The 226,798-nt window shown below is 65.7% G+C and carries 206 protein-coding genes, 4 tRNA genes and 5 pseudogenes (2 of these 215 only partly in view); 76 read left to right on the forward strand and 139 right to left on the reverse strand.

The genetic code is table 11. From position 1 onward, the window contains the following. On the forward strand, nt 1-86 hold the 3' end of the coding sequence (locus tag ACHMXB_RS10390) for an FmdB family zinc ribbon protein (protein WP_102973764.1). Its footprint begins 202 nt before the window's first position; the window shows 86 of its 288 coding nt (coding positions 203-288); its start codon lies off the left edge, out of view; it ends in the stop codon at nt 84-86. Nucleotides 87-294: 208 nt separating this feature from the next. Beyond that, nucleotides 295-1,041, forward strand: coding sequence for a Flp pilus assembly protein CpaB (cpaB, locus tag ACHMXB_RS10395; protein ID WP_395405009.1), 747 nt, complete (start codon nt 295-297; stop codon nt 1,039-1,041). Between the two features lie 18 nt (nt 1,042-1,059). On the opposite strand, the gene ACHMXB_RS10400 is transcribed toward cpaB (ACHMXB_RS10395), so the two are convergent. The 8 genes from ACHMXB_RS10400 to ACHMXB_RS10435 all read right to left on the reverse strand — a co-directional run bounded on the left by ACHMXB_RS10400 (nt 1,060) and on the right by ACHMXB_RS10435 (nt 12,336). Continuing rightward, nucleotides 1,060-1,290: a hypothetical protein gene (locus ACHMXB_RS10400; protein ID WP_395405011.1), complete on the reverse strand. Its 231-nt coding sequence runs from the start codon at nt 1,288-1,290 to the stop codon at nt 1,060-1,062. Then, a complete protein-coding gene (locus tag ACHMXB_RS10405) occupies nt 1,287-5,432 on the reverse strand; it encodes an AAA family ATPase (protein ID WP_395405013.1) in 4,146 nt (1,381 codons plus the stop codon). The genes ACHMXB_RS10400 and ACHMXB_RS10405 overlap by 4 nt, the downstream gene beginning before the upstream one ends. A gap of 158 nt (nt 5,433-5,590) precedes the next feature. Beyond that, on the reverse strand, nt 5,591-7,180 hold the full coding sequence (guaA, locus tag ACHMXB_RS10410) for a glutamine-hydrolyzing GMP synthase (RefSeq protein ID WP_395405015.1): 1,590 nt from the start codon (nt 7,178-7,180) through the stop codon (nt 5,591-5,593). Nucleotides 7,181-7,268: 88 nt separating this feature from the next. Then, the gene (locus ACHMXB_RS10415) at nt 7,269-7,769 is read right to left on the reverse strand and encodes a DUF3817 domain-containing protein (protein ID WP_395405017.1); all 501 of its coding nucleotides are present in this window, start codon (nt 7,767-7,769) and stop codon (nt 7,269-7,271) included. Next, complete coding sequence (locus tag ACHMXB_RS10420) at nt 7,766-8,626, reverse strand: SURF1 family protein (RefSeq protein ID WP_395405019.1); 861 nt, start codon at nt 8,624-8,626, stop codon at nt 7,766-7,768. The genes ACHMXB_RS10415 and ACHMXB_RS10420 overlap by 4 nt, the downstream gene beginning before the upstream one ends. 185 nt (nt 8,627-8,811) lie before the next feature. Continuing rightward, on the reverse strand, nt 8,812-9,300 hold the full coding sequence (locus tag ACHMXB_RS10425) for a PTS sugar transporter subunit IIA (RefSeq protein ID WP_111905253.1): 489 nt from the start codon (nt 9,298-9,300) through the stop codon (nt 8,812-8,814). Nucleotides 9,301-9,350: 50 nt separating this feature from the next. Beyond that, nucleotides 9,351-11,102 carry a glycerol-3-phosphate dehydrogenase/oxidase gene (locus ACHMXB_RS10430; RefSeq protein WP_395405021.1) on the reverse strand — a complete coding sequence of 584 codons (1,752 nt, stop codon included), beginning with the start codon at nt 11,100-11,102 and terminating at the stop codon, nt 9,351-9,353. A gap of 97 nt (nt 11,103-11,199) precedes the next feature. Then, entirely contained in the window at nt 11,200-12,336 is a 1,137-nt protein-coding gene (locus ACHMXB_RS10435; RefSeq protein WP_395405023.1) for a GuaB3 family IMP dehydrogenase-related protein, read from the reverse strand. A 31-nt stretch (nt 12,337-12,367) separates the two neighbouring features. Here ACHMXB_RS10435 and ACHMXB_RS10440 point away from each other — a divergent pair, with 31 nt between their 5' ends. Continuing rightward, nucleotides 12,368-13,006 carry a hypothetical protein gene (locus ACHMXB_RS10440; RefSeq protein ID WP_395405025.1) on the forward strand — a complete coding sequence of 213 codons (639 nt, stop codon included), beginning with the start codon at nt 12,368-12,370 and terminating at the stop codon, nt 13,004-13,006. Here ACHMXB_RS10440 and ACHMXB_RS10445 read toward each other — a convergent pair. The 3 genes from ACHMXB_RS10445 to ACHMXB_RS10455 form a co-directional block, all read right to left on the reverse strand. After that, nucleotides 12,972-14,885: an ABC transporter ATP-binding protein gene (locus tag ACHMXB_RS10445; protein ID WP_395405027.1), complete on the reverse strand. Its 1,914-nt coding sequence runs from the start codon at nt 14,883-14,885 to the stop codon at nt 12,972-12,974. The two genes, ACHMXB_RS10440 and ACHMXB_RS10445, sit on opposite strands and share 35 nt — an antisense overlap. Nucleotides 14,886-14,980: 95 nt before the next feature. Beyond that, the gene (guaB, locus tag ACHMXB_RS10450) at nt 14,981-16,492 is read right to left on the reverse strand and encodes an IMP dehydrogenase (protein ID WP_395405029.1); all 1,512 of its coding nucleotides are present in this window, start codon (nt 16,490-16,492) and stop codon (nt 14,981-14,983) included. A 168-nt stretch (nt 16,493-16,660) separates the two neighbouring features. After that, a complete protein-coding gene (locus tag ACHMXB_RS10455; protein WP_395398300.1) occupies nt 16,661-18,721 on the reverse strand; it encodes an acyltransferase family protein in 2,061 nt (686 codons plus the stop codon). 170 nt (nt 18,722-18,891) lie between these two features. Here ACHMXB_RS10455 and ACHMXB_RS10460 point away from each other — a divergent pair, with 170 nt between their 5' ends. After that, nucleotides 18,892-19,860 (forward strand): DUF389 domain-containing protein, encoded by a 969-nt coding sequence (locus ACHMXB_RS10460; protein ID WP_395398301.1) that lies wholly within the window; start codon nt 18,892-18,894, stop codon nt 19,858-19,860. Nucleotides 19,861-19,966: 106 nt separating this feature from the next. Here the strand turns inward: ACHMXB_RS10460 and groL are convergent, their stop codons facing one another. The 3 genes from groL to ACHMXB_RS10475 form a co-directional block, all read right to left on the reverse strand. After that, nucleotides 19,967-21,577: a chaperonin GroEL gene (groL, locus tag ACHMXB_RS10465; protein WP_395398302.1), complete on the reverse strand. Its 1,611-nt coding sequence runs from the start codon at nt 21,575-21,577 to the stop codon at nt 19,967-19,969. Between the two features lie 86 nt (nt 21,578-21,663). Further along, on the reverse strand, nt 21,664-21,957 hold the full coding sequence (gene groES, locus ACHMXB_RS10470; protein ID WP_003805290.1) for a co-chaperone GroES: 294 nt from the start codon (nt 21,955-21,957) through the stop codon (nt 21,664-21,666). 218 nt (nt 21,958-22,175) lie between these two features. After that, on the reverse strand, nt 22,176-22,592 hold the full coding sequence (locus ACHMXB_RS10475; RefSeq protein WP_395398303.1) for a hypothetical protein: 417 nt from the start codon (nt 22,590-22,592) through the stop codon (nt 22,176-22,178). Between the two features lie 72 nt (nt 22,593-22,664). On the opposite strand from ACHMXB_RS10475, the gene ACHMXB_RS10480 reads away from it, so the two are divergent. Beyond that, nucleotides 22,665-23,906, forward strand: a complete 1,242-nt coding sequence (locus ACHMXB_RS10480; RefSeq protein ID WP_395398304.1) for an SAM-dependent methyltransferase — start codon at nt 22,665-22,667, stop codon at nt 23,904-23,906. Between the two features lie 19 nt (nt 23,907-23,925). Here the strand turns inward: ACHMXB_RS10480 and ACHMXB_RS10485 are convergent, their stop codons facing one another. Both ACHMXB_RS10485 and ACHMXB_RS10490 read right to left on the reverse strand, forming a co-directional pair. Next, nucleotides 23,926-24,753, reverse strand: coding sequence for a shikimate 5-dehydrogenase (locus ACHMXB_RS10485; protein ID WP_395398305.1), 828 nt, complete (start codon nt 24,751-24,753; stop codon nt 23,926-23,928). A 42-nt stretch (nt 24,754-24,795) separates the two neighbouring features. Further along, nucleotides 24,796-26,232: a glycoside hydrolase family 3 N-terminal domain-containing protein gene (locus tag ACHMXB_RS10490; protein ID WP_395405229.1), complete on the reverse strand. Its 1,437-nt coding sequence runs from the start codon at nt 26,230-26,232 to the stop codon at nt 24,796-24,798. A gap of 490 nt (nt 26,233-26,722) precedes the next feature. Here ACHMXB_RS10490 and ACHMXB_RS10495 point away from each other — a divergent pair, with 490 nt between their 5' ends. Further along, the gene (locus ACHMXB_RS10495; RefSeq protein ID WP_395398306.1) at nt 26,723-27,874 is read left to right on the forward strand and encodes a glutamate--cysteine ligase; all 1,152 of its coding nucleotides are present in this window, start codon (nt 26,723-26,725) and stop codon (nt 27,872-27,874) included. 5 nt (nt 27,875-27,879) lie between these two features. Here ACHMXB_RS10495 and tsaD read toward each other — a convergent pair whose 3' ends face one another. From tsaD to ACHMXB_RS10525, 6 genes and pseudogenes are all read right to left on the reverse strand, one after another. Next, nucleotides 27,880-29,040 carry a tRNA (adenosine(37)-N6)-threonylcarbamoyltransferase complex transferase subunit TsaD gene (gene tsaD, locus ACHMXB_RS10500; RefSeq protein ID WP_395398307.1) on the reverse strand — a complete coding sequence of 387 codons (1,161 nt, stop codon included), beginning with the start codon at nt 29,038-29,040 and terminating at the stop codon, nt 27,880-27,882. 158 nt (nt 29,041-29,198) lie between these two features. Further along, a pseudogene (rimI, locus tag ACHMXB_RS10505) lies at nt 29,199-29,618 on the reverse strand (ribosomal protein S18-alanine N-acetyltransferase); the annotation flags it as partial. Nucleotides 29,619-29,707: 89 nt separating this feature from the next. Beyond that, a complete protein-coding gene (gene tsaB / locus ACHMXB_RS10510) occupies nt 29,708-30,379 on the reverse strand; it encodes a tRNA (adenosine(37)-N6)-threonylcarbamoyltransferase complex dimerization subunit type 1 TsaB (RefSeq protein ID WP_395398308.1) in 672 nt (223 codons plus the stop codon). Further along, on the reverse strand, nt 30,379-30,975 hold the full coding sequence (gene tsaE, locus ACHMXB_RS10515) for a tRNA (adenosine(37)-N6)-threonylcarbamoyltransferase complex ATPase subunit type 1 TsaE (protein ID WP_395405231.1): 597 nt from the start codon (nt 30,973-30,975) through the stop codon (nt 30,379-30,381). Before tsaE ends, tsaB begins: the two co-directional genes overlap by 1 nt. 20 nt (nt 30,976-30,995) lie before the next feature. Further along, nucleotides 30,996-32,294, reverse strand: a complete 1,299-nt coding sequence (gene alr, locus ACHMXB_RS10520; RefSeq protein WP_395398309.1) for an alanine racemase — start codon at nt 32,292-32,294, stop codon at nt 30,996-30,998. A 64-nt stretch (nt 32,295-32,358) separates the two neighbouring features. Next, on the reverse strand, nt 32,359-33,450 hold the full coding sequence (locus ACHMXB_RS10525; protein ID WP_395398310.1) for a carbohydrate kinase family protein: 1,092 nt from the start codon (nt 33,448-33,450) through the stop codon (nt 32,359-32,361). A 125-nt stretch (nt 33,451-33,575) separates the two neighbouring features. Here ACHMXB_RS10525 and ACHMXB_RS10530 point away from each other — a divergent pair, with 125 nt between their 5' ends. The 3 genes from ACHMXB_RS10530 (at nt 33,576) to ACHMXB_RS10540 (ending at nt 38,287) form a co-directional block, all read left to right on the forward strand. After that, the gene (locus ACHMXB_RS10530; protein ID WP_395398311.1) at nt 33,576-35,075 is read left to right on the forward strand and encodes a 6-phospho-beta-glucosidase; all 1,500 of its coding nucleotides are present in this window, start codon (nt 33,576-33,578) and stop codon (nt 35,073-35,075) included. 200 nt (nt 35,076-35,275) lie between these two features. After that, nucleotides 35,276-36,553, forward strand: a complete 1,278-nt coding sequence (mshA, locus tag ACHMXB_RS10535; RefSeq protein ID WP_395398312.1) for a D-inositol-3-phosphate glycosyltransferase — start codon at nt 35,276-35,278, stop codon at nt 36,551-36,553. 21 nt (nt 36,554-36,574) lie between these two features. Beyond that, nucleotides 36,575-38,287: a formate--tetrahydrofolate ligase gene (locus tag ACHMXB_RS10540; protein WP_395398313.1), complete on the forward strand. Its 1,713-nt coding sequence runs from the start codon at nt 36,575-36,577 to the stop codon at nt 38,285-38,287. 70 nt (nt 38,288-38,357) lie between these two features. Here ACHMXB_RS10540 and ACHMXB_RS10545 read toward each other — a convergent pair whose 3' ends face one another. Both ACHMXB_RS10545 and ACHMXB_RS10550 read right to left on the reverse strand, forming a co-directional pair. Beyond that, nucleotides 38,358-39,317: an endonuclease domain-containing protein gene (locus ACHMXB_RS10545; protein ID WP_395398314.1), complete on the reverse strand. Its 960-nt coding sequence runs from the start codon at nt 39,315-39,317 to the stop codon at nt 38,358-38,360. A gap of 162 nt (nt 39,318-39,479) precedes the next feature. After that, nucleotides 39,480-40,016 (reverse strand): DUF2306 domain-containing protein, encoded by a 537-nt coding sequence (locus ACHMXB_RS10550; protein WP_395398315.1) that lies wholly within the window; start codon nt 40,014-40,016, stop codon nt 39,480-39,482. 98 nt (nt 40,017-40,114) lie between these two features. Between ACHMXB_RS10550 and ACHMXB_RS10555 the strand changes: the two genes are divergently transcribed. Next, a complete protein-coding gene (locus ACHMXB_RS10555) occupies nt 40,115-40,738 on the forward strand; it encodes a MerR family transcriptional regulator (protein WP_395398316.1) in 624 nt (207 codons plus the stop codon). Between the two features lie 142 nt (nt 40,739-40,880). Here the strand turns inward: ACHMXB_RS10555 and ACHMXB_RS10560 are convergent, their stop codons facing one another. The 9 genes from ACHMXB_RS10560 to ACHMXB_RS10600 form a co-directional block, all read right to left on the reverse strand. Then, nucleotides 40,881-41,966 carry an inositol-3-phosphate synthase gene (locus ACHMXB_RS10560; protein ID WP_395398317.1) on the reverse strand — a complete coding sequence of 362 codons (1,086 nt, stop codon included), beginning with the start codon at nt 41,964-41,966 and terminating at the stop codon, nt 40,881-40,883. A 181-nt stretch (nt 41,967-42,147) separates the two neighbouring features. After that, the gene (gene mgrA, locus ACHMXB_RS10565; protein WP_395398318.1) at nt 42,148-43,188 is read right to left on the reverse strand and encodes an L-glyceraldehyde 3-phosphate reductase; all 1,041 of its coding nucleotides are present in this window, start codon (nt 43,186-43,188) and stop codon (nt 42,148-42,150) included. An 87-nt stretch (nt 43,189-43,275) separates the two neighbouring features. Next, the gene (gene treZ / locus ACHMXB_RS10570; RefSeq protein WP_395398319.1) at nt 43,276-45,084 is read right to left on the reverse strand and encodes a malto-oligosyltrehalose trehalohydrolase; all 1,809 of its coding nucleotides are present in this window, start codon (nt 45,082-45,084) and stop codon (nt 43,276-43,278) included. Continuing rightward, nucleotides 45,081-47,423: a malto-oligosyltrehalose synthase gene (gene treY, locus ACHMXB_RS10575; protein WP_395398320.1), complete on the reverse strand. Its 2,343-nt coding sequence runs from the start codon at nt 47,421-47,423 to the stop codon at nt 45,081-45,083. The genes treZ and treY overlap by 4 nt, the downstream gene beginning before the upstream one ends. Beyond that, a complete protein-coding gene (gene glgX / locus ACHMXB_RS10580; RefSeq protein WP_395398321.1) occupies nt 47,420-49,936 on the reverse strand; it encodes a glycogen debranching protein GlgX in 2,517 nt (838 codons plus the stop codon). Before glgX ends, treY begins: the two co-directional genes overlap by 4 nt. A 109-nt stretch (nt 49,937-50,045) precedes the next feature. Beyond that, nucleotides 50,046-51,575, reverse strand: a complete 1,530-nt coding sequence (locus tag ACHMXB_RS10585; protein WP_395398322.1) for an NAD(P)H-hydrate epimerase — start codon at nt 51,573-51,575, stop codon at nt 50,046-50,048. 19 nt (nt 51,576-51,594) lie between these two features. Further along, the gene (locus tag ACHMXB_RS10590; RefSeq protein WP_317780414.1) at nt 51,595-51,942 is read right to left on the reverse strand and encodes a holo-ACP synthase; all 348 of its coding nucleotides are present in this window, start codon (nt 51,940-51,942) and stop codon (nt 51,595-51,597) included. A 4-nt stretch (nt 51,943-51,946) separates the two neighbouring features. Then, nucleotides 51,947-53,839, reverse strand: a complete 1,893-nt coding sequence (gene glmS / locus ACHMXB_RS10595; RefSeq protein ID WP_395398323.1) for a glutamine--fructose-6-phosphate transaminase (isomerizing) — start codon at nt 53,837-53,839, stop codon at nt 51,947-51,949. Nucleotides 53,840-53,886: 47 nt separating this feature from the next. After that, entirely contained in the window at nt 53,887-54,510 is a 624-nt protein-coding gene (locus tag ACHMXB_RS10600; protein WP_395398324.1) for a signal peptidase I, read from the reverse strand. A 146-nt stretch (nt 54,511-54,656) separates the two neighbouring features. Here ACHMXB_RS10600 and coaA point away from each other — a divergent pair, with 146 nt between their 5' ends. From coaA to mscL, 3 genes are all read left to right on the forward strand, one after another. Next, complete coding sequence (gene coaA / locus ACHMXB_RS10605) at nt 54,657-55,622, forward strand: type I pantothenate kinase (RefSeq protein WP_395398325.1); 966 nt, start codon at nt 54,657-54,659, stop codon at nt 55,620-55,622. 5 nt (nt 55,623-55,627) lie between these two features. Beyond that, a complete protein-coding gene (locus ACHMXB_RS10610) occupies nt 55,628-56,608 on the forward strand; it encodes a D-alanyl-D-alanine carboxypeptidase family protein (protein ID WP_395398326.1) in 981 nt (326 codons plus the stop codon). A 72-nt stretch (nt 56,609-56,680) separates the two neighbouring features. Further along, entirely contained in the window at nt 56,681-57,082 is a 402-nt protein-coding gene (mscL, locus tag ACHMXB_RS10615) for a large conductance mechanosensitive channel protein MscL (protein WP_395398327.1), read from the forward strand. Nucleotides 57,083-57,200: 118 nt separating this feature from the next. Here the strand turns inward: mscL and glmM are convergent, their stop codons facing one another. The 3 genes from glmM to rplM all read right to left on the reverse strand — a co-directional run bounded on the left by glmM (nt 57,201) and on the right by rplM (nt 59,742). After that, nucleotides 57,201-58,562, reverse strand: coding sequence for a phosphoglucosamine mutase (gene glmM / locus ACHMXB_RS10620; protein ID WP_395398328.1), 1,362 nt, complete (start codon nt 58,560-58,562; stop codon nt 57,201-57,203). A 194-nt stretch (nt 58,563-58,756) separates the two neighbouring features. Then, complete coding sequence (gene rpsI, locus ACHMXB_RS10625) at nt 58,757-59,260, reverse strand: 30S ribosomal protein S9 (RefSeq protein ID WP_190608273.1); 504 nt, start codon at nt 59,258-59,260, stop codon at nt 58,757-58,759. Nucleotides 59,261-59,298: 38 nt separating this feature from the next. Continuing rightward, nucleotides 59,299-59,742 (reverse strand): 50S ribosomal protein L13, encoded by a 444-nt coding sequence (gene rplM, locus ACHMXB_RS10630; protein WP_011692756.1) that lies wholly within the window; start codon nt 59,740-59,742, stop codon nt 59,299-59,301. Between the two features lie 306 nt (nt 59,743-60,048). Here rplM and ACHMXB_RS10635 point away from each other — a divergent pair, with 306 nt between their 5' ends. The 18 genes from ACHMXB_RS10635 to ACHMXB_RS10720 all read left to right on the forward strand — a co-directional run bounded on the left by ACHMXB_RS10635 (nt 60,049) and on the right by ACHMXB_RS10720 (nt 76,257). Next, nucleotides 60,049-60,708 (forward strand): prepilin peptidase, encoded by a 660-nt coding sequence (locus ACHMXB_RS10635; protein WP_395398329.1) that lies wholly within the window; start codon nt 60,049-60,051, stop codon nt 60,706-60,708. A 272-nt stretch (nt 60,709-60,980) separates the two neighbouring features. Then, entirely contained in the window at nt 60,981-61,193 is a 213-nt protein-coding gene (locus ACHMXB_RS10640) for a Flp family type IVb pilin (RefSeq protein WP_395398330.1), read from the forward strand. A 107-nt stretch (nt 61,194-61,300) separates the two neighbouring features. Then, the gene (locus ACHMXB_RS10645; RefSeq protein WP_395398331.1) at nt 61,301-61,705 is read left to right on the forward strand and encodes a TadE/TadG family type IV pilus assembly protein; all 405 of its coding nucleotides are present in this window, start codon (nt 61,301-61,303) and stop codon (nt 61,703-61,705) included. Continuing rightward, entirely contained in the window at nt 61,693-62,709 is a 1,017-nt protein-coding gene (locus ACHMXB_RS10650; RefSeq protein WP_395398332.1) for a pilus assembly protein TadG-related protein, read from the forward strand. The genes ACHMXB_RS10645 and ACHMXB_RS10650 overlap by 13 nt, the downstream gene beginning before the upstream one ends. Nucleotides 62,710-62,769: 60 nt before the next feature. Continuing rightward, nucleotides 62,770-63,498 carry a Flp pilus assembly protein CpaB gene (locus ACHMXB_RS10655; protein WP_395398333.1) on the forward strand — a complete coding sequence of 243 codons (729 nt, stop codon included), beginning with the start codon at nt 62,770-62,772 and terminating at the stop codon, nt 63,496-63,498. Further along, nucleotides 63,495-64,700, forward strand: a complete 1,206-nt coding sequence (locus ACHMXB_RS10660; RefSeq protein ID WP_395398334.1) for a CpaE family protein — start codon at nt 63,495-63,497, stop codon at nt 64,698-64,700. The genes ACHMXB_RS10655 and ACHMXB_RS10660 overlap by 4 nt, the downstream gene beginning before the upstream one ends. Continuing rightward, on the forward strand, nt 64,697-66,187 hold the full coding sequence (locus ACHMXB_RS10665) for a CpaF family protein (protein ID WP_395398335.1): 1,491 nt from the start codon (nt 64,697-64,699) through the stop codon (nt 66,185-66,187). Before ACHMXB_RS10660 ends, ACHMXB_RS10665 begins: the two co-directional genes overlap by 4 nt. Next, a complete protein-coding gene (locus ACHMXB_RS10670; RefSeq protein WP_395398336.1) occupies nt 66,184-67,134 on the forward strand; it encodes a type II secretion system F family protein in 951 nt (316 codons plus the stop codon). The genes ACHMXB_RS10665 and ACHMXB_RS10670 overlap by 4 nt, the downstream gene beginning before the upstream one ends. Nucleotides 67,135-67,150: 16 nt before the next feature. Then, a complete protein-coding gene (locus ACHMXB_RS10675; RefSeq protein WP_395398337.1) occupies nt 67,151-68,029 on the forward strand; it encodes a type II secretion system F family protein in 879 nt (292 codons plus the stop codon). 242 nt (nt 68,030-68,271) lie between these two features. Further along, a complete protein-coding gene (locus ACHMXB_RS10680; protein ID WP_395398338.1) occupies nt 68,272-68,535 on the forward strand; it encodes a Flp family type IVb pilin in 264 nt (87 codons plus the stop codon). A gap of 141 nt (nt 68,536-68,676) precedes the next feature. After that, nucleotides 68,677-69,060 (forward strand): TadE/TadG family type IV pilus assembly protein, encoded by a 384-nt coding sequence (locus ACHMXB_RS10685; RefSeq protein WP_395398339.1) that lies wholly within the window; start codon nt 68,677-68,679, stop codon nt 69,058-69,060. After that, nucleotides 69,048-70,082 carry a pilus assembly protein TadG-related protein gene (locus ACHMXB_RS10690; RefSeq protein WP_395398340.1) on the forward strand — a complete coding sequence of 345 codons (1,035 nt, stop codon included), beginning with the start codon at nt 69,048-69,050 and terminating at the stop codon, nt 70,080-70,082. Before ACHMXB_RS10685 ends, ACHMXB_RS10690 begins: the two co-directional genes overlap by 13 nt. A gap of 49 nt (nt 70,083-70,131) precedes the next feature. Beyond that, nucleotides 70,132-70,908 carry a Flp pilus assembly protein CpaB gene (gene cpaB / locus ACHMXB_RS10695; protein ID WP_395398341.1) on the forward strand — a complete coding sequence of 259 codons (777 nt, stop codon included), beginning with the start codon at nt 70,132-70,134 and terminating at the stop codon, nt 70,906-70,908. Continuing rightward, a complete protein-coding gene (locus tag ACHMXB_RS10700) occupies nt 70,905-72,098 on the forward strand; it encodes a CpaE family protein (protein WP_395398342.1) in 1,194 nt (397 codons plus the stop codon). The genes cpaB (ACHMXB_RS10695) and ACHMXB_RS10700 overlap by 4 nt, the downstream gene beginning before the upstream one ends. Beyond that, nucleotides 72,099-73,859, forward strand: a complete 1,761-nt coding sequence (locus ACHMXB_RS10705; RefSeq protein ID WP_395398343.1) for a CpaF family protein — start codon at nt 72,099-72,101, stop codon at nt 73,857-73,859. A gap of 5 nt (nt 73,860-73,864) precedes the next feature. After that, nucleotides 73,865-74,797 (forward strand): type II secretion system F family protein, encoded by a 933-nt coding sequence (locus ACHMXB_RS10710; RefSeq protein WP_395398344.1) that lies wholly within the window; start codon nt 73,865-73,867, stop codon nt 74,795-74,797. Between the two features lie 7 nt (nt 74,798-74,804). After that, complete coding sequence (locus ACHMXB_RS10715) at nt 74,805-75,689, forward strand: type II secretion system F family protein (protein ID WP_395398345.1); 885 nt, start codon at nt 74,805-74,807, stop codon at nt 75,687-75,689. Nucleotides 75,690-75,795: 106 nt separating this feature from the next. Further along, nucleotides 75,796-76,257 (forward strand): Hpt domain-containing protein, encoded by a 462-nt coding sequence (locus ACHMXB_RS10720; protein WP_395398346.1) that lies wholly within the window; start codon nt 75,796-75,798, stop codon nt 76,255-76,257. Nucleotides 76,258-76,278: 21 nt separating this feature from the next. On the opposite strand, the gene ACHMXB_RS10725 is transcribed toward ACHMXB_RS10720, so the two are convergent. After that, entirely contained in the window at nt 76,279-77,061 is a 783-nt protein-coding gene (locus tag ACHMXB_RS10725; protein ID WP_395398347.1) for a response regulator transcription factor, read from the reverse strand. A 251-nt stretch (nt 77,062-77,312) separates the two neighbouring features. Between ACHMXB_RS10725 and ACHMXB_RS10730 the strand changes: the two genes are divergently transcribed. Both ACHMXB_RS10730 and ACHMXB_RS10735 read left to right on the forward strand, forming a co-directional pair. Beyond that, nucleotides 77,313-78,980 (forward strand): ATP-binding protein, encoded by a 1,668-nt coding sequence (locus ACHMXB_RS10730; RefSeq protein ID WP_395398348.1) that lies wholly within the window; start codon nt 77,313-77,315, stop codon nt 78,978-78,980. Between the two features lie 82 nt (nt 78,981-79,062). Then, nucleotides 79,063-80,967 carry a DUF222 domain-containing protein gene (locus ACHMXB_RS10735; protein ID WP_395398349.1) on the forward strand — a complete coding sequence of 635 codons (1,905 nt, stop codon included), beginning with the start codon at nt 79,063-79,065 and terminating at the stop codon, nt 80,965-80,967. Nucleotides 80,968-81,009: 42 nt separating this feature from the next. On the opposite strand, the gene ACHMXB_RS10740 is transcribed toward ACHMXB_RS10735, so the two are convergent. The 33 genes from ACHMXB_RS10740 to rpsJ all read right to left on the reverse strand — a co-directional run bounded on the left by ACHMXB_RS10740 (nt 81,010) and on the right by rpsJ (nt 101,050). After that, nucleotides 81,010-81,495 (reverse strand): sensor histidine kinase, encoded by a 486-nt coding sequence (locus ACHMXB_RS10740; RefSeq protein ID WP_395398350.1) that lies wholly within the window; start codon nt 81,493-81,495, stop codon nt 81,010-81,012. Between the two features lie 143 nt (nt 81,496-81,638). Beyond that, a complete protein-coding gene (locus tag ACHMXB_RS10745) occupies nt 81,639-82,550 on the reverse strand; it encodes a response regulator transcription factor (protein ID WP_395398351.1) in 912 nt (303 codons plus the stop codon). Nucleotides 82,551-82,630: 80 nt separating this feature from the next. Beyond that, a complete protein-coding gene (gene truA / locus ACHMXB_RS10750) occupies nt 82,631-83,521 on the reverse strand; it encodes a tRNA pseudouridine(38-40) synthase TruA (protein WP_395398352.1) in 891 nt (296 codons plus the stop codon). A 31-nt stretch (nt 83,522-83,552) separates the two neighbouring features. Next, nucleotides 83,553-84,137, reverse strand: a complete 585-nt coding sequence (rplQ, locus tag ACHMXB_RS10755) for a 50S ribosomal protein L17 (protein ID WP_395398353.1) — start codon at nt 84,135-84,137, stop codon at nt 83,553-83,555. A 77-nt stretch (nt 84,138-84,214) separates the two neighbouring features. After that, entirely contained in the window at nt 84,215-85,225 is a 1,011-nt protein-coding gene (locus ACHMXB_RS10760) for a DNA-directed RNA polymerase subunit alpha (RefSeq protein WP_190608220.1), read from the reverse strand. A 131-nt stretch (nt 85,226-85,356) separates the two neighbouring features. After that, nucleotides 85,357-85,758: a 30S ribosomal protein S11 gene (gene rpsK / locus ACHMXB_RS10765; protein ID WP_102973678.1), complete on the reverse strand. Its 402-nt coding sequence runs from the start codon at nt 85,756-85,758 to the stop codon at nt 85,357-85,359. Between the two features lie 71 nt (nt 85,759-85,829). Further along, nucleotides 85,830-86,204, reverse strand: a complete 375-nt coding sequence (rpsM, locus tag ACHMXB_RS10770; RefSeq protein ID WP_003803743.1) for a 30S ribosomal protein S13 — start codon at nt 86,202-86,204, stop codon at nt 85,830-85,832. Between the two features lie 171 nt (nt 86,205-86,375). Next, nucleotides 86,376-86,489, reverse strand: a complete 114-nt coding sequence (gene rpmJ / locus ACHMXB_RS10775) for a 50S ribosomal protein L36 (RefSeq protein WP_009358722.1) — start codon at nt 86,487-86,489, stop codon at nt 86,376-86,378. Between the two features lie 70 nt (nt 86,490-86,559). Beyond that, nucleotides 86,560-86,781 carry a translation initiation factor IF-1 gene (gene infA / locus ACHMXB_RS10780; RefSeq protein WP_011775571.1) on the reverse strand — a complete coding sequence of 74 codons (222 nt, stop codon included), beginning with the start codon at nt 86,779-86,781 and terminating at the stop codon, nt 86,560-86,562. A gap of 169 nt (nt 86,782-86,950) precedes the next feature. After that, complete coding sequence (locus ACHMXB_RS10785) at nt 86,951-87,961, reverse strand: P1 family peptidase (RefSeq protein WP_395398354.1); 1,011 nt, start codon at nt 87,959-87,961, stop codon at nt 86,951-86,953. 129 nt (nt 87,962-88,090) lie between these two features. Then, complete coding sequence (map, locus tag ACHMXB_RS10790) at nt 88,091-88,918, reverse strand: type I methionyl aminopeptidase (protein ID WP_395398355.1); 828 nt, start codon at nt 88,916-88,918, stop codon at nt 88,091-88,093. A 125-nt stretch (nt 88,919-89,043) separates the two neighbouring features. Beyond that, on the reverse strand, nt 89,044-89,613 hold the full coding sequence (locus ACHMXB_RS10795; RefSeq protein WP_190608442.1) for an adenylate kinase: 570 nt from the start codon (nt 89,611-89,613) through the stop codon (nt 89,044-89,046). A gap of 5 nt (nt 89,614-89,618) precedes the next feature. Continuing rightward, nucleotides 89,619-90,929, reverse strand: a complete 1,311-nt coding sequence (secY, locus tag ACHMXB_RS10800; protein WP_395398356.1) for a preprotein translocase subunit SecY — start codon at nt 90,927-90,929, stop codon at nt 89,619-89,621. 196 nt (nt 90,930-91,125) lie between these two features. Further along, nucleotides 91,126-91,611: a 50S ribosomal protein L15 gene (gene rplO, locus ACHMXB_RS10805; RefSeq protein ID WP_395398357.1), complete on the reverse strand. Its 486-nt coding sequence runs from the start codon at nt 91,609-91,611 to the stop codon at nt 91,126-91,128. Then, nucleotides 91,611-91,817, reverse strand: a complete 207-nt coding sequence (gene rpmD / locus ACHMXB_RS10810) for a 50S ribosomal protein L30 (RefSeq protein WP_003803757.1) — start codon at nt 91,815-91,817, stop codon at nt 91,611-91,613. Before rpmD ends, rplO begins: the two co-directional genes overlap by 1 nt. A 3-nt stretch (nt 91,818-91,820) precedes the next feature. Next, nucleotides 91,821-92,537, reverse strand: coding sequence for a 30S ribosomal protein S5 (gene rpsE, locus ACHMXB_RS10815; RefSeq protein ID WP_102973685.1), 717 nt, complete (start codon nt 92,535-92,537; stop codon nt 91,821-91,823). Continuing rightward, nucleotides 92,534-92,917 (reverse strand): 50S ribosomal protein L18, encoded by a 384-nt coding sequence (gene rplR / locus ACHMXB_RS10820; RefSeq protein WP_003803763.1) that lies wholly within the window; start codon nt 92,915-92,917, stop codon nt 92,534-92,536. The genes rpsE and rplR overlap by 4 nt, the downstream gene beginning before the upstream one ends. Before the next feature lie 2 nt (nt 92,918-92,919). Continuing rightward, nucleotides 92,920-93,456, reverse strand: a complete 537-nt coding sequence (rplF, locus tag ACHMXB_RS10825; RefSeq protein ID WP_102973686.1) for a 50S ribosomal protein L6 — start codon at nt 93,454-93,456, stop codon at nt 92,920-92,922. An 18-nt stretch (nt 93,457-93,474) separates the two neighbouring features. Then, a complete protein-coding gene (rpsH, locus tag ACHMXB_RS10830) occupies nt 93,475-93,873 on the reverse strand; it encodes a 30S ribosomal protein S8 (RefSeq protein ID WP_015937843.1) in 399 nt (132 codons plus the stop codon). Nucleotides 93,874-93,955: 82 nt separating this feature from the next. Then, nucleotides 93,956-94,537: a 50S ribosomal protein L5 gene (gene rplE / locus ACHMXB_RS10835; RefSeq protein ID WP_003803769.1), complete on the reverse strand. Its 582-nt coding sequence runs from the start codon at nt 94,535-94,537 to the stop codon at nt 93,956-93,958. Then, nucleotides 94,537-94,896, reverse strand: coding sequence for a 50S ribosomal protein L24 (rplX, locus tag ACHMXB_RS10840; RefSeq protein ID WP_102973687.1), 360 nt, complete (start codon nt 94,894-94,896; stop codon nt 94,537-94,539). The genes rplE and rplX overlap by 1 nt, the downstream gene beginning before the upstream one ends. A gap of 3 nt (nt 94,897-94,899) precedes the next feature. Further along, nucleotides 94,900-95,268 carry a 50S ribosomal protein L14 gene (gene rplN / locus ACHMXB_RS10845; RefSeq protein ID WP_003803789.1) on the reverse strand — a complete coding sequence of 123 codons (369 nt, stop codon included), beginning with the start codon at nt 95,266-95,268 and terminating at the stop codon, nt 94,900-94,902. A gap of 423 nt (nt 95,269-95,691) precedes the next feature. After that, nucleotides 95,692-95,997 (reverse strand): 30S ribosomal protein S17, encoded by a 306-nt coding sequence (gene rpsQ, locus ACHMXB_RS10850; protein ID WP_076801234.1) that lies wholly within the window; start codon nt 95,995-95,997, stop codon nt 95,692-95,694. Further along, entirely contained in the window at nt 95,994-96,323 is a 330-nt protein-coding gene (rpmC, locus tag ACHMXB_RS10855) for a 50S ribosomal protein L29 (RefSeq protein WP_003803792.1), read from the reverse strand. The genes rpsQ and rpmC overlap by 4 nt, the downstream gene beginning before the upstream one ends. Before the next feature lie 2 nt (nt 96,324-96,325). Next, entirely contained in the window at nt 96,326-96,742 is a 417-nt protein-coding gene (gene rplP / locus ACHMXB_RS10860) for a 50S ribosomal protein L16 (protein ID WP_102973688.1), read from the reverse strand. Then, entirely contained in the window at nt 96,743-97,579 is an 837-nt protein-coding gene (gene rpsC, locus ACHMXB_RS10865; protein ID WP_111905195.1) for a 30S ribosomal protein S3, read from the reverse strand. Next, nucleotides 97,580-97,945, reverse strand: coding sequence for a 50S ribosomal protein L22 (rplV, locus tag ACHMXB_RS10870; RefSeq protein ID WP_003803798.1), 366 nt, complete (start codon nt 97,943-97,945; stop codon nt 97,580-97,582). It abuts the gene before it with no gap. A gap of 38 nt (nt 97,946-97,983) precedes the next feature. Next, on the reverse strand, nt 97,984-98,265 hold the full coding sequence (rpsS, locus tag ACHMXB_RS10875) for a 30S ribosomal protein S19 (protein WP_011692805.1): 282 nt from the start codon (nt 98,263-98,265) through the stop codon (nt 97,984-97,986). Between the two features lie 12 nt (nt 98,266-98,277). Further along, nucleotides 98,278-99,117 carry a 50S ribosomal protein L2 gene (gene rplB, locus ACHMXB_RS10880; RefSeq protein WP_003803804.1) on the reverse strand — a complete coding sequence of 280 codons (840 nt, stop codon included), beginning with the start codon at nt 99,115-99,117 and terminating at the stop codon, nt 98,278-98,280. Nucleotides 99,118-99,146: 29 nt separating this feature from the next. Continuing rightward, complete coding sequence (rplW, locus tag ACHMXB_RS10885; RefSeq protein ID WP_011692807.1) at nt 99,147-99,452, reverse strand: 50S ribosomal protein L23; 306 nt, start codon at nt 99,450-99,452, stop codon at nt 99,147-99,149. Then, nucleotides 99,449-100,069, reverse strand: coding sequence for a 50S ribosomal protein L4 (gene rplD / locus ACHMXB_RS10890; RefSeq protein WP_111905193.1), 621 nt, complete (start codon nt 100,067-100,069; stop codon nt 99,449-99,451). Before rplD ends, rplW begins: the two co-directional genes overlap by 4 nt. A gap of 4 nt (nt 100,070-100,073) precedes the next feature. Further along, nucleotides 100,074-100,724, reverse strand: coding sequence for a 50S ribosomal protein L3 (rplC, locus tag ACHMXB_RS10895; RefSeq protein WP_102973689.1), 651 nt, complete (start codon nt 100,722-100,724; stop codon nt 100,074-100,076). Nucleotides 100,725-100,741: 17 nt separating this feature from the next. After that, complete coding sequence (rpsJ, locus tag ACHMXB_RS10900) at nt 100,742-101,050, reverse strand: 30S ribosomal protein S10 (RefSeq protein ID WP_003803825.1); 309 nt, start codon at nt 101,048-101,050, stop codon at nt 100,742-100,744. Between the two features lie 394 nt (nt 101,051-101,444). On the opposite strand from rpsJ, the gene ACHMXB_RS10905 reads away from it, so the two are divergent. Further along, the gene (locus ACHMXB_RS10905; protein WP_395398358.1) at nt 101,445-102,905 is read left to right on the forward strand and encodes a GH1 family beta-glucosidase; all 1,461 of its coding nucleotides are present in this window, start codon (nt 101,445-101,447) and stop codon (nt 102,903-102,905) included. A 19-nt stretch (nt 102,906-102,924) separates the two neighbouring features. Here ACHMXB_RS10905 and ACHMXB_RS10910 read toward each other — a convergent pair whose 3' ends face one another. The 7 genes and pseudogenes from ACHMXB_RS10910 to rpoB form a co-directional block, all read right to left on the reverse strand. Then, entirely contained in the window at nt 102,925-103,050 is a 126-nt protein-coding gene (locus ACHMXB_RS10910; protein ID WP_395398359.1) for a hypothetical protein, read from the reverse strand. 163 nt (nt 103,051-103,213) lie between these two features. Continuing rightward, complete coding sequence (gene tuf / locus ACHMXB_RS10915) at nt 103,214-104,404, reverse strand: elongation factor Tu (RefSeq protein WP_102973690.1); 1,191 nt, start codon at nt 104,402-104,404, stop codon at nt 103,214-103,216. 255 nt (nt 104,405-104,659) lie between these two features. Beyond that, nucleotides 104,660-106,774, reverse strand: coding sequence for an elongation factor G (fusA, locus tag ACHMXB_RS10920; RefSeq protein ID WP_395398360.1), 2,115 nt, complete (start codon nt 106,772-106,774; stop codon nt 104,660-104,662). A gap of 69 nt (nt 106,775-106,843) precedes the next feature. Next, a complete protein-coding gene (gene rpsG, locus ACHMXB_RS10925; protein ID WP_003803829.1) occupies nt 106,844-107,314 on the reverse strand; it encodes a 30S ribosomal protein S7 in 471 nt (156 codons plus the stop codon). 1 nt (nt 107,315) lies between these two features. Next, complete coding sequence (gene rpsL, locus ACHMXB_RS10930) at nt 107,316-107,690, reverse strand: 30S ribosomal protein S12 (protein WP_018773658.1); 375 nt, start codon at nt 107,688-107,690, stop codon at nt 107,316-107,318. 373 nt (nt 107,691-108,063) lie between these two features. Further along, nucleotides 108,064-111,964: pseudogene (locus tag ACHMXB_RS10935) on the reverse strand (DNA-directed RNA polymerase subunit beta'). Between the two features lie 100 nt (nt 111,965-112,064). Then, a complete protein-coding gene (gene rpoB, locus ACHMXB_RS10940; RefSeq protein ID WP_395398361.1) occupies nt 112,065-115,571 on the reverse strand; it encodes a DNA-directed RNA polymerase subunit beta in 3,507 nt (1,168 codons plus the stop codon). 393 nt (nt 115,572-115,964) lie between these two features. Between rpoB and ACHMXB_RS10945 the strand changes: the two genes are divergently transcribed. Both ACHMXB_RS10945 and ACHMXB_RS10950 read left to right on the forward strand, forming a co-directional pair. Next, a complete protein-coding gene (locus tag ACHMXB_RS10945; RefSeq protein ID WP_395398362.1) occupies nt 115,965-117,164 on the forward strand; it encodes an acetyl-CoA C-acetyltransferase in 1,200 nt (399 codons plus the stop codon). Continuing rightward, a complete protein-coding gene (locus ACHMXB_RS10950; protein WP_395398363.1) occupies nt 117,164-117,643 on the forward strand; it encodes an aminoacyl-tRNA deacylase in 480 nt (159 codons plus the stop codon). Before ACHMXB_RS10945 ends, ACHMXB_RS10950 begins: the two co-directional genes overlap by 1 nt. A 166-nt stretch (nt 117,644-117,809) precedes the next feature. On the opposite strand, the gene rplL is transcribed toward ACHMXB_RS10950, so the two are convergent. The 9 genes from rplL to ACHMXB_RS10995 all read right to left on the reverse strand — a co-directional run bounded on the left by rplL (nt 117,810) and on the right by ACHMXB_RS10995 (nt 124,547). Next, nucleotides 117,810-118,187, reverse strand: coding sequence for a 50S ribosomal protein L7/L12 (gene rplL, locus ACHMXB_RS10955; RefSeq protein ID WP_102973696.1), 378 nt, complete (start codon nt 118,185-118,187; stop codon nt 117,810-117,812). Nucleotides 118,188-118,265: 78 nt separating this feature from the next. After that, nucleotides 118,266-118,862 (reverse strand): 50S ribosomal protein L10, encoded by a 597-nt coding sequence (rplJ, locus tag ACHMXB_RS10960; RefSeq protein WP_111905186.1) that lies wholly within the window; start codon nt 118,860-118,862, stop codon nt 118,266-118,268. 313 nt (nt 118,863-119,175) lie between these two features. Beyond that, complete coding sequence (locus ACHMXB_RS10965) at nt 119,176-120,285, reverse strand: GNAT family N-acetyltransferase (protein WP_395398364.1); 1,110 nt, start codon at nt 120,283-120,285, stop codon at nt 119,176-119,178. Nucleotides 120,286-120,365: 80 nt separating this feature from the next. After that, nucleotides 120,366-121,457, reverse strand: a complete 1,092-nt coding sequence (locus ACHMXB_RS10970) for a GNAT family N-acetyltransferase (RefSeq protein ID WP_395398365.1) — start codon at nt 121,455-121,457, stop codon at nt 120,366-120,368. A gap of 186 nt (nt 121,458-121,643) precedes the next feature. Beyond that, nucleotides 121,644-122,351 carry a 50S ribosomal protein L1 gene (rplA, locus tag ACHMXB_RS10975; protein ID WP_395398366.1) on the reverse strand — a complete coding sequence of 236 codons (708 nt, stop codon included), beginning with the start codon at nt 122,349-122,351 and terminating at the stop codon, nt 121,644-121,646. A gap of 173 nt (nt 122,352-122,524) precedes the next feature. Further along, complete coding sequence (rplK, locus tag ACHMXB_RS10980; protein WP_018773647.1) at nt 122,525-122,956, reverse strand: 50S ribosomal protein L11; 432 nt, start codon at nt 122,954-122,956, stop codon at nt 122,525-122,527. A gap of 132 nt (nt 122,957-123,088) precedes the next feature. Then, nucleotides 123,089-123,994, reverse strand: a complete 906-nt coding sequence (gene nusG / locus ACHMXB_RS10985; RefSeq protein ID WP_395398367.1) for a transcription termination/antitermination protein NusG — start codon at nt 123,992-123,994, stop codon at nt 123,089-123,091. Between the two features lie 114 nt (nt 123,995-124,108). Then, entirely contained in the window at nt 124,109-124,393 is a 285-nt protein-coding gene (gene secE / locus ACHMXB_RS10990; protein ID WP_111905182.1) for a preprotein translocase subunit SecE, read from the reverse strand. 81 nt (nt 124,394-124,474) lie between these two features. Next, a tRNA-Trp gene (locus ACHMXB_RS10995) sits at nt 124,475-124,547 on the reverse strand. Nucleotides 124,548-124,816: 269 nt separating this feature from the next. Here ACHMXB_RS10995 and ACHMXB_RS11000 point away from each other — a divergent pair. Beyond that, nucleotides 124,817-126,034: a pyridoxal phosphate-dependent aminotransferase gene (locus ACHMXB_RS11000; protein ID WP_395398368.1), complete on the forward strand. Its 1,218-nt coding sequence runs from the start codon at nt 124,817-124,819 to the stop codon at nt 126,032-126,034. A 207-nt stretch (nt 126,035-126,241) separates the two neighbouring features. Here ACHMXB_RS11000 and ACHMXB_RS11005 read toward each other — a convergent pair whose 3' ends face one another. Both ACHMXB_RS11005 and ACHMXB_RS11010 read right to left on the reverse strand, forming a co-directional pair. After that, entirely contained in the window at nt 126,242-126,919 is a 678-nt protein-coding gene (locus ACHMXB_RS11005) for a LuxR C-terminal-related transcriptional regulator (protein WP_395398369.1), read from the reverse strand. Further along, on the reverse strand, nt 126,916-128,304 hold the full coding sequence (locus ACHMXB_RS11010; protein WP_395398370.1) for a PspC domain-containing protein: 1,389 nt from the start codon (nt 128,302-128,304) through the stop codon (nt 126,916-126,918). The genes ACHMXB_RS11005 and ACHMXB_RS11010 overlap by 4 nt, the downstream gene beginning before the upstream one ends. Before the next feature lie 125 nt (nt 128,305-128,429). On the opposite strand from ACHMXB_RS11010, the gene ACHMXB_RS11015 reads away from it, so the two are divergent. The 5 genes and pseudogenes from ACHMXB_RS11015 (at nt 128,430) to ACHMXB_RS11035 (ending at nt 132,697) form a co-directional block, all read left to right on the forward strand. Next, a complete protein-coding gene (locus ACHMXB_RS11015; RefSeq protein ID WP_395398371.1) occupies nt 128,430-130,106 on the forward strand; it encodes a PspC domain-containing protein in 1,677 nt (558 codons plus the stop codon). Nucleotide 130,107: 1 nt separating this feature from the next. Continuing rightward, nucleotides 130,108-130,392 (forward strand): hypothetical protein, encoded by a 285-nt coding sequence (locus tag ACHMXB_RS11020; protein WP_395398372.1) that lies wholly within the window; start codon nt 130,108-130,110, stop codon nt 130,390-130,392. A gap of 3 nt (nt 130,393-130,395) precedes the next feature. After that, complete coding sequence (locus ACHMXB_RS11025; RefSeq protein WP_395398373.1) at nt 130,396-130,650, forward strand: PspC domain-containing protein; 255 nt, start codon at nt 130,396-130,398, stop codon at nt 130,648-130,650. A 188-nt stretch (nt 130,651-130,838) separates the two neighbouring features. Continuing rightward, a pseudogene (locus ACHMXB_RS11030) lies at nt 130,839-131,865 on the forward strand (6-phosphofructokinase). A 115-nt stretch (nt 131,866-131,980) separates the two neighbouring features. Next, on the forward strand, nt 131,981-132,697 hold the full coding sequence (locus ACHMXB_RS11035) for a GNAT family N-acetyltransferase (protein ID WP_395398374.1): 717 nt from the start codon (nt 131,981-131,983) through the stop codon (nt 132,695-132,697). A 36-nt stretch (nt 132,698-132,733) separates the two neighbouring features. On the opposite strand, the gene ACHMXB_RS11040 is transcribed toward ACHMXB_RS11035, so the two are convergent. The 6 genes from ACHMXB_RS11040 to ACHMXB_RS11065 form a co-directional block, all read right to left on the reverse strand. After that, nucleotides 132,734-134,251, reverse strand: coding sequence for an MFS transporter (locus tag ACHMXB_RS11040; protein ID WP_395398375.1), 1,518 nt, complete (start codon nt 134,249-134,251; stop codon nt 132,734-132,736). Nucleotides 134,252-134,255: 4 nt separating this feature from the next. Further along, a complete protein-coding gene (locus tag ACHMXB_RS11045; RefSeq protein ID WP_395398376.1) occupies nt 134,256-134,669 on the reverse strand; it encodes an ankyrin repeat domain-containing protein in 414 nt (137 codons plus the stop codon). Continuing rightward, nucleotides 134,666-135,751, reverse strand: coding sequence for a YgfZ/GcvT domain-containing protein (locus tag ACHMXB_RS11050; RefSeq protein ID WP_395398377.1), 1,086 nt, complete (start codon nt 135,749-135,751; stop codon nt 134,666-134,668). Before ACHMXB_RS11050 ends, ACHMXB_RS11045 begins: the two co-directional genes overlap by 4 nt. A 41-nt stretch (nt 135,752-135,792) precedes the next feature. Then, the gene (locus ACHMXB_RS11055) at nt 135,793-136,515 is read right to left on the reverse strand and encodes a flavodoxin family protein (RefSeq protein ID WP_395398378.1); all 723 of its coding nucleotides are present in this window, start codon (nt 136,513-136,515) and stop codon (nt 135,793-135,795) included. A gap of 120 nt (nt 136,516-136,635) precedes the next feature. Then, entirely contained in the window at nt 136,636-137,268 is a 633-nt protein-coding gene (locus ACHMXB_RS11060; protein WP_395398379.1) for an FABP family protein, read from the reverse strand. 163 nt (nt 137,269-137,431) lie between these two features. Next, complete coding sequence (locus tag ACHMXB_RS11065) at nt 137,432-138,223, reverse strand: permease (RefSeq protein WP_395398380.1); 792 nt, start codon at nt 138,221-138,223, stop codon at nt 137,432-137,434. Nucleotides 138,224-138,445: 222 nt separating this feature from the next. On the opposite strand from ACHMXB_RS11065, the gene ACHMXB_RS11070 reads away from it, so the two are divergent. The 13 genes and pseudogenes from ACHMXB_RS11070 (at nt 138,446) to asd (ending at nt 151,014) form a co-directional block, all read left to right on the forward strand. Beyond that, nucleotides 138,446-139,144, forward strand: a complete 699-nt coding sequence (locus ACHMXB_RS11070) for a winged-helix domain-containing protein (RefSeq protein WP_395398381.1) — start codon at nt 138,446-138,448, stop codon at nt 139,142-139,144. Nucleotides 139,145-139,403: 259 nt separating this feature from the next. Then, nucleotides 139,404-140,375 carry a mycothiol synthase gene (gene mshD, locus ACHMXB_RS11075; protein ID WP_395398382.1) on the forward strand — a complete coding sequence of 324 codons (972 nt, stop codon included), beginning with the start codon at nt 139,404-139,406 and terminating at the stop codon, nt 140,373-140,375. 104 nt (nt 140,376-140,479) lie between these two features. Beyond that, nucleotides 140,480-142,729 (forward strand): RNA degradosome polyphosphate kinase, encoded by a 2,250-nt coding sequence (locus tag ACHMXB_RS11080; protein ID WP_395398383.1) that lies wholly within the window; start codon nt 140,480-140,482, stop codon nt 142,727-142,729. A gap of 11 nt (nt 142,730-142,740) precedes the next feature. Next, the gene (locus ACHMXB_RS11085; RefSeq protein ID WP_395398384.1) at nt 142,741-143,712 is read left to right on the forward strand and encodes an NUDIX domain-containing protein; all 972 of its coding nucleotides are present in this window, start codon (nt 142,741-142,743) and stop codon (nt 143,710-143,712) included. 110 nt (nt 143,713-143,822) lie between these two features. Next, entirely contained in the window at nt 143,823-145,481 is a 1,659-nt protein-coding gene (locus ACHMXB_RS11090) for a hypothetical protein (RefSeq protein ID WP_395398385.1), read from the forward strand. Continuing rightward, entirely contained in the window at nt 145,478-145,978 is a 501-nt protein-coding gene (locus ACHMXB_RS11095; RefSeq protein ID WP_395398386.1) for a GntR family transcriptional regulator, read from the forward strand. Before ACHMXB_RS11090 ends, ACHMXB_RS11095 begins: the two co-directional genes overlap by 4 nt. Beyond that, a complete protein-coding gene (locus ACHMXB_RS11100; RefSeq protein WP_395398387.1) occupies nt 145,956-146,759 on the forward strand; it encodes a thymidylate synthase in 804 nt (267 codons plus the stop codon). Before ACHMXB_RS11095 ends, ACHMXB_RS11100 begins: the two co-directional genes overlap by 23 nt. Beyond that, nucleotides 146,756-147,341 (forward strand): annotated as a pseudogene (locus tag ACHMXB_RS11105) (dihydrofolate reductase). Before ACHMXB_RS11100 ends, ACHMXB_RS11105 begins: the two are co-directional and overlap by 4 nt. 3 nt (nt 147,342-147,344) lie before the next feature. Continuing rightward, nucleotides 147,345-147,563 (forward strand): NF038396 family protein, encoded by a 219-nt coding sequence (locus ACHMXB_RS11110; RefSeq protein WP_395398388.1) that lies wholly within the window; start codon nt 147,345-147,347, stop codon nt 147,561-147,563. 113 nt (nt 147,564-147,676) lie between these two features. Further along, nucleotides 147,677-148,756: a WXG100 family type VII secretion target gene (locus ACHMXB_RS11115; RefSeq protein ID WP_395398389.1), complete on the forward strand. Its 1,080-nt coding sequence runs from the start codon at nt 147,677-147,679 to the stop codon at nt 148,754-148,756. Between the two features lie 9 nt (nt 148,757-148,765). Further along, nucleotides 148,766-149,413 carry a hypothetical protein gene (locus ACHMXB_RS11120; RefSeq protein ID WP_395398390.1) on the forward strand — a complete coding sequence of 216 codons (648 nt, stop codon included), beginning with the start codon at nt 148,766-148,768 and terminating at the stop codon, nt 149,411-149,413. Next, entirely contained in the window at nt 149,406-149,807 is a 402-nt protein-coding gene (locus tag ACHMXB_RS11125) for a hypothetical protein (RefSeq protein WP_395398391.1), read from the forward strand. The genes ACHMXB_RS11120 and ACHMXB_RS11125 overlap by 8 nt, the downstream gene beginning before the upstream one ends. Before the next feature lie 76 nt (nt 149,808-149,883). Next, nucleotides 149,884-151,014, forward strand: a complete 1,131-nt coding sequence (gene asd, locus ACHMXB_RS11130; RefSeq protein ID WP_395398392.1) for an aspartate-semialdehyde dehydrogenase — start codon at nt 149,884-149,886, stop codon at nt 151,012-151,014. A 73-nt stretch (nt 151,015-151,087) separates the two neighbouring features. Here asd and ACHMXB_RS11135 read toward each other — a convergent pair whose 3' ends face one another. The 8 genes from ACHMXB_RS11135 to ACHMXB_RS11170 all read right to left on the reverse strand — a co-directional run bounded on the left by ACHMXB_RS11135 (nt 151,088) and on the right by ACHMXB_RS11170 (nt 157,608). Continuing rightward, on the reverse strand, nt 151,088-152,008 hold the full coding sequence (locus tag ACHMXB_RS11135; protein ID WP_395398393.1) for a hypothetical protein: 921 nt from the start codon (nt 152,006-152,008) through the stop codon (nt 151,088-151,090). A gap of 287 nt (nt 152,009-152,295) precedes the next feature. Next, nucleotides 152,296-153,402 (reverse strand): winged helix DNA-binding domain-containing protein, encoded by a 1,107-nt coding sequence (locus tag ACHMXB_RS11140; RefSeq protein WP_395398394.1) that lies wholly within the window; start codon nt 153,400-153,402, stop codon nt 152,296-152,298. Between the two features lie 62 nt (nt 153,403-153,464). Next, nucleotides 153,465-154,532 carry a UDP-N-acetylmuramate dehydrogenase gene (locus ACHMXB_RS11145; RefSeq protein ID WP_395405234.1) on the reverse strand — a complete coding sequence of 356 codons (1,068 nt, stop codon included), beginning with the start codon at nt 154,530-154,532 and terminating at the stop codon, nt 153,465-153,467. 7 nt (nt 154,533-154,539) lie between these two features. Then, nucleotides 154,540-154,977, reverse strand: coding sequence for a MaoC family dehydratase (locus ACHMXB_RS11150; RefSeq protein ID WP_395398395.1), 438 nt, complete (start codon nt 154,975-154,977; stop codon nt 154,540-154,542). 2 nt (nt 154,978-154,979) lie between these two features. Next, entirely contained in the window at nt 154,980-155,441 is a 462-nt protein-coding gene (locus tag ACHMXB_RS11155) for a MaoC family dehydratase N-terminal domain-containing protein (RefSeq protein ID WP_111905153.1), read from the reverse strand. A gap of 45 nt (nt 155,442-155,486) precedes the next feature. Next, nucleotides 155,487-155,711, reverse strand: coding sequence for a DUF3188 domain-containing protein (locus ACHMXB_RS11160; protein WP_395398396.1), 225 nt, complete (start codon nt 155,709-155,711; stop codon nt 155,487-155,489). A gap of 46 nt (nt 155,712-155,757) precedes the next feature. Further along, complete coding sequence (locus tag ACHMXB_RS11165; protein ID WP_395398397.1) at nt 155,758-156,717, reverse strand: DUF2797 domain-containing protein; 960 nt, start codon at nt 156,715-156,717, stop codon at nt 155,758-155,760. A gap of 27 nt (nt 156,718-156,744) precedes the next feature. After that, complete coding sequence (locus tag ACHMXB_RS11170) at nt 156,745-157,608, reverse strand: CoA ester lyase (protein WP_111905150.1); 864 nt, start codon at nt 157,606-157,608, stop codon at nt 156,745-156,747. Between the two features lie 339 nt (nt 157,609-157,947). Here ACHMXB_RS11170 and ACHMXB_RS11175 point away from each other — a divergent pair, with 339 nt between their 5' ends. Together ACHMXB_RS11175 and ACHMXB_RS11180 are read left to right on the forward strand one after the other, a co-directional pair. After that, nucleotides 157,948-158,985, forward strand: coding sequence for an ABC transporter substrate-binding protein (locus tag ACHMXB_RS11175; RefSeq protein ID WP_395398398.1), 1,038 nt, complete (start codon nt 157,948-157,950; stop codon nt 158,983-158,985). Between the two features lie 62 nt (nt 158,986-159,047). Then, nucleotides 159,048-159,968, forward strand: a complete 921-nt coding sequence (locus ACHMXB_RS11180; RefSeq protein WP_395398399.1) for a TauD/TfdA dioxygenase family protein — start codon at nt 159,048-159,050, stop codon at nt 159,966-159,968. A gap of 93 nt (nt 159,969-160,061) precedes the next feature. Here the strand turns inward: ACHMXB_RS11180 and ACHMXB_RS11185 are convergent, their stop codons facing one another. The 5 genes from ACHMXB_RS11185 to ACHMXB_RS11205 all read right to left on the reverse strand — a co-directional run bounded on the left by ACHMXB_RS11185 (nt 160,062) and on the right by ACHMXB_RS11205 (nt 166,134). Beyond that, a complete protein-coding gene (locus tag ACHMXB_RS11185) occupies nt 160,062-161,027 on the reverse strand; it encodes an aldo/keto reductase family oxidoreductase (protein ID WP_395398400.1) in 966 nt (321 codons plus the stop codon). A gap of 125 nt (nt 161,028-161,152) precedes the next feature. Continuing rightward, entirely contained in the window at nt 161,153-162,862 is a 1,710-nt protein-coding gene (locus ACHMXB_RS11190) for a glycoside hydrolase family 13 protein (protein WP_395398401.1), read from the reverse strand. Nucleotides 162,863-162,914: 52 nt separating this feature from the next. Continuing rightward, nucleotides 162,915-163,841 (reverse strand): carbohydrate ABC transporter permease, encoded by a 927-nt coding sequence (locus ACHMXB_RS11195; protein WP_395398402.1) that lies wholly within the window; start codon nt 163,839-163,841, stop codon nt 162,915-162,917. Next, nucleotides 163,841-164,788 (reverse strand): carbohydrate ABC transporter permease, encoded by a 948-nt coding sequence (locus ACHMXB_RS11200; protein ID WP_395398403.1) that lies wholly within the window; start codon nt 164,786-164,788, stop codon nt 163,841-163,843. The genes ACHMXB_RS11195 and ACHMXB_RS11200 overlap by 1 nt, the downstream gene beginning before the upstream one ends. Before the next feature lie 23 nt (nt 164,789-164,811). Further along, nucleotides 164,812-166,134 (reverse strand): ABC transporter substrate-binding protein, encoded by a 1,323-nt coding sequence (locus ACHMXB_RS11205; RefSeq protein WP_395398404.1) that lies wholly within the window; start codon nt 166,132-166,134, stop codon nt 164,812-164,814. 229 nt (nt 166,135-166,363) lie between these two features. Between ACHMXB_RS11205 and ACHMXB_RS11210 the strand changes: the two genes are divergently transcribed. Further along, entirely contained in the window at nt 166,364-167,566 is a 1,203-nt protein-coding gene (locus ACHMXB_RS11210; protein ID WP_395398405.1) for an ROK family protein, read from the forward strand. Nucleotides 167,567-167,644: 78 nt separating this feature from the next. Here the strand turns inward: ACHMXB_RS11210 and ACHMXB_RS11215 are convergent, their stop codons facing one another. The 3 genes from ACHMXB_RS11215 to ACHMXB_RS11225 all read right to left on the reverse strand — a co-directional run bounded on the left by ACHMXB_RS11215 (nt 167,645) and on the right by ACHMXB_RS11225 (nt 170,723). Continuing rightward, nucleotides 167,645-169,216, reverse strand: a complete 1,572-nt coding sequence (locus ACHMXB_RS11215) for a Na+/H+ antiporter (RefSeq protein WP_395398406.1) — start codon at nt 169,214-169,216, stop codon at nt 167,645-167,647. Between the two features lie 199 nt (nt 169,217-169,415). After that, a complete protein-coding gene (locus ACHMXB_RS11220) occupies nt 169,416-170,075 on the reverse strand; it encodes an NAD(P)H-binding protein (RefSeq protein WP_395398407.1) in 660 nt (219 codons plus the stop codon). Nucleotides 170,076-170,150: 75 nt separating this feature from the next. Beyond that, nucleotides 170,151-170,723: a dihydrofolate reductase family protein gene (locus ACHMXB_RS11225; protein WP_395398408.1), complete on the reverse strand. Its 573-nt coding sequence runs from the start codon at nt 170,721-170,723 to the stop codon at nt 170,151-170,153. A 218-nt stretch (nt 170,724-170,941) separates the two neighbouring features. On the opposite strand from ACHMXB_RS11225, the gene ACHMXB_RS11230 reads away from it, so the two are divergent. After that, the gene (locus ACHMXB_RS11230) at nt 170,942-171,697 is read left to right on the forward strand and encodes an HNH endonuclease family protein (RefSeq protein ID WP_395398409.1); all 756 of its coding nucleotides are present in this window, start codon (nt 170,942-170,944) and stop codon (nt 171,695-171,697) included. Nucleotides 171,698-171,840: 143 nt separating this feature from the next. Here the strand turns inward: ACHMXB_RS11230 and ACHMXB_RS11235 are convergent. The 4 genes from ACHMXB_RS11235 to ACHMXB_RS11250 all read right to left on the reverse strand — a co-directional run bounded on the left by ACHMXB_RS11235 (nt 171,841) and on the right by ACHMXB_RS11250 (nt 175,585). Then, nucleotides 171,841-171,914, reverse strand: a tRNA-Met gene (locus ACHMXB_RS11235). A 61-nt stretch (nt 171,915-171,975) separates the two neighbouring features. After that, nucleotides 171,976-172,047 (reverse strand) — tRNA-Thr (locus ACHMXB_RS11240). Between the two features lie 283 nt (nt 172,048-172,330). After that, entirely contained in the window at nt 172,331-174,427 is a 2,097-nt protein-coding gene (locus tag ACHMXB_RS11245) for a DEAD/DEAH box helicase (RefSeq protein WP_395398410.1), read from the reverse strand. A gap of 504 nt (nt 174,428-174,931) precedes the next feature. Further along, a complete protein-coding gene (locus tag ACHMXB_RS11250; protein WP_395398411.1) occupies nt 174,932-175,585 on the reverse strand; it encodes an MOSC domain-containing protein in 654 nt (217 codons plus the stop codon). Between the two features lie 244 nt (nt 175,586-175,829). Between ACHMXB_RS11250 and ACHMXB_RS11255 the strand changes: the two genes are divergently transcribed. The 5 genes from ACHMXB_RS11255 to ACHMXB_RS11275 are packed head-to-tail and all read left to right on the forward strand — an operon-like array spanning nt 175,830 to nt 182,311. After that, nucleotides 175,830-176,555 carry a Tat pathway signal protein gene (locus ACHMXB_RS11255; protein WP_395405236.1) on the forward strand — a complete coding sequence of 242 codons (726 nt, stop codon included), beginning with the start codon at nt 175,830-175,832 and terminating at the stop codon, nt 176,553-176,555. A gap of 2 nt (nt 176,556-176,557) precedes the next feature. Next, nucleotides 176,558-177,778: a glutathionylspermidine synthase family protein gene (locus ACHMXB_RS11260; RefSeq protein ID WP_395398412.1), complete on the forward strand. Its 1,221-nt coding sequence runs from the start codon at nt 176,558-176,560 to the stop codon at nt 177,776-177,778. Further along, nucleotides 177,775-179,298, forward strand: a complete 1,524-nt coding sequence (locus ACHMXB_RS11265) for an APC family permease (protein WP_395398413.1) — start codon at nt 177,775-177,777, stop codon at nt 179,296-179,298. Before ACHMXB_RS11260 ends, ACHMXB_RS11265 begins: the two co-directional genes overlap by 4 nt. Nucleotides 179,299-179,320: 22 nt before the next feature. Then, a complete protein-coding gene (locus tag ACHMXB_RS11270; RefSeq protein WP_395398414.1) occupies nt 179,321-180,553 on the forward strand; it encodes an acyl-CoA dehydrogenase family protein in 1,233 nt (410 codons plus the stop codon). 51 nt (nt 180,554-180,604) lie between these two features. After that, nucleotides 180,605-182,311, forward strand: a complete 1,707-nt coding sequence (locus ACHMXB_RS11275) for a phospholipase D family protein (RefSeq protein ID WP_395398415.1) — start codon at nt 180,605-180,607, stop codon at nt 182,309-182,311. Nucleotides 182,312-182,370: 59 nt separating this feature from the next. Here ACHMXB_RS11275 and ACHMXB_RS11280 read toward each other — a convergent pair whose 3' ends face one another. The 7 genes from ACHMXB_RS11280 to ACHMXB_RS11310 all read right to left on the reverse strand — a co-directional run bounded on the left by ACHMXB_RS11280 (nt 182,371) and on the right by ACHMXB_RS11310 (nt 190,532). Next, nucleotides 182,371-183,114, reverse strand: a complete 744-nt coding sequence (locus ACHMXB_RS11280; protein ID WP_395398416.1) for an SDR family oxidoreductase — start codon at nt 183,112-183,114, stop codon at nt 182,371-182,373. After that, on the reverse strand, nt 183,111-184,484 hold the full coding sequence (locus tag ACHMXB_RS11285; RefSeq protein WP_395398417.1) for a glycosyltransferase 87 family protein: 1,374 nt from the start codon (nt 184,482-184,484) through the stop codon (nt 183,111-183,113). The genes ACHMXB_RS11280 and ACHMXB_RS11285 overlap by 4 nt, the downstream gene beginning before the upstream one ends. Before the next feature lie 92 nt (nt 184,485-184,576). Further along, entirely contained in the window at nt 184,577-186,022 is a 1,446-nt protein-coding gene (locus ACHMXB_RS11290) for an MFS transporter (protein ID WP_395398418.1), read from the reverse strand. Then, nucleotides 186,019-186,579: a winged helix-turn-helix transcriptional regulator gene (locus tag ACHMXB_RS11295; RefSeq protein ID WP_395398419.1), complete on the reverse strand. Its 561-nt coding sequence runs from the start codon at nt 186,577-186,579 to the stop codon at nt 186,019-186,021. The genes ACHMXB_RS11290 and ACHMXB_RS11295 overlap by 4 nt, the downstream gene beginning before the upstream one ends. Before the next feature lie 47 nt (nt 186,580-186,626). Then, entirely contained in the window at nt 186,627-187,973 is a 1,347-nt protein-coding gene (locus ACHMXB_RS11300; RefSeq protein ID WP_395398420.1) for a glycosyltransferase 87 family protein, read from the reverse strand. Beyond that, nucleotides 187,970-189,133 carry a cystathionine gamma-synthase gene (locus ACHMXB_RS11305; RefSeq protein ID WP_395398421.1) on the reverse strand — a complete coding sequence of 388 codons (1,164 nt, stop codon included), beginning with the start codon at nt 189,131-189,133 and terminating at the stop codon, nt 187,970-187,972. The genes ACHMXB_RS11300 and ACHMXB_RS11305 overlap by 4 nt, the downstream gene beginning before the upstream one ends. Nucleotides 189,134-189,146: 13 nt before the next feature. Continuing rightward, on the reverse strand, nt 189,147-190,532 hold the full coding sequence (locus ACHMXB_RS11310; RefSeq protein ID WP_395398422.1) for a cystathionine beta-synthase: 1,386 nt from the start codon (nt 190,530-190,532) through the stop codon (nt 189,147-189,149). A 120-nt stretch (nt 190,533-190,652) separates the two neighbouring features. On the opposite strand from ACHMXB_RS11310, the gene ACHMXB_RS11315 reads away from it, so the two are divergent. Both ACHMXB_RS11315 and ACHMXB_RS11320 read left to right on the forward strand, forming a co-directional pair. Then, a complete protein-coding gene (locus ACHMXB_RS11315; protein WP_395405238.1) occupies nt 190,653-191,786 on the forward strand; it encodes an SLC13 family permease in 1,134 nt (377 codons plus the stop codon). 148 nt (nt 191,787-191,934) lie between these two features. Beyond that, nucleotides 191,935-192,378: a VOC family protein gene (locus ACHMXB_RS11320; RefSeq protein WP_395398423.1), complete on the forward strand. Its 444-nt coding sequence runs from the start codon at nt 191,935-191,937 to the stop codon at nt 192,376-192,378. Here the strand turns inward: ACHMXB_RS11320 and ACHMXB_RS11325 are convergent. Further along, complete coding sequence (locus ACHMXB_RS11325) at nt 192,368-192,772, reverse strand: VOC family protein (RefSeq protein ID WP_395398424.1); 405 nt, start codon at nt 192,770-192,772, stop codon at nt 192,368-192,370. The genes ACHMXB_RS11320 and ACHMXB_RS11325 overlap by 11 nt on opposite strands. A 152-nt stretch (nt 192,773-192,924) precedes the next feature. Between ACHMXB_RS11325 and ACHMXB_RS11330 the strand changes: the two genes are divergently transcribed. Continuing rightward, complete coding sequence (locus ACHMXB_RS11330; protein ID WP_395398425.1) at nt 192,925-193,905, forward strand: DNA-3-methyladenine glycosylase family protein; 981 nt, start codon at nt 192,925-192,927, stop codon at nt 193,903-193,905. Between the two features lie 158 nt (nt 193,906-194,063). Here ACHMXB_RS11330 and ACHMXB_RS11335 read toward each other — a convergent pair whose 3' ends face one another. Then, nucleotides 194,064-195,737 (reverse strand): AMP-binding protein, encoded by a 1,674-nt coding sequence (locus ACHMXB_RS11335; RefSeq protein ID WP_395398426.1) that lies wholly within the window; start codon nt 195,735-195,737, stop codon nt 194,064-194,066. 33 nt (nt 195,738-195,770) lie between these two features. Between ACHMXB_RS11335 and ACHMXB_RS11340 the strand changes: the two genes are divergently transcribed. Continuing rightward, nucleotides 195,771-196,049 (forward strand): putative quinol monooxygenase, encoded by a 279-nt coding sequence (locus ACHMXB_RS11340; RefSeq protein ID WP_395398427.1) that lies wholly within the window; start codon nt 195,771-195,773, stop codon nt 196,047-196,049. Nucleotides 196,050-196,218: 169 nt separating this feature from the next. Here the strand turns inward: ACHMXB_RS11340 and ACHMXB_RS11345 are convergent, their stop codons facing one another. Further along, nucleotides 196,219-196,656, reverse strand: a complete 438-nt coding sequence (locus ACHMXB_RS11345) for a co-chaperone YbbN (protein WP_102973877.1) — start codon at nt 196,654-196,656, stop codon at nt 196,219-196,221. A 399-nt stretch (nt 196,657-197,055) separates the two neighbouring features. On the opposite strand from ACHMXB_RS11345, the gene ACHMXB_RS11350 reads away from it, so the two are divergent. Continuing rightward, nucleotides 197,056-198,156: a LysM peptidoglycan-binding domain-containing protein gene (locus ACHMXB_RS11350; RefSeq protein WP_395398428.1), complete on the forward strand. Its 1,101-nt coding sequence runs from the start codon at nt 197,056-197,058 to the stop codon at nt 198,154-198,156. Nucleotides 198,157-198,279: 123 nt separating this feature from the next. Here ACHMXB_RS11350 and ACHMXB_RS11355 read toward each other — a convergent pair. Together ACHMXB_RS11355 and ACHMXB_RS11360 are read right to left on the reverse strand one after the other, a co-directional pair. Beyond that, nucleotides 198,280-198,361 (reverse strand) — tRNA-Tyr (locus ACHMXB_RS11355). A gap of 118 nt (nt 198,362-198,479) precedes the next feature. After that, nucleotides 198,480-198,734, reverse strand: coding sequence for a hypothetical protein (locus tag ACHMXB_RS11360; RefSeq protein ID WP_395398429.1), 255 nt, complete (start codon nt 198,732-198,734; stop codon nt 198,480-198,482). Nucleotides 198,735-198,933: 199 nt separating this feature from the next. On the opposite strand from ACHMXB_RS11360, the gene ACHMXB_RS11365 reads away from it, so the two are divergent. Together ACHMXB_RS11365 and ACHMXB_RS11370 are read left to right on the forward strand one after the other, a co-directional pair. After that, on the forward strand, nt 198,934-199,425 hold the full coding sequence (locus tag ACHMXB_RS11365; RefSeq protein ID WP_395398430.1) for a YajQ family cyclic di-GMP-binding protein: 492 nt from the start codon (nt 198,934-198,936) through the stop codon (nt 199,423-199,425). A gap of 108 nt (nt 199,426-199,533) precedes the next feature. Then, nucleotides 199,534-199,992 (forward strand): GNAT family N-acetyltransferase, encoded by a 459-nt coding sequence (locus tag ACHMXB_RS11370; protein WP_395398431.1) that lies wholly within the window; start codon nt 199,534-199,536, stop codon nt 199,990-199,992. A 124-nt stretch (nt 199,993-200,116) separates the two neighbouring features. On the opposite strand, the gene htpX is transcribed toward ACHMXB_RS11370, so the two are convergent. Continuing rightward, complete coding sequence (gene htpX, locus ACHMXB_RS11375; protein ID WP_395398432.1) at nt 200,117-200,986, reverse strand: zinc metalloprotease HtpX; 870 nt, start codon at nt 200,984-200,986, stop codon at nt 200,117-200,119. 39 nt (nt 200,987-201,025) lie between these two features. Next, a complete protein-coding gene (locus tag ACHMXB_RS11380) occupies nt 201,026-202,297 on the reverse strand; it encodes an MFS transporter (RefSeq protein ID WP_395398433.1) in 1,272 nt (423 codons plus the stop codon). Nucleotides 202,298-202,373: 76 nt separating this feature from the next. Here ACHMXB_RS11380 and ACHMXB_RS11385 point away from each other — a divergent pair, with 76 nt between their 5' ends. The 4 genes from ACHMXB_RS11385 (at nt 202,374) to ACHMXB_RS11400 (ending at nt 207,439) form a co-directional block, all read left to right on the forward strand. Further along, complete coding sequence (locus ACHMXB_RS11385; protein WP_395398434.1) at nt 202,374-202,868, forward strand: Fur family transcriptional regulator; 495 nt, start codon at nt 202,374-202,376, stop codon at nt 202,866-202,868. Nucleotides 202,869-202,898: 30 nt separating this feature from the next. Continuing rightward, nucleotides 202,899-204,398, forward strand: a complete 1,500-nt coding sequence (locus tag ACHMXB_RS11390; RefSeq protein WP_395398435.1) for a catalase — start codon at nt 202,899-202,901, stop codon at nt 204,396-204,398. A 198-nt stretch (nt 204,399-204,596) separates the two neighbouring features. Next, the gene (locus ACHMXB_RS11395) at nt 204,597-206,717 is read left to right on the forward strand and encodes an acyltransferase family protein (RefSeq protein ID WP_395398436.1); all 2,121 of its coding nucleotides are present in this window, start codon (nt 204,597-204,599) and stop codon (nt 206,715-206,717) included. Nucleotides 206,718-206,803: 86 nt separating this feature from the next. Continuing rightward, nucleotides 206,804-207,439 (forward strand): DUF2461 domain-containing protein, encoded by a 636-nt coding sequence (locus ACHMXB_RS11400; RefSeq protein WP_395398437.1) that lies wholly within the window; start codon nt 206,804-206,806, stop codon nt 207,437-207,439. 57 nt (nt 207,440-207,496) lie between these two features. Here the strand turns inward: ACHMXB_RS11400 and ACHMXB_RS11405 are convergent. The 8 genes and pseudogenes from ACHMXB_RS11405 to ACHMXB_RS11440 form a co-directional block, all read right to left on the reverse strand. Next, a pseudogene (locus ACHMXB_RS11405) lies at nt 207,497-209,045 on the reverse strand (amino acid permease). A 255-nt stretch (nt 209,046-209,300) separates the two neighbouring features. After that, a complete protein-coding gene (locus tag ACHMXB_RS11410; protein ID WP_395398438.1) occupies nt 209,301-214,994 on the reverse strand; it encodes a peroxidase family protein in 5,694 nt (1,897 codons plus the stop codon). Nucleotides 214,995-215,262: 268 nt separating this feature from the next. Next, nucleotides 215,263-215,697 carry a DUF779 domain-containing protein gene (locus ACHMXB_RS11415; protein WP_395398439.1) on the reverse strand — a complete coding sequence of 145 codons (435 nt, stop codon included), beginning with the start codon at nt 215,695-215,697 and terminating at the stop codon, nt 215,263-215,265. Next, nucleotides 215,697-216,719 carry an alcohol dehydrogenase AdhP gene (gene adhP / locus ACHMXB_RS11420; RefSeq protein ID WP_395398440.1) on the reverse strand — a complete coding sequence of 341 codons (1,023 nt, stop codon included), beginning with the start codon at nt 216,717-216,719 and terminating at the stop codon, nt 215,697-215,699. Before adhP ends, ACHMXB_RS11415 begins: the two co-directional genes overlap by 1 nt. Before the next feature lie 188 nt (nt 216,720-216,907). Further along, nucleotides 216,908-218,431, reverse strand: a complete 1,524-nt coding sequence (locus tag ACHMXB_RS11425) for an aldehyde dehydrogenase family protein (protein WP_395398441.1) — start codon at nt 218,429-218,431, stop codon at nt 216,908-216,910. 315 nt (nt 218,432-218,746) lie between these two features. Further along, nucleotides 218,747-220,123: a GAF domain-containing protein gene (locus tag ACHMXB_RS11430; protein ID WP_395398442.1), complete on the reverse strand. Its 1,377-nt coding sequence runs from the start codon at nt 220,121-220,123 to the stop codon at nt 218,747-218,749. A 158-nt stretch (nt 220,124-220,281) separates the two neighbouring features. Beyond that, nucleotides 220,282-221,727 (reverse strand): FAD-dependent oxidoreductase, encoded by a 1,446-nt coding sequence (locus ACHMXB_RS11435; protein ID WP_395398443.1) that lies wholly within the window; start codon nt 221,725-221,727, stop codon nt 220,282-220,284. 210 nt (nt 221,728-221,937) lie between these two features. Next, entirely contained in the window at nt 221,938-222,936 is a 999-nt protein-coding gene (locus tag ACHMXB_RS11440) for a DNA topoisomerase IB (RefSeq protein WP_395398444.1), read from the reverse strand. Between the two features lie 114 nt (nt 222,937-223,050). Between ACHMXB_RS11440 and rarD the strand changes: the two genes are divergently transcribed. Then, complete coding sequence (gene rarD, locus ACHMXB_RS11445) at nt 223,051-224,169, forward strand: EamA family transporter RarD (RefSeq protein WP_395398445.1); 1,119 nt, start codon at nt 223,051-223,053, stop codon at nt 224,167-224,169. A 133-nt stretch (nt 224,170-224,302) separates the two neighbouring features. Here the strand turns inward: rarD and ACHMXB_RS11450 are convergent, their stop codons facing one another. The 3 genes from ACHMXB_RS11450 to ACHMXB_RS11460 all read right to left on the reverse strand — a co-directional run. Next, complete coding sequence (locus ACHMXB_RS11450; RefSeq protein ID WP_395398446.1) at nt 224,303-225,103, reverse strand: spherulation-specific family 4 protein; 801 nt, start codon at nt 225,101-225,103, stop codon at nt 224,303-224,305. Then, nucleotides 225,100-225,675, reverse strand: coding sequence for a hypothetical protein (locus ACHMXB_RS11455; protein WP_395398447.1), 576 nt, complete (start codon nt 225,673-225,675; stop codon nt 225,100-225,102). Before ACHMXB_RS11455 ends, ACHMXB_RS11450 begins: the two co-directional genes overlap by 4 nt. Before the next feature lie 254 nt (nt 225,676-225,929). Further along, a protein-coding gene (locus tag ACHMXB_RS11460) for a hypothetical protein (RefSeq protein ID WP_395398448.1) crosses the window boundary here: on the reverse strand, nt 225,930-226,798 show its 3' portion. The gene runs 136 nt beyond the window's last position; 869 of the gene's 1,005 nt are visible here — the last part of the coding sequence; its start codon lies beyond the right edge, outside the window — the gene reads right to left on this strand; its stop codon occupies nt 225,930-225,932.

The following is a 226,798-nucleotide window of genomic DNA, read 5'->3' on the forward strand; positions in this document are numbered from 1 at the left end:
CCCCCGCTGCGTCAGCACCGGCTGCCCCCGCCGCCACCTCCTCGTCTGCATCATCAGCTGCCCCGGCAGCTGCAGCCGCGAGCTAGGCGAGTTCTCGCGGCAGGTGCCGCCTTTAAGCTACGAGAGTCCGGCCGGGTCTACCCGGCCGGACTCTTTGCGTTGCGCGGGTACTCCAGGGCTTCAAGCGTCCGTTCGCGCTTGCCGGGCAGTCCTTAATTACTTTCGGGGTTTGCTTTTCCACATACGGCTGCCGGTGCCTGTCGGCAGCCAGCGGCGTGCCCGTAGCGTGGCGGCATGCCAGCTACCGGAATTTTCCCCGCAAGGGCATCCCGCCCGGCCGTCCGCCCCGGGCGCCGCAACGCACTGCCCGGTTCCGCTGCCCGTCCGCGCCCGCGCGGACGGCGCTTTGCAGGATGGCTAAACCGCAACCGGCGCCTTGCCGTGGCACTGCTCCTCTGCGCGGCCGCGGGGGTCGCAGTTCACCAGCTGACTCCCGCCCCTGCCCGGACCGTGAACGTCCTGGCCGCTGCCCGAGACCTTCCGGCCGGGGCGGACCTGAACGTCAGTGATGTCAAAACCGTCAGCGTACCGCCGGCCATGGTACCGGAGGGGACTTTCGCTGACAGCTCCAGTGTGGACGGCAAACAGCTGGCAGCGCCGTTCCGCGAGGGCCAGCTCCTCACCGATGCGCAGCTGGTGGGTCCTGGCCTGCTGACGGGAGCGCCGCCCGGGTCCGCCGCGGTGCCGCTGCGGATGGCAGACCCGTCATCCATCCAGCTGGTATCCCCCGGACAACTCGTGAACGTGGTGCTGACAAGCGGCAACGGCTATGAGGAGGCATCAGCCTCGAAGGTACTCGCCAAGTCAGTGCCCGTCCTGTGGACCTCCGCTCAGGAAGGCCAAAGCGGCCAGTGGCTTGCTGCCGGGGATTCGGACGGGCTGCTGGTCGTGGCCGCCACCCCTGCCCAGGCCGGCGCCTTGGCAGGGGCGTCGACCCAGGGAAAGCTGTTTTTCGTGCTGGTAGGATCCGGCGCCCGGTGAGCCCGCCCGTGCACATCCTCAGCCCCAGTGCGGGGGCTTCTGCTCCTTCAGCCAAGCGTCGTGGTCGTTGCCGGATTCAGCGTCGCCCCAGGTGCGCGGATCGTCCTCGGCAGCCCTCTTGGGCACGACACCTGTCCGCTGCTGTGCACCGGTTTTGGCGCGGCGCTCCTTTGCGGGTTTTTCTCCGGGCGCGGCCTCATTTTTGCGCCCGGTTCCGTCTTCGCGTTCGGCCCCGCCGTCGGATGTCACAGCGGGCCCTCCTTCCGTTCCGTGGCCCGCCCGTCCGGGCCAGCCTCAGAACCGAAGCCTACTCCGGCGCCTTCGGCGTCGATATCGGAAATGTCGTGATCGGTCTGGTCTACGTTCGCTTGGTCTACATCCGCCCGACCGGTGCCGGTCTGATCAACGTCCCTTTGATCAGCATCTGTCAGATCCGCCTCCGGCTGGTCGGCGTCCGGCTGATCAGCGTCCCATTGGTCCGCATCGTCACGACCCAGCTCTTGGCCGAAACGGTCATCCAGGTTCTCGTACGCCGTCTCCTGTCCCGGCTCAGGCTCGAGGTCGTCCACCGCGAGGGTACTGACGTCGTCGTCCAGGAAGAATCCCGGTGCGCCAACCGAGCGCACCGACGGCGACGGCTTCTCAAGCCCGAGGTATCCGCCGATCCTGTCGGCGCACGCCGAGGGATCGGTGAAGACCTCGATGGTCCACAGCGGCATGTACCGCCAGCCGAGCCGCTCCAGCAACTGGGGGCGCAGCCGGCTGCGTTCCCGGACTGTCATCTGCCGGTACTGCTCGGTGCCGTCCGATTCGATGGCTACCGGCCGCGGAATGTCGGCGTCGTCCTGGCCCATGGTGCTGAGCGGATCCGCCGCGGCCACCACATCGATGGCGCCGTCGTACTGGTGCCATACCCGGGCACCGCGGGCGCGGAGCCGGTCGCCGAGATCAGCAACCAGCGGATCGGCCCCCAGCGCCTGTTCACTTGCCGCTGCCCGGGAGGCGGGAGTCCCCAGATCGGTGTTGCCGGAGATCTCACGGTCCAGAAGTTCGAAGAGGTCGACGGCGCCGTGGGCCAGCCGCGTCCGGTCAAGGTCCTCCGGCTTGAAGCACGTCAGGACGTGCAGCGACTGCCGTGCGCGGGTCATGGCCAGGGCGAACTTGGCCCGGCCGCCCTCGGCGGACAGCGGACCGAAGCTGTGCAGTGCCCGCCCGTGCGGCGTCCGCCCGTAGCCCGGCGAGAAGATCACACGGTCGCGGACCAGCCCCTGGGCGCGTTCCAGGTCCACGACCCTGAAGGATTCGTCACCCGCCGTGAAGAATCCGGACAGCGAGGGATGGTTCGGCAACTGTTGCCGGATGGACTCGCCGATGCGTGCCGCGTGCCGGAGGCTTGCGGTCACCACAGCCAGCGAGGTCCGGGGCCGGAGCCGGGCGTGTTCGAACACGAGTTCAACCACCCGGTTGACTTCGGCCACCACCGATTCGACGCCCTCATGGTCCGCGCTGGGCAGGCCGGTGCCGTCGGGCAGGTACTCCACTGTCAGGGCACGGTCCAGCCCGGTGGCCGACTGGCCCTCGGGCAGCCGGCGGAGGCCGCCGTCGTAGAAGTTCTTGCTCAGCTGCAGCACCAGGTCTTCGTCCACCGCGCGGTAGACGGAGCGCAGCGGGGCCGTCGGCAGCACCGCCGAAAGGGCGGTGAACGCGCTTTCGACACTCTGATGCGACTGTTCGCCGGCGGCGAGGCGCTCCACCGCGACCGTAAAGGTGCGGGGGCTGGCGATCCTGTCGTCGCCGAAGGCGATCACCTGCCGGGCGCGGGCGACGGCCGGAAGCACGGCCTGCAGCGACGTCGCCTCGGCATCCAGGATCACCACGGCGTCAAACTTTTGCTCAGCCGGGAGGAGTCCGGTCATGAGATAAGGGCTGACCGACCAGACGGGCACCAGCATGGGAACCAGCCCGGGCGCCTGCGCCGTCAGCGCAGCCAGCGTGACACGGCCGTCCTTGAGCAGGCTCCGGAGCAGGTCCGCCTGGCGGGCATGCTCCTCGATGCCCTCGCGCCAGCGCCCGGCCAGCTTCCATCGCAGCCGCCCGGCGCCGCTGGCGATGTGCGCGTTGTCCGCGAGCCGGTACTCCGCCTCAAGCTGGCGGAGCGCGTCGCCGTCGGACATGGCAAGGTAGTCGTCACCGCTGATCATGGCTTCGAGGGCCGACTGCCACCAGGCAAGGTCAAGTTCGGCAGCGACGGAACCGGCCCCGACCTCGCGCTCGGAGAGGTCCGCCAGCAGCTCCCCCAGCCCGTGCTCGCGCATGTTCTCGATGAGCAGCGTGCGCTCGGGCAGGGTCTGCAGCGTCTGAGTGTCCGCGACCAGCCGTTCCAGTCGCTCCATGAGCTCCGGATACGGAATGTTTTCAAGCGAACCGCCGGCGGCCGTATGCCGCAGGGCGTCGCCCAGCATCTTCATCTCGCGGGTCAGTCCGCGGTGCATGATGCTGATTTCCGCCAAGCCGGACGGCACGGCCGGATGCCGCTGCGTGGTGGCGTAGCCGGCCCACTGGGCACGCTGTTCCTGGACCAGCACCAGAGAACTGTGCAAATCGGCGATATGCACTCCCGGCCGGACGTACTCCTTGGCCACCCGTCGCAGGCGGGACCGCTGCATCGAGGCCATGTCGATGCCTCGCTCCCTGCGCCAGGACGAGGACGCCGTGGCGGAAATCAGGTCGGTCACGGGCCGGTCAAAAATATCGGGGGTGAACTTGTCCAGGCTTTCGCGGACGGCCACCAGGAGCTTGAGCTGGGAGCCCCATTCGGCGAAGGTGGTGCCCAGGCGGATTTCTGCGTGGCTGGCCACGTCCTGCATCCGTTCCTGGAGCAGCGGCAGCTTTTTCGCCACCGCACGCGCCAGCTCCTGCGCTTCCTCGGTTTCCTTGCGCGTCACCAGCCGCGCACCGTGCCAGGGACTGGTGGTCGACGCCCTGCTGAACGCACCGAGTTCGGCGGCGCGCTTCAGACGTCCGGCGAGCTCCTCGCGATCCCGGATGCTGTCCAGGACGCTGCGCTTCAGGCGGACGGTGGTGGCCGGGGCTGGCTGGATGGAGGTGAGTTCCGCGAGCGACTGCATCGCCTGATAGGGCGAGCAGCCCCACCGCTGCCGGACGTTGTGCAGCGACGCAACGTGGTCCAGAAGCGCATGGCGGTGCTCGGTGAGGGTCTTGTGCAGGCCGCCCAGCTGCGGTTCCTGGGCCTTCTCGTTGCGCACGATGGCGCGCACCAACTGGCCCTTGAGCTGTTGCGGTGTTGCGTTTCCGGACAACTGAAAAAGGATGGAGTCCAGGCCCAGGCCCTCGAGGCGCCCGGCCACCTCGTTGAGGCTGGCACGCCGGTCCCCCACCACCAGGACGGTCTTGCCTTCGTCCACGAGGGCACCGATCGTGTTGATGGCCGTCTGGGTCTGGCCGGTGCCGGGCGGGCTGCTTACCACCAACGAGTCCCCGGCACGAACGGCGTCAATCACATACTGCTGGTCGGCGTCGGCGTCGAGGAGCAGCAGCTCTTCCGCCGGGTCCCGCTCGTCCACGCTGGGGAAGCGGCCGGGCTGGAGCGCTGGCACGTCAACGACCTCACCCGACGCCGTCTTGGCCAGCGAGGACACCAGTTCGTTCTGGCCGTTGATCCACGGATCGTCGAGGTTCCCGGAAAGGTCCGCGAAGGTCGAGACAAGCAGGTTGTGCTCCACGTCGGCGCCGTGGATCGGCTTGACCAGGGTGCTGATCCGGTCCAGCACGGGCAGGGGGTCGAACCGCGCCGTGCTGTACGCCATCCGTGTGACCGCGTTGACGTCGAACACGATCCCGTGGATGGTTTTCAGGTGACGGATCAGGGCGGGGTTGATGCGCGCCTGTTCTGTGAGCTGCAGTTCGTAGTCGTCTTCCCCGGGGCGGATGGTGAGGGACATGGCGGTCAGCATCACCGGTGCCGAGACGCGCTGGGGTTTGCCGCCGACGGCGGAGGTCCACACCACGGTGCCGGCCGAGAAGTATCCGGCTTCGATGCCGCGGTCATTGGCCAGTTCGAAGATCTTGGAGCGCAGGTTCCGGCAGGCCCGCGCAGCCACGACGTACTGCTGCTGGTCGCGGATCAGGGTGGAAAGCCTCGTGCGGCGTCCGGCCATGAGCTGCGCCAGGCCCGAAGGGTGCGCGTGCGTGAGGTCGATGGAACCCTCGGGCGTCTTGGTGAAGCGCAGCATGGTGTCTGCCCCCGTAACGGGCTTGAGCCCGGACAGCCACTTTCTGAGCTCCTCCGAACCCTCGGAGTCGACCTGACCAACTGACACTGCTGCCTTCTTTTCTGTGCTTGCGCGTGACGCCTTGGACCATACGGGCATAGTTTCGAGCGTAGCCGGAAACCGCCGCGGTTGAGAGACCGCAACACTGGGACGGCCCAAGTTGCGGCGCATTTCGCACCGTTGCGGGCATGCCGGACGCGGTACCCGGGTAAGCAAAAGGGCCGGCCTCCCTGCGGAGGCCGGCCATTTTTACAACGCTATTCCCACTCGATGGTTCCCGGCGGCTTGCTGGTGACGTCAAGCACCACCCGGTTGACGCCGTCCACCTCGTTGGTGATCCGGTTGGAGATCCGGGCCAGCAAGTCGTACGGAAGCCGCGACCAGTCAGCCGTCATGGCGTCCTCGGAGGAGACGGGGCGCAGCACGATCGGGTGGCCGTACGTGCGGCCGTCGCCCTGGACGCCGACGCTGCGGACGTCCGCCAGCAGCACCACAGGCATCTGCCAGACGTCGTTGTCGAGTCCGGCAGCGGTCAGTTCGGCCCGGGCGATGGCGTCGGCCTTGCGCAGCAGGTCCAGGCGTTCCTTGGTGACTTCGCCGACGATGCGGATTCCCAGGCCGGGGCCGGGGAAGGGCTGGCGGCCCACGATTTCCTGCGGCAGGCCGAGCTGGGCGCCCACGGCACGCACCTCGTCCTTGAACAGGGCACGCAGCGGCTCGACGAGCTCGAACTGCAGGTCCTCCGGCAGTCCGCCCACGTTGTGGTGGCTCTTGATGTTCGCTGCGCCCTCACCGCCGCCGGATTCGACGACGTCCGGGTACAGGGTGCCCTGCACGAGGAACTTGATCTTTTCGCCGTGCGCTGCGGCGTCGGCGATGATGGCACGCTCGGCCTCTTCGAAGGCCCGGATGAACTCGCGGCCGATGATCTTACGCTTGGTTTCAGGGTCGCTGACGCCGGCCAGCGCGGACTGGAAACGCTCCTGCTCGTTGGCCACGTAGAGGTTGACGCCGGTGGCGGCAACGAAGTCGCGCTCCACCTGCTCGGCCTCGCCTTCTCGCAGCAGACCGTGGTCGACGAAGACACAGGTCAGCTGGTCGCCGACGGCACGCTGGACGAGGGCCGCGGCAACGGCCGAGTCCACGCCGCCGGAGAGGCCGCAGATGACCCGGGCATCGCCGATCTGCTTGCGGATGCGCTCCACCTGCTCCTCAAGGATGTTGCCCGTGGTCCAGTTCGGTTCCAGTTTGGCGCCCTTGAAGAGGAAGTTTTCCAGCACCTGCTGGCCGTAGGCGGAGTGCTTCACCTCGGGGTGCCACTGCACGCCGTACAGGCACTTCTCCTCGTTGGCGAAGGCGGCAACTTCCGCGCCCGCCGTGGTGGCCAGCACCTCGAAGCCCTCGGGAGCCTCGTGGACGGAGTCACCGTGGCTCATCCAGGTGTTCTGGTGCTGGGGCATTCCCTCGAGGACGGAACGGCCTTCGCCGAGGATGGTGGTCTGGGTGGAGCCGTACTCCCGAAGGCCGGTCTTGTCCACCTTGCCGCCGAGGGCGTTGGCCATGGCCTGGAAGCCGTAGCAGATGCCGAAGACGGGAACGCCGGCCTCGAAAAGATCGGCACCGACGCTCGGGGCGCCGTCCGCGTACACGCTGGCGGGGCCGCCGGAGAGGATGATGGCGGCAGGGTTTTTGGCCAGGAGCTGCTCAGTGCTGTGGGTATGCGGAACCACTTCCGAATACACATTCGCTTCCCGGACGCGGCGGGCAATCAGCTGCGCGTACTGGGCACCGTAGTCAACAACCAGCACCGGCTTCTGGGAAGTCTGGGATGCAGTGGGAGTAGTCACCGTACTAGCCTACTTTGCGCGCTTGCCCCGACGCATCTTGAGCGGGCCCCCTGTGACGCACGGAACGCCCTGAAGTACGGAACGCGGATCAGTAGCGGCTGGCGGCCTGCGGGTTGGCCGCGAGTTCGGCCTCAACCTCGGCGTGGAATTTCTTCTCCACGATGAAGGACAGCAGCGGGACCACGCCGCCGAGTGCCAGCAGGATCATCTTGCCGAACGGCCAGCGCATCAGAGTCCACAGGCGGAAGTTGGACATCAGGTACACGACGTACATCCAGCCGTGGACGATGAGCACGGTCACGGACACGTTGAATCCGCCGAGGACGCCCTTCGGTTCCGCCTGGGTGAAGCCGAAGCCGAACGGCTGGCCGGTCAGGGCGTCCGTTCCGCCGGCGAAGAGGTACTGGCCGAAGCCGTACCGGGCCACCAGCTCCGCGCACAGCAGCAGCAGCATGGCACCCGTGAGGTAGGCCATGACCTTGTAGAACTTCAGGGCGGAGCGGATCTGCGCCTCCGTGCCGCCAAAGCGTCGCTTCTTCGCCGCCCCGGCAGGGTTCGAGGGCTGGATGGCCGGCTTGGGTTCGATCATGGCTGTACCTTTTGTTGGATCTCGTTGGGTTGGGTAGGTTCTGGTCCGCTGCCACCGGCGGCGTGGTCGCTGCTGGCGTCATCCTCGGCGTCCTCGAGGCTTCTGCGGTAGTCGTCCTTGACCAGCCGCCACCAGATGAACAGGGCGAAGCCGGCGAAAACGATCCACTCCACGGAGTAGAACAGGTTCAGCCAGTTGACCTTCGCGGCCGGGGGCTGCGCCGCGATGCTGAGCGGCTCCAGGCCGCTGCCGGCGGCAGCACCGACGTCGGCCGTTCCCGACTTTTCCGCCGTGGCGGAAACGAAGGCCGGGTAGCTGCTGACGTTCCAGGCATTGATGAGCTCGGCCACGGACACGGCCGTAGCCCGGCCGGGTTCAGGGGCCGTGTTGGGCACCGGGGCCTCGGACGGCAGCAGCCGTCCGGTCAGCCGGATAACGCCCGACGGCGGGGCGCTGGCGTCGGCGGGATCGGCGATCCAGCCGCGGGCCACGGGTATGTAGGTTTTCGGCGAGGCAGCGGCGCCCTTGAGGACCGGGGCGTCGGCCACCGCGAAGGCCGTGACCACCCAGTACCCGGTCTTGCCGTCCTTGAGCCGGCCCGGAACCAGGACCTGCTTTGCCGGATCGTAGGTGCCGGATGCCGTGACCATCTGGTCCGCCACCGAGCCGCGGAAGAAGTCACCGGGCTGCAGGGTTTTCGTCAGGGCCTGGACCTGCTCCGTGGTGGGGCTGACCGGCACTTCGGGCTGCGTGGAACGGCCGAACTGCCATTGGCTCAGGAGCACAAAGACACCCGAAACGGCGATCGCAAAGACCAGGCCTGCGATCCACCGGGGCTGGAGGGCTGTTTTCCACACCCCTTAACGTTACTTCGTCCGTGTGTAGAACAACGAAACGCCTGCCCAGGGTCCTGCCCCAAGAGCAGGCCAGGCCTGGTCCCTACGTGGCGACGGAGTCGACACGAAAGGGCCCTGCCCCTAGAGTGGGGCAGCCGGGTCCCTACGTGGCGACGGAGTCGACACGAAAGGGCCCTGCCCCAATCTCAGTGGTCGAAGAAGACCAGGCTTGAGTTGATGAGCTCTGCGATGATGTCGGCATCGTAGGCCCGGCGCAGCGACTCGCGGAAGGATTCCTTGGACAGGGACCGCGCCAGGGTGGCGAGGACCTCGAGGTGATCGGAGAACGAGCTCGCCGGCGTGGCGATGAGCAGGACCACCGTGGCGGGCCCATCCGCGGCGCCAAAGTCCAGGGCCTTGCCGTACTTGGTGATTCCGACGGCGATTGAGGTCTCGGAAACAAACTCGCTGCGGGCGTGCGGCAGGCCCACTCCCCCGGGCAGGCCGGTGGCCAGCTGGTGCTCACGGGCGTTGACGTGTGCCAGGAAGCCCTCGAGGTCTGAGACGCGGCCGGCGTCGAACAGTTTCCGGGCCAGCTGGCCGGCTGCGTCCACCTTGTCCTCGGCGTCCATTTCGAGGATCACCATGTCCGGTGTGGTGAGCTCGGCATCGTAACGGTCCAGTGGTTCCGCCAAGTGGTGTCCCTTCAGTGAGGCCGGGGCCCGTCCGGCGGCGGTCTGCGATCTCAGCGCAGCGGGACGATGTCCTCCGCGCCCAGCCGGGCAGCATCTGCCGATTCATCATCGGGCTGCTGCTGACTGAGCCGTTCGGCCTCCACCCGCGCAAGGTAGTGCTTGATTTCGCTTTCCCGCTGCGCATCGCTCCAGCCAAGAATTTCTCCCATAAGCTTAGCGACTACCGGGACGGCAGACACACCGCGGTCCCACGCCTCGATGGAAATCCGGGTGCGCCGGGTCAGCACGTCATGCACATGCCGGGCGCCCTCATGGGTTGCCGCGTAGACTGCCTCGGCCTGCAGGTAGTCGTCGGCGCCGGGCAGCGGTTCAGCCAGTTCCGGCCGGTCCTGGATGATGGCCAGCACCTCAGACGTCATGGATCCGTAGCGGTTCAGCAGGTGCTCCACGCGTGCGACGTGCACCCCTGATTCCTCGGCGGTCCGGTTCCGGCGGTTCCAGGCGGCCCTGAACCCGCTGGCTCCGAGCAGCGGAATGGTCTCAGTGCAGCTCGGCGGCACGCGCTCATCCATGCTGCGGACGGCTTCGTCCACGGCGTCCTTGGCCATGACGCGGTACGTGGTCCATTTGCCGCCGGCCACCACCACCAGGCCGGGCACGGGGTGGGCCACGATGTGCTCGCGGGAGAGCTTGGCCGTGGAGTCGCTTTCGCCGGCCAGCAGCGGCCGCAGCCCCGCGTAGACACCTTCCACGTCCTCCCGGGTGAGGGGCCGTTTGAGGACCTTGTTGACGTGCTCAAGGATGTAGTCGATGTCTTTGCTGGACGCCGCGGGGTGGGCCTTGTCCAGGTGCCAGTCGGTGTCCGTGGTGCCGATGATCCAGTGCCGTCCCCACGGGATGACGAACAGCACGGACTTCTCGGTCCGCAGGATCAGCCCGACCGTTGACTGGAAGCGGTCCCGCGGCACCACCAGATGGATGCCCTTTGATGCGCGCACCTTCAGCTGGCCGCGGTCGGTGACCATGGCCTGGGTTTCGTCGGTCCAGACCCCGGTGGCGTTGATGACCTGCTTGGCGCGGATGTTGAAGTTGGAGCCGTCCTCGCGGTTCACCACCTTGGCGCCCACCACACGTTCGCCTTCACGAAGGAAGTCGACGACGGCGGTCTGGTTGACCGCGTGTGCGCCGTAGTAGGCGGCGGTCCGCACCAGGTTGGCCACGTACTTGGCGTCGTCCACCTGGCCGTCGTAATAACGGATGGAACCGACGAAGGCGTCGTCCTTCAGGCTCGGGGCGGCCCGCAGGGTGCCGCGGCGCGACAGGTGCTTGTGGAACGGCACTCCCCGCTTGTGCCCGCCAGAAATGGACATGGCGTCGTACAGCGCAATGCCCGCGCCGATGTAGGGCCGCTCGACGAAGTGTTTGGTCAGCGGGTACAGGAAAGGCACAGGCCGGGCCAGGTGCGGCGCCAGTTCGGAAAGCAGCAGCCCCCGTTCCTGCAGCGCCTCCTTCACCAGGGCGAAGTCGAGCATTTCGAGGTAACGGAGGCCGCCGTGGATGAGCTTGGAGGACCGGGACGAGGTCCCGGCGGCCCAGTCGCTGGCTTCCACGATGCCGACGCTCAGGCCGCGGGTAACGGCGTCCAGGGCCACCCCGGTGCCGACGATGCCGCCGCCGACGATGAGGATATCCAGTTCCTTGCCCGGCTCCGTTGAAGCCTTGAGCGCAGCCAGCGCGGACTCCCGCGCCTCGGGGCCCAAGGCGCCGCTGGCCTCCGGCCGACGTTCACCGAAACCGGTCATGACAGGCCTCCATCCTCATCGAACGTTGTAGTTCACCAGAGTACTTCGTACGCCTGCCGATGGGCAGGGCGCGGACTGTGTTGCCGGCGGCCGCAGGTCAGTTTCCGGCGTAGGGCGAAACCACGACGTCGACCCGCTGGAACTCCTTGAGGTCCGAATAGCCGGTGGTGGCCATGGAGCGGCGGAGCGCGCCGATCAGGTTGGAGGTTCCATCGGTGTGGTGGCCCGGCCCGAAGAGCACCTCTTCCAGCGGACCGACAGTTCCGATGTTGACCCTGTCGCCGCGGGGCAGTTCCAGGTGGTGCGCTTCCTGGCCCCAGTGCCAGCCCTTGCCGGGGGCCTCTTCCGCCCGGGCGAGGGCGGTGCCCAGCATGACGGCGTCGGCGCCCATGGCGATGGCCTTGACGATGTCGCCCGAGGTGCCCATGCCGCCGTCGGCAATCACGTGGACGTAGCGTCCGCCGGACTCATCCATGTAATCGCGGCGGGCGGCGGTCACGTCCGAGATGGCGGAGGCCATGGGCGAGTGGATGCCGAGGGCGCGGCGGGTGGTGGTGGTGGCACCGCCGCCGAATCCGACCAGGACGCCGGCCGCGCCGGTACGCATGAGGTGCAGTGCGGGCGTGTAGCCCGCGGCGCCGCCCACGATGACGGGGACGTCGAGTTCGTAGATGAACTGCTTGAGGTTCAGCGGTTCGTGGTCCTTGGAGACGTGCTCGGCGGACACAGTGGTTCCGCGGATCACGAAGATGTCGACGCCGGCGGCCACCACGGTCTTGTAGTGTTCCTGCGTGCGCTGCGGCGTCAGGGACCCGGCCACCGTGATGCCTGCAGCGCGGATTTCGGCCAGGCGCGAGGTGATCAGCTCAGGCTGGATGGGTGCCTTGTACAGCTCCTGCATCCTGCGGGTGACGGCAGGGCTGTTGGTTTCGTCCGCCAGAGAGCCGATCTCGTCCAGCACGGCCTGCGGGTCCTCGTACCGGGTCCAGAGGCCCTCGAGGTCCAGGACGCCCAGTCCGCCGAGCTTGCCGAGCGCGATGGCCGTCGCCGGGGACATGGCGGAATCCATCGGGGCCGCGATAACCGGCATGTCGAACTTGTAGGCATCGATCTGCCACGAGACGGAGACGTCCTTGGGGTCACGGGTGCGACGGTTGGGGACGATCGCAATGTCGTCCAGGGAGTAGGCACGACGCCCACGCTTGCCACGGCCAATCTCAATCTCGTAAGTCACTGCTCTAGGTTATCCCAGCTACAGTGGCCGAATGGGCGGACGCTGGGTCTTCGACGGCCACATCGCAGGCATCGGGACCGGCTCCGGCCTGCGCGCAGTGGTGGGGATCTGGCAGGAATCGCCCTTCGGTCCGTTCGCGGACGTCATGGTCCAGCTGCCGTCGGGGCGGCGGATACTGCTGGCCCCTGCTGAGAAGGTAGCCGAGTTCATCGCCGCCACCTACAGCTTCGAGGAGGTCCGCGTCGGGGAAGTCTCTGCCGTGCTGGCAGGGCAGACGTTGACGGTCGACGCCGGCCCACTGGCTCTCCAGGCAAGCATCGGCGGCAGGGCCCTCCTTGGTTGGCTGCTGCGGACAGTGCCCCGGCCGCTTGCCGTCCACACCCGCTGGCTGACCGCAGTCAGCCCGCTCGTGGCTGCAGCCAGCCCCGGAACCCGGACCTTCGGCACGGCGGGGAACGGCAGGCTGGAGCATTACGGGGTGAGCGACCTGCACCACGTCAGCTCCGCCGTGGTCAGCTGGGAAGGCGAGGACACCGGACCGCTGTCCCCCATCACCCCGCCGGTGACATTCGGGTTCAGCAGCGTACCGCCGCGGCCCAGCCTCGCCCGGGTCCGCACCACGGTAGTGGAAAGCCTCAGATCCCGCCGGCCTCTGGGCCCACGCCAGTAGGGTTCCCTGGCCGAACTTGTGAGGCTAGGGGGCTGGTGGGGACGCTGAGCTGGGACTCAAACATCCGGAAGTAGCGGCCGCGGAGCGCCACCAGTTCGCGGTGCGTGCCCTGCTCCACGATCCGGCCGTCCTCCAGCATGTACACGATGTCCGCCTTCTCGATCGTGGCGAGCCGGTGGCTGATGGCGATGATGGTGCTGCTGCGCTCGGCGAACAGCCGGGTGAAGATGCGGTGCTCCGCCAGCGCGTCGATGGCTGACGTGGGCTCGTCCATGACCATGAAGGATGCGTTCCGGTAGAAGTTCCGTGCCATGGCCAGCCGCTGCCACTGCCCGCCGCTCAGTCCGCTCCCCTTCCGGCCGCGCGGATCCTCCATCCAGTTGCTGACGTGGTTGTCCAGGCCGCTGGGCAGTTTGTTGATGAAGTCCAGCGCCTCTGCATCAGCGGCCGCTCGGCTGATCCGCTCGTCATCCCGCGGCGAGTCGACGTCGCCGAAGAGGATGTTTTCGGCTGCGGTTGCGAACTCGTACTTGAGGAATTCCTGGCTCAGCACCGCCAGGTGGCGGTGCCAAGAGGTGACGTCGACGGCGGCGAGGTCCACGCCGTCGAGCATCACCTGGCCGGAATCCGGGCGGTAAAGCCCGGCCAGGATGCGGATCAGCGTCGACTTTCCGGCGCCGTTCTCCCCCACGATGGCGATGTGCTGGCCCTCGCGGATGGTCATGCTGATCCCGCGGATCACTTCGATGTCGCTGCCGGTGTACGTGAAGCGGATGTCCCGCAGCTCCACCGTCTTTGGCGCCTCCAGCAGCGGGGGTGCGTGGCTGGAGTGCACGGGCAGTGCCATGAACAGCTCATAGTCCTTGAGGTTGGCGAGGTCCTCATCGATCGAGCTGAGCGAGGACACCAGGCTGTTCGCCGTGGACAGAGCCCGGCTGACGATCTGCTGGACGTAGAGGAACTGCCCCACTGGCTGGGCGCGGGCGATGATCTGGCCCACCACCCAGATGAGCGAGACAACCTCCGCGGCATATTGCAGGGCATCGGCCGCCAGCTGCTTGGGGATGTACCGCTTCTGGAAGTCCAGCCGGCGCTTCTCGTCCGCGTCCCGGAGCCGGGAGCGCAGCCCCATGAGGTACCCGACGATCCCGTACAGGCGCATCTCGGCAATGTGCTGGGGCCGGAGCAGGTTGGTCTCGATCATCCGCCGCTGACGGCGCGAATCCACCTGGGTGTTCCAGTGCGCGATCTGCTCGCGGGACAGCTTGAACTGCAGGTAGACGCTGGGAACGATGGCGACCAGCACGATCACGGCGATCCACCAGCTCACCAGCAGCAGCGCACCGATGGCCAGGATCACGGACACCAGCTGGGTGAAGATGGCCGCGATCCGGTCCAGGACCCTGGCATAGGAATCGGAGAACCGCTTAGCGCGGTCGTAGAGGTCCACCGTTTCCTTGTCGTCGTAACGCCAAAAGTCCAGGGCAAGGAACCGCTCGTACATCAGGTCCCCCACGATGGCACCCACCCGGAAGCTCATCAGCTGCTGGATGTAGCGGTCCACGCTGCCGAAGGCACCCCAGAACAGGCCGAGGGCGGCAGTGATGATCACGTACACGATGGCCTGCTGCCCGGCTGCGGCGTCCCCGGTGTAGGCTGCGGCCAGCGCGGTGGTGGTCAGGCCGGCGAAGTACGTGGTGACCAGTGGCAGCACCGCCGAGATCAGCGATCCGGCCACCTTCATGAGCACGGCACCCGGCGACGCGCGGAAGCTGACGCGGAGCACCTGTGCCACGGCACGGGCGTAGGGCCTCAGTGCCAGCCGCCGCTGGGGTTCCCTTTTCGGGTTCAGTTCGGCGGGATGGCGTGGTTGGGACATGGCTCCAGCCTAGTCCCGGCACTGACACGCATGAGTCGGTGCAAACGACGACTGGCCGCCGGGAAGTATCCCGGCGGCCAGTCAGCGGGTGGTGGTTAGCGCGAACCGTAGTTCGGCGCCTCGACGGTCATCTGAATGTCGTGCGGGTGCGATTCCTTCAAGCCGGCCGGGGTGATCCGGACGAATTTGCCGCGGGCCTTCAGCTCGGGCACGGTGGGAGCGCCGGTGTAGAACATGGTCTGGCGGAGGCCGCCCACCAGCTGGTACGCCACGGAAGCCAGCGGTCCACGGTAGGCCACGCGGCCCTCAATGCCCTCGGGGATGAGCTTGTCATCGCCGGAGACGTCGGCCTGGAAGTAGCGGTCCTTCGAGTAGGACGTGTTCTTGCCGCGCGACTGCATGGCGCCGAGGGAGCCCATGCCGCGGTAGCTCTTGAACTGCTTGCCGTTGACGAAGATGAGCTCACCCGGGGACTCGTCACAGCCGGCCAGCAGGGAGCCGAGCATCACGGTGTCGGCACCGGCCACCAGCGCCTTGCCGATGTCGCCCGAGTACTGGAGCCCGCCGTCGGCGATCAGCGGAACGCCGGCCGGAATGGCGGCCTTGGCCGATTCGTAGATGGCGGTGATCTGCGGAACGCCCACACCGGCCACCACGCGGGTGGTGCAGATGGAGCCCGGGCCGACGCCCACCTTGATGCCGTCGGCACCGGCGTCGATCAGCGCCTGTGCGCCTTCGCGGGTGGCGGCCTGGCCGCCGATGATGTCCACGTGCGCGGCGACCGGATCGGACTTCAGGCGGCGGATCATGTCCAGCACACCCTGCGAGTGGCCGTTCGCGGTGTCCACGAAGAGCGCGTCAACGCCGGCGTCCACCAGCTTCATGGCACGCTCCCAGCCGTCACCGAAGAAGCCGATGGCGGCACCGACGCGCAGCCGGCCTTCGTCGTCCTTCGTGGCGAGCGGGTACTGCTCGGCCTTGGTGAAGTCCTTGGTGGTGATGAGGCCCTTCAGGCGGCCCTGCTCGTCCACGAGCGGCAACTTCTCGATCTTGTTGGTGGCCAGCTTGTGCGAGGCCTCGTCGCGGCTAATTCCGACGTGGCCGGTGACAAGCGGCATCTTGGTCATGACGTCGCTGACCAGGCGGATCGGGAAGTCGGATTCCGGCACGAAGCGGGTGTCGCGGTTGGTGACAATGCCGAGGAGGCGGTTGCCGTCGTCGACCACGGGCAGGCCGGAGACGCGGTAACGGGCACACAGCTCGTCGAGTTCCAGCAGCGTGGCCTCGGGACCGATGGTGAGCGGGTTGGTGATCATGCCCGACTCGCTGCGCTTGACGCGGTCCACCTGGTCGGCCTGGTCATCGATCGAGAGGTTGCGGTGGACCACGCCGAGGCCGCCCTGGCGGGCCATGGCGATGGCCATCCGGGATTCGGTGACGGTGTCCATGGCCGCGGACAGCAGCGGCGTCTGGACGGTGATGCGCTTGGAGATCCGGGAGGACGTGTCCGCCTCGGAGGGGATCACGTCGGTGTGGCCGGGAAGCAGCAGGACGTCGTCGTACGTCAGGCCGATGAAGCCGAAGGGGTCGTGCTCGGGCTGGGTCATGAGTGCGCCTCTTACCTTGGTTTACAGGTTCACGGGTAGGGGTTGCAGCCGATGACCAGCCCGTCATTACGGGACTGGCCTGTGCAGAAGTATTGAATAAATTCTAGAACCTCTGCGGCGATCCCCATATTCCGGAACGGCATTGTGAGCAAAGGCACGGCCGAGGCACTATTTCCAGCCGGTTGCCCTCAGCAGCCGCTTCTCGAACATCGGAATCATGGACTGGACGTAGGTCTTGGTGAGGTGGTTGTCGTCCTTGTAGACGTAGATGTTGCCCACAACGGCCGGGCAGATGCCGCCCGCGCAGATGAAGTCGCTCATGTCCATCAAGTGCAGCCCGTCCACCTTGCCCCGGTACGCGTCCAGCGGCGATTTGGCGGCAAGTGACTCGCCGAGCGGCGGGTTGCATTCGGGGGCGTCGGTGCCGTACTTCTGGACGCATTCGGGCATGTTGACGGCGAAGCGCGGGTTGTCCCGGACGCCCACCACGTCAATTCCGGCGTCGGTGAACTGCTTGATGCCGTCCAGGTAGCCGGGCACCTCGGTTTCGAACGGGGCTTCCTTGTGCGTGAGGGATGCCACGGTGAACACCGCGTCCGGCTTGTGTTCCATGACGTACGCGGCACTGGCCTTGTTGAAGGCGTTGCAGTCGGCGTCGCGTTCCGGGGATTCGGCGCCGAACCGGCAGTTCCCCTTCAGGAGGGTGACCACCTCCCAGCCATGGTCCCTGGCGATGGGGCCGAGCGCGGCCATGTACTGCTGCGCATGGGAATCGCCAAGCACCACAATCCGCTTGGTGACCTTGCCCGGCTTGCTGTTCTGCAGGCAGCCGTTGAGCAGCGGGTCGCTCGGAACATTTTCGTCGGTGCACAGCCCGTCGATGTCCGCCCACTCGTTTTTCATGGCGGCAGGCGCCGGGATCACGGTGGCTTCCGGCGTCGCCTTGCCGGCGTTCTCCGGTGCCAGCGCGGCCGCACCCGGGGTCAGCTCGCGCGGCTGCGCGGCTGCTGCCGCTTCCTCTGCGGTCAGCTTGGTCTGCCACACCGCGACAGGCCCGGCCAGCAGGGCGCCGCAGGCAACAATCACGACGGCGGTGCGCCAGGCCCGCAGTTGCGGCCAGTGCCATTCGCGCAGGGGCTTTTCCACGAAGCGGGTGGTGAGCACGGCCAGCACCACGGAACCGGCCACTATGGCGAGGCCCTGGACCAGGTTGGGCTTTTCGATGCCGGTGGCCGCAAGTGACAGGACCAGGACCGGCCAGTGCCAGAGGTAAAGGGCATAGGAGTTGTCGCCCAGCCCGACCAGCGGCTTTGCCGTCAGGAGCCTGTCCACCCCGAACCGGCTGCCGCTTCGGCCGGCGACAATGATGGCGGCCGCGGCCAGGGTGGGCCACAGCGCAATGAAGCCCGGGAAGGAGCGGTCAACGGTGAGCAGCAGCCCGCAGGAGATCATGGCGGCGAGCCCGGCCCACCCCAGCACAACGCGCAGCGCCTTCCCCGGTTTCAGGTAGGGCAGCGCCAGTGCCAGCAGTGATCCCAGTGCGAACTCCCACAGCCGGGTCCGCGTATCGAAGTAGGCGTAGGCCTGGTTGCTGGCCGTCTGGTCGATGGAGTACGCCAGAGAAGCGATGAAGATGCCGCCGAAGGCAACCATCAGGACGGTCCGGTAGCTGACGCCCCGGCGGGCCCGCAGCAGCCGCCACACCAGGGCGGAGCCGGCGAAGATGAGGGGCCAGAGAATGAAGACCTGGCCCTGGATGGACAGTGACCAGAAGTGCTGGAGGGGGCTGGCTCCGGAGTGGTCCTGCGCGTAGTAATCCACTGCTGTGTTGGCCAGCAGCCAGTTCTGCCCGTAGAGGAGGGACGCCCAGGCCTCGTTGAGGACGTCGGGCCAGCGGCTCTGCGGCAAAACCAGCCAGGTTCCGGCCAGCACGCCCAGGATCACCACGACGGCGGCCGGGATCAGCCGCTTGAAGAGGTGCAGCCAGTGGCTTACAAGGCGCAGCGGCGTGCCCTTTTCCACCTTGCGGACGAAGGACATGGTCAGCAGGAACGCCGAGATGAGGAGGAAGATATCCACGCCGCCGGACACCCGGCCAAGCCACACGTGGTACGTGACCACCATGAGCACTGCGAGGGCACGAAGGCCCTGGACCTCGGGACGGTAGCCTGGTTTGGCCTTCAGCCGGGCAGCCCGCGGCCCTTGGGTGTGTTCCTTGGTTTCTGGCACAGATAACCCCTCAAACGGCAGCACAAAGTAACCACGTTACCGTTTCGTGATTTTTCAGACCAAATCAAACGCCCCGGATGTGACCCGCGTCTCAGCACGGCGGATTCGGGTTTCCTGGGCACTATAGAGTCGGTGCCTGAGGGAATTTGGTGCGTTGATTGGAGTGTCAGGTGATCGTCCAGATGCGGATTTGCATACCAGCCGATCTGACCACCCTCGTGGCAGACCTGTGCCAGCAGCAGGCTGGTACGGCCGAGGTCGCACTGCACACAGGTGCCTCGATCCTTCCCAAAGGCGACGTGGTCCTGGTGCACGTTGCCCGGGAATCGGTGGAGGAGCTGATGGAGAAGCTGCGCGCCCTAAACGTTGAGAGCCTCGGTTCAATTGCCCTCACAGCTCCTGACCTGGTTCTTTCCGACAGGGCCGACAAGGCCGAGGAGAGCGCTCCCGGAGAAGGCGCCGACACGGTCATCTGGGACGAGGTGTCGCGGCAGACCGGTGAGGAGTCCCGGCTCAGCTGGACCCTCCTGTCGTTCCTTGTGCTGGCCACCCTGCTCGCTGCAATCGGCATCGTCACGGACTCCACCATCGCCATCGTCGGTGCCATGGCCGTGGGGCCCGAGTTCGGACCGCTCGCTGCACTGGCGGTTGCCGTGGTGCGCCGGAGCTGGAGGCTCGGCGGCCGCGCGGCGGTTGCCCTGAGTGTGGGCTTCCCCGCAGCAATGCTGATCACAGCGCTGATCACCTGGCTGGCACTGCCCCTGGGCCTCTTTCCGCGGGACGCGCTGGACCGGGCCTCGGCGGCCGAATTCATCTACCACCCGGGACCGTTTTCCCTGATCGTGGCCGTCCTCGCCGGTGCCGCCGGGATGCTTTCGGTCATCAGCGGGCGCTCGGCCGCCCTGATCGGCGTCTTCATTTCAGTGACCACCGTGCCCGCGGCCGGCTTCGTAGCCGTGGCGCTGGTCCTCGGCGAATTCAGCAAGGCGGCCGGGTCGGCCCTGCAGCTGATGCTGAACCTCGGCGGCATCGTGGCTGCTGCCGTCGCGGTCCTGTACTTTTACCGGCTGGTCACCAAACGGCTTCCCGACGGCGACGCACTCCGACTGCGGCGGCGGGCCATTCGCGCCCGGCGCTAGCACGGGGCCATAACGCCAGGTACCAGGCGCGAGGAGAACGCAAAGAAGGCCCGTCCAGCAGCTGCTGGACGGGCCTTCCTGTGAAGCGGCGAGAGCAGGCTGCAGCCTAGTGGCTGTGGCCTGCGTGCTCGTCTTCCTCGGCCGGCTTCTCAGCCACGAGGGTTTCGGTGGTGAGCACCAGCGCAGCGATGGAGGCTGCGTTGCGAAGAGCGGCACGGGTGACCTTGACGGGGTCAATGACGCCCGCCGCGATCAGGTCCTCGTACTCGCCGGACTTGGCGTTGAAGCCGTGGTTGTTGTCCTGCTCCGCAACCCGGGCGGTCACAACGTAGCCGTCGTGGCCGGCATTCTGGGCGATCCAGCGCAGCGGCTGGACCAGTGCACGGCGGACGATGCCGACGGCGGCAGCCGCGTCACCTTCGAGTGCCGTGACGGCCGGGTCCTCGTCGAGTGCCTTCAGCGCGTGGATGAGGGCGGAACCGCCACCGGCCACGATGCCTTCTTCGAGGGCGGCGCGGGTGGAGGACACTGCATCTTCGATGCGGTGCTTCTTTTCCTTCAGCTCAACCTCGGTGGCTGCGCCGACCTTGATAACGCCGATGCCGCCGGCCAGCTTGGCCAGGCGCTCCTGCAGCTTTTCCCGGTCCCAGTCGGAATCGGTGCGGGTCAGCTCGGCGCGCAGCTGAGCAACGCGTGCTGCAACGTCCTCGGCCGAACCTGCGCCGTCGACGATGGTGGTGTTGTCCTTGGTCACCGTGATGCGGCGGGCAGTACCCAGCACCTCGAGGCCAACGGAGTCCAGGCTCAGGCCCAGTTCCGGGGACACAACCTGGGCGCCGGTCAGCGTGGCGATGTCCTGCAGCATGGCCTTGCGGCGGTCGCCGAAGCCCGGAGCCTTGACGGCAACCACGTTCAGGGTGCCGCGGATGCGGTTGACGATCAGCGTGGACAGGGCCTCGCCGTCCACGTCCTCGGCGATGATGAACAGCGGCTTGGAGCTCTGCAGCGCCTTCTCAAGCAGCGGCAGGAATTCCTGCACCGAGGAGATCTTGCCCTGGTTGATCAGGATAAGGGCGTCCTCGAGGACGGCTTCCTGGCGCTCCGTGTCGGTGATGAAGTACGGGGACAGGTAGCCCTTGTCGAACTGCATGCCTTCGGTCAGAACCAGCTCGGTCTGCGTGGTGGAGGATTCCTCGATGGTGATCACACCATCCTTGCCAACCTTGCCGAATGCCTCGGCGAGCAGCTCGCCCACCTCGTCGCTCTGGGCGGAGATGGCGGCAACGTTGGCCACCTGGGTGCCCTCGACGGGACGGGCGTTCTCCAGCAGGCGTGCTGCGATGGCCTCGACCGAGACCTCGATGCCGCGCTTGATCTGGCCAGGAGCGGCACCGGCGGCAACGTTGCGCAGGCCTTCCTTGACCAGTGCCTGGGCGAGCACGGTTGCGGTGGTGGTGCCGTCACCGGCGACGTCGTTCGTCTTGGTGGCGACTTCCTTGGCCAGCTGGGCGCCAAGGTTCTCGTACGGGTCGTCCAGTTCGACTTCCCGGGCGATGGTCACGCCGTCGTTAGTGATGGTGGGGGCGCCCCACTTCTTGTCCAGCACGACGTTGCGGCCGCGGGGACCAAGCGTCACCTTAACCGTGTTGGCGAGCTTGTCGATGCCGGCTTCGAGCGACCGGCGGGCAGCGTCGTTAAACGCAAGCTGCTTTGCCATGGGTTTGTCCTTTCAAGACAGAACCCCGCGCAGCCGCCCGGTCAGAATGAAATCAGACGCGGGCAGCGGCACGGGGATCCAAAGAGTTACTTTACGACGATCGCCAGAACGTCGCGGGCGGAGAGCACGAGGTACTCAGTGCCGCCGGTCTTGACTTCGGTTCCGCCGTACTTGGAGTAGATGACGACGTCGCCAACGGCTACGTCGACCGGTACGCGGTTGCCGTCTTCGAAGCGGCCGGGGCCCACTGCGACAACTTCGCCTTCCTGCGGCTTCTCCTGGGCGGAGTCCGGGATGACCAGGCCGGAAGCCGTGGTCTGCTCGGCTTCGAGCGGGCGGACAACAATACGATCCTCAAGAGGCTTAATAGAGACCGACACTCGGACCTCTCCTTTTCGTCAAAATTCATGGACAGTAAAAACTGTTGCGCCGTGGCGGCAGACCGTCGTCGCGGTGCCGGCAGCAGCCAGGCTGGCAGCTCTTCGTGTGTTAGCACCCTCCTAGGGAGAGTGCTAATGATGACTCTATGTAAGGGGTTAGCACTCGGTCAAGGTGAGTGCCAGAATTTCATCTCCCGTAACCCGCCCGGACCCTTAGTTCAGCGCCCGGCGAGGTCGTCGAACCCCAGGTCCTCGCCGCCGTCGGCGTCTTCGTCCCCCGCTTTCCGCTGTTCGCGGACAAGCATGGCGGCGGCCGCTGCCGCGGCCAGCACCGACACGATGAGCACCACGATGCCGCCAACGCGCGCCCCCATGTACAGGTCCCGGATCTGCCGGGCCTCCTCGGTGGCGTCGCTGATGTTCTTGCCGCCCACCGAGTAGACAGTGGCATTGAAGGAGTCCAGCAGGAAGATGATCACCAGCAGGACAAGACAGACGACGGCGACGACGGCTCCGGCGATCAGCACCGGGCGTGCGTATCGGACCAGGCGGCTGTGCTGCGCCGGGGCGGGGCTGGTGCTTTCGGGCTGACCTGAGTCGGACTGACCAGGGGTTGGCGTTTCGCTGGATTCCATTCGGACCACCCTATCGGGAAGAGCACGCCGATCGGGAAGAGCACGGGCAGCGGCTCCACTAGGCTTGATCCCATGTCTGAAGCACCGCAGGACCAGATCGCCCCGCTCCTCACCGAAGAAGGATGGGAGCTGCTGGCCTCGCTCGGACCCTACCGGGAAGACGACTCCTTCAGCCTCAACTCAAGCCTCCGCAAGGCCGGCCATTCCCCCGAACTCGTGTCCGCCGTCCTGACGCAGTCACGGCTCCGGACCAGGGCCGAGGCCAAGTTCGGCGAGTTCGCCCGGCAGATGCTCTTCACCCAGGCCGGCCTGGAACAGGCCACCCGGTTCAACGTGGCGGCGCGGCACGCGCAGCGCTTTGCCCAGGCCGGCGTCCGCCACGTCGCCGATCTTGGCTGCGGCCTCGGCGCGGATGCCATGGCCCTGGCGTCGCTGGACATCGCCGTGACCGCCGTGGAGGTCGACGAGACCACGGCCGCCTGCGCCACCATCAACCTCATTCCGTTTCCGCACGCCACGGTGGTCCATTCGGACGCAACGTCGGTGGAACTGGAGGAAGGGTCCGGCGTCTGGCTGGACCCCGCCCGGCGCACCACCACCACATCCGGCACCAAACGGATCTGGGACCCCGAAGCGTTCTCTCCCCCGCTGTCCTTCGTGGAGTCGCTGGCCGCCGCCGGGCGCGCCGTCGGCGTCAAAATGGGGCCCGGCATGCCGCACGAGTCGGTGCCTGCCGGCTGCGAGGCACAGTGGGTCTCGGTAGGCGGCGACGTCACGGAAGTCACGCTCTGGTTCAACGCCGTGGCCCGCCCGGGAATCCGCCGGGCCGCCCTGGTCATCGGTGCCGGCGGCGCCGCCGAACTCACCAGCGGGGAGGAGTTCGACGCCGGACCCGTCGCCCCCGTGGGCCCGGTGGAGGGTTTCCTGTACGAGCCGGACGGCGCCGTCATCCGCGCCGGGCTCGTGGCCGACCTGGCCCTGGACCTGGGCGGCCACCTCGTGGACGAGCACATCGCCTACATCTGCGCCCCGGAGCTGGTGGACACTCCGTACGCCCGGGCCTACCGGGTCCTGGAGGTCATGCCGTTCAACGTCAAGGCGCTCAAGGCCTGGGTCCGGGAGAACGGCGTCGGCGTGCTGGACATCAAGAAGCGGGGCACGTCCGTCACCCCGGAGGAGCTCCGCAAGCAGCTGCTGCCGCCAGGCAAGGGCGCGGGTAAGGCCGGCGGCAAGGGCGAAGGCAAAAAGACAGCCACCCTGGTCCTCACCCGGATCGGGGAGGAAAGAGTGGCTGTCTCCGTGGAGCCCGTGTAGCCGCTGGCTGCTACAGGACTTACTGGGCGCGGACGAATGCCTCGGCATCCCGGATCTGCTCGTCCGTGGGCCGGATGCCCGTGTACAGCACAAACTGCTCCAGCGCTTGGATCGTGGCAACCTCGGCGCCGGTGATGACCTGCTTGCCGGCCGCCCGCGCCGCCTTGATGAGCGGCGTTTCCGCGGGCAGTGCCACGACGTCGAAGACGATCCTGGCGGCTTCGATGGTTTCGGCGGGGAAGGACAGCGCGTCCGCCTCCGGCCCCCCGGCCATCCCCACGGGCGTGACGTTGATGACCATGTCCGCAGTTGCCTCCGCACCCGTGCCCAGCTCCCCGCGCCAGCCAAAGCCGTAGAGATCGGCGAGCGCCCGGCCGTTTGCTTCGTTGCGGGCGATGATGGTCACGTCCTTGAACCCCGCGTCGCGCAGGGCCGCGGCCGTGGCCTTGGCCATGCCGCCGGCGCCCTTGAGCAGCACCGAAGACTCCGAAGGCACGGCGTTGCGCTGCAGCAGCTGCTCGATCGCCGTGTAGTCCGTGTTGTACGCGGTCAGGTGCCCGCCGTCATTGACGATGGTGTTGACGGAATCGATGGCCTTGGCCGAAGGGTCCATGGCGTCCACCAGGGCGATCACGTCCTCCTTGTAGGGCATGGAGACGGCGCAGCCCCGGATCCCCAGGCCGCGGACGCCCGCGATCGCCTGGGCCAGGTCGGTGGGCGCGAAGGCCTTGTAGATCCAGTTCAGGCCCAGCTGGTCGTACAGGTGGTTGTGGAAGCGGGTCCCATTGTTGCTCGGCCGGGCCGAGAGGGAGATGCACAGGGTCATGTCTTTATTGAGAATCGGCACCCCTCCATTAAACGGCGGGGCTGGCTTTATTACCGGCAGCTGTCACCTGCAGCCGGTGCCGGGCCGGTATGGTCCGACGGCGGCCGGCAGCTTTCCGGGGGCGGTGGCCTTCCCCGCCAGGACAGCGAGCAGCGCCTTGTACGCTCCGGGCGTGCGGCCGTAGAGGGCGATCTTCGTGGGCGCGACGGACTGCGCCAACGGCCAGGGAGCGTCCAGGGCCACTGCAATGTCGCCCTTCGCGGGTGCACCGCCATAGCCGATGAGCGTGACCAGCGGCCCCGCGCCGAGCGCGATCCCCGCGTCCCTGGCCGCGGCGGCGAAGCGGGCCCGGTCCGCCGCCGTGCCGCCTGCCACCCGCACGTGGCCGGCCACGGAGGCGCCTTTGCACTTGCCCGAGACCACCGTGATGGCCCGGGCAGAGATCTTCGCGGAAAGCGCCTCGCCGGCGCCCGGTCCCGCCGGCGGCTTCGGCTGCGCGCTCCGTCCGCGCCAGATCATCATGGTGACCACCCGGCGGGCCGCCTCCTCGAGGCGTGACACCGGGAGCGTCCCCCCGGTAACGGCCCGGACGACGGCGGCATGCGCGGCGGCGGCGTCCGCCGGCATCAGCAGCAGGTCCGCACCGGCTGCCAGCGCTGCCGGCGCTGCAGAACCGTGGGGATAGCGGTCTGCCACCGCGCCCATGTTCAGCCCGTCCGTGACCGCCACGCCCTTGAAGCCCAGGCCGCGGAGCGCCGTATAGGTCGCCTTCGAGAGGGACGCGGGCACGCCCGGGTCAAGGGCTTGCACTGCAATATGGCCGGTCATGACCATCGGCGCTCCTGCCTTGACCGCGGACTGGAACGGCTTCCAGTCCCGCGCCTTGAGCTGCGCGAGGGTGGCGTTCTGGACCGGGAGCCCCTTGTGGGAATCGGTGGTCACCGAACCGTGCCCGGGAAAATGCTTGACGGTGGGCAGCACGCCGCCGGCCAGCATGCCTGTGGCGAAGCCTGCACTCAGCGATGCTGCGGCACCGGCGTCGGCGGACATGGAGCGCGCGCCGATGGTGGGATCGGCGGGGCCCATCGTGACGTCGGCCGCAGGCGCGAAGTCCACAGTGAAGCCCAGGGGCGCGAGTTCCGCCGCCAGCCCGGTGCCGGCCTCCGCGGCGAGGGGCACGCTGCCGGCGGCGCCGTAGCTCATGGGGGTGGGCCAGCGGGTCAGCGGGGCGCCGACGCGGCTCACTGCTCCGCCTTCCTGGTCAACGCCGATCAGGCCGGGCCAGGTGCGGCCGCCGGAGCGGGACGCATTGTCCAGCCGGCGCGTGACCCCGGCCAGCGCCGGGACGTCCACCAGCCCCGTGGCTGTTCCGGGCACGTTGTCGGCCATGATCATGGAACCGGCAAGGTGGAGCCGTTCCACCGCGGCAGCCTGGGCTTCATGGTCAAGGCCGGTGTAGAAGGGCAGTAGCACCTGCCCGGCCTTCTCCTCCAGGGTCATTTTGGCCACCGCGGCGGCGGCGGCGTCGGCGTCCCGCTGCTGCGGGCCCCAGCCCAGCGCCGCCCTGTCCTTCGGTGCGGGCGCCGCTGCGGACGGGGCCGGACTCTGTGTAGTCATCTGGGGCGAACCGGAGCGCGGTGAAGAACCCTGTGCCGCCTGCGGTGAGCCGGAAGCGGAAGCCGCGGGCGCCGTCGTCGTACCCTGTCCTGGTTCGGGTGCTGCCGGCGTGCACGACGCAACTGCGAACAGCGCCGCGAGCGCTGCCGCAGACGCCGCCCGTGCGTCACGCGCAGGTGCAGTGCCAGGACGTTTTCTGGGGAAATTGGGGCGGCTGGTGGTGTGAACACTCTCACGCGCCCTGTGTAGCCAAGCCATCACTTCGATGCTACCCCTGCACTAGACTTGGATGACCGTTCCCCTGCCAGCGGTTCGCCAGGAACGGACGGCGACCGGACCCGACGTCATTAGGCCAGCACACAGCGAGGAACACATGAAGATTGATTTCGCTTCATCCAGGCAATCAACTCTTGGTGTGGAATGGGAACTCGCACTGGTGGATGCGCAGACCGGTGAACTGTCGTCGGTGGCCAATGAGGTCCTGCGCGGGGTCGTGGCACGGCACCCTGAGCTGAACGAGGATGACGAGCACCCGCACATCAAGCAGGAGCTGCTCCTTAATACCGTTGAGCTGGTTACCGGCATCTGCGAGACCGCCGCGGAAGCGAAGGAAGACCTCGCCCGTTCCCTGGCTGCCGTCCGTGAGATTACTGACCCCATGGGCGTGGAAGTGTTCTGTGCCGGGAGCCACCCGTTCAGCCCGCCGCAGCTGCAGCCGGTCACGGACAAGGAACGCTACGCCAAGCTGATCGACCGCACGCAGTGGTGGGGCCGGCAGATGGTGATCTACGGGGTGCACGTCCACGTAGGCCTGGACCGGCGGGACAAGGTGCTCCCAGTGCTTGACGGCCTGGTCAACTACTTCCCGCATTTCCAGGCCCTGTCCGCGTCCAGCCCGTTCTGGGGCGGCGAGGACACCGGCTACGCTTCGCAGCGGGCTCTCATGTTCCAGCAACTGCCGACGGCGGGACTGCCCTTCCAGTTCGCCAGCTGGGAAGAGTACGAGTCCTACGTCCAGGACATGTTTACCACCGGCGTGATCGACACCATCTCGGAGATCCGGTGGGACATCCGCCCGGTGCCGGCCCTCGGAACCATCGAGATGCGCATCTGCGACGGCCTGGCCACGCTCGAAGAAGTGGGTGCCGTGGCAGCCCTGACGCAGTGCCTGGTCCACGAGTTCTCCACCATCCTCGACGCCGGCGGCAGCATCCCCACCATGCAGCCATGGCACGTCCAGGAGAACAAGTGGCGGGCAGCCCGCTACGGCATGGACGCGATCATCATCCTCGACGCCGAGGGCAACGAGCAGCTCGTCACCGACCACCTGCTGGAGACGCTCAACCGGCTCGAACCGATCGCCGCGAAGCTGGGCTGCCAGGATGAGCTGGCCGACGTCGAAAAGATCATCAGCCGCGGTGCCGGATACCAGCGCCAGCGGCGTGTGGCCGCCGAAAGCGGCGGAAACCTCCAGGCCGTGGTCCTCGACCTCGTGAAGCAGATGCGGAACGGCCCCACCGCGTAACCCAACTAGGTAGCAGTTGAGGGCGTTCCCAGCGCCGAGAACGCCCTGTTCTGCGACTCACTTTTCGCCGAAACCGTGGTGACCGGCATGGAGGAGTCCGGCGCGAAATTAATGCCGCTGGGTTCGATGCCCGCCATGACCAGCTGCGCTCCGAGCGCCGCCACCATCGCGCCGTTGTCCGTGCACAGGTCCAGCGGCGGTACGTGCAGGGTGATGCCGGCGGCGGAGCAGCGCTGTTCGGTCAGCTGCCGCAGCCGCGAATTGGCGGCCACTCCCCCGCCCAGGAGCACGTCGGTGATGCCCCGCTCCCGGCAGGCCAGGACCGCCTTGGAAGTGATAACGTCCACCACGGCTTCCTGGAATGCTGCGGCGATGTCCGCCACCGGTACGGGATCACCCGCTGCTTCGAACTGCTCCACGCACCGGGCCACCGCGGTCTTCAGGCCGCTGAACGACCAGTCGTAGCGATGCGGGCCGGGCTCCTCCGCGGTGCCCATGTACTTGGGCTGGGTCAGGCCGCGCGGGAGCCGGATGGCCTTGGCGTTGCCCTCGCGCGCCAGCCGGTCGATGGCCGGGCCGCCGGGGTAACCGAGGCCAAGGATCCTGGCGACCTTGTCGTACGCCTCGCCGGCGGCGTCGTCGATGGTGGAACCGAGCAGCTCGACGTCGTCCGTGATGCTGCGGATCCGCAAGATCTCGGTGTGCCCGCCGGAAACCAGGAGGGCGCCGAGGTTCTCGGGAAGTACTGGCTTTCCCGTGTTGCTCGTGTTGCCGGCGCCGGGCCGCGGGTTGAGCAGGCCGACGCCCACGTGGGCCACGAGGTGGTTGGTTGCGTAGAGCGGCTTGCCGGTGGCGACGGCGAGCGCCTTGGCCGCGCACACCCCAACCATCAGGGCACCGGCCAGCCCGGGACCGGACGTCACCGCGATGGCGTCGATTTCGTCCAGCGTCACGTCTGCCTCGGCCAGGGCCGCCTGCAGGGCTGGAACGAAGGCGTCCAGGTGAGCGCGCGAGGCAATTTCAGGGATGACGCCGCCAAACCGGACGTGCTCCTCCATGGACGAGGACACGGTGTTGGTCAGGAGATCGGTGCCGCGGACGATGCCTACGCCCGTTTCGTCGCACGATGACTCAATGCCGAGTACTAGCGGCTGCGAGCGGTTCATTTCTGGTCTGCCTCCGTGGGAGCGGTCGCGCCGGCGTGGTCGGCTTCTTCAGTCGGCACAGGCTGGGGTCCGGCGTCGTGCACTTTGTCCTCGTGCACTATGTCCTCGTGCACGATGTCACGGTGCACGATGTCCTGGTGCACAGCGAGCACGTCCTCCAGCTGAAGCCGCATGATCAGGGCGTCCACGCCGTCGCGGTAGTACTTTTTCCGCACGTGGATCTGTTCGAACCCGAAGCGGAGGTACAGCTGCTGGGCGCGCGGGTTGTCGGCGCGGACCTCGAGCAGGATGTCGGCTGCGCCGCGGCGCCGCCCCTCGGCGATCAGGTCGGTGAGGAGCGCCGTGCCGATGCCCCTGCCCTCATATTCGGGAACCACGGCGATGGTCTGGACGTCGGCGATCGGCTCCACGCACATCAGTCCCGCATAGCCGACGATGCCGTCCGGCGCCTCGGCCACGAGGTAGCGGCGGGTTTCCGGCTGGACCAGTTCGTCCCAGAACATCTGCAGCGGCCAGGCGTCCACCGGGAACAGCCGGACCTCAAGTTCGTGGACGGCAGGGATGTCCCCGGGAAGCATGTCGCGGATGGTCACGCCCGAGTCCAGCCGGCGGGGCAGTGCAGGCGCGTTGCCGGGTGCCGGGTTGCCGGGTGTTTCAGGCAGCAGGTTCACAGGGCACGCTTTCGGGGGCCGGGGACCTGCGCGTCTGATTCACGGAGGTAGAGCGGCGTGGAGTCCAGGAGCTCCTCGCCCGCTTCCAGCCTCGCCAGCGCAAACTGGCCCAGGTACAGCGCGTCAGGCTGTTCAGTGCTGAAGTCCGGATCTGCGCGGAGTGCCTCGGGGTAGAGCCCTGCGCCCGCTCCGTAGGCCGGGAGGTCGGGAAGGTCCGCGGCGAAGCCCACGTGCGGCCCGTCCATGAGCTTCGGCAGCTGTCCAGCAGCAAGGGTGTAGCGCGCCCAGTAGACCTCTTTGCGCCGGGCGTCCGTGGCAACGAGGAACTCGGCCGGCGCATCGGTGGACTCGGCCACCTCGAGGGCGACGGCGTCGAGGCTCATCATGCCGTGCAACGGCGTGTTCCAGACAAAGGCCAGCGTACGCGCAGTCGCAATGCCGGACCGGAGCCCGGTGAAGGGACCGGGGCCAACGCCCACCACGATCGCGTCGATGTCGGCGCCGGTCACCTCGGCGTCGGCCAGCAGCCGCTCGATTCCGGGCGCCAGCACCTCGGCGTGGCTCCTCGTGTCTTCGGTGGAAAAGCTGCCCACCACGCCTTCCAGGGCGTCGTCCGACACCAGCGCGGCGCTGGCCACGGCTGAGGTGTCAATGGCAAGAATGAGCATCAGGAGATTCCTTCCACAGCGAGAACGGGCTGTTCAGCCCAGCGCGGCCCGAAGCCGCGGATGATGATGGTGCGGGGCTCGTCGTCGTCCTCGGCCTCGAAGTCCAGGGCGCCGTTCCCGGTATGGTGGGCCGCGGTGGCGCCGCCCAGCTGGCGGTGCAGCTCCACCTCGAGCCGGCTCTCGGTCAGGTGCTCCACGCGGTCCCGGCCCCACTCCACCACGGTCACGGCGGAGTCCAGCGTGTTCTCCAGGTCGATGTCGTCGATTTCCGACGCCGATCCCAGCCGGTAGGCGTCCACGTGCACCAGGTCCGGCCCGCCCGGGCGCGGCCCGTCGGGGAGGTTGGGGTGAATGCGCACCAGCACGAAGGTCGGGGAAATGATGCCCTCGCGGACGCCCAGGCCCTCGCCGAGGCCCTGCGTGAAGGTTGTCTTACCGGCGCCCAGTTCGCCCGTGAGCACCAGGAGGTCCCCCGCCCGGAGCACCTCTGCCAGCGCCGCGCCGAGCGCGTGGGTCTGGTCCGCCGTCGCAACCGTCAGGGTCTGGACCCACAGCGGAGCGTTGCCGGTTTCCGGGGTGCCGCCGGTTTCCGGGATGCCGCCGGTTTCCGGGATGCTCACGGCGCCGGCGTCCCGGTTGCGGTCGGTTCACTTGCGGGCGCTTCGCCGCCCGGCGCTTCGCTGCTGGGCGATTCGTTGCTGGGCGATTCGTTGATGTAGGTGCGGGGCACGCGGGGGCTGATGCGGGTGACGATCTCGTAGTTGTTGGTGCCGGCGGCGCGGGCCCAGTCATCGGCCGTGGGGCCGCCGTCGGAGCCGTCGCCGAAGAGGACGGCCTCTGCTCCGAGGACGCTGTGGCCGCCCCGGGTCACGTCCAGCGGGCCGAGATCGATCACCATCTGGTCCATCGCGATCCGTCCCACCACGGGGTAGGTGACGCCCTCCACGCGGACGGGGCCGCCGGTGGCGACGCGGGGAACGCCGTCGGCATAGCCGAGCGGAATGAGCCCCAGCGTGCTCTCGCCGGAGGTGCGGTAGTTGAAGCCGTAGGAGACGCCCTGGCCCGAGTGCACGTCCTTGCAGTGGGACACGACGGTGCGCAGGGTCATCGCGGGGCGGAGGCCCAGTTCTTCGGAGGTTTGCCCCTCGAATGGCGAGAGTCCGTAGATTCCCAGCCCCGCACGGACGAGGTCGAAGTGCGTGTCCGGCCGGGACAGCGTGGCCGGGGTGTTGGCCAGGTGGCGTACTTCGGGGTCCACGCCGGCGTCTTCGGCGATGGCCAGCACCTCGCGGAACGCGGCGAGCTGGTCATCGGTTTCCGGGCGCTCGGGCTCGTCGGCCACGGCAAGATGGGAGAAGATGCCCACCACGCGCAGCAGCCCCTGGTCCTGGTACTCCACGGCTTCGCCCACCAGCCGGTCCCATACCTCGACGGTGGCGCCGTTGCGGCCCAGTCCGGTGTCCACCTTCAGGTGGACACGCGCCGGCCGTTCCTGTTCCCGGGCCGCGGCTACGATCTGTTCCAGCTCCCAGCCGGAGCACCCGATGTCGACGCCGGCGGCCACCGCCGCGCCGAAGTTGCTTTCCGGGGTGTGGAGCCAGGCGAGCAGCGGGGCTTCGATGCCTGCCGCGCGCAGCGCCAGCGCTTCGGAAATGTGCGCGACGCCAAGCCAACTGGCCCCGGCCTCAAGGGCGGCCCGCGCCACCGGCACCGCGCCGTGGCCGTAGGCGTCGGCCTTGACCACTGCCATGACCTTGGCCGGTTCGGCGGCCGCGGCGAGCCGGCGGACGTTGTGCCGGATGGCCTCGAGGTCGATTACGGCGGAGCGTTCATGGGCCGTCCGGTTGAAACCATGGGAGGTCCCGGCCGGGCCCGTTACTGCCGGGCGGTCTCCTGTTGCTGCTGGATAAATCACGCTATTGATTCTAGTGCTGGCGCTTCGGGCCGAATAATTGCCGGGCCGGCGGCACGGCGGGCACTCAGGCGTCCGAGAGGTGGGCGATGGTGGCTGCCGCGCGCCGCTGCGCCTGAAGAGGAACGTCGCGGACGATGTCGGCGAGGAAGGAGTAGCGCCGCAGCCACTGGCTGCCGCGGCGTTCCGGCCGGGCGTTGGCGCGCTTCCACCAGTCGGCAATGTCGCCCCAGCCCGGCGCCGCGAGGGACCCGCCCACCTCCTGGACTGCCAGCGCGGCGCAGAGGTTGGCGAACCGCAGCCGGTCACTGAGGGGCCACCCTGCCAGACTGCCGACGATGAACGCGGCCCCGAAGCAGTCCCCGGCACCGGTGGGATCATAGGCGGCCACCGGCAGGGAGGGAACCCACTCCTCCTCGCCGGTTTCCGAATCCACGGCCACGGCACCCTGCGCCCCGAGGGTCACCACCGCCACCGGAACCCGGTCCGCCAGGGAGTACAGCGCCGCCCAGGGATCGTCCTTGCCGGTGAAAGCCATGGCCTCGCGCTGGTTGGGCATGAAGGCGTGGAAATACTGCAGGTTCGCAAGCCGCGCGTGGGCCCACTCGCCGGTGGGGTCCCAGCCGACGTCGCCAAACAGCTTCACTCCCTCTTTTTGCGCCGCGAGCGCCCACGGCTCGAGTTCATGGCCGAGGTCCGCCACGGCCGCCAGCGCGCGGGGCGGATTCCCGATCAGCTCGGAGGAGGTCACCGGGGCCGGGTGCCCGTGCGTGACCATTGAGCGGTCGTGGTCCACGCTGAGGGATACGGTCACCGGCGAGTGCCAGCCCGGAATCCGGCGGGACAGGGACAGGTCCACGTGCTCCTGCCGGTCCAGGATCTTCCAGTTGTAGTCGCCGTAGCCGTCGTCGCCGAAGGCCGCCGCCAGCCCGGTCCGCAGGCCAAGGCGCGCGGCCGCGATGGCCTGGTTGGCCACGCCGCCGGGGCAGCTGCCCATTCCCTCGCTCCAGATTTCCGTTCCGGGCTCGGGCGCGTGCGGCAGTCCGGTGAAAATGATGTCCTGGAAAACGGTCCCGGCCAGCAGCAGGTCGAACTCGCCGGCCGCCTGGGAACGGATGGCGGAGAGCGGGTCGAAACGCCGTGCTGGATTCGCCTCCATGTTCGGCACATTACGCTGTGTACCTTGGCGTTGAAACCCCGCGATGTGGGGGTTGGAGTGCGACGGCGGGACTGCGGCGCCGCCGTTCAGGCCACGTTGCCGGCTGCTGCGCATAGACTCCTGCCATGCGGCTCATGATCGCCGGCGGCGGCGGATTCCGGGTTCCCCTCGTTTACCGTGCCCTGTGTTCCGGGCCCTATGCCGGCTTGGTCAGCGAAGTGGTGCTGTTCGACGTCGACGGCGGCCGGCTGGCCGCCATCGAGGCTGTGCTTCGGTCCATGTCTGCGCAGGTGAGTTGCACTCCAGACGGAAGTTCCGCCGTCGGGCGTTCCTGGCTTCCGCCCGCGGTGACATCCACGACGTCCCTCCCCCAAGCCCTCAAAGGGACGGAAATGGTGTTCGCAGCCATCCGCCCGGGCGGAACGGCCGGCCGTGTCGCCGACGAACGGGTGGCCCAGGAGCTCGGGCTGCTGGGACAGGAAACCACCGGCGCTGGCGGCATCTCCTACGCGTTGCGGTCCATCCCGGCCATGGTGGAGCTGGCCGCCAGCATGCGCACGCACTGCCCGGACGCCTGGCTGATCAACTTCACCAACCCGGCCGGGATGGTCACCGAGGCGCTGGTTCCCGTGCTGGGCCGGAAGGTGATCGGCATCTGCGATTCCGCCAGTGCACTGGTGCACCGTGCCGCCCGGGCGGCCGGGGTGCCGCTGCCGCCGGAAAGGCTCGACGGCGTGGGCTACTACGGGCTGAACCATCTTGGCTGGCTGTACCGGCTGGAAAGCGGCGGCCGAGATGTCCTTCCCAGCCTGCTGGCCGACGCGGATGCCCTCGCCGGTTTCGAGGAGGGCAGGCTGTTTCCGCAGCCGTTCCTGCGAGATCTGGGGGTGCTGCCGAACGAGTACCTGTTCTACTACTACGAGGCGGCGCGCGCGGCGGCGGGCATGCGGGCCATGGCCAGGACCCGCGGCGAGTCGATCCACGGCCAGCAGGCGGAGCTGTATCCGCGGCTGGCCACCGCCGGCGACGAAGCGTACGGCTTGTGGGATGCCGCGAGGCTGTCGCGCGAGGAGGGGTATCTGGCCGAGGCCAGGGCCGGCGGCGAGACGCGGAACCCCGAGGACCTTGCCGGCGGCGGTTACGAGCAGGTGGCGCTGGCGGTGATGCGGGCGCTGGCCGGGGGTGCCGGCGTCGACGGGGGTGCCAGCGTCGATGGGGCCGCGGCGGGGGCTGGGGCGGGGGTTAACAACGTCGGAGCCGGCGCCGCCGAGCTGATCCTCAATACACCCAACTCTGCTGGGCAGTCCCTCGACCCGGCGGGCGGCTCCCAGGCCGCGATTCCCGGACTGCCGGCGGACGCCGTCGTCGAAGTTCCCTGCACGGTCACGCCGGAGGGGGCAGTGCCCATTCCGCAGGCCCGGCCCGCCGAACCACAACTCGGCCTTCTGCAGCAGATCAAGAAGGTGGAGCTGCTCACAGTCCGTGCGGCTACTGCTGGCGACCGGGAAGCAGCGCTGGAAGCCTTCGCCGAACATCCGCTGGTCGGCTCGGCGGCGCTGGCCAACGCGCTCCTCACCGGCTACGAAGGCGCGTTTCCGGAGTTGCCCCGGTTGTGGCGGCGCTAAAGGCGCGCACGAGGCGGCGCCCACTGGGCGGCGGCAGGCACCCGAGCAGTTTTAGCAGGGCCGTGCTACATCCGCTGGCCGTCCTGGATGGCGTGTGAAACGCCACGTCGGGGGCGCTTGAACCGCCGCCGTTGCCGGGACGGTTCAGGAGTAGTGTTTTATCCGATGCGGTTCCAGCAGCACGGAGAGGAGGGAGGCTCATGTCTGTGATCAAGCGTGTGGCTCTTCTGTCGCTGCATACCTCCCCGATGGAACAGCCCGGTTCCGGGGACGCGGGCGGCATGAACGTCTATATCCGTGGCCTCGCCTCCGCCCTGGCCGAAACCGGCATCGAAGTGGAAATTTTCACCCGATCCACCGCCGCCGGCCAGCCCGCCGTCGAACATCCTGACCCCGGCGTCTGCGTCCACAACGTCCTGGCTGGACCGCCGCGCAAGCTCCCCAAAGAAGAACTCCCCGAACTGCTGCACAGCATGGTCGCCGAAATCGAACGCGTCCGCGCCCAGCAGCCGCACGGCCGCTACGACCTCATCCACTCCCACTACTGGGTTTCCGGCGTCGCCGGCCTCGAGCTCTCCGGCCTGTGGAACGTTCCGCTCGTGCACACCATGCACACCATGGCCAAAGTCAAGAACCTCCTCCTGAACTCCGGCGAACAACCCGAACCGCGCCGCCGCGAAGACGGCGAACACCGCATCGTTGACGGCGCCACCCGCCTCATCGCCAACACCACCACCGAAGCCGCCGAACTCGTCTCCCACTACGGCGCTGACTTCGACCACATCGACGTCGCACCCCCCGGCGTCGATCTCTCCGTCTTCACCCCCGCGTTCCGCACCCGAGCCCGCACCGACCACGGCATCAGCCCCGGCACCTTCCACCTGCTCTTCGCCGGCCGGATCCAGCGTCTCAAAGGCCCGCAGATCCTGCTCAAGGCCGCCGCCCTGCTCCGCCAGCGACGCCCCGACATCGACCTTAAACTCACCATCCTTGGTGCACTCAGCGGCGCCAAGGATTTCAACCTCAAAACCCTCATCAGCGCCGCCGGACTGGACGACGCCGTCACCCACCACCCGCCGGTCGGCGCACCGGAACTGGCCTCCTGGTACCGCTCGGCCGACGTCGTCGTCATGCCTTCCTACAGCGAATCCTTCGGCCTCGTGGCGCTGGAAGCCCAGGCCTGCGGCACCCCCGTGGTTGCCACCCGCGTCGGCGGACTCGCCCGCGCGGTCAGCCACGGCCGCACCGGGCTTCTGGTGGACGGCCACCGGGCATCAGACTGGGCCGACGCCCTCGAAGCCCTCCACGACGACGCCGACACCCGTCACCATATGGGCACCGCCGCCGCCATCCACGCTGCAAACTCCGGCTGGCAACGCACCGCCGCCATCACCCTCGACAGCTACCACGCCGCCGTCGACGAATATGCTTCCAGCCACCCCCTGGCCGCCATCTACGGGTCACGGCTCACCGGCTAAACACCTTCGGAAAGGACGACGATGTCTGACAGCACTTCCCTGAGCCATACCGGCCAGAGCAAGACTCCCCTAAGCGACCTGGATATTGCCCGCAGGGCAGTGCTCCGGCCGATCGAGGAGATCGCCGCGGCCGCCGGCATCGATGCCGGGGCCGTGGAGCTCTATGGCCGTTTCAAAGCCAAGATCGACCCCGCGAAGCTGTCAGCCCCGGCACCCGCTGGAAAAGTGGTCCTGGTTTCCGCGATGTCGCCAACGCCCGCCGGAGAAGGAAAATCGACCACGACGGTGGGACTCGCGGATTCGCTGGCGCGAGCGGGCCACAAGGTGATGGTCGCGCTGCGGGAGCCCTCGCTCGGGCCGATCCTCGGCATGAAGGGCGGGGCCACCGGCGGCGGGCTGTCCCAGGTGCTGCCCATGGAGGAGATCAACCTGCACTTCACCGGTGACTTCCATGCCGTCACGTCCGCCAACAATGCCCTCATGGCCCTCGTGGACAACCACATCTACCAGGGCAACGAACTGAACATCGACCCGCGCCGGATGACGTTCAAGCGGGTCCTGGACATGAACGACCGTTCCCTCCGCGAGGTGGTCATAGGTCTCGGCGGGCCTTCACAGGGTGTCCCCCGCCAGGACGGCTTCGACATCACCGTCGCATCCGAAATCATGGCGGTCTTCTGCCTCGCCACCGACGTGGCCGATCTCCGGGACCGGCTGGGCCGCATCACCTTCGGTTACACCTATGACCGGACGCCGGTCACCGTGGCGGACCTGGGCGTGCAGGGCGCGCTGACGCTGCTGCTGAAGGATGCGATCAAGCCTAACCTCGTCCAGACCATCGCCGGCACTCCCGCACTGGTCCATGGCGGGCCGTTCGCGAACATTGCCCACGGCTGCAACTCGCTGATCGCCACGCAGACCGCCCGCCGGCTTGCCGACATCGTGGTGACGGAGGCGGGGTTCGGGGCCGACCTCGGCGCGGAAAAGTTCATGGATATCAAGGCGCGGATCGCTGACGTTGCGCCGGCCGCCGTCGTGGTGGTGGCGACCATCCGCGCACTCAAGATGCAAGGCGGAGTGCGCAAGGACCGGCTGAAGGAGCCGAATGTCGAGGCCTTGGCCGCGGGCGTGGTGAACCTGCGCCGGCATGTCCGGAATGTGGAGCGGTTCGGCGTGACGCCTGTAGTGGCGATCAACAAGTTCCCCGCGGACAGCCTGGAGGAGCTCAACTGGCTGCTCGGCTGGTGCGCCGGCGAGGGCATCCAGGCCGCTGTGGCTGACATCTGGGGAAAGGGCGGGGGCGGCGACGGCGGCGACGAGCTGGCTGCCAAGGTCACTGCCGCGGTAAACGGGCCGTCGTCGTTCCGGCATCTCTACCCGCTGGACATGTCCGTGGAGGACAAGATCCGCACCATCGTCCAGGAAATCTACGGCGCCGACGGAGTGGACTTTTCGGTGCCTGCCCTGCGCCGGCTGGCGGACATCGAGAAGAACGGCTGGTCCGGGCTGCCGGTCTGCATGGCGAAAACGCAATATTCATTCACTGACGACGCCTCGCGGCTGGGGGCTCCCAAAGGCTTCACCATCCACGTCCGCGACCTCATCCCCAAGACCGGCGCCGGCTTCATCGTGGCCCTGACCGGAGCGGTGATGACCATGCCGGGCCTTCCGGCCGTTCCGGCGGCCATGCGCATGGACGTGGACAACGACGGCAACCCAATCGGCCTCTTCTAACCCCTCCTCACATCCCGCCGCTTCAACCCCACCCCTCCTCACATCCCGCCGCTTCAACCCCAACCCCTCCTCACACGTCATCGGCAAATCCGGACCTCTGCGGATGGTCCTGCCCACTCCTTCGCATTCCACGCTTGATCAGGCGGATGGCTCGCTCGAAGCCGTCAGCCAAATCCTTCTTGCCAAACACAACGACGGTCCACCCTGCAGCCTCGAATGCTTTGTCACGCCGCCTGTCGCTGAAGATTTGGGGCTCGAGAAGGTGGTGGTCGCCGTCGTACTGTATGGCCAGCCGCCGACGCCTGTATCCGAGATCGGCAGTCGGCCCAGTGGTCTTGTCCTCTCGCAGTGGCACCTGCAGCAGGGGCTCCGGAAGGCCCGCGTCCTCCATGGCGAGGCGGAGTAGGGACTCGGGCGCAGAGTCCGCTCCGACGCGCATCCGCTCGATCGCGGCACGCGCCCGGACCACTCCCTGAAGATTCGGATGGCGAGCGACGAGGGACCGCAGTCCCTCAAGCGTGTCGAACGGCTCGGTGCGGCCTTCGAATTCCGCTCTGGGAACGCGAATCAGTTCATCGCCCATGCAGACCAGTTCACTCTCCGACAGGCGTCTCGCCATATCGAGCCAGGTTCGAGACCTGCTGCTGATTCGGATGCCGTCGACGACTTCGACCTCACCGTCCGATACCAGCACGCTGTGCCCGATCACCCCTCTCCGACGCACTTCCGGCAGGGAGTGGGGTTTGCTCAGATGGAGCTCGGTCGAGTCCGCCAGCCAAGCCGGCAGGATCTGGCTTCGAATCCGAGCCGCTGTGACGTGCGAGATCCAGGCGCCGGGAGATGCCGTAGATAGTGCCCGTGCCGCGGCCTCCAGCTCGAAGCTCCAGGTCGTCGGGCGGTACAGTTCACGACTTACATGCGCGACGTCGGCCCGGCGCAGTCTGTTGGGTGGAACACCTGAGGCTTTCGCGGATCCCAGCGTGAACGGGGCAGGCACCAGGCTGACAGGAAGATCGCTTCGTATTTGCATACGGCATTGTTGCTCGAAACCGACCGGACTCGCAGAAGTTATCCACAGGCAGGGTAATGCGCCGATAAACAGCTGAGGACGGGATCGGCTTGAGGCGACGAAATGTGAGGATGGGTTCGGATGGAAGCGACGAGAGGTGAGGAAGGGTTTGGGGTCCGGCTACTACTTTGAGCCCGCTGCGGTCCCTGCTGGAGACGCCGCAGCCGTGTGCTGGTCAGCCTTGCGCCCAGCGTCCCGGGTGCGACGGCCCTCGCCGCGCCGGAGCGAAATGAAGATGACTGCGACGCTGAGCGCCACCAGCGCGGCAACATACAGGGCGGTCGGCAGATCCTCGGCCAGCAGGCGCGGAATCGCCCGGCCCGGAGCAGAAACGGCGAAGCTGAACGCCGCAGCTATGCCGATGTAGCTGCCGATCATGTTTCCCCTATGCGCCGGGATGTTCCGGCGAATCGCGCTGATCAACCCAAGGGTGACCGTCACGATTGTGAACGCGGACAGCCCGTGAAGCCAGCTGAAATGCCCGTCACTGACGATCCAGAAGCTGCTGAAACAGACGTAGTACATGGCCGCGACCCACAGGTGTCCCATGGTCCGGTGGATGCGGTCCCGGCGGCGCCGAAGGATCTGCACCGGGCCTATAGCAAGGACAAAAAGGGCCGCAATGACGTGGCTGGCCAGCAGTACGTTCCAAGACTCCATGCCTTTAGGATAGGAGCACTATCCAGTGAGTGTAAATCAAGATAGCCAGCGGCCCGGCAGCTATCTAGTAGGCTGCGGTCGCCGAGGAAGGAGCAGGCATGCAGCTGAAGGAACTCAGCGAGCGGACAGGAGTCTCCCCCGCCAGCATTAAGTTCTACCTCCGTGAGGGGCTGCTGCCCCCGGGCCGTTCGGTGCACGCCACCCGGGCGGAGTATTCAGAACATCATGTGAGCCGGCTGGAACTCATCCAGGCGCTGCGGCGCGTGGTCGGACTGAATATCGCCCAGATCGTTTCCCTGCTCAAAATGGCCGACGACGGCGTCCCCCGCCTTGAGCTCCTGGCCGCGGTCCAGCGGACAGTGCTGGGGCTCGACGACGTGAGCACGGATCACGGCGACCTCCGCACACCGTCGGCCGACGCCGTCGTGCGTTTGCGGAACTGGCCGGACGTGCCGAGCGACGCCAGGAATGCTTTCAACGCCCATCTGGCCCTAATGGAAAGCCTCGGTGTGCGGGTGCCCGGCGACCTGCTCGACGCCTACAGCCAGGCAGTGGATGCCATCGCGGCAATGGACATTTCGGCCACCACGGAACCGGAGGACGTCAACCAGCTGATCATGACGGCGGCCGTCGGCATGCACCTCCACGGCCAGCTGGTTCTTAAACTGCTGGCACTCGCACAGGAGAGCCACGCGATCCGGCGTTATGAAGAGCACGCTTAAACGGCGATGCTCCCCCACCCGAAAGTGAGGGAGCATCGCGTGAAAACCTGCAGGAAGTGAGGACGCGTACGGTCAAAACCTGCAGGAAGTGAGGACGCGTCCGGTCAAAACCTGCAGGACGTGAGGACGCGTCCGGGGGTGGTTAGCGGTCGAGGTCACCGCGGATGAACGCCTCGACCTTTTCGCGGCCGAGGTCGTCGTTGAACTGCTCCGGCGGGGACTTCATGAAGTAGCTCGACGCGGAGATCAGCGGGCCGCCGATGCCGCGGTCGAGGCCGATCTTCGCCGCACGGATCGCGTCGATGATCACACCGGCCGAGTTCGGTGAGTCCCAGACCTCCAGCTTGTATTCCAAAGACACCGGCGCGTCACCGAAGTTCCGGCCCTCCAGCCGCACGAACGCCCACTTGCGGTCATCGAGCCACTGCACGTAGTCGGACGGGCCGATGTGGACATCCTTCGCGGCCAGCTCGGCCTCGACGTTGGAGGTCACGGCCTGGGTCTTGGAGATCTTCTTGGACTCCAGCCGGTCGCGCTCGAGCATGTTCTTGAAATCCATGTTGCCGCCCACGTTCAGCTGGTACGTGCGGTCCAGCGTCACACCGCGGTCCTCGAACAGCTTCGCCATGACACGGTGCGTGATGGTGGCACCGATCTGGCTCTTGATGTCATCGCCCACGATCGGCACACCCGCGGCGGTGAACTTGTCAGCCCATTCCTTGGTGCCGGCGATGAACACCGGCAGCGCGTTCACGAACGCCACACCGGCGTCGATCGCGGCCTGCGCGTAGAACTCCGCAGCTTCCTGGGAGCCGACCGGCAGGTAGCAGACCATGACATCGGCTTTGGCGTCCTTCAGGGCCTGGACGACGTCGACCGGCTCCTCGGTGGACTGCTCGATGGTCTCCAGGTAGTACCGGCCCAAACCGTCCAGGGTGGGCCCGCGCTGGACCGTCACACCGCTCGGCGGGACCTCGGCGAGCTTGATGGTGTTGTTCTCGGAGGCCAGGATCGCGTCGGCCAGGTCATGACCGACCTTCTTGCCGTCAACATCGAACGCGGCCACGAACTGCACATCGTTGACGTGGTACTTGCCGAACTCCACGTGCATCAGACCCGGAATCGTGGCCTGGGGGTCGGCATCCCGGTAGTAATGGACACCCTGGACCAGCGAAGCGGCACAGTTACCCACGCCGACGATAGCAACACGAATCGGATTTGAAGACACGGAACTCCTTTGAGAACAAACTTCATGTGCCCTGCGCGCGCCCGTACGTTGTTGTACGACGGCGTCTGACGGGCACCGCGCCACGCGGCGCGCTTATCAGTCTAACCAAACGCCGCCGGGGCCGGCTTTGTTCCCGCCCGCCCCGGCCGCTTGGTTACGCCGGCTTTTTGTCGTGCCGGGTTCAGACCCGCTGCGCCCAGAGGTTGATGTCGGATTCGACGGCGAACTCGTCGATCGCGGTCAGCTCGTCGCTGCTGAACCCAAGGTTGTTGATGGCGGCCAGGGTGTCCTCAAGCTGCCGGACGCTGGACGCCCCGACGAGAGCGGAGGTCACCGCGGAGCCCTTGGGCTGGTCGCGCAGGATCCAGGCGATGGCCATCTGCGCCAGCGACTGTCCGCGGCCGGCGGCGATGGCGTTGAGCCCGCGCACCCGGTCCAGTTTGTCCTCCGTCAACGAAGATTCCGATAGGAACCTGGCTTTGGCGGCACGGGAGTCGGCCGGGACGCCGTTGAGGTAACGGTCCGTCAGCATGCCCTGGGCCAGCGGGGAGAACGCGATGGAGCCGGCCCCCACCTGGTCCAGCGCCTCGTACAGATTGGGCGAGCCGTTCTCGGTCCAGCGGTTCAGCATGGAGTAGCTGGGCTGGTGGATGAGCAGCGGGGTGCCGAACTCCTTCAGGATGCGGGCGGCCTCGAGAGTCTGCTCCGGGGTGTAGGACGAGATGCCCGCGTACAGCGCCTTGCCGGAGCGCACGGCGTAGTCCAGCGCGCCCATGGTCTCTTCCAGCGGCGTCTCCGGGTCCGGGCGGTGGCTGTAGAAGATGTCCACGTAGTCCAGGCCCATCCGCTGCAGCGACTGGTCCAGGCTGGAGATCAGGTACTTCCGGGAGCCCCATTCGCCGTACGGGCCGGGCCACATGTAGTAACCGGCCTTGGTGGAGATGACCAGCTCGTCGCGGTAGGGCTTGAAGTCGTCCTGCAGGTGCCGGCCGAAGTTGGTCTCCGCGGAGCCGTCCGGCGGGCCGTAATTGTTGGCGAGGTCGAAGTGGTTGACGCCGAGATCGAAGGCGCGGCGCAGGATGGCGCGCTGTTCGTCGAAGCGCTTGTCGTCGCCGAAGTTGTGCCACAGGCCCAGCGAAATGGCCGGCAGTTTCAGGCCGCTGCGTCCGACGCGGCGGTACGGCATGGTGTCATAGCGGGTGTCCGAGGTCACATAAGTCATATGTTCCATCCTGCCAGCCGCAGCATGGCTGCAGGGCTGGCGTCCACCATCTGGTCACCGGCGGTGGACGCCGCCCCAGCAGTTCACTCAGTCACTGACGACGGCGGCGCTGAGCGGGCCGAGCTCCGCGCGCCCACCTTCCAGCCGGACGGCGTCGTCGGTGGCCAGCAGCAGTGCCGTCCCCGCACCCTGCAGGCTTACCGGCTGATCCGAGAAGTTGAGCAGCACCTGCACGCCGCCGCGCCGGAACCTCAGCCAGCGGGCGTCGTCGTCGAACTCCACCTGCGTGTCCTCGAAGCCCAGCTTGGTGAGGTCCGGCGTGGAGCGGCGCAGCGCGGTAAGCGAACGGTACAGCTCCAGCAGCCGGGCGTGATCGCCTTCGGCGGCCTCTGCCCAGTCCAGCTTGGACCGGCGGAACGTCTCGGGATCCTGGGGATCGGGCACGACGGCGGGATCCCACCCCATGCGCTCGAACTCCTTGATCCTGCCTTCCGCGGTGGCCTTGCCGAGGTCCGGCTCAGGGTGGGAGGTGAAGAACTGCCATGGCGTGCTGGCGCCGTACTCTTCGCCCATGAACAGCATGGGGGTGAAAGGCCCGGTGAGCGTCAGCACCGCGGCTAGCGCCAGGCTCCCGTACGGCAGGGTCTGCGAAAGCCGGTCCCCGGTGGCCCGGTTGCCGATCTGGTCGTGGTTCTGCGAGCAGACCACCAGGGCTGCCGGGTGAACCGCGCTGAAATTGATCGGCCTGCCGTGGTGGCGTTCCCGGAAGCTGGAGTAGCTGCCGTCGTGGAAGAAACCGTCCCTGAGCACCTTGGCGAGGGCGCCGAGGGAGTCGAAATCGCTGTAGTAGCCCGTGGTCTCGCCGGTGATGTTGACGTGGACGGCGTGGTGGAAGTCGTCGCTCCACTGCCCTTCCAGCCCGTACCCGTTGACGTCCCGCGGATACAGCAGCCGCGGGTTGTTGAGGTCGGATTCGGCAATGAGCGTCAGCGGCCGTCCCACCTCGGCGGAGATCTGGCTGGCCAGCGCCCCGAAATCCTCGAGGATGTGGACCGCGCGCTCGTCCTTCAGGGCATGGACGGCGTCCAGCCGCAGCCCGTCAACGCGGTAGTCGCGAAGCCACATGGCCAGGTTGTCCAGGATGAACCGGCGCACATGGTCGGAGCCGGGCCCGTCCAGGTTCACGGAGTCGCCCCACGTGTTGCCCTCGCCTTGCTTGAGGTAGGGCCCGAACCGCGGCAGGTAGTTCCCGCTGGGGCCGAGGTGGTTGTAGACCACGTCCTGGATCACGCCGAGACCTGCCGTGTGGGCGGCGTCGACGAACCGCTGGTACGCTTCCGGTCCGCCGTAGGCCTCATGGACGGCGAACCACTGCACGCCGTCGTAGCCCCAGTTGTGCGTGCCGTTGAACGCGTTCACGGGCAGCAGCTCGATGAAATCCACGCCGAGCCCGGCCAGGTAGTCCAGCTTGCCGGCGGCCGCATCCAGCGTCCCTTCCGGCGTGAACGTACCGAGGTGGAGCTCGTAGATCACCGCCCCCTGCAGTTCCCGGCCCTGCCAGCCGTCCTCCTGCCAGGTGTGCGCGGCGGGGTCGAAGGTGCGGGACAGTGCGTGGACGCCGTCGGGCTGGCGTCGGGTCCTGGGGTCCGGCAGCGGTGTTTCGTCGCCGTCCAGGAGGTACCCGTAGTCGACGTCGCCGTCAGCGGGTGCGTCGGCGGCGGTCCACCAGCCCTCGTCCTCGGGCCCGGTGCCGGGCCGGCGCTGCATGGCGTAGCGCTCCCCGCCGGCCAGCAGCGTCACGGATCCGGCTTCAGGGGCCCAGACGTCGAAGCGCTCGGGGCCCTGCACGGGCTTCGCGGCTTCTCGGGGGTATGTCGCCTGGCCTGTGTGCGTCATGACTTTCCTCCTGTCTGCGTCACTTCTGTGACGGGCACCAGCAGGGCCACGGGGTAGGTCCGGAAGATGTCTGTGATCTTCACGGTCCCCTGTCCGAAGCCGGCGCCGGTCAGTTCGTCCTTCATCGCGGTCTCAAGTTCGACGGCGGTGTCCCGCCAGCCGCCGTCGCGTTCCAGTCCGTAGGGCAGCCGGGTCGCGAGGGTCAGCGCACCCGGCGTTGCCGGGGTGCCTCGGTGGAACCCGAGCAGGTGCTCGGCAGCCGGGCCGCTGGCCTGGACCTGGCGGTAACCGGTGAACAGCTCGGGCCGGTCACGGCGCAGCCGCAACGCCCGCGAGGTCACCAGCAACTTGGTCCGCTCATCCGTGAATGACGGGGGCAGGTCGCCGGCATCAAGCTGCTCCAGCGCGGCACGCCGGTCATCGAAGCTGAACGGGCGCCGGTTGTCCGGGTCCGTCAGCGACCGGTCCCAGAACTCCGTGCCCTGGTACACGTCCGGGACACCGGGCATGGTGAGCTGCACAAGCTTCGCTGTGAGGGAATTCGAGGCGCCGTACGGCTCCAGGAGTTCCACCAGCGACTCGACTTCAGCCCGGACCGCAGGGTTGTCGAAGGCGGCATCGACGGCGGCGGCCAGCTTCTCCTCGAACGCAGGGTCCGGATCGGTCCAGTTGGTCGAGTTTCCGGCTTCGCGCGCGGCCTTCAGCGCATAGGACTGCAGGCGCTCCCGGCTGGCGGGCCAGGCACCGGCGATAGCCTGCCACAGCAGCGCGGACAGCGGGCCGTCCGGCAGCGGAGCCAGTTCGCGCAACCGCTTCAGCGATTTCTCCCATTCGCCGGCAACCTCGGAGATGACCGAAATCCGCGCCCGGGTGTCCTCGCTGCGTTTGGTGTCGTGCGTGCTGAGCGTGGTCATGGACAGCGGCAGCTCGGCCTGCCGGCGCGCCAGCCGTGCGTGGAACTCCTCGGGCTCCACGGCGAACTCGGTGGGGTCGGCGCCCACCTCCGTGAGGGTTCCCAGGCGGTTGTAGCGGAAGAACGCGGTGTCCTCCACGCCCTTGGCCATGACCATTCCCGAGGTCTGCTGGAAGCGCCGGGCAAGTTCCAGGTCGGTGTCCAGCAAAAGAGGCTGCAAAGCCTGGATGGCCTGGTCGAGTTCCGGCCGTCTGCGCGCCGCGAGCTCGCACGCCTCCTTCAGGACTTCCGCACCCTCCGGCAGGTATGTCCGGTAGACCGGGAAGGCGGCGATGATCTCGGCGATCGCGTCGGCTGCGGCATCGGCAGGGAGGCCTGCGTCACTAGGAACCAGCCGGGCTAGCCGCAGGATCTCGGAGTGGAGGATGCCGTCGGTGATCCGGCGCTTGGTTCCGCGGATCATGTCCTCGTAGTCAGCAGGCTCGCCACCGCGCAGGGAGGCATCGAGCCGGTCCAGAGCTTCCTGGCCGCTGCGGTCCACGAGAACCCGGTCCACGTCGGCGAGGGCGTCGTAGCCCGTGGTGCCCTCGCATTCGAAGCTGGCGGGCAGCTGCTCCCCCGGCTCGAGGATCTTTTCCACCAGCAGGTATGCCCCGCCAGTGGCTTCCCGGAGTCGCTTCAGGTAGCCCTCGGGGTCGGCGAGGCCGTCCGGATGGTCGATCCGCAGGCCGTCCGCGAGCCCCTCGCGGAACCAACGCACCACTTCCTGGTGTGCCTCGTCGAAGACGGCAGGGATCTCCACGCGGACGCCGGCGAGCGTGTTCACCGCGAAGAAGCGGCGGTAGTTCAGCTCGTTGTCCGCGCGCCGCCAGCCCATCAGTTCGTAGTGCTGCCGGGCGTGGACGTCGCGCGGGGAGTCGCCTTCCGTGTAGCTGCCGTCGGCCAGTGGGAAGCGGTGGTCGTAGTACCGGAGCTCCCCGTCCTTGATTTCGAGCCGGTCCAGGTCATCGTCGCTGCCGAGGATCGGGAGCCGGATGCGCCCCCCGCCGAGGTCCCAGTCGACGTCGAACGCTTCCGCATAACGGGACTGGCGCCCCTCCTTGAGCAGCGACCACCACCAGGGGTTTTGCACCGGCGTGGCGACGCCGACGTGGTTGGGCACGATGTCGATCAGCACGCCCATGCCGGCGGCGCGGGCCGCCTTGGAAACGGCCGCCAGGCCCTCCGGGCCGCCCCGTTCGGGGTCGACGGCGGAGGGGTCGGTGACGTCGTACCCGTGGTCAGAGCCCTGCTCGGCGGTCAGGACCGGAGAGAGATAGACCCAGTCGACGCCAAGCGAGTGCAGGTACGGCACGGTTTCGGCGGCGTCGAACAGCGTGAAGCCCTGCCGGATCTGCAGCCGGTATGTGGAAACTGGCGTTCTCATGCGTCCTCCCCTGCCGGCTTGACCGCCTTCAAGTGGCTGTTCCGCCGACCGGCAGGCTTTTGTGCCGGTTTCTCTGCAGACTGCTCCTCCGCGGCCGGTTCAGCCGCCGGTTCAGCAGCAGGCTCCGCCGCCGGTTCAACCGTAGGTTCAGCAGCAGACTCCGCAGCCGGTTCAACCGCAGGCTCCGCAGCGGGCTCCGCGGCCGGTTCAGGAGCAGGCTCCGCGGCCGGTTCAGCAGCAGGCTCCGCAGCAGGCTCGGCCGCGGAATCAGCAACCGGAGCAGCCGGCTGCTTCGTCTTGGCCGGATCCGGGACCGCGGGGGCCGTGAGCGCCGCGGTCTCAGCGGTGGCTGTCTGGGTCAGAGCCGCCAGCGAGGCAGCAACGGAGTGGTCGGGCTCCTCCTCCGGAGCGCTGTGGGCGCGGAGCACCACCAGGGACTTGGCGGCGACGGACAGCAGGCTGCCCGCGTCGGCCGGCTTGGAGTCGGCGCCTTCACCCGCTGTGTCGATGATGATGTCCCAGGCCGGTGCGTATTCGTCCGGCGGCAGGGTGAATTCGACGTCGCCGTCGTGGGCGTTGAAGTACAGCAGGAAGTTCACGTCGGTGATCCGGCGGCCGCGGTCGTCATGCCCCTGTATGCCATCACCGTTCAGGAACATGCCCACCGAGCGGCCGAAGCCGCTGTCCCAGTCCTCCGGGGACATGAGGTTGCCGTCAGGATCGAGCCATACGATGTCCGGCAGCCGCTCGCCTTCGCCTCGCCGGACGGGCCGGCCGTCGAAGAACCGGCTGCGCCGGAACGTGGGGTGCTTGGCGCGGAGCGAGTTGACGGCCGCGGTGAATTCGATGAGCGGCTGGTCCACGCTGTCCCAGTTGACCCAGGTCAGCTCCGAGTCCTGGCAGTACCCGTTGTTGTTGCCCTGCTGCGTCCGGCCCATTTCGTCGCCGTGCAGGATCATGGGCACGCCCTGTGACAGGAGCATGGTGGCGATGAAGTTGCGCTGCTGGCGCGCCCTTAGGGCCAGGACCTTGGGATCATCCGAGGGGCCCTCCGCTCCGCAGTTCCAGGAGCGGTTGTGCGACTCGCCGTCCTTGTTGTCCTCACCGTTGGCGTCGTTGTGCTTCTCGTTGTAGGACACCAGGTCACGCAGCGTGAAGCCGTCGTGCGCGGTGACGAAGTTGATGGACGCCACCGGGCGGCGGCCGGAGTGTTCGTAAAGGTCCGCCGAGCCGGTGATGCGTGATGCGAACTCGCCGAGCGTGGCAGGTTCGCCGCGCCAGAAGTCGCGCACGGTATCGCGGTACTTGCCGTTCCACTCTGTCCATTGCGGCGGGAAGTTGCCCACCTGGTAGCCGCCGGGCCCGACGTCCCACGGCTCTGCGATGAGCTTGACCTGGGACACCACGGGATCCTGCTGGATAAGTTCGAAGAACGTGGAGAGCCGGTCGACGTCGTAAAATTCACGGGCCAAAGCGGCGGCGAGGTCAAAGCGGAACCCGTCCACGTGCATCTCGGTGACCCAGTACCGCAGCGAGTCCATGAGCAGCTGCAGGGAGTGCGGCTGGCGGACGTTCAGGGTGTTGCCGGTGCCCGTGTAGTCCATGTAGTACTGCTTGTCGTCCTCCACCAGGCGGTAGTACGCCTCGTTGTCGATGCCCTTGAAGCTCAGGGTGGGGCCGAGGTGGTTGCCTTCGGCGGTGTGGTTGTAGACGACGTCGAGGATGACCTCGATGCCTGCCCGGTGCAGCGAACGGACCATCGCCTTGAAGTCCTGGACCTGCTGGCCGGTGTCGCCGGTGGAGCTGTAAGTGTTTTGCGGCGCGAAGAAGCCGATGGTGTTGTAGCCCCAGTAGTTACTCAGGCCCTTCTCCTGCAGCGTGCCGTCATTGACGAACTGGTGCACGGGCATGAGCTCGATCGCGGTGACGCCCAGCTTCTGCAGGTGGGAAATCACGGCCGGGTGTGCCACTCCGGCGTACGTGCCGCGCTGCTCCTCGGGAATCTCCGGGTGCAGCTCGGTGAGACCCTTAACGTGTGCCTCGTAGATGACCGACTTGTGGTACGGGATGCGCAGGTTCTGGTCGTTGTCCCAGTCGAAGAACGGGTTGATGACCACGCCCATCATCATGTGCGGCGCTGAATCGGCGTCGTTCTTGGATGAGGGGTCGCCCATGTTGTACGAGAACAGGGCGGGATCCCAGTCGATCTGGCCAGCGACAGCCTTGGCGTACGGGTCAAGAAGCAGCTTGTTGGCGTTAAAGCGCTGGCCGTTGTCCGGGTCGTAAGGACCGTGGACGCGGTAGCCGTACTTCTGCCCAGGCTGGATCTGGGGCAGGTAGCAGTGCCAAACGTAGCCGTCCACTTCGCGGAGCGTGACCCGGGTTTCGGTCCCCTCGTCGTCGAAGAGGCAGAGTTCCACCTTTTCCGCGTGCTCGCTGAACAATGCGAAGTTGGTTCCGGTGCCGTCAAACGTGGCTCCCAGCGGGTAAGCCGATCCGGGCCAGATTTCCATTCGTGCTCCTATACCTCGTCCAACACCGCGTCCGGCAGGTCTTCACGCACGACCTGCACGGAACTTGGTCTTACCGTAGCGGGTGGGTATGACTATTACTTGACCACCGTTAATTACTAAGCGTGCTGACTTTATCCCATATTTCGGGTAAGGCGTAACCAATCCGCCCCGCCGTCAGCGGGCCGCACGCTGCAGCCGACGCTCCGGCCATGCCGTGCAAGCTCGCCCCCATGGCCGCAATGGCCGCCCAGCGTTCGTCCGGATCGATGCCCATCCCCCGAAAGCGTCCGACGTCGGCTCCCACCTGGGCGAGCAACGCACCGATGATTCCGGCCAGCACATCACCGCTTCCGGCGGTGGCCAGCCAGGGCGTCCCTTCGGACTGGCTGTAGAAATCCTGGTACGGCGACGCCACCAGCGTGCTGGCGCCCTTCAGGAGCACGGTGGCCTCGGTCAGGCCGGCGGCGCGGCGCACGGCAGCGAGGGTGGAGGCCTCGACGGCCTCGCGGTCCAGGTCGGCGCCGAGGCGCTGCAGCAGGGTGGCCAGCTCCCCGGCGTGCGGCGTCAGCACCACCTGCGGGGCCAGCACGTCGGGCAGCACGGGCAGGGCGCCGGCGTCGGCCACGGTGGGCAGGCCGGAGTCGACGGCGTCGCGGACGCGCTGCATCTCTTCCTCGTCCTTGCCGTCCATCCCGGAGCCGACAAGCCACGCCTGGACGTGGGTTTCTGCCACGGTGCCGGTGCTGCAGACTACCTCGGGGCAACTGTGGCGGATGAGGTCCGCCACCTCCGGCGGTCCGACGTAGCGGACCATCCCGACGCCGGCGGCAAGCGCCCCGCGGCAGGCGAGCACGGCGGCACCGGGGTAGGCCGGGGATCCGGCCACCACCCCGAGGACTCCGCGCGAATACTTGTGGGCGCGCCTCGCCGGGCGAGGGAGCAGGACGGCCAGGTCGGCGGCTTCCAGGCGGCGCAGGGCGGGCCACGGGAGCGAGTCCTCGATTCCGATCGGGACCACCTCCACCCGGCCGGCAAAATCCGCTCCGGGATCCGCCAGAAGGCCTGCCTTGGCCCCGCCGAACGTGACGGTGATGTCGGCGGGCAGCACGGGCCCGGCGGCCTCGCCCGTGTCCGCATCCACTCCGCTGGGCACGTCGCACGCCACGACGAGGCCTCGGGTGCCGCCGGCAAGCTGTGACACGAGCGTTGCCGTCGCTCCCCGGAGTCCGCCCTGGGCGCCGGTTCCGAGCAGCGCGTCAATTACGACGTCGGCCCTGCCGGCTAGCGCTGCCAGCTCACCGGCGTTCGCTTCAGTAAGCGTAAGAACCCGCCCGCCGGCGCGCCGGAAGGCGGCCAGTCCGTCCGTGTGGGCGATCGCGGAGGCGAGCACCGCCGTCGTCCGCATTCCCCGACCTGCGAGGTGCGCGGCGGCGAAGAGGCCGTCGCCGCCGTTGTTGCCCTTGCCGGCCAGGACAACAACGCTGGAGCCGTACACGCGGCGTCCGCGGCGGCGCAGCTCCGCGATGGCGGCATTGGCCATGCCGCGGGCCGCCCGCTGCATGAGAACAGCGCCCATACCTGAATCCAGCAGGGGCTTTTCAGCCTCCCTGATCTGGGTTCCGGTATAGGCGCTGATCATGTGGTCAGTCCGTCCGGGGTCAGCCCTCGGCCAGGACGGTGGCCGTGGCGATGCCGCCGTCGTGGCTCATGGACAGGTGCCACCGTTTGACGCCCTTGGCATCGGCGACGGCGAGCACCGTTCCCTTGACCTGGACGGTGGGCCCGTTCTGGTCCAGCCCGATCCAGCAGTCCTGCCAGTTCATGCCGGCAGGCGCACCCAGGACCTTGGCTACGGCCTCCTTGGCGGCAAACCGCGCCGCCAAGGAACGGGTGTTCAGTTCCCGTTCGGCCGGCACGAACAGCCGGTCCCGGAGCCCGGGGGTGCGCTCCAGCTGCCGTCCGAAGCGCTCGATGTCCACTACGTCTACGCCGATGCCAACAATCATGGGCTTACTCTACTGTGACGCTCTTGGCCAGGTTGCGCGGCTGGTCCACGTCGTAGCCCTTGGCGGCGGCAAGTTCGCACGCGAAGATCTGCAGCGGAACGGTGGTCAGCAGCGGCATCAGCAGGGTCGGGGTTTCCGGGACGTAGAAGACGTGCTCGGCGTAGTCGCGAACCGCTTCGTCGCCTTCCTCGGCGATCACCAGGGTGCGGGCACCGCGGGCACGGATCTCCTGGATGTTGGAGACCACCTTGGAGTGCAGCGAATCGCGGCCGCGCGGTGACGGGACCACCACGAACACCGGCTGGCCCTCGTCGATCAGGGCGATCGGGCCGTGCTTGAGTTCACCGGCGGCGAAGCCCTCGGCGTGGATGTACGCGATTTCCTTCAGCTTCAGCGCGCCCTCGAGCGCCACCGGGTAGCCCACGTGGCGGCCCAGGAACAGCACGGACTTCTCGTCCTTCATGCTCCGGGCCAGCTCGCGCAGTTCCTCGGCGGAGTCCAGGATCTTCTGGATCTTCGCCGGGATCTTGCCCAGGTCAGCCAGCACGTCCTTGACCTGCCCGGAGAAGATGTTCCCGCGCAGCTGCGCCAGGTACAGCCCCAGCAGGTACGCCGCGGTGATCTGGGCCAGGAACGCCTTGGTGGAAGCCACCGCGATCTCCGGACCGGCGTGCGTGTACAGCACGGCGTCGGACTCACGCGGAATCGTCGAGCCGTTGGTGTTGCAGATGGACACCGTCTTGGCGCCCTGCTCGCGGGCGTACCGGACGGCCATCAGCGTGTCCATGGTCTCGCCGGACTGGCTGATGGAGACCACCAGGGTGTTCTCGGTGACGATCGGGTCGCGGTAACGGAACTCGTGCGCGAGCTCCACCTCGGTGGGGATCCGGCACCAGTTCTCGATCGCGTACTTGGCCACCAGGCCCGCGTACGCGGCGGTGCCGCAGGCCAGCACAATGATTTTGTCGACCTTCTTCAGCAGCTGCGGATCAATCCGCAGCTCATCCAGGGTCAGCTTCCCGTTCAGGTCCGAGCGTCCCAGCAGCGTCTGCGCCACGGCGTCGGGCTGGTCATGGATCTCCTTCTCCATGAACGAGGCGAAGCCGCCCTTCTCAGCAGAGGCCGGGTCCCAGTCAACGTGGTACTCCTTGCCCTCCGCCGGGGCGCCGAAGAAGTCGGTGATCTCCACCGTGTCAGCGGTGATCGTCACGATCTGGTCCTGGCCCAGTTCCACCGCACGGCGGGTGTAGTCAATGAACCCGGACACGTCCGAACCCAGGAAGTTCTCGCCCTCGCCCAGGCCCACCACCAGCGGGGAGTTCCGGCGCGCGGCCACCACGACGTCGGGCTGGTCAGCGTGCACCGCCAGGAGCGTGAACGCGCCCTCAAGCCGCTGGCAGGCCAGCTCCATGGCCCGGGTCAGGCCGCCGTCGGAGACGTCCCCGCCCAGCTTGTTCCGGAAAATGTCGCCCAGCAGCGCCGCGGCCACCTCGGTGTCCGTCTCCGAGGCGAAGACAACACCCTTGGCCAGCAGCTCCTGCTTCAGCTCAGCAAAGTTTTCAATGATGCCGTTGTGGATCACCGCAAGCTTCCCGCCATCAGACAGATGCGGGTGCGCGTTCTGATCCGTCGGGCCACCATGCGTGGCCCACCGCGTGTGCCCGATGCCGGTCAGCGAGTCCGGCAGCGGCCGCTCCTCCAGCTCGGCCAGCAGGTTGCTCAGCTTTCCGGACTTCTTCCGCGAGGAAATCTCCCCGTCAGCCACCACTGCGACACCGGCCGAGTCATAGCCCCGGTACTCCAGGCGGCGCAGCCCCTCAAGAACAACATCCAACGCGCCGTGCCCGGCATCAGCCCGGCCCGACGTACGGCCTACATAACCCACGATTCCACACATGGGTATAAGCCTAACCGGCTTTGCGGCGAACTCCTGCCCCGGCTGCGTCACGCTTCCCGTCGTCGACGGCGGGCGGTCAGCACGATCAGCAGTGCACTCATGAGGCTCAAGCCACCGGCCGCCACCGTCATCCAGAAGCCGCGGTCGGCGCTGTCGAGGGTCTCGGCCACGTACCCGGCCATCGGAACCGCATACCAGAGCTTTCCCTTAATCTGCCGGGCACGGACGGGGGCGGCGTCGTTGGCGTGGTTATTGTCGCCCTTCGTGATCAGCGTCCGTTCCCCCGCCAGAAGCGGGCCGAAGCCCACAATCCTGTGAGTCCTCACTTCGGAACGGTCCGGCGCGGGCTGGTAGGTGACGACGTCGCCGTAGTGCAGCTGGCTGAAGGCCACGGGCTTCACGACGAGGAAGGTGCCGGGCGGATACGTCGGAGCCATGGATTCGGTGTGCAGGGTGTAGGTCCGGGACCCGGTGGCCTGCGGAACTGCAACGAGGACAAGCGCTGCCAGGGCGATAACCAGGAGCACGCAGAAGTTTGCCCAGCGCCTGGCCGCGGCGAACCGCCTCTTGCGGCGTATCTGCAGGATGCGCGTGGCCGCTCCCCCGCCGCGCCTGCCACCGAAGTCGCGGCCCGTCAGCTGTGGCACCTGCGGTGGAACTGCCTTCCCCATGGTGGGACCCTTCAAGTATGCGTCGGTTCTCCCTTTTCACTGAACGGTCCCGCGCCCGGCTCAGGAATCGGTAACGCATAGGGTCAAGATTCACTCAAGAAAGGCCGCATTTCGCTCTCGGCGCCGGGCGGGGCAGAATCTCTAGGGTGACTTTGCAACGCAACGAAGCGAACGGAGAGGGTGTTTCCCCGTTCGTGGAGCTGGACCGGCAGACCTGGTCCCGCCTTTCGGCCCAGATGGAGCAGCCCCTTAATGAAGAGGACGTGCTGCGCCTTCGCGGCCTCGGTGACCCCCTGGACATCAGCGAGGTGCGCGAGGTCTACCTCCCGCTGTCCCGGCTGTTGCATCTGTACGTGGAAGCCGCCGGGCAGCTGCACGCCGCCACCACCACGTTCCTCGGTGAGAAGACCGAGCGCACCCCGTTCGTTATCGGCGTCGCCGGTTCCGTTGCTGTGGGCAAGTCCACCATCGCGCGTGTTCTCCGTGAGATGCTGCGGCGCTGGCCGGGCACGCCGAACGTGGAGCTCATCACCACCGACGGATTCCTTTACCCGCTGGCCGAACTCAAGCGCCGGCAGCTCCTTGACCGCAAGGGTTTCCCAGAGTCCTACGACCGCCGCGCGCTGCTGCGCTTCGTGAGCGAAATCAAGGGCGGCGCAGAAGAAGTGCGGGCGCCCTGGTATTCGCACGTCACCTACGACATCGTCCCCGGCAAGGAAGTGGTGGTCCGGCGTCCGGACGTACTCATTGTCGAGGGCCTGAACGTGCTGGCGCCGGCCCGTCCCCGGCACGACGGCCGCCAGGGGCTGGCGCTGAGCGACTTCTTCGATTTCTCCATCTACGTGGACGCCAAGACCTCGTACATCGAGGAATGGTATGTGGACCGGTTCCGGAAACTCCGTTCCACCGCCTTCGCGCAGCCGGAGTCCTACTTCCACCGCTACGCCACGCTGTCCGACTCCGAGGCCGAAGCGACGGCCCGCGACATCTGGAAGCGCATCAACGAACCGAACCTCGAAGAGAACGTGCTGCCCACCCGGGGGCGGGCCCAGCTGGTGCTCACCAAGGAAGCGGACCATTCCGTCCGCCGGATGCTGCTGAGAAAGGTCTAGCACGCATGTGCTACAACTGCTCGTCCGATCCCTCCGCCGAGGCCCGGTCCGGGAGTCGGCCCAGCCGCCGCGAGGTGGCGCGACTGCTGATGGCGGGTGCCGGCCTGTCTGCCTTGGCCGCCTGCACGCCTGCTCCGGCGCCGGAAGCTTCCGGAACCACTTCGGCCGCTTCGGGCACGGCGTCCCCGGCCGCTTCCGCCACTGGCACGTCGGCAGCGTCCGGTTCTGCGTCCGCCAGCAACTCGGCGGCGGCATCCGGCTCCGCGTCGCCATCGGCGACTTCTTCGGCATCGACCGGTGCCGCAAAGTCACCGTCAGCTTCGGCGACGCCGTCCACGACGGCGGCGGCAGCCCCGCCGTCGGCCGCCTCCCGCCTGCCCAAGCAGTACTCGCTCACCGCCCCCAGCAGCCCCTGGGTGATCGTCAACAAGCACCGCCCGCTCAAGCCGGCCAACTACGTCCCGGCCGATCTGGTCCAACCGCGCGTCGCCCTCGCCGTCACCGGCGAGGCGTCGCAGCTGAACCGTACGACGGCGGCTGCCGCAGAACGGATGTTCGCCGCCGCGGCGGCGGCCGGAGTCACCATGACGCTGGCGAGCGGCTACCGTTCCTACGCGACGCAGACCGTCACGTACAACGGGTGGGTGAGCTCGCAGGGACGGGCCGCGGCGGACACGGCCTCCGCGCGCCCGGGTTATTCCGAACACCAGACGGGCTGGGCGTTCGACATCGGCGACGGCGGCGGCGCCTGCAGCTTCCAGCCCTGCTTTGACGAGCAGCCGGCCGCCGTTTGGGCCAAGGCCAACGCGCACCGCTTCGGCTTCGTGGTGCGCTACCCGTTTATGCAGCACACCATCACCGGGTACTTCTACGAATCGTGGCACCTGCGGTACATCGGTGTGGAGGCGGCCATGGACATGCGCAAACGCGGCATCGCCACCCTGGAGCAGTATTTCGGCCTGGACGCCGCTCCCGGCTACCGCTGACGCCGCCTTCGCCCTATGGGCCGGTAAGCGTCCGTAAAGCCGGTGCGGTAGTGGTGCGGTAGTTTGGTTGGCATGCTTAGTGGATTCAAAAAGTTCATTCTCAAGGGAAACGTCATCGATCTGGCGGTGGCAGTGGTCATCGGATCGGCGTTCAGCGCCGTGGTGGATGCGCTGGTCAAGAGCGTGCTGATGCCGATGATCTCGATGCTGGTCGGAGAGCCGAACTTTGACGATTTCCTCGCGTTCGGCGACGTGCGGTTCGGTGTGCTGCTCACCGCCGTGGTCAACTTCCTGCTGGTTGCCTCGGCACTCTACTTCGTCATCGTCGCCCCAATGAACCGGCTGATCGAGCACCGCAACCGCAAGCTGGGCATCGGGCAGGACGCGAAGAAGGAAGCTGCCGAGGATCCACAGATCGCCCTGCTCAAGGAGATCCGCGACGCCCTGCAGGCCCAAAACCAGGCCGCGAAGTAGCGCCGGCCGCCCCGCGCCAAGCGCAGCGAAAGAGCAGCCCGCCTCCGACTGACCAATTCAGTCATGGAGGCGGGCTGCTTTTTGCTTTTCAGCGGCGCTTTTCGGGGCGGCGCGGAACTTAGTCGCCGACGAGTTCGAGGGCCAGCTGGGTCTTCACAACCTGGGCGAGACGCTCGGCGATGACATGGGCGGTCTGCTGATCGCCGGCTTCCACCATGACGCGCACCACGGGCTCCGTGCCGGAGGGGCGCAGGAGCACCCGGCCGGTGTCGCCCAGCTCGGCTTCGGCTGCAGCCACGGCTGCAGCCAGGGTTGCGTCGCCGCTGACCCGGCTCCGGTCCACGTCCTTCACGTTGACGAGGACCTGGGGCAGTTTGGTCATGACCGTCGCGAGTTCCTTGAGCGGGCGGCCGGTCAGGGCCACCTGCGCGGCCAACTGCAGGCCGGTCAGCACGCCATCGCCCGTGGTGGCGTAGTCGGCGAGGATCACGTGGCCGGACTGTTCGCCGCCCAGGTTGTAGCCGCCGTCGCGCATCTGCTCCAACACGTAGCGGTCCCCCACACCCGTTTCCTTGATGGCGATGCCGGCGTCGCGGAGGGCGATCTTGAGGCCGAGGTTACTCATCACAGTGGCCACGAGGACGTCGTCCTTGAGCTTGCCGGCCTTCTTCAGCGCGACGGCAAGGATGGCCATGATCTGGTCGCCGTCCACCTCGTTGCCCTCATGGTCCACGGCCAGGCAGCGGTCGGCGTCGCCGTCGTGGGCGATGCCGAGGTTGGCGCCGTGCTCTACGACGGCCGCCTTGAGCGGGCCGAGGTGCGTGGAGCCCACCCCTTCGTTGATGTTTAGGCCGTCCGGTTCGGCGCCAATCACAATCACGTCAGCGCCGGCATCCTTGAAGACCTGGGGGGAACAGCCGCTGGCGGCACCGTGTGCGCAGTCCAAGACCACTTTGATGCCATTGAGGTTGTGCGGGAGGGTTCCCAAGAGGTGGACGATGTACCGGTCCTCGGCGTCGGAGAAGCGCTGGATGCGGCCCACGTCCCCGCCCACGGGGCGGAAAGGCTCCTTGCCCATCTGGGCCTCGATGGCGTCCTCCACCTCATCGGGGAGCTTCTGGCCGCCGCGGGCGAAGAACTTGATCCCGTTGTCGGGAGCCGGATTGTGCGAGGCGGAGATCATGACGCCGAAGTCGGCCTTCAGGTCTGCCACGAGGTAGGCGGCGGCGGGAGTGGGCAGGACGCCGGCGTCGTAGACGTCGATGCCGGAGCTGGAAAGCCCGGCCTCAACGGCCGCGGCGATGAACTCGCCGCTTGCGCGGGGGTCCCTCGCCACCACGGCGCGGGGGCGTGCACCTTCGCTGGTGCGTTCATGGCCAAGCACGACGGCGGCGGCCTGGGCCAGCTGCAATGCGAGCTCGGCTGTCAGCAGGCCATTCGCCAAGCCCCGGACACCGTCTGTTCCAAATAATGTAGACATCGCGTCCAAGTTTAGACGATTCAGGGGCCCGCCCCTGCCTTGGACCCGGTCTGAACGGCGTCATCTGGCGGCGTCGGGGACGTTTTCCCTGTTCATCGGGGACCATGCCCCGTAACTCAGGTAACGGCAGAAGCCCGCCCCGCCAGATGGCGGAACGGGCTTCTGATCGAGGCGGAACGCCCCGGCAAGCGGATTTAGCGCTTGGAGTACTGCTGAGCCTTGCGTGCCTTCTTGAGACCGGCCTTCTTACGCTCGATGACGCGGGCGTCACGGGTCAGGTAGCCGGCCTTCTTCAGGGTGGCGCGGTTGTTCTCGACGTCGATCTCGTTCAGCGAACGGGCGATGCCGAGGCGCAGTGCCCCGGCCTGGCCGGAGGGGCCACCGCCGTGGATGCGGGCAATGACGTCGTAGGCGCCTTCGAGATCGAGGATCTTGAAGGGCTCGTTGACGTCCTGCTGGTGCAGCTTGTTCGGGAAGTAGTTATCCAGCTCGCGGCCGTTGATGGTCCACTTGCCGGAGCCCGGCACAACGCGGACGCGTGCAACGGCTTCCTTGCGGCGGCCAACAGCTGCGCCGGCAACGGTCAGTGCCGGGCGCTCCTTCTTCGGGGCGGCTTCGGTAGCGCCGCTTTCCGATGTGTAGCTGGTCAGGTTTTCCTCAGCCTCAACGGCTTCGGTGGTCTCTTCGTTCTGAGCCACGGTTCTCCTTGTATAGATAAGTTAGTTGGTGGCCAGGACTACTGGGCGACCTGGGAAATTTCGAAAGTCTTGGGCTGCTGGGCGGCGTGCGGGTGCTCTGCACCGCGGTAGACCTTCAGCTTGCCCAGCTGCTGGGCAGCGAGGGAATTCTTCGGGAGCATGCCCTTGATGGCCTTCTCAACGGCGCGGACCGGGTTGGATTCCAGCAGCTCCGCGTAGTTGACGGAGGTCAGGCCGCCCGGGTAACCGGAGTGGCGGTATGCGCGCTTCTGCTCCAGCTTGGCGCCGGTGAGGGCAACCTTTTCAGCGTTGATGATGATGACGAAGTCGCCCATGTCCATGTGGGGCGCGAAAGTGGCCTTGTGCTTGCCGCGCAGCAGGATTGCGGTCTGGCTGGCAAGACGACCAAGGACAACGTCGGTGGCGTCAATGACGTGCCACTGGCGGTTGATATCGCCGGGCTTCGGGGTGTACGTACGCACGGTGTTTGCCTCGTTCTTGTTCTGGCGTTCTTTTTTAGGTGTCACGTAAGGGTGTGCACCTACTATCTATGCGCTACCGGAACAGAGGTGAGGGCTCTATGAATCCAGTGGTCCTGGAGTCTCGAATGTGCCCGAGGAGTAGTTATCCTGCAACCGGATTCTCAGCGGGCACGCATCATCGAGATAGGACACGCACAACGACTACCAAGAATAGCGCCAACCGGAGGCCCGGGTCAAAATGGGGTATCCGGTGGCGGGGTCGTGGAGTTCTGCGCCAGCGCCCGGCCCTTCCACCCAGGAGTGCACGTGTCTTCAGCAGGTATCGCCGCCGGGCCGCTCTTCGCCGTGGTCATAGGTCTCCTTGGCATTTTACTGAGCCTGCTTGCTGAACACCTCATCACCCGAGCCCTCCCCCGCCTTGGTGGGATTCCGGGCGGGCGGACAAGAATTACGACGGCGGCACTCACCGGAATGCTCTTCGGCGCCCTTGCGCTGCGGCTTGGAATGGAGTGGACGCTGCCGGCTTACCTGTTGCTGGCTGTCCTGGGCGTGCAGCTGGCACGCATAGATGTGGCCCATCACCTGCTGCCAAATCCCCTCGTTCTCACACTGCTGGCGGCCGGCCTGGTACTCCTCTTTCTGGGCAGCTTCGCCACGGCAGAGTGGGCGGAACTGCTTCGCGCGGCCGCTGGGGCCGCCATCCTGTTCGTCATTTTCCTGATTCTGGCCCTGATTTCGCCAAACGGCATAGGCATGGGGGATGTCAAGCTCGCCGCCCCTGTGGGCCTCTACTTGGGGCACTTGGGCTGGAGCCAACTGTTCTACGGCGGAGCACTCGGCTTCGTTCTGGGCGGTATTTTATCCGTCGTTTTGATTAGGCTGAAACGCGCCAATATGGGTTCAGAAATTGCCTTTGGCCCCTCAATGCTGGCCGCGGCCCTTGGCACCGTTTTACTGACATCCTAAAGACGTGTATTCGCGGTGAAACGTTGAATTCCCTACAACAAACTTGATGATTTCTTGAGTTTCCAAGTAGCCGCGTGCTTGCAATTTTCCTAGTATGAGTACCCGCATGGGGGGAACACTTATTTCCGCGGGGGGAAAGTCGGGTAGAACTACGCATTGTTGCCGCACTGCTTTCCGGTGGATTCTTTAGCTATCGAAGCGCCAGCCCTTTCGCGGTACGGGGGAGGCTGGAATTCGAAAGCATTTATTCCATCGAACTTAAGGAAAAAACAATGTCTACTCTCATGGTCTCGGTTCTTGCCTTCGTTTCCGGAATCAAGGACCGGTTGGCATCAGAAAAAGGTGCAACGGCAACCGAATACTCGCTGCTTGTGGCATTTATCGCGTTCCTCATCATTGGCGGCGTCGGTGTCTTCGGCGGCGCACTCGACACCTGGTTCCGTAATCTCGCCACTGAGGTTGGCGGCTGGACTGTCCCCGCCTAATGAGCTGACGAGACAGCACCTCCCCGAAAAATCGGTGCGCCGCGTGTCATAGCGGGACCCGCGGCGCACCGTCCCCAATTCAGCTGTACCGACTCGCGGAGGGTCCAGTGGTACGCAGCACGTCAGGCTCCACTAACGGAGCGCGCGCCTGGAAGGAACGGGGCGCGGTTGCCGTCGAGTTCGCCTTGGTCGCACCCATTCTCTTGGCACTGGTGGCGGGCATCGTCGAATTTTCCCATGCCTACAACCTGCAGATTTCCGTCACTCAAGCTGCCCGGGAGGCTGCCAGGGAGATGGCCATCGAGGACGATCAGGGCGCAGCAGCCGTTGCCGCAACCGCCGGCGCACCCGGTCTGACCGGCGCGGATTTTGAGTACGCCTTCTCCCCCGGGTCTTGCACGGCCGGCGAGAACATGACCGTCACCATCACCTACCCCGCTCCAACACTGACGGGCATCTTCGGCAGCACCGTGACGGTCACCGGAACAGGAGCTATGCGATGCGAAGGCTAGAGCCTAGACAACAGGATGGCGAACGGGGCGCAGCCGGCGTTCTGGTAGCCGTCATGATGCTCGCCCTCATCGGGGCCGGCGCCCTGGCCGTGGACGTTGGCCAGATCTATTCCGAGCGGGCGCAGCTCCAGAACGGAGCGGACGCCAGCGCCCTGGGGGTTGCCCAAGCCTGCCACAAGACAGGCTGCACTCAGGCGGAGGCCCAAGCATTCGCCGACGCACTGGCCTCCGGAAACGCCAACGACGGCGACGCGAACGTCTCCGAAGTTGACCTGTCGGTGCCGGACGAGGTGACGGTCCGCACCACTACGAAGAACGGCAGCAGCAGCGTGCTCGCCAAGCTTTTCGCCAGCGCCCTAAACGCACCGGCGGTCAGCGTGGGCGCGCATGCCACTGCGTCAATCGAGGTACCTGGATCGGGAGGGGGCTTCCCGCTGGCCCTGTCCGAATGCCAGTACGACCTCACCGAGGCGGTGGAAACGGGCGTCCTTCAACAGATCCGGTACAAGCCCGGAATGTCTGACTGCACTTCGACGTCCGGGCACACAATTCCCGGCGGGTTCGGCTGGTTGGATCAGAACGGCGGTCCGTGCCGGGCCACCACCGATGTTGAAGATAACGCCGCCTATGATCCGGGCGCGGATTACCCCAGCAAGCCGGCTGAAAACTGCGATTCGGTCCTCCAGGGCTGGATCAACACCATCCAGGCCGGCGACGAAGTACTCGGCATTTTCCCGGTGTTCGACAATGCCGGCAAGGACAAGGGAAAAGGCTGGTTCCACATCAGGGGCTACGCCACGTTTCAAATGGTCGGCTGGAAGTTTGGCGGCGGCTCAAGCGGCCCGCGGACATACAACAATTCTCCCTCTCCGGCTACTGCCTGTGTGGATCCTTGCCGGGCCATTATCGGCAAATTCAAGAAATTCGAGTCCATTGATGCATTCGAAGGAAGCTCGGGCTCCGGAGACGACCTGGGAACCGTCTTCATTCGCCTCACTAACTAATCACTCTGCTAGGGGGATAAAATGAAAACTCGTCTTGTGGGAGGAATTGCCGCTTTATTAGTGGCAATTATTGGAACCATCCTGCTGGTTAATTATGTGCAGAATGCGGATAAACGCGCCCTCGCGGACACGGAAACCGAATCTGTCTACGTCGTGGAGAAAACCATCGCGGCCGGCACCGGGATCAATAAGGCGGCAGGCGCCGTCGTCCGGAAAGAAGTACCCAAACTGGCCGTGGCTGTGGGAGCCGTGACGGACCTGAACCAGGTTGGCCAAAAGGTTGCCGCCGTGGACCTGATGCCCGGCGAGCAGCTCCTCACCACTCGCATGGTGGAGGCCGATGCCCTCCTGGGACCCACCCGCGTGCAGGTTCCCACCGGCATGCAGGAGATCACGCTCAAGCTGCCAATCGAACGCGTTGTGGGCGGCACGCTTACTGCAGGAGACACCGTGGGTGTCTTCCTCTCTGTGGAAGACTCCGCGGCGAAGGCCAGCGGAACGCAGCTGACCTTCCATAAGGTGCTGGTCACGGCGGCGCAGTTCAGCAACGGCAGCACAGCTACGTCCCAAGAGACCACGGCCGAGGAGGATTCAACGAAGGGCGCCCTCAACTCAAAGAAGTCCACATCGTCGAATGGCACCTATCTCATCACCCTGGCCCGCAACTCCGCCGACGCCGAGAAGATCGTTTTCGCCACAGAATTCGGAAGCGTCTACCTTTCCAAGGAGCCGGCGACCGCGGTGGAGAACAGCTCGGGCGTAGTGAACACCGGACGGCTGTTCCGATGAGCCGCTTTGTCCTCATCACCCCGAACGCCGACTTCGAGCGCCGCATCCAGCTGGCGGTGTCCGGGATGCACGGCTCGCTGCGGGTGTTTCAGGCGGACTACCTCCCGGAAAGCCCGCAGGACTTCCTGCGGCAGCTTGTGGGCGAACCTCCCGAGGTACTGATCCTCGGACCCGGCCTGCCGGTTGATGACTCCCTGAAACTGGCATCCGTCATGGATCTGCAGTATCCCGAAATCAGCGTTGTCCTGGTGGTGCCTGAAACTAAGGAAGTAGTCCTCCAGGCAATGCGTTCTGGGGTCCGCGACCTGCTCGATCCGGCCGCGGACCCTGACGCTATCCGTGTCCTGCTGGAGCGGGCAAGCCTCGCGGCGGCAGGCCGTCGTCGTGGTTTGGCCCCTGGGGCGTCAGAGCACGCCGACCACGGCGAGGGCGGGCGGGTCATCGCTGTCATGTCCCCTAAAGGCGGGGTGGGCAAGACCACTGTGGCAACCAACCTCGCCGTCGGCCTTGGCAAGTCCGCGCCGATGAGCGTGGTGATCGTGGATCTGGACCTGCAGTTCGGCGATGTTGCCAGCGGGCTGATGCTGGACCCGGAACACACCATTACCGACGCCGTGGTGGGCGCGGCCAGCCAAGACTCAATGGTCCTCAAGACCTACTTGACCGTCCACCCCGCCGGCATCTATGCCCTGTGTGCCCCCAGGAATCCGATCGAGATGGACAGGATTTCCGGTGAACAGGTCACTCATCTGCTTAACCAGCTGCGCGAGGAATTCCACTACATCGTGGTGGACACCGCCCCGGGGCTGGGTGAGCACGTTCTGGCGACGCTGGAACAGGCCACGGACGCCGTCTGGATCTGCGGCATGGATATTCCCAGCATTCGGGGCCTCAGGACGGGGTTCCAGATCCTGGCCGAGCTCGGACTCCTCCCGGAGAAGCGGCACGTCGTTCTGAACATGACGGACCGTCGTGCTGGACTCACCCTGCAGGACATCGAGGCCACTATCGGCGCCCCTGTCGATGTGGCGCTCCCCCGTTCCAGGACCCTGCCCTTCTCCACCAACAAGGGAGTGCCCATTCTGCAGGACGGCAGCCGGGATTCGGCCGGCAAGGGGCTCCGCCAGCTGGTGGAGCGCTTCAAACCGGACTGGGAAGAAAGACCTCACAAGAAGCTACACAGAAGGGCGGTAGTCCAGTGAACCTCACAGACCGGTTCCACAACCTCCGGGGCGAGGCCAGACCCGACCCCGGGAAGCCAGAGACCACCGACGTCTTCAAGCCCAAGCCGGCAGCCACAACGCTCGGCAGGAAGCACGAGGAGCAGGCGGCGGGCTCGGCGGCGAGCGCCACCGCAGCTTTGGAGATGCCAGCCGCTGCTTCCGTTGCCAGCGAAGCCCTGAACGCGCTGAAGGAACGGGCCACCCAGACGCTCTTTGAACGGCTGGGTTCTCGGCTCACCGACTCCGCCCTCGAGGACGAGGAGCTGCACCAGTTTGTCCGCGATGAACTGAAGATCGTCGTCGATGAGGAGCAGGTTCCGCTGTCGGGTCCCGAACGGCAGCGGCTCATCCGGGACATCATCGACGACGTCCTGGGCCACGGCCCCATCCAGCGGTTTCTCGATGACCCGTCAATCACCGAGGTTATGGTGAACCGCTATGACCAGGTCTACGTGGAACGGCAGGGCCGCATCCTTCCCACGGACACCAAGTTCAGCTCGGATGACGCGCTTCGCCGGGTGATCGACCGGATCGTGTCCAAGGTGGGCCGCCGTATTGATGAGTCCTCCCCGCTTGTGGATGCGCGGCTCGCGGACGGCTCTCGCGTCAATGCCATAATTCCGCCGTTGGCCGTCAGTGGGCCGGCTCTGACCATCCGGAAGTTCGGCCGGGACGCGCTGACGGTCCATGACCTAGTGTCCTTGGGAAGCCTCTCCCCCGAGATGGCAGAGCTCCTGAACGCCTGCGTCGTGGCCCGGATGAACATCATCGTTTCCGGCGGCACCGGCACCGGCAAGACCACCCTCCTGAATGTGCTTTCGGGCTTCATCCCGCCGGAGGACAGGATCGTGACCATCGAAGACGCCGTTGAACTTCAGCTCCAGCAGGATCACGTCATCCGGCTGGAAAGCCGTCCGCAGAACATCGAGGGCAAAGGTGAGGTGTCCATTAGGGACCTGGTCCGGAACTCGCTGCGTATGCGACCGGACAGGATTGTGGTGGGTGAGGTCCGTGGCGGCGAATGCCTCGACATGCTGCAGGCCATGAACACCGGCCACGACGGTTCCATCTCCACCGTGCACGCCAACTCGCCGCGAGACGCCATCGCCCGCCTTGAAACGCTGGTGCTGATGGCCGGAATGGACCTTCCGCTCCGGGCAGTGCGCGAACAGCTGGCCTCTGCGGTCAACCTGATCGTTCACATCACCAGGATGCGTGACGGCTCCCGCCGCGTCACCCATGTCACGGAGGTGCAGGGCATGGAGGGCGACATTGTCACCCTCCAGGACGCCTTCGTGTTCGACTACTCGGCTGGCATGGACGCCAACGGCCGCTTCTTGGGGAAGCCGGTGCCGACGGGAGTCCGGCCACGGTTTGCGGAGCGTTTCGCCGAGCTCGGCATCGAGATCTCGCCTGCCGTATTCGGGGCATCCCTCCCCGGCGTTGCACCGGCAAGGGGGCGGTGACGGTGCCAGGCGACTCCGGCGTTTTCGTGGTGGCGCTGGTACTGCTGTACCTCGCGATCTTCCTGGTCTTCGGCGTGGCCCTCAGGCCAAATTCGGGCATTCCGCTGTCCCGCCGCCGGCCCGACGTCCCCGCCCAGACCTCATTGCTGACCAGGCTGACCGACCAGGCCGTGGGGGTGCTGAACAAGGGCCTCACGAAGCGCGGGCCTGGCCTACTTACCCAGGAGCGGCTTGATGAGTGCGGCCTCAAGAGGGAACCCGGCGATTACTTGATCATGGCGGGGATCATTACCCTGACCGCCGCCGTAGTCGGTTTCTTCCTTGGCGGCCTTTTCGCCGCTGTCCTCTTCGCTCTGCTATCCCCGCTGGGACTGCACCTGCTGCTAAACGCCGTAGCGGGGCGCCGCCGTCGGCAGTTTGACCAGCAGGTGCCGGATACGCTGCAGATGTTCTCCGGCGGCCTGAGGGCCGGGCACAGCCTGCTTCGGGCCGTGGATGCGGCCGGGCAGGAAAGCCAGCCGCCGATGTCCGAGGAGCTCAGCAGGATCGTTAACGAGACTCGGATCGGCCGAGACCTCGGCGATTCCCTGGCCGACGTCGCCAAGCGGACCCAAAGCGAAGACTTCCTTTCCATCTCGCAAGCCATCGAAATTCACCGAGAGGTGGGCGGCGACCTGGCCGAGGTGCTCGACCATCTGGGCGACACGGTTCGGGACCGCAACCAGGTGCGCGGGCAGATCCGGGCCCTGAGCGCTGAAGGCCGGATGTCCGCCGTCGTTCTGATGGCCTTGCCGGTGGTGATGTTCATTGGACTCACGTTGTTCAACGAGATGTATTCCCGTGTCTTCATCGGCACCCTGCCGGGCTACGCGATGATCACCGCTGCAGTAGTGCTGCTCACCGCCGGCGGATTCTGGCTCAGCCGGATCATCAAACCCAAGTTTTAGAAAGAAGGTGGTCATCATGCAGCCTGTGGCTTATGCAGCGATTCTGGCAGTGATCGCACCCGTGACTGTCGTGACGTGGTTTGTCTTCACGGGCGACCGGGCGGGGCTCCGCAACATCCAGGCAAACCTCGGCCGTATGTCCAAAGCCAAGGGTCCTGCGCTCAGCGTCAACGAGAAACTGATGTTGGCCAGCCATGGCATCATGCCGAAGGGCTATGCCGCGTGGCTGGACCAGCAACTCGCGGGTGCTGGCCGGCCCAAGGACTGGCCGCTGGCCCGCCTCATCATGGCCAAGCCATTGCTTGCCTTCGCGGGCGCCGTCCCCGGGTACCTATTCGTTGCCGGCGGCCCGTCAGCCCAGCGGTTCCTGATTCTGCTTGGCATCACGGCCCTTTGCTACTTCACCCCGGACCTTCTAGTACGCAACCGAGCGCAGAAGCGGCGGGAGGCTATCCGGCTGGAGCTGCCGGTCGCTCTGGACCACATGCTGATCTCAGTCCAGGCCGGCCTCGGGTTTGAGGCGGCGATGGGACGCGCCGGCACCAGCGGCAGCGGCCCAATGGCCGAGGAGCTGATCCGCACGCTCCAGGACATCCAGGTGGGGCGGTCGCGGAAGGACGCCTACCTGGCGATGGCAGAGCGCGTGGATGTGCCGGACGTCCGCAGCTTCATCCGGGCCGTGGTCCAGGCTGACGCGTACGGCGTTGCCATCGCCGGCGTCCTCAAGACCCAGGCCGAGGACATGCGAATCAAGCGGAAGCAGCGCGCCGAGGAGCACGCCATGAAGATGCCGGTGAAGATGCTGTTCCCGCTCATCTTCTTCATCCTGCCCACCCTGTTCATCGTGGTCCTGGGTCCCACGGTGATGAGCATTATTTCGATGTTCGCTGGGTAAGTTTTTCGCTTTTGGCAGGACCCTTCGGTTCGTGGAACCGAAGGGTCCCTTCTGCTGTCCTCATAGAGGACTAAAACGCTTAAAGGTTCAAGGTTTGCGCAAGGCAACCGCAGGAAACGCGCAGTGTGCCAAAGGTTGGCTCAGGATGTGGCAAGAAACCGACTTGAGGCGGAATTCGGTTGCTAGCTTTTTACCAGAGCTGGTGATGGACCAGCTTTCCAACACTCGCTCAGGAGTAAAAAATGCTTGCTTTCTTCACTAACGCTGCCGCCCGCGTCCGTCGCGACGAAAAGGGCGCAACCGCCGTTGAATACGGCATCATGGTCGCCCTTATCGCAGTTGTCATCATCGCTGCTGTCACCCTGCTCGGTGGAGGCATGAAGGACACCTTCACGCAGGCCCAGTGCTCCGTTACGACCGGCAAGACCTTCACCCCCGCTGTTGCCGCAACCGGCGCCCCGGGAGCGGCTGGCTCCGTAGCGGCTGCCGCGGCCAAGTGCGAATAATATAGCGGCCCAGCCAAGTTCGCGGCGGGTTTATTCCCAGCGCCGGGTGGTAGACGACCAAGATAATCTGCCACCCGGCGTCGTATATCCGCACTCGATGAAAAGCCAGGACGCCGTCCTCATCCTCATGAAAGGCATCGCATGTCCAGAGGATCCGACCGCGGCGCCGTAGCGGTCGAGTTTGCGCTTTTAGCTCCAGTCTTGATCATGCTCCTCCTCGGCATCATGGAATTCGGTCGCGCTTACAACACACAAATCACACTGTCCAACGCCGCACGTGAAGGTGCTCGCGTGATGGCAATTGACAACAAGCAAGCTGATGCCGAAGCGGCGGCCACGAGGGCATCAGCGGGACTTGGCCCCTTGACTATGAAGTTCAGCACCTACCCGACCGCATCTACGCCAGCGAACTGTTCGTCAGGCAGTCAGGTCACGCTCGTCGTCACTTATTCACTGAATACCATTACCGGCATTTCCGGACCGTTTGCCATGCAGGGAAAAGGGACAATGCTGTGCGGCGGATAGCGGCGGCGGGCGACAAGGAGCGCGGCGCAATTGCTGTGATCGTCGCCTTGCTAATGGTGGTGTTACTTGGCTTTGCCGCCATCGCCATAGATGTGGCCAAGCTCTACTCTGAACGGGCGCAACTTCAGAATAGCGCGGACGCCGTGGCATTGGCCGTGGCCCGCAATTGCGCTGTTCCCTCGCCCACGAATGCGTGCGCAGACATCACGGGCAATGTCCGGCGACTGGCCAATGAAAATGCAGTGGACGGTCAGAGCACGGTAGTAGACCCGGTTGGCCTGGATATCAGCAAGCGCCGCGTAAGTGCCACAACGATGGCGAAGGAAAACCGCAGCGCTCCGAACACGGTCTCCCTCTTTTTCGCCCGAGCCCTTGGCTTTGATAGCGCGCAAGTTTCCGCCACATCAACGGTTACTTGGGGCAGCCCCTCCGCAGGGACGACGCCGTTTCCTCTCGCTTTTTCCGTTTGCCAGGTTTCCACGACTCTGGAAAAGGGCGCCCAGCTATTAGAAGCCCATAACCCGAACGACAACAACGACAAGGGAAGTCCGGATTGCATTTATGCAAACAATCCCGTGCCAGGAGGATTCAACTGGACGCGCGAAGCAGCAGGAGTCTGCGGCAGCAGTATCGATCTCAGCGTCAGCCGTAGCTACAGCGAAACCGGGAACGATGCCCCTGATAATTGTGCAACCACTCTCAAGAGCTGGGCTCAATCCATCAACGATAAGAAGGACGTCGTCGTGCTTTTGCCCGTTTTTGATAGTGCAAGCGGCACAGGATCTTCTGCTACCTACCACCTAGCAGCTTTCGCGGCCTTCAAAGTTCAGGGCTGGAAGTTCAGCGGCGGGACGGGTCTTCCTTTCGTTTTCCAAAATACCTCCTCTAGTGCGGGGTCGAATTGCACGGGGAGCTGCCGAGGCATCATTGGAAGCTTCATTCGATACGTCTCCTTGGGAGACGGTTACACGCTTGGTCCCGTCAGTTCCTTCGGTGCCACCGTCGTGGAATTAACCAGCTAGTCCGCTTCAGTAATGCAGTTCAGTGCACCATAAATTCCAGGAGCAGTTCGTGAAGTCTCGGTTGTTGGCAGGCGCAGCAGCGGTCGTCCTCGCCCTCGTTGGCGCTTTTCTCGTCATGACTTACGCGCAGGGCGCAGACCAGCGGGCCGTTAAGGACCTTCAACCCACGGACGTTCTTGTCGTCAAGCAGGCAATTCCTGCAGGGACCCCCGTCGAGTCCATGACCGCTTCCCTCGCAACTGAGCAGGTGCCTGCATCTGCCGTCACGGGGTCCTCGCTCCAATCGTTGGAGTCGTCCAAGGGCAAGGTTGCAGCTGTGGACCTAGTACCCGGAGAGCAACTGGTTTCCGAACGACTCGTTGCACCTGAGGACGTGAAAGCCGCAGGCTCTGTACAGATCCCGGCTGGTCTCCAGGAGGTTTCCTTCCAGCTTGATCCCGTCCGGGTCGTTGGTGGACGGCTCGCTCCTGGCGATCACGTGGGCGTCTTCGTCAACCTCGACAAGGGCGGCGTGGAAGACAAGATTGATGAAGAAACCACCAAGCTGACAGTGCGCAAGGCGTTGGTAACGGCCGTCCAGCGCGCACCCGAGCCGGCGACCACCGCTCAGCCCTCGCCCACCGCGAGCGCGGATCCAAACGCTGCTGATCCGCAGGACACCACTCTCCCTACGGGAAACCTCATGCTGACTGTCGCCGTCACTGATGTGGACGCCGCAAAGATTGTCTTCGCTGCCGAATACGCCAAGATGTGGCTCAGCAAGGAGCCTACCAATGCCAAGGACAGCGGTCCCCGGATCATCCAGCGGAGTGAGGTATACAAGTGAGCCGGTTCGTCCTGATCACCCCCAACGCGGACTTTGACAGCCGCTTGCGGCAGGCTGTGGCCGGCGGACTCCAGGGCGGCGTTCAGACCTTCCTCACCAATATCCTGCCTGCAGGACCCTACGACCTGTTCGCCCAGCTGAACCAGGAACAGCCCGAGGTCCTTATTCTCGGCCCGGACCTTGCCATCGAAGAGGCCCTCCGCCTGGCGACCGTGCTGGATGTACAGGTTCCCAACCTGATGGTGCTTCTGGTCGCCGAACCCGACCCTACGCTGATCCTGCAAGCCATGCGGGCCGGCGTCCGAGATGTCCTCAGCCCCTCCGCTGATCCCGCCAACCTGAGGGTGCTGCTGGAACGCGCCTGCCAGTCCTTCGCCAACCGGCACCGGGGAGAACAGCAGGACCCCGTGGAAAGCGGCAAGGGCACGGTCATCGGCGTTTTCTCCCCCAAGGGTGGGGTGGGCAAGACGACCATTGCCACCAACCTCGCTGTTGGCCTGGGCCAACTGGCCCCTATGAGCGTGGTGCTTGTAGACCTGGACCTGCAGTTCGGTGATGTGGCATCGGGCCTGTACCTGAACCCGGAACACACGATCACCGATGCCGTCTCGCCGGCCGCCAGCCAGGACACCCTGGTGCTGAAGGCCTTTCTCACAGTTCACCCTGCTAGCATCTACGCTCTGTGTGCGCCCGTCAGCCCTGTTGAGGCGGACTACATCACCCCGGACCAGATCACGCGCCTGCTCGAACAGTTGGCGGAGGAGTTCCAGTACGTCGTCGTCGACACCGCTCCCGGTCTGCCCGAAATCGGGCTTGCCGCCATGGAGGCCTGCACCGACGTGGTCTGGGTAAGCGCGATGGATATCCCCAGCGTTCGTGGCCTCCGATCAGGTATGGACATCCTGCGCCAACTGGAGATTCTGCCCGAAGGCCGGCACGTGGTGCTGAACATGGCTGACTCAAAGTGTGGCCTCACCGTGCAAGACATCGAGTCCACCATTGGAGCTCCGGTGGACGTTAGCGTTCCCCGTTCCCGCGCCGTGGCTCTTTCGACCAACCGCGGCATTCCCGTGCTACTGGATGCCAAAAAGGATCCCGCAGCCAAGGGTCTCAGTCAGCTGGTGCACCGTCTTGGTCCCGCGAGTGGAAACAAACAGGCACGGAGCAGCCACCGCCGGGTGGTGGTCTAAATGAAGCTTTCGGAGCGCATCCAGGCTGCGCAGCTCAGGTCTGAAGTTCCCGGTGCCCCGCTGCACATTCAACCTGCGCCGACGCATGCTCCGGCTGCAGTGATGCACATCTCGGCTGCTCAGGCTGCAGCACACGCTGCGCCTGCACCGGCTGCCCAACTGCAGATCCAGCCAGCAACCGCGATAGGGAGCACCGCGCCTAGGCAAATCTCCGGCGTGTCCGCCTACCAAACGCGCGCAGCGCGGCGGGCAGCCGAGGCAGCGGCAGCCCAGGCGGCCTATCAGACGCCAGTTGCCTCCCCCGCGGCCATCGTGCCGCCTGCCTCGGCTGCACCGGTTCCCGCCGCGACGGCGGAGTCCGTCGAGTCCGCTCAGACCACTCCCGTCGCCGCGCCCCAGGTCCGCAGGCGGGCGGCACAGTCCTTTCCGGTTCAGCCGTCGGTCGCAGCACACAAGACGCAGCAGCCAGTCGATGTCTTTGCTGCCCTTAAGCAGCGTGCCGCCACCGCGCTGTTTGAACGCATGGGGGCGCGGTTCAACGACTCAACGCTCACCGAGCAGGAACTCCGTGGGACCGCCCGCGAGGAGCTCATCCGCATCATCGACGCCGAGCAGGTGCCGCTGACGCCGGACGAGCGGACGCGTTTGGTGGCGGACGTTGCTGACGACGTGCTCGGCTACGGCCCGCTCCAGCGGCTCCTTGATGATCCTGCGGTCACCGAAATCATGGTTAACCGGATGGACCAGATCTACGTGGAGCGCAAGGGAACGCTGACGCTGACTGACTCGCGGTTCAGCTCGGAGGAACACCTGCGGAAGGTCATTGAACGCATCGTGTCCAAGGTGGGCCGCCGCATCGATGAGTCGTCGCCACTGGTCGACGCGCGTCTGGAGGACGGCTCACGTGTCAACGCTGTGATCCCTCCGCTCGCCGTCGGCGGCTCCTCGCTGACCATCCGTAAATTCAGCAAGGTGCCGCTCACGGTCCAGAACCTGATCGACTTCGGAACTCTCACACCGGAGATGGCAGAGCTGCTCAATGCCTGCGTCAAGGCCAAGCTCAACATCATCGTTTCCGGCGGTACCGGTACCGGCAAGACGACGCTGCTCAACGTCTTGTCTTCCTTTCTTCCGGCCGACGAGCGCATCGTGACCATCGAGGACGCGGTGGAGCTCCAGATCCAGCAGGACCATGTGGTCCGGCTGGAAAGCCGTCCTCCGAATACTGAAGGCAAGGGTGAAGTGACCATCCGCGAACTGCTCCGGAACTCGCTGCGTATGCGCCCGGACCGGATTGTGGTGGGCGAGGTCCGTGGAGGGGAGTCCCTGGACATGCTCCAGGCCATGAACACCGGCCACGACGGCTCGCTCTCCACCGTCCACTCCAACTCTCCACGTGACGCCATCGCCCGCCTGGAAACCCTGGTGCTGATGGCGGGAATGGACTTGCCGCTGCGTGCCATCCGCGAGCAGATCGCCTCCGCCGTCAACCTGATCGTTCAGATCTCCCGCCTCCGCGACGGCACCCGTCGCATCACGCATGTGACGGAGGTGCAGGGCATGGAGGGTGACATTGTCACCCTTCAGGATGCCTTCGTCTTCGACTACTCGGCCGGAGTCGACCAGCACGGACGATTCCTGGGCAGTCCCGTACCCACGGGCATCAGACCGCGGTTCATCGACCGGTTCGAGGACCTCGGAATTCACGTATCGGCTGGTGTCTTCGGAGCACCGCCCGTAGTCTCCCCTGAAAGGCACTGACTCTCATGATCGTGACACTAGGAGTCATTCTGGTGGTGGTCGCGGCGATGTTGGGTGGTATGGCCGTGCTGATTCCGCGCAGGCCCACGGTGCCGCTCGACCGGCGTCGTCCTTTCCGGACGGAGGCCGACTCGCAGCTCACCCGCTTCGCCGGCAGTGCAGTCGAGTCCATCGACCGCGTCCTTGCTAAAAGGAATGTCCGCTACTTCAACCGCGAAAGTCTGGAGAACGCCGGTCTCCGGCTTAGCCAGGCCGAATTCATCCTCCTGATTATAGTGGGGGCATTCGTGGGCGCCCTGATCGGGCTTGTCGTTGCCGGACCGCTGCTGACAATCCTGCTGGTCATCGCAGCACCATTCATCGGACGCCTTGTGCTGGGCTTCCTCGCCGGCAAACGGCGCTCCAAGTTCGACGAGCAACTCGGTGACACACTCCAGCTGCTGTCAGGCAGCCTGCGTGCCGGTCACAGCATCCTGCGCGCCATCGACGCTGCCGCCAACGAATCCCAAGCTCCGACGTCGGAAGAAATGCGCCGCGTCGTCTCGGAAACCAGCCTTGGGCGTGATCTGCTGGTGTCCCTTAACGACACCGCAGACCGCATGAAAAACGAGGACTTCGTCTGGATCTCCCAAGCCATCCAGATCAACCGCGAAGTAGGCGGAAACCTGGCCGAGGTACTGGACCAGGTGGGTGAAACCATTCGCGAGCGCAGCGAAATCAAGGGCCACATCAGGTCCCTGGCAGCCGAGGGCAAATTCTCCGCCTACATTCTCATGGCCCTTCCGGTTGGCATCGTTGCAATGCTCATGCTGGTCAGCCCGGGTTACATGGACAAGATGGTCACCAATCTGCTGGGTTGGATCATGATCGTTGCATCCATCATCATGATGACGGTCGGCGGTCTCTGGATGCGCAAGATCATCGACCTGAAGTTCTGAGGCGGATATGGACCCCCTCGTCATCCTTGCGTTGCTCCTGATCTGCCTGCCGCTCGCGTACCTGGCGTGGTCCTTGCTCTCAGTTGACCGGAGAGGGCTGGCGAAGGCCCGCGCCCTCCTGTCCCGCGGCCTCCTCCGGGCTGAGGTGGAGAAGAAGCCCGAGAACGGCCTAATCGGGAAGATCGGCTACGGTCTTACCCCGACCGCCTACGTGCACAAACTCGACCGGCTACTTTCCCTCGCTGGCCGGCCGGCGTCCATGCCGCTCGAACGTGTGCTGGCCGCCAAGCCCGCGTTGGGCCTGGTCGGAGGCATGGTCGGGCTGTGGCTGAGCTCCATCGGAACGACACCGATTATCAAGTTGGTTGGCGTCTTCATCCTGTTCCTGGGGTACTTCATCCCCGACCTGATGCTATACAGCAAAGGCCAGGAACGGCAGAAGGCCATGCAACTGGAGCTGGCCAATACCTTGGACCAGATGCTGATTGCGGTGGAGGCGGGTCTCGGCTTCGAGGGGGCAATGGCCCGTGCCGGCGAGAACGGGAAGGGGCCTCTGGCAGAGGAACTGGTCCGTACCCTCCAGGACATGCAGGTGGGCCGGAGCCGCCGCGAGTCTTACCTCTCGCTGGCCGAACGCACTAATATCCCTGAACTACGGAGCTTCGTGCAGGCAGTGGTGCAGGCGGACACGTACGGCATTGCTATCAGCCGCGTGCTCCGGGTGCAGGCCAAGGTCATGCGGGTGAAGCGCCGCCAGCGTGCCGAGGAGAAGGCGATGAAGCTGCCGGTGATGATCCTGTTCCCGCTGTTGTTCTTCATCTTCCCGGTCCTCTTCATTGCCATCCTCGGCCCGGCCGTCATCAACACCATCGAGACCTTCGCCAACCAGTAAGGTTGTTGGTTCCGCAGGTTTACCCCCACCACAAGGTACCCGCAGGGTTTCCACAGGATCCAAGCTCAATCAGGGTTTTCCCAACCTCAGAAAGTAGCCTTAAGTCATGTCCATTCCAGGTTCCGGAGCAGCCGAGAGCAGCGCCAACGGCGTCTGCTTGCCGGCGTCTGGCATCCCTGGTGGCATGGCTCACAACGAATCGGAGAGTGCCGCTTTGCCCGTCCTGGACCTAGACGTACTTCATGAGCTTGAAGAAGACATGGGCAACACCGGCGTGGCGCACAACTTCGCCAGGGACTACATAAAAATTTGGGACAAGCGCCGGACCTACCTGGAAGCGTCTGTCGCACACGACGACGCAGACGCCACCATGGACGCCGTCCTCAGCCTGAAGAACTCGGCCATGATGGTGGGCGCCTCACGGCTGGCCCAGCTGGCGGTAAATCTGGAACGCCTCGTCAAAAGCGGAGACCTGCCCGCTGTCCGCCGGTTGCTCCCATTTGTGGCGCTTACCGGCGACCAGACCGTGTGCGGCCTCAAGCAGGGGTACCTCCCGCCGGAGGCCTAGGAGCCTAGGTAAGCCGCCCCCCTACTCCGCCCGCTTCGGCGCCAGCCGGTAGCCCACGCCGCGCACTGTGACCAGCCATCGCGGATCCTGCGGGTCCTCCCGGAGTTTGCGGCGCAGGTTGCCGATGTGGACCTCGACGGCCCGCTCGTCGGCCTCGCTGATGTAAGTGTCCTCGCCGTAGTACTCGCCCCGCACCACGCGCACCAGATCGGCCCGGGTGCGCACCGCGCCCGTTCCCTTCAGCAGCTCGTGCAGCAGGTCGAATTCGCTGCGGGTTAGCCCCAAGGGCGTGCCGCGCAGCGCGACGGTCCGGGTTTCGGTGTCGAGTGCCAGCCCGTTATGCTGCAGCACGGCACCTCGGCGCGAACCGGCGGGAGCGGCGGAACCAACCGGCCCGGACTCCGCAGAAGAGGGAGCATCATCGCCGGAAGAAACCCGGGGCCTGCGCAGCATCGCTGTTATCCGGGCCCGCAGTTCCCGCGGCCGGAAGGGCTTGACGATGTAGTCGTCCGCGCCGCCCTGAAGTGCCGTGATGGTGTCAAGCTCCTCATCCCGGCCGGTCAGCATCACAATATAGGCGTCACTGAACTGCCGGATGCGCCGAAGGACTTCAAAGCCGTCAATGTCCGGGAGACCGACGTCGAGAGTTATCACATTTGCCTGGCGCTGCCTGGCAACATCAACCCCGTCACGGCCGGTCCCTGCCGAGTGCACCTCAAAACCAGCCTGCTGCAAAACCGCGTCAAGGAGATTCCGCACGTCGACATCATCCTCGATGACCACGGCAACACCAAGATCACCCACTACTACCTCTATCCAGGCAAAACCACCGCACAGCCCAGCGCAATGCGGTAAGCGTTACCAGATTACCTACGCTACAACGTAGAAGGGCCCAAAGAGCGAAAATTACCCATATCTTTTGAACGTACGCCGGACACCGGCGCCGCCCCCTCCAAATACCGAAGAATAGGTGTGCATAATGGGCATCATGTCTTCGTATAAACACGAGCGGTCTCCGAATATGGAAGAGCAGGCCAGTACCGGGCGCAGCCGCATTGGGTGAGCACGTGCTGGTCCGCGACACGGACCGCGTTTTCCGCCGTCTGCAGCCCCGCGTCCAGGTGGCGCTCTGCCAGCTCCCGGTAACAGTCATCCTCGCCGTGCTGGCAATTGCCGCGTCGGCAGTGTGGCCTACGTTGATCGAGAGCCCAGTATTTATTGCCGCCATCGTCATGATGGTGACGACTTTTCTCGCCTGCTTTCTGGTTCCCTGGGAACGGCTACCGCCCAACGCCTACTTGGTTATTCCGATTCTCGACATGGTGATCATCGGGCTCGCCCGCAACGGCGCGGTTCCCGCCGTGGCCGGACTGGGAGTACTGGCGATATTCCCGGTGATCTGGCTTTCCAGCTCCGACAACTTCCCGCGCACCACTATATTCCTGAGCTTTTTCGGCACCCTCCTCATCGGCATTCCCACGCTGGTGCAAAAGTTTCCCAAGATTTCACCTTCGGACATTGCCACTGCAATTCTGCTGCCTCTCATGATGCTGGCCGTGTCGCTAGCCATCAGGTTTGCCAGCGCCAACGTCCGCCTGCAGCGCCAGAGGCTGGAGAAGAAGGACGCCGAACTCCGCGAACTTCTCGTGGAAAGCAGGAACCGCGAACGGCTGCTCAAAACCATCCTGGATACCACCGACGTCGGGATTGTGGCCGTGGATGCGGACGGCCAGAAGGTTCTGGTCAACAACCAGCAGCAAAGCTTCCGGCAGGCGGCGGCCCCCGCCGGCACGGAGCAGCCGCTGGAGGCCCAGCAGCTCATGTTCGGGCAGGACCGGATAACTCCGCTTCCATTGGACAAGCGCCCGATCCGCCGTGCCGTTGCCGGGGAGACCTTCGCCGATTACCTGGTGTGGCTGGGCGAGGGACCATCGCAAAAGGCCGTCTCCACTGCTGCCCGGATTATCAAGAACGACGACGGCGGGTTCAGCGGGGCCGTCGTCGTCTACACAGACGTCACGGGCCTGGTGGAAGCGCTCTCCGCCAAGGAAGAGCTGATCTCCAACGTCTCCCACGAGTTCCGCAGTCCCCTGATGTCAGTGCTCGGGAACGTGGACCTGGTGCTGGATGAGGCCGACGCCCTGAGCCCCGATTCCGTACGGCGGCTGGAAGTGGTCCAGCGCAATGCTGAGCGCCTTCTCTCCCTCGTCTCCGAGCTTCTGGTATCAGCGTCGGCCGTTCTGGCCGTGCACCCCCGACGGACCGATCTGGCGGGCCTCATCGAGAACAGCATCGGCTCGGTCCAGGCGCAGGCAGACGCCAGCAACGTTTCCCTCACCACCGACGTGCCGGCGCCGCTGTGGGCGCATGCCGACCCGCTCCGCATCAGCCAGGCGCTGGACAACTTGGTGTCCAACGCCGTCAAATACTCTCCCGACGGCGGCAAAGTCACCGTGAGTGCCCGGCGTAGCGAATCATGGGTGCAGCTGAAGGTCCAGGACACGGGCATGGGCATCAGCGAAGAAGAAACCGCGCGCATCTTCACGCGGTTCTTCCGCACCCAGGCGGCGCGCCAGGCTGCCATTCCCGGGGTGGGGCTGGGCCTGTCCATCACCAAGACCATTGTGGAGCGGCACGGCGGGAACATCTCCTGCCAGAGCAAACCCGGTGCTGGCACCACCTTCACCCTTACCTTGCCGACCGAGGGAGTCTCGGAGTCCTGACGCGGTTTTAGGTCAGATCCGGTTATCCACATAGCCCCGGGGCAGCGTCGTTTTTGTCATAGGCCGATGGCATGCTGTGGGTATGGATAACGAGGCAGTTGCGGAGACGTTGGAGGCCATCGGTGCTTCTGCGCTTGCGCTGGCTGCTGAGCTCCGTCGGGTGGCTGATCCGGGTCCGGCCGGCGCGGATTCGCTGGAGGATGAGGCGGATCCGCTGGGAGATCAGCCGGGTTCGCTGCCGGTTGAGGCGGATCCGCTGGGGGATCAGGCGGAGGCGTGCCTGGACGGTCTGGCTGGGGTGGCCAGGATGGAGGCGCGGCTGGGGGCCGTGAAGGTGAACTTGGCCGCCGGTTACGCGGAGGCGGAGGAGGCCATGACTCCGCCTGGCGCGTCCGTGCAGGACCGGACCGTCCGGCGGATGTCCATGACTGCGGAGGTCGCTGGCGCACTGACCGTGAGTGAGGGTGCGGCGGAGCGGTTGCTGGTCGAATCCGCCAAACTCACCAAGGATCTGCCGTTAGCGCTGGGCGCGCTGGGTTCAGGAAAACTGTCCTGGCAGCACGTGCGCATCATGTGCGAGGAAACGGACGGGCTGTCGCCGGAAGCGGCCGCGGCGTTTGAGGCGCACTTTCTCGACCCGGACGCTCCGAACCCGGCGCGGGGTTGCCCGGCCGGGGAGCTGACCCCGGCGAGGTTCCGGGCCAAGGCACGGTATTGGCGGGAACGGCACCATCCGGTCAGCATCGAAACCCGGCACACCAAGAGTGCGAAGGACCGGCGGCTGGAGTACGCCCCGGACCGCGACGGCATGGCCTGGTTCTCGGCGTACCTGCCGGCGGACCAGGCCGCCGGGATCTGGAACCGCACCACCACCGCCGCCCGCGCCATGCAGGGCCCGACCGAATCCCGGACCCTGACCCAGCTCCGCGTCGATGCCTTCGCCACGTGGCTGCTCACCGCAGGCCACCCGGTTGACGGCGCGGTTGACGGCCCGCCCCCAGATGTCCTGCCCGCAGACTCTACGCCGGCCCGTGAGATGCCGGCCAGTGAGACGCCAGCCGGTGATGCACTGGCCGGTGATGCGCTGGCCGGTGGTGTGCCGTCCCCCACGGCGCAGGTCCTGGTCACCGTTCCGGTGTTCTCGCTGCTCGGCCTGTCCGATGAGCCGGCCACACTCGACGGGTACGGGCCGATCCCGCCGTCCATGGCCCGCCGGCTCGTCGCCGACGGCGCAACATCATTCCACCGCGTCCTCACCGACCCCCGCGACGGTGCGCCCCTGGAGATCGGACGCACCAGCTACCGGCTAACAAAACCAATGCGCCAATGGCTGCGGCTCCGCGACGCCAAGTGCACGTTCCCCAACTGCAACAACCACTCCCTGGACAACGACGCCGACCACATCCTCGCCTGGGCCGACGGCGGCGGCACCGGCGTCGCCAACCTCGGCCAACCCTGCCCCAAGCACCACAGACTGAAACACGCCACAGCGTGGAAACCCGTCGGAGCCACCCGCGACACCCCACCAGGCTGGATCTCACCCAAGGGACGGTCCTACCCGGCCGAACACCAGGACTGGGAACCACCCGAATGGCCAGAACAAATCCAGGCCATGCTCAGTAGTCTTGACGGAGCCGGACGCGAACAGCCCGGCAAGCCGGGCCTGCCCGACCATCCATCCGATCAAGACTGGCCCACGCCCGCGGACTGGCTCGAGCCCCCGGGCTGGCCCGAACCGGCCGGCTGGCCCGAACCGGCCGGCTGGCTCGAACCGATGGACCAGCCGGACGGGCCAGAGGAGTTCGAAGGGTTCAACGATGACTACGGTCTGGCCGGTTTCGAAGGTCGCGAATGCCCGGAAGCTGTTGACGTCCCGGACGGCGTCGACGGCCCCGACGCCCTTGACGCCCTTGACGCCGTCGACGGCACGGAATCACCGCTGCCAATTGATCCCTGGCCCTGCTGGGCATCAGTCACAGCCGCGTAGGAAGCGCGCGTCTGTAGGAAGACGTGTCCTCGTCCCACGCGCTTAATCCAACGGCAGGGTCACGGTCACGCGGGTTCCCGTGGCGGGACTCGACTCGATCGCCATCCTGCCTCTCGCAGAACCCACGGCGAGGCTCATCAGCCTCAGCCCCATGCCCGAGTGCCTTCCGTGGGTGGCGGCCTCAACGTCGAAGCCGCCGCCGTCGTCGGTAACGCGGAGCTGGACCGCATGGTTGTCCCCGGAACGGCAGACACAGCAGAGCCGCACGGTCACGGAGGACGCGTCAGCATATTTATGGATGTTGCTCAGGAGCTCCTGCGCCGCCCGGTACAGCAGCGTGGCAGACTTCCTGTCCACTTCCATTCCATGGTGGGGCGCCTCGAGGTGCACGGTGATCCCGCGTTCGCGCAACGGGAGGGCCAAACGGTCAATCGCCCCCGCGACACCAAGCGCATAGAAATCGACCGGATGCGTATCGGTAAGAACGCCACGGACTGCGACGACGTCGTCGCTTGTTAGTGATTTCATGTCTTAAGGGTGCGCCCGGTGCCTTGTTATTTTCTTGTAACCTTGACGGCGTGTCCCCCGTTTGCAGGGGCGCATTCTGAGCGTCTCGGAAGGCCACGGAGCGGCAGCGTCCTGACCTGCGGCTACACCGACGACGCCGGCGGCTATGCCAGAGTGTAGCCGGCCCCCCGAACAGTCTTCAGCCAGCGGGGCTGCCTCGCGTCGTCCCCCAGCTTGCGGCGCAGGTTGCCGACGTGGGTTTCGACAATACGGCCAGGATCCCGCGCAGCGGCATTGCCCCCGCCCATCGTGCCTGCTTCCCGCTTCGCAAGACCTAAAAGCCCGACGAGTTCCGCCTTGCTGACCACGCCGCTCCCCCGCTGCAGCAGGATGTACAGGAGGTCGAACTCGGTACGGGTCAGCTGCAAAGCACGGCCGCCAAGCGTTGCCGCCCGCGTTGCCCAGTTGATCTCCAGCCCGTTGTGCTCGAAGGCCTGGGCGGTTGGGTGGCCCTGGGCGGTTGGAAGGCCCTGCGCTGCTGCAAGGCCCTTCGCTGCTGGAACGCCCGGCGCTACTGCACCCTGGGCTACTTCAAGGCCGCGGGCCGGAGCCGGTGCAGGCATGGCCTTCGCCTTGGCCGCGGCCCGCAGCCGTGGTGAAGTCAGCGGCGCTTGCCGCGGCGTGACGATCGGTGGGACCGTCAGCTGCCGCGGCCGGCGCAGCATGCCGTCCACACGGGCCCGCAGCTCCCGCGGCCGGATGGGTTTGACCATGTAATCGTCAGCCCCGGCATCGAAGGCCTTCAAGGTCGCCCCAAGGCCGCTTCGCGCGGTGATGATCAGGATGTAGGTGTGGCTGAATTCGCGGATGCGCCGCAGCACCTCATAGCCGTTGATGTCCGGGAGCACCAGATCCAGCGTGACGGTGTCCGGCTGCTTGGCGCGCACCAGCGCAAGCCCGGCTTCGCCGGTGGCAGCGCAGTGCACCACGAAACCGGCCTCCCCGAGCGTGGTCCGCAAAAGGGACCGGACTTCCTCGTCCCGATTGATAACGACGACGACGCGACGATCATTCATCCCTTACCCCCTGTAAGGACCGCATGATTTAAGACTGCGTCTCAGCCTACTAGCCGCGGGCCGAAAACCGGGGCAGGGTACTACTGGCGCACCGCCCGTGTGAGCTCTGCCCGGGCAAGCAGTTCGCCGTCGGAGGGGTAGGCCACTTCCTCGAACACCAGGGGGTGCGGTGCGGCCAGGACGGAACGGGCGTCGCGCTTCCTTGCCAGCAGCCGCTCGTGCAGCCACTCCGGACGTTCCTGCCCCTCCCCCACGTACAGGGCGGACCCCACCAGGGCACGGACCATGTTGTGGCAGAAGGCGTCAGCCTGGACGGTGACCACGATGACGCCGTCCTGCCCCCGTGCAAACTCGAAGCGCTGCAGTTCCCGGACGGTGGTGGAACCTTCCCGCGGCTTGCAGAAGGACAGGAAGTTGTGAAGGCCCAGCAGCTGCGCGGAGCCTTCGTTCAGCAGGTCCACGTCCAGCGGCGTCTTGTGCCAGAGCGTGTCGAACCGGCTGAGCGGATCCCACTTCTCCGGGCCGTCCGCGATGCGGTAGCTGTAGCGGCGCCACAGGGCGGAGAACCGGGCGTCGAACCCTTCAGGGGCGACGGCAGCCTGGTGCACCATGATGGCGCCGGTCTGGTCCCCCAGCCCACGGCTGAGCGTGCCCCGCAGGCGGCGCAGGAGGGCGACGGCGGGATCGACGGCCGCACCGCGGTTCAGTCCCAGCCACTCGGCTTCGCTGAGGTCGAGGTGCACCACCTGGCCGCGGGCGTGCACGCCGGCATCGGTTCGCCCGGCCACTGTGACGCGTATGGGGCGGCGGAGCAGCAGCTCCAGCGCCTCTTCCAGAACTCCCTGAACGGTACGCAGTCCCGGCTGCACTGCCCACCCGCTGAACGGGCCGCCGTCGTACGCCAGATCTAGCCGGATACGCAAAAACCCGCCGCCCCCCAAAACGGGGGCAGCGGGTTCCTGGTGGGTCATAGACTCAAGTCTATGCGAAGGATTTAGCGAATTACTTCGCGTCCTTGGCCTCGTCGGCAGCAGCCTCGTCAGCAGCAGCTTCCTCGGCCGGAGCCTCTTCAGCAGCAGCCTCTTCAGCCGGAGCTTCCTCAGCGGCCGGAGCCTCTTCGGTTGCAGCTTCGGTCTCAACGACCTCTGCCTCGGGAGCTTCCTCAGCGGCCGGAGCAGCAGCGGCAGCAGCCTGGGTGGCCTCGGCTACAACAGCCTGCTTGGCGGAAACCGGCTCGAGAACCAGTTCGATGACAGCCATGGGAGCGTTGTCGCCCTTGCGGTTGCCGATCTTGGTGATGCGGGTGTAGCCGCCGTCGCGGTTCTCCACAGCCTGCGCGATGTCGGTGAACAGCTCGTGGACGACGCCCTTGTTGCTGATCAGGCCGAGAACGCGGCGGCGGGAAGCGAGGTCGCCGCGCTTGGCGAAGGTGACCAGGCGCTCTGCGTACGGCTTAAGGCGCTTGGCCTTGGTAACCGTGGTGGTGATCCGCTTGTGCTCGAACAGTGCTGCTGCCAGGTTCGCGAGCATGAGACGCTCGTGAGCCGGGCCGCCTCCGAGGCGCGGACCCTTAGTGGGGGTAGGCATAATTGTTTCTCCTCATATGGAAGCCGGGAGGCTGCGCACTACGCGGTGCGGCCAGCCCCTCGGCCAAGATCTGCTTGTTAGAGCTCGTCGTCGCTGAACGCGGCGTCGTCCTCTTCGATGGCTGCGGCGCGGGCTGCCAGGTCGAAACCGGGAGGGGAGTCCTTCAGGGACAGACCCAGTTCAACCAGCTTTGCCTTGACCTCATCGATGGACTTCGCACCAAAGTTACGGATGTCCATCAGGTCAGCCTCGGAGCGGGCAACGAGTTCACCCACGGTGTGGATGCCCTCACGCTTGAGGCAGTTGTAGGAACGGACGGTGAGGTCCAGATCCTCGATCGGCAGAGCCATGTCTGCTGCCAGGGCAGCATCCGTCGGCGACGGGCCAATCTCGATACCCTCAGCTGCGGTGTTCAGCTCGCGGGCCAGACCGAACAATTCCACCAGGGTGGTGCCAGCGGAAGCAACGGCATCGCGCGGGGCGATGGCCTGCTTGGTCTCGACGTCGACAATGAGCTTGTCGAAGTCGGTGCGCTGCTCAACACGGGTGGCTTCCACGCGGAAAGTAACCTTCAGCACCGGCGAGTAGATGGAGTCAACCGGGATACGGCCGATCTCTGCGTCGCCGGACTTGTTCTGAGCTGCCGAAACGTAGCCGCGGCCGCGCTCGATGGTCAGTTCGAGTTCGAACTTGCCCTTCGAGTTCAGCGTGGCAATGTGCAGATCCGGGTTGTGGAACTCGACGCCGGCCGGCGGAGCGATGTCCGCGGCGGTGACGACTCCGGGGCCCTGCTTGCGCAGGTAAGCAACAACCGGCTCGTCGTGCTCGGAGGACACGGACAGGTTCTTGATGTTGAGGATGATCTCGGTGACATCTTCCTTGACACCCGGAACCGTCGTGAACTCGTGCAGCACGCCATCGATCCGGAGGCTGGTTACAGCGGCACCGGGAATGGAGGAGAGCAGGGTACGGCGGAGGGAGTTTCCGAGGGTGTAACCGAAGCCCGGCTCCAGCGGTTCAATGATGAACCGGGAGCGGTTTTCGGAGACGACCTCTTCGGAGAGGGTGGGGCGCTGTGCAATGAGCACTTAGGTTTCCTTTCGGCGAGCATCCGCTATATGACGCAACACAGGTGGTGGAAAATCGGTCTGAGGACTTAACGCGGCGGGCTTGCCCGGACCCGAAACGGGTCCGGGCAAGCTCCGGCTACGGAAAATACTTAGACGCGGCGGCGCTTCGGCGGACGGCAGCCGTTGTGCGCGGCGGGGGTGACGTCCTGGATGGAGCCAACCTCGAGGCCGGCAGCCTGCAGCGAACGGATGGCGGTTTCGCGTCCGGAACCCGGTCCCTTGACGAACACGTCAACCTTCTTCAGGCCGTGCTCCTGTGCACGCTTGGCGGCGGCTTCGGCAGCCATCTGCGCAGCGAACGGGGTGGACTTACGCGAGCCCTTGAATCCAACTTCACCGGCGGAAGCCCAGGAAATCACAGCACCGGACGGGTCCGTGATGGACACGATGGTGTTGTTGAACGTGCTCTTGATGTGCGCCTGGCCAAGCGCGATATTCTTCTTGTCCTTCTTACGCGGCTTGCGAACCGCGCCACGAGTCTTCGGGGGCATTTCTTCTCCTACAGAAAGTTATTTGGGGGAAGGCCTTGCTGATCCCACATTTGCCGTCAGGCAAGTGCGGTTTAGCGGGCCTTCTTCTTGCCGGCGACGGTACGCTTCGGGCCCTTGCGGGTACGAGCGTTGGTCTTCGTACGCTGACCGCGTACGGGCAGGCCCTTGCGGTGACGCAGGCCTTCGTAGCTGCCGATTTCAACCTTGCGGCGGATATCTGCTGCTACTTCGCGGCGAAGGTCACCCTCAACCTTGTAGTTGCCTTCAATGTAGTCACGCAGCTCTACCAGCTGCGCATCCGTCAGGTCCTTGACCCGAACGTCAGCGCTGATGCCGGTGGCAGCCAGGGTTTCGTGTGCACGGGTCTTGCCCACGCCGTAGATGTAAGTAAGCGCAATTTCCAGCCGCTTTTCGCGGGGAATGTCTACGCCAGCGAGACGAGCCATAGTGGCGTACTCCTTGAATAAACCGGAGGTCGTAGGCAGTACACCCGCACTTTCAGTGCGGCCCCAGCCTCCGACCGGGGGTTAGCTGTCCGGGCCCATATGTCCCAGTTCAGCTTGTGCTGCCTTTATTTACTTGCGTGGGTTAGCAACCCAGGGATTCCCTGACGGGAATTAGCCCTGGCGCTGCTTGTGGCGCGGGTTCTCGCAGATCACCATGACCCGGCCGTTACGGCGGATCACTTTGCACTTTTCGCAGATCTGCTTGACGCTCGGCTTGACCTTCATGGCGTTCCTTTGCGTGATAGCAGTTGGGCCGATGGAGCGGCCTTAGGCAATTGCCTTGGCCGCCCAACGTTTACTTGTAGCGGTAGACGATACGACCACGTGTCAGGTCATAAGGGCTCAGCTCCACCACTACGCGGTCCTCAGGAAGAATCCTGATGTAGTGCTGGCGCATCTTTCCAGAGATGTGTGCGAGAACGACGTGCTTGTTGGTGAGCTCAACACGAAACATCGCGTTGGGCAGCGCCTCAGTCACTACGCCCTCGATCTCAATGACCCCGTCCTTCTTGGCCATATCCTCCGCTAACTGTTGTTTGCCACAGACCTCCGGCTGGCGCCGGGCATGACTGCGGACGTTTTTGATTTGATTGACCGTCGCCCTCCGGCCGCAAATGGGCGTGGCAGGGCAGACAACCAACATGCAACTCTACGGCATTAGGCCCGGAAAGTTAAATCCAGCCATGTTAGCGCAGATTGCCCGGGTATGCACCAAATTCACCTGCAGGAGTTGTTACCGCCCGGGCGCTGCTGATCCCGTCCAGGATGGCCAAACGTACGACGTCGGCTGCCGCACTCTGCAGGGTGATGAGGCTTATCTGCCGGGCAACTTCCGTACTCCTGTCCAGCTCCTGGCCCCCGGTGGCGAGGCAGAACACGGTGTCCCCGTCAGCCAGTGTGTGGCTCGGATTCAGCGCCCGAGCCAGCCCCGCGTGGGCAGCCGAGGCGGTCCGCTTGCACTCGGCCACATCCAGCACCGCATTCGTGGCGACGACGACCAGCGTGGTGTTGAGCGCTGGGCCGGTCCCCGTCCCAGCGGCCGAAACCCGCTGCTCCGGCGTGCCAGGCTCACCGGAAGCTTCTGGAACCAGCGGAAGGCCCAGGGCGTTCACTACTGCCAGCGCCCCGACCACCACGCCGTTCTCAAGGGTGACCGACGCCGTGCCGACTCCCCCTTTGTATTTGCCCCGTCCTATGACGGCTCCGGTGCCGGCACCCGCGTTGCCGCGTTCGACGTCGTGCCTTTCCATTTGTGCGCCGGCTGCCACAGCCGCCGCGTAACCCATGGCCTCATCCGGGCGGGCGCTGAAGTCGCCGCCGCGGCCGAGGTCGAAGATGGCGGCAGCCGGAACGATGGGCACCACGCCTCCCGTCACGGCGAAGCCCCGGCCCTGCTCCTCGCACCATCGCTGGACCCCGTGCGCGGTCACCAGTCCGTAGGCGCTCCCGCCGGTGAGCACCACGGCGTCCACGGTGCCCACCAGGGTGGTGGGGTCCAGCGCATCGGTCTCATGGGTGCCGGGTCCTCCCCCGCGGACGTCCACCGAACCCACTGTCCCCGCAGGCGGCAGCACCACGGTCACCCCGGTCAGCCACCCGCCGTCGGACTTCTGCTGGTGCCCCACACGTACGCCCGGCACGTCGGTTATCTTTACCTGCGCAGCGGCTGCTTTGCCGGCTCCGTCACTCGGTCCCATGGGTCCCATTCTGCCCCGGGAGCTGACACGGCGACGCAGATAATTGCCCGTGACGCACAAAATCCCTGGCCCTACTGGAATTCCAGTAGCGCCAGGGATTCTGCGCGTCGCCCAGCTAAATTCGTGTCTTCAGGGAATCGGGACAGGCACCACGCCGAGGGGCGCGAGCCTGGCCGCGCCGCCGTCGGGCGAGGACAGCACCCAGATGCCCTTCTCGTGCACGGCCACGGAATGCTCCCACTGGCACGAACGCTTGCCGTCGGTGGTGACCACGGTCCAGTCGTCCTCCAGCACTGCGGTCTCAATGCCGCCGCGAACCAGCATCGGTTCGATGGCCAGGCACAGGCCGGTGCGGATCTTCGGACCGCGGTGGCTGGTGCGGTAGTTCAGGACGTCTGGGGCCATGTGCATCTCGGAGCCGATGCCGTGGCCCACATAGTCCTCGAGGATGCCCAGGGGCTTGCCGGGAACCGAGGAGACGTAGTCGTCCACTGCTGCTCCGATGTCGCCCACGAACTTGCCCTTGGCCAGGGCCGCGATGCCGTGCCACATGGCCGTCTCCGTGACGTCGGAGAGGCGCTGGTCCTCCGGGTCCGGCGTTCCAACGATCACAGTCCGCGCCGAGTCGGAGTGCCAGCCGTTGACGATCGCGCCGCCGTCAATGGAGATGATGTCCCCGTCCTGCAGGACCTTGTCGCCGGGGATGCCGTGGACCACTTCCTCGTTGACGGAAGTGCAGATGGTGGCGGGGAACCCGTGGTAGCCCAGGAAGTTGGACTTGGCGCCCGCCTCGAGCAGCACTGCAGCGAAGACCTCGTCGAGCTGCTTTGTGGTGACCCCAGGGGCAGCCGCGGCCACGGCGGCATCGAGGGCGCGGCTCAGCACGAGCCCGGCCTCGTGCATGGTGCGCATCTGGGCGTTGGTCTTGTATTCAATCCGTGGCTGGCCGAATGCCATCAGCGGTGTTTCCTCTCGATGTGCCTCGCCCTTCCGGCCCAGGATGCGGGACCACAAGCGCGGGGCTAAAAGCCGGAGGCCCCTCCCCATGGTCCGGGAGGAGCCTCACAGCGTTGGAACTAATTTCAGGCGGCCTGAGCTTCCTTGATGGCCTGCATGACGCGGTCGGTGACCTCGTCGATCTGGCCGATCCCGTCAACCTGGGTCAGGATGCCGCGCTCGGCGTACTTGGCCACAACGGCTTCGGTCTGCTCGTGGTAAAGGTCCAGACGGTGGCGGATGACGGCCTCGTTGTCGTCACTGCGTCCGGTTTCCTTAGCGCGGCCAAGCAGGCGGGCAACGAGTTCTTCGTCATCGGCGGTGAGCTGCAGGACGACGTCCAGCTTCTGGTCGCCGTCGGCCAGGATCTGGTCCAGGTAGTCAACCTGGGCGGTGGTGCGCGGGTAGCCGTCCAGCAGGAACCCGTCCTCGACGTCAGCTTCGCTCAGACGGTCGCGGACCATCTTGTTGGTCACGCTGTCCGGCACGAAGTCGCCCGCGTCCATGTACTTCTTGGCCTCGACGCCGAGCGGCGTCTCACCCTTGACGTTGGCGCGGAAGATGTCGCCGGTGGAGATCGCAACGACGCCGAGGCGGTCTGAGATGCGTTCCGCCTGCGTGCCCTTGCCCGAACCCGGTGGTCCGATAATCAACATTCTGGTCATCGCAATAGCCCTTCGTAGTGACGCTGCTGTAGCTGCGCGTCAATTTGCTTGACGGTTTCCAGGCCAACGCCCACCATGATCAGGATCGAGGTGCCACCGAACGGGAAGTTCTGGTTTGCGTTGATCAGCACGAGCGCCACCAGCGGGATCAGTGCCACGAAGCCAAGGTAGATGGCGCCGGGCAGCGTGATGCGCGACAGGACGTACTGCAGGTAATCCGCGGTCGGCTTGCCGGCACGGATACCCGGGATGAAGCCGCCGTATTTCTTCATGTTGTCGCTGACCTCTTCAGGGTTGAAGGTGATCGCGACGTAGAAGTAGGTAAAGAAAACGATCATGGCGAAGTACAGCGCCATGTAGATGGGGTGGTCCCCGCGCGTCAGGTTGTTGTTGATCCACTCAACCCACGGCTGGATGGACTCCCCTGCTTTCGGCTGGTTGAACTGTGAGATCAACGCCGGCAGGTAGAGCATCGAGGAAGCGAAGATGACGGGAATGACGCCGGCCATGTTCACCTTGATGGGAATGTAGGTGCTGGTGCCGCCCACTGTGCGGCGGCCGATCATGCGCTTGGCATATTGCACCGGGATGCGGCGTTGGGACTGCTCCACGAAGACCACCAGGGCAACGGTCAGCAGGCCGATGGCCAGCACGATGAAGAACGTGCCCGGACCCTGCGCGGACCAGATGGCGCCCAGCGAGGTGGGGAAGCCGGCAGCGATGGCCGTGAAGATCAGCAGGGACATGCCGTTGCCGACGCCCTTCTCGGTCACGAGCTCACCCATCCACATGATGAGGCCGGTGCCGGCCGTCAGCGTGATGACGATGAGGATCGTGGTAATGACGCTCTGGTCCGGGATGATCGGCAGGTTACAGCCGGGCAGGAGCTGGCCGGACCGTGCCAGCGACACCAGCGTCGTGGCGTTCAGCAGGCCAAGGGCGATCGTCAGGTACCGCGTGTACTGCGTCAGCTTGGACTGCCCGGAGGCACCCTCTTCGTACAACTGCTGGAACCGCGGGATGACCACGCGCAGCAACTGCACAATGATGCTCGCCGTGATGTACGGCATGATTCCCAGTGCGAAGATGGAGACCTGCAGCAACGCACCGCCGCTGAAAAGATTGACGAGCTGGTAGATCCCGCCCTGGGTCTGCCCGTTCGACAAGCATTGCTGGACATTCTGGTAGCTCACACCGGGCGAGGGGATAAAGGCTCCCAAGCGGAAGATTGTGATGATTCCCAGCGTGAACAACAACTTGCGTCGCAGATCAGGCGTCCGAAACGCCCGGCCGAATGCGCTTAGCAAGCGTCCTCCTCAGTTGTTAATAAGTCTCGTGATGCAGGTCTATAAACCCAACAACCGAGTCTAACCGGTGTTTGCGGCATGCGAACAATCCGGAAGACCCAATAGGTATGAAAAAACTCCCGGCACAGGGGCCTCGGCCCCCGTGCCGGGAGTTTGCGCAGCAGGCTATCGCCCACCGGCTCCGGGACAGAGTCCCTTAGAGCGCGGTGGTGCTTCCGCCGGCTGCAGCGATCTTTTCAGCGGCGCTGGCCGAGAATGCGTGGACGGTAACGTCAACCTTGACGGTGATGTCGCCGGTGCCCAGCACCTTGACGGGCTGGTTCTTGCGAACGGCACCCTTTTCGACCAGGTTCTCCACGGTGACTGCGCCACCTTCCGGGAACAGCTCGTTGAGCTTGTCCAGGTTTACAACCTGGAACTCAACCCGGAACGGGTTCTTGAAGCCGCGCAGCTTCGGCAGGCGCATGTGCAGCGGCAGCTGGCCGCCGGCAAAGCCAGCCTTTACCTGGTAGCGGGCCTTCGTACCCTTGGTACCGCGACCGGCGGTCTTACCCTTGGAACCTTCACCACGACCAACACGGGTCTTGGCGGTCTTGGAACCCGGGGCGGGACGCAGGTGGTGAACCTTCAGAGCGCTCTGCTTCTCAGCAGCGGCGGTCTCAGCAGTGTTCTTCTCGGCCATTACTTCGCCTCCTCAACATTCACGAGGTGCGGAACCGTGTTGAGCATTCCAACGGTCACGGCATCAGCGGTGCGGACAACGGTGTGTCCGATGCGCTTAAGGCCGAGCGACCGAAGGGTGTCGCGCTGGTTCTGCTTGGCGCCAATGACGCCCTTGATCTGGGTGATCTCCAACTTGGCGTCGGAGGGAGTCAGGTTCTTAGCCATAACCTAGACACCTGCCTTCTGGTTCATCAGAGCCTTCACCAGTGCCGGCGGAGCGATCTCGTCGAGGGGCAGGCCGCGGCGTGCTGCCACGGCTGCCGGCTCTTCGAGGCGCTTCAGGGCATCAACGGTCGCGTGAACGATGTTGATGGCGTTGGAGGAACCGAGCGACTTGGAGAGGATGTCGTGGATGCCCACGCACTCCAGTACTGCACGGACCGGACCACCGGCGATAACACCGGTACCGGCGGAAGCCGGGCGCAGCATTACTACACCAGCGGCGGCTTCACCCTGAACGCGGTGAGGGATGGTGTTGCCAACGCGGGGAACGCGGAAGAAGGACTTCTTGGCCTCTTCAACGCCCTTGGCGATAGCAGCGGGAACTTCCTTGGCCTTGCCGTAGCCGACGCCGACCATACCGTTGCCGTCACCAACGACGACGAGCGCGGTGAAGCTGAAGCGACGACCACCCTTGACGACCTTGGAAACGCGGTTGATGGTGACAACGCGCTCTACGAACTGGTTCTTCTCGGCTTCACGTCCGCCATCGCGGCCGCCACGGCCACCGCGGTCGCCGCGGCCCTGGCCACGGTCGCCACGCTCGCCGCGACGGGCGCCACCACGGCGGTCCTCGGCAGCGGGGGCAGTGGTCTCAGCAGCTGCGGCTTCGGGGGCCTTTTCTTCTGCAGACACAGTGTCCTTTTCCTTGTTTGCTTCGGTCACAGTGACAGCCCACCTTCGCGTGCACCGTCAGCGACGGCGGCGATCCGGCCGTGGTACTTGTTACCACCACGGTCGAAAACAACAGCTTCGACGCCGGCAGCCTTGGCACGCTCGGCTACGAGCTCGCCAACGCGCTTGGCCTTGGCGGTCTTGTCACCGTCGAATGCACGAAGGTCAGCTTCCAGAGTGGACGCGCTTGCTACGGTCTGACCAATGGTGTCGTCGACAACCTGGACAAATACGTGGCGTGCGGAGCGGTTGACGACCAGGCGAGGACGTACAGCCGTTCCGGAAATGCGCTTGCGGATACGAAGCTGGCGGCGGCTGCGCGAAGCAGACTTGCTCTTGTTCGTACGCTTCTTGTTAATGGCGATGGCCATGGTTACTTACCAGCCTTTCCGACCTTGCGGCGGATGACTTCGCCCGCGTAGCGGATGCCCTTACCCTTGTACGGGTCAGGCTTGCGCAGCTTGCGAATGTTGGCAGCAACCTCGCCGACCTGCTGCTTGTTGATGCCTGAGACAGAGAGCTTGGTCGGCCCCTCTACTGCAAAGGTGATGCCGGCCGGAGCGGTAACGCTGACCGGGTGGCTGTAGCCGAGAGCGAACTCAAGGTCAGATCCCTTGGCCTGAACGCGGTAACCGGTACCGACGATTTCAAGCTTCTTCTCGTAGCCTGCGGTGACGCCCTGGATCATGTTGGAGATCAGGGTGCGGGTCAGGCCGTGGAGCGAACGGGAGGCGCGCTCGTCGTTCGGGCGGGTTACGGTCAGGGTGCTGTCTTCCAGCGCAACCTCGATCGGGCTGGCCACAGTGTGGGTCAGCTCGCCCTTGGAACCCTTGACGCTGACGACAGAGCCGTCAACCTTGACCTCAACGCCGGCAGGAACGGTGATGGGGAGACGTCCAATACGTGACATTATTCTCTTCCTTTCCCGTTACCAGACGTAAGCGAGGACTTCGCCGCCCACGCCCTTCTTGCCGGCCTGCTTATCAGTCAGGAGGCCGGAAGAGGTGGACAGAATTGCGATACCCAGGCCACCCAGCACGTGCGGCAGGTTGGTGGACTTCGCGTAAACGCGGAGACCCGGCTTGGAGATGCGACGGACACCCGCGATTGAACGCTCGCGGTTGGGGCCGAACTTGAGATCAAGGGTCAGCTTCTTGCCGACTTCTGCGTCCTCTTCCTTCCAGCCGGCGATGAAACCTTCGGCCTTCAGGATGTCAGCAACGCGAGCCTTGAGCTTGCTGTAAGGCATAGACACGGAGTCGTGGTATGCCGAGTTTGCGTTACGCAGGCGCGTAAGCATATCTGCGACAGGATCTGTCATAGTCATTTGGGCACTTGCCCTTCCTCGTAACGGTTTCCGCCGTTCTGTCCTTGCGGGATCAGAGCGGCCGGACCTTTTACGTAGTTAATTAAGCTTCGGTTTTGAACGGGAAACCAAGCGCCTTGAGCAGCGCGCGGCCTTCGTCATCGGTCTTGGCGGTGGTCACAACCGTGATGTCCATACCGCGGGTGCGGTCGATGGAGTCCTGGTCGATCTCGTGGAACATAACCTGCTCGGTCAGACCGAAGGTGTAGTTGCCATTGCCATCAAACTGCTTGCCGCTGAGGCCGCGGAAGTCGCGGATACGGGGCAGGGCCAGCGTGACCAGACGGTCCACGAATTCCCACATGCGGTCGCCACGCAGGGTTGCGTGTGCACCAATGGGCATGCCTTCGCGCAGCTTGAACTGTGCGATCGACTTGCGGGCCTTGGTGACCTGCGGCTTCTGGCCGGTGATCAGGGTGAGGTCGCGGACAGCGCCGTCGATCAGCTTGGAGTCCTTGGCGGCATCTCCAACACCCATGTTCACAACAACCTTGACCAGACGGGGAACCTGGTTCACGTTCTCATACTTGAATTCCTCAAGAAGCGCGCTCTTGATGGAATCGGCGTACTTGGTCTTCAGACGAGGAACGATCTTCGTTGCCGGAGTCTCGAGAGTCTCAGTCATTAGATGTCCTTCCCGGAGCTCTTGGCCACGCGGATGCGGACGGTCTTCTTGACGCCGTCCTTCTCTACGGTGTCGAGGCGGAAACCAACGCGGGTCGGCTTCTTGGTGGACGGGTCAACCAGAGCCACGTTGGAAACGTGGATGGAAGCCTCGACAACCTCGATGCCGCCGGTCTTGGTGCCGCGCTGCGACTGTCCGACCTTGGTGTGCTTGGTTACGCGGTTGATACCCTCAACCAGCACGCGGTTGGTTTCCGGGAACACGCGCAGAACCTTGCCCTGCTTGCCACGGTCGCCGCCGCGCTCAGCCTTGGCGCCAGTGATGACCTGAACCAGGTCACCCTTCTTGATCTTAGCCATGGACTAGAGCACCTCCGGAGCCAGAGAAACGATCTTCATGAACTTCTTGTCACGGAGTTCACGACCAACCGGTCCGAAGATACGGGTACCGCGGGGGTCACCGTCGTTCTTCAGGATGACGGCTGCGTTCTCGTCAAACTTGATGTAGGAACCATCCGCACGGCGGCGTTCCTTCTTGGTACGGACGATGACAGCCTTGACGACGTCGCCCTTCTTTACGTTTCCGCCCGGAATTGCATCCTTGACGGTTGCGACGATTACGTCGCCAATGCCTGCGTAGCGACGGCCAGATCCACCGAGAACGCGAATGGTAAGGATTTCCTTAGCACCCGTGTTGTCGGCGACCTTGAGTCGCGACTCCTGCTGAATCACTATTTACTCCTTGCGTCGCGCCGGTTCTCAGACCGAAAATCTTCCTACGGAATGAGCCTTGCGGAACGGTTGATCGGGGTGTCTCTTGACCTGACTGGATTTTGCCAGACCAGGCCTAAACGCCCGTGCCACAAACAGTTGCTTCCCAGCCCTTCGAGGCGCAGGGGAACACTATGCCGTGGCACGATTGTTTACGAGGTTTGCTGTCGGCGCACAACAGGCGCCATACAAACTCAATATCCTAGCATGTTTTCGGCGGATCCCATATCACCCGGCAGCACTCCCCCGCAACGTACGACGGCGTCACTCAAGGCAGACTTTTGGCTCACCGGGGGTGCCACTCCCCCCGCTTAACGCGGAAACCCCCGCTCCCAAAGGGAACGGAGGTTTCCGTTACAGCCGCCAGGGGCGATGCTGCAGGTGTTACTTAGCCTTCTCGAGGATCTCCACGAGCCGCCAGTTCTTGGTGGCGGACAGCGGGCGGGTCTCGGCGATGACAACCAGGTCGCCGATGCCGGCGGTGTTCTGCTCGTCGTGTGCCTTGACCTTGGAGGTGCGGCGGATGACCTTGCCGTACAGGGCGTGCTTCACGCGGTCTTCAACCTGAACAACGATGGTCTTGTCCATCTTGTCAGAGACCACGTAGCCGCGACGCGTCTTACGGTAACCGCGCTGCTCAGCCGTAGCTGCCGTAGCAGTTTCCGTCACGTTCTCGTCCTTTTCACTCACTTGGCGTCCTCCTCGGTCTCAGCCTCGGCAGGCTTTTCGGCCTTCTTAGCTGCAGACTTCTTGGACTTCTTTTCTTCCTTGGCTTCCACAACCGGTGCGGCAACCTCGGCACGAATGCCCAGCTCGCGCTCACGGAGAACGGTGTAGATGCGGGCGATGTCCTTCTTTACCGCGCGCAGACGACCGTGGTTCTCCAGCTGTCCGGTGGCGGACTGGAAACGCAGGTTGAACAGCTCTTCCTTGGACTTGCGGAGTTCTTCAACGAGACGCTCGTTGTCGAAACCGTCCAGCTGTGCGGGTGCAAGATCCTTTGACCCAACTGCCATTTCTATTCACCACCTTCGCGACGCACAATGCGTGCCTTCAACGGGAGCTTGTGGATTGCCAGGCGCAGGGCCTCGCGAGCTACCTCATCACTGACACCGGAGAGTTCGAAGAGAACCCGTCCCGGCTTGACGTTGGCGACCCACCATTCCGGCGAACCCTTACCGGAACCCATGCGGGTTTCGGCAGGCTTCTTGGTCAGGGGACGGTCCGGGTAAATGTTGATCCAGACCTTACCGCCACGCTTGATGTGGCGGGTCATCGCGATACGGGCAGATTCGATCTGACGGTTCGTGACGTATGCCGGGCTCAGGGCCTGGATGCCGTACTCACCGAAGGAGACCTTGGTACCGCCCGTGGCAGCGCCGGAACGACCCGGGTGGTGCTGCTTACGGTGCTTGACTCGACGTGGGATAAGCATTTAAGCCTGTCCTCCTTCTGCTGCCTGTGCCGGAGCTGCTGCCTCGGCTGCCGGAGCTGCAGCAGCAGGTGCTGCGTCGGCTGCCGGACGGTCGGTACGACGACGGCGGTCACCACGGTCAGCGCCACCCGGGCGGCCCGGACGGTCGCCGGAGCGGCCACGGGACGGAGCAGCAGCTGCCTGCTGAGCCAGTTCCTTGGAGGTGACGTCGCCCTTGTAGATCCAGACCTTCACGCCGATGCGGCCGAAGGTGGTCTTGGCTTCGTAAAAGCCGTAGTCGATGTTCGCGCGGAGGGTGTGCAGGGGCACACGGCCTTCGCGGTAGAACTCCGAGCGGGACATTTCTGCGCCACCCAGACGGCCCGAGCAAGCGATACGGATACCCTTGGCACCGGCACGCTGTGCGGACTGCATGGCCTTCTTCATCGCGCGGCGGAATGCCACGCGGGAAGTCAGCTGCTCTGCAACACCCTGGGCAACAAGCTGGGCTTCCATCTCGGGGTTCTTGACCTCGAGGATGTTCAGCTGAACCTGCTTGCCGGTGAGCTTTTCGAGCTCGCCGCGGATGCGGTCTGCCTCGGCGCCGCGGCGGCCGATGACGATGCCCGGACGTGCCGTGTGGATGTCCACGCGGACACGGTCGCGGGTGCGCTCGATCTCGACCTTGGCGATACCGGCGCGCTCCATGCCCGTGGACATGAGCTGGCGGATACGGATGTCTTCGCGAACGAAGTCCTTGTACCGCTGACCGGACTTGGTGCTGTCAGCGAACCAGTGCGATACGTGATCGGTGGTGATGCCGAGTCGGAACCCGTGCGGGTTTACTTTCTGTCCCACTTAGCGAGCCTCCTCTTTCTCCGGGGTAGCGACTACCACGGTGATGTGGCTGGTGCGCTTCTTGATCTGAAATGCACGACCCTGAGCACGCGGCTGGAACCGCTTCATGGTCGGGCCTTCATCAACAAACGCTTCGCTGATGATGAGGTCACCTTCGTCGAACGCAACACCGTCGCGGTCCGCGAGGACGCGGGCGTTGGAGATTGCCGACTGAACTACCTTGAATACCGGCTCCGAAGCTGCCTGGGGGGCAAACTTCAGAATTGCCAGAGCCTCGTTCGCTTGCTTACCACGAACAAGGTTGACGACGCGCCGGGCCTTCATAGGCGTTACGCGGATGTGGCGCGCAATTGCCTTGGCTTCCATTGCTTTCCTTCTCTCGTCTTTGACGTAAGTGCAGGCGCCTAGCGGCGCTTGCCCTTACGGTCGTCCTTGACATGGCCGCGGAATGTCCGCGTAGGAGCGAATTCGCCGAGCTTGTGCCCGACCATCGACTCGGTGACAAACACCGGGATGTGCTTGCGTCCGTCGTGCACGGCGATCGTGTGCCCGAGCATGTCGGGGATGATCATCGAGCGGCGGGACCAGGTCTTAATGACGTTCTTGGTGCCCTTTTCGTTTTCCCTGTCCACCTTCACAAAGAGGTGCTGGTCAACGAAAGGACCTTTTTTCAGGCTGCGTGGCATGTGTCCAGGCTCCTATCGCTTGTTCTTGCCAGTACGACGGCGACGAACAATAAGCTTGTCGCTCTCTTTGTTGGGGCGGCGGGTACGGCCTTCAGGCTTACCGTTCGGGTTGACCGGGTGACGACCACCGGAGGTCTTACCTTCACCACCACCGTGCGGGTGGTCAACCGGGTTCATGGCGACACCACGGACGGTCGGGCGAACGCCCTTCCACCGCATACGGCCGGCCTTGCCCCAGTTGATGTTCGACTGCTCGGCGTTGCCGACCTCGCCGATCGTGGCGCGGCAGCGCACGTCAACGTTGCGGATTTCGCCGGAGGGCAGACGCAGCTGGGCGAAACGGCCTTCTTTGGCGACGAGCTGAACAGAAGCACCGGCGGAACGGGCCATCTTGGCACCGCCGCCCGGGCGCAGTTCAACCGCGTGGATAACAGTACCCACGGGGATGTTGCGCAGGGGCAGGTTGTTGCCAGGCTTGATGTCAGCGTTGGCGCCGGCTTCCACGAAGTCGCCCTGCGAGAGCTTGTTCGGGGCGATGATGTAGCGCTTGGTGCCATCAACGTAGTGCAGGAGGGCGATGCGAGCCGTGCGGTTCGGATCGTACTCGATTTCGGCAACGCGGGCGTTGACGCCGTCCTTGTCGTGGCGACGGAAGTCGATCAGACGGTACTGGCGCTTGTGTCCACCACCCTTGTGACGGGTGGTGATCTTACCGGTGTTGTTACGGCCACCCTTTTTGGGCAGCGGACGTACCAACGACTTTTCCGGCGTCGACCGCGTGATTTCGGTGAAGTCCGCTACGCTCGAGCCGCGACGGCCCGGGGTAGTCGGCTTATATTTACGGATTCCCATAATTCATTTCCTCGTTAAAGTGGTCTCCGCTACGCGAGCGGACCGCCGAAGATGTCGATCGTGCCTTCTTTGAGGGTCACAATGGCACGCTTGGTGTTCTTGCGGGTTCCCCAGCCGAATTTGGTGCGCTTGCGCTTACCGGCACGGTTGATGGTGTTGATCGATTCGACCTTGACGGAGAAAATCTTCTCCACGGCCAGCTTGATCTCGGTCTTGTTCGAGCGGGGGTCCACCAGGAAGGTGTACTTGCCCTCGTCGATCAGGCCGTAGCTCTTTTCCGAGACGACGGGTGCAAGCACGACGTCGCGCGGGTCTTTGATGGTGGCTGCGCTCACTTGGCATCCTCCTCGTTCTTTGCAGCCTTGTCAGCAACGAATGCTTCATAGGCAGCCTTGGTGAAGACTACGTCGTCAGAAACGAGAACGTCGTAGGTGTTCAGCTGGTCTGCGTACAGAACGTGAACTTCCTCGAGGTTGCGCACGGACAGTGCAGCAACATCGTTGGCGCGCTCAATGACAACGAGCAGGTTCTTGCGCTCGGAGACGCCGCGCAGCGTTGCCAGTGCTTCCTTGGAGGACGGCTTGTCGCCGGCAACCACATCAGCAATAACGTGGATGCGTCCGTTACGGGCGCGGTCAGACAGTGCGCCGCGCAGTGCAGCAGCAATCATCTTCTTGGGGGTGCGCTGGCTGTAGTCACGCGGGGTGGGACCGTGGACAACGCCACCACCGGTCATGTGAGGAGCACGGATCGAGCCCTGACGGGCGCGGCCGGTACCCTTCTGCTTGAACGGCTTGCGGCCTGCACCGGAAACTTCGGCGCGGGTCTTGGTCTTGTGGGTACCCTGGCGAGCAGCAGCGAGCTGTGCAACGACGACCTGGTGCAGCAGCGGCACGTTGGTCTGAACGTCGAAGATCTCTGCAGGCAGGTCAACCTTGACAGTGCTAGTCATTTAACTAGGCTCCCTTCACGGCGGTGCGTACGAGTACGACCTGGCCGCGGGCGCCGGGAACGGCACCCTTGATCAGGAGCAGCGACTTCTCGACGTCAACCGCGTGAACAGTGAGGTTCAGCGTGGTGTGACGAACGGCGCCCATGCGGCCGGCCATTTTCATGCCCTTGAAGACGCGGCTCGGGGTGGATGCGCCACCGATTGAACCGGGCTTACGGTGGTTCTTGTGGGCACCGTGGGAAGCTCCAACGCCGTGGAAGCCGTGACGCTTCATAACACCGGCGAAGCCCTTACCCTTGGTGGTGCCTACGACGTCGATCTTCTGGCCGGCTTCGAAGACCTCTACGGAGAGCTCCTGGCCCAGCTCGTACTCAGCAGCATCTGCGGTACGGAGTTCGACGACGTGACGGCGAGGCGTGACGCCTGCCTTTTCAAAGTGACCAGCCAGCGGCTTGGTGACCTTGCGGGGATCGATCTGGCCGTAGCCGATCTGAACGGCGACGTAGCCATCAACTTCTGCATTACGCAGCTGGGTGATGACGTTCGAGTCAGCCTGGACAACAGTGACGGGGATGAGCTTGTTGTTCTCGTCCCAGACCTGGGTCATGCCGAGCTTCGTGCCCAGCAGGCCCTTTACGTTACGGGTTGCGGTCATAGTCTCTCAGCACCTCCCTACAGCTTGATTTCGATGTTCACGTCGGCCGGCAGGTCGAGACGCATGAGCGAGTCAACAGCCTTGGGCGTGGGGTCGATAATGTCGATCAGACGCTTGTGCGTGCGCATTTCAAAGTGCTCGCGGCTGTCCTTGTACTTGTGGGGAGAGCGGATAACGCAGTACACGTTCTTCTCCGTGGGCAGCGGCACGGGGCCGACTACCGTTGCGCCTGCGCGCGTGACCGTCTCAACGATCTTCCGTGCTGAAACGTCAATGACCTCGTGGTCGTATGACTTCAGCCGGATGCGGATTTTTTGTCCCGCCATGTCGCCTGACTCTCTTTCAGTAAGTGCTGCTCTGTTTACTTGCGTGTTGCATGTGGCTGCCGAAGCATTTGAAGTCGTAACTACCACCCGCCGCACAAGCTGAATCCGGATGAATCCGGGTTCCTCAACCTGCCGACGTAACCGACCCCCGCGGTCGGGCGTGTCGCGCTGTGCAGAACGCACGAGCCCGCATTTCCTTGGGAGGTGGGTTATGTTTGGGCTTCAACCTGGACCCTGACACCCGGCATTATCCGGATCGGGACGCGAAAAAGCGCTTGAACAACTCATCTAGTATGCCGGAATTTATCCGAGGAAGCCAATCGGGCCCCGTAAGGCGCCTAACCGGGCCCCGTACGCCGTTGCCGCGGGCCATCTGCGGTTGGATGATGGGTTGATGGCCGCGCAGAACGCCGACGCCGGCAGTGCCGTAGTCAGCGCAGATACAGTGCAGAACCTCGCCGGACGCCTGCGCCCGGATTTCACCCTCGGTGTTGCTGCCGCCGCCTTCCAGATCGAAGGCGCCCTGGCAGCGGACGGCCGCGGCCCGTCGGGCTGGGATGCCTTCGCGGCGAAACCGGGCAACATCCTCAACGGGCACTCGCCGGTGGTGGCCTGTGACCACTATAACCGCGTGCCGGAGGACGTTGCCCTCATGCGGGAACTCGGCATCGACTCGTACCGCTTCTCGATCTCGTGGCCCAGGATCCTGCCGGAGGGCCACGGCGCAGCCAACCCGCGGGGCCTCGACTTCTACGACCGGCTGGTTGACCTGCTGCTGGCGGCCGGAATAGCCCCCATGGCCACGCTCTACCATTGGGACACTCCCCTCCCCCTTGAGCGCAGCGGCGGCTGGATGAACCGTGCCACGGCTGAGCGCTTCGCGGAGTACGCGGCAGCCGCCGGAAAGCGGCTCGGTGACCGGGTGGCGCAGTGGGTCACACTCAACGAACCCGTCTCCGTCACGCTCAATGGCTACGCACTGGGCGTCCATGCGCCCGGCCGCGACCTGCTGTTCAAGGCGCTGCCCTCGGTCCACCACCAGCTGCTCGGCCACGGACTCGCGGTCCAGGCGCTACGCTCGGCCGGCGTGGCCGGGACCATCGGCGTGACCAACCTGCACTCCCCCGTACGCCCTGCCACCCGTCGGCCGGCGGACAGGCTGGTGGCCAAGGTCTGCGACCTTGTCCTCAACCGCGTGTACGCCGATCCCATTCTCCTGGGGCGCTACCCCGCCCCGCCGCTTGCCGCCCGCCCCTGGTTCAGGTTTTTGTCCCGGACGTCCGACGACGACCTCCGCCTGATCAGCCAGCCGCTCGACTTCTACGGGGTGAACTATTACTACCCTGTCCGTGTGGCCGCGGGGCAGGGTCCGCCGTCTACGCCGGAAGGCAACGCCCGGGCGATGGCCCGGGTACCCTTCCACTTTGCAGCTTTTCCCGAATATGCCACCACAGGTTTCGGGTGGCCGGTGGCGCCGGACCATCTGGGCATCCTGCTGCGGGAGCTTAAGGACAGGTATGGGGCGGCCTTGCCACCCGTCTACATCACCGAGAGCGGCGCAAGCTTTCCGGAGCCCGAGCATGTCACCGGTCCCATAGCGGACTCGAAACGCATCGAATACCTGGCCCGCCACCTGGACCAGGCAGTGAACTCGACGGCGCCCGGTGGCATCGCGCACGATGTGCGGCTGCTCGGCTACTTCGTCTGGACGTTTATGGACAACTTCGAGTGGGCCGCCGGGTATTCACAGCGGTTCGGCCTGGTGCACGTGGACTTCGAAACCCTAAAAAGGACACCCAAGAAGTCGTTCTACTGGCTGCAGGCACTCAGCCGGGCGCGGGCGCGAACCGCCTGATGCCGTGCGCGCGGCGCGCCTACTGGTTCTTATTCGCCCGGTTGATCCGCTTGGCGCGTTCAATCTCGTGGCGGAAGTGCTTCTTCGCCCAAACAACGCCCATCACCACGGCGGCAACCACCAGCAGGAAAATAAGCCAACCCATGATGTTCCTTTTCTCTCGCGAGCCCTAACCCTATCAGGCCGGCCCGCTGCCCACTGGCGGGAACTGCAGATACAAAAACAGCCCCGCTGCGAGTAGCAGCGGGGCTGTTTTCGAACATCACGTCAGGCCGTTAGCCGGCCCTTCGATCCGCAATCAGCAAGAGTTACTTGTTGATCTTGGTGACACGTCCCGAACCAACGGTGCGGCCGCCTTCACGGATAGCGAAGCCGAGGCCCTCTTCCATAGCGATCGGCTGGATGAGCGCAACGGTCATCTCAGTGTTGTCGCCGGGCATAACCATTTCCGTGCCTTCCGGCAGGGTGATAACGCCGGTTACGTCCGTGGTACGGAAGTAGAACTGCGGGCGGTAGTTCGAGTAGAACGGGTTGTGACGTCCGCCTTCGTCCTTGGAGAGGATGTAGACGTTGGCCTCGAAGTCGGTGTGCGGGGTGATGGAACCCGGCTTGACGACAACCTGGCCACGCTCGACGTCGTCGCGCTTCAGACCGCGGAGCAGGAGGCCACAGTTCTCGCCGGCCCATGCTTCGTCGAGCTGCTTGTGGAACATCTCGATACCGGTAACCGTGGTCTTCTGGACCGGGCGGATGCCGACGATCTCGACCTCGGAGTTGATGGCGAGGGTACCGCGCTCGGCGCGGCCCGTCACAACGGTGCCACGACCGGTGATGGTGAAGACGTCTTCGATCGGCATCAGGAACGGCTTGTCACGGTCACGTACGGGGTCCGGAACGGACTCGTCGACAGCAGCCATCAGGTCCTCGACGGACTTGACCCACTCGGGGTCGCCTTCCAGAGCCTTCAGGCCGGAAACGCGGACAACCGGCGCTTCGTCGCCATCGAAGCCCTGCGAGCTCAGGAGCTCACGAACTTCCATTTCGACGAGGTCGAGGAGTTCCTCGTCGTCAACCATGTCTGCCTTGTTCAGCGCGACCAGCAGGTAGGGAACACCAACCTGGCGGGCGAGCAGAACGTGCTCGCGGGTCTGAGCCATCGGGCCGTCAGTAGCGGCAACCACGAGGATTGCGCCGTCCATCTGAGCAGCACCGGTGATCATGTTCTTGATGTAGTCAGCGTGACCCGGAGCGTCTACGTGTGCGTAGTGGCGCTTCTCGGTCTGGTACTCAACGTGGGAGATGTTGATGGTAATGCCGCGCTGACGCTCTTCCGGAGCAGAGTCGATCGACGCGAAGTCACGCTTCTCGTTGAGAGTCGGGTACTTGTCGTACAGCACCTTGGAAATGGCGGCCGTCAACGTCGTCTTACCGTGGTCAACGTGACCGATGGTACCGATGTTAACGTGCGGCTTAGTCCGCTCGAACTTTGCCTTTGCCACAGGTTCCTCCTAGAACGTTTTTCAAATGGCTTACCTTCAACCGCGCTTATCGCGGCAGAAACTCCAGTAAGTCTACTTGGGGGCTTTGGATTGGTGAAATTTCAGATTCAGGAACTAATACTAGTGCCTAAAGCCTGTTCGTGCTGATGGCCGGAACCGGGCCGGAACCAGTGTTCCGGCCATCCGCACTAGGTGTGTTCCGCAGGGGAAACCCACCCGGATTTTCGCAGCTTGTCGCGTGGACAGTCCTAAGGACTACTCGCCGCGGGACTTCTGGATGATCTCGTCGGCAACTGCCTTCGGGACCTCGGCGTAGCTGTTGAACGTCATGGAGTACACAGCGCGGCCCTGGGTCTTCGACCGCAGGTCACCGATGTAGCCGAACATGCCGGACAGCGGGACGTGCGCGCGAACAACCTTGACGCCCTGGGCATCTTCCATGGACTGCATCTGGCCACGGCGGGAGTTGAGGTCACCGATAACTTCACCCATGTATTCCTCAGGGGTGCGGACCTCGACATCCATCAGCGGTTCGAGCAGAACAGGGTTCGCCTTACGTGCAGCTTCCTTGAAAGCCATACGGCCGGCGATCTTGAACGCCATTTCCGAGGAGTCAACATCGTGGTACGCGCCGTCAATCAGCGTGGCCTTGATGCCGACAACCGGGTAACCGGCCAGGACACCGTCATTCAGTGCGTCCTGGATACCGGCGTCGACCGACGGGATGTACTCGCGGGGAACGCGGCCACCGGTGACCTTGTTCTCGAACTCGTACAGCTCGCCTTCGGCAGTGTCCAGCGGCTCGATCGCGATCTGGATCTTTGCGAACTGGCCGGAACCACCGGTCTGCTTCTTGTGCGTGTAGTCGTGACGCTCAACAGCACGCTTGATGGTTTCGCGGTAAGCAACCTGCGGCTTGCCAACGTTGGCCTCGACCTTGAATTCGCGGCGCATGCGGTCCACCAGGATGTCCAGGTGAAGTTCGCCCATGCCGGCGATGATGGTCTGGCCAGTGTCTTCGTTGAGGGAGACCTGGAAGGTCGGGTCCTCAGCGGAGAGCTTCTGGATGGCCGTGGAGAGCTTCTCCTGGTCACCCTTGGTGTTGGGCTCGATGGCAACCGAGATCACGGGCTCCGGGAAGCTCATGGATTCGAGGACGATCTGGTTGCTGGAGTCGCACAGGGTGTCGCCCGTGGTGGTGTCCTTCAGACCGATCGCTGCGTAGATGTGGCCGGCGGTAGCGCCCTCAACAGGCATTTCCTTGTTGGCGTGCATCTGGAACAGCTTGCCGATGCGCTCCTTCTTGCCCTTGGTGGAGTTGACCACCTGTGCGCCTGCTTCCACGTGACCGGAGTACACGCGGACGAAGGTGAGCTGGCCGAAGAACGGGTGCGCAGCAATCTTGAACGCCAGAGCGGAGAACGGCTCTTCGGCAGACGGCTTGCGGGTCAGTTCCTTCTCTTCGTCGCGGGGATCGTGACCGATCATCGGCGGGACGTCGAGCGGGTTCGGCAGGTAGTCGACGACTGCATCGAGCATCGGCTGAACGCCACGGTTCTTGAATGCGGAACCACAGAACACCGGGTAGATCTCGGAGTTGATCGTCATCTTGCGGATGCCGGCCTTGAGTTCGTCGATGGTGATTTCTTCACCTTCGAGGTACTTCTCCATGAGTTCTTCGGAGGACTCTGCAACGGCTTCCACGAGGTTTGCGCGGTATTCCTCGGCCTTGGCCTTGAGGTCTTCCGGGATCTCGCGGATTTCGTACTTGGCGCCCATGGTGACGTCACCCTTGGCATCGCCAGGCCATACGAGCGAACGCATGTAGAGCAGGTCGACGACGCCGATGAAGTCGTTCTCGGCACCGATCGGCAGCTGCATGACCAGCGGCTTGGCACCAAGGCGGCTGATGATGGTGTCTACGGTGAAGTAGAAGTCAGCGCCCAGCTTGTCCATCTTGTTGACGAAGCAGATACGCGGAACGTTGTACTTGTCAGCCTGGCGCCAAACGGTCTCAGACTGCGGCTCAACGCCTTCCTTGCCATCGAAGACGGCAACTGCACCGTCGAGGACGCGCAGGGAGCGCTCAACCTCAACCGTGAAGTCCACGTGGCCGGGGGTGTCGATGATGTTGATCTGGTTGTTTTCCCAGAAGCAGGTCACGGCGGCAGACGTGATGGTGATGCCGCGCTCCTTCTCCTGTTCCATCCAGTCAGTGGTCGAAGCGCCGTCGTGCGTTTCGCCAATCTTGTGGTTCACACCTGTGTAGAACAGGATGCGCTCGGTGGTGGTGGTCTTGCCGGCATCGATGTGGGCCATGATGCCGATGTTGCGGACCTTACTAAGGTCTGTAAGCACGTCCTGTGCCACGGTGTCTCCCTTTCGGATGGACTACGCGTTCGCCGCCGGCTCGTGTGAGCCGGCGGCGTACGGGAAGTTTTACCAGCGGTAGTGGGCGAAGGCCTTGTTGGACTCGGCCATCTTGTGGGTGTCTTCGCGACGCTTCACAGCGGCACCGAGACCGTTGGAGGCATCCAGGATTTCGTTCTGGAGGCGCTCGGTCATCGTCTTTTCGCGGCGGGCCTTGGAGTAGCCGACCAGCCAACGCAGGGCGAGTGCGGTGGAGCGGCCCGGCTTGACCTCAACCGGAACCTGGTAGGTGGCGCCACCAACACGGCGGGAGCGGACCTCGAGGGAAGGCTTGACGTTGTCCATGGCCTTCTTGAGGGCTGCAACGGGGTCGCCGCCGGACTTCGCACGGGCACCTTCGAGGGCACCGTAAACGATGCGCTCAGCGGTGGACTTCTTGCCGTCAACCAGCACCTTGTTGATCAGCTGGGTAACCAGCGGGGAGCCGTAGACGGGATCTGATACGAGCGGCCGCTTCGGGGCCGGACCCTTGCGAGGCATATTACTTCTTCTCCATCTTTGCGCCGTAGCGGCTGCGCGCCTGCTTACGGTTCTTCACACCCTGGGTATCGAGGGCACCACGGACGATCTTGTAGCGGACACCGGGAAGGTCCTTAACACGACCACCACGAACGAGCACAATGGAGTGCTCCTGGAGGTTGTGGCCAACACCGGGGATGTAGGCGGTTACTTCGATACCACCGTTGAGGCGCACACGTGCAACCTTACGCAGAGCCGAGTTCGGCTTCTTCGGGGTGGTGGTGTAAACGCGGGTGCAAACACCGCGGCGCATCGGGCTGCCGTTCAGCGCGGGTGCCTTGGTCTTTTTGACCTTCGGCGTGCGGCCCTTGCGGACCAGCTGGTTAATCGTAGGCACTTTCGTGTTCTCCGTTGGTTGATCTCTGCCCCGCGCCAGGCGAGTGCCTGTGTTGCGTGAGAGCTTTGGCGTTGTCCCTGCGGCTTCGGATCCTAGACGGTCCGTGGGCGTGCAAAAGTGCGGCATTCGTTGCGCACGTAGCCCGCAACCCGGAAACAGGCTCCACCCAACATCATGAGAACAAAACCGAAATGATGCTGCGGCGGCCTTCATCCACTGCCACACAGAACAATTACACAAAGTCTAGCATGGCTTGATCTGGAGCCTTAATCGGGTGTAGGGAGGACGACGGCGGAAGCCGGCCGCCGCCGTCGGGCACCAAACGGGAAAGACCCCGCACTCACTGAGTGCGGGGTCCTTCCTTGCGTAACGACTAGCGGAAGTCGTTTCCGAGGTCGTAGTCATCCAGCGGGATGGCGTGGAACTCAGGAGCTCCGTCGCCGCCCAGCGTGTCGTAGGAGAAATCGCTGAATGCGCTCGGGCCAGTGAACAGATTGGCCTTTGCTTCTTCAGTCGGTTCCACCGTGATCTCGGTGTAGCGCGGGAGGCCCGTGCCGGCCGGGATCAGCTTACCGATGATGACGTTTTCCTTGAGGCCGAGCAGCGGATCGCTCTTGCCTTCCATGGCCGCCTGCGTCAGAACGCGGGTGGTCTCCTGGAAGGAAGCTGCGGACAGCCAAGACTCGGTGGCCAGCGACGCCTTGGTGATACCCATGAGCTCGGGACGTCCGGAAGCCGGAGTCTTGCCCTCGGATACAACGCGGCGGTTGGCGTCCTCGAAGCGGCTGCGCTCGGCCAGCTCACCCGGGAGCAGGTCGGAGTCGCCGGATTCGATGACCGTGACGCGGCGCAGCATCTGGCGGACGATGACTTCCACGTGCTTGTCGTGGATGCCAATGCCCTGGCTGCGGTACACGCCCTGCACTTCGTCCACGAGGAACTTCTGTGCGGCACGCGGGCCCATGATGCGCAGGACCTGCTTCGGGTCGACCGGACCGTTGATGAGCTTCTGGCCCACCGTGACGTGCTGGCCGTCTTCGATCAGGAGGCGCGACCGGCGCAGGACCGGGTAGGCGATCTCTTCGGAACCGTCGTCCGGGGTGATCACCAGACGCATCTGGCGCTCGGATTCCTCGATGGTGATGCGGCCGGCTGCTTCCGCAATCGGCGCGACACCCTTCGGGGTACGGGCTTCGAAGAGCTCCTGGATACGGGGCAGACCCTGGGTGATGTCGTCGCCACCGCTGGCGGAAACAGCACCACCGGTGTGGAACGTACGCATGGTCAGCTGAGTACCGGGCTCACCGATCGACTGAGCGGCGATGATGCCAACAGCCTCGCCGATGTCCACGGTCTTACCGGTGGCCAGCGAACGGCCGTAGCACAGGGCGCAGGTGCCGACGCTGGACTCACAGGTGAGCACAGAGCGGACCTTGACCTCGGTGATGCCGGCTGCGAACAGCTCAGCGATCACGACGTCGCCGCAGTCGGTACCGCCGGCAGCCAGGACGTTGCCCTTGGAGTCAACGACGTCCACAGCCAGCGTGCGGGCGTAGGCGCTGTTCTCGACGTTCTCGTCCAGTGCCAGCTCGCCGTTGGCGTCAGCCACGGCGATCGGGGTGACAAGGCCGCGCTCAGTGCCGCAGTCCTCTTCACGGACAATGACGTCCTGCGAGACGTCCACCAGACGACGGGTCAGGTAACCCGAGTTGGCGGTACGCAGCGCGGTGTCGGCAAGACCCTTACGTGCACCGTGCGTCGCGATGAAGTATTCCAGCACCGACAGGCCCTCACGGTAGGAGGACTTGATCGGACGCGGGATGATTTCACCCTTCGGGTTGGCCACCAGGCCACGGATACCGGCGATCTGGCGGACCTGCATCCAGTTACCACGTGCACCGGAGGACACCATGCGGTTGATGGTATTCATCGGCGACAGGCTGTCGCGCATGACCTGGGCGATCTCGTTGGTCGCCTTGTTCCAGATCTCGATCAGTTCCTGGCGGCGCTCGTCGTCGTCGATCAGGCCCTTGTCGTACTGTCCCTGGATCTTGGCGGCGCGCTCCTCGTAACCGGCAAGGATGGCCGGCTTCTCGACCGGAACCTCAATGTCGGAGATGGCGACGGTGACGCCCGAGCGGGTGGCCCAGTAGAAACCGGCGTCCTTGAGGTTGTCCAGCGTTGCGGCCGTGACAACCTTCGGGTAGCGCTCCGCGAGGTCGTTGACGATCCGGGAAAGCTCGCCCTTGTCGGCTACAGCCTCAACCCACGGGTAGTCCTCGGGCAGGGTCTCGTTGAAGAGAACCTGGCCCAGGGAGGTGTCCACCAGTGCGGGCTGACCCTGCTCCCAGCCCTCCGGAGCTTCCCAGCCGGCGTAAGGAACAAAGCCCTCGAGACGGATCTTGACCTGGGAGTTCAGGTGCAGCTGGTGGGCGTCGAAAGCCATGATGGCTTCGGACACCGAGCCGAAGACCCGGCCTTCACCAGCTGAACCCACACGCTTGGTGGTCAGGTGGTAGAGGCCGATGATCATATCCTGTGAAGGCAGGGTCACCGGACGGCCGTCAGACGGCTTCAGGATGTTGTTGGACGACAGCATCAGGATGCGTGCCTCAGCCTGGGCTTCGGGGCTCAGCGGCAGGTGGACTGCCATCTGGTCGCCGTCGAAGTCGGCGTTGAACGCGCCACAAACCAGCGGGTGGAGCTGGATGGCCTTGCCTTCAACAAGCTGCGGCTCGAATGCCTGGATACCGAGGCGGTGCAGGGTAGGTGCACGGTTGAGCAGCACCGGGTGTTCGGTGATGATCTCTTCCAGCACGTCCCAGACCTGCGGACGGTAACGCTCGACCATGCGCTTTGCCGACTTGATGTTCTGCGCGTGGTTGAGGTCAACCAGGCGCTTCATCACGAACGGCTTGAAGAGCTCCAGTGCCATCTGCTTGGGCAGGCCACACTGGTGCAGCTTCAGCTGCGGGCCGACGACGATGACCGAACGGCCGGAGTAGTCGACGCGCTTGCCGAGGAGGTTCTGGCGGAAACGGCCCTGCTTGCCCTTGAGCATGTCGCTCAGGGACTTCAGCGGACGGTTGCCCGGTCCGGTGACCGGACGGCCGCGGCGGCCGTTGTCGAAGAGGCTGTCAACAGCTTCCTGAAGCATGCGCTTCTCGTTGTTGACGATGATCTCCGGAGCACCCCAGGTCAAGCAGTCGCTTGAGTCGGTTGTTGCGGTTGATCACGCGGCGGTAGAGGTCGTTGAGGTCGGAGGTCGCGAAGCGGCCACCGTCCAGCTGGACCATCGGGCGCAGTTCCGGCGGGATCACCGGGACGGCGTCCAGCACCATGCCGAGCGGGCTGTTGTTGGTGGTCAGGAACGCATTGACCACCTTCAGGCGCTTCAGGGCGCGGGTCTTGCGCTGGCCCTTGCCGTTGGCGATGATGTCGCGCAGGTTGTCGGACTCGGCCTGCATGTCGAAGTTCTCGAGACGCTTCTTGATGGCCTCGGCACCCATGGAGCCCTCGAAGTACATGCCGTAGCGGTCACGCAGTTCGCGGTACAGGCCCTCGTCACCTTCGAGGTCAGCGACTTTCAGGTTCTTGAAGCGGTCCCAGACCTGCTCGAGGCGCTCGATCTCGGCGTCGGCGCGCTTGCGGACGTTCGCCATCTGGCGGTCAGCCGAGTCGCGTGCCTTCTTCTTGTCGGCAGCCTTCGCACCCTCACCCTCGAGACGGGCAAGCTCGTTCTCAAGGTCGCGGGCGATCGCGGCGATGTCGGAGTCGCGGTTGTCGATCAGCTGCTTCTTCTCGACGTCATGCTCAACCTGCAGGTTGGGCAGTTCCGCGTGGCGGTTTTCTTCGTCGACGCTGGTGATCATGTAGGCAGCGAAGTAGATGACCTTTTCGAGGTCCTTCGGAGCCAGGTCAAGGAGGTAGCCCAGGCGGGACGGAACACCCTTGAAGTACCAGATGTGGGTTACAGGAGCGGCCAGCTCGATGTGGCCCATGCGCTCACGGCGCACCTTGGCGCGGGTGACCTCAACGCCACACCGCTCACAGATGATGCCCTTGAAGCGCACGCGCTTGTACTTGCCGCAGTAGCATTCCCAGTCACGGGACGGGCCGAAGATCTTCTCGCAGAAGAGGCCGTCCTTCTCGGGCTTGAGCGTGCGGTAGTTGATGGTTTCCGGCTTCTTAACCTCGCCGTACGACCAGCCGCGGATGTCTTCCGCGGTGGCGAGGCCGATCTGCATGAGGCCGAAGGAGGATTCGCTGGACATATGGTCCCTGTTCTCTCTTGTTCTCTAAATTCTGAAGTCTTGCTTGCGGGGAGAGGGAGGAGGACGACGGCGGACGGCCCGCCCGCCGTCGTCGGACTCCTTAGACCTCTTCTACGGAGCTGGGCTCTGCACGAGACAGATCGATGCCCAGTTCTTCCGCAGCCGTGAAGACTGCGTCATCAGAGTCACGCATTTCAATTGTGGTTCCGTCTGTGGAAAGCACTTCCACGTTCAGGCACAGCGACTGCATTTCCTTGATCAACACCTTGAAGGATTCGGGAACACCCGGCTCAGGGATGTTCTCGCCCTTGACGATCGCTTCGTAGACCTTCACGCGGCCGTGAATGTCATCGGACTTGATCGTGAGCAGTTCCTGGAGCGTGTAGGCGGCGCCGTAAGCTTCGAGCGCCCACACTTCCATTTCACCGAAGCGCTGGCCACCGAACTGTGCCTTACCACCCAGCGGCTGCTGCGTGATCATGGAGTACGGGCCGGTGGAGCGGGCGTGGATCTTGTCGTCCACCAGGTGGTGGAGCTTCAGGATGTACATGTAGCCGACCGAGATCGGATCCGGGAACGGCTCGCCGGAGCGGCCGTCGAACAGGCGCGTCTTGCCCGAGGAGTCGATCAGGCGGTCACCGTCGCGGGTCACGTTGGTGGAGTCGAGCAGGCCCGTGATTTCCTCTTCGCGGGCGCCGTCGAAGACCGGCGTTGCAACAGTGGTCTGGCCACTCTCGCGCGGCAGGTTCGGCAGCTGCTTCACCCACTCCGGCTCGCCTTCGATCTTCCAGCCCGTCTTGGCGACCCAGCCGAGGTGCGTTTCCAGCACCTGGCCGACGTTCATACGGCCCGGAACACCCAGCGGGTTCAGGACGATATCAACGGGGGTGCCGTCGGCAAGGAAGGGCATGTCCTCGATCGGGAGGATCTTGGAGATAACACCCTTGTTGCCGTGACGGCCGGCGAGCTTGTCGCCGTCGGTGATCTTGCGCTTGGCGGCCACGTAGACGCGGACCAGCTGGTTGACGCCCGGGGGCAGTTCGTCGTCGTTGTCGCGGTCGAAGACGCGGACGCCGATGACGGTGCCGGACTCGCCGTGCGGAACCTTCAGGGACGTGTCGCGCACTTCGCGGGACTTCTCGCCGAAGATGGCGCGGAGCAGGCGCTCTTCCGGGGTCAGTTCGGTTTCACCCTTCGGGGTGACCTTTCCGACCAGGATGTCGCCGGCTTCAACCTCGGCACCGATGTGGATGATGCCGCGCTCGTCCAGGCCTGCCAGGACTTCCTCGGACACGTTGGGGATGTCACGGGTGATTTCCTCGGCACCAAGCTTGGTGTCGCGGGCATCGATCTCGTGCTCCTCGATGTGGATGGAGGAAAGGACGTCCTCGGCAACGATGCGCTGCGAGAGGATGATGGCGTCCTCGAAGTTGTGGCCTTCCCATGACATGAATGCCACGAGCAGGTTCTTACCGAGGGCGAGCTCGCCCTGGTCCGTTGCCGGGCCGTCGGCGATGATGCCGCCAACTTCCAGGCGCTGGCCTTCGTTCACCAGGACACGGTTGTTGTAGCAGTTGCCCTGGTTGGAGCGGGCGAACTTGTTGATGCGGTAGTTGGTTTCCGTGCCGTCATCGTTGAGCATGACGACGAGCTCGGCGGAAACCTCGGTAACCACACCGGCCTTCTTGGCGATGGTGACGTCACCGGCGTCAACGGCTGCTGCACGTTCCATGCCGGTACCCACGAACGGGGCCTCGGAACGGACCAGCGGCACAGCCTGGCGCTGCATGTTGGCACCCATGAGTGCACGGTTGGCGTCGTCGTGCTCGAGGAACGGGATCAGGGCGGTAGCCACGGACACCATCTGGCGCGGGGAGACGTCCATGAACTGCACGTCAGCAGCAGGAACGAGCACGGGCTCGCCTCCACCACCGCGGGCACGGACCAGGACGGTCTCTTCAGCGAAGCTCTTGTTCTCCTCGAGCGGAGCGTTGGCCTGTGCGATCAGGACCTCTGCCTCGTCGTCGGCCGTCAGGTACTGGACGTCGTCGGAAACGACGCCGTCCTTGACCAGGCGGTACGGCGTCTCGATGAAACCGAACGGGTTGATGCGGCCGTAGGACGCCAGCGAACCGATCAGACCAATGTTCGGGCCTTCAGGGGTTTCGATGGGGCACATACGTCCGTAGTGGGACGGGTGAACGTCTCGGACTTCCATGCCTGCACGGTCACGGGACAGACCGCCGGGGCCCAGCGCCGACAGGCGGCGCTTGTGGGTCAGGCCCGAGAGCGGGTTGTTCTGGTCCATGAACTGGGACAGCTGGGAGGTTCCGAAGAACTCCTTAATCGCTGCCACCACGGGACGGATGTTGATCAGGGTCTGCGGCGTGATGGCCTCGACGTCCTGCGTGGTCATGCGTTCGCGGACGACGCGCTCCATGCGGGACAGGCCGGTGCGGACCTGGTTCTCGATGAGCTCGCCGACGGCGCGGATGCGGCGGTTGCCGAAGTGGTCGATATCATCGATCTCGACGCGGAGCTCGTGGTCTTCGCCGTCGCGCTTGCCCATGAGGGTCTTCTCGCCGGCGTGGAGCGCGACGAGGAACTTGATCATGGCGACGATGTCTTCAACGTGCAGGACCGAAGCTTCCTTGTCACCAAGGGAGCGGTCGATGCCAAGCTTGCGGTTGATCTTGTAGCGGCCAACCTTGGCCAGATCGTAGCGCTTGGAGTTGAAGTACAGGTTGTCCAGCAGGGACTGGGCAGCCTCGACTGTGGGCGGCTCGCCCGGACGCAGCTTGCGGTAGATGTCCAGCAGGGCGTCTTCGCGGGTTTCGGTGGCGTCCTTCTCCAGCGTTGCACGCATGGAGTCGTACTGGCCGAACTCCTCGAGGATCTGGCCTTCGGTCCAGCCGAGGGCCTTCAGCAGCACCGTGACCGACTGCTTGCGCTTGCGGTCGAGGCGCACGCCGACCTGGTCGCGCTTGTCGATCTCGAGCTCGAACCAGGCGCCGCGGGACGGGATGATCTTTGCGGTAAAGATGTCCTTGTCGCTGGTCTTGTCAGCGGCGCGCTCGAAGTAGGCGCCCGGGGAACGGACCAGCTGGGAAACGACGACACGCTCGGTGCCGTTGACGACGAAGGTGCCCTTCTCGGTCATCAGCGGGAAGTCACCCATGAACACGGTCTGCTGCTTGATTTCGCCCGTGTTGTTGTTCATGAATTCGGCCTTGACGTACAGCGGTGCCGAGTACGTAGCGTCCCGGTCCTTGCATTCAGCCATGGTGTACTTCGGATCAGCGAACTCCGGATCGGAGAAGCTCAGGGACATGGTGCCCTGGAAGTCCTCAATCGGGGAGATCTCTTCGAAGATGTCGGAAAGACCGGAGGTGGTGGCGACGCTCAGGTCGCCTTCTTCGACGGCCTTCGCAACGCGGGCCTGCCAGCGTTCATTTCCGACCAGCCAGTCGAAGCTGTCCGTCTGCAGGGCAAGCAGATTCGGAACGTCAAGAGGTTCGTGAATCTTTGCGAATGAGAGCCGGCGAGTCGCACCATCGGTGCTTGCCGTGTTAGCGGTTTCGTTATTAGAGGTGCTCGAGGCGACCAAGAGGGATCCTTCCACAGACCTTCAGGCGTTTTCAGATCTCCCCCGCTTTTCACCCTGCGAAGTGACTCCGCAGTGCTACCATCCGGTTCCGCTATATGACCCGGGACCTGGTTCTGCCCATGCTGGTGACGTTGTTCACGGCACATTGATGGAGCAGCTAACAGGCTAAGCCCACCGCTATATGAAGGCTGAAGGTAAACAGGGAAGACGCAAATATCTACGATACGGCAAAACCCCACGCGTGTCTACCCCACTTATCAGCAGAATGCAAGCACCGTTGCTACGGGCACCTAACCGGAATGCGCCCCGCCTCCCCAGCGTTTGAATGGATAGGTGACCGGGCTCACGATACCCTTAGGCCAACCATCGACCATAGATCGGAAGAGAACAACCATGAGCAATTCCGTGGACAACAGCGATGTTGTCATCCTGTCCGGCGCGCGCACCCCGCAGGGCCGGCTGAACGGGCAACTGGCGAGCTTCACCGCCGTCGAGCTCGGGGCGCACGCAATCAAGGCGGCCATCGCGGCAAGCGGACTGGAAGCCGATCGGGTGGACGCCGTCATCATGGGCCAGGTGCTGCAGGCCGGTGCCGGCCAGAACCCGGCACGCCAGAGCGCCATCGGTGCGGGCATTGGCTGGAACGTCCCCACGGTGACCATCAACAAGGTCTGCCTCTCCGGGCTGACGGCCGTGATCGACGCGGCGCGGCTGATCCGTGCCGGCGAGGCCACCGTCGTGGTCGCCGGCGGCCAGGAATCCATGACGCGGGCTCCGCACGTCCTTCCGGGTTCCCGCCAGGGCTGGAATTACGGCACCGTGCAGGCGCTGGACGTTGCGGCCCACGACGGCCTGACCGATGCGTTCGACGGCCATTCGATGGGCCTTTCCACCGAATCCAAGAACCTCATCCTCGGCATCGACCGGACCGCCCAGGACAACGTGGCCGCCAATTCACACCAGCGCGCAGCGATCGCTTCGAAGAACGGCGTGTTCGACGACGAGATCTCACCGATCAGCGTCAAGCAACGCAAGGGTGATCCCGTGGTGGTCTCCACCGATGAGGGCCTCCGGCCGGACACCACCGTTGAGTCCCTGGCCGGGCTGCGGGCCGCCTTCGTCACCGACGGCACCATTACGGCCGGCAACTCCTCTCCCCTGTCCGACGGCGCCTCCGCCCTGGTCCTGACCTCGCTCAAGTTCGCGGAGGAGAACGGCCTCGAGTACCTGGCCGTCGTGGGCAAGCCCGGGCAGGTGGCGGGCCCGGACAACTCCTTGCACTCGCAGCCTTCCAACGCCATCGGGCAAGCTTTGGACCGCGCCGGCTGGAGCACTTCCGACCTGGACTTCATCGAAATCAACGAAGCATTCGGTTCGGTGGCCGTGCAGTCCCTCAAGGATCTGGACTACCCGCTGGAGCAGTGCAATATCCACGGCGGCGCCATCGCGCTGGGCCACCCGATCGGCGCCTCCGGTGCGCGGCTGGCACTCCACGCGGCGCACGAACTGAAGCGGCGCGGCCAGGGCAAGGCGGCTGTGTCACTCTGCGGAGGCGGCGGCCAGGGCGAGGCCCTCCTGCTGTTCCGGGACTGATGACACGACTGGCCGACGGCAGGGAGCGCTTCCTTGCCGACGCAGCCGCACGCGGCCTGGACGTCCAGCTCGTCGAACGGCTGGCCGCCCACAGCCTCGAGGAGGCGGCCGCGATCCTTGGCATCAGCCCGGCGGACATTGTGAAGTCCCTCGTGGTGAAACACAAAGACGGCAGCTTCCTCTTCGCCCTGATCCCGGGCGACCGCCAGATCTCCTGGCCCAAGCTGCGAAGCCTGGTGGGCGTCAACAAGCTCTCGCTACCGGCGGCGGATGTGGCACTGGAGGCGACCGGCTATGAGCGCGGCACCATCACTCCCCTGGGCAGCACCACGGCATGGCCTGTCTATGCGGACCGGACCATCGCAGGCAAGCGGATTTCCATGGGCGCGGGCCAGCACGGCTGCAGCGCCTTCGTGGACGCCGACGCCCTGGTCTCCGCCCTCGGCGCCGTGCTCGCGGACATCAGCGAACCCAACTAGGTAGCACATGAGGGCGTTCTGAGCGCTGGGAACGCCCGCAACTGCTACCTAGTGGGCCCACGCCCGCAGGGTCCCAGGCCGAGCTTGCGAGGTTAGGGTGCGGGTGGGGTTTAAACGCAGGAATCCCCGCCCACCGGAGTTGACGGGGATTCCTGAGAAAGCAGTGTTACTTGAGGGTAACGGTGGCGCCAGCTTCTTCGAGCTGAGCCTTTGCCTTCTCGGCAGCTTCCTTGGTAGCGCCTTCGAGAACAGCCTTGGGAGCGCTGTCAACCAGGTCCTTGGCTTCCTTGAGGCCCAGGGAGGTGATGGCGCGAACTTCCTTGATCACTGCGATCTTCTTGTCGCCAGCAGCTTCGAGGATGACGTCGAAGTCAGTCTTCTCTTCGGCTTCCTCAGCGGCACCGCCACCGGCGGGGCCGGCAACAGCTACAGCAGCAGCGGTAACTTCGAAGGTCTCTTCGAAGAGCTTGACGAACTCGGAGAGCTCGATGATGGTCAGTTCCTTGAAAGCTTCAATGAGCTCTTCGTTGCTGAGCTTCGCCATGGTGTGGCGTCCTTCCTATAAAGGCGGCCGGGGGCTGAATGCCGTTCCGATCCACCGGAGTCTTTTTGGGAGAGAGAATTAGTTCTCTTCGGCAGCGGCTTCGGCCGGAGCCTCAGCTGCGGCTTCTGCGTCAGCCTCTGCGGCAGGAGCTTCTTCAGCGGCGGGAGCTTCGGCTTCAGCCGGAGCACCGTTCTCTTCTTCAAGCTTGAGGCGCAGTGCGTCGATGATGCGTGCAGCAGCGGCAGCAGGGGCCTTGAGGATGCCTGCAACCTTGGCGAGCTGCAGCTCGCGGGACTCGAGTGCTGCCAGGGCAGCAACTTCGCTGGCGTTCAGTGCCTTGCCTTCGAAGTAACCGGTCTTGATGACCAGCTGCTTGTTAGCCTTGGCAAAATCCGTCAGGCTCTTGGCAGCTGCAACTGCGTCACCCTTGATGAACGCGATTGCAGTGGGGCCGGCGAGCTGGCCGTCGAATGCTTCGACACCAGCTTCCTTGGCTGCAATGGCGGTCAGGGTGTTCTTGACGACCGCGAACTTGGTGTCCTGGCCGAGAGAAACACGCAGCTGCTTGAGCTGTGCAACGGTGAGCCCACGGTATTCGGTCAGGACAGCGGCGTTCGATTCCTTGAAATCGTTAGTGATTTCAGCTACTGCTGAAACCTTGGTAGGCGTTGCCATAACCCTCCTTCCGGGGATAGTGCCGGTATTCCGGGTCCCCGCTCAGGTGAGCTAAAACTAAAAACGCCCCGCGCAGATGCACGGGGCTTGGCTCAACGCTGTTCAAACAGCGGAACTTTGCTTCGTTCACCTGCGCCGGCCGCCCTATGTTCAGGGTCCTTCGTCCGGAAACCCACTGGCTCTTTCGCGCACAACTGCAGAGTTGAGCTGAGCTCGAAAGAGTGGGAATCCAACAACCGACGGTCTTTGGTAGTTCAAGCTTAGGGGACGGCCCTGTGCATTACCAAATCGGCAGTCGCTCCGCCACCAGGACCTAGCTCCTTCTCGGTCCAAGGTCCGGCAGTTCCTTCTGCCAGATCCCGGTGACTCCCGCCGTCGTGAACCCAAGCTGGCGGTTAACCGTGAGGAGGTACCGGTTCTCCGGCGCGTTCCAGGTGTAGATCACCCGCGCAGCGGGGAACTGCTCGGTAAGTCGCTCCATATTGGCCACCTTGATGAGCAGGCCGAGCTTGTTGCCGCGGTGCGCCTGCAGCACCACCGTGTCATCCTGGAAGACGACGTCCTGCCGCTGCGCCAGGACGCTGATGGTAGTCAGCCCCACCAGGGTCCCGGTAGCAATGTGTTCGACGGCGGTCACCACCGTGCGCCGCCCCTGGGAGATGGTGACTTCCTCGGCTTCCCGCAGGATCCGGGCATCGAAGACTATGTCGTCGGTCCCCTCCACCGGTCCGGCGTCGCCGCCGGCCTGGTTTTCGAGGGCTGCCACCGATTCCAGCCAGCGCTCCGGGCAGCGGTCGGTCCAGTGGTGCAGGCGGTAGCGGCCGTTGTTGGCTTCCTGCGCCTCCGCCTCGAGCTCGGCCACAAGCTTGCTGTCCAGCGGCAGCACGCACGAGCTGAACTGTTCGATGTGCTGCAGCGTGTAACCGGTGCGCTGGGCGAATTCCACCTCGCGGCTCCCCAAGGGCACATAGCCCTGGCCCGATCCGGGCACCAGCTGCTCGGGCGCGAATTCGTGCAGGGACGCACCGGGATGGTTGGTGTCCACGAGGATCATGGTGCGGCCCTCGTTCCGGGCGAAGTGCTCGGCGGCTTCCAGCAACTGCCTGCCCACGCCCTGGCGCTGGTACTCGGGGAGGATGTCCAGGGTGAATTCGGCGAGGTCCAGGTTGTCGGCGAGGGGCAGGGCGATATCCACGGTGCCCACGATGTCGTCGCCGATCTTTGCCACGAGGATGACCTGGCGCTCGTACGGGTCTTCCAGTTCGAGGAGCTTTTCCAGCGGCGTGTAGGCGAGGTCGTCACTCCCCCAGGTATCCATCCGGACCTTGCGCCCCACCTCCACCGCGGCGAGGAAATCCGCCGCGTCAGCAGCATCCACTGAGTCCGGAATCCACAGCCGCTCGATCCGCACCTCTATTGCCATTATCCCCAGCCGTTCCGCCGCTGGCCGTGAAGGCTGCGGGCTTGAGTCCACGCGGTGTATCCGTCGCCAGCATATGCCGGTTAGCGCCGGCGCTGCCACTCACCGTCGTACCCTGCCGGACGGAAGCCCAGCGCCACATTTATGGCCAGCATGTGGTCATTTTCTGCAGCATTGAATGTCAGGACCCGTTCCACCTCGGGGTGGTCCTGCTGCAGGCGCCGGAGGTTGCGCACCTTGACCAGCATCCCCAGCCGGTGTCCGCGGTGTGCCTTGGCCACGAGGGTGTCGTCCTGCTCGGCCAGCCACGGTTTTTCGTCCGAGTGCTGCAGCACCGAGTAGGCAGCAAGTTCGCCGCTCGCCTTATGCCGGGCCACCGCCACCAGCGATTCCAGGCCCGCCCGCTTCCACTCGTCCTCGACGTGCCGGACGCGCTGGGCGTCCCACACCTCGGCGTCGTAATGCAGCGCACCTGCCGGGGAGTCCGTGCTCATCCTGGACATGAGCGCGGCCATCTGTTCCACGTACTCATCCGGGCAGCGGTCCGTCCAGCCGAGGATTTCATACTGGTCCCCGGCAATGCCGGCGGCCTCGCGTTCCAATTCGTCCAGGAGACCGTCCGACGGCGGCATGTCCAGTGCGCTGAAACGCGTCACCTGCTCGAGGGTGTAACCGGCCGCCACGGCAAAACGGACGCCGCGTGCCGCGGCCGGGACCCCGCCCGTCCCGGTTCCCGGCCTCAGGATCCCCGGGCCGTCCAGGTCGAACCCGGGGGCGTGTTCAGTGAAGCTCTGCAGGGTGCTGCGTCCGTCCTCCGTCGCCAGTGCCTCTGCGTGCCGGAGGAGGGCCAGTCCGATGCCGCGGCCGCTGAACCCGTTGAGGACGTCCACCCTGAGGAACGCATCCTGAAGGTTTTCCTTTTGCGTAAGCCTGACCCAGGACCTTGCCACCATGCGGCCGTCCAGCCGTACGAAGTAGAGCCGCAGCTTCGCGTAGTCGTCATCACGCCACGATTCCAGCCTGGCCTTCGGCGGCGCTGCCCGGTCCAGGTTGCCCCAAAGCTCCAGCGCCACGGCATCGCTGAGGTCGCTGAACTCGAGGAAGTCCGTGGCGTCGGACGCGTCAAGTGACGCAGGCAGGAAAAGCGGCTCGATCCGGTAGGAGGGCGTCGTCACCGGATCAGCCTAGCCGCAACGCCCTGAGTCCGACAGAGCCCCTTCCAGAGCGAGCCGAGGCGCTTACCGGAGTCCCGCCGTCGTACTTCACGGAACGAAAACGCCACCGGAATGCAAAAGGACCGCCCGGCAAACGCCGGACGGTCCTTCTGCTTTGGCCGGAAATCCGGCCGAGGTTCGCGAGACTTATGCCTCGATGAGAACCTTGGTGACGTTGGGGTCAACGGAGATGCCGGGACCGAACGTGGTGGCAACCGTTGCCTTCTGGATGTAGCGGCCCTTGGAAGCGGACGGCTTCAGGCGGAGCACCTCTTCGAGGGCAGCGGCGTAGTTCTCGGCCAGCTTGATGGAGTCGAACGAAACCTTGCCGATGATGAAGTGCAGGTTGGAGTGCTTGTCGACGCGGAAGTCGATCTTGCCGCCCTTGATGTCGTTGACAGCCTTGGTGACATCGGGGGTGACGGTGCCGGTCTTCGGGTTCGGCATCAGGTTACGCGGACCCAGGACCTTACCGAGGCGGCCAACCTTGCCCATGAGGTCAGGGGTGGCAACGGCTGCGTCGAAGTCGGTCCAGCCGCCGGCGATCTTTTCGATCAGGTCGTCGGAACCAACGAAGTCGGCGCCGGCAGCGATTGCTGCTTCGGCCTTCTCGCCGGTGGCGAACACCAGGACGCGGGCGGTCTTACCGGTGCCGTGCGGCAGGTTGACAGTACCGCGGACCATCTGGTCAGCCTTGCGGGGGTCAACACCCAGACGGAAGGCAACCTCAACGGTGGCGTCGAACTTGGACGGGTTGGTGTCCTTGGCGAGCGTCACTGCCTCGAACGGCGCGTAGAACTTCTCCGCGTCGATCTTGGCTGCGGCTGCCTCGTATGCTTTGCTGCGCTTTGCCATGCTGCTTATTTCTCCTTGTGCAGTTGTGGTCTGCGGACCGCGCTGGGCCCTGCCACAGTCAGCTGTCCGGGATGGACTGCTGACATTTCAATGTTTCAGTGGTGCCGGTTTCCCGGCGGTGCTGCCCGTCGTCGTTATCGGTTTACCAAACCCAACGTCAGGCAGCGGGGTAATTAACCCTCGACGGTGATACCCATGGAGCGGGCGGTGCCGGCGATGATCTTCGCTGCGCCTTCGAGGCTGGTGGCGTTGAGGTCTTCCATCTTGGTGGTGGCGATCTCGTTGACCTGTGCCTGGGTCAGCTTGGCAACCTTGACGGTGTGCGGGGTAGCCGAACCCTTGGCGACGCCTGCAGCCTTCTTGATGAGCTCTGCAGCCGGCGGGGTCTTGGTGATGAACGTGAACGAACGGTCTTCGTAGACGGTGATTTCAACAGGAATAACGTTGCCGCGCTGGGCTTCCGTCGCAGCGTTGTACGCCTTGCAGAATTCCATGATGTTGACACCGTGCTGGCCAAGCGCAGGACCGATCGGCGGGGCCGGGTTAGCGGCACCTGCCTGGATCTGCAGCTTGATGAGGCCGGTGACCTTCTTCTTGGGAGCCAATGTAGGGTCCTTCTCTCAAATGCGTCCTGGGACACAGGAGCGTGCCTCAGGTGGTTGGCCGCCATGGCGAGGCGGCCGGCCGTTCCGGAACTGCTAAGCGGGCCGTTCCGGAGCGAAATCTGTGGTGATCAGTTAGATCTTGGTGACCTGGTTGAAGGCCAGCGTGACCGGGGTCTCGCGTTCGAAGATGGACACCAGCACCACGAGGGTCTGGGAATCCACCTTGATCTCGGAGATCGTGGCGGGAAGGGTCTCGAACGGGCCTTCCTTGACGATGACCGACTCGCCGACCTCGAAGTCGACGTCGACCTGCGTGGCAGCCTGCTTGGCGGGCTTGCCCTTCTCTGCCTGCTCCTCTTCGAAGACCGGGGCCAGCATGGAGAAGACCTCATCGAGGCGCAGCGGCACAGGGTTGTGGGCGTTGCCCACGAAGCCGGTGACGCCCGGGGTGTGGCGGACGGCGCCCCAGGAGGCGTCGGTCAGGTCCATGCGGACCAGCACGTAGCCGGGGATGCGGACGCGGTTGATGACCTTGCGCTGAGCGTTCTTGATCTCAACGACTTCTTCCATCGGAACCTGGATTTCGAAGATGTAATCTTCCATGTCCAGGGTCTGGATGCGGGTCTCAAGGTTGGCCTTGACGCGGTTTTCGTAGCCGGCGTAGGAGTGGATGACGTACCAGTCACCCTCCTGGCGGCGCAGCTTGGACTTGAATTCCGCGGCGGGATCGGTGGCCTGGGCGGCAGCAGCGGCCAGGACGTCGGTCCCTTCGGCGCCTTCCTCAGCGTCCTCTCCGGTCACGTCGTCGGCGTCAGCGGTCTCGTCGTCCGCGTCAGCGGTCTCGTCGTCCGCGTCAGTATCAGCGGAGTCGGTCTCGTCGTCGGCGTCAGTATCGGCCTCAGCGTCGCCGTCGTACTCGGCATCGCCTTCGGAATCGGGCGCAGCAGACTCAACCTCAGAGCCCTCGGCGGCCTCAGCCGCGGGGTTCTGGGTTTCATCCAGCTCAGTCTCAGTTACCTCGAGCTCCTGCTCAGACACTTGGTCTCCTGCTTCCTCATTGCCTAATTGCCTATTTAAATGGCTCAATTCCGCACACCCCGCAGCTCCTGCCGATTCCGGCTGGGAGTCCACGCGGTCTGCGGACCGATCGCCTTAGCGGTCCCCGGCGCCTGTACCGCCGAAGACCCAGCCCACCGCGGTGCCGAACCCCAGGTCCAGCAGCGTGACGATCACCATCATGATGACCACAAATACGAGCACCACGAGCGTGTAATTAATCAGTTCCTTGCGGGTGGGGGCGACAACCTTCTTCAGTTCGCCAATTACCTGGCGGACGAAGAGTGCGATGCGAGCGAAGAAGCCAGCCTTGGCGGCCTTCTTTGCGGGGCGGCCCTTGGAGCTGCTTGCAGCTGTTTCGGTCACCTGTTCCTCACTCATCCTCGCAAGTCGGATTACCCGGCTCTGAACTGAACCTTTGGTTGCTGCGCTTGCTCCGGCTTTTCGCCGGAACAGCCTGCGCAGGGCAGACAGGACTCGAACCTGCAACCTGCGGTTTTGGAGACCGCTGCGCTACCAATTGCGCCACTACCCTATGGATCAAAAACCGATGAAGGCCGCACTTTCCCAAGGACATCTTGGGGCGCAAGTCATCATCTGTGTTTTCAACACCGGAGAACCAGTCTACGCAACAACTGCGCTTACGTCGAACCAGCCTCATTTCGGACCGTTTTTCAGCTTCAGAATCCGCACCGCAGTCACAAATCCGCGTTCCACCTCGAACGATCCGGTGAACAGCATAGAGTAGATTCCGTCGAATTCCACCATTCAGCTCTCCAGCTGCAAGCGAAGAACGGACCCGCCATGTCTGCCGCCCGCGTTTCCCAACGCATTTCCGCCATTGCCGAATCCGCCACCCTGGCCGTCGATGCCAAGGCCAAGGCGCTGAAGGCGGCGGGCCGGCCGGTGATTGGCTTCGGTGCGGGCGAGCCTGATTTCCCGACTCCGGGCTACATCGTCCAGGCCGCCATCGACGCCGCCAGCCAGCCGAAGTACCACCGCTACTCCCCCGCCGGCGGCCTTCCCGAGCTGAAGAAGGCAATCGCCGAGAAGACGTTCCGGGACTCCGGCTACAAGGCGGACCCGTCCCAGGTGCTGGTCACCAACGGCGGCAAGCAGGCCGTCTACAACACGTTCGCCACCCTCGTGGATCCGGGCGACGAAGTGATCGTGCCCACGCCGTTCTGGACCACCTACCCCGAGGCCATCCGCCTCGCCGGCGGCGTCCCGGTGGAGGTCTTTGCGGGCCCGGAGCAGGACTACCTGGTGACCGTGGAGCAGCTCGAGGCAGCCGTCACGGACCGCACTAAGATCCTGCTGTTCGTGTCGCCCTCGAACCCCACCGGCTCTGTCTACTCGCCGGAGCAGGTCGCTGAAATCGGCAAGTGGGCCGCCGCCAAGGGTCTGTGGGTGGTCACCGACGAGATCTACGAGCACCTGACGTACGACGGCGTGCCCTTCACCTCCATCGCCACCGCCGCCCCCGAACTGGGCGACAAGGTTGTGATCCTCAACGGAGTGGCCAAGACCTATGCGATGACCGGCTGGCGTGTGGGCTGGATGATCGGACCCGCCGACGTCATCAAGGCCGCCACCAACCTGCAGTCGCACGCCACCTCGAACGTGTCCAACATCCCGCAGATCGCCGCCCTGGCAGCCGTCTCCGGCCCGCTCACCGCGGTGGACGAGATGAAGGTCGCCTTCGACCGCCGCCGAAAGGCCATCGTGGAAGGCCTCAACGCGATTGAGGGCGTTGAATGCCCGACGCCGAAGGGCGCCTTCTACGTGTACGCGGATGTCCGCGCGCTGCTGGGTAAGGAATTCCCGACGGCGAGCGGCACCGTCCGCCCGGAGACCTCGGCCGCGCTTGCCGCGCTGATCCTGGACGAGGTGGAGGTCGCCGTGGTTCCCGGCGAGGCCTTCGGTCCGTCCGGCTTCCTGCGCCTCTCCTACGCCCTGGGCGACGAGGACCTGGCCACCGGCGTCGGCCGCCTGCAGGACTTCCTCGGCAAGGCGCAGTAGCCCGAAACGCTCGATCACTCCCTGCAAGAAATCTTCAAACGCTCTCGCACCGAAAAATTATGGTGCGGGAGCGTTTGCGTTTGGGCGGCAGGACGTGAGGACGGGTTCTGGAAAAAGCTGCAGGACGTGAGGACGCGTCGGGCAGAAGGCGGCGGCAAGCGATAGGGCGTCGGGTCAAAACCCGCAGGAAGTGATCGAGCGTCCGGGTTAGAGGAGGCGGCGCTCGGCGGCCCACTTGGTGAGTTCGTGGCGGCTGGACAGCTGCAGCTTCCGCAGCACGGCCGAGACGTGGGTTTCCACGGTTTTGATGGAGATGAAGAGCTCCTTGGCCACCTCCTTGTAGCTGTAGCCGCGGGCAATCAGCCGCATCACCTCGAGTTCCCGGGCGGAGAGCTTGTCCAGTTCGTCGTCGGCAATGTCGGCCGGAGCGGTGCCGAACGCATCCAGGACGAAGCCTGCCAGCCGCGGGGAGAACACGGCGTCGCCGCCGGCAACCCGGAACACGGCGTCGGTGATCTCCGCGCCGGAAATGGTCTTCGTAACATAGCCGCGGGCACCGGCGCGGATGACGGCCACAACGTCCTCGGCCGCATCGGAGACGCTCAGGGCAAGGAAACGCGTGGTTGCCAGGAGCGCCGCGGAACCGGTGATGACTTCCCGCCCTCCCCCGCCGCGGCCGCCGGGCAGGTGCACATCCAGCAGCACGACGTCGGGCCGTGCTGCGGCAATAACTTCGATGGCCTGTTCCACGGTGCCGGCCTCGCCGACCACCACCACGCTCGGGTCCAGGTCAGCCTTGAGGCCGGACCGGAAAATTGCGTGGTCATCAACGATCACCACGCGCACGGTTCGTCCGGCTGCGCCTGCCCCTGCTGGTGTACTCATGATTTCCCTTCCCCGTTGTCCGCGACGTCCGCAGGCAGCCTGAGGCGCACCTCCGTGCCGTCGGGACTGCTGTTGATTTCGGCGTTGCCGCCGTGCCGTTTCATCCGGCCAATGATCGATTCGCGGATGCCCAGCCTGTCGTGCGGGACTGAATTCAGTTCGAAGCCCGGGCCGCGGTCCTTGACGAAGACTTCTGCGCCGCCGTCGGACACCTCCAGGTACACAGAGACGGGACCGCCGCCGTGCCGGGCGGCGTTCAGCATGGCCTCGCGGCTGGCCTGGACCAGCGCCTCGTGGCGCTCGGTCATCTCCGTGTCACCCACGGTCACGACGTCGACGGCGTTACCGAGGCCGTCCTCTACCTCCGCGGCGGCCGCCTTGATCCGGTCAGAGAGCTGGCCGGCGTCGCGGGCCGGATCCTTGAAGAGCCAGCCCCGCAACTCGCGCTCCTGCGCCCTGGCCAAGCGGACGACGTCGTGCTCGTTGCTGGCGCGGCGCTGGATGAGGGCAAGGGTCTGCAGCACGGAGTCGTGCAGGTGCGCGGCGATCTCGGCCCGCTCGGTCTCCCGCACGCGGCCGGCCCGTTCGGTCTCCAGGTCACGCCAGAACTTCAGGCCCCACGGCAGCAGCACCAGCGCCACGCCCCCCAGCACAGCCACGGACGCGAGCAGCGCGAGCCAGGTCTGCTGCCAGGAGCCCGACCCTGAAACCATGACCAGCACCCCCGCCACCACGAGCGCGAGGCCCGCCGCCAGCCGCGCCCAACCGCCGGCCTGGTCCGCCTTGGTCTTGTCCACCAGTCCGGCCCGGCGGGTTTCATCCAGCTGCATCCACGCAATTGCGGCGCCGCCGAGTATCGCAGCCGCCGGGATCAGCGTACCGAGGGGCACCTCCACGCCCAGCAGCCTGGCAATCAGGATCGCGGCCACGAGCAGCAGCCCGGCGCCCAGCAGGATCTCCTTGCCGTAGCGCATGCTCCGGATCCGGAACCATGTGCCGGGCCCGGGAGCGGCGGCAGGCGCCTGGGGCTGGAAGGCGGTGCCGGCGTCGTACTCCCCCGCGGAGGGCGGGACATCGGGAGGAACAGGAACGACGGCGGGGGCCGGGCCGGGCTGGAAGCTCAAGGGCGGCAGGCTCACGGCGGGGGCAATGGGCGACGCCGGGCGGCGGGCATTGCGCTTGGCGTTCTCGTCCGCGGTGGGAACCATGATCCACAGCCATCCGTAGAATGCGAGCCCCGCACCGCCTGCGAAGGCGGCCACCACCATGCCGATCCGGACCATGCGCACCGGCCAGCCAAGATGGACCGCCAGGCCGGAGCAGACGCCAGCGATCACGCGGTCGCTGCTGCGGACCAGAGGCGGGCGGACAGGGGCTGTGGTCATGCATCAATCCAAACACGGATCAGGGTTCACGAGGCCCGTTCTGGGGGTGAACCCGGGGTAAGTCAGGGACGGTTCAGGGTGTTCCCCAATAGAGGACTGACCAGCGCAAACGGCAATATCGAAGTATGAACTCGCAGAACCCCAAACCCAATGAAGGCCAGGAGCCGGGCACCCCGTCCGAGGGCAGCACCGGCCAGGAACCGGAGCTCCCGGCAACGCCGGACAACACTGCGCCGGAAAACACCGAACCCACCGGATCGGAGAACGGCCGTCCGGAAAGCGCTGAGCAGGACCACACAGAGACGGGCAGCCACACCGCAGCGGAGAATCCCACGGAGCCTCTGTTCACCTCGTCCGGAACGCACACCGGCGCCCATGCCGGACCCGCCTACGGCGCTCCCGCATACGGGGCCGGTTACGGCCGTGCCGGCCAGCCGCTGAACTTCTTCGACTGGATCCGAAGCCACGGGATACACCGGGGACGTGACCGCTGGATCGGCGGCGTCTCCAGCGGCATCGCGGAAAGGATGGGCATCGATCCCCTGATCGTGCGCGGCATCTTCATCGTGCTGACGCTGTTCGCAGGCATCGGCGTCCTCCTGTACGGCCTCGCCTGGGCACTACTGCCGGAGCCCGACGGCCGGATCCACACCCAGGAGGCCGGCGCCGGCCGCTGGAGCACGGGCATGACGGGGGCGCTCATCACCTCGATCATCGGCCTCACCGGCTTGGGCGGCGGCTTCTGGGGATGGGGCCACGACGGCTTCGGCTTCTTCTGGGCCCTGTTCTGGATCGGCGGCGTCATCTACCTCATCTACTTCCTGACCCAGCGCAACAAGAACCGAAGCGGAGCACTAATGGACGCCACCACCGGCGGCCGGCCGGCCTACGGTTATGGCGGAACCGGCAACGCACCTGCGGCTGCCAGGGCCGGATCCTCCGCATCTCCGTCCTCTGCAGCACAATTCCAAACGTCCACCTTCGCTGCCGAAAGCCATGCGCCGACCCAGCCCTACACGGTGCCGCCGACTCCGGACGCTATCCCGTCGTACAGCTCCGCAAGCCCGTACAGCTCCGCAACCCCGTACGGCTCCGCAACTCCTAGAGCCCCCTACGGCGGCGGCCTTCCGCCACGCCGGCCCGCCCCGGTCCCGACGCCGGCACCCAAGCCGCGGCCGAGCGGCCCCGGAGCCCCCGCCGTGGCCATCACCGCCGGACTGGCGCTGCTGGCGGGCGGCACGCTCAAGGCGCTCGACGCCGGCAACCTGCTTGACCTCGGCGACTCGGCCAACGCCGTGGTCTGGGCAGCCGGTGCAGCGGTCCTTGGCCTTGGCATCCTGCTGGCCGGGATGCGCGGCAGGACCTCGGGTGTTCTCGGGTTCTTCGCCGTGGTGGCGCTCATTATCGGCGGCATCTTCAGCGCCGTGCCCAACGGTGACCGGTTCCGCTTCCAGAATGCGGACTGGAACCCGGTCAGCATCGAACAGGCCCGCCAGGGCTTCCAGATCACTGGAGGCCGCGGGACTGTGGACCTGACGGGCCTGAACCTGAACCCGCCCCTGGGCACCGACGTCGTAATTCCCCTCGACGCCACAGCCAGCAACGTGACGGTGGTCATTCCGCGCACGGTGCCGGTGGATGTCCGGGCCGACATGACCCTGGGGAACCTGAACGAGGGCGCGGACAGCCGAAGCGGCATCACCTCCCGGCAAAGCAGCTACAACTCGGACAAGCCCGGTGCCCGGCTGATCCTCCAGATCGACGGCACCGTGAGCAACATCACCATCCAGGAAGGAAACTGACATGAGCAGTTTTGATCCGTCACCGGAAACAAACCCCACGCCCAAACCGCCCACCGCGGGCACCAACGAACCCGCCGAAGCGCCCGCCCGGGTAGGCACCATCGTCTGGGGACTCGTGGTCCTCGCCCTGGCCGTCCTGATCACCATCTCCCAGCTGGGGATCGTGGTCCTGAACGGGACATACGTGCTGATCGGCCTGATGATCGGGGCCGGGGCCGCCCTGGTGATCGGCGGGCTGCTCTCGGCACGGAAACGTGACAACAGCACAACAAACGGGAAGTCTTAAACCATGGAAAAGTTCTACAGCATTGTCAGGGGCCTTGGCCTGAAGCGCGGACCGCAGCGTTGGCTGGGCGGCGTGTGCGGCGGAATCGCCGAGAAGCTGAACGTGGACGTGGCATTCGTCCGGATCGCATTTCTCCTCTTCTGCCTGCTGCCGGGTCCGGCCGTTGTGTTCTACCTCGCGGCATGGCTGATCCTGCCAGACCAGAAAAACTCGATCCCACTTGAGTCCTTCCTCGAAAAGCGCGGTACGGGCCGGTAGAGCCCCTGGCGGGCAATCGCCGTCGTCCGATATACGGTGCCCCCGTTCCCGCCGGAACGGGGGCACGGCGCTGTCCCCCGGGCTGTAACCGTTTGTGTCCTACCCCACACTCCGCACTAGAATCTCTAATTGAGCTCAGCGTGGCGCTCTGCCCGTAAAACCTTCGAACCAGGATTTGAGCCAAGAAAATGAAAATCGGAATCCTCACCAGCGGCGGCGACTGCCCCGGACTTAACGCGGTTATCCGCGGCGCCGTCCTCAAAGGCATCGCCATCCACGGCCACGAATTCGTGGGGTTCCTCGACGGTTGGCGCGGAGTGGTTGAGGGTGACATCATCCCCATTCCCCGTACCCTTGTCCGCGGTATTGCCAAGCAGGGCGGCACCATTCTGGGCACGTCCCGCACCAACCCGTTCGAGAACGGCGGCGGCCCGGACGTCATCAAGGCCCACATGGACCGGCTGGGGATCGACGCCATCATCGCCATCGGCGGCGAAGGAACCCTCGCGGCCGCCAAGCGCCTCACTGACGCCGGCCTGAAAATCGTCGGCGTTCCCAAGACCGTTGACAACGACCTCGACGCCACGGACTACACCTTCGGCTTCGACACCGCCGTGCAGATTGCCACTGAGGCCATCGACCGGCTGCGGACCACCGGGGGAATCCCACCACCGCTGCATGATCGCCGAGGTCATGGGCCGCCACGTCGGCTGGATCGCCCTGCACGCCGGCATGGCCTCCGGCGCACACGCCATCCTGATTCCGGAGCAGAAAACCAGCATCGAGCAGATCACCAAATGGGTGACCGAGGCCCATGACCGTGGCCGCGCGCCGCTGGTAGTGGTGGCTGAGGGATTCGTGCCGGAGCACATGGAATCGCCGCACTCCGAACGCGGGCTGGACACCTTCGGCCGGCCGCGGCTGGGCGGGATCGCCGACCAGCTGGCGCCGGAAATCGAAGCCAGGACCGGCATCGAGACCCGCGCCACCATCCTGGGCCACATCCAGCGCGGCGGCGTCCCGTCCGCTTTCGACCGCGTCCTGGCCACCCGGCTGGGCATGGCCGCCGTCGACTCCGTGGTCGAAGGCCGCTGGGGCACCATGGTGTCGCTGAGCGGCACCGACATTGACCACGTGGGCTTCGAAGCCGCGCTGGGCAAGCTCAAGACCGTCCCGCAGCACCGCTACGACGAGGCCGCTGTCCTCTTCGGCTAAGCCCCCGCGTTCAGCCCCGTCCGGCTCCCAGCAGCGCGAACTGGCAGATAATGCCCCGTTTTTCGGTTTTTGAGGGCATTATCTGCCAGTTCGCGCTTCTCGGTAGGCTGGGATCATGAGTCTTGACCCCGGATCCGCCGCCATCATCCAGCTTGCCTGGGCGCGCCGCCTGGGGCTCGACGACGGCGCTTTCGCCCGTGCGCTGGAAACCGGCGAGCGGATCACCAGGGTTGACGACTCCGCGCACTCGGTCGAGTTCGTGCGGCTGTTCGGCAGCTCGGCCCTGGTGGGTCCGCAGTGGGCACTGGACGCCGCGGCCGGCATTTCGGACGAGGAGATGGCCCAGCACGTTACCCTGCTGACCATCACCCGCCGGCACGGCGGACACGGCCAGGGCTCCGCCGCGCTCTTCTTCGCCGACGACCTGCCGCTGCTGCAGCCGGCCGAGGAGCTGACGGTATCGCACGGCAACCCCGAAGCCATTGAGCTTGAAGGCCTGTGCCCCCCGGATGACGTGAATGAGGTGGGCCTGTCCGACCTCGAGAACCGGTACACCATCATGCACGACGACGAGGGGCAGCGCGCGCCGGTGGCCTGCGGCGCCTACTCCGAATGGGAAGGCATCCTGGCCAACATGGGGGTTCTCGTGGCGCCCGAGTGGCGGCGCCGGGGACTGGGATCGCTCGCGGCCTCCGTGGCTGCCCACGAAGCGCTTGCCTCCGGCCTGACGCTGCAGTGGCGCACCGACGTCAGCAACAAGGGCTCACTCGCCACGGCACGCAGCCTGGGCTTTTCCACCGGCGGCATCCAAACCAGCGCGCTGCTCGGCTAGCCACCTAACGCGGCCGGCCGAGCAGCGCCCAGCCACCTAGCGCGAAGTAGCCTCCGCGTCCTGGTCTGCAGCCGGCCGCTGGCCGCCCCATCCCTGGACCGCCTTAGGCCTGGCGAAGAACAGGGCCACCGCCGCGCCGAGCACAATAACAGCTGCCGGCAGCATGATCGACTGGCCCATCGCAGTCGAGAAGCCCTCATGGAGAGCGGGTGGCAACTGGCCGCCAAAACCGCCGGCTTCACCCGCCCCGCCGGTAGCCCCTCCCGGTGCCGCCGGAAGTTCCGCAGCGAGCCGGGCCTGCATGAGGACGGCGATGGCGGCGCTGCCCAGGACCGCACCGATCTGCCGCGTGGTGTTGTACACGCCAGCGCCGGCACCTGCCTGCCGCGGCGGCAGGTTCCGGGTGGCGGTGGAGCTAAGCGGCGCCCAGATGCCGGCGTTCGCGAAGCCGAGTACTGCGCTGGGCAGCAGGAACAGCCACACCGGCGTGTCCGGATGCATGAGGGCTGAATTCCAGAACAGCGCCACCGCCATGAGCAACAGCCCGGTGGACGTGATGTATTTGGGGTTAACACGGTCGATGATCCGGCCCACCACGGGCGCGAGTCCGCCGGAAATCAGCGCCATCGGCACCATCATGAGGGCGGACTGCGTCGGGGTCATATCCCGCACCATCTGGTAATAGAAAATCAGCGGCAGGCCAAAGGCCGTGACGGTGAAGCCCACCGTGGTAATCCCGATGTTGGCGAGCGAGAAATTGCGGTCCTTGAACAGACCCAGCGGGAGCAGCGGCTCCCCCTTGTTGACCGCCTGCCAGCCGACAAAAAGCACAAGCACAACCACCCCGCTGATGATCAGCCCCCACACCGTCACCGGCCCCGTGATGGTGCCCCAGTCGTATGTCTCGCCTTCCTGGAGGCCGAACACGAGGAGGAAAAGGCCGAGGGCGCTAAGCACCACGCCGGGGATGTCGAACTTGTGCGGGTGGGTCGTCAGGGATGGGACCAGGCGCCAGGCGAGGATGAACCCGACGATCCCGATGGGTACATTGATGAAGAAGATCCACTCCCAGCCAAGCCCGTCCACCAGCACACCGCCGAGGATCGGGCCTACCAGCGTGGCCACGCCGGCAGTGGCACCCCACAGCCCCATGGCGGCGCCCCGCCGGTCCGGCGGGAAGATGCGCGTGATCACGGCCATGGTCTGAGGCGTCATTAGCGCCGCGCCCAGCCCCTGGAGAACGCGGGCCGCGATCAGCATCTCAACATTGCCGGACAGGCCGCACCACAGCGAGGCAAGGGTGAAGACCACGAGGCCGGCCAGGTACAGCCGCTTGGGCCCGAACCGGTCACCGAGCCTGCCGGTGATCAGCAACGGCACCGCGTAGGCCAGCAGATAGGCGCTGGTGACCCAGATGACGGCGTTGATGTCCGTGTCCAGCCCCTCCATGATGCGCGGGTTGGCCACCGAAACGATCGTGGTGTCGATCAGGATCATGAAGAACCCGATGACGAGGGACCAGAGTGCAGGCCAGGGCCTGCTGACGTTCTCCAAGTGCTCAGCCCAGCAATTCCAGGATGTCGGCCCTGGCGAACATCTGAGCGGCGGCACGTGCGGAGGGGGTGCCGGCGTCGGGATCTGCTCCCGCGTCAAGGAGCACCCGGGCGACGTCCGAGTAGCCCTTGAAAACGGCGCCGGCCAGCGGGGTCTGCCCGCGGTCATTGGCAGCGTTGGCGTCACCGCCGTGGTGCAGGATCAGTTGCACAGTCTCGGGAAAGCCGTGGTACGCGGCAAGCATGAGCAGCGAGTCGCCCGCGGAGTTGGTCAGCGTGGCCGGGGCGCCGGCGTTGAGGTAGCTGCGCAGCAGCTCGGTCTCGCCGTTGCGGGCGGCGTCGAAGAGGGTATGCGCCAGGGCGAGGGTTTCCTCATCCGGCTGCTGCGCCTGGTCCCCGGGCGCGGTGGAGTCTGTCATCTGTGGGTCCCCCTCAGGAATCCTGTCTGCCTTCCGACCACCTGGCCGGCGTCGGGCGCCACGATCACTTCCTGCGCGGCTGTGTACGGTTCATCCCCGTCCATTACCGTCAGTATTTCATCCGGGGCGACCGAACGCTTGATGACTGCCAGCGCGATGGGGCCCATCTCGTAGTGCTGCGCCACGGACGTCACGGCGCCCACCTTGCGCTCCCCCACCCGGACCTCGCTGCCGGCGGCCGGCAAGGTGTGCTGGGAACCGTCGAGCTGCAGGAACACCAGGCGCCGCGGCGGGTGGCCAAGGTTGTGGACGCGCGCGATGGTCTCCTGGCCTTTGTAGCAGCCCTTGGCCAGGTGCACGGCGGTGCGCAGCAGGTCCAGTTCGTGCGGAATGGTCTTGTCGTCCGTTTCGGCGCCGAGCCGCGGACGCCAGGCAGCCACGCGCAGGGCTTCGGCGGAGAGGACGCCGGCGAGCTTGCGGTCACCGACCGTCTGCTCGAGCTCCGCCGCGGGCACGAGATATTCGAACCACGGGCGTTCGGCTCCCGGGTGGGTGTCCTCAGGGACCACGGAGTAGGCGTATCCGCCCGCCCCGACGTGCGGCCAGGGGTCCTGCCACACGTGCAGGCCAGCCCATTCCGGCACGGCCTTGGTGGACCCGACCACTGCCCAGTCGGCCGACACGTCCGCTACCTCGACGCGGAGCATGAACTTCATCCTGGTCAGCCACTCGGCCAGGGGACCCGCTTCGGCTGCCTCGACGATCAGCCAGGTGGTCCCGCCGTCGTCCACCACGCGCGCATCGAATTCGATGCGTCCCTGCACACTCAGGAGCAGAAGTTCACTGGACTCACCGGGCTGGAGATTGGTGACCTGCTGGGAGGACAGCGTGTTGAGCCAGCTCAGGCGGTCCGGTCCGGTGACCGTCACCACGCCGCGGTGGGAAAGATCAACGACGGCGGTTCCGGCCGCGAGGGCGCGCTGCTCCCGCAGGGGCTCGCCGTAGTGGGATGCGACGCCGGCGTCGGCGCCTGCCGCTTCAACGGCGCCAGGGCGCGACAACAGAGGGCTTTTGGTAGTCATATGAAGGGGAACGTCCTTGGCTGGGAGGGTATTCCGGCCACCTAGCGGTACTCCGGGTTTTCGAAACCAAACTTGGTTCCGGCCTTCCATTCTTCCGGAAGGTTGCCATAGGCGGGAATTCCGCCGGCGTCCTTGAGCGTCCGGGCCAGGTGCAGGAGGTTCCACGTCATGAACGTGGTGTTCCGGTTTGTAAAGTCGCTCTCCGGACCGCCCGAACCTTCGTCCAGGTAGCTGGGCCCCGGCCCGACAGGGCCGATCCAGCCGGCGTCGGCCTGCGGCGGGATGGAGAAGCCGATGTGCTGGAGGCTGTAGAGGACGTTCATGGAACAGTGCTTGATGCCGTCCTCGTTGCCGGTGATCAGGCAGCCGCCCACCTTCGGGTAAAAAGCCCACTGGCCCTTCTCGTTGAGCTGGCCCGAATGCGCGTAGAGCCGCTCGATGAGCTTCTTGGTCTGCGAGGAGTTGTCCCCCAGCCAGATGGGTCCGGCCACCACCACGATGTCCGCTTCTTTGACGGCCGGATACAGCTCCGGCCATTCATCGGTCGCCCAGCCGTGCTCGCGCATGTCCGGGTATACGCCGCTGGCGACGTCGTGGTCCACAGTCCGGATGACACGGGTGGCCACGCCCTGCTTCTCCATGATCAGCCGGCTTACCGTGATCAGGCCCTCGGTGTTGCTCTTCTCCGGCGAACGCTTGAGCGTGCCGTTGAAGTACACGGCTTTGAGGTCGCTGTAGTCAGCCGGGGGGTGGGACTCATCCATCGGACACTCCATCGGGTTGCTTTGGACTCAGGCATGGAGACCTGAGGCCAAGGTAGCCCAAAGGGGTGCCGCCGAACAGGGCTTCGGAGCAGAGGGGTGCGCAGAGCGGGGTGGCTGCGGTCAGGTGACCTTATTAAGGAACGCCGAGGCGTGGGCCTCCAGGCCATTGCCCGGTTCAGCAGCTGCGGCGCCTGCCGACGGGCTGCCGGTGGCCACGTCCCACCGCCAGAGCAGGTTGCCCTCCACCAGCCCGAAGATCCGGGTGGCCGCGCTGTAGTCCTTGGAGTGGCTGCCACGCATCACCATATCGGTGCTGAGCTGGATCTGCGGGCCCTTGATCTGCCCGTAGTACAGCTCCGAGATGCCGCCCGGGTGGCTGATCGACACCGAGATGTCGAAGCCGCCATCCTTGTTGCGGAGCGCCTCAACTTCGTCGGCGCTTTTCAGCACTGGCACGATGTCCCCGGGAACCAGGCCGGGGCCGCTGTCGGCCTCCAACTGTTTGCGCTCCAGGGCCCAAAATCCGGTCTCAACTGTGAGCGGCCGGAGCTTGGTGCCGTCCTCGTCGGTCAGCCAGCTTTCCGCACGGTACTGCAGGTACGGCAGACCGTTATGGGTGAAGGAAACATGCTGCAGAAAGTGCTCTGAGCTTTCATCACCGGCCCCGAGCCGGCCACGGCCCTCCCACTCACCGATGAGCCAGGAGAGGGGAACCAGTTCGGGGGTCAGGTCTGTAGGAATTTCAATAGGCACAGCCGCTACCTCTCGAAACTGCTAAGCAGGGGTTACCGCTGTCCTTTGAACAGGCGGTAGACAACAAAACCGGCAAACCAGGCCATGGAAAGGCTGGCAACGCCGAGCAGGACAAGGAAGAAGATTTCAAATGCAAGTACGGACATGATGCCATCCTAACCCGTCAGGAGATCAGTAGTTTGTCTATGAAGTAGGCGAGCGAACCGACCGCCGAAATCGGCGCCAGGCCCATGCCCAAGGCAGCCGGAAAGTTCAGCGGAGCGCCCCGGAGAGTCACGAGCCGGCGGAAACTGACCAGGACCGCCCCGACCACCACACCGAACACTGCGGCGGGCAAAACGGCGATGTCGGAGAACACCAGGCCGGCGAGCGGCCCGGCCAGTCCGGCCAGGGTGATGCCCAGGGGCGCAATGATCCGGTCCGGCCACCGGATGAGGCCGGCGAGCAGTGCGACGGCGGCGCTGATGCCGGCTACCAGCACCATCTCCTTGACACCGTTGAACCTGGTGCTGGCAATCCATCCGGACCCCAGGCAGGAGAGGAGGACGCCCACGCTGCAGCCGAGTGTCGACTCGAGGCGCTGCGCCTGGCCGGTACCGCGCACCAGCTGGACAATGAAGACGGCGGTGACACCGAGGGCAATGAAACCGGGCGTCCAGTTGAGGAATCCGGGGGCGGCGGCGAAAGTGGCCGCGACGGCGGAGCCGGCCCCGGACAGTCCGATCACGGCAGCGAGGGTTTTCTTGGCGGGGATCCCCAGGTAGTGGGGCCAGCCGACGCCGATCCCCAGGGCAAAAAGCACGGCAACCGCGAGGAGGACGTCCGGAGTCCGGAAGACACTGGCCACCAGCGTGGCCAGGCCCGCCAGGCCAACGACTCCAATGCTCCATGACTGGAGCGTCCGGCCGGCAGCGACAGGAGCGCTCACCTCGGGGGCAGGCCGCGGCGTACTCATCTCGGACTCTGCACTCAAATCTGCTGCGACCTCATCCTGGCTGTGCCGTTGACGGGCAGGGACTCGGCCCCCTGACGGTTTCAATCCTGCCCTATGTGACCGCCATATGTCGTAAACAAGGCGCGCGGGCACGACCCATCCGTGTCCGTCAGGGAGCCGTTGGGTATACTCAGACATCAGCTCAGTCGCCCGACGATGCGCGGACAGCCCCTTGGAGGAATAATGTCGCACATCCTGTTACTGACCAACAGCACCGGGTCATCGGTGGACATTCTGCCTGCCCTGGAGCTCCTGAACCACCGGGTTCACATCCTTCCCGCCGAGCCCACCGCCCTGCTCGAAACGGATCCCTGCGACATCGTCCTTTTGGACGCGCGCAAGGACCTCGTGGGCGCCCGCTCCCTGACCCAGCTCCTGAAAGCCACCGGCCTCAGCGCGCCTCTGGTGCTGATCCTCACCGAGGGCGGCATGGCGGCCGTTTCCTCAGCCTGGGCCGTTGACGACATCGTGCTCGATTCGGCGGGCCCCGCCGAGGTGGAGGCGCGGATCCGCCTCTCTGTCGCCCGGGCCGTGCCGGACCAGGAGGAGGCTCCATCCGAAATCCGGGCCGCCGGCGTCGTTATCGACGAGGCGAGCTACACGGCGCGTGTCAATGGCGCGGCACTGAACCTGACCTTCAAGGAATTCGAACTTCTGAAGTACCTGGCGCAGCACCCCGGCCGGGTATTCACCCGGCAGCAGCTCCTCACCGAAGTCTGGGGCTATGACTACTACGGCGGCACCCGGACCGTTGACGTCCACGTCCGGCGGCTGCGCGCCAAGCTGGGCGCCGACCATGAGAACCTGATCAGCACGGTCCGCAACGTGGGCTACCGGCTCACGCTGATCCGCCAGCAGGAGGACGAACTCACCGAGGCGTAGGCATCCGGCCGCCCCCTGGGCCCGCCGCGGAGTGCGTGCACCTGCAGCAGATATACAGAACGGCCCGGCTCACCAGAGCCGGGCCGTTCTGTTTTTTACTTATGAGTGGAGGACATACGGGTCGAACGTATCGAGGCCACCCCAGTGGTGGATCCCCCTCACAACCTGCATGAATGCCGGCTGAGGTAACGACTATACGGGGCGCCACGGACTGTTACAAATCGGGCGTGCCCGGGTGGCGTCCGTATAGCCTTACAGCATGAGTCCTGCGCACCCGGAGAAATGGCCCGTCCTAGTCATCAAGGGCGGCGTGGATGAAGAGCTGCTGCGGGATGTCCGCGCCCTGCTGGCCGCCGCCGAGGAATCGGACGGCAACCCGCCCATTTCCGAACAGACCCTCGTGACCATGCGCGCGGCGGACACGGGCCCGCACATGCTGCTGACCCTTGCCCTCTACGCCCCGGACGAGCAGTCTGACCCCGCCACAGCGCAGGACCTGGCCGGTTTCGCCGTGGTGGTCGAAGAGCCGGACGGGACAGGCGTGGCGGAAATTGCCGTGCACCCCAGCTACCGGAACCAGGGCGTGGCCGACCGGCTCGTGAGCACGCTCAAGTCCTCGCGTGGCCTGGACGGGCTCAAGGCATGGTCGCACGGCAACCATGAGGCCGCCGCGGACCTGGCGGCCCGGTACGGCTATGGCCCGGTTCGTGAGCTGTGGAAAATGCGGCTCACCACCGCAGCCGCTGACCTGCCCGACGTCGGCCTTCCGGACGGCGTCTCGATTCGCGCCTTCGTGCCGGGCAAAGACGAAGAGGCCTGGCTCGTGGCCAACCGTGAGGCTTTCGCGCACCACCCGGAGCAAGGATCCCTGACCAAGGCCGACCTGCAGGCCCGGATGGACGAACCCTGGTTCGACCCGGCCGGCTTCCTGCTGGCGGAGGACCGGGACGGGCGGCTCCTGGGCTACCACTGGACCAAAGTGCATCCGCGGCACGGGACACACCCTGCCATCGGCGAGGTGTACGTGGTGGGCGTGACGCCCGCCGCCCAGGGCATGGGCCTGGGCAAGGCACTGACCATCGCCGGGATCCGGCACCTCCAGCAGCAGGGCCTGCACGCCGTCATGCTGTACACGGATGCGGACAACGCTCCGGCTGTCTCGCTGTACCGGCGGCTGGGGTTCACACGCTGGGATATGGATGTGATGTACGGGCCGGTCGAGGGGCGCTAACCGGCTCTTTGACGCGCAATCCGGCTGCCCCGAAATCTTCGGGTCCCGGACCCGTGAATGCTTGTAAGGTTGAAAATAAACCCGCCAGTACTCAAGGAGAGCGCATGCAACCGGAATCCGCCGGAACAGCCACCACCGAAATCAAGGCTGCCCCTGTGCGCGCCCGGTTCGGCTCCTCCGAAGTGCCGGCCTCCCGCGCCACGCAGGACCGGATCGACATCCCCGAGTTCGCCGCCATCCTGGAACCTGAGGGTGAGATCAGCCCGGACCGGTTCCTGGACCGCGAACTGAGCTGGCTCGCGTTCAACGCCCGCGTCCTCGAACTGGCCGAAGACCCCGACCTTTACCTGCTGGAACGCGTCAACTTCCTGTCGATCTTCGCCTCCAACCTCGACGAATTCTTCATGGTCCGGGTGGCCGGCCTGAAGCGCCGCATCGCCACCGGGCTCGCCGTTCCCTCCCCCGCCGGGCTGAGCCCCGTCCAGGTTTTGGAACAGATCGGCGAGGCGGCCCACCGCCTGCAGCAGCGGCACGCCCAGGTCTACGCCGAGCAGATCCGGCCGGCCCTGGCCTACGAGCACATCCACCTCATGCACTGGGACGAGCTCGACGACGACGCCCGGCACCGGCTCAGCGCCATGTTCGCGGAGAAGGTCTTCCCCATCCTCACCCCGCTGGCCGTGGACCCCGCCCACCCCTTCCCGTACATCTCCGGCCTTTCGCTGAACCTTGCCGTGGTGGTGCGGAACCCGGTCAGCGATAAGGAGCTCTTCGCCCGTGTCAAGGTCCCGGACCAGCTGCCCCGCCTGATCTCCATCGACGGCCCCCGGGCAGGTTCGGTGCCCGGCCGCGTGGCCCGTTTCATCGCCCTCGAGGAAGTCATCGCCGTCCACCTGGACCAGCTCTTCGCCGGCATGGAGGTCCTGGAGCACCACACCTTCCGTGTGACCCGCAACGAGGACGTCGAGGTGGAAGAGGACGACGCCGAGAACCTCCTTCAGGCGCTCGAGAAGGAACTGCTGCGGCGCCGGTTCGGCCCGCCCGTCCGGCTCGAGGTCACCAACGACATCAACCCGAACATCCGCGCCCTGCTGATCCGCGAGCTTGGCGTGGACGAGTCGGAGGTCTACTCCGTTCCTGCGCCCCTGGACCTGCGCGGATTGTCCGTGATCGCCAACATTGACCGCGCGGACCTGCACTATCCCAAGCACGTACCCCACACCTCCCGGTACCTGAATGAGTCCGAAACGTCCAAGGCCGCGAACGTCTTCGCCGCCATGCGCCGCCGCGACATCCTGCTGCACCACCCTTACGATTCGTTCTCCACGTCCGTCCAGGCGTTCCTCGAACAGGCGGCGGCGGATCCCAAGGTGCAGGCCATCAAGCAGACCCTGTACCGCACCTCGGGCGACTCCCCCATTGTCGACGCCCTGATCGACGCTGCCGAGGCGGGCAAGCAGGTGCTGGCCCTCGTGGAAATCAAGGCCCGCTTTGACGAGCAGGCGAACATCTCCTGGGCCCGCAAGCTGGAGCAGGCCGGTGTCCACGTGGTCTACGGCATCGTGGGCCTGAAGACCCACTGCAAGCTCTCCCTCGTGGTCCGCCAGGAGGTAGACGGGCTGCGCCGCTACTGCCATATCGGGACAGGCAACTACCACCCGCGGACCGCACGCTATTACGAGGACCTCGGGCTTCTGACCGCGAACGAGCAGGTGGGCGAGGACCTGTCCAAGCTGTTCAACCAGCTCTCCGGGTATGCCCCCAAGTCGACCTTCAAGCGGCTCCTGGTGGCCCCCCGGTCCGTGCGTTCGGGACTCATCGACAGGATCGAAGCCGAAATCCGCAATGCCCGCGCAGGCATCCCCGCGCGGGTGCAGATCAAAGTCAACTCGATGGTGGATGAGTCCATTATCGATTCCCTGTACCGCGCTTCGCAGGCAGGCGTGAAGGTGGACGTCATTGTCCGGGGCATTTGCTCCCTGCGCCCCGGCATCCCCGGGCTGAGCGAGAACATCACGGTCCGCTCCATCCTTGGCCGCTTCCTTGAACACTCCCGCGTGTTCGCCTTCAGCAACGGTGGCAACCCCGTGGTGTACATCGGCTCCGCGGACATGATGCACCGCAACCTGGACCGCCGCGTTGAGGCGCTGGTACAGCTTTCCGGCGGCGAGGACACCGCCTATGTCCTGGACCTGATGCGCCGGTACATGGACCCCGAAACGTCCAGCTGGCACCTTGACAGCGACGGCGAGTGGACCCGCCACCACATCGGCGAGGACGGCCGCAAACTGGACGATGTCCAGTCCTGGCTCCTGGCATCACGCTCCCGGCAGCGCGCCGTCGTCCGGCGGTAGGAACCCGGCCTTTGAAGAGCAGCGACTCACCCATAGCGGATCAGACCGATCACCCGGGCGAGCCGGTAGCCGTCACGGCCGCCGGCGCCATTCCTTGGCGCGTCAAGAAGGACCAGCTGGAGGTCCTCCTGATCCACCGGCCCAGGTACGACGACTGGTCCTGGCCCAAGGGCAAGCTTGACCCCGGCGAAACTGTGCCCGAGTGCGCAGTCCGCGAGGTGGAGGAGGAGATCGGCCTCGTGGCGCCGCTGGGCATCCCGCTCCCGCCCATCCACTACCACGTCTCCGCCGGACTGAAGGTTGTGCACTACTGGGCCGTCGAGGTCACCGGCAATTCACTGCGGCCCGACGGCAAGGAGGTGGACAGCGTCATGTGGTGCGCACCGGAGCGTGCGGCCGCGCTGCTGTCCAACCCCTCAGACCGGGCGCCGCTGGAATACCTGGCGGCGGCGCACGCCCGCGAAGAACTGCAGACCTGGCCGCTCGTCGTCGTGCGCCATGCCAAGGCCAAACCGCGTTCGTCATGGACGAAGGCGGAAGGCGAACGGCCCCTGGCGGCCACCGGCATACGTCAGGCCCAGGCCGTGCACCGGCTCCTGAAGGCGTGGAAGCCGCTGCGCGTGGTCAGCAGCCCGTGGCTGCGCTGCGTGGCCACCATCGCGCCCTACGTCAAGTCGGCGGACGCCAAGGTGAAACTCGTGGATGCGCTGACCGAGCACCGGCATGCCCGTAACCCCAAAAAGACCGCTGCCGTCGTGGACGCACTCTTCGACAAGCAGCGTGCAGTGGTGCTGTGCACGCACCGGCCGGCCCTCCCCACTGTGCTGGGCCGGCTCGCCAGCTACATGACCCCGCGGCTCAAGGGCCTGCTGCCGGTGGCGGACCCCTACCTCGCCCCCGGGGAAATGATCATCTGCCACGTGGCGCACGGCAGCAAGAGCAGGATCGTGTCCGTGGAGCAGTTCAAGCCCTTCGACGACTGATTCTCCGCAGCCCTCCAGCCTCCACCTTGACCCCGCCATCTTTGTATCAAATACTTGGTACAAAGATGGCGCTTTGGGATCAGGCGCTTTGGGGATCGTTGGGGGATCTGATGCCACTACAGTTTGAGTTGCCGCCCATGGCGGTGCTGGGACCGCTGCTGGCCGCATTGGGCATTTACGGGCTATTGCGCTGGGTGGTCTGGGCGCCGGGCGGCGGCACCTCGCCCAAGTCCATTTCAGACCATGCGCTCTGGGTCGGCGTCATCGGCTGGCTGGCCAGCACCCTGCAAGGGGCAGCGAACGCGGGCATCGTTCCCTCCAGCCCGCAGACACCGTCGCTTCAGCAGCCTGCGGACATCCTGGAGGCGCTGGCCTGGCCGGTCGTCGGTTGCCTCGGTGTCCATGCGCTGGGCCAGCTCAGCTATCCGGGTCCGCGGGGTTCGCGCCGGCTGGCAACCCTGTCCGTCCGGCACGTCAGGGACTTTCTGCCGCGGAAGCTCGCTTGGACCACGCTCGGCATTTTCGCCGCGTCCGCGGCAACCATCACGTGGGCCGCCATGCAGCCGGCGTACCGTCCGGTACCGCCTGCTACTCCGCCGGAAGGTGCTACCGGCCCCAGCTTCTTCGATGACGGACGGATTCCCGGCACGGAACTGGCGGCGTGCCTGGCTGCCGCGCTGCTTGTGCTCGCGGCCGGGACCGTCCTGGTGTTGTGGCTGATTTCCCGCCGCCGGCAGCTGGAAGCACTCGATGCCGGAGACAATGCGCTTCTCCGCACGATTGCGATGAACCGGCTGCTGCGGACGGTCTCCACGGTTGCCGCGGGGCTGGCGGCCATCGCGGGCAACTTTGCCTCCCGACCGGAGCCGGCAACTGCCACCTCATGGACCAACCCGTCCGCGCTGGTGGCCGTGGTGGTGCTGTTCGTGATGTGGCTGTGGCAGCCGCCGCAGCTGGCCAGCGTCCGGCCCCGCAAAGCCCAAACCCGCCGGGTTTCGTCTTCCGGCCGGAAAAACGTCCGGAACCTCCGCCGTGAGAAACATCCCGCCGCAGCGCTCACCGTGTCCCTCGGCGCCCTCCTCGGACTGGCCGCGGTGGCGCCGGGGATGACCGTCCTGTTCTTTCTGGGTTCCACGAATCCGGTCCGTGCTACCGTCATCTCGGCTGTGATGGCCGGATGTGTCCTGCTGGCCATCCTGGCCGGCGAGCTGCTCCTCGAACGGAATTACGGCGCTGCCTCGGCGGTCCGCGGCTGGCCTGTCCAGCCGGTGACGCCCGCCCTCCTCACCGCTGCGATCATTGGCCTGCTGCTGCTGGCCATCGTGACTGTGATGACCGCCGTCGGAGAAGCGGCGCTTCCGTCCGGAACACCAGTGGCCCCGGGCTGGATTCCGACGGCGGTGGCGACTGCCGCCGTCGCCGTCACGGCTGCGCCCGCCACCCAAGCCGTTCGCCGGCGCCGCGGCATCGTCACGGCGGACGACGGACTGGACGCGGCGCTCCGCGCCATCACGCTCAACAGGATCGTGCGGATTCTGGCCGCCTTCCTGCTCGCACAGGCGGGTGGCCTGCTGATTTCGGCAGGTCCGGCATGGGCCGCGCTGCTGGGAACGCAGACGGTCCCGGCGGAACTGTGGGAAGGGACGGCAGCCGCCGCCGGGTATGTGCTGGTGGCAGCCGCCGTGGTGCTTTCCCTGATTCCCGTCACCGCTTTCGGCCCGAGGAGCGCCCCGGCTGCCGGGCCCGCACCGGTGGCACCTGCGCGATGACAGTGGGCATTTCGGTGGACCTCGCTTCCCCCACTCCCCCGTACGAGCAAATCCGGCTGCAGATCAGTGCGCTGATCGCGGCTGGTGGGCTGACACCCGGGACGCGGTTGCCGGCAGTCCGCAGCCTCGCGGCAGACCTTGGGCTCGCCGCCGGGACCGTCGCCCGGGCGTACAAGGAACTGGAGCAGTCCGGGCTGATCGAGACCCGGCGCCGGAACGGAACCGTCGTCGTCGGGCCACCGGCATACAGTGCGTCAGACACCGGGGCGCACGGCTCCGGTGCGTCCAGCTCCCGTTCGTCCAGCTCCGGTGCGTCCGCGACGGAACTGGGCGTCGCCGTCGGGCGTCTCGTCGACGCGGCGGCCAAGGCAGGTATACCTGATGACGAGCTCATTTCGCTGGTCCGCGTCAGTCTCCAGCGCCGCCGCGGCCTGCCTTCGAACCCTTCGACGGCCAGTCGAATAGACTGGACGGGTGAGCACCCCAACGCCCTATGAAGACCTTCTGCGCGACGTCATGGCCAACGGCACGCACAAATCAGACCGCACCGGCACCGGAACCAGCAGCGTTTTCGGCCGCCAGATTCGCTTTGATCTGGGCGAAAGCTTCCCGCTGATCACCACCAAGCGGGTGCACTTCAAGTCCGTCGCCGCTGAGCTGCTTTGGTTCCTCCGCGGCGACTCCAACGTGAAGTGGATGCAGGACCAGGGCGTGACCATCTGGAACGAATGGGCCGACGCCGACGGCGAACTGGGGCCGGTCTACGGCGTTCAGTGGCGCAGCTGGCCCACGCCGGATGGTGGCCACATTGACCAGATCGCTGAGCTCGTGGAGAGCCTGAAGTCGAACCCGGACTCGCGTCGGCACATCGTCTCGGCCTGGAACGTGAGCGAGCTCAAGGACATGGCGCTGCCGCCCTGCCACGCGTTCTTCCAGTTCTACGTCGCGGACGGCAAACTCTCCTGCCAGCTGTACCAGCGGTCCGCGGACATGTTCCTGGGCGTGCCGTTCAACATCGCTTCCTATTCGCTGCTGACCTGCATGCTGGCCCAGCAGGTCGGGCTCGAGCCCGGCGAATTCGTCTGGACCGGCGGCGATGTGCACATCTACGACAACCACATGGACCAGGTCCTGAAGCAGCTGGACCGAGAACCGTACGAGTACCCGCAGCTGAAGATCACCCGCAAGCCGGAATCGATCTTCGACTACACCCTGGACGACTTCGAAGTGGTGGGCTACCGGCACCACCCCACGATCAAGGCGCCGATCGCCGTATGAGCACGGAGGGAACTATGGATGCGCAGGCTTTCAGCGAGGATATCGCCGCGGGGATGTCCGGCATCGGGCTCGGTGTGGGCCCAGACGCCGGCCGGCGTCATCGGCAAGGACGGCGACATGCCGTGGAACCTGCCCGAGGACCTGAAGCACTTCACCAAGGTCACTACCGGCCACCCGGTCATCATGGGCCGCAAGACCTGGCTCTCCTTTCCGGCGAAGTACCGTCCGCTGCCCAACCGGACAAACATCGTCATCACCCGGCAGGAAGACTGGGGCAGCTCGCCCGAGGCGGAGGGCGCCGTCGTCGTCAAATCCCTCGATGATGCCCTGCTGGAATCACAGTTCGCCCCGGGCTGCGAAGCGGTCTGGATCCTCGGCGGCGGTGAAATTTTCAAGGAGTCCACGGGCCTGGCCAACGTCGCGGTGGTCACTACCATCGACGTGGACGCCGACGGCGACACGTATGCCCCGGAGCTCGGCGACGGCTGGGTGGCCGACGCATCCGTGCCCTCCGACGGCTGGCTGACGGGTGCCAACGGCACCCGCTACCGGTTCACCAAGTGGAACCGCTCGGAAGGTTAGAACATGCTGCGTAAACCCGAAACCCTCTTCGTACTCGGCTACATGCTGCTGCCGCTGCTTGCCCTGCTGTCCGCGATTGTCGGGCTCACAATGATCCTGGGCGGCAACAAAATCGCCGGTATCATCGTCCTGGTGGTGGTGACGCAGGTATTCGCCTTCGGCGCCTTCTTTGCCCTGCGCGCCCGCAAGACCGCTCTGCTGGAGGAGCCCGACCGCCAGTAGCGCCCGGATGGGTAGTGCTGCCCATCGCGGCGGCCCGGGGGCGCGAACTAGAGTGATGGCTGGACTTAGCAGCAACCGTGCCCGTTTGGAACGGTCAGATTTTGGGGGACGATGTGACAGGTAATTTGTGGGGCGCCGACGTCGCGCAACTTCGCACACTCGCGCAGCAGTTCGGGAATGTCTCCGACCACCTGATGCAGACGTCGCTGCAGCTGACCAACCAGATCAACAGCAACCCTTCCTGGAAGGGCAACGACGCCACCCAGTTCCGTTCGGACTGGAACTCCAACCACAGGGCTCTTATCCAGCGGACGGTGCGCGCCCTCAACGACGAATCCCGCAAGCTGCTGGATAACGCCAACGAGCAGGAGAAGGCCAGCGACGCCGCCCCGGGCTCCGGCGGCGGGCCAATCACCCTTGGTGATCCCGGCGGGTCGCTGGCAGGCGTGCTGGGCGGGGTTCTGGGCGGGGGAATTGCCGCGCTCAAGGCGGGCATGAACATCCAGAAGTACATCAAAGCTCCACTCACCCTGGCCAAGCACGCCGGAGAGTATGGCTGGGTGCTGAAGAACCACCGGGCAGATTTCATCAAGTCGTTCGTGCAGGGGCGCCACCGGATTGGCGGCCAGGGCTTTGCTGCCCACCGGCTTCTGGGGAACTCTGCCCTCGAGGGCCTGCTGAAGTCCTCTAGAGACCAACGTGCAATCGGACTCATCGATAAAGCTTCCGAAATTGCCTCACTGAAGAACCTCAATCAGCACCTACCCGGCCTTTCCAGGTTCGCATCGTTCCTGGAAGAGAAGCCGGGGCTCTGGGCCGGCAAACCGCAACTCGAGTGGTTAGGCAAGACGGGCCTCGCGAGGACGTTGGGCTGGACGGGCGTGGCCTTCAACGCCTACGACTCCGTGAAGTATTTTTCCGAGGGAAAAATCGAGGCCGGCCTGGGCAGCGCGGCTAAGGGCCTGTTGGGTGTCGGGTGCTTCATGCCTCCTCCCGCAGGAACCGTTTGCCAGGTTGCCAGCGTCGGCATAGCCGTATACGAGAACTGGGAGACTATCAGCAGCGTCGGGAAGAACATTGGCGAAGGAGTAGTCAACGCCGTGAAGGACCCTGGAAAGTTTGTCAGTGACGCGAAGGATACGCTGGTGGACGCGGGCAAGTCCGTGGGCAAGTTCTTTGGAATCGGCGATTAGGAGACATTCGTGACTGTTCAGGACCCAACCCAGCAGGAGCCGCGCCTCGGTGTCGACGTCATCGGTTTCGGGGTCGGCGAGTTCGCCTACCTGCTCAACGTTTTCGACGGCCCCGCCCGCGACCGTTCCGTCAGTGTCTTCCGCGCCGAGGAGATGATCGACGACGTCACCCTGTCCACGGCCGGCGCATCATCGCTGCTGGCCCGGGACCTGGCTGCCGTTGACGACGACGGTGATCTTGGAGTCAAAGGAGTGGCGTCCGCCGTCGCTACTGCTTTGGGCAAGGCAACCCGGTGGACGGAGATCTCGCTCCTGACGGGTCAGGCGATGGACAACGTGGCATTCGTCGAGGGGCCCGATGTTTCCATCATGCTCCAGCCACGGCTGCTGGGGACTTGGTTTGTATTCGCCAAGGACCCCTCACTGTCTCCTGCTGAAGCCACCCTCCGCATCGTCCAGCAGCACGTTGCGGATAATCCTGGAGGCTCCGCGTATTTCGTGTTCAAAACTCTGGACTCCGAGCAGCATCTTCTGGTTCGGAGTGAGGACAACTCCTGGACCACGGGCGTCCCGGACTTCGACAAAGACGAGGTCGCTGAGACTCCCGGCCTTGACGATGGCGGCTTGCTCGCCGCAATCGAGGATGCACGTGGGTAGGCGCCGCGAGGGCATCCCGCAGGATCCGAACTATGTGCCGTCGGGACCATCTCAGGAACGGTTGGTTTACCACCGTGCAGAGAATGGCGAACTGGTGGGCTACACGCGGGCCGAGTACGGGGTTCGCAAGGACGATGGCCTCGGGGTGGTGAAGCCTGTCAACAGCTCCGGCGGGCTGTTGTTTCTTTCAATCCTTATGAGCTTGTTTTTAGGCCTGATGATTTATGGCCTCGTCCAGATCGCCGTAACGGGTCAGTGGGACATTCTCAGCAGGACCTGGTGGATGTTCCTGTTAGTTCTGTACCCCTTGGTTGCCGGCTGGTCCGGTTACTTCAAGGAGCGCAAGGCCGAGAAGCTGCGCCAGGCGCGGAACCTTCCGCGGCCCGTGGACTGAGTCCTGCACTCGCTGCCGCTGCCCGGCAGTGACGTAACCGACTGCGGCCTGCCGAATCCAAAGATAAACTTGCCCAATGACTACAGCAGCTACTCCGTCCGTTGGACTGGTCGGTTGGCGTGGCATGGTCGGCTCCGTCCTGATGCAGCGCATGCAGGAAGAGGGCGACTTCGCCAACATCAACCCCGTATTTTTCTCCACCTCAAACGCAGGAGGTGCCGCGCCTTCGTTTGCTGAAGGCGCAGGCAAGCTCGAGGACGCGTTCGACGTCGACACGCTGGCGAAGCTGCCCATTATTGTCACCGCTCAGGGCGGGGATTACACCAAGCAGGTCCACGGCGAACTGCGCAGCCGCGGCTGGGACGGCCTCTGGATCGACGCCGCCTCCACCCTGCGCATGAACGATGACTCCATCATCGTCCTGGACCCGATCAACCGCGACGTCATCGACAAGGGCCTAGCCAACGGCACCAAGGACTTCGTCGGCGGCAACTGCACTGTGTCCTGCATGCTGATGGGCCTAGGCGGCCTCTTCAAGAACGGCCTCGTCGAGTGGGGCACGTCCATGACGTACCAGGCAGCCTCCGGCGGCGGTGCACGGCACATGCGCGAGCTGCTCAGCCAGTTCGGCACGCTCAACGCCGAGGTCAGCACGGAACTGGATGACCCGGCGTCGGCCATCCTGGACATCGACCGCAAGGTGCTGGCCCACCAGCGGAGCGACATCGACGCCACCCAGTTCGGCGTCCCGCTGGCCGGCTCGCTGATCCCCTGGATCGACGCGGACCTCGGCAACGGCCAGTCCAAAGAGGAGTGGAAGGCCGGGGTGGAGACCAACAAGATCCTCGGCACCTCGGATGACAACCACGTGATCATGGATGGACTCTGCGTGCGGATCGGCGCCATGCGCTCGCACTCGCAGGCACTGACCCTGAAGCTCCGCGAAGACCTCTCCGTTGCAGAGATCGAGAAGCTGCTCGACGAGGACAACGAATGGGCCAAGGTTGTGCCCAACTCCAAGGAAGCCTCGATGGCCGACCTGACCCCCGTGGCGGCCTCAGGCACGCTGACCATTCCGGTGGGACGTATCCGCAAGCTCGAGATGGGCCCGCAGTACATCAGCGCCTTCACCGTCGGCGACCAGCTCCTCTGGGGTGCCGCCGAGCCGCTGCGCCGCATGCTCAACATCGCCACCGGCTCGCTGTAACCCAGCTTCGCGCCACTCAACCGGCCCTGCCCCGCATGACCGGCCCTGCCCTTGCTGTATCAGGGCCGGCCGCTCATGCGGGGCGGGGCCGGTTTTGCGTCTGTGCCCGGACGGCCGCGGCCAGGACACGCCGTTTGACGTCAGCGGGAGAAGCCAGATGCTGCCAATCAAGCCGTAGTACGACCCATTCTTCCTCGATCAGAGCGTTCTCCCGGGCGCGCTCAGCTAGCAGCACCTCTCCGGTGGGCTTGAAGTCGCTGTATTTGCCCTTGCCGTCGAACTCGATAATGACCCGTCGCTCCGGATCGGCGAAGTCCGCACGGAATAGTCCGGCTCGCGTAGGCAACTCGTACTGCGGTTCGAAGCCCTCGACGCCAATCGCATGCAGAAGGAGCCGGGTTCGCGTTTCTCCGGCCGATTCCGATCGGGCATCGAGGGAGTGCAGCAGCGTTATGGCACGGCGGCTTCCACGCTTGATCTCGCTTTGCTCCAGCATCTGCCGCATCCTGGGCAGATCCGCGCCCTTCCGCAGCGCATGGTCGCCGATCACGGCTGCTTCATTGAGCGGCAGCAGGCGTGCGCAGTCTAGAACGGTCCGTTCCAGGCTGGTCACCTGGATTTCCCTTCCGTCCGCGAGCTGCAGGGTGACAACCTCGGTGTCGTCAAGCGCGAAAAGGTGGGTCTTCACGTCCGGGCCCGTGCTCGTCCCGGAGTTCGAATAGCCGGTTGTCACGTGTACCAGCGGTCCGCAATTCCAGACTCTGCAGGCATGGAGCCGGGCCGCGCTGACGTGGCTGTATCGCGCTGTTCCACCCGTTGCCTCGTAGTGGGCACGGATTCTGAGGTCGTCACGCTCCCACGGCTTGATCTGGCTCCAGTATGAGCTGCGCACATAGGCCCCGCGGCGGAGTCTGAGCAGGACGCCGTTTCTGACCGCTGCGGTTAGTAGCCTGTCATCTATGCCCGCCTCCAGCAGCTGCAAGGTTGAAGCCACAGCTCGGTTCGGCCACCGCGCTTCGATGGCCACATGGAGTTCCCCCCGCCGCATGCTCCAATGTTCTATCCGTTGATACATCTGTGAACAGGCTGGCAATGCCCCATGTGGACAAGCGGCCGAGGGCAGGACCGGCCCCACACCCCCAGACCGTCCGTAAGCCGCACGACCGGCCCTGCCCAGGGCCGGTCATGCGGCGCAGGGCCGGTTTTGTGTGAGCCAAGGCCGCGGGGGCGGTTCCGCGTCTGTGCCCGTGCAGTCGCGGCCAAGTGCGGCCGCGGGGGGCGTCAGGACGCGAGGAACCGCTCGTACCTTTCGGCGGCACGGCGGAAACCCGCCAGGGCGGCCGGGCCCAGGGGCTTCGAGTCATCGAAGGGAACGTGCACGACGGCGGCGTTCCGCCCGCTCCCCTGCCGCGCCCAGGTGCCCGTCACCTCTCCGCCGGCCACGACGGCCTTCTTGAACACGCCGTTGCCGCCAGGAACGATCTTCTGAGCATGCTCCGGCGGCAGCACGATGCTCCGGTCCGTGTAGCCGAGGACAAACTCATCGAACCCCGGAAGAGCAAGAACCGAGCGTGGTCCCGGCACGCCCTCGTCCAGCAGTGCAGCGACCTCCGGTGACATCCAGTACTGGGTCCCGTCGTACTCAAGCTCCACCAACCCGCTGTTCACCGCTGGCAGGGCCCGCCGCACCTCGGTCAGAGGAATGCTGGACCACCACGCGAAGTCGCGCAGCGTGGCAGGGCCGTGGCCGCGCAGGTACCTCAGCAGCAGCTCGGCGATCCCCTCCTCACGGCCCAGGTCACGGGACGTTGTGATCCAGTGGCCGAACGCAGCGAACTTCTGCTGGTTGCCATGGAGCGGCCCGGGCACCAGTGTGGCGCTCTGGCACAGCATCCACAGCAGGTGGATCCCGCGCTGCGCTTTGGTGGGCTGCCCAGCCGCTTCGAAGGCCGTGAACAATTCCTCCCGGCTGGCGGCCCGTCCGTCGTCAACCAGCTTGAGCGCAACATCCCGGCAAACCCCGACGTCACTGCCCGTGATTTCCAGTTCCCGGTGCCGGCCGGCCGTGCCCTGGATCATCCGGGCCGTGGTGATGTTCAGGATCCAGCGCAGATCCTCGGGCGCCAGCAGGTGCAGCGTCCCCCGCATGGGCCAAGACCGGACCACGGACCCATCATCCAGGGCGCGGCGGACGTCACTCAAGCCTGCGCCGGGAACCCGGGCACCCACCGCCCACAGGGCCGCTTGGAGATCCTGGGCCTGCATTGCGGTCATCGAGCGGACGGCCTCCGGCGCCCCGCCGAACCCGGTCCCCAGGAGACCCTGCGACGCCAGCCGCAGCCGGCCCATCACCTTGGGCGTAACCCGGATCCTCACCGCTGCTGCCATGGACCCATCCTAGGGCTCCCCGTAACCGAGCGGCCCGGTTGCCGGAGCAGGCGCCGCCAGACCTAGAGCGAGAGGCCGATCAGGAGCGGTTCGGGGTGCAGTTCGATGCCGAAACGTCCGACGACGCCGGCACGCACCTCGCGTGCGATCGCCACCATGTCGGTGGCGCTGGCCGAGCCGCGGTTGGTGATGGCCAGGGTGTGCTTCGTTGACAGCGAGGCCCGGCCGCCGGAGACGCTCCCGTCCTCCAGCCCGAAGCCCTTGCCGAATCCGGCGTTGTCGATCAGCCACGCAGCGGACAGTTTGACCGCGCCGTCGGAGCCGCCCGGGTACCGGGGAGCGTTTTCGGGCAGTCCGTCCGCCACGGAAGACGGCACAATAGGGTTGGTGAAGAAGGAGCCCGTGGAGTAGGTGTCGCGGTCCGCCGGGTCCAGCACCATCCCCTTGGACGCGCGCAGCCGCAGGACCTCGCGGCGGACGTCGTTCGAGTAGGCCCGCTTGCCCTGTTCTACGCCCAGAACCCGCGCCAGCTCTGCATAGCGGATGGGTGCGCTCATGCGGCCCAGCGGCAGCTGGAATTCGACGGTCAGCACAACGTAGCGCGGAGAGCCGTTGACGGTGGTCTGCTTGAGGATCGAATCCCGGTACCCGAATTTCAGCTCCGAGTTGGTGAAGGTCTTCACGGCGTTGCGCTCCCGGTCCCAGGTGCGGACCGCGGCGATGGTCTGCGCGACGTCCGCGCCGTAAGCACCGACGTTCTGCACCGGCGTGGCCCCGGTGGCGCCGGGGATCCCGGACAGCGCTTCAATGCCGGACCAGGCGTGGAGCACGGCGTGCTGAACCAGCGCGTCCCAGTTGTGGCCGGCCTGGACCACCACCGATACGCCGCCGCAGGAGTCCTCGGCGTTGACGGTGAACCCCTCCGAGGCGATCTTCAGGACGGTTCCGGGGAACCCGTCGTCGGAAATCAGCAGGTTGGAACCGCCGCCGATGATCAGCAGCTGCTCACCGGCGGCGTCCGCGGCCCGCACCGCCTCGATGATCTCGGCTTCGGTGCGGGCCTCGACGTATTTGCCGGCGGGACCGCCGACGGCGGCCGTGGTCAGATCGGAAAGCATGGGAGGGGTCACCATCACCTCACGCCAACCGGACGAGGGCCTGGGCTTTCATGAGGACCTTCTGGCCCTCGAACACCACAGTGAGGTCCACGCGTGCGGTGCGGGCATCGGCATCCAGCGCGCCCACCGCGCCGCTGACGTCGATGACGGCACCGGCATCGCCGGTTCCCGTGGTGTCGGAGACCAGCACCGGCTTCGTGAAGCGGGTCTGGTAGTCGACGACGGCGGCCGGGTCACCGGCCCAGTCGCTGACCAGCTGCACGGCGGCGCCCATGGTGAACATGCCGTGGGCGATGACGCCGGGAAGCTCGACCCCCGTGGCGAAGGCCTCGTTCCAGTGGATGGGGTTGAAGTCGCCCGAAGCGCCGGCGTACTTGACCAGGTCCTGCCGGGTCACCTCGATGCTGCGGCCGCCGATGTCCTGGCCGACGCTGAGTTCTTCAAAAGTGGGGCTCATGGCTACTGTCCCTCTCCGCGGACCAGGATGGATGACTTGGTGGTGGCTACCGGCTCGCGCCCGTCCCCGTCCGTCAATGCAAAAATCTCGCTGCGGGTGGTGATCATGGCACCTCCGCCCATGGCGCGCACACCGTCGACGTGCAGTTCCGCCACGAGCCGGTCGCCGGCGAAGATGGGGCGGTGGTGCGTGAAGCGTTGGTCTGCATGGACGACGCGGGAAAAGTCGATGCCGGCCTCCGGATCCTCGATCAGCTGGGCGTCGGCGCGCTGGGCGATGATGATCGCAAACGTGGGCGGTGCCACGAGGTCGGGGTGGCCCAGGCCCTGCGCGGCATCAACATCGAAGTGGGCGGGGTGGGTGGCCTTGACGGCGCGGGCGAACTCGCGGATTTTCTCGCGGCCAACGTCATACACCTCTGCGGCAGGGTAGCTTCGGCCCTGCAGGTCCGGATTGATAGTCATGGGTTCAAGCCTATCGGGGCCGGCGTGCGGGCCGGATTCGTGTCGTTATTTCCTGATGTTCTTCCGGACACTTTGGCCGCGGACCACCATGCCGACCATATGCAGCACGAGGCCCAGGCCGATCACCGGCAGGGACGCGATCATGAGCGCCTGGTTGGCGGTGACGTTGCCCACGATGTTGAGGATCAGGCCGACGGCGATGAGGCCCATTGCAATGAAGACCAGGATTTTGTAGGACTTGGGCGCGGTGACCCAGAATTCGTGCAGCACCGTGCCAGTTTACCCAGTCAGGCCTGCGCGTTCGAAACCGTGCGCCTCAGAACAGGGCTTCCTGCACCGCCGGCACCTCCGAGCTGTACTCCCCCGGTTCCACCAGCCGCCCCTTCAGCAGCCCGAGGTTCACCACGAAGTCCAGCTCCGAGCCGTCCAGGCCGGCCAGGCAATGGCTGCCGCACAGGGCCTTGAGGGTGAAGCCGTGGCTTCCGCCGTGCATCCCGTGCGGGTAGGCGTGCCGGGAAGCAGCCGCGCACAGCGCCGCGGCCTGCGCCGGACGGACCCACTCCTCATCCACAATGGCGAAACCCCCGACGGCCGTGCCCGCCAACAGGGTCCGCACGTCCTCCGCCCGGCGCCGGTTGAGGAGGTCAAGCTCGACGGCGGGGAGCGGGTCCGTCAGGGCGGCGGCCTTCGCCGCGCCGCGCACCTGCTGGGCAAGGCCCGCTTCGCTCGTGGCCAGGTCCTCCAGGACACGCACCAGCCGCCCGTCCTCCGCCAGGGCGACGTAGCGGGCCACCACCGCACCCTGCTCGGCCAGCCGGTTCCATTTGCGCGGCTGCGAGGCCGTGCCGATCTTGCTGGCACCGTTGGCGAACGTGGCGACGTAGAGCCAGTGCGGCTGCATCAGATAGTCCCGGAGGCCCGCCGGGACCCGGCCGCCACGGTGGCATTCGTGGATCAGCCGGGTGTCGTCTGCCAGCTGGCAGGGCTCACACTGGCTGCCCCGGACCGCATGAGCGCTGTGCGGGCAGCTGATGTGCTGGCGCTCGGCTGCAGAGAAGACCCTGGTGTGGCCGAGGCAGTGCTTGCCGCCGTCCGCAACGCGGAACCCCAGGCGGGTCCCGGCGTCGAGCGCCATCTCACTGAACCCGCCGGAACGGTGCTGGAGGCGCAAAACGGGCCTGCCGCCGTCGGACGCTGCGGAAACTGCCGGCGGCCCATCCCAAAAGACCCCGTGCACCAAAAAGACCCCGTGCACCAGATAACGCGTATCGGTCACGGGGCCTCCTGGTAATGCTGATGGCGCTTACAGCGCGGGCTGCACACCAAACGCAACCGCGAGCTTCATGATCTTCTCTGCGCGGCCGAGGCGGGGCAGGTCGGAGCCGTCGCGGATGACGCGGCCGTTGGCCTCGAAGTCGGCCATGAAGTCGGTGGCCCAGGCGACGTCCGACGGCGTGGGGCTGATGACCTCGTTGATGACACTGGTCTGGTCGATGGCCAGGCAGAGCTTTCCGGTCATGCCCATCATCACCGTGACGCCGGTCTGCTCGCGCAGGATCGGGTGGTTGGTGCCCACGGTGGGTCCGTCGATGGGGCCCGGCAGATTGCCCACCCGGCTGGCCACGACGAGCTTGGCGCGCGGGTAGGCCATGGCCTCCTGGGTGTTCGCCATGCCGGTGTCGCGGCGGAAGTCGCCGGAGCCGAACGCGAGGCGGAATGCACCCTGGGCCTTGGCGATGTGGTTGGCCTCTTCGATGCCGAGTGCGGACTCCACGAGCGGGATGACCGGGGTCTTGCCGTCCATGCGGTGGAAGGACTCGGTGACCTGGTCAGCCGATTCGGTCTTGGCCAGCATGACGCCGAGCAGCCCCGGCGTGCCACGCAGCCCCGCGAGGTCGTCGGCCCAGAACTTGCTCGTGGCGTCGTTGATCCGCACCCAGGCCTGGCCGCCGCCGGAGAGCCAGTTCACCACGTTCTCGCGGGCGGCATCCTTCTGCGAGGGGTCAACGGCGTCTTCGATGTCCAGGATGATCGAGTCCGCGCGGGACACGGCGGACTGATCGAAAAGCTCGGTTTTCATCGCGTTGACAAGCAGCCACGAGCGGGCGATCTCGGCGGGGATATTGCGTTCTTGCCGGGTGATCTCGGCTGTGGAGGAAGACGTCATGGTTCTACCGTATCGGGCGGGCGCCTGTATGCGCGACGCAGATCGGCCCCGCAGGGCAGACCAATACGAACGAAAGCCGCCCGCGCGGCGCCCAAATCCCACAGTGTACCGCCCACCGCGGGGATCTTTGCTGCCGCCTGTCACTGGGATTCACCGGCCGCAACGGGGCGCCTCATGTCCCGCTGTTGCGCCGTGTTTCCGCGGATTTCCAACGGTTTCCCGCCGTGACCGGGGCACTTTTTTGTGCCGTCCGAGTGCGCTTACATCGATCCATCGGCCGTTGCAGCGGCCGGAGCGAACGTGGCGAACCAGCCAACCAAACCCCTGAAGGAACCACCAATGAAACGACACCTGACCATCCTGAGTGCTGCGGCCGCCGTCGTCATCGCCCTGACGGTGTCCGGCTGCGGCGGGAGCGCCGCCGGCGACGACAAAGGCGGCACGGGCGCTCCCGGCGCCAACGAAATCAAGGAGCTCCGGTACCAGGGCTGGGCCAACAGCGTGACCCTTCCGGAGCTGGCGGAGGACCTCGGCTACCTGGGTGACGTCAAGCTGAACTGGGTGGGCAACACCATCAGCGGCCCCCAGGACATCCAGTCCGCGGCGACGGGGCAGACCGACTTCGGCGGCGCCTTTGCCGGCGCCGTGGTGAAGCTCGTGGAGGCCGGGGCCCCGGTGAAGGCCGTCATCAACTACTACGGCGAGGACAGCAAGACCTTCAACGGCTTCTACGTGAAGGAAGACAGCCCGATCAAGACGGCCCGGGACTTCATCGGCAAAAAGATCGCCGTGAACACCCTGGGCGCCCACTCCGAGGCGGTCATCAACACCTACCTCCGCAAGAACGGCCTGAGCGCGGACGAGATCAAGCAGGTCCAGCTGGTGGTGGTTCCGCCCAACGACACGGAGGAAGCCATCCGCCGCGGCCAGGTGGACGCCGGCTCCCTCGGCAGCATCCTCCAGGACAAGGCGGTCGCCAACGGCGGGCTGCGGTCCGTCTTCAGCGACTTCGACCTTTTCGGCACGTTTGCCGGCGGCCCCTACGTCTTCCGGGAAGACTTCCTCGCCCAGAACCCCAACACGGTCCGGACCTTCACCACGGGCGTGGCCAAGGCCATCGAGTGGGAGCGGGCCACGCCCCGCAAGGACGTCATTGCCCGGCTCACCAAGATCCTGAAGGAACGCGGCCGCAACGAGAACCCCGCCGCCCTGCAGTACTGGAAGAGCGTCGGCGTCCCCGCCAAGGGCGAGATCAAGGACGAGGACTTCACCCGCTGGGAGGAATACCTGAAGTCCGTGGGCATCATCAGGTCCGGCCTGGACACCAAGAAGCTGTACACCAACGAGTTCAACGGTCTCCTGACCGCTTCAAAGTAACCGCCCGATTCAAGTAACCGCCCGATCCAGAAGTATCCGCAGCACAAAGTGAGGAAAGAACGATGACTGTCATTACCGAAACGAAGCTCGAATTCTCCAAGCTGGGCTCCCGCATCGGCGCCGAGATCCGCGGCCTGGACCTCAGCGGCGACCTGGCCGCCAGGACCGTCGCCGAGATCCGCGCGGCCCTCAACGAGCACAAGGCCCTCGTGTTCCGCGAAGCCAACATCCTTACGGACGAGGCGCAGGTGAAGTTCGCCAGCCACTTCGGCCCGCTCACCAAGGCGCACCCCACCGTTGCATCCGTTGAGGGAGAGGAGAACGTCCTGCCCGTGGACAGCGAGAACGGTTCGGCCAACAACTGGCACACCGATGTCACGTTCGTGGTCAACCCGCCGCAGGCGTCCACCCTGCGCAGCATCGACCTGCCGGCCTACGGCGGCGAGACTCTGATCGCCTCCTCCGCCGGCGCCTACAGCGACCTGCCGGACGAGCTGCGGAACTTCGCTGACACCCTGTGGGCCATCCACACCAACGATTACGACTACTCGGTGCCCAAGAACCTGCAGCACGTGAACGCCGAGGAGCGCCGCAAGGAGTTCACCCGGCTCAAGTTTGAGACGGCCCACCCCGTGGTCCGCGTGCACCCGCTGACCGGCGAGCGCGGACTGTTCATCGGGGGCTTCGCGCAGCGCCTGCGGATCGTGGGTCTGTCCAACACCGAATCCAGGGACATCATCCGGCTGCTCCAGGCTTACGTGACCCGTCCCGAGAATGTGGTCCGCGTGAACTGGGAGCCGAACCAGCTAGTCCTCTTCGACAACCGGATCACCCAGCACTACGCCCCGGACAACTACGACGGCCAGCCACGCAAGCTCAACCGCGTCACCATTGCCGGGGACATCCCGGTGGGCGTGGACGGCAAGCAGAGCCAGGCCCTGAAGGGCGATGCCTCCACGTACTCGGAGATCGCCCCGCTCTAAGGTCCCTTTCCGTTCCAGGGTCCGGACCCATGTAGGTCGCAGCAGATGGTGTTCTGAGCCCTCAGAACACCGTCAGCTGCGGCCTACATGGGTTTAAGGGATGTTGCTCCCGCGGGCCGTGACCCACAGCCGGTACCACTCGGCCCGGGTCATGCTCTGGGCCGCGCGCGAGGCCCCGGCGCAGGCACGGATCCGGTCCGGGTTGGCGGTGCCGATGACCGGCGCGATCCCGGCCGGATGCTTCATCAGCCACCCAAGTAGTACGGCCTCAACGGTGGTGTCCTTCTCGCGGGCCATCTCGGCCAGCAGCGAGGCCGTGGCGCTCTCGGCCGGGGTGGGCCGTTCGGGCGGGTTGCCGGTGTAGTGGCCGCGGGCCAGTGCACCGTAGGCCTGCAGGGTGATCCCCTGCCGGGCGCAGTACTCCAGCGTCCCGTGCGGAAAGCTATAGCTGTGGGCATCGGGATGGTTCACCAGCACGGTGCTCTCCAGCCAGTCGCGCTTGAGCAGGCTGAGTTCCAGCTGGTTGGCCACCACGGGGGTTTCCAGGCTGTCCTGCAGGAACTCGATCTGGGCGGCGGACATGTTGGACACGCCCAGCGCCCGCACCTTCCCGTCGGCCATCAGTTTTCCGACGGCGGCCGCCACCTCCGCGGGGTCCATCAGGGGATCCGGGCGGTGCAGCAGGAGGATGTCCACGTAGTCGGTGCGCAGGCGCCTGAGGCTGCCGTTCACGCGCTCGATGATGGCGTCGGCGCTCAGGTCGTAGTGGGTTTCCAGCCCCCGCTCGTTCAGCCGGATCCCGCACTTGGTCTGCAGCTGGATGCGGTCGCGCAGGCCGCTAGTGCCGGCCAGCACCTCGCCGAAGACGGCCTCTGCCTTTCCGTGCCGGTAGATGTCGGCGTGGTCGAAGAGCGTGACGCCGATGTCCATTGCCGCGTCGATGGCTTCAGCCGCGGCCTCGACGTCGGAGATTTCGTGGGGCTCGGTCGACCAGTCCCCGCCCAGGCCCATGCAGCCATATAGCAGCCGGCCGTTCGGGATTGCAGTCTGTTCAGTCATGGCATCACTCTTTCACTTGTTCCCGGCCCGGCACAGAGGCTGGGCAGCCGGGGTGTTTAACCAGCCGCTGGCGGCCCCCGGTCCAATCAGACCAAGGGCCGCCAGCGGCAGCTATCCAGTTAGCTTCAGCGGAGCCAGGCCGTGGTGTTGGCCGGCAGCTTGCCGCCCTCCAGCGATGCGCTGCTCACCAGCACCGTGCCGGCGGGGAGGTCGACGGCGGTGTCCCCAAAGTTGGTGACCGCCTGCCAGCCACCGGGGCGGCTAAAGTGCAGGACGTCGGGGTTTCCGGTTTCGATCCATTCAAGTTCTTCGTCCGCCTGCAGCTCGCGACGGAGCTTAAGTGCCGTGCGGTAGAGCTCCAGCGTGGAGCCCTGGGTGCCGTCCTGCGCCTCGACGGCGTAGCTGCTGAACCAGTCGGGCTGCGGCAGGTGTGCGCCGCCGTCTCCGAACCCGAAGGACGTGCCCTCCACCGCCCACGGCAGCGGCACGCGGCAGCCGTCGCGGCCCACTTCCACTCCCCTGTTGCGGAAGAACGACGGGTCCTGGCGTTCGGCCTCAGGGATGTCCGCCACTTCCTGCAGGCCCAGTTCCTCGCCCTGGTACAGGTAGGCGGAGCCGGGCAGCGCGAGCATGAGGAGCGTGGCGGCGCGGGCACGGCGCTGGCCGAGCTCGACGTCGAGTTCCTTCTCCGGTCCCCCGGCCAGCAGCCAGGCCTTGCCGTCCTGGCCCTTGGCGTGCTTGCCCTTGGAGCCCTTGGGCAGGCCGTAGCGCGTGGCGTGCCGGACGACGTCGTGGTTGGAGAACACCCAGGTGGAGGAGGCGCCGGTGGCAGCCGCCTCGGCCAGGTTGCGGGTGATGATCTCGTGGAACTCCTCGGCATCGAAGTCCGCCTGAAGGAGGTCGAAGTTGAACGCCTGGCCCAGGCCTTCGGGGCTGGCGTAGCGGGCGCGACGGGTGGCGTGCACCCAGGCCTCGGCCACGGCGGTGCGCGGCGGGTTGTACTCGTTGAAGACCTCGCGCCATTCGGCGTAGACCTCGTGCACTTCGTCGCGGTCCCAGAACGGGTGCGACCCGTCGTCGAACCCGTCCGTACCGGTGTTGGCGGCGCTCAGCTCCAGCTTGGAGAGCAGCGGTTCGGTGAGGTCCTTGGTGAGCGCGTGCGCCACGTCAACGCGGAAGCCGTCCACGCCGCGGTCGGACCAGAAGCGCAGGGTCTCGAGGAAGTCGTCGCGGATTTCCCGGTTGGCCCAGTTCAGGTCGGGCTGCTCCTTGGCGAAGATGTGCATGTACCACTGGCCAGGGGTGCCGTCCGGTTCGGTGATGCGCTCCCAGGCGGGGCCGCCGAAGACGGAGTCCCAGTCCGACGGCGGGAACTCGCCATTGGGGCCCTTGCCGTCACGGAAAATGTACCGGTCCCGCGCGGCGGAGCCCTTCGGGGAGACCAGGGCTTCCTTGAACCATTCGTGCCGGTCTGAGGAGTGGTTCGGCACAATGTCCGCGATCAGTTTGATGCCGGCGGCGTGGAGGGCGTTGGCCATCTCGTCGAAGTCGTCCAGTGTGCCGAGCTTCGGGTCCACGTTGCGGTAGTCGTCCACGTCGTAGCCGCCGTCGGCGAGCGCCGAGGGGTAGAACGGGCTGAGCCAGACGGCGTCGATCCCGAGGGACTTCAGGTACGGGACCTTGGCCGTAATGCCCTTGATGTCGCCCAGGCCGTCACCGTTCGAGTCGGAGAAGCTGCGGGGATAAATCTGGTAGACGGACGCCTGGCGCCACCAGTTCGGATCGGCCAAACGGTCGGAATCGGAAAGGGTTGCCAGCGTGGCGGTGGTGGACAAGGGTTGATCCTTTTCTTGTGGTTGGGGTTGTTGCTGGACTGGTTTGATGGGTCTACTTGACGGCCCCGCGCATGACTCCGGACAGTACCCAACGCTGGGCGAGGATGTAAACCACCAATGTGGGGGCCATGGCCATCAGGTAGGACGCGAACGCGAGGCTGTAGTTGGTGTTGAACTCTCCCTGGAAGAGCATCTGCACCACGGGAAGGGTCTGCAGGGCGGGATCGGCGATCATCATCTGCGGCAGCAGGAAGTCGTTCCAGGAGCCGAGGAAGGCGAAGATTCCCACGGTGGCGTTCATGGGGGCCAGCAGCGGGAAGATGATCTTGCGGAACACCTGCCAGGTGGTGGCGCCGTCGAGCCGGGCCGATTCCTCCAGCTCCACCGGGATGGAGCGGACGAAGGCGATATACAGCAGCGTGTTGAACGAGATGCCTCCCAGCACGTGCAGGAACACCACGCCGCCCGGGTTGTCCAGGCCGAGGAGGGCCGTCTGCTTGATCAGGGGCAGGATGATCACCGGGAACGGGATGAACATGGCCGAGAGCAGGTACACGAATGAGCCGCGGAAGAATTTCCGGTTCCAGTTCCTGGCGATGGCGTAGGCCACCAGCGAGCTGCAGGCCAGCGAACCGAGGACGCTGAAGACCGTGACAAAGGCAGTGGACATGAATGCCCGCGGGAAGTTGGTGGCCACATACGCGGCGGCGAAGTTCTCCCAGTTCATCGGGTTCGGCCAGGCCAGGCCTGTGCCCGTTCCGATCTGGTCCGGGGACTTCAGCGCCATGGCCACGGTGAAGTACAGCGGCAGCAGGACGGTCAGGGACGCCACCAGCATCAGCGCGGTGAGCCACCAGTTGACCTTGAAGCCCTCCCGGCCGGACTTGCGGGTCCTGCCGGACCCGTTCTTCAGGCTGAGCGGGTTCTTCAGGAGCGGGTTCGTGCGGTTCACCGGCTTGGAAAATGTGGATGCGGTCATTACAGAGAAACCCCCCGGCGCTGGATGAGGCGCAGCTGGATGACGGAGATGATCAGGGTGATCAGGAAGTAGATGACCGCGTTCGCCATCTGGTAGGAGTAATCCCCGCCCGTGAAGCCGGAGAAGATCCGCATGGCCACGGACTGGGTGGCCATGCCCGGCCCGCCTCCGGTGAGGCCCACGATGATTTCGTAGGTCCCCAGGAAGCCCTTGAAGCCGAGGATCACGTTGATGACGAGGTACCCGAGGATCAGCGGCAGGGTCAGGCTCAGGAACTGCCGGAAGCTGCCGGCGCCGTCGAGATCGGCGGCTTCATACACCTCGGCCGGGACGCTCTGCAGCCCGGCCAGGTAGATGATGGTGGCGCCGGGAGCCGCCTGCCAGACCGTGACCAGCACGATCGCCAGCCAGGCCAGGTTCTCATTGGCCAGGATGCTCGTGGCCAGCGGCGTCACTCCGAAGCGCTCCGCCAGCACGGGCAGGGTGTTGGAGAACAGGTAGTTGAACACGAAGGACACCACCAGCGCCGAGAGCACCATCGGGATAAAGAACACGGTGCGGATGCCGGTGCGCCACTTGATCTTGGCATTCAGGCCGAGGGCGATCGCGAGCGCCACGACGTTGACCACCACCGTGGTGGTCAGTGCGAAGACGAACGTGAAGGTGTAGGACTGCAGGATCGCCGGGTCTTTGAAAATGTTGACGTAGTTGGACAGTCCAATGAACTTCCAGTCGCCGTAGCCGGCGTAGTTAGTGAGGCTGAAGAACACGCCCACGAGTGCCGGGAGGGTGATGAAGAAGGCGAACAGCGCCAGGACCGGCACCACCATCCAGTAGTAGGTGGGGTCGATCCGGTTCTTGGACCTGATGGCCCGCTGCCGGGTCTTCGGGGGAATGCCCGCGGCGGCGGGCGGGGCTGCGTGGGACAGCTCTGAAGTTGTAGTCATGGGGGCTCCTGGATTCGGGCGGGTCAGACCGCGGTGCGCTCGGCGACCCGGCGCCATTCGTCGTCGAGGGCGGAAAGGAACTGTTCGCTGTTCTTGCCGTACACGAAGGCCTGGACGTAGTTGTACAGCGGGACCGACGGCGGGAAGTAGGTGGTGGCCCCCTGGTAGTACCGCCCTTCCCGTACCGAGGCGGCAAGTCCGGTGATCTGGGGATTCTCGACGGCGGGAGCTTCCTTGAGCGGCGAGAACGCCGCGTTCTTTTCGTTGTAGGCGTTCACCACCGAGGGGTCCAGCAGGTAGCTGACGAACCGCCGCGCCGCCGCCATGTTCGGGGTGTTGCGCGTGATGGAAAGGGCCATGTCCACGTTCACCCGGACCTTGGTATCCGCGGGATTGTTCGTGACGGGCAGCGGGAAGCTGCCGAGCCTGACGTTCTTGTTGGCGGCCACAAGCTGGGAAAGCGCCCATGGGCCCTGCAGGTACATTGCCGCCTGGCCTTTAGCGAACGCAGCATTGCCGTCCGCGTAGTTCTTGCTGGCGGCGCCCTTCTGCGAGTACGAAGCCAGCTCCAGCATCTTTGGCAGGGCCGGCCCGAAGTTGCTGGTGAACGACTCCGCGGCGTCCGCGCTGATGGCTGCGCCCTTGGCCGTAAGCCTGGCGAAGAAGTCCGCGATGTCCAGGGCCCCGCCTGCCACGTAGTCGAATATGCCCTGTCCGAGGGTCCAGTTGTCCTTGAAGGTGCCGTAGATGGGGGTGATGCCGGCGGCCTTGAACTTTTCGCAGGCCGCGACGAACTCGTCCCACGTCGTGGGGACGGACACGCCCTGGGCTTCGAAGATGTCCCGGCGGTAGATGACCCCGGCAGCGGCCAGGGAGAACGGGAGGGCGCTGGTCTCGTGGCCGTTGTACTGTCCCCACGAGCTGACCAGGTCCTGGATCTTGGGGTCGATGGTGGCCGCCGCAGGCAGGTCGGAAAGGTCCGCGAACACGCCCTTGCGGACGAAGTCGGCGGTGGCCTGGGCGAAGCCGCGGGTCACGACGTCGGGCGGGTCGTTGCGCACCAGGCCCGGAACGAAGTTGCCCTCGTTGAAGTCCTGGATGACGCGGATGTCCGGGTTGAGCGCCTCGAAGTCCCTGATGACCTGGTTGAAGTAGGCCACCACCTCGGGCTTGTTCTGCATGAATCGCAGCGTGGTGACGCCGTTCTGGCTGCTGGGCCCAGAACCACCGGGAACGGAGCCGCAGCCCGCCAGCGGAAGGACGGCTGCAGCGCCGGCGAGCCCGGCCGCCTTGAAGAGAGCGCGGCGGCTGAGCTGAGTGTCGCGGGTAAGAGAAGTTGCGCTCACAGTGCGGAGGCCGGGGCGGAGTGCTGGCAGGTGGCGCACCGTTGCGGGCCGCGGAATGGGGAGTACTTCAAAGGGCTGTTCACAGTTGCTCCTTTGCAAAAGGCGGAGGAAAGGCTGGAAGGAGATCCGCGTGGCCGGGGGCCGTCCGGGCCCACGTGGTTAATTTATATGGAATCTAAATTTAATTCCTCAAGTATTATGTGGGGCAGAGCACAAGGAGGTCAACACCATGTCCGAAATGACGGCGGCCACGCCCCAGCTGCTGCGGCGCGTCAGCGCCGGGGCGGTCCTGGACTTCATGCGCGCCTCGGGGGCGGTGACGGTTACCGAAGTCATCCAGGCCACCGGCCTGACCCGGGCCACCGCCATCTCCGTGTGCGAGGACCTCATGCAGCGCGGGTGGATCACCGAACTGGAGAACCAGCGCGCCTTTGGCGGCTACCAGAAGGGCCGGCCTGCCCGGCGGTTCGAACTGAACGAGCGGGCCGGCTACGTCCTGGGAATGGACGTGGGCTTCTCGAAGGCGACGGTGGTGGTGTCCGATCTTCGCGGCAAGGCGCTGGGACGGGCCAGCCAGCCGTTCGAGATTGAGGATATATCCGCCGAGGAACGTGTCGCGGTCATTGACCGGGCCGCCATGATGGCGCTGGACGGCATCGGGGCCTCCCCCGACGCCGTGCTGGCCGTAAGCGCCGGCATCGCCGCCCCGGTGGACCGGAAGGGCAACGTCCTCGCGTCCCAGCACTTCTGGGGGCTGTTCGACGTCGGCCTTGGGTCCGCGCTGCACAAGCTCCGGGGATGGACGGTGTTGCTGGAGAACGACGCCAACCTCGCTGCCCTGGGCGACCGGTGGCGGGGCGCGGCGGCGGGGGTGGACGACGTCGTCGTGATCCTGGCGAGTGAGCGATTCGGTTCCGGCGTCATTGAAGGCGGCCGCCTGCTCCACGGCAGCGGCGGCGGCGCAGGTGAACTCGCATACCTTGACCTGGTGGAGGGCGTGGGCGACACATTCGGCATAGCGATGCTGGCGCGGATCTGGGCCGCGGAGGCGCTGGAGGGCACCGCAAAGACGTCCCTCCGCGACCATGCGGCCACGGGGGCCGAGGCCGAGCACGTCTTTGCCGCGGCGGCCGCCGGAGACTCGGAGGCGCTGAAAATCCTGGACCGGCTGGCCGACAGGATGGCGCGGGTAATCGGCTCGGTGGCCACCATGATCAACCCCGAACTCGTGGTGATCGGCGGGGCCGTGGCCAACTCCGCGGGGGTCCTGCTCGAGCCCATCGCCGCCCGGCTGCCGGAGTTCACCGCCACCCCGCCGCGGGTGGCGGTCTCGCCGCTGGGCGATTCAATAGTGACAGTGGGGGCGGTCCGGCGGGCCCTGGACTACGTGGAGACGAACACGCTGGATCTGGAGCTCAACCTCCCGGCGTAAGACAAGACAAGCGCGAACGTACACTTGGGGCCCCAAAGCTACACATTTTTAGGGCCCCAACTGTACGTTCGCGCTGTTCTACTCCGGCATGATCATGGTCCGCAGGTCGAGCTGGCGCAGCACCCTGTCCGCCACCTCGGGGTCCATGTCCGGTTCACTGCGGGCCGCGACGACTTCCTGCCGCGCGGCATCCAGCGCGATGGTCTGGACCGCGATGGCCAGCTCCCTGCCCCGCTCACGCTTCTCGGCCAGGCTCTCGTTACGGAGGCTGCCGTCCAGCAGTTCGGCATGGAGCCGGGTCATCTTCTCCTTCACCAGCGCCACCTTCTCCGGCGGGAGCTCCTTCATGAGCTCGTTGTCCTTCAGCGCAGCGACGGCGGCCGCCTGCGCACGGCGGGCCAGGAGCCGGGCGGCGTCGCGCTCCTCGGTTCCGTCCTGGGACGCATTCAGGACCTTCATGAGCCACGGCAGGGTCAGCCCCGGCAGCACCAGCGTGGCCAGCAGCACCGCGCAGGCGATGACCAGCAGTTCATCCCGGGCCGGGAACGGCGTGCCGTCCGCGAGGGTCAGGGGCAGTGCCAGCGCAAGGGCCAGGGTGGCGAGGCCGCGCATGCCGCACCAGGTCAGGATCAGGACCTCCTTCGCGGAGGTCGGCTGCAGCAGGTTCTTCCGTTTGCGGGCGGACACGGCCAGCAGTCCCAGCCAGCCGAACCGGACGGCGAACACCAGGACGCAGACCACGACGGCGGTTCCCACCATGCCGAAGATTGCTCCGCCCTCCGCATGGATCACGTCCTGGATCTCGAGCCCCACGAGACCGAAAGCAAGCCCTGTCACCAGGAGTTCCACCACGTCCCAGAAGGCTGTCCGGGTGACCCGCTCCGCGGCGTCCTGCGGGCGGGTGTGTCGCTGCATCTCCAGGGCGGTGACCACAACGGCGATGACGCCGGAGGCGTGGAATTCCTCAGCCAGGATATAGGCGGCAAAAGGCACCACCAGGGTCACGGCGCTGCGGGCCACCATAGCGGCCACGAGCCGCGTGATCAGCGATGTCAGCCAGCCCATGGCGATGCCGACCACGACGGCAAGCGCCGCCCCCACGACGAACTTGAGGACGACGTCGGGCCCTACCCGTGTACCGCCGACGGCGGCCGCAACAGCTGCCTGGAAGATGACGATGGCGGCGGCGTCATTGAAGAGCCCTTCGCTCTGCAGCACCGTGATCAGCCGCCGGGGCATGTGCACACGGCCGGCAACGGACTCCACCGCCACAGGGTCAGGCGGGGCCACCATGGCTCCGAGCGCGATGGCGGCGGGGATCCCGATCCCCGGAATCATGAGCCAGGCGGCGCCGGCGACCACCGCGGTGGAGATGACCACCAGGGCCACCGCGAGCATGATGAGCGTGCGCCACCGGACCCGGAAGACGGCCCACGAGCTCCGCTGTGCCGTGGCGAACAGCAGCGGCGGCAGGAAGATCGGCAGGATCAGCTCCGGCGGGATCTCGACGTCCGGGAAGCCCGGGATGAAGGTCAGCGCCACGGCCAGCAGCAGCATCAGGACCGGATAGGGCAGCCGCAGCCGGTCCCCGAGGCCTACGGCCACCACCGTGGCGAGCAGGAGCCCGATGATGAGTGCCAGCTGGTCCATGTGCCCACTTTCCCCGGAGTGCGCCGCGCCTCTGGACGGAGGGCGGCCGTGCCTTTCAACCCTACGGGAACACTGGGGGCGCGAACGTACACTTGTGGCCCTCAACGGCCCCTCTCCGGGGGCCACAACTGTACGTTCGCGCTGTGCCCTAGCGCTGTGCCTCGTCAGCTGTGCTGCTCGCCGCCGGGCTACCCCAGGGCTACTGCAGGGCGTCCAGCGCGGCCGCGACCGGCTCGGTGCCGTCGCGAAATTCGATGGTCCTGCCGGCAGTTTCCGGCCGATCGAGCACCGCGGCGGCGACGACGGCCACATTGGCGCGCGAGGTGTGCGTGCCGTTGCCGGCGTCCTCGGGGTTCACGTCGATCAGCCCGTTCCCCGGCCCCTCGGTCAGGGAGCCCGGCCCCAGGATGGTCCATTCGAGGTTGGTGCCGCGGAGGTACTCGTCGGCGGCTGCCTTGGCCTCGGCGTACGCGTGGAAGCTGTGGCCCTCGGGAACCCCGTGGTCCGGGCCTGCGCCAAAGTAGGACACCATCACATAGCGCCCGACGCCGGCCTCCGCGGCCGCGTCCATGGAACGGATGGCGGCGTCCCGATCCACCGCGTACGTGCGCGCCGGGTTCCCTCCCCCGGCGCCGGCTGACCAGACCACAGCGTCGTGGTCCCGGAGCGCGGCGGCGATGTCCGCCGTCGTCGAGTTTTCAACGTCAAGGACCGACGGCGATGCCCCCGTGGCGGCGACGTCGGCCGCATGGTCCGGGTTGCGGATGAAGGACGTGACGCTGTGCCCCTGTTCCGTGAGGAGGGCGGACAGTTTCAGGGCCACCTTGCCGTGGCCGCCGATGATTGCGATGCGGGTCATGTCCCCATTGTGTCCCACCCAGGGGCCACGGGTGCCCGCCGCAGGCCATCGGCCCGCCCCTCTGCATCCAACGGGTCAGTCCGTCCGGTTGGCGTAGCGGAGGAACACCGTGCCGTTGCCGAACCGCCGCTCCTCGAGCAGCTCAAGCCGGAGGCGGACGTCGTCCGGGAGGAAGCGCTTGCCGCCGCCCACCGCCACAGGCGAGAGGAACATCTGGAACTCGTCCACCAACCCGGCCCGGATGGCCGCCGCGGCGAGCTCCGCGCCGCCCACCGCCAGGTCCTGGCTGGCCTCTGCCTTGAGCCGTCCGACGGCATCGGCGCTGAAGTCCCGCTCGATCCTGGTCCTGGCGGTGGTCACGTCCTGCAGGGTGCGGGAGAAGACCACCTTGTCTGCTGCCTTCCAGAGGTCGGCGAAGTCGCGGATGTAAGCGGGCAGTTCGGCGATCTCGCCGAAGTCCTCCGGGTGCTCCCAGGCGGCCATCACCTCATACATCCGGCGGCCGAGCAGGTGGGTTCCCGCCGGCCGCATCTGCTCGTTGACGAAGGAATGGACCTCGGCGTCCGGCTCGGCAAAGTCGAAGTTGCCGTCCCGGTCCGCGATGTACCCGTCGAGGGACAGAAGTCCGGAGTAGATCAGTTTGGCCATGCCGGCTCCTCTTGTCCGCCTGCCTGTTTGTGTGCCTCCCGCAGCAGTCCGACCTTAGGTTCGTGCCGCCCGAAAGACAACGGTTGCGCTGATTTTGGCGGCAGTCGCAGCATTCCCACAGGATTGCGTCAAGACCTGATCAAGGATCCGATGCTCCCGTATTCCGGCTGCCATGCTGGTTGATGCATCAAGCAATCCGTACCGTTCCAGGAATGTTCATGGGGGGAATCATGCCGCTAGGCACGTTCAATCACACAGGCCCGTTCAAACAGGCCCGACGCCGGGCGGTTGCCGTCACTGCGTCCATCACGTCCGGCCTTTGGGTCCGGTCGCTTTCCGCGACCGCCGTGGCCGCCGGCCTGCTGCTCACCGGCCTGGCCGTCCCCGCCGAAGCTGCCACGTACTATTCCGCACCGCTGCGCACCGCTGCCCGCGCCCTCGCGGTGTCTGCAGAGAACAACGCCGGCTACGACCGGACCCGCTATTTCGGCAACTGGCTGGACACCAACCGTGACTGCCAGAACACCCGGGCGGAGGTCCTGCTGCAGGAGGCAAAAGTCGGCGCGACATACACCACCACGCGCCACTGCACCGTGCGCACGGCCCAATGGATCACCAGGTGGGACAACCGTACGCACACCCTGGCGTCGGCCGTGGAGATCGACCACACCGTGCCCGTCCACGAGGCGTGGGGCTCAGGTGCCCGCTACTGGTCTCAGGCTCGCCGGGTGGCGTTCTACAACGACCTCGGCGACTACAGGTCCCTGAACGCCCAGACAGCGGCCCTGAACTCGGCCAAGCAGGCAAAGGGCCCGGAGGCCTGGATGCCGCCGGCCAACCGCTGCGAGTACGTCGGCAACTGGATCGCGGTGAAGATCCGCTGGGGCCTGCGGGTGGACAGCGCCGAGAAGGCAGCCCTGATCCGCTACGCCGACTCCTGCCCGAACGTGCGCATCAGCGTCACCAAGGTTTAGGCCTGCGCGGGAGCCCCGCAGCAGAATAGCCCCGCAGCAGGAAGCCCCGCGTTGCCGAAAGGCAGCGCGGGGCTTTTTTGTGGGCCGGTGCTGTTGAAACAAAAGCAGGCCAGGGGCTGAATGCCTCTGGCCTGCAGATTCTGTAGCGGTGGGGAGGCTCGATCTCCCGACCTCACGATTATGAGTCGTGCGCTCTAACCAACTGAGCTACACCGCCATGAATGAGAAAAACCCGTGCCAAGCCGGTCAAGACCGCCTTGACACAGGCCCTCATTCAGAGCCCCCCACCGGAATCGATCCGGTGACCTCGTTCTTACCAAGAACGCGCTCTACCACTGAGCTAGGGGGGCAACGAGTAAATACTCTACCCGAAGATTTCGCACTCAACAAATCGGCGGCTGAACCGGGTCCGCAGGGCCGAAAAAGCCAGGAAACACAGGCTCGGAGCGCTCCGCGGGCCCCCTCCGGATGCTTCGTCAGGACCTTTCCGGACCCGGATGTGACGAAGGAAACACGGGGCCAGGTGGAGCGGCCTTTAAATAAAAACAGGCCGGCTGATCAGCCGGCCTGTTTCTATTCGGATGCGGAATTCACCGCAGCGTCATCATCGCGGGAATTATCGCGATGAGGTGACTACCACTTGCCCTTGCGGTTGAAGTCGCGGTGGCCGCCCTCGTTGCCGTGGCGCGGCTTGCGCGAGCCGTCGCCGTGGCCGCCGAACCGGGAGTCGCTCGACTGGCTGCGGTCACCGAAGGAACGTTCGGAACGCTCGCTGTACGAACGGCCGCCGCGGTCAGCCGAGGAACGCTCGCCGTCGTTCTTGCGGAACTCCTTCTTGAAACCGCCGCCGCCCTTGAAGTTGCCGCCGCGGTCGCCGCCACGGTTGCCCTGGTAGCCGCCGCGGTCACCGGAAGGCTTGCGGCCGGAGTCCAGTTCGAGGTGGATCAGCTCGCCGCCGATCCGTGTGCGGGACAGGGCCTTCAGCTGATCGGGGCTCAGGTCGGCCGGCAGCTCGACGAGCGAGTGGTCCGAGCGGATGTCGATGCCGCCGATCTGCGACGACGAAATGCCGCCCTCGTTGGCGATGGCGCCCACGATGGAACCCGGCATGACGCGCTGGCGGCGTCCGACGGCGATCCGGTAGGTGGCATTGCCCTCAGTGAGCGCACGGGTCGGGCCCCGTGAGCCGAAACCGTCCTTGGACCGTTCGCGCTTCTGGTACTCCGGAGCAGCAGGCAGCTCCTTGACCAGCAGCGGCTGGCCTCCCTGAGCCATCACGGCCAGTGCCGCAGCGATTTCTGCTGCCGGCACGTTGTGCTCTTCCTCGTAAGAGGCGATGAGGTCGCGGAATGCCGCCACGTCTTCGGACTCGAGCGTCTCGGTGATGCGCTCGGCGAACTTCCCCAGACGCAGGGTGTTGACGGTCTCAGCGGTGGGAAGGTGCATCTGCTCCACCGGCTGGCGCGTGGCCTTCTCGATTGAACGCAGCAGGTACTTCTCGCGCGGAGTCATGAACAGGATCGCGTCGCCGGAACGGCCGGCACGGCCGGTGCGGCCGATACGGTGCACGTAGGACTCGGTGTCGTGCGGGATGTCGTAGTTGACCACGTGGCTGATTCGCTCGACGTCCAGGCCGCGGGCGGCGACGTCGGTGGCAACCAGGATGTCGATGCGGCCTTCCTTGAGCGCATCAACGGTGCGTTCGCGCTGCTGCTGCGGGATGTCGCCGTTGATGGCGGCAGCCTGGAAGCCGCGGGCGCGCAGCTTGTCGGCGAGGTCCTCGGTGGCCATCTTGGTGCGAACGAACGCGATGACGCCGTCGAACTCTTCGACCTCAAGGATGCGGGTCATGGCGTCGAGCTTGTGCGGGCCCATGACCTGCAGGTAGCGCTGGCGGGTGTTGGCGCCGGTGGTGGTCTTGGACTTCACCGAGATCTCGGCCGGGTTGTTCAGGTACTGCTTGGACATCCGGCGGATCTGGCTCGGCATGGTGGCGGAGAACAGTGCCACCTGTCGGTCCGACGGGGTCTGCTGGAAGATCTGTTCCACGTCTTCGGCGAAGCCCATGCGGAGCATTTCGTCGGCCTCGTCCAGCACCAGGTACTGGAGCTCGGACAGGTCCAGGGAGCCCTTGGCAATGTGGTCGATCACTCTGCCGGGAGTACCGACGACAACCTGTGCACCGCGGCGCAGGCCGGCGAGCTGGGGGCCGTAGGCGGAGCCGCCGTAAACGGGGAGGACAGTAAAGTCATCGATGTGCTTGGCGTACGAGGTGAAGGCCTCGGCAACCTGGAGCGCGAGCTCGCGGGTCGGGGCGAGAACCAGGGCCTGCGTCTTGCGGGACGGGCCGTTGAGGTCGTGGAGCTCGGCCAGGCGGGACAGTGCCGGTACTGCGAATGCTGCAGTCTTACCGGTGCCGGTCTGGGCGAGGCCCACGACGTCGCGGCCTTCGAGCAGCAGGGGGATGGTTGCTGCCTGGATCGGGGAAGGCTTTTCGTAGCCGACGTCCTGCAGGGCGGCCAGCACGCGGCCGTCGATGCCGAGGTCGGCGAACTTCACGCCTTCTTCGTCGTCTTCATCGGCCTTGGCAGCGGGGGTCTCAGCGGCTGGGGCTGGGGCTGCGGCCTCGGCGGCGGGGACAGCAGCCTCGGTGAATTCAACATTCGCGGTTTCGGCGGTTGCCGTGTCGGCGGCGTCGATGTTCTGGGCGTCGTCGTGATTTTCGGGCATAGGGAAATGTTCCTCATCCATAGGGGGCCAGGCGGCACAACCCGAGGTGAGCGGAGCCGCAGTACATGTGCCGTGGGGGCCGGGCATACATTGACCGGCCGGTCACGTAGAAGTCCGGCGCTTTCGCAATCCCGTGGCAGGACTTCACACTGCATCTCTTGGCTGCTATCCCAGCAGTCTGTACAGCGTTTTCTTCAGCCGGCTCTCCCTATGAAACTGCCCGCATCACATTTGCGGGCCCCAACACTTGCCAGTCCTGCCTCAAAAATTGGGCAGGAATAAGGGATTTCCGGAGTGGGGGATATTTCTAGTGTAGGGCATGACCCCGCATGCGGACGAACCGAGGGGCCCGCAGGGTCGGTGAGCTTGCGCACAGGCGGCATTTCTGCCCCGGTTTCCGCGGCAACCGTGTCCCGCGCCCGCGCCGGCTCAGGGGGCATTCCAGTCAGACCCGGCCAAAGTGGTGCAGAACTGCGGCCGGCCAGGCGGGCCAGCTTTTGTGTACTAGCGGCCGACGCGGCGGAGCATCTTCTCGAACCGGTCGTGGTACTCGGGCTGCAGCCGGATCTCGCCGTCGGCCTCGGCGTCGCGCAGGGCCTCGATGGCGTCGACGTCGGGCTCGCTGAACCAGCGGCCGACGGTCACTCCATGCTTGGGCACGAAGAGGCGGTGGATGTGGTCGCCGGCCTGTACGGAGCCGGTCTTGGTGACGCGCAGGTAGGCGCCCACGCGGCCTGCCTGCGTGAAGCGCTTGACCCACTGGGCTTCGTCCATGCGCCGCTGGAAGGTCGCACACGGAACGCGCGGCGAGGTGACCTCAACTTCAACATCCAGCCCGATCCGCCAACGTTCACCGATGACGGCGCCCGTGGTTTCGATCCCTGCGACGCGCAGGTTCTCCCCGAAGATCCCCGGCGGCAGTTCGCGCTGCAGCTCGCCGGTCCAGTAGTCGGCGTCGGCCTGGGAGTAAGCGTAGAGTGCCTGGTCCTCTCCCCCGTGGTGGAGGCGGCTGGCCTGGATGTCGGCGTGCAAACCGAGCTTGTGCACCTTCACCGGCCCGTCCACGGGCCGCTTGTCGATGGCGGTGACGCCCACGCTTCCCTCGTCCGGAAGGAGCTGGTGGACTCGGCAAACGGCAAGAAGAGTGGCTGTGTGCATGGCATTAGTCTAGGTTCCCGGCCTGACCAGCGCTTTTGGTGGTTTCGAGGGACCGCTTTGCGAGGAAATTTATTCACCGCAGCACCTTCCAGCCACTAGGCTTGCTGCAGTGTTTACCGGCCGGACGGACAGCCGGTTCCGCCCGCCGTGGCCACGCGTTCGGGCCGCCAACAGCACCCGTGTTCAACAGCACCAGTGTCCAGCAGCACCCGTATTAATCAGCATGGAGCAGCAGAGGGGAACCATGGACCCGGAGAAGGACCCGAGCAAGGACGCTCACGGGAGCCGGAGCGACGACGTGCCCGGCGGGGACGGCCCGTCCGGCGGCCAGTCGGGCGGCCCGGCCAAGCCGCCGCCATGGCAGCTGCCCAAGCCTGACCTCCACCCCGAGCTGCTGACCCCCGGCACGCCGGGACAGGAAAGCCCCGGAAAGCAAGGGACGGGGAAGGCCCGCAAGGGAACCGCAGGCGCACAAAAACAGGGCGCAGGCGACCACGGCTCCGGAAACCAGAACCCACCCGGCTTTCCCCAGCCCAGCCCCATCTTCGACCCGTTCGCCCGTGACCGCGAGCGCGACGCCGCAGCACGGAAGAAGCGGTCGCAGCGCCGCACGGTGGTGGTGGGCCTCGGCGTCACGGCGCTCCTGGCCGGCACCATCACGGCGATCGTGGCCAGCAACGAGCAGGACCCCGACTACGCCCAGGTCTGCTTCAACGAGGAAACGGGTGAGCGGGTCGAGGACACCCAGTGCAACAGCTCGGCCGGGCGAGGCGGGGCCCTCTATGCCTGGTACTTCTATGCGCGCGGTGCCAGCGTCCCGGGCATCGGCCAGAACCGGACGGCCTACCCGAACTTCACCAGGACGGTGCCGCAGGGGGCCAAGACGTCCACGGGTTACAGCAGCAAGGGCGGCACAGTCAGCAGGGGCGGCTTCGGCAGCAGCTCCAAGGGCGGAAGCACGGGAGGCTAGTGGTGAAGCGGTTACTTTCGGAGCCCCGGCCGGACTGGAAGCAGAAAATCGAGGAGCAGGGCCTGGTGTTTTCCACCACCACCCTGCCCGGCGGCAAGAAGATCGAGTACTGGAACGAGGCCGCGTACTACGAATTCACCATGGACGAGGTGGAGGCACTCGAGGTCACAGCCGAGGACATGCACAGAATGTGCCTGGAGGCTGCGAAGTTCCTGGCCACGGGTGCCATGGGCCCGATCGGTATCGGTCCGCAGGCTCTTGAACTGGCCGCAGAGTCGCTGCAGGCCGGCGACGTGGACATCTACGGCCGCTTCGACTTCATCTATGACGGCCAGGGCGGCCCCGCCAAGATGCTCGAGTACAACGCGGACACGCCCACCGGTCTCATCGAGGCGGCCGTGGCCCAGTGGTTCTGGCTGCAGGACGTCTTCCCGGAGAAGGACCAGTGGAACGGGATCCACGAGGCCCTGATCCGGCAGTGGAAGAAGCTGCAGTACCGCACGGGGATGAGCACGCTGCACGTGGCCCACTCCGAAGCCGAGGAATCGGGTGAGGACTGGATGACGGCCGCCTACATGCGGGACGTGGCCGGCCAGGCCGGGTGGACCACCATCGGCATCAACATGTCGGACATCGGCTGGGACCCCAACCTCAAGCGCTTCGTGGACATGGACAACTTCATGATCAGCACCATCTTCAAGCTGTATCCGTGGGAGCTGATGATGAAGGAGCCCTTCGGCCACCGCCTGCTGCAGCGCTCCCATAATCCCCGCTGGGTGGAGCCGGCCTGGAAAATGCTCCTGTCCAACAAGGCGCTCCTGGCCGCCCTCTGGCATCTCTACCCGGACCATCCGAACCTGCTGCCCGCCTACCTCAATGATCCGGGCCCGCTGCGGGAGTGGGTGGCCAAGCCGCTGCACGGCCGCGAGGGCGACAACATCCGGATCCACGCGGAGGGCATCAGCCTGGAGAAGCCCGGCGGATACGGCCGCGAAGGCTGGTGCTACCAGCAGTACCACTCCCTCCCCGACTTCGACGGCAACCACCCCGTCCTGGGCCTGTGGGTGGTGGACGGTGAATCGGTGGGCTGCGGCATCCGCGAGTCCGACGGGCCGGTCACCGACTACTTCTGCCGCTTCGTCCCGAACACCATTGACGCGCCGGCGCCCCTGAGCGCCCAGGCGGCACAGGCCAACGCGAACAAGGCAGGTATAGCTTTATGAGAACCCGAACGACGACGGCCGCCGGCGGCGCCGGGGGCCAGCCCGCCGGTGCCGTCCCCAGCAAGGGGCTCCGCGCCGGGATCCTGGACCTCGGCGACTCGGTAATGCTGGGCCTCGCCTCCACCGCGCCGGTGTACTCGCTGGCCGCGACCCTGGGGCTGATCGTGGCCGTCAACGGTAACTACACCCCGCTGATCCTGGTCCTGGGCTTCATTCCCGTGCTGTTCATCGCCTACGCCTTCCGCGAGCTCAACAGCGCCATGCCGGACTGCGGCACCACATTCATCTGGGCCCGCCGCGCCTTCGGCCCCTGGGCGGGATGGCTGGGCGGCTGGGGCGTGGCCCTGGCCGGCGTCGTCGTCCTGGCCAACCTGGCGCAGGTGGCGGGGCAGTACCTTTGGCTCCTCATCGGTGACGGGTCCCTGGCGGGGAACAAGGCGGTGGTGACGGCCACCGGCGTCGTTTTCATCGCCTTCATGACCCTAGTCAACTACCGCGGGATCCGGCTGGGTGAGCACGTCCAGCGCACCCTGACGTACGTGCAGTACATTTCGCTGGGCATCTTCGCCGTGGCGATCATCCTGCGAATAGCGGGCCTGACCGGCGGGGCGCCGGCGGGCCAGCCGTTCGACGTCGAATGGTTCAACCCGGCCGGGGCGTTCGCCGATCCCGGCGCAGTGGTCCACGGCATCCTGCTGGCCCTGTTCATCTACTGGGGCTGGGACACCTGTCTGGCGGTGAACGAGGAGACCGAGAACCCGGCCACCACCCCGGGCCGCGGGGCAGTGATCTCGGCGTTCGTGCTGGTGGCCATCTACGTCTCGGTGGCCTTGCTGGTAATGATGTACGCGTCCGTGGGAACAGAGGGAATCGGGCTGGCCAACGCCGAGAACCAGGACGACGTGTTCCTGGCGATGAAGGACGTGGTGCTGGGTCCGTGGGGCTGGCTGATTGTGGTGGCGGTGCTGGCATCCGTGCTCTCCTCCACCCAGACCACCATCTTGCCCACCGCCCGCGGCACGCTTTCCATGGGCGTGCACCGGGCCCTGCCGCCGAAGTTCGGCGAGGTCCACGAGCGCAACCAGACGCCGGGCTTCTCCACCCAGGTGATGGGCGCCGCCGCTGTCGTGTACTACGTGGCCATGAGTTTCCTCAGCGAGAACCTGCTGTCCGATTCGATCAGCTCCATCAGCCTGTTCATCGCCTTCTACTATTCCCTCACCGGCTTTGCCTGCACCTGGTACTTCCGGAACACCCTGCGTGAGTCCGCCCGTAACCTGTGGTTCCGCGGCATCCTTCCGCTGTTCGGGGCCCTGCTGCTGACCGCGGCATTCTTCGTGTCGGCGGCGCAGATGTGGGATCCGGCCTACGGGAATACGCAGATCTTCGGCGTGGGCGGGGCCTTTGTCAGCGGCGTCGTACTGCTGGCCCTGGGCGTGGTGCTGGCCGCGGTCTGCCGGTTCCTGCCGTCAACCCGTGAGTACTTCGTGGGCCGGAAGCAGGTTCCCGCAGGAAAATAGGCCGGGCACGTAGGATGCTGCAATGAGCAACGACGCCGGCAATGACGCCCTTGATCCTGCGGAAGCCACGGCCGAGTACGGGCTCCCGGACCCTTCGGATGTCCTGGCACTGGATTCCCTGCTGTCCCTCGATGAGCTGGCCCTGCGCCAGCGGATCCGGGACTTCACGGACCAGCAGATCCGCCCCGAGATCGCGGACTGGTACGACCAGGGTGTCTTCCCCCTGCACCTGCCCGCGCAGCTGGGCGAGCTGGGCGTCCTGGGCATGCACCTGGAGGGCTACGGCTGCCCCGGCCGGTCCGCCGTCGAGTACGGCCTGGCCGCCATGGAGCTGGAGGCCGGCGATTCCGGAATCCGCACGTTCGTTTCGGTCCAGGGGTCGCTGGCGATGAGCGCCATCCACAAATGGGGCTCCGAGGACCAGAAACAGGAGTGGCTCCCCCGGATGGCCGCCGGTGAGGTGATCGGCTGCTTCGCTCTGACCGAGCCGACGGCGGGCTCGGACCCGTCGTCGATGACCACAACAGCGCGGCGGGACGGATCCGGCGATGACGCCGGCTGGGTCCTGGACGGCGCCAAGCGCTGGATCGGGCTCGCCTCCGTGGCCGACGTGATGGTGGTGTGGGCGAAAACCGACGACGGCGTCCGCGGCTTCCTCGTGCCCGCCGGCACGGCGGGCGTGACCGCCACCCCGATCGGGCGGAAACTGTCCATGCGCGCCTCCATCCAGTGCGATGTGACGTTCGACGGCGTCCGGCTGGGTCCGGAGGCACTGCTGCCGGGTGCCCGTGGACTGAGCGGCCCCTTCAGCTGCCTGAATGAGGCCCGGTACGGCATCGCCTGGGGTGCCATGGGCGCCGCCCGGGACTCCTATGAGGCGGCGCTGAGGTACTCGATGGAGCGGCTGCAGTTCGGCAAGCCGCTGGCCGGTTACCAACTGGCCCAGGAGAAGCTCGTCAACATGCTGCTCGAGGTCCAGAAGGGCACCATGCTCGCACTGCACCTGGGCCGGCTCAAGGACTCTGGCCATCTCCGGCCTGAGCAGATCTCGCTGGCCAAGCTGAACAACGTCCGCGAAGCCATCAAGGTGGCGCGGGAAGCCCGGACCATCCTGGGCGGCAACGGCATCACGCTGGACCATTCGCCACTGCGGCACGCCGCCAACCTCGAGTCGGTGCGCACCTACGAAGGGACGGACGAGGTGCACACCCTGATTCTGGGCCAGCACATCACGGGGCTCCCGGCGTTCCGCTGAGGCGCTGTCTAGCTCTCGCCCCGGCCGCATGGCCGGGAGCATACTGGGCACATGGCTGACGCTGACGATCCCCCGGCCCCAGTAAGGACCGGGGACCAACGGGTGGACAGCAGCGCCAGCGCCTGGTTCTTGAATGGCGCTGAGCGGGGGAATGCCGCCACCGACGTGCACGCGGGTGGTGGCGAATCGCCATCGTGGTCGGAGGGCAACCTCGTGCGGCCCCTCATTCACGGGGCCACTTACTTCGCCCGGTTATTTGAGGAACTGTCGGCCCTGGATCCGGGAGACCGCGTGTGGTTCACCGACTGGCGTGGCGATGCCGACGAGCGGCTGACGGCCGATGGACCGACCATCGGTGAGTTGCTGGCGCGGTTGGCCCGGGCCGGAGTGGAAGTGCGTGGCCTGATTTGGCGATCCCACGGCGAGCGCGTGTCGGCCCCGATGAGCTGGCGGTCCAACGAGCTCCTCAGCCGCCAGATCAACGACGCCGGCGGGGAGGTGCTGCTGGACCAGCGGGTGCGCCTCTTCGGCTGCCACCACCAGAAGCTGGTCGTCATCCGCCGGCGGCACGACCCGTCGCGGGACGTCGCATTCGTGGGCGGGATCGACCTTTCCCACAGCCGCCGGGACGACGCCGATCACGAAGGGGACCCGCAGGCGGTGGCCATGGATTCCCGGTACGGAAAAACGCCACCGTGGCACGATGCCGCGCTCGAACTCCGTGGCCCGGTTGTGGCAGATGTGCTGGAATTGTTCGCCGAACGGTGGAACGACCCCCATCCCCTGGACCGCCGGACACCATACCGGATGCTGCTGCAACGCCTGGCCGATATGCCCCGGCACCCCGAACCGCTTCCGGCCACTGCGCCGCCCCCGCCCCCTGCGGGACCTCATGCCGTGCAGCTGCTGCGTACTTACGGCATGAAGCATCCACCGTTCCCGTTCGCACCTGGCGGTGAGCGGAGCATCGCCCGGGCCTACACGAAAGCCTTCGCCCGGGCCCGCTCGCTGATCTACATCGAGGACCAGTACCTGTGGTCTGAAGAGGTCGCAGCCGGAATCGCGACGGCCCTCGAAAACAACCCCGAGTTGAACGTGATCGCCGTCGTGCCGCGCTACCCGGACTCTGACGGCATTCTCGGAGGGCCGCCCAAGCGGGTCGGGCAGATCCGTGCCATCAGCAGGATGCGGAGTGTTGCGCCCGACAGGGTTGGCGTGTTTGATCTGGAAAACCGCGCCGGGACCCCGATCTATGTCCATGCCAAGATCTGCATCATCGACGACGCCTGGTTCACCTGCGGATCGGACAACTTCAACCGTCGATCCTGGACCACCGACAGCGAGCTCACCTGCGCCGTCATCGACACCACTGCCAGTCATCCGGAACCGCCCAGTACAGAGACCAGGACAGAGACCAGTACAGACACCGGGCAAGGGGCAAACACGGTCCCCGGAGATTCCCGGCCGTTGGCCTGCGGGCTGCGGCTCCAGCTCTGGGCGGAACACCTGGGCCTGGACGAGGATGACCCCCAGCTCCACGCCCCGGCGGCCGGGCTGAAACTCTGGAACGCCGCGGCCGACGCTCTGGACCATTGGCACGCAACCGGCCGCCGGGCGCCCCGCCCCAAGGGACATGTACGCCACCATATTCCTGAGCCCGTGCCGCCCCTTCAGCGTCTCTGGGCAGGCGCCGCAAACCGTCTCATAGTGGACCCTGACGGCCGCCCCCGCCGGATGCGCGGCACTACCCCGTTCTAGCGGGCAAGACGCAGTCCCGTGGCCAGGACCTGGCCATCCCCAAGGGGGCGCCGAAAGCGTCAGGCGGAGAACCCGGCGTCAGCCTTAATGAGCTGACCGGACACCCAGCGGCCCGCCGGGGACAGCAGGAAAGCCACGGTTCCCGCGACGTCGGCCGGAGTGCCCAGCCGCCCGCCAGGCTGGCGCCGGGCCAGCTCGTCACGGAGCGGGCCATCCATCCAGCCCGTGTCTACGGGACCGGGGTTCAGCACATTGGCGCTGATGCCCAGTGGTCCGAGCTCGCGCGCCGCGGCGATGACAATCCGGTCCAGTGCACCCTTGGACGCGCCGTACGGCAGGTTGAACGCTGTGTGGTCACTGGTGAGCGCGACGACCGCGCCGCTGTCGTCCGCTACCTGCTGTGCAAAGGCGCGAATCAGCTGCCAGCTGGCCCGCGTGTTCACGGCGAAGTGCCGCTCGAAGCTTTCGAGGGTGGTGTCCAGAATCCCGGAGTCGACGGATTCGGCGTGGCTGAGCACCATCCCGTGCAGAGTTCCAGCCTGCGCGGCCACTTCCGCCATCAGCCGGCCCACGGCGTCCGGATCCTGAAAATCGGCGGGCAGCGCCACCACCTTGGAGCCGGCGGCCTCCAGTTCCCCGGTGAGCCGGCCGACGTCGTCCGGCTGGATTCCCCAGGGCATCCGGGCGTCGTAGTCCTGCCAGTAGGTCAGCACCAGGTCCCAGCCGTCGGCGGCCAACTGCCGAGCGATCCCTGCGCCGATTCCGGCGAGGCGCCCGACGCCGGTGACCAGTGCGGTGCTCACTCCGCCAGCTCCGCCACAGCATCGCGGCGGAGAACCACGAGCCAGCACACCATGATGGCGAGCGCACAGAACACACCGGCGCTGGACGCCATGATCCACGGCACTGGCGTCTGCAGGTCAAGGTTTTCGGCCCCCAGGGCCGTGCCGATGGTCTTCGGCGAGAACAGGAACACCGCCGTGGACACGCCCAGCACGGCCCCCATCACCCGGCGCTGCAGCATGTACCGCTGAGGCGTTTCGCGCAGCGTCCAGGCGAATGCCGGAAGCACCGCGGCCATCCAGACCCAGTGGTGCGACCACGAGACGGGGCTGATCAGGAGCATGGTGAGCGCCGTGGCGGACATGGCCACCACCCTTGCGCCCTGGCTGCTGGCCACCCTGATGAGAGCGGCGCCCAGACCCACAACGAGCAGGCTCAGGACCAGCCAGGGCACGTTCACTGCGTCCGCCGGAACTCCGAAGTGGAGCAGCGCTCCCTTGATGGAAAGGTTGTCCACATAGCCGGCGCCGCCGATCCGGGACGTGTCGGGAAGAATTTCCAGCCAGAAGCTGAGGGACTCGGCGGGGCGGAGCAGCCAGCCGAGCAGCACGGTGAACGCGAAGCCGGCGCACATGTTCAGCAGGCCGCGCCAGTCCTTCCGCATCAGGAAATACAGGCCGAAGACCAGGGGTGTCAGCTTGATTCCCGCGGCGACACCCACCAGGAAACCGCTGCCGGGCAGGCCATTCCGCCAGCGGGGGCTGCGGGCCAGCAGGTCCGCCGTCATCAGCCCCAGCAGGAGGATGTTGATCTGGCCGAAGGCCAGGGTTTCGCGCCAAGGCCCAAGATTGAGGACGGCCAGAAAAAGCACGACGGCGCCGAGCCGGTTGAGCGCGGACCGGAAGGTCAGCGAAGCGAAAGTGCTGCGCCAGCTTGGCTTGCTGTTCCAGTAGCGGACGCCGAGCGCTGCCACCCAGGCGGCCACAGCAACGCCGGCGGTGTTGAACAGCATCAGCGCGGTGGCCTGCGGGAGTTTCGCGAGCAGGCTGAAGAGCAGCGCCGCGAACGGCGGATAGGTGAAGGGCAGTTCCGGGCCGCCGGCCCAGTTGACTGTGGGTTGGTAGAGGCCCGACGGCGCCGTGCCGGCGTCGTTGAGGATCTTGCCGCCGTACCAGTAGACGCTGAAGTCCAGGCCCTTCTCGTCCCAGGCGTCCAGCCGGGAGGCGACGAAGACGGCGGCGGCGAGCACCGCCAAGAGGACCGCCAGTTCGGCGGCGGCCAGTGCGGTCCGGCGCAGCCGCGGTTCGGAGGCCTGATCCCACCCCTGGCCGGGGAGTCCGTGGGCGCCCTCAGGCCTGTCGTTCTTTGTTCGGGCAGTGAGCAGTGCCATTCAGTGTCCCCCAGCTGTAGTCCGGCAATATGCGCCTCCGGGACGCGTAGCGCGTTCTGCCGCAAGAGCCGGCGCCGCCGCGGGCGCCCCGCTTAGTCTACTGAAGCCGCGGCCACCGCTGCGGGCTTCCGTCGCCCGGCGTCTTTGCGGATGGTGGCGCTGATCACCGCGGCGATCGTGCACATCGCGGCGGCACCGAACCACGCGTAGGTGTAGTGGCCGGTGGCGTCCCGGATGGCTCCGGCGGCCAGGGCAGCCGCGGCGGCGCCGAGCTGATGGGCGGCAAACACCCAGCCGAACACCACGCTGCCGTCGGCGCCGAACACCTGGCGGCAGATCGCGGCGGTCGGCGGCACGGTGGCCACCCAGTCCAGGCCGTAGATCACCACGAACACGATCATGCTGGGCTGGACCGAGGAGCCCAGCAGCAGCGGCAGCACCAGGAGCCCGATCCCGCGGAACTGGTAGTACACGGCGAGCAGGATCCGGGGGTTGAACCGGTCGGTCAGCCAGCCGGAAGCGATGGTGCCCAGGATGTCGAAGATCCCGACGACGGCGAGCAGGCCGGCAGCCGTCGTTTCCGGCATGCCGTGGTCATGGGCGGAGGGGATGAAGTGCGTGCCGATCAGCCCGTTCGTCGTGGCGCCGCAGATCGCGAACCCGGCAGCGAGCGCCCAGAAGGTGCGGTTTTTACTGGCGCTCCGCAGCACCAGCAGTGCGCGGACGGCTGCATTGCGGCGGGGTTCCGCAGCCTCCGGGACAGCGGCTGAAGGGGCGCCGGACGGTTCCTCTGCCCCGTAAGGCAACGCCCCGACGTCGGCCGGTGAGTTTTTCAGGAACTTCAGCACCAGCGGAACCACGGCCAGCGCCCCCGCGGCGATGAGCAGCGAGGCCTGGCGCCAGCCCGGGTCCTGGGCGAGCATCGCGATGAACGGCAGGAAGACCAGCTGGCCGGCGGCGCTGCCTGCGGTCAGGATGCCGATCACCAGGCCGCGGCTCTTGGTGAACCAGGTGTTGGCGATGGTCGCCGCGAACACCAGCGCCATCGAACCGGTGCCCAGGCCGATGAGCAGGCCCCAGGTGAGGAGGATCTGCCAGGACTGGTTGACGAGTACTGTGAGGGCGCTGCCGGCGCCGATCAGCCCGAGGGCGACGGCGGTGACAGCCCGGATGCCGAACCGTTCCATGAGGGCCGCGGCGAACGGGGCCGTGAGCCCGAACAGCACCAGGTTGATGCTGACTGCGGCCGACAGCACGGTGGTGGACCAGCCGAACTCCTGCTGCAGCGGCACCATGAGCACGCCGGGCGCGGCACGGAACCCGGCGGCCCCAACGAGCGCCAGGAACGCCACCGCGGCCACGGCCCAGGCCGGATGCAGGCGCCTACGTTTCTTCGGCCCCTTCGCTGGAGTCTTCTGTCCGTCCTCTGGCTTCTTAAACCCCTCCTCGGCAGGAGTTTTTGTCCAGATATCGTCCTCTACTGGCCCTCCAGGGCGCGATATCTGGACAAAAACTCCGGGGTCCTCGGGGGTGGTCATGCGGCCGTTCCTTCGTCTTCGCCGCTTTGAACGCGGTTGGTGGGTGTGTTGGCGGTTGTCTCGGGTTGCCGGGGCGCCGTCGCCAGCGGGACCGGCTCTTCGCTGCGGGTCAGGCTGTGCCAGCTGGTGTTGTCCGCGGTAAGCCGTTCACCGCATTCGGTGCAGGTGTCCGCGGATCCCGTGCGTTGCCCGCACGTTGCGTGGACCACGTACATGTGCGCTTGCTCCGACGGCGCCTGCAGGTGCTTTTCGGACCAGATCACGACGGCGTTGAGCACCGGCAGGGCGTCCTCGCCTTTGGCCGTGAGGACGTATTCCTGTCGGGTGCGTCCGCCGTCGTCGTAGGGCTGTTTTGCCAGCAGGCCGGCCTCCATGAGGGAGGCGAGCCGCCGGGTGAGGACCGAGTCGGCCACCTGGAGGCGCGTTTTCATCGCGTCGAAGCGGCCGTTGCCGAAGAAGACCTCGCGAAGGACCAGCATGCCCCAGGGGTCGCCGAAAATGTCGAGGCCGCGGGCCATGCTGCAGTTGCGCTGGGACCAGTCGGAGCGGAGAGCCATGCTGCGACCCTAGCTGACTTTCTTGAAGAAAGCTAGCGCCCGGCGGCCTAGGGCTGCCGGCCCTGCCGACCCGTCCCTGTCCGCGAGGGCCGGTATGCGGCGGCCCAGTAGACCAGGAGCGCCACGCCGCACAGCACGCCCAGGCTGGAGACCATGAGCGGCCATTGCGTCTGCGGATTCACGCCCCAAACCTCTGCGCCGGCCGCCATCGCGAGGTCCTTGGGCGCAAGGTAGAAGGCCACGGCCGAAGCCGCCACCACCAGCCAGCCGGCCAGCCGCATCAGCCCGGTCCTGGAGGGGACGCGGTGCATGGCGAAGGCCATGGACGGCAGTGCCACCGCGATCCACACCCAGTGGTGGGACCACGAGACGGGGCTGACCAGGAGCATGAGCACTGCGGTCGCGGACACCGCCACGAAGTTTTCCTCCACGGCCACCGCCCACCTGATCACCAAAGCGGTAAGCCCGGCCAGGGCCAGTGCCAGCACCAGCCACAGCAGGCTGGTAAACCCCGAGTCCGGAAGCCCGGTGTGGAGCAGCAGCCCCTTCAGCGACAGGTTGTCCACGTATCCCGGATCGCCAATGCGCCCGGTGTTGGGCAGGATCTCCGTCCAGAAGGTCACCGAGGCGTGGGGCAGTGCGGCCCAGGCCACGGCGATGGTGCCGAGGAAGCCGGCCGCCATCCAGCCCAGGGCCTTGAAATCTCGGCGCACCAGGAAATACAGGCCAAACGCCAGCGGTGTCAGCTTGATGCCGGCAGCGACGCCGATCAGGAGGCCGGCAGGCCAGCGGATCTGACCCGCGCGCGATTTCCCGTGCAGCGCGAAGTCGGCCAGGATCAGGCCCATCAGGATGATGTTGATCTGCCCGAACACGAAGGTGTCACGCCACGGCCCCAGCAGCACGATCGCCCCGGTTCCGGCCAGGGCCACCGTCCGGAACCGCCAGTCCGCAAAGGCGTCCCGCCAGCGGGTCAAGCCGAAGTAGTGCCGGGCGAGCCAGGCGGAAACCACCGCGGCCCCGCCCAGCGCGGCCCAGATGAAGAGCTGCCCGCTTTGGCCCAGGCTCATGGTGGCCAGGCCGGCGAACAGCAGAGCGGCAAACGGCGGATAGGTGAACGGCAGGCCGTCCCGGGGCGCGTACAGCTCGCTGATGCCGGCCTCGCCGGCCTGCAGCACCTTGGTGCCGCCGTAGTAATAGACCTCGAAGTCGTTCATGGCCGGGGCGTACCCGGCGTACAGCCACACCAAAGCGAGGACGACGGCGGCTGCACCGCCCGCCGTCGCCAGCCAGCCGAGGAAAACCCGACGCGCCTTGCCGTGGCTGCCGGTCCCGGGCCGGCCGGCATCCTGCCGGGTGCCGGCACCTTCCTGCGTCTGCGGGGAGGCCGTCACTGGATGTGAGTGAAGGCTTGCTCAAGGTCGGCGATGAGGTCCTCGACGTCCTCGATGCCGCAGGAGAGCCTGATGAGGTTCACGGGGACGGCCAGCTCGGTGCCCTTGACCGAGGCGTGGGTCATCTCGGACGGGTAGTTCATCAGCGACTCGATGCCCCCGAGTGATTCGGCCAGGGTGAAGACCGACGTCGATTCGGCCACCTTCCGGGCAGCTGCCTCACCGCCCTTGAACTGCACGGAGATCATGCCGCCGAACTTCTTCATCTGCTTCTTGGCCAGCTCGTGGCCGGGGTGCGAGGGCAGTCCGGGGTACAGGACCGCTTCCACCTCGGGGCGTTCAAGGAGCCATTCGGCAACGGCCTGGGCGTTGTCGCTGTGCCGGTCCATGCGCACGCCCAGGGTCTTGAGCCCGCGCGTGGTGAGGAACGCGTCCATCGGGCCGGAGACGGCGCCCACGGCGAACTGCACGAAGCCGATCTTCTCGGCCAGCTCGGCGTCCTTGACCACGATGGCGCCGCCCACCACGTCGGAGTGGCCGCCGATGTACTTCGTGGTGGAGTGCACCACGACGTCGGCACCCAGGTCGAGCGGGGTCTGCAGGTAGGGCGACGCAAAGGTGTTGTCGACGATCAGGAGGGCCCCGGCGTCGTGCGCCACCTTGGCAAGCGCCTCAATGTCGGTGATCTTCATCATCGGGTTGGACGGGGTCTCCACCCACACGAAGCGGGTCTTGTTGCCGGCAACCGCGGCCTGAACCGCGTCGAGATCGGCCATGTCCACCGGGGTGTTGCCGATCCCCCATTCGCCCAACACGCGGCTGATCAGCCGGTAGGTGCCACCGTAGGCGTCGTTGCCGAGCACGATGTGGTCGCCGGGCCGCATCAGGGCACGAATGAGGGAATCCTCGGCGGCGAGCCCCGAGCTGAAGGAGTAGGCGTGCGTGCCTCGCTCCAGCGCCGCGAGCTGCTCCTGCAGGGCGTCGCGGGTGGGGTTGGTGCCGCGGCCGTATTCGTAGCCGTCGCGCAGCCCGCCGATGCCGTCCTGGGCATAGGTCGAGCTGAAGTGCAGCGGCGGAACGACGGCGCCGGTGCGCGGCTCGAAAGCCTGGCCGGCGTGCACCGCGCGGGTGTTGAATCCTTGGTTCTCAGTGACAGACATGGGGCTCCTTCGATCAGTTGCTGAGGTAGGCGAGGAGGTCGTGGCGGGTCAGGATGCCGATGGGCGCGCCGACGAAGGTCACCATCACGGTGTCGACGTCGGAGAGCAGTTCGCGGGCGGCGGAGATGGTCTCGAGCGAGCCGATCACCGGCAGCTTCTCCCCCATGTGCTCGGCGATCTTGTCCGTCAGCTTCGCCTCGCCGCGGAACAGCTTGGCGGTCAGGGTCCGTTCATCCACGGCCCCGAGGACCTCGCCCATCACCACGGGCGGCTCCGCGGAGAGGACCGGGATGTGGCTGACGCCGAACTCGTTCATGATGTTGATGACGTCGCGGACCGTTTCGTTGGGGTGGATGTGCACCAGGTCCGGCAGTTCCCCCGTCTTGAACTTGATGACCTCGCCCACGGAGGCCTCCTCGCCGCCGGAGAGGAAGCCGTAGGAGCGCATCCACTGGTCGTTGAAGATCTTGGCGAGGTAGCCGCGGCCGGAGTCGGGCAGGATCACCACCACCACTGCGTCCTCGGGGAGGTCCCGGGCGGTGCGCAGAGCGGCCACCACGGCCATGCCGGAGGACCCGCCCACCAGCAGGCCCTCCTCGCGGGCCAGCCGCCGGGTCATCTCGAAGGAGTCGGCGTCGCTGACCGCGAGGACCTCGTCCGGGACCGACTTGTCGTAATTGCCGGGCCACATGTCCTCGCCCACGCCCTCGACGAAGTAGGGGCGGCCGGTGCCGCCTGAGTAGACAGAGCCCTCGGGATCGGCCCCGATGATCCTGACCCGGCCGCCGTCGGACTCCGGACGGTCCGCCGACACTTCCTTGAGGTAGCGGCCGGTGCCGGTGATGGTGCCGCCGGTGCCGGCGCCGATGACGCAGTGGGTCACCTTGCCGTCGGTGTCCCGCCAGATCTCGGGGCCGGTGGTCTCGTAGTGGCTCAGCGGCGCCGCGGGGTTGGAGAACTGGTCCGGCTTGTACGCGCCGGGGATCTCCGTGACCAGGCGGTCGGACACGCCGTAGTAGCTCTGCGGGCTGTCAGGCTCGACGGCGGTGGGCGTCACCACCACTTCGGCGCCGTAGGCCGCCAGGACCGCGCGTTTGTCCTCACCCACCTTGTCCGGGACCACGAAGATGCACTTGTAGCCCTTTTGCTGCGCCACCAGGGCCAGTCCGACGCCGGTGTTCCCGGAGGTGGGCTCGATGATGGTTCCGCCGGGCTTGAGCTTGCCGTCGCGCTCGGCTTCCTCGACCATCTTCGCCGCGATGCGGTCCTTGATGGAGCCGCCGGGGTTCACGTATTCCAGCTTCACCAGGACGGTGGCTTTGACGCCCTCCGTGACGTGGTTGAGCTTGATGAGCGGGGTGTTGCCGATGAGGTCCAGGACTGACTGGGCGTACTTCATGGGTACCAACTTACCGTCTTGGGCCGCGTGATTGCCCCGTCAGGGTTCGGTGCGAAGATTGGGCGGTGGCACCCCGACGAATACCGAAAGAATGTGCGGAGCTACCTGCTGCCGGGCAGCATGCTTCTTGCCGGGGCAGGCTGCCTTGCCGCCGGCCTGCTGCCGTGGCCCGCGTTCGCCACGTTAGCGGGACGCACGGCACCCATCCTGGCCTTCGTGGTGGCGATGACGGTCGTCACGGAACTGGTTGATGAAGCGGGGCTGTTCCGCGTGCTGACGGACCGCATTTCGGCGCTGGGCCGGGGCAGCGTCTTCCTGCTGTGGCTCTTTGTGCTTGCCCTGTCCGCCATCGCCACGGCCTTTCTGTCGCTCGATACCACCGCGGTGCTGGTGACTCCCGTGGTGGTGCTGCTGGCTGTCCACGCGAAGATCCCGCCACTGCCGTTCGCCCTCAGCACCGTGTGGCTGGCCAACACCGCGTCCCTGTTCCTGCCGGTGTCCAACCTCACCAACCTGTTGGCGCAGTCGAGCATGTCCCTCAGCCCGCTGGGCTTTGCCAGGCTCATGTGGGCGCCTGCCGCCGTCGGTGTTGTGGTGCCGGCGCTGCTGCTGTGGCTGGCCTTCCGCCGGGACCTCGGTGGCCGTTACGGGCCGCAGCCTGTCCACGCGGCAAGCGACCGGACGCTGCTCCGGGCATCGGCCGGCACGCTGTTCGTGCTGCTTCCGGCTCTGGTTTCCGGTGTCCCCGTGGCGGTTCCTGCCGCCCTTGCGGCTGGGTTCCTGCTGGCCATGTTCGTGGGGCGGCGGCCGTCAGCCCTGCGCTGGTCGATGCTGCCGTGGCGCCCGCTGATGCTGACCGCCGGGCTGTTCATGGTGGTCGAGACACTGCACGCTCACGGCCTCACCGAGGCCCTGGCGCCCGCCGCCGGGGCCGGCGAGACGTTTCCGGATCTGCTGCGCCTGGCGGCACTGGGCGCAGGTTCGGCCAACATCGCAAACAACCTCCCCGCCTACCTGGCCCTGGAGCCCAATGCTGGATCGCCGCTGAGGCTGGGCGCGCTCCTGATCGGCGTGAACCTGGGTCCGCTCATTTCGCCGTGGGCGTCGCTCGCCACGCTCCTGTGGCACGAGCGGCTGCAGAGCCTCAACTTGCGGGTACGCTGGGGCGGCTTCGCAGTTGCCGGCGCCGCCGTGGTTGTCCTCGCGCTTCCGTTGGCGGTCCTGGCGCTCTGGCTGGGAAACGGGATGCCGTGACGGCCGGGGTGCCGCCCAGGTGCCGGTGCCCGGTTCGAGCCCGAGTACTAGCCAAGCTGTGGCCGGGCGGGGCAAGCTTGCTACGGCGCCCGGGACCGGGTGCCGATCATCAGCGCCGTTGAATCAGCGCCGTTGAAAGGAACGTGCCTTGGACTGGACCCTCGAAGTGGTTGTGCTGCCCGTGAGCGACATCGGCCGGGCTGTGGAGTTCTACCGGGACAAGGTTGGCTTCAACCTGGACCACGACACGCAGAACGAGCACATGCACGTGGTCCAGCTGACGCCGCCCGGCTCGGGGTGTTCGATCGTCATCGGGGATCTGCCCTCGCAGAACGAGATGGCGCCCGGCTCCATGCGGGGCCTGCAGCTGGTGGTGGCGGACGCCCAGGCCGCGCGGGACGAGCTGCTCAGCCGGGGCGTGGAGGCAAGCGAGATCACAGTTTTCGATGAGCGCGACGGCGGAACGTTCTTCGGGTTCAGCGACCCGGACGGGAACGCCTGGGCGGTGCAGGAACTCAGGATCCGCGCTCAGGAACCGCTCATCCCGGTCGAGGCCCGCGGCCGCTTCGGCGAGGAGCAGGTCAGCCCGTAGCGCCGTCGGCATCGGCGGGCAGGTTCTCCCAGAGCCCCAGGATATTGCCCTCGGTGTCCTTGAAGTAGGCGTAATGGCCCATGCCCGGAATAGTTTCTTTCGCCTTCACCACGGAACCGCCCAGCTGCTCGACAGTCTTCAGCGTCGCGTCGATGTCCTCGACGTCCACGGTGATGACAGGGCTGGTCAGCTCCCCGTCCCTGCCCATCATGCCGCCGTTGATGGCGCCAGGCTCGGTGGGCCTGCCGGTCTTTTCGTCCATCGGGGTGGTGACCACCACGTCATAGTCCATCTCAGCCATGGGGTCGATCCGCCAGCCGAGCGCCTGATTGTAGAAGTTCCTCGCACGGTCCCGGTCGTCCGCGGGGATTTCGAAATGCACCACGCCACCCATTGCCATCTCCTGCAACTTGAAGGAAGGGACGCGGCGGACCCGCGCCACACTCGGGATTGTAGTCCTGGCGCCGTCCCGGGTTAAGGGCCTGGTGAAACCCTCCCGGCGGGCCCGGCGGCGGCTTTGTCGGTCCGGCGTGCGACGATGAATGTATGACCATTGCTGACGCCCCGTCCCGGCTGGCAGCCGCGGCGGACGCGTCCCTGAGGTGGTATCCGGGCGGCCCGTATGACCTGCGCCGCACCCTGGGGATCCTGATGCGCGGCAACGGCGACCCCTCCTTCTCCTCGCGGCCGGACGGGCTGTGGATGGCGTTCACGACGCCGGATGGCCCGGTCACGCTGCGGCTCGCCGCTGCAGGCACGGGCCTGGAGCCATACGTCGACGCCCAGGCCTGGGGTCCCGGTTCCGGGGCTGCCCTCGCCGGCGTTCCCCGGCTCCTCGGCGCCGGGGACGACTGGTCGGCGTTTGACGAGCCTTCATTCACAGCGACGCTCCCCCACATGGTCCGTGAGGCCCGACGCCGGAACCCCGATGTCCGCCTCCCGTCCACCGGGCGGATGGTTGACTCCCTCGTGCCCACCATTCTTGAGCAGAAGGTCACCGTCATTGAGGCGCGGCGGGGTTTCCGCTACCTCATGTACCGGCACGGAACTTCCGCGCCCGGGACCGGCACGGTTGCGCCTCCCGGACTGCTGGTCCGGCCCACCGCCGAGGGATGGCTCCGCATTCCGTCCTGGGAATGGCACAAGGCGGGAGTCGGCCCGCAGCGCTCGGCGACTGTCATGCGCGCCCTGCGCTCCGCCGTCGCGCTTGAACGTCTGGCGTCCCTCCCGGCGGCGGAAGCAGCCGCCAAGATGCAGACCATCCCGGGAATCGGCGTCTGGACAGTGGCCGAAGTGGTGCAGCGGACGCACGGCTGCCCGGACTCCATCGCCGTGGGTGACTACCACCTGGCCGCGTATGTCGGCGCGGCGCTGACCGGACGGCGGACCGACGACGCCGGCATGCTGGCCCTGCTGGAACCGTGGACCGGCCACCGGCAGCGGGTGGTCCGCATGCTCGGGCTCAGCGGCTTCCGCAAACCCACGTTCGGTCCGCGCATGACCATCCAGGATCACCGCAGCCACTGAGCCGCCAGACCCACACCGCACCCTGCGACGCGCATAATCGCCAGCGCGGCCGGAATACCCGCAGCGAGCGGCAATATGCGAGTCGCCTGATAAGTTTCGCGTCGCAGGCGTCAGAGCGAGCGGGCCCTCGTTCCGGGGCCACAACTGTACGTTCGCGCTTAGAGGCCCAGCCGGGCGACGGCTTCCTCGCGCATCTCCACCTTGCGGACCTTCCCGGACACCGTCATTGGGAAGCTGTCGCGGACATCGACGTACCGGGGCACCTTGTAGTGCGCCAGCTTGCCGCGGCAGAACTCGGCCACCGCCGCCGCGTCCAGCGGTTCGGCTCCTGGCTTGAGGATGATGCACGCCATGAGCTCCTCGCCGTACCTGGCATCGGGCACGCCGATCACCTGCACGTCCTGGACGGACGGATGGGTGTAAAGGAACTCCTCGATCTCGCGCGGGTAGATGTTCTCGCCGCCGCGGATCACCATGTCCTTCATCCGGCCTTCGATCACTACGTACCCGTCGTCGTCCATGCGCGCCAGGTCGCCGGTGTGCATCCAGCCGTCCGCGTCGATGGCCTCCGCTGTCTTCTCGGGCTGGTTCCAGTACCCCTGCATGACGGCGTAGCCCCGGGTGCATAGTTCACCGATTTCGCCGCGCTCCACCACTTTCCCAGCCGGGTCCACGATCTTGCTTTCCAGCCGCGGCATGGTCCGCCCCACAGTTTCCGTCCGCTGCTGGAGCGTGTCACCATCGCGGGTCATGGTGGACACCGGCGACGTCTCGGTCATGCCGTAGCAGATGGCCACGTCCTTCATGTTCATCTCGGAAATCACGCGGTTCATCACCTCGATGGGGCACAGTGAGCCCGCCATGACCCCGGTGCGGAGGGTGGAGAGGTCGTACGAGGCGAAGTCGGGAAGCGCGAGTTCGGCGATGAACATGGTGGGAACCCCATACAGGGAGGTACCGCCGAAATCCTGCACGGCCTCCAGCGTGGCGGCCGGCGTGAACCCGCGTCCCGGGATGATCGTGGCGGCACCGTGGCTCAGCGCGTTCAGGTTGCCGATCACCATCCCGAAGCAGTGGTAGAACGGCACCGGAATCACCACGCGGTCATGTTCGGTGTAGCCCAGCAGCTCGCCGATCGAGTACCCGTTGTTGAGGATGTTGTGGTGCGTCAGCGTGGCGCCCTTGGGGAAACCCGTGGTTCCGGACGTGTACTGCAGGTTGATCGGATCGTGCGGGCCCAGGCCCGCCATGCGGTCCTTCAGTTCGGGATGTCCGACGGCGTCAGCCCGCTTGAGCAGCTCGGCGTACGTGAGCTCCTGCTCACCCAGGGGGACACCGGCGTCGAGCCCTTCCAGTTCGAAGTCCGGCAGGAACACGAGCTCACGGAGGTCCGGGCATCCGGCGAGCGCCTGGCGCGCCATCCCCACGTAGTCGCTGTTCCGGTCCGACGGCGCGGTGACCAGCATCCGCATGCCGTTCTGTTTCACCACGAACTCCAGCTCGTGGCTGCGGTAGGAAGGATTCACGTTGACCAGGACCGCCCCGATCTTCGCCGTGGCGTACTGCAGGATGGTCCATTCCGCGCAGTTCGGGCTCCAGATGCCGACCCGCTCCCCCTTGGCGACGCCGAGCGCGAGGAGCGCGCGGGCCAGCCGGTCGACGTCGTCGTTCAGTTTGGTGTAGCTCCAGCGGCGGGCATCAGCGCCCGGCACGGGGGCGGCCTCGATCAGCGCGTCGTGCAGCGGGAACTGCGCCACCACGCGCTCAAAGTTCTGGCCGATGGTTTCCTCGAGCAGGGGGACGTCCGCGTCCCCGGCGGTGTAAGCGCGCATAAGGCACGCTATCAAGCCGGTATTGTGAAATCCATGAGTGCACCCATCGACCTGCAGGCCACGTTCATCCCCAACGACGGCGAATTCTTCCGCGTGAAGCTCGCCCTGGAAATCGCCATTGACGAGGTGGTCAACGAACCCGGCTGCATACGGTACGAGCTCACCGAGGCGACGGAGGAGAAGCTGGTTCTGACCGAACGCTGGGAATCGGAAGAGGCCCTCGACGCGCACTCCAAGGGCGTTGCCCTGCAGGACCTGAATGAATCCCTCAGCGCCCTCCTGGCCGAACCTGCCCAGGTGGAACGCCTCTAGTCCTCCGCTAACAAAAACAACGCGGGGTCACTCCTCGCCCAATACCAGGTGGTTGTTGGGCGGAAAGTGACCCTCCCCACCCGCTCCCTACCCTCGCAAGCTCGGCCAGGGAACCCTGCGGGCGTGGGCCCCCGTTGCTGTTTAAGGTGATCTTAGAAGTGCGGATGCCTTAGAAGTCGGGGATCTGCGAGCCGTCCTGGGGGCCGGCGCTCTTGCCGGCGCTGTTGCCTGCGGCCGCAGCTGCCTCTGCCTGGGAGCGGGCCACATGGGCGTGGACTTCCTCCATGTCGAGCGCCTTGACTGCGTCAATGACCTGTTCGAGCTGCGGGGCACCCAGTGCACCCGGCTGTGAGAAGACCAGCACCTTCTCGCGGAATGCCATCAGCGTGGGGATCGAGGAAATGCCCGCCTCCGCTGCCAGCTGCTGCTCGGCTTCGGTGTCCACTTTCGCGAAAACGACGTCCGGGTGCTTTTCCGAGACCGCGGAGTACGTGGGGGCGAACTGGCGGCACGGGCCACACCATTCAGCCCAGAAGTCCACCAGGACAATGTCGTTGCCCTCGATGGTCGATGCGAACTGTTCACCTGTGATGTCAACGGTAGCCATGGTTCAACCGTACGCGAGCCGTGTCCGTAAGTCCCGCGGCCAGGCGGCTTGTTCGCTCCCCGCGTCACCGGGAATATTCTGCGCCCGCTGTTAGCCGTCCGGCCCCCGGGGCTGGCGTCGGCGGCCTGGCACACGGGCAACGGCGGGTACTGCGGGAAACAAGTGCCCGCTCCCGGAAAAACAGGTATTCCCTACTCGTGCAGTGCCTGTGCGGTGGTTCCATACTCGAATCAGGCTGGGGCCGGCACGTTAGCGAGCAGCGTGCATCACTCATGAATAGCGGTCATGCGCCCCATATGCCGTGCTTCCGCCCCCGTGGGCCCCAGCGCCTCCTGTGTCTGCGCGTCACCGTCCGCCGCGCACCCGGCCAGCCGCCTGCGCCGAAGCAAAAGGTCCGCCATGAACCAGCAGGAGACGCCAGATCCCCAGAACACCCCTGGCCACGAGAACGATCCGCAGCGCCCGCCGTCGGGGCCCCCGAGCTTCGTCAGGCCAGCCCCGGGGCGGCATGGACCGCTGGACGGCAGGCCCGGCGCCCGGGTGCTGCTCATCTCGGCCGCGGTGGCCGCTGCCCTGCTGGCGGCGTCGGCAGGCGTCAGCGCGCTGGTGGCGTCCGACGCCGGAAGCGGGGCCGCCGTCGGCCAACCCGCCGCCGTCGAACAGTCGCCGGCCCCCACTCCATCGGCAGCAGAAGCTGCGGCACCTGCCACTGACACTCCGGCCGCGGCTCCCGCCGCCGCGCCTGCCGTGGTGCCGGTTGCCAAAGCCCCTGCCGCGGCGCCAGTTGCCAAGGCACCCGCGCAAGCACCCGTCAAGGCGACGGTCAAGGCACCAGCCACTGCCAAGGCGCCGGCACCGAAACCGGCAACGGCACCGAAAACCACAACGGTCCGCAACATTGCGCCGGCCCCTGCACCCAAGCCCACCACGTACCGGGTGGTTGCCGGCGACTCAGTCAGTTCCATCGCGGCTCGCTTCAATGTCAGCACCGGCGGCGTGCTGGCAGCCAACGGCCTGGCGCCCAGCTCCGTCATTTTCCCGGGCCAGACGCTGAAGCTCAGCGGACCCGCAGTGGCTGTACCAGCGCCGGCTCCCGCTCCGGCCCAAGCGGCGCCGGCACCTGCACCCGCCCCGGCACCTGCACCCGCCCCGGCACCTGCACCTGCTCCAGCGGTGCGGACGATCTACGTGGCTGGCGCCGGCGGCCAGGCGATGGTGGACAGCTGCATCGGCCCCATCCACTTCACGCCCACTGACGGATACTCGCTCTTCATCACAGAGCACGACTTCTGCGGCGGCTGGGCGCGGTTCTCAGGAATCAGCGTCGGTGAACGCGTCGACATCCCGGGCTACGGCTCCTACACGGTCTCGGCCCGCGGCCAGGTGCCGAACCCGGGCACCACCAACGACGTCGCTGCGGTGTTCGGCGGGTTCCCAAGGGCTGTCCTGCAGACGTGCATTCCGGGCACCACCCAGATGATCGTCATCGCGCTGAACTGACCGGTGACCGAGACGGGTCTTGCTCATTCGTGGCCTAGTACCCAGTCGCTCGTCAGCCCCGCTCCCAGACCCGGAAAAGCGAAAGACCTCCGGAACCAGTAGGTTCCGGAGGTCTTTCCAATGTGGCAGATGAGGGATTCGAACCCCCGTAGGCGTTGCCAGCTGATTTACAGTCAGCCCCCTTTGGCCGCTCGGGTAATCTGCCGAACTTCAAAAGAAGATCACCCCGGCCGGTGTTTCCATCAACCGCGGGCAAGACAACCTTACAGAACTTCTGCCGAAGAATAAAATCGGGGATCAGCGGGCCGAAAATCCGCGAAAAATCAGGCTCCGCCGAGGATCCGGCCGGCCAGTTTTGCCTCGAACCGCAGGGCCTGCTCCTCGGTGATCTGGTTGAGCTGCACGGCCCGCTGGAGATCTGCCTGCACTCCCTCCATCCGCGTCGAGGCGTCGGCGACGGGGCTGAGGATGATGGATGCGGCCACGGCGGCGGCGGCCACGGACGAGGCGGCGGTGGCGATGGTTCCGGCGGCTGCGGCCGTGGACCTGGTGACGTAGCGGACGGCCTTATGGGACATTGCTTTCCTTCCGAGCGGCTTCCAACTGCTACAACTCTGGGCGCCGAAACTTCGTTCCCGCCCTGACTTGGCTATGAGTGAACTGTGAATGCCGCCCACCTTCACTTACCCGCCATCCGTACTACGCTGGAAGCCAGATATCCGCACCCTGCCCGGAGCCTCAGCGCCCGGGTGACGCAGGCACCAGCAAGGGAGAGTCATGGCAGGCGAGTCCACATTCGACGTCGTAAGCAAGGTAGACAAGCAGGAGGTGGCGAACGCGCTGAACCAGGCGCAGAAGGAACTCGCCCAGCGGTACGATTTCAAGGGCGTCGGCGCCGAGGTCGACTTCAGCGGCGAGAAGATCCTGATGAAGGCGAACTCCGAGGAGCGCGTCCTGGCCGTGCTGGACGTGCTGCAGTCCAAGCTCATCCGCCGCGGTATCTCGCTCAAGTCACTGGACTCTGGCGAGCCCTACGCGTCCGGCAAGGAATACCGGCTGGAGGCCTCCATCAAGGAAGGCATCGCGCAGGACCTCGCCAAGAAGATCAACAAGCTCATCCGCGACGAGGCCCCGAAATCCGTCAAGTCCCAGATCCAGGGCGACGAGCTCCGCGTCACCTCCAAGTCACGCGACGACCTCCAGGCCACCATGGCCCTCCTGAAGGACTTCGACGAGGCTGACCTTCAGTTTGTGAACTTCCGCAGCTAGGGAAAATGTCAACGGGCCGGGGACGCACCAAGTCGGGTGCCCCCGGCCCGTTTGCGCATGTTGCGCACCCCGTCGCCGTGGAGGCGGGATGGCGAGAAAGGACGGGACATGAGTTTCGCGGTCAATCCCGAGCCGTGGGACGCCGAAGACGGCGTCGAGCTCCGCGCCATGCAGCGGGCAGAACTGGATGCCCGCTACGGCAGCGACGACCACGAGCCGGGTTCCGCGCCCAGCGCCGGGGACATCACCCTGTTTCTGGTGGCCAGGAACCCCGAGGGTGCTGCCGTTGCCTGCGGCGCACTTCGCCGGCTCGACGCCGGGTCCGCTGAGATCAAGAGGATGTACGTGCTGCCCGGCCATCGCGGAAGCGGCGCAGCCACGGCAGTTCTGAGGAGCCTGGAAGCCGAGGCCGCCCGCCTGGGCCTGACCGAGCTCAAGCTGGAAACCGGCACAGCCCAGCCCGATGCCATCCGCTTCTATGAGCGCGAGGGCTACCGCCTGATCGACAACTTCGGGCCGTACGCCGGCGCGCCGCTGTCCATCTGCTACGCCCGCTCGCTGGCCTGACGACGCGCAGCTAATTAGGCGACGCGCAAATTTCCGCCCGCTACGGGTATTCCCGCCGCGCCCGGCATTATGCGCGTCGCAGGGCGCGGTACGCGTCGCGGGGCAGGAAGTACGACGGCGGCCCTCAGCTGAGCGGCCGGCCCGCCATTCGTTCCAGGCGGCTGATGCGGTCCTGCATCGGCGGGTGCGTCGCGAAGAGCTTGCTGAGCCCGCCGCCGCGGAACGGATTGGCGATCATCAGGTGCGAGGCGTTGACCAGCCGCTGGTCCTGAGGGAGCGGTGCGGCCTGGACGCCCTGGTGGATCTTGCGCAGGGCGGAGGCGAGCGCCAGCGGATCGCCGGTGAGCTGCGAACCGTCCTCGTCGGCATCGTACTCCCGGGTGCGCGAGATGGCGACCTGGATCAGGGACGCGGCCAGCGGCGCCAACAGCGCCATGGCGATGAGGGCCAGCGGGTTCGAATTGCGTCTGTCCCCGCCGCCAAAGAACAGCAGCATCTGCCCCACCGAGGTGATGACGCCGGCCACCGCCGCCGCCACGGAAGAGGTCAGGATGTCGCGGTTGTAGACGTGCATGAGCTCGTGGCCGAGGACCCCGCGCAGTTCCCGCGGGGTGAGGAGCTGCAGAATCCCCTCCGTGCAGCAAACCGCAGCGTTCTGCGGGTTTCGCCCGGTGGCAAAGGCGTTGGGCGCCATGGTGGGCGAGACGTAAATCCTAGGCATCGGCTGGTTGGCGCGGGCTGAGAGCTCCCGGACCATCTGGTACAGCTGCGGCGCCTGGTCTTCGGAGACGGGATAGGCCTGCATGGACCGGAGCGCGATCTTGTCGCTGTTCCAGTAGCCGTAGGCCGTGGTCCCCACGCCGATTAGCGCCATGATCAGAATCGGCGCGGAACTGCGGGTGTTGGCCGAAATGAGGGCGCCCAGACCCAGCAGGATTGCCCACAGCACGCCGAACAGCGCTGCCGTTTTCAGTCCGTTGTGGTGATTGTGCACTTTGCCTCCACAGCTCAGAAGTCGGAACCGGCACCGCCGCTACGGAACGGGATTCCGCGCGTCGTACTCCAGAAAACCGGACTGCCGCCGCGCCACCAACCAGGCCACCACGATGCACAGGATGCCGCCGAGCAGCAGGACCCAGCCCTCAGTAAGAATTTTAGTGCCGCCGCCTGCCAGCATGTCGCCCAGCCGCGGCCCTCCGGCCACCACCACAATGAATACCCCCTGAAGGCGTCCGCGCAGGTGGTCCGGGGTCGCGGCCTGCAGGATGGTGGTGCGGAACACGGCACTCACCGAGTCGGCAATTCCCGCCAGCGCACAGCAGATCGCAGCCGGAACCAGCCAAAAGGTCACGCCGCCGGAACCGGACCGCCCGGCCAGCACCACCACGAGGCCGAACGCCGCAAAAGAGGCGCCCCAGCCCATGACGGACCACACCACAGCACTCCCCTGCCGCCGGACCGCGCCGAGCGGCCCGGAAAAGAGGCCGGCGAGGAAGGCACCCACCGCTACGGACGCCAGCAGGATGCCCACCGTGGTTTCCCCGCCGCCGATCATGAGGGCGCCGATGGCCGGCAGCAGGGCGCGAGGCTGGGCCAGGATCATGGCGATGAGGTCGAGGATGAACGTCATCCGCAGGTTGGGCCGCGTGCCCAGGAACCGGAAACCCTCCACGACGGACCGCATCCCGGCCCGGCCCGCCTCTGCCCCGGGCGGCATGGGCGGAAGCTTCAGCAGGGCCCAGAAGGCAAAGACAAAGCTGACCACGTCCAGCGTGTACGTCCACCCGAAGCCGACGCTGGCCACCAGGACACCGGCAAGCAGCGGCCCAGCAGTCATGGACAGTCCGAATGTCACCATGTTCAGTGCGTTGGCGGCGGGCAGGAGCTCTTTCCGCAGCAGCGCGGGAATGATGGCGCTGCGGGCAGGCTGGTTGATCGCCTGCGCACCGCTCTGCACGGCGACGAGGGCGTACAGCAGCCACACATTGCCCACCTGCAGCCAGGCCTGGAGGGCGAGCCCGCCGGTGGTCAGCCACAGCACCGCGGACGACAGAAGCGCTACCGTGCGGCGGTCGTGGGAGTCGGCGATGGACCCGCCCAGCAGTCCGCCCAGCACCAGCGGCACCAGGGCAAAGATGCTGAGCAGCCCGACGTACAGGCTGTCCTGGGTGAGCCGGTACACCTCCAGGCCGACCGCCACGAGGGTGAGCTGGCTACCCACGTTGGAAACCGCCGACCCAAGCCAGAGCCGCCGGAAATCAGGGCTTTCGCGCAGCGGAGTGATGTCGGCCAGAAGTTTTCCCACCCGGCAACTCTAGTCTCAGCAGGAACTTAGCCCCGCCTTATTGTGATCTAGTCAAAATAAGTGGTTCAATGGAGTCATGACCGATCACCCGGAAAGCCACGAAGCATGGGCCGCGGCCCTGCGTGCCCACGGCCGACGGGTGACCAAGCAGCGGCTGGCGGTGCTGGCCGCCGTCGAGCATCACCCGCATTCCCCGGCGGAGAACATCCTTGCGGCTGCCCGCGAGGAACTGCCGGAACTGACGGCGCAGTCCGTGTATGTGGTGCTGGGTGATCTGACGGACCTGCACATGTTGCGCCGGTTCGAACCTCCGCATTCCCCGGCGCTGTATGAGACGCGGGTGGGCGACAACCATCACCACGCGATCTGCATCAGCTGTGGCCGGGTGGAGGATGTCGACTGCGCTGTCGGCCATGCTCCGTGCCTGACCCCGCATTGGGGCGAGGATTCCCACCCCATGACCATCCAGATCGCGGATGTCATGTACCAGGGGATCTGCGGAGAGTGCCAGCGGGCCCAAAAACTTCCTGCAAACGTAACTGACAAATCCTCGACAGCCGTCGAAAACTGACACTGTCGAAAACCAACTAATAGGAGAAAGATGACTTCGAACATCTCTGCGCCTGCCGTGTCCACCACGCAGTCCGGCGCACCTGTCACGTCCGACGCCCACTCCAAGGCTGTCGGCGCTGACGGCGCCATCATCCTCACGGACCACTACCTGGTGGAAAAGCTCGCCCAGTTCAACCGCGAGCGGGTTCCCGAGCGCGTGGTGCACGCCAAGGGCGGCGGCGCATTCGGCACGTTCAAGGCCACCGAGGACATCTCCAAGTACACCAAGGCCGCGTTCCTGCAGCCCGGTGTCGAGACCGAGATGCTGATCCGCTTCTCCTCCGTCGCGGGCGAGAACGGTTCCCCGGACACCTGGCGCGACCCGCGCGGTTTCGCCGTGAAGTTCTACACCTCCGAGGGCAACTACGACCTCGTGGGCAACAACACCCCGGTGTTCTTCATCCGCGACGGCATCAAGTTCCCGGACTTCATCCACTCCCAGAAGCGCCTGCCGGGCTCGCACCTGCGCGACGCCGACATGCAGTGGGACTTCTGGACCCTCTCCCCCGAGTCCGCACACCAGGTCACCTGGCTGATGGGTGACCGCGGCCTGCCCGCCTCCTGGCGCGAGATGCAGGGCTACGGCTCACACACCTACCAGTGGATCAACGCCGAGGGCGAGCGGTTCTGGGTCAAGTACCACTTCCACTCTAACCAGGGCGTGAAGAACATCACCGGCGAGGAAGCCGAGGCGCTGGCCGGCTCGGACGCGGACTTCTACATCCGCGACCTGCACGAGAACATCGAAGCCGGCAACCTGCCCTCCTGGGACCTGCACGTTCAGGTCATGCCCTACGAGGACGCCAAGACCTACCGCTTCAACCCGTTCGACCTGACCAAGGTCTGGCCGCACGCGGACTACCCGCTGATCAAGGTCGGCACCATGGAGCTGAACCGGAACCCGGAGAACTACTTCGCGCAGATCGAGCAGGCCACCTTCGCGCCGTCGAACTTCGTCCCCGGCATCGCCGCTTCCCCGGACAAGATGCTCCAGGCCCGCATCTTCTCCTACGCCGACGCACACCGCTACCGCGTGGGTACCAACCACGCCCAGATCCCGGTGAACCAGCCCAAGAGCCAGGTCAACAACTACAGCCAGGACGGCGCGGGACGCTTCCTGTTCAACGCCCCTTCCGTGCCGGTCTACGCGCCGAACACGTTCGGCGGCCCCGCCGCTGTTGAGCCGCAGAGCCCGGCCGGCGGCTGGGAGAACGACGGCGAGCTGACGCACGCCGCTCACTCCCTGCACGCCGAGGACAGCGACTTCGTCCAGGCCGGCGCGCTGTACCGCGAGGTTTACAACGACGCCGAAAAGGCCCGCTTCCTGGACACCATCACCGGTGCCGTGGGCGGCGTGAAGAGCCCCGGCATCAAGGAACGCGCCATCCAGTACTGGACCAACGTTGACGCTGAACTCGGAGCCAAGCTCCGCGCCAACCTCGGCGCAGCCCCCCTCTCCGACGCCGAAGCCGCCAACAAGATCGGCTAGCAGCACCAGATAGCAACAGGAACCCCGCCGCGGCACAGTGACCCGTTCACAGCCGCGGCGGGGTTCCCTGCGTTCGGGGAAGATCCCCCCAGGCAGGCCCTCCGTTACGCCGTTCCGCTGCCGCAACTTCGGCAGAACCGGACGGCATGGCAAAATCAGCAAGGCACTTCCCGCCCTACCCTCGGCAAAAAGGAACTCATGAGCATCGTCCAGCAGGCGCCGGGTGGGGCTGCGGCCGGAACAATCACGGGTGCAGCGCTTAGGCGCAGACCGTCGTTCCGGCCTGACATCCAGGCGCTGCGCGCCCTTGCAGTGTCCCTGGTGGTCCTGAACCACGTGTGGCCCAAGGAGCTGACCGGCGGCTACGTCGGGGTGGACGTCTTCTTCGTGATCTCCGGGTTTCTGATCACCTCGCATCTGCTGAAGGAACTCCTGGGAACCGGCCGGATCCGCCTGGCTTCGTTCTATGCCCGCAGGATCCGGCGACTGCTTCCGGCGGCCTTCCTGGTCCTGACCGTGTCGCTCATCGCCGCCATGGTGTGGCTGCCGTTCTCGCGTTGGGAAGACACAGCCCGCGAAATCCTCGCCAGCGCCCTTTATGCGGAAAACTGGGTGCTTGCGGCCAAGTCCGTGAACTACTCGGCGTCAACGTCATCGGCAACGGTGGCCCAGCACTTCTGGTCGCTCTCCGTCGAGGAGCAGTTCTACCTCATCTGGCCGCTTCTGCTCATTGCGCTGTTCTGGCTGGCCGGCCGCCGCAACAGGCCCGCAATCGCCGTAGTGTTCGCCGGAATAGCCGCCGTGACGGCACTCGGGCTAGCGACCTCGGTGCTCACGACGGAGTTCTCGCCGAACCAGGCGTATTTCGTGACTCCGGTCCGGGCCTGGGAGTTCGGCGCCGGTGCGTTGACCGCCCTGGCGCTCGGCCGGCACAAGGTGCCGTCGCCGGCCATGAAGGGGGTTGGGCCCGCCGGGTTCGCACTGATCGTGTGCTCTGCCCTTGCCTTCAACGACGGAACGCCCTTCCCCGGGTTCCTCGCCCTTGTCCCCGTCCTGGGCACGGTGATGGTCATCTTTGCCGGAAACGGTAACCGTAGGCCGGCCTTCAAGCCGCTGATCAGCATGCTTCCGCTGCAGTACCTCGGCAACATCTCATACTCGCTGTACCTCTGGCACTGGCCGCTCATCGTCATTGCCCCGTTCGCCTTGGGGCGCGCCCTGGGCAACTTCGACAGGATCGGAGTAGTCCTTCTCGCCGTTCTCCTGGCAGGCCTCACGAAGGCGTATGTCGAGGACCGCGGCCAGTCATCCGTGTACCTCAACGCGTCACCACGGCGGACGTTCGTCGCGATGGCCGTCGGCATGGCCCTTGTTGCAGGGCTATCCGGCCTTCAGCTGCAGGTCAGGGAAGTCCGTCGCGAGGCAGCGGAACAGGCCGCCGCAGCCGCCGCCCTGCAGCCTTGCCACGGACCGCTGGCACTACTCGCCGGTGCCGACTGCGCCGACCCGTTCGGACCCTCCGCTTCCCCCGTAATGTCGGACGCCAATGAGTACTGGAAAACGCCTCCTTCATGCGCCCGCCCCGACGACGAACTGAAGGCCGCGGAAACCAAAACGCACCAGCGTTGCGACTTTTCCGGTGGGAAGCGCGATGCCCAAACTGTGTGGCTGGTGGGTGATTCCCACGCGCAGCAGTGGCAGGCGGCGGTCTTCGCGGCGGCCAAGCAACGAGGCTGGATCGTCCAGACGGCACTGTTGGGAGGATGTCCTGTGGCAGACGTCAAATTCACCGGTTACGAAGGCAGCACTGACGACGGTGCCCGGATCTGCATGGATTGGGCGGGCAAAGTGACCAGCGCCGTTGCCGCAGACAGGCCGGCGGCAGTCTTCACGTCCATGTTCGCGCGGAAGCAGTCCATTGACGACGGCTCCGGCCGTCCGGCCTCCGAACAGTTCTCCGCGGGCCTGCAGAAGACCTGGCAGCGGTGGACCGACGCAGGGTCCAAGGTCTATGTCCTGGCCGACCCGCCGCTCAACCAGGCCGTGCGGCAGCCTGACTGTACCAATTTGCATGTCCAGGACCCGGCGGCGTGCGCCGTGGATCGTGCCGTGGCCCAGCCGGAGGACCCGCTGGCAACGGCAGCCAAGTCCACGTACAGCCGCGACGTCCAGCTTGTGGACCTGACCGATTACTTCTGCGACCCGAGCAAGTGCTACACGGTTGTTGGCGGAGTCAATGTCTACTTCGACGCCAACCACCTCAACCGGGAGTACAGCGAGCTCCTGGCGCCATTGCTGCTGGACAAATTGGCGAAGTAAGCCAGGTCAGGCTGGTCCGCCGGCGCGTTTTCCACATGGGCGAGGTGCCCGTAGCCTGGCCGGGTCAGCTTACCTAGGCTTCATGCATGAGCACATTCGAGGGCATTCCCGCAGCAGCAGCGGAGTTTTATGCTGAGCTGGAAGAAAACAACACCCGGGAGTGGTGGCAGGCACACTCAGAGGTGCACCGCGAGTCCGTGAAAGAACCCCTGGCCGCACTGCTGGCCGCTCTTGAGCCCCGCTTCGGACCGGGGAAAATGTTCCGGCCCAACCGGGACATCCGCTTCTCGCCGGACAAATCCCCGTACAAGACGGCCCAGGGCGCTTTCGCCTCGTTCCAGGAAGGCGTGGGGTTCTACCTTCAGATCAGCGCGGATGGCCTGCTGATCGGCGGCGGCTACCACTCACATTCTCCCGCGCAGCTGGTCCGCTGCCGGAACTCGGTGGACGCAGCAGGCAGCGGCGGACAGCTGCAGCACATCGTGGACGCCGTCGCAGCAGCCGGCTTCGCCATTGAAGGCGAAAAGCTAAAGACGGTGCCGCGGGGATTCCCGAGGGACCACCCGCGCGCAGAGCTGCTCAAGCACAAGTCGCTGTCCGCGGGTGTTGCGCTGGGCGAGCCGAACTGGCTCAGGTCATCGGAAGCGGAACGGGAGATCGCCGCCCGGTGGGAACAGCTCCGTCCGCTGGTCGACTGGGTGGGACGGCACGCCGCCCCCTGACGGCATCAGGGGGCGGCGGTCCAGCGGAACCCGGGACGGACCAGGTCCGTGGTGGCGCTAGACCTTGCTAAGCTCGTCGCCGTCCCGGTCGCCCAGGTCGCTTGTAGTGCCGTCCACGGCTGCTTTGGCGCCGGCGAACTTCTCGTTGAGGCGGGAGTGGCGCTGCCCGTACGCGAAGTAGATGGCAATGCCCACCAGCAGCCAGATGGCGAAGAAGATCCAGGTCTCCACGGCGAGGTTGGTCATCAGGTACAGGCACAGCACCGCGGACACGACGGGGAGCACCTTGCCGAACGGGACCCGGAAAGCCGGCTTCAGGTCGGGGCGTTTCTTGCGGAGCACCAGGATGCCCAGGCTGACCATCACGAAGGCGGACAGCGTGCCGATGTTGATCATTTCCTCGAGCAGGTCCACGTTGGTGAGTCCGGCAACCAGGGCAACGGCGGCGCCGCAAAATGATCTGCAGGCGGACCGGCGTCGAACGCTTTTCGCTGGTCTTGGACAACGAGCGCGGCAGCAGGCCGTCGCGGCTCATGGCCAGCACCACGCGGGCCAGGCCCATGAGCAGCACCATGATCACAGTGGTCAGGCCCACGAGCGAGCCGAAGGCGATCACCTTCGCGGCGTCGGTGTTGCCGACCGCTTCGAAGGCCGTGGTGAGTGTGGGGCTTTCAGCCTCAGCGAGCTGCGTGTAGGAGACCATGCCGGTCAGGGCGAGGGACACGAGGATGTACAGCAGCGTCACCAGGGCCAGGCCGCCGAAGATGCCGCGGGGCAGCGTCTTCTGAGGGTTCTTGACCTCTTCTGCGGAGGTGGCCACCACGTCGAAGCCAATGAAGGCGAAGAACACCAGCGCGGCGCCGGCGAAGATGCCCATGGTGCCGTACTGCGCGGGGGCAGCACCGGTGAGGAAGCCGAAGAACGACTGCTTCAGAACGTCGGCCGCGCCGGCGTTTGCCGTTGGCTCAGAGGCCGGGACGAAGGGGGTGTAGTTCGAGAACTTCACGTAGCTGAAGCCCACGATGATCACGAACACCACCACGGCGATCTTGATCAGCGTGAAGATGTTGCCCACGCGGGCGGACAGCTTGGTTCCGAGCACCAGCAGCACGGTGAAGACGGCAACGATGAGGAAGGCGCCCCAGTACAGGTCAACGCCGCCAATCGAGATGGCAGGCGGCATTTCGACGCCCATGAGGGCGAAGACCTTGCTGAGGTAGATGCCCCAGTACTTGGCGATCACCGCAGCAGCGGTGAAGAGCTCCAGGATGAGGTTCCAGCCGATGATCCAGGCCAAAATCTCGCCCATGGTGGCGTAGGTGAAGACGTAGGCCGAGCCGGCCACCGGGATGGCCGTGGCAAATTCGGCGTAGCACATGATCGCCAGGGCACACGTGACGGCGGCGACCAGGAAGGAGATGGTGACGGCGGGGCCGGCGAAGTTCGCAGCCGCCTTGGCGCCCACGGAGAAGATGCCGGCGCCCACGGCAACAGCGACGCCCATGATCATGAGGTCCCACGTGCTCAGGGAGCGCTTCAGCTTGCGTCCGGGCTCATCGGCGTCGGCGATTGACTGCTCGATGGATTTGGTCCGGAAAAGATTCATTGGAAGTCCACAGTCCTGATAGGGGATGGAAACAGACCTATCAAGGATAGTGTCCATCCAGTGGACGGCCATATTTGTCCCGAATAGTGAGACGGGCGGAACACAAAACCACGCCCGACCCTCCTCCGCGCTGCGGCTGCGCGGTGTGGTGGAGGGCCGGGCGTGGGTCCTTGGGTGGGCACCCTGAGTCGAGGGTGCGGAACAATGGGTCACCGCCCGCCGTGCTAAAGCATGCGGGCGGCGACCGTTAGTCGACTAGCTGATAACTCGCATCACGTTCCAGCCGCTGCCTGCACTGGTCCTGGTGGGGAACAGGCCGGCGCCATTGCCCTGGTAGGACCACAGAACGCCGCTGTTGTCCCGGGCGACCAGGTCATTCCTGCCGTCGCCGTTCAGGTCGCCGGGAGTGCTGATGGCGGTCATGCCGTTCCAGCCGCCGCCAACCCGGATGCGGGTCGGGAAGGTCCCGGCGCCGTTGCCCTGGTAGGACCACAGAACGCCGCCGTTGTCCCGCGCCACCAGGTCATTCCTGCCGTCGCCGTTCAGGTCAGCGGAGGCGCTGATGGTGTTCATGATGTTCCAGCCGCCGCCTACCCGGATGCGGGTCGGGAAGGTCCCGGCGCCGTTGCCCCGATAGGACCACAACACGCCGCCGTTGTCGCGGGCAATGAGGTCAGCCCGCCCATCCCCGTTCAGGTCAGCGGAGGCGCTGATGGTGTTCATGCCGTTCCAGCCGCCGCCTACCCGGATGCGGGTCGGGAACGTTCCGGAGCCGTTGCCCAGGTAGGACCAGAGGACGCCGTTGGACTCCCGCGCCAGCAGGTCGGACCTGCCGTCACCGTTCACGTCGCCGGAGGCGCTGATGATATTCATGATGTTCCAGCCGCCGCCTACCCGGACGCGGTTCGGGAAGGTCCCGGAGCCGTTGCCCAGGTAAGTCCACAACACACCGGCGTTGTCCCGGGTCACGATGTCGACGTTGCCGTCACCGTTGAAGTCCCGGAGCGCGCTAGGGGAAGTGACCGGAAGAGCCGCTACCTGCACGGCCGCCGAGGTGGTCGATACCGACTCGTACCCGTCCTTGGCTCCGGTAACCGTCACGGTCACCGGCTTACCCGCATCGGCGGGCCTGACCGTGTAGGTGGGCAGGGTAGCGCCGACTACGGCAACTCCGTTGCTGAACCACTGGAAGGACATTGCGACCGGCGCCGGCCCCCAGACTCCTGTGGCCGCCGTCAGGGTGCTGCCGACTGCCGCTGTTCCCGTGATGGACGGAACTGCAGTCACTAGCACAGGTGCCACCGGAGTGACCGTGTTGGAGACGACAACCGTGCTGGGTCCGTGGACGTTGGTCGCCGTGACTTCGAACTTCACGGCAGTGTTGTTGGGCAGCCCGTCGATCACGACGCTGGTGTCGCCGCCGGGTGCCGTGCGGATGTCGCCGATCTGCTCGCCAGTGACGGCATTGAGAACGCGGATCGAGAACTGGTCAGTGATGCCTCCGGCCGCGGCAGCGGTGAAGTTCACCGTGGCCGAAGCGTTGCCCGCCTGCGCCGTGACGCCCGTGGGCGCGCTTGGTGGAACAGAATCCGCGAAGACCAGGGTTTCGATATTCCGGAGGGTGTCCGTTCCGTCGGGGCCCGCGTTGTTATGGCTGACAGTGGTCACACCGTTGTTTTCCGTCACGGTGTAGTTTGCCTCGATGTCGGAGAACACTGCCTTGTCGGTTCCACCGCTGGCCGAGAGGATTTCACGGACCACCACAATGTTGCCGGGGTCGACCTTGCCTGCGAAGACGTCCGCCTGAAGGGTCGGGCCGGTCAGGGCGCCAGCCTCATTCCTGAGGTACTGCGTTGTCATGCCCGTGGCGCTGCCGATCTCTTCGCCGGCCCCGTTGCGGACGCTCAGCCGGACGTTGAGGTAACGGTCACCGTCGATAATGTCGTTGCCGCCGCGTCCCTCGAGGATGTCGCTGCCGCCGCCGCCGAGGATGATGTTGCCATCGCCCCATGCCATCGCGTTCGCGGAGCTGTCCAGGAGCGGGCAGTCCTTGGAGGCCGAAGCGGCAATCACGTCGGCGATGGGAGTGGTCCGTGCCGCTGCCGGAATCAGGTCGCTGAGGCCGGTGATGCGGTTGACCCCCTGCTCGTCCAGGACGTCGCAGCCGATGAAGCCGCCGCCGCCCCGCTGGCCCGGGATAATGTCGTCGCCACGGAGTTTGTCGTCGAGGGGGCCACCGGAGAGGGCTTCGACTTCGTTGTAGCGGTCCCGCACGCCTACCTGCAGGATGTTAAGCGGCAGGATGGGCAGATCCAGGTCGGCGTCCTGGGGCTGCGGATCGGCCAGGCCGATCTCCCAGTCGTAACCTGACGCGCCCGCGACCTTTTCGACACCCGGGCCTGCGAGACCGATGTCGTCGCCGCCCTCCATGTCATAGTCATCGTCGCCACCCTGGCCGATCAGGACATCGTGGCCCGGCTTCTGCGAGTCATCCAGGAAGAACAGGTTGCTGGAGTCGCCGATCAGGAGATCGGGTTCGTCGCCGCCTTCCTGCCAGTCATCTCCTCCGTCACCGAAGACCGCGTCCTCGCCCTGGCCGGCGATTGCGAAGTCGTTGCCTTCACCGGAGAAGGTCTCGTTGATGTTGGCTCCGCCGTTGGTGAAGTCGCTGCCGTCGCCGCCCATGATGATGTCCAGGCCGGGACCCGCATCGATGGCGTCGTTGCCTGGTCCGCCCTTGTGGATGTCGTCCCCTGCAATGTCGGTGATTATGTCGTTGCCTTCGCCGCCAAGCGCGATGTCGGCGCCGTCACCGCCCTCAAAGACGTCATTGCCTTTGCCACCCCAGAAGGTGTCGTTGTCGTTGCCGCCGTAGACGCGGTCATCGTTGACGGTTCCGTTGTAGACGCTCTGGCCGTTGATGCCGGAGGGGTCCACAGTGTTGGTCATCCGGTACTTGATGGTGCCGTCCGCCATCCGGATCAGCACCTTCGTCTCATTGCACTCAGAGGCCGTGTCGTCGGCAACAGTGTTGCCAAATTGGGTGAAGCCATCCCGGGTGCCGGCAAGGTTCTTCAGCTCGAACTTGCAGTCGGCGGTTGCAAAGGCGTCCGCCTTGAGCGCCTGTGCGTTGGTGTTGCGCATCATCAGCTCCGCGAAGGAGTTTCCTTCGAGCTGCGCCCGCAGGTTCATGCCGGGGGTGCGTGCCAGGTAGTAGAACCGGTCTCCGTTCTGAAGCTCCGTCAACTGCTGCTCGAAGACGAAGTTGAAGGTGCTGCCGAGCAGTCCGCCGAACATGTTGGTGCGTTCGGCGAGTCCGCCGACCCACAGTTCCACGTCATCCAGGCCGGTCTCGGAGTGTCCGTTCTTATCTGCCCAGGTGCCGCCATCGCTGTTCATGAACGCTGCCGCGTCCGCAGGAGCAACGTCACCCAGCGCAGTGTCGGGGTTGACGATTGCACGGGCTGCATCACGACGGGACTTGAGCGTCGCAGGACCATCGTCCCCGGTCCCCAGTGTCTTGTCGGGGCCAGCATCGGTGAGGATGGTGGGGTGCTTGCCGTAGGCTGCCACGAAGTTGATCAGGGACTCAGGGTGCTTGAGGTTCTCACCGAAATCGATCCAGTTCGTGTAGGGCTTGAGCTGGCCGTCGTTGGTCGCCGCGTGCAGCTCCTTGCGGAGGTTGTTCAGCGTCGGGATGCCTTCCGACCTGGCACGCGTCATATTGATGGTGGCGAGGTCCAGTGGAAGCCCCAGCAGGTTGTTCCGAAGCGTATCGGTGACGAACTCGTCGAGTTCGTTGCCTTCCTGGTCGGACATGCCCATGATGATGCTGCCGGCTGCCTCTTCCGAGGTCAGGGCCCCGGCATCACCGCCGTCGGTGTAGGCCGGCGGATTGAGGAACCCGTCGAGCAGGGAAATGTCATTCTCGGAACCCCGCACGTCGTCCGATGTGCCAAAGGTGCCGTCCGTTCCCGGCTTGTCCTCGTTCCGCCGCGAGATGGTCTCAGTAAGCATCGAGTGGCCGAACCGGTAGACGGCGTGGGCGAATTCAGCCTTGATCGCCGGATTGATGTCCGTCTGAGTGAAGGCAAACGGCTGGAACGGGTTGATAAGGGGCTGGACCTTCCGGGCAAACTCTTCGAAGACCAGGTGCTGGTACTCCATCTCGGTGACGAAGCGCGCAGCCTGGAAAAGGCGTTCCCCGAAGTCGAAGGATGCGGCATTGACATCCTGGAACTGGGTCTTGAGCGCTGCGTTTTCCGGCTTGTCCAGCGTGGCCTGGATGTCGTCGATGAGCCGATCGTGCTCGGAATGGAACACCTGGTGGATGGCGGTCAGGCCAATGTTTTCGTTAACGCGTCCGTCACCGGCGATGAAGTGCGCATCAAGCATCTCATTGTCGTAGGTTCCGGCCGGCTGGTGGGCGAAATCAGCGGATGCAGTCGGAGGATCCTCAGAGTCCGGGATCGGTGCCACGGCCGGGGTTCCGGGGTTGTGATCCGTGTCCTGAGGGGACGGGTCAGCATTGTGGGCGATGTCGGTTAGGAAGGGAGTGTCGAAGTACAGCACATTCGACGGGACCGCAGTGCCTTTTCCGCCATTGGCCGCCGGGTCCACAGGTACCTTGCCCGTGGCCGTCACAAACTGAGGATAGCCGTTGGCGCCAGGGATGAAGTTTCCGTAGGCGTCGGCATCCAACATGGGAACGTTGAGAACATCCTTGTCCTGCAGCCAGATCCCGAGCCGTTCCGAGGCCTGCTTCTTCGTGGTTGCCCACGTGGCCATGCCGCCTTGGGTCGGACCGTCAGGGCCACCAAGGAGCTTTCCGGTCGCGACGGGCGCTCGAGTGGCGCTGTCCGCCACGTACTCGCGCAGGAACACCTGGTGCGAAGGGTGCGAGGTGTAGGTCTGGCTCTGGTCAACCCAGGGGGAATCCGTGTTGACCGCATCCTGTACGTCGTCAGCACTTTCGTCGACATTAGCAGTATCGGGGTCGTCGCCCAGGATGCCATCCGGCCCGGGCTGGTTCTGGCCCCGCGTCAGCACCATGAAACGCATGTGAGCAGGAAGATCATCCGCATTACCCGCGATATGGTCCGGCCCCGCCACCAGCGGGTCGTCGGCCTTCAGCGGGACGTAAACGGTTCCTCCGCCCTTCACCGTCTGGTCGACGCCGTGGTCGAAGAACTGCCCGAACAGGGTGAAGAGCGAGTTGTAAGGCGGTGACAGGCCGACGTCGGTCGTGACGTTCGGGATAAAGAGGGTGCTGTGAGACGGAACGCAGCCAAGCGGATCGCCGGCGACCGCCTCCACACCCTCCGATGCCGGAACGGGATCGGTGGTGCAGGGTTCGACGCCCTCATTGCCCTGGGTCCGCACAGGGAAACGGGCCGCTGCTACAGCCGCCGGGTTGGTGGAGGTTTGGTCCACGATCAGGTTGCTGATGACGCGCGGCTGCGAGTCGAAAACGTCGCCCTTCTTCTGGGTGTAGCTCGAGGAAACCGGCGGCCCGAAGATCGCGTTTTCACCTGCCTTGTAGGAAGCGGTGCCAAGGCGCGGGAAGACCTGATCCGCTGAGCCGTAGTTGGCCTGTCCGGTCTCAAGGTGGTTGCAGCTGCCGTCAACAGTGCGCAGTCCGAAGGACAGCATCGGGCTGGCGAGCTGGTTCGGGCCTGTGCCCAAAAGGGCGCCGCAGGGGCCGGTTTCCGACGTGGTGTTGGCTACGTGCGCCTCAGCGATTTTGATCTGCTTCAAAATGAAGGACAGGTCCGAAGCGGTGACGTTGAATCCGGCACCGACCGGCCCCTGCACCGCGTTGGCCGCAACCACTGGCAGCCCCATCGCTGCCGGCATCGCCAAGGTGGTGGCTGCCGCTATCAGGCGGAAGGACATGGACTGTTTGCTGCGCTTCTTGCGTCGTTGACGCCGGTTGGTTGGTGGATCCACGGGGGCTCCGGATCGGCTCTGATCCGGGCCCCCCTCTGACTTCAAGGCTGAATTGTTCATGGCACACCTGCCGCTAGGAGGAATGTAACGGTGCCATCGTCCGGTGGAGTGCCCGTGAAAACCTTGGGGGTGTGGCTGGTCGGCCCGCTGAGCCACCCAAATTGGGGGTTCCCAATCGCGGTTTGAATATGCAACGCCCGGACGAAGCCCCTTATCCGGGGCCCCCGTCCGGGCGTAACATTTTGGAGTTTTGTTGGGCAAACCCTGTCTACGCGGGCCAGTCCATGAGCGTGGAGCGGATCAGGAAGCGTTTGCCTTCCGGCGCCTCGACGGAAAACCCGCTCCCCCGGCCCTGCACCACATCCACCGTCAGGTGGGTGTGGCTCCAGTAGCCGAACTGTTCCCGGGACATCCAGAACTCAAGCGGCTGCCCGCCGTCGTAAGCGGAACCGGACGCGCCGCCGTCGTCCGCGGAGAGATCAAACCGCCCCAGCAGCACGTCCGAATCCCCCGTGAGGAAGTCACCCGCCGGGTAGCACATGGGCGCGGAGCCGTCGCAGCAGCCGCCGGACTGGTGGAACATGAGCGGGCCGTGCTGCGTCCAGAGCTTCCGGAGCAGCCCAACCGCCTCGGCGGTGAGCGCCACCCGGGAGAAGTCCTCCCCGGGCAGCGTCACGGCGGCGTCCAGCCTGGTGTGGGGCATCAGAACCTCAGCACCACGCGGCCGTCGATCTTCGCGTGCTTCATCTCATCGAGCACCGCGTTGACATCCGAGAGCTCACGCGTGGACACGGTCGGGTGGATCTTGCCCTGCGCGTAGAAATCCAGTGCCTCCTCCAGGTCCTGCCTCGTTCCCACGATGGAGCCGCGGACGGTCAGGCCCTTGAGCACGATCTCGAAGATCGGTGCCGGAAAGTCACCCGGCGGCAGTCCATTGAACACGATGGTGCCGCCGCGGCGCGCCATGCCGATGGCCTGCCCGAAGGCCGACGGGTGCACCGCCGTGACCAGGACTCCGTGGCAGCCTCCGGTTTTCTGCTGGATGACTTCGGCGGGATCCTCGTGGAGGGCGTTGACGGTGAGTTCGGCGCCGTGCTTCTTGGCGAGGGCGAGTTTGTCGTCCGCGATGTCCACGGCGGCGACGCGCAGGCCCATGGCCACGGCGTACTGGACGGCGATGTGCCCCAGCCCGCCGATCCCGGAGATGGTGACCCACTCCCCCGGCTTGGCCTCAGTCATTTTCAGTCCTTTGTAGACGGTGACGCCGGCGCAGAGCACCGGGGCCACCTCCACAGGGTCGGAACCGGCGGGAATCCTGGCGGCAAACCGGCTGTCCACCAGCATGTATTCGCCGAAGGAGCCGTCCACGCTGTAGCCCGCGTTCTGCTGGGCCTCGCACAGCGTTTCCCAGCCGGTGCGGCAGTACTGGCAGTCACCGCAGGCGGACCAGAGCCACGCGTTGCCCACGAGGTCACCGACGGCGAGGTCCGTGACGCCCTCGCCGAGGGCCACCACCTCACCGACGCCTTCGTGTCCGGGCACGAAGGGCGGCGACGGCTTGACCGGCCAGTCCCCTTCCGCGGCGTGGAGGTCGGTGTGGCAGACGCCGCTGGTGATCACCTTGACCAGGGCCTGTCCGCGGCCCGGGGTGGGGACGGGGATGTCCTTGATCTGGAGGTCCTTGGCGAATTCGGTTACTACGGCTGCTTGCATTGTCGTCGTCATTGGCGAAATCCTTGCGTCGTTGAAGCGTTGTTCTTAGGTGGTGCGGGACGGGTAGTGCCTTCCTGAGGGGTGGCCAGGGGTCAGTCTTCCGCCGCGGTGGGGCGGGAAGCATGGTGCGGGCGGGGACGGATGGAGCTGATCCGTCCCCGCCCGGGCGAGGGGCGGAGTGGGGCGTGAGCCCCCACTTCCTAGAAGAAGCCGAGCTTGTTTTCGTTGTAGCTGACCAGCAGGTTCTTGGTCTGCTGGTAGTGGTCCAGCATCATGGCGTGGTTTTCACGTCCGATGCCGGAGGACTTGTAGCCGCCGAACGCGGCGCCGGCCGGGTAGGCGTGGTAGTTGTTGACCCAGACGCGGCCGGCCTGGATCTCCCGGCCTGCCCTGTATGCGACGTTGCCGTTGCGGGACCAGACGCCGGCGCCGAGGCCGTAGAGGGTGTCGTTGGCGATGCCCATGGCGTCGTTGTAGTCGGTGAAGCGGGTCACGGACACCACCGGGCCGAAGATCTCCTCCTGGAAGATGCGCATCCGGTTGTGGCCTTCGAAGATCGTGGGCTGGACGTAGTACCCGCCGGCCAGGTCCCCGGGCAGTTCGGCGCGGGCGCCGCCGGTGAGGACCTTGGCGCCTTCCTGCTTTCCGATGTCGATGTAGGAGAGGATCTTTTCCAGCTGGTCGTTGGAGGCCTGCGCACCGATCTGGGTTTCGGTGTCCAGCGGGTTGCCCTGGATGATCTTCTCGATCCGTGCCAGGGCGTCGGCCATGAAGGAGTCGTAGATGCCGTCCTGGACCAGGGCGCGGGACGGGCAGGTGCAGACCTCGCCCTGGTTGAACGCGAACAGCGCGAACCCTTCCAGTGATTTGTCGTAGAACGCATCGTTGGAGTCGGCGACGTCGTTGAAGAAGATGTTGGGGCTCTTGCCGCCGAGTTCCAGCGTCACGGGGATCAGGTTGTTGGAGGCGTACTGGCTGATCAGCCGTCCGGTGGTGGTCTCGCCGGTGAAGGCGATCTTGCGGATCCGCGGGCTGGAGGCCAGCGGCTTGCCCGCCTCGACGCCGAAGCCGTTGACCACGTTGACCACGCCGGCCGGCAGCAGGTCGCCGATCAGTTCCATCAGGACCAGGATGGACGTCGGCGTCTGCTCCGCGGGCTTAAGGACGACGGCGTTGCCCGCCGCGAGCGCCGGGGCCAGCTTCCAGACGGCCATCAGGATGGGGAAGTTCCAGGGGATGATCTGGCCGACGACGCCGAGCGGCTCGTGGAAGTGGTACGCGGTGGTGTCGTCGTCGAGCTGCGACAGCCGGCCCTCCTGGGCCCGGACGGCGGAGGCGAAGTAGCGGAAGTGGTCGGCTGCCAGCGGGATGTCCGCGTTGAGGGTCTCGCGGACCGGCTTGCCGTTGTCCCAGGTCTCGGCGACGGCGAGCAGCTCGACGTTCTCATCGATGCGGTCGGCGATCTTGTTCAGCACCGCGGCGCGCTCGGCCACCGAGGTCCGGCCCCAGGAGGGAGCCACCTTGTGCGCCGCGTCCAGGGCGAGTTCGATGTCCTCGGCGGTGCCGCGGGCCACCTCGCAGAAGGGTTTACCGGTGACCGGGGTGATGTTCTCGAAGTACTGGCCCTTCACGGGTGCAACCCATTCGCCGCCGATCCAGTTCTCGTAACGGTCCTTGAACTCGACCTTCGAACCTTCGGTTCCTGGCTGTGCGTAAACGGTCATTGCTAGCTCCTTTGCTCTGCAACACGGTGGCGATATGTCATGGTGATCGCCGATGCATCGAGCCTAGGAGCGGGCAGGTTGCAGCCAGGTTGCAACAAAGTGAGACGGGTCACTTGCCCGGATTGGTGACGCCGGCATTTTTGCACCGCTTTCCATGCATGAGAAGTCCGGGCGGCGCGCCGTTCCAAGGAGCAGGTGTCCGGCGGACGGGCAAAGAGGTGCAGAAATGCCCCTGACCTCCGTCACATGGAGGGCTGGGCGGGGCCACGGCTACCGGGTCCCCTAGCCGAGCCTGCGAGTTAGGGAGCAGGTGGGTTAGGAGCCCAGTTCGGCTTCCAGCCGCTCCAGATCGGCGACGACGGCGGCCCGCTTGGGTGAGCGCGGCGGCAGGAGCTTCAGGGCGGCGCGGCGGACGTCGACGTCGTCCGCCGCCTCCGGCAGTTCCGCGTACTTGAGCAGCGACTCCGCGCTGCCATCGGTCAGGACTGCTTCGCGCAGTAGCGCGGACACGCGGTTCCGGATCTCGACGACGCCGGGCGCCTCCGAGCGGGGCAGGACGGCGCCGCGGTAGATGTCGAGGGCGATCCGGTGGGCGCCGCGCTGCAGGCAGGTGAGCACCTGGCTGCTGTCCGGCAGGAGGTCTATGGCCAGCCGGTACGGCCGCGATTCCGGCACCGCGGCGGGGTTCAGCTGCTGCAGGACCTTCCGGAGGCGCACCATCTCGGCCCGCAGGGTGATCGTGGACCCGTCCCCCGGGTACAACAGGACGCTCAGTTCCTCGGCGCTGAGCCCGTCCGGGCGCGTGCTGAGCAGGGCCAGGATCTCGCTGTGCCGGGCGGACAGCACCACGCTGCGGCCCTCGATGCTGAGCAGTGCCTGGTCCCGGCCCAGCAACTGCAGGCTGTTGCGGTACAGGCTGCCTTCCCGCGCAGAACCGCCGGCTGCCCCGGAACCTGGGTGCCGTCGTCGTGCCTTAACGCGTTCCTGGGCGGCCGCCAGCTGGAGGCGTTCCACGCGCAACTGGGCCTGGGCTGCCGCCACGGTGGCCTCCACGAGGGAGAGCGTGTGCGGCGCGACGGCCGCCTCGGTGCCTGTGATGTCCACGACCCCGAGCAGCGCGCCGGAATCGGGGTCCTGGAACGGGACCGCTGTGCAGCTCCAGGGGTGGACTGAACGTTTGTAGTGCTCGGCGCCGGAAATCTGGATGCCGCGGCCCAGTGCGAGCGCCGTCCCGGGGGCGCTGGTCCCCACAGTGGCCTCCGACCAATCGGCGCCGGGAACGAACATCATGCCCTCGGCCCGGCTGCGCGCGCCGGGATCGCCTTCCACCCAGAGGAGGCGGCCCACCTCGTCGCCGACGGCAACCAGCAGGCCGCTGTCATGGCTGGGCCGGATGAGGAGCTTCTGGATGACAGGCATGATGGCGGCCAGGGGGTGCTGGCGGCGGTATTCGTCAAGCTCGTCCGCGGCGATGGCCAACGGGGCTTCGGGGTGATCGGGGTTGGCCCGCAGCTTGGCGGACCGCTGCCAGGATTCGCGGATGAGCCGGCGCAGGCCGGGAAGCTCTTCGGCATCGGGGAACGCTTCGCTCTGCACGTAGCTGTCCAGGAACTCATGGCTGGCGAGGGCGCGGTGCTGCAACAGCAACGAATCCTCGGTTCCGGGTGCCGCCGGCTGGATCAGGTTCTTCATCGAACTCCCACTCGCCCAAACGCTTGCCCGCGACAGTCTAGTCCACCCAGCAGGGCCGGCAGTAGGCCCCGCCAGGTTCGAGTTTTTGTCCAGATAATGGGGCTTGAACCGTGTCAAACGGCGATTGTCTGGACAAAAACTCCCGTCCCGGCGTCCCGTCAGGCGCGGGAGATCTGGATCATCTCCTCGCGCGGCACCACCTTGATGCGTTCGCGCACGACGCCGTCGGACCTGGCAGATTCGGTCCAAGATGCGCCAAGGGCTGCCTCGTGGGCGTTCAGCCTGTTCCAGCCCTCCCACGTGGTGTACTCGATGCCGCGCTCCTCGAGCAGGTCGATGATCGCCTGCGGGTCCGGGTTCTGCGCCGGCGGCAGGGTGAGACGGTCCTCGAGGAGGAAACCGATGGTCTCCAGGGCGTCGCCCTTCGTGTGCCCGATCAGGCCAACCGGACCACGCTTGATCCAACCGGTGGTGTAGATGCCGGGGACGGGGTTCCCGTCGGCGTCGAGGACGCGGCCGCCCTCGTTGGGGATGACCCCGCGCTTGGCGTCGTATTCCAGTTCGTCCAGCGCGGAGCCGTGGTAGCCGATGGCGCGGTAGACGGCCTGCACCGGGTAGTCGATGAACTCCCCTGTGCCTTTGACGTTGCCGGTGCCGTCCAACTGCATGCGCTCGAACTTGATGCCGGCAACCTTGCCGGACCCGCCGTCGTCGCTATCGCTCCCATAGATCTCGACTGGGCTGTGCAGGAAGTGCAGGTGCAGGCGGCGCGACGACGGCTGCTCGGCCTCTGCGTGCTCCTCCACGAGCCAGTTGGTCATGGTGTTCACCATGGTTTTGGTCTGGTTGTTGCTGCGGATCGCGTCGTCGGAGGCCTCGTCGAATTCGAAGTCCTCCGGGTACAGCACAATGTCCACGTCGCGGGCGTGGCTGAGTTCGCGCAGCTCCAGCGGGGTGAACTTGACCTGGGCGGGCCCGCGGCGGCCGAAGACGTGGACGTCGGTGACCGGCGAGTTCTTCAGGCCCTGGTAGACGTTGTCCGGGATCTCGGTGACGAGCAATTCGTCGGCGTGCTTCACCAGCATCCGGGCCACGTCCAAGGCCACGTTGCCGTTGCCGATCACGGCGATTTCCTTGGCATTCAGCGGCCAGTCCCGCGGAACGTCGGGGTGGCCGTCGTACCAGGACACGAAGTCCGCGGCTCCGAAGGACCCCTCAAGATCGATGCCGGGGATGTCCATATCGGCGTCCTTGATGGCGCCGGTGGAGAAGATGACGGCGTCGTAGAAGGCGCGGAAGTCGTGCAGCGTGAGATCCCGGCCGTAGGTGACGTTGCCCAGGAACCGGATATCTCCGCGGTCCAAGACCTTATGCAGGGCGTTGACGATGCCCTTGATGCGCGGATGGTCAGGGGCCACGCCGTAGCGGATCAGGCCGTACGGCGCCGGGTACGCCTCGAAGAGGTCGATGCTGACCTCGAAGTCGCCGTCCTTGACCTCGTTGGACTTGGTCAGGATGTCCGCGGCATAGACGCCTGCAGGTCCTGCGCCGACGATCGCGACGCGGAGCGGGCGCTTGGCCGTGGATTCAGCTGTGTTGGACACCGTAAGCCCTTCCGGAACGGGAGACCGCGCCCCACCGGCGCGCAGTTTTCAATTCTAATTGTCCGCCCGGCCGGGCGGCCCACCCGTGACGGCGCACGGCGGCGCGTGACGCCTGGCTGCCCCGGCACGCGCACGCCAAGGGCCCGGGCCTGGCCCCGCGTCAACGCCCCGCCCCGCCCGCGTCAGGGTGGGTCAGGGCCGCCCCCCACCTCAGCCGCTCTTGCGCAGGTCCACCACGTCGCCTTCGCGGTACAGCAGTGCCCGCAACTCCGACTCCGCCGAGTCCAGTCGCTTGGGGTCTATGGTCTCCCCGGCTGCGAAGTGGTCCAGCAGCCGGGGGTCCACGTAGCTCTTGCGGGCGATCGACGGCGTGTTGCCGAGCACTCCCGCCGCCTCCATCATGGCGACGCTGATGGCACGCTTCCGCTTCCCCTCGGTCTTCTGCGGGCCGCTCCGGGCCAGGCTGACGGCTGCCGCGACGGTGCCGCGCAGGGTCCGGAAGTCCTTTGCGGTGAAGTCATCGCCAGTGCGTTCCTTGACGTAGCCGTTGATGTCCGCGCTGGTCACCGGGTGCCACGTCCTGCCGTTCTTGTAGGCCAGCAGCCGCGCGTTGCCGCCGCGCCGCTTGAGGGCCTGCGCCAGAGGCGCCAGGTCCGGGTCGTCGATGCGGGACTCCCAGGTTTTGCCGCTCTTAGCCGGGAAACTGAGGTGCAGGCATTCCTTGCGGACGCGGACGTGGGCGCAGAGGAGGGTGGCGAGCCCGTGGCTGCCGTTTTCGTTCGTGTACCGCTCTGACCCCACCCGCAGGGAGCCGCTGTCCAGCAGCCTGAAGGCCGCGGCCAAAACCCGCTCGCGGGTGAAGCCGTCGGACCTCAGATCCATGGTGACCAGCCGGCGCGCGGTGGGCAGCGACTCGGCGAGCTGGAGCGCGCGGTCGAACTTCAAGCGGTCCTTCCGTTCGCGCCACTCCGGATGGTAGATGTACTGCCGGCGGCCCACGGCATCCAGCCCCGTGGCCTGGATATGCCCGTTCTCGAACGGCGCTATCCACACGTCCGTCCACGCGGGCGGAATGCCGATGCTTTCCAGCCGGTCGCGGACGGGGCCGGGCGGCAGTGTGGAGCCGTCCAGGTCCCTGTAACTGAACCCGGTGCCGGCCCGCACCCTCCGGTAACCGTGGCCGGAGGCATTGCTGTGGCGGAGCCTCATCGGGCCGGCGCCCTGCGGCGAGTCGTACTCATAATGGCAAGCCTACTGACTAATTCGTTTCCGTAGGCAGCTTTTGGCTCAGTCAGGCGGAATACCGCTCCTTAGGATGGTGTTATGGGACTTGTGCCTAACCCCGACGGATCCGTCTCCTCCGCTGTTCCGACTGCCCCAACACCTGGCGCCGCGCCCTCCGGCGTGACCGGCCCCGGCAGGGCCGGATCACCCGGTTCGCCCGGGGCACCCGGGTCACCCGGCGCACCCGGTTCGTCCGGGGCACCCGGTTCGCCCGTGGAACCCGGGGCACCCAAGGCGGTGGACAAGGAGACGACGGCGGGAATCCTGTTCGGCATCGGCGCTTACGGCCTGTGGGGGCTGCTTCCGCTGTACTTCTTTGTTCTGCAGCCCGCCGGTGCCGTGGAAATTGTGGCCAATCGGGTGGTCTGGTCCCTGATCTTTTGCGCCCTCCTGATCACGGTGACCAGGGCGTGGCGCGTCCTGGGTGCTGCCCTGCGGAACCGCGCCATCCTCGGAACCCTGGCGCTCGCCGCCGGCCTCATCGCGGTCAACTGGCTGACTTACACTTACGGCGTCACCACCGGGCAGGCGGTCGAGGCCTCACTTGGCTACTTCATCAACCCGCTCGTGTCCGTCCTCCTTGGCGTCTTCGTCCTGAAGGAGACGCTCCGGCCGCTGCAGTGGGCCGCCGTCGGAATCGGTTTCATCGCCGTCGGGGTGCTTACCGTGTCCTACGGGAAACTGCCGTGGATCGCCCTGACCCTGGCCATCAGCTTCGGCCTGTACGGCTTCGTGAAGAAGCGGGTGGGGCCGCGTGCCGACGCCGTCACCAGCCTCACCGTGGAAACCATCGTCCTCGCTCCCCTGGCCGCGGCCACCATGATTTTCCTCGCGGCTAACGGCACTGCCTCGCTGACCACCCACGGACCGGGGCACTTCTGGCTGCTCCTGGCGTCCGGCGTCATCACGGCCGTGCCGCTCGTGTTCTTCGGCGCATCGGCGCGCCGGCTGCCCATGACCACCATCGGGCTGCTGCAGTACTTCGCGCCGGTGCTGCAGTTCATCGTTGCCCTGGTGGTGTTCCGGGAGGCCATGACGCTGGACCGGTGGATCGGCTTCGGCGTCGTGTGGCTCGCCCTGCTGGTGCTCACAGTGGACATGCTGGCCTCGACGCGCAAGAGCTCCGCGGCCAAGCGCCTCGCCCGCCAAGGGGCTTAGTGACGGTTCCGTTGACGCTCACGTCGATTAACTGGGCTTTAGGAAGGCAACTGGTTCGCGGCGCGCGGGAGACTCTTCCTGTGAGCAGCCAGCCTGTCATCATTCCGGTCGGCCGCCGTGTATATGAACTCATCTATTGTGGTCCGACAGCAGCCAGCTTGCCCGACCAGTAGCTCGGAAGACGATCGTAGGGATTCGGTTCCACGTCATCAGTCACATAAATTTTGTCTGCGCCGTGCTGCCGGGCGCGGTTCACCACTTCACCGAGCCTGTCCTCCGGCGCGCTATGGACAATGTGCCACAGCTCAGTGCGAGTCTCCGACCGAACCCACTTAGGCGGCTCCTTCATTTTCGAGTAAGCGCCAACCGGACCCTCGAATGTCACGATGGCATCAGCGAATTCAAAGAAGCCCCGGTCGGGGATCAATCCCGGGTTGAGCACAACGACACCCCCAGCATCGTGGACGACGGCGGCGTAGGAAGCGTAAGTAGGAATCCACCGGGAAACAACCGGCGCCTCATCCAAGAAAATATTGTCAACGCCGTACCACTCCTTCCACCGGTCGATTTCCCCTCGGACGGTAGCCGGGTCACGAGCGCCATACTCTGTATGGACAAAGCCCAGCACACGGATGCCTGCATCGCGCAAGGCACCGATTACCTGCACGTAAGATTCGGACACCGCGGACCCCGGCCCGCTGTCGGGGTTGACGATGACGTCCTGAACCTCTGGCACGGCCTCGATTAAAGATTGCCAAAACACCGAATCCGGCGGGTTGACGTATGCGGGGACGGCGATCCGTAGCCCACTGTCCGTTGGCACGGGCGGGGATGGAGCAGAGTCGCCTACGCTACAGCCGGTGACCAAGGAAAGTACGGCGGCTGCCAGGAAGGCAACTGCGTCGAGCCGCAGCCGCAACAAAATCGGCCTCATCGCTCGGCCCTTAGCGCTACCGGGGGGCGGATCAGTGTGTTGTCTATGCAGCAGTACTGCGGGTCGCTGAGTTGAAGCGCGTCGATGGGATACGTCTTAAGAGCGGCCAGCACCTGTGCCGTCAGGGCGTCGGCGTTCTCGAGGTCCCAACTGGTGGCTGTCTCGTAGAGGTTGATTCCCAGATGCGCCTTGTAACCCGCCATCTTCGCCAGCTTCGCCTGGTACGTCGCCGGCGCCAAGAACCGCCCGGCTGACAGGACGTCATTCTCCCCCAAGTATCCGTCCCATGGCCTCATGGTGCGCGAGTCCGCAAGGACGTCGTCGGGATTCCATGCGTTCGCCAGGACCTTCATTCCCAGGGAGTGCGCATATTGCACCACGGCATCGAAGCGGACCCGGCTCACGCCATAGTCAGCCCCCGCGCAGTCGAGGAGCACCCCACGGGCACCTAGCCCCCGCCAGACGTCAAGACGCGCCTGCAGCTCCTCCGGCGAGTGGTTCGGCTCCCCGTCGGAGACGCCGATGCTGACGTACCCGTACGGCTCTCCACCACGCGCAGTAACCCCCGACATGATCGGGGCAGCCAGAGGGTCTCCAGCCGGGGTCGCCGTGTCGTTTCCGAACACCACGACCCTATAGCCCTCGAATGCGGCGATAGCTCGGACTACGTCACCGTCCGCTCCATTCACGTAGCTCGGCCACCCATAGTAGATTGCGAAGGGCCAGACCTCCGAGGCTTGTTCCCTGTTGGCAGAAACAACCGGACCGATCGTGGAGACTACGCGCCTCGCGCAACCCAAAATTGCTGTAGCGAGTTTCCTGGCAGTCATTTCTCAACCAACTCGAACTCGTCGCCGCCCGCGTAGTCGAAGGAGCCCAGCCGCACGGGCTCATGCCCCACCTCGGTGATCTCAAGCGTGGCACTGCCCTTCGCAGCATACGGGGGCAAGATAAGGGTAGCGTCGCCGCCGGCCCCGGCGGTGCGCTCTGAAAGTATGATTCCGTCAGCGACGAGCGCGACCCGCGACCCGGCCGGGGCGCCGGTTAACCGCACTCGATCGTCCTTCACAACCCAGAAGTCCTGGAACGAGGACATATAGGGTGTCTGCACGGCCTGTACCTCGAGGTATGGCTGGAACGGTGCCTGTATGTCCAGTTGGAGCTCGTTCGAGTGGAACACCAGCTCGTCCCCAAACCAGACGGCCAGTGTGCGCCGCCCGTCTGTACGGAGGGTGACCTCCTGGGCGTCCGGCGCGTCCACTGAGGGCTCAGTTCCCCAATAGCCAATGTAGTTAGCGTTTTCCACGTGCCCGTACATGTAGCCCACCCTCCAGGAGGTCATTCCAGCTGTGCTGTCGGATGAAAGCACGATGAAATTGATCAAGCCAGTGATCTTGGTGGAAGCCGTCTGCACGGCAAAGACCGCTTGCCCGACCTTATTCGGCGACTCGACCTGTCCGTGCTGTTTTGACATGCGCACATGGAAGATGCTGGTCTCCGGATAGGCGTCGTGGGTGACCGCGAAATAGCCGCTGTAGGTCGCGCGCGACGGTTGCGGGTCCACTCCCACCTGCAGACCACCAGCGGTGGCCCGGACGAACGCATGACTAGCGTCGGTGTCTCCGTTCAACTCGTAAACGTCTTGGACCTCCCTGCTGGGGATATCCTCTGCAAATGCGTCGTAAATCAGCGTTC

It is taken from the genome of Arthrobacter sp. UC242_113 (assembly GCF_044054585.1).
Taxonomy (GTDB): Bacteria; Actinomycetota; Actinomycetes; order Actinomycetales; family Micrococcaceae; genus Arthrobacter.

Excerpts from the sequence above, each read along its gene's own strand:
- cpaB (WP_395405009.1), top strand. The coding sequence starts at position 295 with ATGCCAGCTACCGGAATTTTCCCCGCAAGGGCATCCCGCCCGGCCGTC.
- ACHMXB_RS10405 (WP_395405013.1), bottom strand. The coding sequence starts at position 5,432 with ATGCCCGTATGGTCCAAGGCGTCACGCGCAAGCACAGAAAAGAAGGCA.
- ACHMXB_RS10415 (WP_395405017.1), bottom strand. The coding sequence starts at position 7,769 with ATGATCGAACCCAAGCCGGCCATCCAGCCCTCGAACCCTGCCGGGGCG.
- ACHMXB_RS10430 (WP_395405021.1), bottom strand. The coding sequence starts at position 11,102 with ATGACCGGTTTCGGTGAACGTCGGCCGGAGGCCAGCGGCGCCTTGGGC.
- ACHMXB_RS10440 (WP_395405025.1), top strand. The coding sequence starts at position 12,368 with ATGGGCGGACGCTGGGTCTTCGACGGCCACATCGCAGGCATCGGGACC.
- ACHMXB_RS10445 (WP_395405027.1), bottom strand. The coding sequence starts at position 14,885 with ATGTCCCAACCACGCCATCCCGCCGAACTGAACCCGAAAAGGGAACCC.
- guaB (WP_395405029.1), bottom strand. The coding sequence starts at position 16,492 with ATGACCCAGCCCGAGCACGACCCCTTCGGCTTCATCGGCCTGACGTAC.
- groL (WP_395398302.1), bottom strand. The coding sequence starts at position 21,577 with ATGGCAAAGCAGCTTGCGTTTAACGACGCTGCCCGCCGGTCGCTCGAA.
- ACHMXB_RS10475 (WP_395398303.1), bottom strand. The coding sequence starts at position 22,592 with ATGGAATCCAGCGAAACGCCAACCCCTGGTCAGTCCGACTCAGGTCAG.
- ACHMXB_RS10480 (WP_395398304.1), top strand. The coding sequence starts at position 22,665 with ATGTCTGAAGCACCGCAGGACCAGATCGCCCCGCTCCTCACCGAAGAA.
- ACHMXB_RS10490 (WP_395405229.1), bottom strand. The coding sequence starts at position 26,232 with ATGACCCTGGAGGAGAAGGCCGGGCAGGTGCTACTGCCCTTCTACACC.
- ACHMXB_RS10495 (WP_395398306.1), top strand. The coding sequence starts at position 26,723 with ATGAAGATTGATTTCGCTTCATCCAGGCAATCAACTCTTGGTGTGGAA.
- tsaD (WP_395398307.1), bottom strand. The coding sequence starts at position 29,040 with ATGAACCGCTCGCAGCCGCTAGTACTCGGCATTGAGTCATCGTGCGAC.
- tsaB (WP_395398308.1), bottom strand. The coding sequence starts at position 30,379 with ATGCTCATTCTTGCCATTGACACCTCAGCCGTGGCCAGCGCCGCGCTG.
- ACHMXB_RS10525 (WP_395398310.1), bottom strand. The coding sequence starts at position 33,450 with ATGGAGGCGAATCCAGCACGGCGTTTCGACCCGCTCTCCGCCATCCGT.
- ACHMXB_RS10530 (WP_395398311.1), top strand. The coding sequence starts at position 33,576 with ATGCGGCTCATGATCGCCGGCGGCGGCGGATTCCGGGTTCCCCTCGTT.
- mshA (WP_395398312.1), top strand. The coding sequence starts at position 35,276 with ATGTCTGTGATCAAGCGTGTGGCTCTTCTGTCGCTGCATACCTCCCCG.
- ACHMXB_RS10540 (WP_395398313.1), top strand. The coding sequence starts at position 36,575 with ATGTCTGACAGCACTTCCCTGAGCCATACCGGCCAGAGCAAGACTCCC.
- ACHMXB_RS10545 (WP_395398314.1), bottom strand. The coding sequence starts at position 39,317 with ATGCAAATACGAAGCGATCTTCCTGTCAGCCTGGTGCCTGCCCCGTTC.
- ACHMXB_RS10550 (WP_395398315.1), bottom strand. The coding sequence starts at position 40,016 with ATGGAGTCTTGGAACGTACTGCTGGCCAGCCACGTCATTGCGGCCCTT.
- ACHMXB_RS10555 (WP_395398316.1), top strand. The coding sequence starts at position 40,115 with ATGCAGCTGAAGGAACTCAGCGAGCGGACAGGAGTCTCCCCCGCCAGC.
- mgrA (WP_395398318.1), bottom strand. The coding sequence starts at position 43,188 with ATGACTTATGTGACCTCGGACACCCGCTATGACACCATGCCGTACCGC.
- treZ (WP_395398319.1), bottom strand. The coding sequence starts at position 45,084 with ATGACGCACACAGGCCAGGCGACATACCCCCGAGAAGCCGCGAAGCCC.
- treY (WP_395398320.1), bottom strand. The coding sequence starts at position 47,423 with ATGAGAACGCCAGTTTCCACATACCGGCTGCAGATCCGGCAGGGCTTC.
- glgX (WP_395398321.1), bottom strand. The coding sequence starts at position 49,936 with ATGGAAATCTGGCCCGGATCGGCTTACCCGCTGGGAGCCACGTTTGAC.
- ACHMXB_RS10585 (WP_395398322.1), bottom strand. The coding sequence starts at position 51,575 with ATGATCAGCGCCTATACCGGAACCCAGATCAGGGAGGCTGAAAAGCCC.
- ACHMXB_RS10590 (WP_317780414.1), bottom strand. The coding sequence starts at position 51,942 with ATGATTGTTGGCATCGGCGTAGACGTAGTGGACATCGAGCGCTTCGGA.
- glmS (WP_395398323.1), bottom strand. The coding sequence starts at position 53,839 with ATGTGTGGAATCGTGGGTTATGTAGGCCGTACGTCGGGCCGGGCTGAT.
- ACHMXB_RS10600 (WP_395398324.1), bottom strand. The coding sequence starts at position 54,510 with ATGGGGAAGGCAGTTCCACCGCAGGTGCCACAGCTGACGGGCCGCGAC.
- ACHMXB_RS10610 (WP_395398326.1), top strand. The coding sequence starts at position 55,628 with ATGTGCTACAACTGCTCGTCCGATCCCTCCGCCGAGGCCCGGTCCGGG.
- mscL (WP_395398327.1), top strand. The coding sequence starts at position 56,681 with ATGCTTAGTGGATTCAAAAAGTTCATTCTCAAGGGAAACGTCATCGAT.
- glmM (WP_395398328.1), bottom strand. The coding sequence starts at position 58,562 with ATGTCTACATTATTTGGAACAGACGGTGTCCGGGGCTTGGCGAATGGC.
- ACHMXB_RS10640 (WP_395398330.1), top strand. The coding sequence starts at position 60,981 with ATGTCTACTCTCATGGTCTCGGTTCTTGCCTTCGTTTCCGGAATCAAG.
- ACHMXB_RS10650 (WP_395398332.1), top strand. The coding sequence starts at position 61,693 with ATGCGAAGGCTAGAGCCTAGACAACAGGATGGCGAACGGGGCGCAGCC.
- ACHMXB_RS10660 (WP_395398334.1), top strand. The coding sequence starts at position 63,495 with ATGAGCCGCTTTGTCCTCATCACCCCGAACGCCGACTTCGAGCGCCGC.
- ACHMXB_RS10675 (WP_395398337.1), top strand. The coding sequence starts at position 67,151 with ATGCAGCCTGTGGCTTATGCAGCGATTCTGGCAGTGATCGCACCCGTG.
- ACHMXB_RS10680 (WP_395398338.1), top strand. The coding sequence starts at position 68,272 with ATGCTTGCTTTCTTCACTAACGCTGCCGCCCGCGTCCGTCGCGACGAA.
- ACHMXB_RS10685 (WP_395398339.1), top strand. The coding sequence starts at position 68,677 with ATGTCCAGAGGATCCGACCGCGGCGCCGTAGCGGTCGAGTTTGCGCTT.
- ACHMXB_RS10705 (WP_395398343.1), top strand. The coding sequence starts at position 72,099 with ATGAAGCTTTCGGAGCGCATCCAGGCTGCGCAGCTCAGGTCTGAAGTT.
- ACHMXB_RS10710 (WP_395398344.1), top strand. The coding sequence starts at position 73,865 with ATGATCGTGACACTAGGAGTCATTCTGGTGGTGGTCGCGGCGATGTTG.
- ACHMXB_RS10715 (WP_395398345.1), top strand. The coding sequence starts at position 74,805 with ATGGACCCCCTCGTCATCCTTGCGTTGCTCCTGATCTGCCTGCCGCTC.
- ACHMXB_RS10720 (WP_395398346.1), top strand. The coding sequence starts at position 75,796 with ATGTCCATTCCAGGTTCCGGAGCAGCCGAGAGCAGCGCCAACGGCGTC.
- ACHMXB_RS10735 (WP_395398349.1), top strand. The coding sequence starts at position 79,063 with ATGGATAACGAGGCAGTTGCGGAGACGTTGGAGGCCATCGGTGCTTCT.
- ACHMXB_RS10740 (WP_395398350.1), bottom strand. The coding sequence starts at position 81,495 with ATGAAATCACTAACAAGCGACGACGTCGTCGCAGTCCGTGGCGTTCTT.
- ACHMXB_RS10745 (WP_395398351.1), bottom strand. The coding sequence starts at position 82,550 with ATGAATGATCGTCGCGTCGTCGTCGTTATCAATCGGGACGAGGAAGTC.
- truA (WP_395398352.1), bottom strand. The coding sequence starts at position 83,521 with ATGACCCACCAGGAACCCGCTGCCCCCGTTTTGGGGGGCGGCGGGTTT.
- rplQ (WP_395398353.1), bottom strand. The coding sequence starts at position 84,137 with ATGCCTACCCCCACTAAGGGTCCGCGCCTCGGAGGCGGCCCGGCTCAC.
- rpsK (WP_102973678.1), bottom strand. The coding sequence starts at position 85,758 with ATGCCCCCGAAGACTCGTGGCGCGGTTCGCAAGCCGCGTAAGAAGGAC.
- rpsM (WP_003803743.1), bottom strand. The coding sequence starts at position 86,204 with ATGGCTCGTCTCGCTGGCGTAGACATTCCCCGCGAAAAGCGGCTGGAA.
- rpmJ (WP_009358722.1), bottom strand. The coding sequence starts at position 86,489 with ATGAAGGTCAAGCCGAGCGTCAAGCAGATCTGCGAAAAGTGCAAAGTG.
- infA (WP_011775571.1), bottom strand. The coding sequence starts at position 86,781 with ATGGCCAAGAAGGACGGGGTCATTGAGATCGAGGGCGTAGTGACTGAG.
- ACHMXB_RS10785 (WP_395398354.1), bottom strand. The coding sequence starts at position 87,961 with ATGGGACCGAGTGACGGAGCCGGCAAAGCAGCCGCTGCGCAGGTAAAG.
- map (WP_395398355.1), bottom strand. The coding sequence starts at position 88,918 with ATGGCATTCGGCCAGCCACGGATTGAATACAAGACCAACGCCCAGATG.
- ACHMXB_RS10795 (WP_190608442.1), bottom strand. The coding sequence starts at position 89,613 with ATGTTGATTATCGGACCACCGGGTTCGGGCAAGGGCACGCAGGCGGAA.
- rplO (WP_395398357.1), bottom strand. The coding sequence starts at position 91,611 with ATGGCCGAGAAGAACACTGCTGAGACCGCCGCTGCTGAGAAGCAGAGC.
- rpmD (WP_003803757.1), bottom strand. The coding sequence starts at position 91,817 with ATGGCTAAGAACCTGACTCCCTCCGACGCCAAGTTGGAGATCACCCAG.
- rplR (WP_003803763.1), bottom strand. The coding sequence starts at position 92,917 with ATGGCCATCGCCATTAACAAGAAGCGTACGAACAAGAGCAAGTCTGCT.
- rplF (WP_102973686.1), bottom strand. The coding sequence starts at position 93,456 with ATGTCACGTATTGGACGTCTCCCCATCACCGTTCCTGCCGGCGTTGAG.
- rpsH (WP_015937843.1), bottom strand. The coding sequence starts at position 93,873 with ATGACTATGACAGATCCTGTCGCAGATATGCTTACGCGCCTGCGTAAC.
- rplE (WP_003803769.1), bottom strand. The coding sequence starts at position 94,537 with ATGACTGAGACTCTCGAGACTCCGGCAACGAAGATCGTTCCTCGTCTG.
- rplX (WP_102973687.1), bottom strand. The coding sequence starts at position 94,896 with ATGGCTAAGATCAAGAAGGGTGACCTGGTTCAGGTCATCACTGGCGCC.
- rpmC (WP_003803792.1), bottom strand. The coding sequence starts at position 96,323 with ATGGCAGTTGGGTCAAAGGATCTTGCACCCGCACAGCTGGACGGTTTC.
- rplP (WP_102973688.1), bottom strand. The coding sequence starts at position 96,742 with ATGCTTATCCCACGTCGAGTCAAGCACCGTAAGCAGCACCACCCGGGT.
- rplV (WP_003803798.1), bottom strand. The coding sequence starts at position 97,945 with ATGGAAGCCAAGGCAATTGCGCGCCACATCCGCGTAACGCCTATGAAG.
- rpsS (WP_011692805.1), bottom strand. The coding sequence starts at position 98,265 with ATGCCACGCAGCCTGAAAAAAGGTCCTTTCGTTGACCAGCACCTCTTT.
- rplB (WP_003803804.1), bottom strand. The coding sequence starts at position 99,117 with ATGGGAATCCGTAAATATAAGCCGACTACCCCGGGCCGTCGCGGCTCG.
- rplD (WP_111905193.1), bottom strand. The coding sequence starts at position 100,069 with ATGACTAGCACTGTCAAGGTTGACCTGCCTGCAGAGATCTTCGACGTT.
- rplC (WP_102973689.1), bottom strand. The coding sequence starts at position 100,724 with ATGACCGCAACCCGTAACGTAAAGGGCCTGCTGGGCACGAAGCTCGGC.
- rpsJ (WP_003803825.1), bottom strand. The coding sequence starts at position 101,050 with ATGGCGGGACAAAAAATCCGCATCCGGCTGAAGTCATACGACCACGAG.
- ACHMXB_RS10905 (WP_395398358.1), top strand. The coding sequence starts at position 101,445 with ATGGCCGCGCAGAACGCCGACGCCGGCAGTGCCGTAGTCAGCGCAGAT.
- ACHMXB_RS10910 (WP_395398359.1), bottom strand. The coding sequence starts at position 103,050 with ATGGGTTGGCTTATTTTCCTGCTGGTGGTTGCCGCCGTGGTGATGGGC.
- rpsG (WP_003803829.1), bottom strand. The coding sequence starts at position 107,314 with ATGCCTCGCAAGGGTCCGGCCCCGAAGCGGCCGCTCGTATCAGATCCC.
- ACHMXB_RS10945 (WP_395398362.1), top strand. The coding sequence starts at position 115,965 with ATGAGCAATTCCGTGGACAACAGCGATGTTGTCATCCTGTCCGGCGCG.
- ACHMXB_RS10950 (WP_395398363.1), top strand. The coding sequence starts at position 117,164 with ATGACACGACTGGCCGACGGCAGGGAGCGCTTCCTTGCCGACGCAGCC.
- rplL (WP_102973696.1), bottom strand. The coding sequence starts at position 118,187 with ATGGCGAAGCTCAGCAACGAAGAGCTCATTGAAGCTTTCAAGGAACTG.
- rplJ (WP_111905186.1), bottom strand. The coding sequence starts at position 118,862 with ATGGCAACGCCTACCAAGGTTTCAGCAGTAGCTGAAATCACTAACGAT.
- ACHMXB_RS10965 (WP_395398364.1), bottom strand. The coding sequence starts at position 120,285 with ATGGCAATAGAGGTGCGGATCGAGCGGCTGTGGATTCCGGACTCAGTG.
- rplA (WP_395398366.1), bottom strand. The coding sequence starts at position 122,351 with ATGGCAAAGCGCAGCAAAGCATACGAGGCAGCCGCAGCCAAGATCGAC.
- secE (WP_111905182.1), bottom strand. The coding sequence starts at position 124,393 with ATGAGTGAGGAACAGGTGACCGAAACAGCTGCAAGCAGCTCCAAGGGC.
- ACHMXB_RS11000 (WP_395398368.1), top strand. The coding sequence starts at position 124,817 with ATGTCTGCCGCCCGCGTTTCCCAACGCATTTCCGCCATTGCCGAATCC.
- ACHMXB_RS11005 (WP_395398369.1), bottom strand. The coding sequence starts at position 126,919 with ATGAGTACACCAGCAGGGGCAGGCGCAGCCGGACGAACCGTGCGCGTG.
- ACHMXB_RS11010 (WP_395398370.1), bottom strand. The coding sequence starts at position 128,304 with ATGACCACAGCCCCTGTCCGCCCGCCTCTGGTCCGCAGCAGCGACCGC.
- ACHMXB_RS11015 (WP_395398371.1), top strand. The coding sequence starts at position 128,430 with ATGAACTCGCAGAACCCCAAACCCAATGAAGGCCAGGAGCCGGGCACC.
- ACHMXB_RS11020 (WP_395398372.1), top strand. The coding sequence starts at position 130,108 with ATGAGCAGTTTTGATCCGTCACCGGAAACAAACCCCACGCCCAAACCG.
- ACHMXB_RS11025 (WP_395398373.1), top strand. The coding sequence starts at position 130,396 with ATGGAAAAGTTCTACAGCATTGTCAGGGGCCTTGGCCTGAAGCGCGGA.
- ACHMXB_RS11035 (WP_395398374.1), top strand. The coding sequence starts at position 131,981 with ATGAGTCTTGACCCCGGATCCGCCGCCATCATCCAGCTTGCCTGGGCG.
- ACHMXB_RS11045 (WP_395398376.1), bottom strand. The coding sequence starts at position 134,669 with ATGACAGACTCCACCGCGCCCGGGGACCAGGCGCAGCAGCCGGATGAG.
- ACHMXB_RS11050 (WP_395398377.1), bottom strand. The coding sequence starts at position 135,751 with ATGACTACCAAAAGCCCTCTGTTGTCGCGCCCTGGCGCCGTTGAAGCG.
- ACHMXB_RS11055 (WP_395398378.1), bottom strand. The coding sequence starts at position 136,515 with ATGGATGAGTCCCACCCCCCGGCTGACTACAGCGACCTCAAAGCCGTG.
- ACHMXB_RS11065 (WP_395398380.1), bottom strand. The coding sequence starts at position 138,223 with ATGAGTACGCCGCGGCCTGCCCCCGAGGTGAGCGCTCCTGTCGCTGCC.
- ACHMXB_RS11070 (WP_395398381.1), top strand. The coding sequence starts at position 138,446 with ATGTCGCACATCCTGTTACTGACCAACAGCACCGGGTCATCGGTGGAC.
- mshD (WP_395398382.1), top strand. The coding sequence starts at position 139,404 with ATGAGTCCTGCGCACCCGGAGAAATGGCCCGTCCTAGTCATCAAGGGC.
- ACHMXB_RS11080 (WP_395398383.1), top strand. The coding sequence starts at position 140,480 with ATGCAACCGGAATCCGCCGGAACAGCCACCACCGAAATCAAGGCTGCC.
- ACHMXB_RS11090 (WP_395398385.1), top strand. The coding sequence starts at position 143,823 with ATGCCACTACAGTTTGAGTTGCCGCCCATGGCGGTGCTGGGACCGCTG.
- ACHMXB_RS11095 (WP_395398386.1), top strand. The coding sequence starts at position 145,478 with ATGACAGTGGGCATTTCGGTGGACCTCGCTTCCCCCACTCCCCCGTAC.
- ACHMXB_RS11110 (WP_395398388.1), top strand. The coding sequence starts at position 147,345 with ATGCTGCGTAAACCCGAAACCCTCTTCGTACTCGGCTACATGCTGCTG.
- asd (WP_395398392.1), top strand. The coding sequence starts at position 149,884 with ATGACTACAGCAGCTACTCCGTCCGTTGGACTGGTCGGTTGGCGTGGC.
- ACHMXB_RS11140 (WP_395398394.1), bottom strand. The coding sequence starts at position 153,402 with ATGGCAGCAGCGGTGAGGATCCGGGTTACGCCCAAGGTGATGGGCCGG.
- ACHMXB_RS11150 (WP_395398395.1), bottom strand. The coding sequence starts at position 154,977 with ATGAGCCCCACTTTTGAAGAACTCAGCGTCGGCCAGGACATCGGCGGC.
- ACHMXB_RS11155 (WP_111905153.1), bottom strand. The coding sequence starts at position 155,441 with ATGACTATCAATCCGGACCTGCAGGGCCGAAGCTACCCTGCCGCAGAG.
- ACHMXB_RS11170 (WP_111905150.1), bottom strand. The coding sequence starts at position 157,608 with ATGACGTCTTCCTCCACAGCCGAGATCACCCGGCAAGAACGCAATATC.
- ACHMXB_RS11175 (WP_395398398.1), top strand. The coding sequence starts at position 157,948 with ATGAAACGACACCTGACCATCCTGAGTGCTGCGGCCGCCGTCGTCATC.
- ACHMXB_RS11180 (WP_395398399.1), top strand. The coding sequence starts at position 159,048 with ATGACTGTCATTACCGAAACGAAGCTCGAATTCTCCAAGCTGGGCTCC.
- ACHMXB_RS11185 (WP_395398400.1), bottom strand. The coding sequence starts at position 161,027 with ATGACTGAACAGACTGCAATCCCGAACGGCCGGCTGCTATATGGCTGC.
- ACHMXB_RS11195 (WP_395398402.1), bottom strand. The coding sequence starts at position 163,841 with ATGACCGCATCCACATTTTCCAAGCCGGTGAACCGCACGAACCCGCTC.
- ACHMXB_RS11200 (WP_395398403.1), bottom strand. The coding sequence starts at position 164,788 with ATGACTACAACTTCAGAGCTGTCCCACGCAGCCCCGCCCGCCGCCGCG.
- ACHMXB_RS11210 (WP_395398405.1), top strand. The coding sequence starts at position 166,364 with ATGTCCGAAATGACGGCGGCCACGCCCCAGCTGCTGCGGCGCGTCAGC.
- ACHMXB_RS11215 (WP_395398406.1), bottom strand. The coding sequence starts at position 169,216 with ATGGACCAGCTGGCACTCATCATCGGGCTCCTGCTCGCCACGGTGGTG.
- ACHMXB_RS11220 (WP_395398407.1), bottom strand. The coding sequence starts at position 170,075 with ATGACCCGCATCGCAATCATCGGCGGCCACGGCAAGGTGGCCCTGAAA.
- ACHMXB_RS11225 (WP_395398408.1), bottom strand. The coding sequence starts at position 170,723 with ATGGCCAAACTGATCTACTCCGGACTTCTGTCCCTCGACGGGTACATC.
- ACHMXB_RS11230 (WP_395398409.1), top strand. The coding sequence starts at position 170,942 with ATGGGGGGAATCATGCCGCTAGGCACGTTCAATCACACAGGCCCGTTC.
- ACHMXB_RS11245 (WP_395398410.1), bottom strand. The coding sequence starts at position 174,427 with ATGCCCGAAAATCACGACGACGCCCAGAACATCGACGCCGCCGACACG.
- ACHMXB_RS11250 (WP_395398411.1), bottom strand. The coding sequence starts at position 175,585 with ATGCACACAGCCACTCTTCTTGCCGTTTGCCGAGTCCACCAGCTCCTT.
- ACHMXB_RS11255 (WP_395405236.1), top strand. The coding sequence starts at position 175,830 with ATGGACCCGGAGAAGGACCCGAGCAAGGACGCTCACGGGAGCCGGAGC.
- ACHMXB_RS11265 (WP_395398413.1), top strand. The coding sequence starts at position 177,775 with ATGAGAACCCGAACGACGACGGCCGCCGGCGGCGCCGGGGGCCAGCCC.
- ACHMXB_RS11270 (WP_395398414.1), top strand. The coding sequence starts at position 179,321 with ATGAGCAACGACGCCGGCAATGACGCCCTTGATCCTGCGGAAGCCACG.
- ACHMXB_RS11275 (WP_395398415.1), top strand. The coding sequence starts at position 180,605 with ATGGCTGACGCTGACGATCCCCCGGCCCCAGTAAGGACCGGGGACCAA.
- ACHMXB_RS11285 (WP_395398417.1), bottom strand. The coding sequence starts at position 184,484 with ATGGCACTGCTCACTGCCCGAACAAAGAACGACAGGCCTGAGGGCGCC.
- ACHMXB_RS11290 (WP_395398418.1), bottom strand. The coding sequence starts at position 186,022 with ATGACCACCCCCGAGGACCCCGGAGTTTTTGTCCAGATATCGCGCCCT.
- ACHMXB_RS11295 (WP_395398419.1), bottom strand. The coding sequence starts at position 186,579 with ATGGCTCTCCGCTCCGACTGGTCCCAGCGCAACTGCAGCATGGCCCGC.
- ACHMXB_RS11305 (WP_395398421.1), bottom strand. The coding sequence starts at position 189,133 with ATGTCTGTCACTGAGAACCAAGGATTCAACACCCGCGCGGTGCACGCC.
- ACHMXB_RS11310 (WP_395398422.1), bottom strand. The coding sequence starts at position 190,532 with ATGAAGTACGCCCAGTCAGTCCTGGACCTCATCGGCAACACCCCGCTC.
- ACHMXB_RS11315 (WP_395405238.1), top strand. The coding sequence starts at position 190,653 with ATGCTTCTTGCCGGGGCAGGCTGCCTTGCCGCCGGCCTGCTGCCGTGG.
- ACHMXB_RS11325 (WP_395398424.1), bottom strand. The coding sequence starts at position 192,772 with ATGGGTGGCGTGGTGCATTTCGAAATCCCCGCGGACGACCGGGACCGT.
- ACHMXB_RS11330 (WP_395398425.1), top strand. The coding sequence starts at position 192,925 with ATGACCATTGCTGACGCCCCGTCCCGGCTGGCAGCCGCGGCGGACGCG.
- ACHMXB_RS11335 (WP_395398426.1), bottom strand. The coding sequence starts at position 195,737 with ATGCGCGCTTACACCGCCGGGGACGCGGACGTCCCCCTGCTCGAGGAA.
- ACHMXB_RS11340 (WP_395398427.1), top strand. The coding sequence starts at position 195,771 with ATGAGTGCACCCATCGACCTGCAGGCCACGTTCATCCCCAACGACGGC.
- ACHMXB_RS11345 (WP_102973877.1), bottom strand. The coding sequence starts at position 196,656 with ATGGCTACCGTTGACATCACAGGTGAACAGTTCGCATCGACCATCGAG.
- ACHMXB_RS11350 (WP_395398428.1), top strand. The coding sequence starts at position 197,056 with ATGAACCAGCAGGAGACGCCAGATCCCCAGAACACCCCTGGCCACGAG.
- ACHMXB_RS11360 (WP_395398429.1), bottom strand. The coding sequence starts at position 198,734 with ATGTCCCATAAGGCCGTCCGCTACGTCACCAGGTCCACGGCCGCAGCC.
- ACHMXB_RS11365 (WP_395398430.1), top strand. The coding sequence starts at position 198,934 with ATGGCAGGCGAGTCCACATTCGACGTCGTAAGCAAGGTAGACAAGCAG.
- ACHMXB_RS11370 (WP_395398431.1), top strand. The coding sequence starts at position 199,534 with ATGAGTTTCGCGGTCAATCCCGAGCCGTGGGACGCCGAAGACGGCGTC.
- ACHMXB_RS11385 (WP_395398434.1), top strand. The coding sequence starts at position 202,374 with ATGACCGATCACCCGGAAAGCCACGAAGCATGGGCCGCGGCCCTGCGT.
- ACHMXB_RS11390 (WP_395398435.1), top strand. The coding sequence starts at position 202,899 with ATGACTTCGAACATCTCTGCGCCTGCCGTGTCCACCACGCAGTCCGGC.
- ACHMXB_RS11395 (WP_395398436.1), top strand. The coding sequence starts at position 204,597 with ATGAGCATCGTCCAGCAGGCGCCGGGTGGGGCTGCGGCCGGAACAATC.
- ACHMXB_RS11400 (WP_395398437.1), top strand. The coding sequence starts at position 206,804 with ATGAGCACATTCGAGGGCATTCCCGCAGCAGCAGCGGAGTTTTATGCT.
- ACHMXB_RS11415 (WP_395398439.1), bottom strand. The coding sequence starts at position 215,697 with ATGCCCCACACCAGGCTGGACGCCGCCGTGACGCTGCCCGGGGAGGAC.
- adhP (WP_395398440.1), bottom strand. The coding sequence starts at position 216,719 with ATGACGACGACAATGCAAGCAGCCGTAGTAACCGAATTCGCCAAGGAC.
- ACHMXB_RS11425 (WP_395398441.1), bottom strand. The coding sequence starts at position 218,431 with ATGACCGTTTACGCACAGCCAGGAACCGAAGGTTCGAAGGTCGAGTTC.
- ACHMXB_RS11430 (WP_395398442.1), bottom strand. The coding sequence starts at position 220,123 with ATGAAGAACCTGATCCAGCCGGCGGCACCCGGAACCGAGGATTCGTTG.
- ACHMXB_RS11440 (WP_395398444.1), bottom strand. The coding sequence starts at position 222,936 with ATGAGGCTCCGCCACAGCAATGCCTCCGGCCACGGTTACCGGAGGGTG.
- rarD (WP_395398445.1), top strand. The coding sequence starts at position 223,051 with ATGGGACTTGTGCCTAACCCCGACGGATCCGTCTCCTCCGCTGTTCCG.
- ACHMXB_RS11450 (WP_395398446.1), bottom strand. The coding sequence starts at position 225,103 with ATGAGGCCGATTTTGTTGCGGCTGCGGCTCGACGCAGTTGCCTTCCTG.
- ACHMXB_RS11455 (WP_395398447.1), bottom strand. The coding sequence starts at position 225,675 with ATGTCGGGGGTTACTGCGCGTGGTGGAGAGCCGTACGGGTACGTCAGC.